Source organism: Nonomuraea composti (genome assembly GCF_012034275.1).
In the GTDB taxonomy this organism is placed as follows: Bacteria; Actinomycetota; Actinomycetes; order Streptosporangiales; family Streptosporangiaceae; genus Nonomuraea; species Nonomuraea composti.
In genome coordinates, this window is sequence record NZ_JAATEP010000012.1 from 1 (window position 1) to 227,192 (window position 227,192).

Consider the following 227,192-nt stretch of genomic DNA (forward strand, 5'->3'; position numbering starts at 1 on the left):
CGCGAGCCAGACGTAGCCGGGCCAGGCCACCCAGCTCTCCAGCCCCATCCTCGTGCCCACGAACGTCGTCACGAGCACCGCGAGCAGCCCGGCCAGCCCCCACGTCAGGGCCTTGCGCCAGCGCCCGGGACGGGTCGTCTGACGCACCAGCCGATGCCACAGGTACCCGTGCACGAGCAGCACCAGGGCAACGAAGATCACCACGATCACACCCATGATGCTACTTCCGGAAATTCCGGAAATAGCACCTCAGGGGTGTCTACGACTTGGCCGCGGGCTTCTTCGCCGGAGCCTTCTTCGCGGGCGCCTTCCTCGTGGTGGTCTTGGCCGTCGTGCTCTTGGCCGCCGTCTTCTTCGGCGCCGGAGCCCGCTCACGCCGCTCGGCCAGCAGCTCCGCCGCCCGCTCGATCGTGATGTCCTCGACCGTGTCGCCCTTGCGCAGCGACGCGTTCGTCTCGCCGTCGGTCACATAAGGCCCGAACCGGCCCTCCTTCACCACCACGGGCTTCTTGGAGTTGGGGTCGGCGCCCAGCTCCCGCAGCGGCGCCGCCGCGGCGGCCCGCCGCCCGCGCTGCTTCGGCTGCGCGAACAGCTCCTTGGCCTGCTCGATCGTGACCGTCAGCAGGTCGTCCTCGGAGGCCAGCGACCGCGAGTCGGTGCCCTTCTTCAGGTACGGGCCGAACTTCCCGTTGTGGGCGACGACCTCCTCGCCCTCCAGCTCCCCCACCACCCGCGGGATCGACAGCAGCTTGAGCGCGTCGTCCAGCGTGATCGTGTCGAGGGACATGGACTTGAACAGCGAGCTCGTGCGCGGCTTCGGCGCGTCGGCCTTCTTCGTGCGCCGCTTCGGGGCCTCCTCGTCGGCGGCCGGCTCGGGCAGGACCTCTGTCACGTACGGCCCGTAGCGCCCGTCCTTGGCCACGATCATGTGCCCCGTGGCCGGGTCCTGGCCGAGCTGCCGGTCGCCGGTCGGCCGCGAGAACAGCTCCTCCGCCTTCTCCGCCGTCAGCTCGTCGGGCGTCATGTCCTCGGGCACGTTCACCCGCGCGCCGTCCCTGTCGAGGTACGGCCCGTAACGCCCGACCCGCAGCACGATGTCGGTGCCCTTGACCGGGAACGAGCTGATCTCCTTGGCGTCGATGTCGCCGAGGTCGGTGACCATCTCCTTCAGGCCCTCGTCGCCGTCGGCGCCGTAGTAGAAGCGCCGCAGCTCGGGCACCCGCTCCGCCCGGTCGTTGGCGATGTCGTCGAGCACCTTCTCCATCTCGGCGGTGAAGTCGTAGTCGACGAGGTTGCCGAAATGCTGCTCCAGCAGGTTGACCACGGCGAACGCCAGGAACGACGGCACCAGCGCCGTGCCCTTCTTGAACACGTAGCCGCGGTCGAGGATCGTGCCGATGATCGAGGCGTACGTCGAGGGCCGCCCGATCTCGCGGTCCTCCAGCTCCTTGACCAGCGACGCCTCGGTGTAGCGGGCGGGCGGCTTGGTCGAGTGGCCGGCGACGTCGAGGCGGGTCACGCTGAGCGCGTCGCCCTCCTCCAGGTTCGGCAGCCGCTTCTCGGAGTCGTCGCGGTCGGTGGCGGGGTCGTCGGCCCCCTCCACGTACGCCTTGAGGAACCCGTAGAACGTGATCGTCCGGCCGGACGCGCTGAACTCGACGTCCTCCCCGCCCGACGAGCGCCCGGCCACCTTCACCGTGACCGACTCGCCCACCGCGTCCTTCATCTGGGAGGACACCGTGCGCTGCCAGATCAGCTCGTAGAGCCGGAACATGTCGCCCGACAGCCCGGTCTCGCCGGGCGTGCGGAACTCCTCGCCCGACGGCCTGATCGCCTCGTGCGCCTCCTGCGCGCTCTTCACCTTGCTGGCGTAGACGCGGGGCTTGTCCGGCACGTACGAGGCGCCGTACAGCTTGATCGCCTGCGAGCGCGCGGCCGCCACCGCCGTCTCCGACAGCGTGATGCTGTCGGTACGCATGTAGGTGATGAACCCGTTCTCGTAGAGCCGCTGCGCGACCTGCATCGTGTACTTGGCGGAGAACCCCAGCTTCCGGCTGGCCTCCTGCTGCAATGTGGTCGTCCGGAACGGCGCGTAAGGCTTGCGCGTGTACGGCTTGCGCTCGACGGACCTGACCGCGAACGACGCCCCCCGGAGCCGCCCGGCCAGCTCACCGGCGGCAGCCTCCGACAGGTGCAGCACGTCGGAGCCGCTCTTGAGCTGCCCCGTGCTGGCGAAGTCGCGCCCCTGCGCCACCCGCTTGCCGTCGACCTGGGTGAGCGTCGCGGTGAAGTCGCGCGGCCGCTCCTCCGGCTTGTTGGTGTCGAACAGTGCCTGAAGGTCCCAGTAGTGGGCCGGTGTGAACGCGATGCGCTCCCGCTCGCGCTCCACCACCAGCCGCGTCGCCACCGACTGCACCCGGCCGGCCGACAGCTTCGGCTTGACCTTCTTCCACAGGACGGGGCTGACCTCGTAGCCGTAGAGGCGGTCGAGGATGCGGCGCGTCTCCTGGGCGTCCACCAGGCGGAGGTTGAGGTCGCGCGGGTTGGCCACGGCGTCGCGGATCGCCTGCGGGGTGATCTCGTGGAAGACCATGCGGTGCACGGGCACCTTCGGCTTCAGCACCTCGCGCAGGTGCCAGGCGATGGCCTCGCCCTCGCGGTCCTCGTCGGTGGCCAGATAGAGCTCGTCGGCGTCCTTCAGCAGCTGCCGCAGCTTGGCGACCTGCGAGCGCTTGTCGTGGTTGACGACGTACAGCGGCTCGAACCCGTGCTCGACGTTCACCCCGAGGCGGGCCCATGGCGCACCCTTGAACTTCTCGGGGATGTCGTCGGCCCTCTCCGGCAGGTCACGGATGTGACCGATGCTCGATTCGACGATGTAGCCGCGCCCGAGGTACCCGGCAATGGTCTTCGCCTTGGCCGGCGACTCGACGATCACCAGGCGTGTTCTGCCGGCGCTGCCGTTCTTGGCTGGCACGCTGCTTCCTACCTCGCTGTTCGCTAGCAAATCCCCCTGCCGGGAGTCGGCACAGACTGAAAGGTAACCCGACTCGCGGAAATTTCCTTCCCCCGGGCTACCCACTCGCTTCCGGGTCCACCCACAAGCACGCAGAATAAGGCCCATCGAGCGGCATGGCGCCCTGACTCACCCTGGAGACTAATCGTTGTGCTCGACTACTCCTACATGGATATCTTCATTCCACGCGATCTCACTCGCGAAGCAGCACGTCAACTGCTCACCGAACACGCAGAGTACGGACAGTGGGAGCTCGCGCGCGTCCGCGTGCACCCCGACGGCAGCCGTCACGTACGCCTGCGGCGGAAGATCATGCGAGTACGCAGCACGCTCTGACCCCGGACATGGCTTTGCCCGCCCCGGGCCGCGCCCCCGGAACGGGCAAAGCGTCTATGGCGGACTACTCACAGGCTGTGAGCAGGAGCCGTACGGTGTTACGTACTAGCTGATTCCTTACTTACGGCCGAACCGGAACCGGCGGGCCGCACCGAACAGCGTCGCGGAGGCGGCCAGCATCGAGCCGAGCAGCAGCGCGAGCACCGAGCCGGCGTTCATGCCGGTCACGCCGGCGGGCTGCTCGGCGCTCATCAGGCCGACGTTCGGCACGGGCAGGCTGCGGGTGGCCGAGGCCACCGCGCCACCGGCGGGGGTGGAGGCGACCAGGCCGGTGGCCGGGGCGAGCGCGGAGGCCGGGCCCGACGCGGCGCCGCGGCCCTTGCCGTCGACCGGGGCCGAGGCCGCCTGGCGGGCCGGCTTGCCGGGGCTCAGGGGCAGGCCGGGCAGCTCGGGCAGGTGCGGCAGGCCCAGCGTCCTCGACGCGTCCTCCACGACGGGCAGCTGCCCGGTGACGTTGCCCACACCCTCGACCTGCTTGGTGACGCCGTCGAGGTTGCCGACGCCCTCGACGTGCCGGGTCAGGGCACCGGCGCCCGGGAGCGACTTGGTCACCTTGGCGGCACCGCCCAGCGCCTGGACCTGCTGCGTGACCTGGCCGACCTTGCCGCCGACCTCCTGGGCGCCGCCCAGCACCGGCAGGGACGGCGTGATGGGCAGCATGCCGCCCTTGGCCGCCGCGACCTTGCTGTTGGCGCGGGCGAAGCGCTCGAACCCGTCGGGACGCTGGGCCCCGGGCCTGCCGACGTTCGACCCGCCGAGGCATCCGGCGGCGGCGTCACCCAGGACGGCCGCGGCGTTGCCGCAGACGTTGATCGGCGCGGCGATCGGCGCGACCGCCTGGTTCCCGCTCAGCACGCCACCGGCGCCCGACGTACGGTTGCCGCCCGCGCCGATCCCGTCACGCGCCCAGACGCCCGCGCCGCCCCGGCAGCGGGCCTCCGACAGGCCGAGCACCGCGGCCGCGTTGCCGCAGACGTTGATCGGCGCCGCGATCGGCGCGACCGCCTGGTTCCCGCTCAGCACGCCACCGGCGCCCGACGTACGGTTGCCGCCCGCGTTCCGGCCCGACTTGTGCACGACCGCGCCGCCCTTGCACCCGGCGAACGCGTGCCCCAGCACCGCCGCGGCGTTGCCGCAGACGTCGATCGGGGCGCTGACCGGCGCGACCGCCTGGTTGCCGCTCAGCACGCCGCCCGTGCCCGACGTACGGTTTCCGCCGGAGCCCGAGTGCTCCACCTTCGAGCCGCCCTTGCACCCGGCGGACGCGTTGCCCACGGCGTTGCCGCAGACGTCGACCGGCAGGCTGACCGGCGCCACCACCTGGTTGCCGCTGCCGGCCCCGAAGCGCCCGTCAGTGTCGTTGCCCGTCGAGCCCGCCGCCATGTGGCGCGCGTGGTAACGCGCGCCCGGCCCGCCGTCGTTGGTGACGGTCGAGCCGCCGCGGCAGCCGGAGAACGCGTTCCCGACCGCGGCGACCGAGTTGCCGCACACGTTGATCGGCGCCGAGACGGGCGCCACGATCTGGTTGCCGCCGAGCACGCTGCCGTTGCCCGACGTACGGTTGCCGCCCGCGCCCGGCCCGGTGTTGTGCACGGCGGCGCCGCCCGTGCAGCCGGCCGTCGCGTTACCGAAGATCGCCACCGCGTTGCCGCAGGCGTTGATCGGCGCGGAGATGGGCGCGGTGATCTGGTTGCCGCCGAGCACGCTGCCGTTGCCGGACGTCCGGTTGCCGCCCGCGCCACCCCTGCCCTGGGTACGGACGGTCGCCCCGCCCTTGCAGCCCGCGTCGGAGTTGCCGACCAGGGAGACCGCGTTGCCACAGGCGTTGACCGGAACGCTGATCGGCGCGTTCACCTGGTTGCCGCCGCCGACCGAGCCGTTGCCCGAGGTGGTGTTGGGGATGCCGGAACGGCCCTGGTTGACGACCTCGGCACCGCCCTGGGAGGTGGCCTCCGCGTTGCCGACGGCGGCGACGGAGTTGCCGCTGATGTCGATCGGCACGGAGATCGGCAGGTCGACCTGGTTGCCGCCGGCGACCGACCCGTTGCCGGAGGTGTCGGCCAGCGCGGCGCCGGGAGTGCCGAACGACATGACGGCCACGGCCAGCAGAGCCGCGGGGCTCGATGCCTTCGCCCACGTACGCATGATGAATGCTCCTAGTGGTTCTTGGGGGGATTACCTGAACGGGTTCGCGGGCAGCCCGGAGGCACGCGTTCAATCGCGTGCACAGCGGAACTCGGGATGCGCGAACCGGTGGAACGGGAACTGACGTGCTCACCCACGGGCGGAGGGATTCGAAGCCACACTCCGCCGCGTCACCATGGGAAATTCGGACCCACCGGAAACGGGTACCGCTTCGCTCAGGAAGATGTCACTTCTCGGTGACGTTCATGCTCATCGCGCGTCATCACCGTCATCGCCCTGGCGCGGCTCCGAACCGGCGTCCAGGTGCGGGGATCAGTCAGGTGAGAAGGAGGGGTCGTCCGCCGCTGTGCGGACGACGGGGGGAAGCAGGCGCGCCAGGGGGGCGCGGCCTGCCTGGAGCCGCGGGTCGAAACCGGACCTCACGACTTCCCCGGTCACAGGCCCGAAGGGACCACTGCCGCCGCCGTTGGGCACCAGACCATCGGTGTCCAGGATCTTCCCGGCGGAGGAAGGTGCGGGCAGGCCAGGGTCCCGCTGACTGTTGAGGCCGTCGACCGTACGCCCCGCCATGGCCTCGGCGTTGTCCGACGCCGAGACGCCCAGGGGAGCGGTGAACCCGTCTTGCACGGCGGCCAGGCCCTGCGTCGCCGCAATGCCGTCACCGCTCGAGCTTTCTGCCGCCCCTGTCGCCGCGGTGCCGTCGCCGCCCGAGCTCGTTGCCGCCCGTGTAGCCGCGGTGGCGTCCGCGGCCGCCGGAGCGGCGGTGAGCATGCCGAACAGCACAGCAAGCAGCCACCCGGCGGCCACCAGGGCGCCAATCGCGACTGCCCGCACGACGACCCGCCGGGCACCGGCCGCGAACCGCGCCATCCGGTCACCCAGCACGGCGGCCGAGCCTTGAGCCGGGACAGCCTGGACAGTCACGCGCGGGCGGCGCGCAGCACGGGCCATCGCCCTCAGCCGCTGCACCGCCACGCGCGTCACTTGCCCTCCCGAGCTCCAGAACCGGCCTCACGTCGTGAGGCCGGTCCGTGGACTCACCCCTCAACGGTCCGTAACCGTAGCAGCACCCAAGGTTGTCGCAAGGCCTTTTCGGCGGAGTCCCAGGAATTCACCAACTCCCCACCCCGCAAACCATCCCCAACCCACCCAACCCCCAGCGGCCACCCTCACGAGACCCCCATCCGGAGCCCCGGACCGCCCTAACCACGGGCCTTGAGAGGTATCTCTGGCCGGGTACCGATTCTTGGTATGACGCACTCCTCAGAGTTTGCTAACCTTACTGAGCCGACGCGGGATGACGGTCCCGCGTGACAGGCACCAAGTCCGGGTGGCGGAATAGGCAGACGCGCTAGCTTGAGGTGCTAGTGCCCAGTGATGGGCATGGGGGTTCAAGTCCCCCCTCGGACACCATGAAGGCCCTGAGAATGTGCAGGTCACAGGCTCGGGGCTTTTTCATTTCCGCCTCCAGAACGAGCCGTGATACTCCGCTGATACTTGTGGGCCTGAGCACGAGGATCACGCGCTTTCGACCAGGGCCGCGAACCAGTCGGCGGCCTCTCGCTGATTGCCGGGCATGACATGAGCGTAGACCCGGAGAGTGATGGCGGGGTCCGCGTGGCCGAGCCGCTCGGAGACGACCTTCACGGGCTTGCCGCCCATGAGGAGGATCGTGGCGTGGGTGTGGCGGAGGTCGTGCACGCGGATGCGGGGCAGCGCCTCGCAGCCGGCCTTCTCGAACGCCCTCGCACAGCGGCCGAGCTGGTCCTGGAAGCCCCGCGAGAACCGCTCGGGGTGCCGGTGGTTGCCCTCCTGGTCGCCGAAGACGAGCGCGTCGTCCCGGGCGAGCTGTAGGGCCATCCCGCCCCGCTCGCGCTTGTACGCCCTGAGTAACGCGACGGTGGCCGCGTCCAGATCGACCACGCGGGGCTTGGCGGTCTTGGTGTCGCCCTCCTTCACGACGGCACCCTCCCCCTTGATCCGCACGACACCCACCGACCGGCGGACACTGACCGTTCCGGTCTCCAGGTCGATGTGCCGCCAGCGGAGTGCGAGCAGCTCGCCGCGACGCATACCGGTGTGCGCCAGGAGGTGCCAGGCGACGTGCAGGTGACTGTGGTCGCGCGACCAGGCCAGGAAGTCCTTGAGCTGGGCCGCCGTCCACGGGTGCATCTCGGGCGCCTTGGCCTGCTTGGCGGTGGGCGGCTTGGCCTTGTCCGCCGGGTTGCGGCCCAGCAGGCCGGCGTCCACGCCCTCAGACAGCGCGGCGCTCAGGATCGTGTGGACGTACCGAACGGTGCGGGCCGACAGCCCTTCGCCGGCCTTGTGGTCCTTCCGGCCGCTCTCCTCCAGGTAACGGTAGTGCGCGGTCAGCTTCGGCCCGGTCAGGGCCGCGAGGGTGGCCTTGCCGATGTCGTACGGCTTGAGGTGGAGCCGGATGTTCTTCTTGTAGCTGGCCAGGGTTGACGATTCGAGCCTGAGCCCGGCGACCCACTCATCGAGGTACGCCCCGAGGGTCTGCTTGCTGGGCTGGACGAACTCGCCCTTGTCCACCTTGCCGAGGGCCTCGCGCAGGGCCTTCTGCGCGTCCGTCTGGGTCAGCCACGGCTGGTTGTTCTCGTCGCGGCGCCGCAGGACCTGCTTTGCCGATCCGTCCGGCAGCGTGGCGATGAACTTGATGCCGTACCGTACCTGCCCCTTGGACAGCTTGTAGCTGAAGACCGACCCTTCCCCGGGCGATCGTCTCCGCTTGGTCGAACTGCTCACTCAACCTCCTCTGGTCCGTCTTGCATCAACACGTCGATGTGGTCCAGCTTGTCGGGCAGCGACGGGATCGCCGTCCACCCGAGATGCCGCATCTCCTTGCGGGTTCTAGCGATCTCATACTCCAGTTGGCGGGCAATCTGCGCATGGGTCTCCGCCGCTTCACGGCGCCAACGGCGAACCTCCTCGTCCTCCGCTTCTTCCACGGCACGGCGCTGGTGAGCAGCGATCTCGGTCTCGTGTCGCCATTGCCGGATGTAGCGCTGGTTCTCCCGCAGCAGGTCGAGCGGACGCACCTCCTCACGCCATACGTTGATGTCCTTGCCGGTGGTCGTGGCCGGTGACGATGGTTTGCCGTCTTTGCGCCAGTGCAGGGGTGCGCTGCCCACGAACCAGTCGAAGGCGTCCCACACCGTCGTATGGACGCCCGGGACGATCTCGACCATCTCGGCCTGCCCCAGCGGGAACAGCAGCAGGATCGGTGGGACCCTCAGCACTCGCGCCAGAACCACGACCTCGGCCACGCTGACGGTGGGCCGCCGGCCGTTCTCGAAGTTGGCGAGCACCGACCGGGCGATGGGATACCCCGCCTCTTCGCATGCATCGGCGAGCTGCTGCGCGCTCAGCCCCCGGCGCTGCCGATGTCGGCGTACTTCCCCGGCGATCATGCGGGCCAGGTCGCCCGCCCACTCCTCTTGTGACACAGAAGCACAATATGGCCCAAGTTGACATCCCGCAAGCAGCTCTGCATCATCATGATCGTGCATGACAACTTCCCCAAGACCTGTCACCCCAGAGCACAACGCTCTGAGGACTGGCTGACCTCGGCCGAACTGGCCTGTCTCGCCCGCGTCTCCCTCAGTACGGTCCGCCGGTGGGCACGCAACGGCATCGGTCCCCGGCCTCACCGCGTCGGGCCACGCCTGGTCCGGTACCACCGGCCGGACGTGGAGACATGGCTGACCGGCACAAGCAAGAAGGGAGAGGGCGCATGACGATCGAGAAACTCGGCGACAAGCTGTTCGCCACCGTGCCCGAGGTCAGCCGCATCCTGCGTGCCGACGAGCGCACCATCCGCAAGGCCATCGGGGAGGGGCAGATCCCTGCCACCAAGGTCGGGGCGATCCACCGCGTTCCGGTCGCCTGGCTACGCGGTCAGGCCCTGCTCAACGCCCCTGAGATCGAAGTCGAGGTCATCAGCAGTGCAGCGTGACATAGAGAGAGGCGCCCCTCGCCACAAGGAGCGCCCCCAGAGTTCGGCAGCCTTCAGCAGCCCCGATCACCCCAGCGTACCCGCCGACGAGCTTCGCCGCCTGCTCAGCGACCTGGAGGAACAGCACCAGCGGGAGCGTGACGCCTTCCGCCAGGGGTACCTCCTCGGTTTCACCGCCGGCGAGGAGACTGGATACGGCCGCGCCGAGAACGACATGGCCGTCTACTGGGCCGCCATCGCCCGCAAGGTTCGTGCCACTGCGGACATGCCGTCCTACCGCGAACTCGAACTCGTCCGGTGGGATGGGCCGCGCGAGCGGTTCCGCCAGGCCCGGCCGGGTGACCGCCCGCGCCGCCACGAGCGAGGTGTGGCATGAGCATGACTCCGGCAGAACTGGGCGCTGGAGACGCCGTTCGGGCTGCCCTTCTCGGGGACCCCGAACCGGCGAAGCCTCGGCGGCTCCACCTCACCCGTGCCTCGCTGATCGAACCAGAACTCCTCGATTGGGCATGGCGTGACGGAGAGGCTTGTCGCATTCCGGCTGGCGCGCTCACTGTTGTCGCAGGCCGTGAAGGCACAGGCAAGAGTTCCTTCGGTATCTGGCTCGCGGCCTGCATCACCCGCGGAACCCTTCCCGGGACGTTCTACGGCACCCCGCGATCGGTGCTCTATGTCGCGGTCGAGGACTCGTGGGCGCATACCCTCGTCCCGCGCCTGATGGCGGCGGGAGCAGACCTGGACCGCGTGTACCGGGTCGAAGCGGTGGAGGCAGAGGGCACGCACGGTACGGTCAGCCTGCCCCGCGACAACGAGGAATTGCGCGAGGTCATCGCCGAGCACGACGTCGCCCTCGTCGTCCTGGACCCCCTCATGTCGTTGATAGGGGCCGGGATCGACACCCATAAAGAACGCGACGTCCGCAAGGCGCTGGACCCGCTTGCTCGTGTCGCCGACAAGACCGGTGCAGTCCTCCTCGGGATCGCGCACTTCAACAAGAGCAGCGGGACCGACGCCTCGTCGCTGATCACGGGCTCAGGGGCTTTCAAGAACGTCGCCCGCGCCGTGTTCGGATTCGCGCGGGACCCTGACGACGGGACGCGAGTGATGACCCAGACCAAGAACTCGCTCGGCGGTGAGGACGCTTTGCCGTCCCTGGCCTACGCCATCGAGCAAGTGGAGATCCAGACCCGGAAAGGCCCTACGGGCGTGGGCCGCCTTGTCTTCAAGGGCGAGTCCGATCGCAGCGTCTCCGAAATCCTCGGCCAATCGCTGAGCGGCGAGGAACGCCAGGAGAAGATGACCGCGGTCGAGTTCTTGAAGGTTCGCCTGGAGGGCGGCCAGAAGGCCCTCACACGGGAGATCGAGGAAGAGGCCATACAGGCGCACGGCATCAGCCAGCGGACCCTCCATCGGGCGCGCAGGAGCCTCGGCGTCATCGCCGAGCAGATGCCCTCCGGCCCCAACCGCAAGCGCGAATGGTGGCTCTCCCTGCCCCAGGATGCCAACACGTCAGACGCCTGACCTGGGCAGACTGCCAGATTGCCATTTCCCCCCTACGTGTACGGACAGTGGCAGCCTGGCAGTCTGCCTCCCTGCTTCACCCGATCACCCAGTACGGAGGTTCTTGTCTTGACCACCGCGATGGCCGCCACCATCACGGGCGCCCAGCATGCCCTGGCTCTCCTCCTGGCCGAGTGGGGTCTGCCCGACTCGGAGCGCAAGGCTGCCGACGCCGTAACCCTTCTCATGCGATACGGGCTGCGCCCCACCGCTGCACGCCCGGCCCTGCCCGTTCCTCGTACGCGAGGCGTGACCGACCCCGGCGTCGCCCATCGGGGTGCTGCTCACGCTCGCCGGCTGCTGGCCGCTCGCCACCAGGGGTGCAGGTAATGGGCCGCCCTTCCAAACTCACCCCAGAGCTGCGTGACGAGCTGTGCAGGCACCTTGAGGCGGGCCACTTCCTCGGTACCGCGGCCGACCTGTGCGGCGTGGGCCGATCCACTGTCCACAGATGGATGGCCCGTGGAGAGGAAGAGGACACACCACCCGAATATCGGGAGTTTCGGGAGGCCCTTACGCGCGCACGCGCGCGTGCTGCGCATGTCCTCGTCTCGGCCGCCTTCGCCGACGCCAAGGGCGGTGCGCTGGTCCGGGAAGTTGTCCGCCCTGACGGGTCGGAGGAGCGGGCATGGACACCTCCGAACGGGCGCGTCGCCCTCGAACTGCTCGCGCGCATGCACCCAGAGGAATGGCGCCCAGTGAAAGCGGTCGAGGTTTCTGGCCCGCAGGGCGGTCCAGTGAATGTAGCCCCCGATCAAGCGGTCATCGAGAACATCAGGGCCAGGATCGCGAAGTCCAGGGCCCGACGTCAGGCGGAAAGGCAGGAGGCGGTTTGACCCGCTCCGGGACAAGCTGCGGCTGAAGGTCACCTCCAGCGACGATTCGGTGCCGGCCGCGTACCCGGGCGGCCGGTGACGGGGCGAGCGCCACTCATCGCTGTATGACGCTCCCTGGACTCCTTGATCGAGCTGGGCCGTCACACGGCGTTGTCCCTTGTGGTAGCGCCATTCGGCGTGGGGTTCGGTATTCGGCTCGTCCGCCGGTGCGACCCAGGGTGAGGACCGCGTCCTGTTCCCGGTTGCCGGGATCTTGCTCGTCAAGGCGCTCGATGACGTAGTCGCTGATGCTTGCGTCATGCAGGCCGGCGGCCTGGGCCTGGCGGATGATTGTGCCGGTGAGGCCAGGCCTTCCCCCGGGGGAGAGCGCCGCTGCTGGAGTTATGCCCCGGATCGGGCGACTGAGCGGCCGTTGCCGGTCTGTTTGCCTCACCAGGCCGACCGGCCCTACAACAGCCTGAACAGCCGGAACGCTTGACGACCCGGGCACGCGAGGGATGCACAGTCGAACGCCTCGCAGGCTGCGCGATGGAGGTTGCGGGTCAGCCGTGCCCCTCCGGGGCTCGACTGCTGAACTACTCGTCGGTGCCTGGAGCGCTCGCCGGATCCATGCCAGCCGAACCGTCCTTGAACCATGGCAGGTATCTGGCGGTCAGATCGGTCAGGCGCTGAGTCGCGCGTTCGACGCGAGTGTGGGCGCGCTCTGCCCGAAACCCTGCAGTCTCGGCCCGATGACGCGCGATCCGCGCCCGCTCCTCATACCGGCTGCTGGGCGCATCGTGTTCGTCCCGCATCAGGATCTCCTTGATGTCTTGATGCTCTCCCCGACGCTGAGACAATCGCCGTTGTTCGTTCCGCGTCAAGATCGTTCGTCCTTGCTTCGCTGCTGGCGCTGCAGCTTGACCCGCTCCTTCCAGCGGAGGAGGAGGCGTTGTCGAGGAAGGGTGGGAAGAAGGGTTAGCCGACGGCCTTGCGCGTCGCCGCAGCGGCTTCGAGCTGGGCGCGAGTGGTCTGGGTGAGCCGGTAGGAGTCGGTGCCGGTCTCGATGATGTTCCCTGTCGTAGGTGAGCCGGTCCACGATGGCTGCGCAGAGCCTAGGCCCGGTGAAGGTCTTGATCCAGCCTTTAGAAACGACTCATTTGACGCGATTGCGACACTGCTGCTTCCCTCCCTTTCGGTCACGCCTTGAACAGCAGTTCGACCCCGCGACGAGCAAGTTCCCTGTGGCGCAGCTCATCGTTGGCGAGCAGGTCGACGTAGCCGTGGCGGGCGATGGTCTTGGTCAGCACCTTCTCATCGGCGGCCTCGACCAGCTCGTTGACCAGCTTGGCCGCCAGGATGTGCTCGACCTTGAACCCGGCCGTCGCCGCCTCGGTGCCCAGCGCGATCAGCAGGTGCGACTTGCCCGTCCCCGAATCGCCGATTAGACACAGCCACCCCTACCTGTGGAAAAGGCTCGGCTCTCTGGCTGAAGCCAGCGTTCCCGTCACCCCCTGTCCCTTCTCTGCCGTGACCGGCGGCGGATCCGGCGACCTCGCCGGTGCCGATCGGCGCCGCCGCCTGGCGTGACGACAGGCGGTCGCTGGTGGCGGCGAGGAGCCGGCTGGCATGCGCGATGCGCTGGTCGGCATGATCGAGGAGCTGGTCGCCACGCTTGAGGAGCTGGCCGGCACGCTCGATGCGCTGCTTGGACCGCTTGATGAGCTGGCCGGCGCGTTCGTACGGCCGGCGCAGGCGTTCCGCTCCCGCCAGGGCGGCGGTGTCGTGCTCCCTCGCCTGCGGTGCCCGATGCTGCCGCGGGGTGCCGGGCCCGTCGATGCTTCGCACGGCGCACGAAACGGCGGGATCATTCGGTGGCGGCATGGCGGCTCCAGGTGCGGCGGCAAGCGTGACAGTCTTCGGTGTTACCCTCACCACATGGGCGCCGCATCGACGCGGGATGACCGGCCGGTCAACGACTCACCGGCGCACGAGCCGCTGCGCACATCAGTGACGCGGCCGGTGATCGCTCTGGTGGAAGACGAGGCGGACCTGGTCGAGATGGCCACCGCGTACCTCACCCGCGACGGATTTCGGATGTATACCGCCGGCGACACCCGCGGTGCGGCGGCATTGCTGCGCACCCACCCCGTCGACCTGCTCGTGCTGGATCTCGGCCTGCCCGACGGCAACGGCCTGGACTTCCTGCGCGGGGTACGCGCCGGCCGTCACCTGCCGGTGATCATCTTGACCGGCTGGGTCGAGGAGCGTGAACGCGTCGTCGGGCTGGAGCTCGGCGCCGACGACTATGTCGTCAAGCCGTTCTCCCTGCCGGAGCTGGCTGCCCGGATCCGGGCGGTGCTGCGTCGCGCGCACCCCCCGGCTGCTGAGGCGGTGCATCGCGTCGGCGGGCTGGCCGTCGACACCCGGTCACGAGAGGTCGCCGTGGACGGCGCGCCGATGGCGTTGACACCGCTGGAGTACGGGCTGCTGGCGCTGCTGATCTCCCAGCCCCGGCAGGTGTTCAGCACCGGCCAGCTGCTGAGCGCGGTGTGGGGCGCCGACCCCGACCAGCAGGACGGCTCGTCCGTCGTCGAGCATGTGTACCGGCTGCGCCGCAAACTCGCCATGGCCGGCGCGACCAGCCCGCGGATCACCACCGTGCGCGGCATCGGTTACCGGCTGGACCCGTGATGGCCTCCGCGAGCGAATGGGCGCTGGACTACGAACGGTTGTTCGAGGCACTCCCGTCGCCGTACTTGATCATGACGGCGGACTTCACCATCGTCACCATCAATCAGGCCTACGCCGAGGCCACCATGATCGACCGGGAGGCGGTGGCCGGCCGGCCGATGTTCGAGGTGTTCCCCGACAACCCTGACGACCCGGACGCCGACGGCGTGCGCAACCTGCGCCGATCCCTGCAGACGGTGGTGGACTCCGGCCGGCCCGACGCCCTCGCCCTGCAGCGCTATGACATCCGTACCCCCGAGGGCGAGTTCGTCGAGCGATACTGGAGCCCGGTCAACACCCCGCTCTTCGCCGACGACGGCAGCGTGGCGTTCATCGTCCACCGGGTCCAGGATGTCACCGACCTGGTCGAGCTACGCCGTCACGGCCACGAGCAGCAACGCGTCGCCGCGGCGCTGCAGACCCGGGTCGAGCAGATGGAGGCCGACCTGTTCACCCGCGGCCGCCAACTGCAGGACGCCAACCGGCAACTGCAGCGCGTCAACGCCGAACTGGCCGCCGCCGGCGACGCGCTGCGAGCCCAGCAGCAGGCCAAGGACCGGTTCATCGCCACCCTGTCCCACGAACTGCGCAATCCCCTCGCATCAGCTCGCGCCGCCCTCGACGTCCTCGGGCTGGACATCCCCGACCATCCGGCCCGCGCCGTACTCGCCCGGCAACTGACCGCCCTGACCCGGATGACCGACGACCTGCTCGAAGCCGCCAGGGCCGTCACCGGCCAGCTGCAGGTCGCCCGCCGGCCGCTGGATCTGCGCACGCTCGTGGCCGCCACCGTCCGCGACATCGAAGCCACCCGCCCCGGCACCGCCGGGATCCATCTCGCGTTGCCCGACAGGCCGGCGACCGTCGACGGCGACCCGGTCCGCCTCGCCCAAATGATCAGCAACTTGCTCGACAACGCCCGTAAACACGCACCCACCGACATCCCCGTCCACGTCGAGGTGACCACCGACGCCGGGCACGCCTTCCTGCGCGTGCGCGACCAGGGACCCGGCTTCGCGCCTGAGGCGGCGGCGAGCCTGTTCGACCCGTTCGTGCGTGCCGGCACATCCGGCCAGAGTGCTCCCGCCGGGCTGGGCCTGGGCCTGGCCGTGGTCCGCGGCATCGCCACGCTGCACGACGGCACCGCCACCGCCCACAGCGACGGTCCCGGGACCGGCGCCACGTTCACCGTTCGGCTCCCGCTCACCGACGCCGCGTTGGACAGCGCCGAGCAGCGCCCCGCGCCGGCCCCCATCCGGGCGCCGATGCGGGTCCTGCTCGTCGAGGACAACGCTGACCTCGCCGCCATGTACGTCGTGCTGCTACGCCAGCGCGGCGACACCGTCACCATCGCCACCAACGGCGCCGACGCCCTCGCCGCCGCCCACCAGCCGTTCGATCTGATCCTGTGCGACCTCGCCCTCGGCGACGACCCCGACGGCTACACCGTCGCCCGCCGGCTGCGCCGCACCCCCACCCACCGCAGCACCCGCCTGATCGCCGTCTCCGGATTCAGCCAGGACACCGATCGCGAACGCAGCCGCGCGGCCGGATTCGACGCCCACCTCGCCAAACCACTCGACCCCACCCGCCTCGACCAACTCCTCAGCGACTGGACCGATCAGCCCACCCCCGGACAGCCCAGGCCCCGCCCCGCCTAGCGTGCCCCTCCCGCATCGCGGTGGTGATCCGGCTCGGGACGACCGGCCGGTCGTCGCGGCCCGCCGACCGCAGGTCAGCCGTCCCCCGCCCAACAGCGGCGCACAGCCTCTGCCGATGATGTCGTCCCGCCAGGTCATGGCCCTGCTGGTGGAGCGCCTGACGCGCACGATCTCCAGCCGCCGCCCGGAGTGCGGCATGATGATCGCTCGTGCTCTGGAGTGGTCGGCGCCGAGCCTCCGGCAAGCGCGTGCCGCACGTCCGGCATGCCCAGACAGGGCACGGCGACCGGCAAGCCGTCCAGCACGGTGCCCCCGGCCCAGTCGATCATTCACCGGCCCGCTCCTGTTCAGCTTCCGGGATCGGTCCGACCGCTGAGCACAGGGCCTGCAACCGCTCGGCCCGGCGGCAAGCTTCCACCGCTTGCTCGCGCGCCTGCCTGGCCCGCTCGACGCCGGCCCGCGCGCGCTCGCGAGCGTCGCGCACACGCTGCAGAACATGATCCGGCCGGGGCGGCCTCAACATCTGGCACTCGATCTCGTCCTGCTCCCGATCGGCCAGGGCCGCGTCCCGATCGCTCTCGGCCGCAGCCCGGTCCAGCGCGGCGCTTCGGCGGTCCTCGTGCGACTGCCGCCGATCCTGCCGGGCGGCCTGCTCGCCGGTCTGGGCCTCCCTCCGCTGCCGGCGCACCGTCCCCTCCCACTGCTCACGCAACATCGTGCGGTCCTCGTGGCTGTGCTCACGGGCATCGCGCCATTGCTGCCGCACCACGACGCTCTCCCCGCCGTCGCCCGGCCCGCCGGCGTCACGCTCATCGACGGCGTGATCACGTTGTTCGGCCGCCCACAGCACATCATGGAAGGCCCGGTCGGCCGCGTCGGTCCGTTCCTGGCCGGCATGCGCCTCGCGGTCCCGCTCGACGGCGGCGGCATCGCGCTGCTCGGCCTCCTCATCGCGCCGGCGAGCGGCGCGATCGCGCTGCTCGGCCTCCTGGTCCCGCCCGGCCGCCCGGTTCCGGCGGGCCTCGGCGTCCTCGCCGGGCATCACACCGCCCCGGCCGCCGCCACCGAGGCGTTCTCGCAGCGCGTCGGCCATCCGCCGCGCCTCAGCGCCCAGCCGGTCGTCCCCGATCCGGTCGGCCAGCTCCCGCAGCAGCGCCGCAAGCGCGGTCGCCTCCCACTCGTCCAGCACCTCCGGACCTCCCATCAAGGGAGAAAACACCGCCTACTGGAGTCTACGACCCGAGCTCAAGACGAGACAGTCGCCCCTCAGCCATGATCGTCTGATCAGAACCGGGCACCACAACCTCACGCACCCAAGATCATTCTCAGCGCCAACCGCTGCTCCTGCCAGTCAACCCCGGCAGAGCCGAGCGGAGGCCGACCAGGAAGCGCCGCGGGCACGGCCACACCGCCCCCGCCGTGCCCGCCTGGGTCCGACGGCTGGCCGCACCCGACAGCCAGACCCCCGCCCGCTCCAGAACCGCGATCGACCGGCTGATCGCCTGCAGCGACGTCGGCGTCCGCGAGAAAACCTCTACCGGCTCCTGTACGAGACCGCCGCCCCGGGGCCGAGGAAATCCTCACCCTCAACATCGAAGACCTCGACCTGACCGCCCGCCAGGCACGAGTCAAGGCCAAGGACGCCCGCGCCAAAACCCGCCGCCGCGGCCCGGCCTGCGAGGACTTCGTGCTGGAGACCGTCTACTGGGACGCCGGTACCGCCCACCTGCTGCCCCGCCTGCTCAAAGGCCGCACCCGCGGCCCGATCTTCGCCACCCACCGCCGCCCCGGCCCCGGCAAACTCGTCAGCCCCGCGACCTCTGCCCCGACACCGGCCTGGCCCGCCTGTCCTACGGCCAGGCCCGCGCCCTGCTGGACCAGCACACCGCGCTGAACGGCCCCGGCACCGGCTGGGATCTGCACGAATTCCGCCACTCGGCGCTGACCCACCTGGGCAAGACCGGCGCGAGCCTGCTGATGCTGATGGCCAGATCCCGGCACAAGAAACCGGAGAACCTGCGCCGCTACTTCAAGCCCTCACCGCAGGCCATCGCCGAGATCATCAGCCTGCTCGCCCCCAGGACCAGCGGCTGATCTGCCCCGGCTGCCGTCCAGGCCGCATGTATCACCGCAGGTCAAGCAAATCCGTCGGAAACTTCCCCCGGGGACTACATCGAGGCCGGGCGACACGGATCTCGACGTCGGTCACCTTGGCCCGCATCCTGCCAGGGCCCATCGTGGCCGTGCGCCACGCTGGGCGGAACCGTGATCGCCCTGGTCAGCGACAATGACTATCCCTTTCTCTCGTACTTGGTCTCCCCCTGACGCGTCGAGATCGGGAAGCCACAAGGGAGCAGGGGCGGGGACATCCTGGGGCTGGTCGAGGTGGTATTTACATCTGCCACCGCCCGTGGGCACGACGCAGATCTTTCCCTTCCTCGTCGTGCCGCCGCACTGCACCTCGGGGTCGTGGACATGGCACAACCCTGAAGGGCGCGCGTCGATGGAGCATGGCCGGCCTTCCTTGGTCGTGGCCCGGCACCGAGCGGCAGGCGCGACGTCCTCCGGTACCGTGGCTGCTTCCTGGAGCGCTGGTGACGGTTGCAGGACCATGGCCATCTTGGAGTACAGCCGCCGTCCGGTCGGGCCTGCCAGGCGGTAGGAGGTGGCGATCTCGACCTGAGCCACCGGCGCTGGTACGGGGCGGGTGCCAGGCTCACCCCAGCGCATCTCCGGAGCAATCGGGTCTGGAAGGTTGACGACTACGTCGAGCCGTAGTCCCCTCATGGTGAATGTTCTCGAATTCTTCTCCATTGGAGGCAGGTATGAGGGTTACGTTCCTCGGTTCGACCTCGCAGAACGGCGGCTCGCCCACCCTGTGGGCCACTGACCGGGGCAGCCTCGTGGTGCGCGGCTACCGCGTCACCGACTCGCAGGCGCTCGCCGACCTGGGGGAGGTTCCTGCCGGGGAGGCCGACATCGAGATCCCACTGGAGCTGCTGAGCTTCTACCAGGCCCTCACCGCCAACGGCGCCGCCACGACCGAGGCGACCGACGAAGGCGCCGGGGAGGGGCGTTGACGCTGGTTTCCGGCGACGCGTTCGGTGACCTGTTCAGGTCGTTCGAGCACACCGCGTTCCGGCTGGAGCCGAGGGAGCGCTACAACTCCCCGGGCGAGCACGAGCCGATCCGCAAGTTTCTCGCCGGCGAGCCCGACGACCTGGCGTGGAACCGGCCCTGGCTCGATCTCATGGCCGACCACGCGGCCAAGGGCAAGTTCGTCCACCGCGTGCGGGTCGTCTCCGTCCCGCTGTCGGACTACTCCCGCTTCGGCCTGTGGTGCGCGCAGTTCGCCATCCAGGCGGGAGAGGACATCCGCTACCTGGACCGGGCGCAGGCGGCCGGTCTGCCGGAGCTCGACTATTGGCTGTTCGACTCCAAGTGGGCCGCCCGGCTGAAGTTCGACGAGGATGACATCCTGCTCGGCGCCGAGATCGTCACCGACCCAGCCATCGTGGTCGAGCTGGCGGCGGCTCGGGACGATGCCTGGCACCGGGCGGTCACCCGCGATCAGTTCCTCGCCGACCTGGCACGGGAGTAGGACGGCTGAGTAGAAAAGGGGGCGTGACCAGCGTCCAGCAAGCCCGAGTGGCGCTCGGCAACAAGCTGCGCAGCCTGCGCGCGTCCGCCGGCCTGACCGGCCGTGAGCTCGCCGAGCGTCTCTCCTGGCCTGCCTCGAAGATCTCGAAGCTGGAGACAGGGAAGCAGACTCCCACCGAGGCCGACGTCACGGGCTGGGTCGGCGCGACGACCGGCGACGAGCAGGACGCCGCCTCGGTGCTGGCGATGCTGCGCACGATGGAGTCGGCGCACGCGGAGTGGCAGCGGCTCCTGAGCGGGGGCACCCGCCATCATCAGGGCACCTGGGCCGACATGGAGCGGCGCGCCGCTCGTCTTCGGGTCTTCGAGCCCGCCTTCGTTCCCGGGCTGCTCCAGACTGCCGGGTACGCTCGTCACCGGCTTGCTCAGGCCATCACGGTGTTCGGCATCACGAACGACATCGACGACGCCGTACGAGCCCGGCTGGCCCGGCAGGACATCCTCTACGACCCGCGCAAGCGCTTCCACTTCGTGATCACCGAGGCCGTTCTCCGGTACCGGCTGTGCCCGCCGGAGCTGATGCTGCCCCAGCTCGATCGGCTGGTGGCCGCCTCGACGCTGCCCAACGTGCGCCTCGGCGTCATTCCGTTCGGCACGCCGTTCGTCATCGCCCCCGGGTGCGGCTTCTGGATCTTCGATGACCGCCAGGTGCTCGTGGAGATCTTCTCGGCCGAGCTGACGCTGACCCAGGCCCAGGAGATCGACCTGCACGAGAAGGTCTTCGGCGCGATGGCCTCCGTCGCGGCCTACGGCGCCAGCGCCCGCGCGGTCATCACCCAGGTGATGGAGGAGCTGCGCTCGACGCTGCCCGACGACGATGGCGAAAACGCCGCGACGGCGTAGCTCGATGTTTCGCCTCGTCGTCGCCGGCTGGTCAGATTCGAGAAATCTCTAGAACTTTCCTCGCCGTTCTCTTCGCCTCCGTGTCACGCTGACAGCGCCATCGACGGTCCTGACCTGGAGATTGTCGTGAGTTCAGCGTTCGTTCCGCTCCTGTCCAAGGAGGCCGTGGCCGCGCTCCCGCAGCGGGCACGTGAGGTCGTCGAGTACCGGAAGTCGGGGCTGTCCCTCAACCACGTGCAGGGCTGCCCGCTCGGCTGCGCGTTCTGCATCCGGCACACCTACGACCTGTGGGACGCTGATCGGCCGCGGGCGTTGATGAGTGACGGCGAGGCGGTCGAGCAGCTCGTCAGGCATCGGTACTTCCGGCCGCACGACACCCCGTTGCAGGTGTTCAACCGGGCCACCGACCCGTTCCTGCCGGGCGTGCGGGGCCACCTGTTCGCGGTGCTGGAGGACCTCGACCGGCGAGGGCTCACGAACCCCGTGCTGGTGATCACCCGTGGTTTCGTGAGCGTCCGCGACTGTGAGCGGCTCAACTCGTTGGCGAACGTGAAGGTGACGCTGCTGTTCACGTACTCGGGGATCGACGACAAGCGGATCGAGCCGCATCCCTCCGGGACCGCCGTGCGGTCCATGCGGCTGGCCACGTCGTACGGGCCGCGCCGCTACCGGACGATCTTCTACTGGCGTCCCCTGGTGCCCGGCCTGAACGACACCACGGCCCACCTGGCGCGGGCTGTAGGTCTGTCCAGGTGGGCCGACGCCACGGTGTTCACTGGCCTGTTCTACCGGGACGAGATCGCGGACTACTACCGCGCCAACGGCCTGCCCGAGCCCTACGAGGAGACCGCCCGCCGCAAGATCGTCCCTGAGACCCTGGAGGAACGCATCCTCGCGGCGTTCGCGCGCCGGCCGCCGGACGCGCCGCCGCTGTTCCGCAAGACCTCGTGCGCCGTCTCGTACGCCCACGGCCTGCCGGACTACAACGGGCACTACGGCATCGACGAGCTGTGCGACATCTGCCCGGCCGCTCAGCTCGACCGGTGCGCCCAGGCGCACCGCGTACCGACCGCTCTCCAGCTCCTGGAGGCCGCCGGCGCCTTGCCCGAAGCCACCGGCATGCGCGTCATCGAGGTGACGGAGCGGGCGGCGGAGGTCGAGGGGCTGCCGTCCGAGCAGCCGCGCTATTACCTCCAGCACCGGCTCGGCTTCCAGGTCCATGACGCCGCGCATCCTCATCGCCGACGACGGCACGGCCGGGCCGCGATCGGATGGGAGAGCACCAATGGCTGACATCGACAGGCAGGCGTGGACGGCGTTCCGCTACGCCGTCGCGGACGTCGAAGGCAACGGGCAGCAACCTCCTGACCTCGTCGAGCTGGCCATCGTCCCGATCGAGCAGGGCACGGTAGGAGAACCGCTCACGTGGCTGGTGAAGCCGCCGAGGCCGATCACGCCGCTGGCCTGCCGCATCCACGGCATCTCCAACCAGCAGGTGGCGTCCGCTCCGCCGGCTGCCGAGTACGCCCCGGACATCATGGCGGCCTTCGGCGGCGCCATCTTCGTGGCGCACAACGCGCACGTGGACCTCAGCGTGCTGGCCCGGGAACTGCCGGGGTTCCAGCCCTCCCTGGTCATCGACACCCTCAAGCTGGCCCGTCGTCTCCTGCCGGGCCGCCCCTCGTACAAGCTCGGCGTGCTCGCGGAGGAACTGAAGCTCGCCACCGGCCTGCCCGCCGGCCTGGCACCTCACCGCGCGGCCTACGACTCTCTCGTCTGCGCCCGTCTCCTCGCGCACCTCGCCGCCGGCGCGGAACCGCTGCCGCTGGCCGCCCTGCTGACCGACCCGACGACCTCCCGCGAAGGATCGACCGATGACGCAGCTCAAACCCTTTTCTGACCATCAACGCGGCCTGTTCACCAGCATCGACGGCCCCTCCGGCGCCGGTAAGTCGACCATCGTCGCGCACCTGTCGCAGCTCCTGGTGGCCGACGGCGAGCACGTCCACACCACCGCCGAACCGTCCAACGGAGTGCTCGGCAAGATCGCCCGCGAGATGACCGAGACCGTCACCGGCCCCGCGCTGGCGTGCCTGTACGCCGCCGACCGCTACCACCACCTCGAAACCGAGATCAAGCCCCACCTGGACGCCGGCGAGATCGTGCTCTGCGACCGATACGTACCGTCCGCGCTGGTGATGCAGCGCTTCGACGGGGTGGACCCGGCCTTCCTGTGGGCCCTGAACTCCCTCGCCGACCGGCCGGACCTGGCGGTGGTCCTCGAAGGCGCACCCGAGGTGATCGCCGCGCGGCTGGCGGAACGAGGAGCGCACAACCGCTTCCAGCTCACCCCCAGATCCAGTCACGCCGAGGCGCACTTCTACCGGCAGGCGTGCGACCGGCTCATCCAGGCCGGATACGACGTCCTGCGCGTCGATATCGGCGCCGACGACGCTCACCAGATCGCGGTCACGATCAGGAACCGGCTCGCGAACTTCTTCGCCGTACGCGAGGACCACCCGCCAAAGACGGCCACGTGGTGACGCCCGTCCTGCGGCTCCTCCCCCTCGACGATCAAGTGAGACCCAGATGACCGACACCCCGCTCACTCCGCCACCCGGCGCCAGTTTCAACCCGGCCGAGGCCGTTCCGGCCCGCACTTACGCCGCGCTGCGTGGGGCGGACAAGGAGGCGTTCGCTCCCGACCGGGAAGCCGTGGACAAGCTCAAGAGGACGATCCACGACAAGGTGGACGAGGTGGCCCAGGAGAACGCCGCCGCGCTGGTCCGCGTCGTCCGCCACCTCGCCGAGCGCGGCTACAAGCAGTTCGCCGACCTGGGCTGTGGCAAGCCCGTGCAGGGCATGGACGCCCTCGGGCTGCCGGACCTGTACGACGCCGCCGCCGGCATCGAGCCGGACGTCAAGTGGCTGGCCCTGGACTCCGATCAGGTGGTCGTGACGACCTGCCGCGCGCTGCTGCGCGGCCCCGGCGTCAGCGTGGTGCAGCAGGACCTACGACAGAGTGCCAAGGTCCTCGACGCCATGAGCGCTCACCTGTGGCTGGGCAAGCCGGTCGTGGTCATCCTGGGCGCGGTGCTGCACTTTCTGACCGACGAGCAGTGCACCGACCTCAGATTCGCCCTGCGGGCCCGCCTGGCTCCCCGCAGTGTGGTCGTGGTGACCCACGTGACGGGGGACGGCATGGACCCGGAGGCCGTCGAGCGCGGCAGAGCCGCCTACGCCGAGCTGCACGGCGGTGTGCCGATCTACGTCCGCAGCGAGCGCCAGGTGCTGGACCTGGTGCGCGACTTCGCCATCAAGGACCCGGGCGTCGTCCGCACGATCGACTTCCTGCCGGAGGAAGGCGGACGTACCCCGCTGCGGGACGCGCCGCACTTCCTCATGGTGATGGCGGAGCGTAAGGACAGATGACCGTGGCATGGCAGCGGCCAGTCACCGCGCGGCGCACCCTCGCGCGCCGTACTGCCATGCCGCGTGCGTGCGGCCCGGTGTCGTCTTCCCCACCGCATCGCACCGGTCGCAGGCTGGGCGTCCGCTCGCCAGTGATTGACGCCCAGCCTGCGCCACCGCCTCAAGCAGCTCAGAAGCACCCCACGCCGGTGCCATCTTCACCACGGCGGCCGATCGGCACCGCCGCGCTCCGCTTACTGCTCGCCCCCCACCGCAGAGAACAGTCCGACCCGGGTGGAGAGCAGACCATGACCAGAGCACGCCAGCCCCAGCAGGCCGAGCCGGAGCAGGACGAACCCGCCTTCGCGTGGGTCCCGTACAAGCCGATCGGCAACCTGCTACGGGTCACACACACCTCGTGCTGCGGCCGGTTCGAGTGGGCGTCCGAGGGCGGCCAGTTCTTCGTGCTCCGCTCCGCCGGCGGTGGCGACTACGAGGAGACCGGCCGCGGGCGTCATCGGCAGGCCATGGACGTCTACATCGCTCTGGCCGAGCGGCACCGCGATGAGCATCTGCGCCGTGGGGAGGCCGCAGAGCCCGACACCTTCCTCAAGGGAAGCAGGCGGCGCGGCTGACCCCGGATAGCCCCCGTCAGCAGCCACCATCAACCCGTTGCCCAACACGACCACGAAGAGGGGACCCACCCTGTGACCACCGACAACGACGTCCACGACGTCGCCGCGCTACGTGACGCCATGGTGCACGAGCTCCGTGAGCAGGGCGCGATCCAGTCCGAGCCCGTGGCGGCGGCCTTCGCCGCCGTGCCGCGCCACCTGTTCACGCCGGGCGAGTCGCTGGAGGTCGCCTACGGCGTGGACAACGCGCCGATCGTCAAGCGTGACGACAACGGCCTGACCCTCAGCTCGGTATCGGCCCCGCATCTCCAGGCCGTCATGCTGGAAGCGGCTGAGATCAAGCCCGGCATGCGCGTGTGCGAGGTCGGCAGCGGCGGCTACAACGCCGCGCTGATGGCCGAACTTGTCGGCGACAGCGGGCGCGTCACCACGGTGGACATCGACCCCGACATCGTCGAGCGCGCCGGCGCCTTCCTGCACGAGGCGGGCTACGACCACGTGCAAGTGATGCTGGCCGACGCGGAGCGGGGCGTCCCCGAGGCTGCCCCGTTCGACAGGATCATCGTCACGGCCGGGAGCTGGGACATCCCGCCCGCCTGGATCGAGCAGCTCGGCGGCGACGGCCGCATCGTCGTTCCGCTGCGGATGAAGGGGACGACCCGCTGGATCGCGTTCGACCGGGAAAGCGCAGGCGGCCTGGTCAGCCGTGACTACGGGTTGTGCGTCTTCGTGCCGTTCCAGGGAGCCGGGTCCCACACCGAGCGGACGGTCGCGATCGAGGACGGGGTGGTGCTGCGCTGGGATGACGAGGACCTCAAGGTCGACAGGGACGCGTTGCGCCGGGCGCTGCACCTGCCGCGGCTCGAACGCTGGTCCGGCGCGGTGTTCGACATGCCCGACGAGCAGGCACTGTTCCTGCTCACCAACGAAGCGGACATGGCGCTGCTGCACGCCGACCAGGAGGCCATCGACCACGATCTGGTCGCCCGCCCGGCCCTGCGGGGCGTGCCCGTTCTGATCAACGGGGACAGCTTCGCCTACCGCGCGGCGCGGCCGAACGAGGACATGAGCAGCGGATACGAGAGCGGCGTCTACGCGCACGGCCCCTCGGCCGGAACTCTCGCCGCCCGGTACGCGGAGCTGCTGCGCCAGTGGGCAGACAAGTACCACCGGCGCGGCGCCGCCTCCATCCGGTATCTCCCCAAGGCCGCCACCCCGCCGGCACCCTCGGCCGGCGTCCTGCCGAAGCGGCACGGGACCGTCGTCGTCACCTGGCCCTAGACCACCGGAGCCCTCGAGAGCTCGAACGACCTGCCCGAGGAGGCACCGGGGAACCCCAACCGCCCCAACGAAGGAGGCACCGTCATGACCGCCCGCACTTCCGCAGGTGCGACAGCACTCGCGCCACCCGCCCCCGATGCAGGCGCGGCAGCACTCGCGCCCCTCACTCCCGATCAGACCAGCGATGGCTGGGACGCCGAGTGGCTCGCCGACCTGGACGTGACCATCGTCGAGTCCGGCGTGGCCGCCGAGCAGCTCATCCGCATGACCGACGACGGCTGCAACTCGACCTGCGGGACCGCATGCGTGAGCTGCGGCACGTAGGCGCTCCGCCGAGATCCGACGCCTGACCCGAGCGCCCGACCGGCCATCCGCTGCCCGGCCGGTCGGGCACCCCCCAAGTCACGGGAGCGGCTGATGTACCGATACCTCGACTCCGCCATCTTGCGTGCCCCAGTGTGGCCGCCGGATCAGCAGATCGCCTCGTGGCCCGATCTGACCGGCCTGGACGCCGGTCCCGCTTCCTGGCGTGCTTGGCTGGCTCGTACGTGGCAGACGCCCGGGTTCGCGGCGGCCGTGGAGCAGGCCAGCCCGGACCTGGCCCGGCGAGTACGCGAGATCTGCGCTGGCGGGCGTATGTCCGACCTGGCGACGCGCCGGGCGGTGCTCTCCGTGCTGCGCTACCTGCTGCGCGCCTCGGGCCGGGCCACGCCGTTCGGCCTGTTCGCCGGCGTCGCTCCGGCGCGCATCAGCTCCGTGTCGGATCTGCCGGCGGTGCGCATCGGGGACGCGCACCGCCCGAGGGCCCGGATCACCGCGGAGTGGCTCGGCGGGGTCGTCCACCGGCTGGAAGGCGAGACTGAGCTGCTGCGGCGGCTGGAGGTGACGGCCAACAACCTCGCCTTCGAGCGTGATGGCCGCCTGGTGCTCGAACACCGCGCCAGTACCGAGGCCGGCGGCGCTCCGGGGCATGTGAGCGTGCGCGCCACCGGCCCCGTACGAACGGCGCTCCGGCTGGCTCGCGAGCCCCTCCTGGTGTCGGAGCTGATGACCCGGCTGTCGGCCGCCTCCCCGCGCACTGCCGAGACCACCGTCGACGCGCTCGTGGCCGAGCTGGTCGCCCAGCGCCTTCTGCTCACCAGCCTGCGCCCGCCCATGACGCGCTGTGATCCCCTGCGGCACCTCCTCCACGAGCTGGACGCGGTGAACGCGGACGAGATCGGCGAGGTGGCCGACATCGTGAAGGGCTTGCGTGTCATCGCCGATGACCTCGCCGCTCATGATCGGGCGCCCACGGCAGCGGCGGGCGAGCATCGAGCACGCGCGGTGGCGGCGATGGCGGGAATCCACCGCACGAAGCGCCCGCCGCTCTCGGTCGATCTGCACCTGGACGGGGAGGTGACGATGCCCGCCGCGGTCGCGTCCGAGGCGGCTACGGCAGCCGCCGCGCTGGTCCGTCTGGCCCGCCGACCCGTGCTCTCCGCTGAGTGGGTGGCCTGGCATGAGCGGTTCCTGGACCGGTACGGCCCACGCGCCCTGGTACCGCTCCGGGACGCCGTTGATCCCGACATCGGGCTCGGTTACCCAGTCGGCTACGACGGTGCACCCACATCCGAAACGGTGATGCTGGCCGATCGCGACCGCAAATTGCTGGCCCTGGCCCACAACGCCGCGCTACGCCGCCAGCGCGAGATCCTGCTTGGTGACGACATGATCGCCGAACTCGGTGGTGTGGGCCCGGACGCGCCGGTTCAGCCCACTACGGAGCTGACCGTACGGGTCGAGGCGGCCACGCCGCAGGCGTTGGCCGAGGGCCGGTTCACACTCGTCGTCGTCGGCGCCTCGCGTGCCGTGGGCACCATCACCGGCCGGTTCCTTGACCTGTTCGACGACGAGCACCTCCAGGCTTACGGGAGCCTGCCCACAGGCACCCGGGGCGCACTTGCCGTCCAGGTATCGGCCCCGGCACCGTACGCCGTCACCGAGAATGTCGCCCGCGCCCTCCAGGTGCTGCCGGACCTGCTGCCGGTAGGCGACGCCTTCGACAATGCCCACATGGTGGCTCTGGACGATCTGGCCGTCACTGCCGACCTGCGGGGCGTCTACCTGGTGTCGCTGTCACGCCGCCGCACCATCGAGCCGGTGATCTTCAACGCGGTCAACCTGATCCAGCACACCCACCCGCTGGTGCGGTTCCTGCTCGAAGCGCCGCATGCCCTTCGAGCACCGTGCGCCGGCTTCGACTGGGGTCCCGCCTCCGCGCTGCCGTTCGTCCCCGCGCTGCGCTACGGGCGTACGATCCTCTCGCCTGCCCGGTGGCGGCTCACCGCAGCCGACCTGCCCGCGCCCTCGGCCACCTGGGCGCAGTGGGACGCCGCCCTGACCGCCTGGCGGAAGCTGGTGGCGCTGCCGGAGACGGTCAGCCTCGGCGGCGGCGACCAGCACCTACCGATCGACCTCCGCGAGCCCGCGCACCGCGCCCTGCTGCGCGCCCAGGTCGACCGCGCCGGCACCGCCGTGCTGCGCGCCGCCCCCTCAGCGGACGCGGCCGGATGGATCGGCTGCCGCGCCCACGAGCTCGTGATCCCGCTCACCGGGACCGGCCGGCCTGCCGAGCAACCCCGTCTCTCGCGCGAGGTGGCCACTTGAGAGGACGGTTTCCTGCCCGGCCAGCACGGGCGGGTCTCGCTCAAGCTGTACGGGCACCCCGACCGGCACGACGCCATCCTCACCCGCCACCTGCCGCGCCTGACCGACGCACTCGGAGCCGACGCCCAGTGGTGGTTCCTTCGCTACCGCGATCCCGACCACCACCTCAGCATCCGGCTCACCGTTGCCGAGAGCAGGCTCACCGATGCCACTGCGCAGGTCACCGCATGGACCGAGCAAGTCCGTCGGGCTGGGCTGACGGCGCGCGTGCAGTGGGACACCTACCTGCCGGAGACCGCCCGCTTCGGCGGTCCCACGGCCATGGACGCGGCCGAGGCGTACTTCGCGGCCGACTCCGCCACCGCCCTCGCGCAGTTGACGGCGACCGCTTCCCGGGGAGGGCCGAACCTGCACGCGGTGACCGCCGCGAGCCTGCTCGACATCGCCGCCGCCTTCCTGGGGGACGCCGGTACCGCGATGCGCTGGCTGATCCGTCACAGCCGACCTGGCGCCTCCCCACCCGACCGGATCATCTACGACCAGGCCGTACGCCTGGCCCAGCCGGGCGACCACGCAGCCCTGGCCGAACACCTGGCGGGCGAGCAGATCGTTTCCTGCTGGGCACGGCGACGGCAGACACTCGCCGACTACCGCGACGCGCTGCAAGAGGCCGGCACGCTGCCCCTGGCCGTCGTACTGCCCGATCTGCTGCACCTGCACCACGTCCGCATGGCGGGGCTCTCCCCGGCCGGCGAGCGGACCTGCCTGCACCTGGCCCGCGCCGCCGCGCTGAGCTGGACCAACCGCCCCAGGAGACGCTGACCATGAACGAGACCCGCGCGAGCGCGTTGGCCATGGCAGAGTCCATCGCCGCAACCCTCGCCGACCCCCGGCCGTGGACAGCCGAACCACCGGGAAACGGCCTGGTCTGGCCCCAATCGCTGTGGTCCGGCGCGGCCGGGGTCGCCCTCACCGCTAGGAGCTGACCAGGATGAACGCCTTGCCGCAGGCCGCGCAGCGCTTCCCCCTGATCCCGCGCCCCCGCCCGGCCTGCCTGCCGCTCGGGGCCCGCATCACCGAACTGCGTGACCTGGCCACGACCGCCGCCGCGAGCACGAGAGCCGACCGCCTGACCATCGCCGCCGAGACGCTGAACAAGGCCGCCCTGATCGCCAGCGACTGCGGCGCCGCCGCCGTGGCCCGCTCCCTGTGCTGGCGGCACTTCACCGCCTACCTGCCCGCCTGGCCCTTGGATGCGCCCCAGGCACGCCACGCCCTGGAACCGCTCGTCAACCTCGCCCGGCTCGCCATCCGCGAACGCGACGGCGCCCGCGCTTACCTCCTGCTGCACTCCCTCTTCCTCGCCGTCAGCGACGGCAGCACGGCCGACATCGACGGCCATCGCGTCCCGTTCGACGGCCTGATCCGATCCGGTAGCGACCTCCACACCGTGCGCAAGTGGCTGTGGGGCGTCTTCCTGGCCGAAGGCATCCGAGCGCTCATCAGCGCGGGCCAGTGGGACCAGGCGGTCGCCCACGCGCAGCAGTACCACGGGGTTGGCCAGCGGCTCCTGGACGGCCGCCAGGCCACGATCGTCGCGCACTGCCTCGCCGGGCGCACCGAGGACGCCCTGAACCTCGTTGCCGGCAGCGCCCCCGAGCAGCCATGGGAATGCCTGGTGGGCGGCTGTCTGGACGCCTTGTGCAACCACGCCGTCGGGCGAGCACCGGACGACACGATCGCTCAGGTCCAACGCCAGTTTCTGGAGCTCGACCGCGTGCCAGGACTGTTGATCTTCCGCACGCGGCTCGGCCTGACCATCCTGGATCTGACCGCCGAAACCGGCTGCCCCGTGGCCAACCGCGTGTTCACCTCCCTGATCGGAGACATCCGCACCACCTCCGACGGCTACGCCGCCCGGGAGGTCCTGGCGCACAAGCAGGCCAGTACGCTACTCAGCCCTGCCGAGCAGCACGAACTCACCTCGGCGGTGCAGGACGCAGGGCTCGGGCTCGGCACCATCCCCGACCCTTGGATGCCCAGCCTCTTCTCAGCGGTGAAGACGGGCGAGGCGGTGATAGAGGCGGGCCTGACCATGCCCGCCCAGCCGGTCAACAGCCGTGCGTCCTCCTGAAGACCATCCCGGCCGTGGCCACCCGCCGCTGACCCCGACCACGGCAGCCGCCCGGCACAGGCCCGAACCGGGCGGTGCCGCCGTGGGACCGGGACCGCCGGAAAGCCTGTCCCACGGCCCTGATGCCGCTCTGGGACATCCGCCGCGAAGGACAGCCATGGACTCCCTCCCGCCCCCTGACGGTGGCTTCTATGGCTGGGTACCGCCCGGTGGGTCGCCGCGCTGGCCATGGCTCGCGAAGCTGCTTCGCTATCTCATCGAGGATCCCTCTGACGGCTCATCCCAGAACGCCGACAACTCGAAGGAGCCTCGACCCCCAGCCGACAAGCAGGGGCAAGCTCAGAGGAGGGGAACCCCTAAGTCATGATGCGTGACCGCATGCGAGCCCCCGTCGAGCTCCTCCGGACCAACCGCGACTATCGCCGGTACGCGCTGGCGCGGCTGTCCTCCACGATCGGCACCACCGTCGCGCCGCTCGGCCTGGCGTTCGCCATCATCGAGGCCGGGGGTGGTGCCGCCGCGCTCGGGCTGGTCCTGATGGGCGGCCTGCTGGTGTTCATCGCGGTCACCCCGGCCGCGGGGGTGCTGGCCGATCGGCTGCCGCGCCTGTCCATCATCGTGGCCTGCCAGATCATCTGCGGGGTGTGCCAACTCGTCGCCGGCGTGCTCGTGCTGAGGGGCGCGGCAGCGGTCTGGTCGCTGGTCGCGCTACAAATGGTCGCCGGCGCCGCCGGAGCGTTCTTCCAGCCGGCGGTCAAAGGGCTCGTCCCGCAGCTCGTCCCACTGGGGCCGATGCTGAGCCACGCCAACGCCCTGCTCCAGATCGCCAACAACGCCGTCGCCATCCTGGGGCCGGGCATGGCCGGGCTGGTGATCGCCCTCAGCAGCCCCGGCATCATCCTCGCCTGGGACGGCGCCACCTTCCTCGCCTCCGCCGCCCTGTTCCTCACGCTGCGCCTGCCGCCCTCCCCGCGACGGGAACGACGGCGCTTCCTGGCCGACCTGGCCGAGGGCTGGTCGGCCTTCCGCAGCCGCCGCTGGCTGTGGGTGCTGACCGTGGTGAGCGCGTTGACGTCGGCGTGCTGGGCGGCCGGCGTGAGCGTGCTCGGCCCCATCTACGCCACCCGCTACCTCGACGGCGCCGTTAGCTGGGGCCTGGTCACCTCCGCGATCGGGATCGGATTGGCGTGCGGCTCGATCACCTCGCTGCTCTTCCCGCCCGCCCGCGTCGGCCGGGTGATGTGCCTCACCCCGATCCCCGTGGCGCTGCTCCTGATCGGCATGGCCACCGGCGCTCCTCTGCTCGCGCTCGCCGGCGCAGGCGCCCTGACCGGAGCGGGCGGAACACTCCAGTTGATCGCCTGGACCTCCTACCTCCAACAGGCCATCCCCACCGAGCAGCTCAGCCGCATCGTCGCCACGAACGCCCTGATCGCCACCCTGCTGGTGCCCGTCGCGTACGCCGTCGCCGGCCCCGCCGCGGAACTGGTCGGCGTGCGGGTCGTTCTCGGGGGATGCGCCCTGATCGTGCTCGGTGGCGCCGTGATCGCCGCCTGCTCACGCGACGTCCGGCAGTTGGCCACTGGCACTTAGCCCATGCGACTGGCCTCGTATAACGCCCCCCGCAGCGGACGCTCAACCCTCAGGCGGACTATGGGATGTGTTGCAGGGTGGAGCCGTTCCAATAGAGGTGTGGGGCCTGGGTCCATGCCGCCGGGTAGTGATTCAGTGGGATGGCCTCGGGAATGGTGGGGCCGATCAAGGGCGCGCCCGTTTGACCGTGGATCCAGGTGGTGGCCATCGGCGTGGGTCTCCAGTTGGGATCGCCAACCAAGACTGCCGCGACGGCACCGGCTGAGAGGAAGAGCCCGCCCTGAGGCAAGGGGATGCGCCACTCTCGTTCCCAGGTGAAGTCCATGATGCCTTGGCCATCGGCGCGAATGGGATTGCCCCAGACCTGAAGCTCGGGTGGCCACTTCTGGTGAACGGGTTCCGGTGGGTAGGCGATGGCACCACCCCCGACAGCGATCACGCTGGCGCGACGGAGGAAGATCCCCCACGGGGGCATGCCGCGCTCGGTGAGCAGGTGTAGCAGGTGAGGCCCAGGACTCTCCGACAGGCAGACGGCCGGCACGCTTGCGCGGAATGGGACGAAAGCGCGCAGAGTCTGTGTCCTGAGGATGACGTCCAGGCGTTGCTGAGGGGTCATCGCCTTGATGTCCTCTGGAACAGTGGGAGTGAACATCGAGCCTGGTCGGCGACCGCAGAAATGGATCAGAAGATCGCTCTGGCCAGGGCCAGTCGCCGCTAGGAGCGGCAACACCGCCGCGGGGGTCGGGTCCGTCATGCAGCTAATGATCCCGCTTTGCGCCCTCTCTGAGCGCCCGTTGAGGAGCCGTTCCGGATGGCGGCGGCCTTGTGGCTGGATGGGGACCACCGCGGCCGGCCCAGCCTGACCGGCTGCCGCCCGTTCCTTCAGCGCGCGGCTCTAGCGGGGGCAGCCGCGAGGTCTAGCGGCTTGGCTAGCAGTGCGATCTCCTTCTGAGCTGGGATCTAGCGTTCTAGCAGCCCCATGCGAACGCCCCTGGAATCGGCTCCAGGGGCGTTCGACAAGGTGCTCCGGGCGCTAGGGCTGGGCCTTCCGCCTGGCGTACGCGTCGGCGATGTCGGACCGGTTGAAGCCCTTGCGGTTGCGGCCCTTACCGGCGGCGTCGCGGCCCCACGTGTCCTCGGTCTTGACGCCGTACTCCTTGAGGCGGGCGGTCAGTGCGGCGGTCTTGGCGTCGTCCTCCAGGTTCGCCCACTGGCCGTAGGCGTCCGGCCGGAAGTCGGCCAGCCGGTCCACGACAGTGCTGTTCCAGACCTTGTCCTCCTTGGCCGTGGTCACGGTCAGGATGTCGGCCAGCAGGTCATAGGAGACCCGCTGCGGCCCTTCCTGGCCGATCGCCTGCCCGGACAGCGTCCCGGTCGTCTGGCGGAGGTGGAGGGCGCGCTCGGCGATCAGCTCGGAGGTGGGGCCGTCCAGGTAGGCCGACCGGACGATCACCGGATCCTCGGCGATGCCGACGGCCCAGGAGATGCCCTTGTCGTTGAGGGTGAACATGGTGGCCTTGACCCCGGCCTGGTGCATGCCGGTGCCGAGGATCATGTCGTTCTCCTGCCAGCCCATCACCCGCAGGCAGATCCGTATGCCCGCGTTCGCCGAGATGGCCTTGGGCAGGCTGTCCTTGTCCGGCCGCTGGGTGGCCAGGATGAGGATGATCCCGAGGGCGGGGCCGCGCTTGATGATGGCGGTGGCGTACTTGGCGGCCTCCTCGCCGTACTCGTCGTCGGCGAACAGCTCCTGGCACTCGTCGATCGCCACCACCATCGGATGCAGGCCCAGGTCGCGTCGGGCCGCCAGCTCAGGGGTGACCTTGAACTCGGGCGCCTGGTGGCGCGGCAGGCCGTCGATGACCTCCGCGCGGCGGTCCAGTTCGGCGTAGACCTCGGCGAGCGAGGCGACGCAGGCGGCCTTGGCGGAGTCGGTGGCGCCCTTGGCGTAGTGGTGGGCCACCTTCTCCAGCGCCGACAGGTCGCCGGTGCCCTTCAGCTCGAACAGCCGCAGCTCGGCCAGCGGGTCCAGCGCGCAGGCCAGCAGCAGCACCCGCAGCGCGAACGTCTTGCCGTAGCGCGGCATGGAGCCGATGAGCACGTTGGCGAACATGAGCAGGATCGAGATCGGCCGGCCGCGCTGGTCGTTGCCGTACGGGACCGGCTCGAACAGGCTGACCTGCCCCGACTTGGCCAGCGGCCAGGCCGGCTGCCGGGCCTTGCGCATCTCCTGATCGCCCACCCACAGCACCAGCCGGCCGGGGTGCTCTTCCGAGACCGGTTCGGGCCACACGCACCCGAGGGCGCGGCGCAGGCCGGAGGCGAGCTTGTCGCGCTTGTCCAGCACCTCTGCCACGGTCACGCCGAGCGGGAGATCGACCTCGGCCCGCCAGCCCGGCCCGTCCCGCATGATCGGGGCCGGGAAGGTGATGCCGCGCCCGTTCTTGCCGAGTGCCTGGTTGATGGCCGAGATGCCGAGTGAGCCGAGCGCGTCCAGCACCTGGTCACCGGTCAGCTTGCGCACCCGGTTCGGGACGACCGCCCGGTCCAGCAGCGGCTGATCGGCGGGCGCCCCGAGAACGCCAGCCCCGGCGATGAGCACGCCGAGGATCGCCCACTGCACCCAGGTGGGCGCGGCCACGGTGGCGAAGATGCCGACCAGGACCGCGGTGATCACGCCGACCAGGAGCGTCCACAGCCGCGCCTTGACCCGGTCGTCGCGCTGCCGCGACAACGCCAGGTACTCCGCCGCCTCCTCTTTCGTGGCCGCCGCCCGCCGCACCGGGCGGCCTTCCAGGTCGAACAGCCACCGCACCAGCGCCACCAGCAGCCGCCAGGCGCCGGCCGGGGAGCGGCCCGCGAGCTTGGCGGCGTACTTCGGGGTGCGCAGCGCGTGGTAGGCCAGCACGTAGCCGGTGTGCTCGGCCTGCCACTTGAGCACCTGCAGGGCATCCGCCCGCGACCGCAGCCACAGCGGCACCAGCGGCTGCCGCTCCCGGCGGCGCGCGGCCAGCTCGGCGAGCAGATCCGTCGGTTCGGGCCGGTGCGCCTGATCGACGAGAACCACGGTGCCCTCAAGGACGCCGTCGCCCTCCTCCGGAGCCCCCTGGCTGGCCTGCTCAGGCGTGGTCTCAGCGGCGACGCGCACGTCCTCGTCCTCGGCCTGGAGAGCGATCGCCATGCCTTCGCGCATCTCCTCGGTGGCGGTCATGCCCGCACCTCCGTCCGGGTGACCAGCGAGCCGAGGATCTCGGCGTGCACGGCGCGCGCCTCCACGACGACCCGCGTCCCAGCGACCGCGTGCCCGGCCAGACGGCACAGATCGGCCAGGACGAGCAGCACGACCACCACGAAGACACGCACCGCCGTGAAGACGGTGCGCCCCCATCCGGCGCGCCGCATGGCCGCCCACATCTGCCCGGCACTGCGGGCGTCCGCATCCGCCTCGCGGGTGACGCACAGCAGGAACACGAACACGCCCATGGCAGGAATCAGGAAGCTCATCATCACGCCGCCGCCTCCGCCTGGCTCGCGCCGGTCGCCTGCACGCCGCTCAGCGATGGCGGAGCAGCATCAGAGTCGGGTACCTCGGCCGCCTCGGCTTCGGCGGCCTGCGCCCGCTCCCGATCCACCTCGGCGATGATGTCCTCCGCTTCGCGCTGCTCCAGCCCCCACCGGTTCATCAGCGGGCGGCGGCCGATGCGCTGCTTGCCCTCGCTGAGGCTGTCGAGGTAGGCCAGCCGCGCAGCCTCGTACCGGTCGGTGGGCAGGACCGGTACCTCGCGCTCCACCTCGACGATGGTCTCGATCGGCTGGCACACGTGCTCCTTGGCCGGGTTCTCGACCGACGGCCGGCGGGTGTTGCGGACGATCCACATCAGCAGTTCGTACGCCCCCGCGAACGCCAGCGGCGCCAGGGCGCTGACCAGGCGCGACCCGAGTCCGCCGGACCAGCCGTGCGCCACGTTCGCGGCCAGGGTGACCGCGCCGCCCAGGGCGAGCGCGACCCACGCCAGCACTGGCACGCGCAGGCGGCGGCGTGAGCAGTAGACCATCACCAGCGACGCCATGACGATCACGCCGTCGGACATGGCCGGGTAGAGGATGGCCATGTCGTGCCGCTCCCCGAGGGCGATGGCCAGGCCGTAGAAGTGGTGGTACGAGACGTACGCCGCCGCGCCGGCAACGGCGAGCAGCACAGCCACCGCGAAGCCGAGGATGACCCGATCTCCGAGGCGGCCTGCGCCAGCGTCGGCGGACCGCTCAGCGATCGGCACGGCAGGTCCACGGCGGTGCAGGAAAAGGCTGACGAGGAAGCGCCGGATGCGCTTCGGCCGAACCGTGTCGGCCGGAATCGCTTCCCCGATGATCGTGGGTGTGGAAGGGTGATGGCTCATGGCCTGGCTCCTGGTTTGGTCAGGTGGCTGGGTCACAGGCCGGGGCCCGGTGTTGGAGTCACCGGCCCCCGGCCGCCTAACTTCCGCTGGGTTGACGAGCCAGCGGGGTCATCTTGTGAGACATGCGACTGAGGCAGCTCCCGGCCTTCACGGACACGCCTGCGGGTGGGTGCGTGAGAGACCTCGGGCGGCCGTGACGCTGAGGCGTCTTGTCACTTGCTCTCGTCGCGGCTTGGCGGGTGCAACCTGCGTCTGGAGGTGCCCGCGTCCGATCCCATGCGTGATACTTCGGCTGATACCGCCGCGCGTGTTCCCGGATGTTCCCGGATGCCCCCGGGGAGATCAGATAACGGCGTACGGGCAGCTCAAGATGAGTGCGGATGCCCGCGCATGTACCCCAGTGCCCCCATGATCCTGGGAGTTCAAGTCCCCCCTCGGACACAAGGATCACGCGAGAAGAGCTCGCCCTGCGGGGCGGGCTCTTTTGTTTGTGCCGCCAATGGCTAAGGGTGCCGGTAGAGGCGGTACGTGGCGAGGACGTTGAGCCTGTGCAGGTCGCGGCAGAGGGCCAGCATGGCGTGCCGGGCGGCCTCAGGGAGGGCGGCCGACAGGGACGGGTCCAGGTGGCCGGCCCAGGGGTCGGTGCACGACGCGTACGTCTCCTCCAGGGTGCGGCCCGCCTGGACGCTCTGCCGTACCTCGTCGTCGAGCCGTTCGAGGTAGGTGATGAGGTCGGCCACGGCGGCGGGGCCGCTGCCCATGGGGCCGTGGCCGGGGACGATGGTCTCCAGGTGGGGCAGCGTCTCGCGCATCTTGCGCAGCGAGGTCACGTAGGGGGAGGGGCCGCCCTGGAGGAGCATGGGGGCGATGCCGGCGTGGCAGAGGAAGTTGCCGGTCCAGGCGGTGCGCGCGTCGGGGACGTGGACGATCGTGTCGCCGGGGCCGTTGCCGGGGCCAAAGTGGTGCAGCTCGACGGTGCGTCCGCCCAGGTCGATCTCGGCGTAGGAGGTGAAGGTGAGGTCGGGCTTGCGCCATTCCGTCACCTGGTCGAGCAGGGCGGCGTCGCCGTACATGTTGGCCGAGCGGGTCTGCTTCTCGTAGGCCAGGTCGGCCATGTTCGCCTTGTTGACGGTGGAGGAGACGATCACGACGTCGTCGGGGAAGGCGGCGTTCCCGAAGGTGTGGTCGCCGTGGTACGTCGTGTTGACCAGGTAGCGCAGCGGCCGGTCGGTGAGGGCGGCGGCGGCCGTCCGGATCCGGGCGGAGACGTCCGGGGTGATGCCGGCGTCGATCACGAGCGTGGCGGCGCGGCCCGTGACCACGCCGTTGTTGTCCTTGGGCGCCAGGTTGGCCATGAGGGCCCACACGCCGGGGGTGAGCTCGTGGGGCAGCAGTTCCAGTCCTACGGGTGACAGGTTGGGGCCGCCGTAGCCGTGGGGGCGTTCGGCGATCTCGCGTTCGGGGAGGGGCATCGTCGTTTCCTTACAGAGTGGTCAGGCGGACACGGGCACGGGGCGGGGGGCGGCGGGCAGTGGAGGGAGTGCGGCGGTCCACAACCTGTGGACGAGGACCGGGCCGATGATCCAGTAGCCGAGGGAGGTGACGATGCCGGGGAAGGCGAGGTCGCCGGAGACGAGGTCGTAGACGGGGTGGCCGATCGCGTTGCCCATCGCGCCCATGATCGCGAAGAACCAGGCGATGAGCAGCGGCACCCGCCAGCCGCGGTAGATGGCGAGGGCGCCCATGGCGAAGGCCGCGTAGCTGATCATGTTGATCCAGACGAACAGGTCGAGGGTCATCGCCTGCGCACCGAAGACCTCGGTGGGCCAGCGGCGGTTGAAGCCGTTCATGAACTCCTCGCCGAAGTGCAGGAACTGCCAGGCCAGGCCGACGAGGTAGACGGGCAGCACCCGGGCGGGGTCGGGGAGCCTGCGGTTCGTGGTGGCGAGGTGGCAGGCGTAGGCGATGACCATGGCGGGGATGAAGGTCAGCCACAGCGCCAGCCCTGGCGACAGGTAGGCGAACAGCACGATCAGGGCGGCGGCCAGGACGCCGGCGGCGACGGTGGGACGGTGGCGGGTCATCGCGTGCTCCTCATGAGGTGGGTGGTGATGGTGTTGAGCTCAATGGGCGCGTCGTCGCCGACCACGACGGTGCCGCCGAGTCCGGCCAGGTGGCCGCCGGAGGCGCAGGTGGGGGTGAGGGCGAACGTCATGCCGGGGGCGAGCGGCAGGTCGGAGCCGATGGTGGGCTGCTCGGCGAGCAGGCCGTAGCGGGCGCTGCGCGGCAGGTCGCCGAGGCGGGCGCCGGAGCCGCCGGTCACGCCGCTCGGGTTGAGGCTGTGGACGAGAGGGTGCGGGTGCCGACCGTCGGCGAGCGAGTGCGGGTGCCGGCCGCCCGCAAGCGAGTGCGGGTCCCGGCCGCCCGCCTCCCGCATCGCGGTCACGACCTCGCCGAACAGGCGGCCGGGGCGCAGCGTCGCCAGCCCCGCCTCATAGGAGGCCCGCGCCGTCTTCGCCGGCGACTCCGTCCCGGGGTGGACGTCGCCGACCGCGATGGTCAGGCGTTGCCGGGCCTCGCGCAGGCCGTACCGGACGGAGAGCTCGGCGAGGACCAGGTCGCCGTCCTCGACCAGGCGGGGCGGCTGCGGCCGGTACGACCAGGCGGGCGGCCCGCACGAGACGGGCTCCCGTCCGGACACGATCGACACGTCCCCCGGCACGGCGCCCTGGCGCAGGCACTCGGCGACGGCGGCCGCGTACAGCGCCGCCTCGCTGACGCCCGGCCGCACCGCCTCCAGCATCGCCCGCGCCATCGACTCCCCCACCGCGGCGGCGCGGCGGACGCACGCCAGCTCCTCGCCCGACTGGGGCAGCGCACGGGTGACGAAGGCCCGCTCGACCGGCCGGGCCGTGAGCTGGGGCAGCTGCTGCAGCACCGAGGACCACAGCGCGTACGGCATGAGCGGGTCGGCGTGGGACGGCGGGCAGGGCTCCAGCCCGAGCACCCCGACCGGCGACCTGCTGAGCCCGTGCGCGCGCAGCGTCTCGGCCACGCCGTGGGCGTGCTTGGCGACCAGCACGTTCTCCGGCCTGATCCACTGCGCGTCGCCGCGCGCGCCGGCGAGGAGGTGGTCGCCGACGTGCGCGGGCGAGCCGACCAGCATGACGGGCTCGCCGGCGCGGGGGAAGACGACGATCGCGCCGGGGCGGTCGTTGGTGAGGTACGCGTCCGGCGCCCATCCGGCCCCGCCGTGGACCACGAGCGCGTCGACGCCCTCGGCGTCCATGAGCCGCCTGGCCAGATCCCAGCGCCGGTCCCGTTCGGCCAGGGAATAGCTTGGAAGATCCATGCCGGCGACGCTACGGAGCCGCCTCCGGCCCGGAATCTGTCACGTGACCGGTCATCCCGCCGCGGGCATACGTCACGGTCTCAATAGGATCGTCCCGTGCTGTACGGGCGTGGGGCCGAGACCGAGCGGATCGACCGCCTGCTGGCTCAGGCCGTCGACGGCCGCAGCGGCGCCCTGGTGCTGCGCGGCCCGGCGGGCATCGGCAAGTCCGCGCTGCTGGAGCACGCGGAGCGGCAGGCCGCCGCCATGGGGGTGCGCACGTTGCGCGGAGTGGGCATCGAGAGCGAGACGGAGCTGGTGTTCGCGGCGCTGCACCTGCTGCTGCGTACCGGGCTCGACCGCCTCGACCGGCTGCCGGCCCCGCAGGCCGGCGCGCTCGCGGGCGCGTTCGGGCTGGCCCCCGCGACCGCGGCCGACCGGTTCCTCGTCGGGCTCGGCGCCCTGACCCTGCTGGCCGAGCTCGCCGGCGACGGGCCGCTGCTGTGCCTGGTGGACGACGCGCAGTGGCTGGACCGCTCCTCGGCCGACGCGCTGCTGTTCGCCGCGCGGCGGCTGGAGGCGGAGGGGATCGTGCTGATCCTCGCGGTACGGGACGGCAGCCACGGCTTCCGCCCGGCGGGCCTGCCCGAGCTCCGGCTCGGCGGCCTCGGCCCCCAGGACGCGGCCAGGCTGCTGGGCGAGACCGCCGGCCCGTTGGCCCCGCACGTCAGGGACCGCGTGCTGGCCGAGAGCGAGGGCAACCCGCTCGCGCTCATCGAGCTGCCCGCGGCGCTCACGCCCGAGCAGCGGGCCGGCCAGGTCACCCCGCTGGCCCACCATCTGGGGCCGCTCCCGCTGACCGGCCGGATGCAGGAGGCGTTCCAGGCGCAGATCCACGGGCTGCCGGAGGCGGCCAGGACGCTGCTGCTGGTGGCCGCCGCGGAGAGCACGGGCGATCTCGCGGTGATCCTGGCGGCGGCGCAGCGGCTCGGCGCCGGCGCCGAGGCCGTCGAGCCGGGCGAACGCGGCGGCCTCGTCCACGTCGTCGGCGGGGAGCTCGTCTTCCGCCACCCGCTCATCAGGGCGGCCGCCTACCAGGGAGCGCCGTTCACCCGACGGCTGGCGGCGCACCGGGCGCTGGCCACCGTTCTCGCCGACGCTGCGAACAGCGACGGTCGGCACGCCGATGCCCGTGCCTGGCACCGCGCCGCCGCCTGCACCGAACCGGACGAATCCGTCGCCGCCGAGCTGGAGCAGGCAGCCGAACGCGCCCGGCGCAGAAGCGGGCACGCCGCCACCACGGCGGCCTACCAGCGGGCGGCCCAGCTCACCCCCGAGCCGCGTGACCAGGTGAGACGGCTGGTCAGCGCGGCCGAGGCGGCGATGGACGCCGGCCAGCTCCTGCAGTCCCGCGCCCTGGCCGACCGCGCCGCGGTGCTCACCGAGGACCGGCGGGAGCGGGCCAGGATCGCCGGGGTGCGGGCGGCCATCGAGTTCGAGCAGGGCTCGCCGAGGGTCGCGCACGGCATCCTCATGGCCGCCGCCGGCCCCATCGCGGACGAGGACCCGGACCGGACCGCGTCGATGCTGCTCGAAGCCGTCCGCGACGCGTGGTTCGCCGGCGCGCCCGAGCTGGCCAGGCAGGCCGTCGACCGCCTGCACGCGCTCGGCCTGCCGCCGGGGCACCACCTCCAGTCTGCCGTCTCCGCGCTGACCGGCCTGGCCGACCTGCTGGCGGGCGATCCCGCCCGGGGTCTGGTGCCCATCCACGCCGCGCTCGCCGGCGCCCGGCACGCCGAGCCCGGCGGCCCGGGGCAGCAGCTCATCATGGCGTCGATGGCCTTCATGGTGGGCGACGACGAGATCGGCTTCGACCTGGCCACCCGCCTGACCGACCACTGCCGCGCGCAGGGCCTCATCGGCTGGCTGCCGCACGCGCTGCAGAACCTGGCCAGCACCCAGCTCTACCTCGGCCGCTTCCAGGACGCCCGCGCCAGCGCCGACGAGGCCGTCCGGATCGCCGGCGACATCGGTCAGCACCACCGCCTCGACCATCTGCAGGGCGTGCTCGCCTGGCTGGCCGCCGTCCGCGGCGACGAGCGTGCCTGTACGGAGCTCGTCGACCGCGTGCACGCCCACGCCACCGGGCACGACAACGTGTCGAGCCTGGCCTGGACGCTCTGGGCGCGGGGCCTGCTGGCCATGGGGCAGGGGCGGATGGAGGCGGCGCTGGAGGAGCTGACGGCCGGCCTCGCCGGTGCCACCCGCCACCAGCTCACCACCACGCTGACCGTGCCGGACCTGGTGGAGGCGGCCGTCCGGTGCGAGCGGGCGGAGCGGGCCGAGGCGCCGCTGGCCAGGTTCGAGGAGTGGGCCACGGCCACCGGGCAGCCCTGGGCGCGTGCGGTCGCCCTGCGCTGCAAGGCGCTGATCGCCGGGTCCGACGAGGAGACGGAGGCCCGCTACACCGAGGCCGTCAGCCTGCATCTCAACGGTGGCCGGCCGTTCGAGGAGGGCCGCACCCGGCTGCTGTTCGGTGAGTGGCTGCGCAGGAGCCGGCGCAAGGCGGAGGCCAGGGTCCAGCTCCGGCAGGCGCTCGACACGTTCGACCGTGCCGGAGCGCTCCCGTGGGCGGAGCGGGCCCGCGCCGAGCTGCGCGCCACCGGAGAGGCGAGCTCCATGGGACGGGCGGCGGGCGCGGCGAGCCTGCTGACCGCGCAGGAGCTCCAGATCGTCCGGCTGGCCGCGCAGGGCGGCACGAACCGCGACATCGGCGCGCGGCTCTTCCTGAGCCCGCGCACCGTGGGCTACCACCTGCACAAGGCGTTCCCCAAGCTCGGCGTCGCCTCCAGGGCCGAGCTCGCCCGGCTCGACCTGGGCATCTGATCAGGCGGAGGTCCAGGGAGGGGACGGTGACAGCATCGGGCGGTCGTCGGGGGCCAGGCGGAGGGCGAGCAGGGCGACGTCGTCGGTGAAGTGGTCGCCGCGGTGGGCCAGGAGGCGCTCGCACAGCTTCTCCAGCGGCAGGTGTCGATGCTCGGCGGCGCGGCGGGCCAGGCTGTCGAGGCCGTCGTCGATGCTGTGCGCGGGGTCCTCGACCAGGCCGTCCGTGTACATGATCAGGGTCGATCCGGCGGGGATGGGGTCGTCGTGGTCGGGGCGGGGCAGGTCGGGCAGGACGCCCAGGGGGTGGCCGCTGTCGGCGCTCAGGTAGCGGACGGGGCCGTCGGCGGGGATCAGGAGCGCGGGCGGGTGGCCGGCGCTGCTCCAGCGCAGCCGCCAGCCGGAGCCGGCGGGCCGCTCCAGGCGGGCCAGCAGGACGGTGGCCATGGGGCCGCCGTGCAGGCCGTGCAGCACCTCGTCGAGCCGCCGCAGGATGTGGGAGGGCGGCTCGCAGTGCTCGTAGGCGATCACCCGGAGCATGTTGCTGATGCGGCTCATGACGGTGGCCGACTTGAGGTCGTGGCCCATCACGTCGCCGACCATGAGGCAGGGCACGCCGTCGGGCAGGACGATCGCGTCGTACCAGTCGCCGCCGATCTCCGGCAGGGAGCTGGAGGGGCGGTAGCGGGCGCAGGCGTGCAGGACGCCGAGGTCGGGCAGGTCGGGGAGCAGGCTGCGCTGGAAGTCCTCGGTGCTGCGGCGGATCCGCTGGTACAGGCGGGCGTTCTCGATGGCGACGCTGGCCGCGCTGGCGAGCGCCGCGATGATGCGCTCGTCGTCGTCGGTGAACGGCCCGCCCGAACGCTTGTCGGCGAAGTACATGTTGCCGTAGACGGTGCCGCGCACCAGGAGCGGTGTGCCCAGGAGGGTCCGCATCACCGGATGGCCCGGGGGGAACTCGCGGAAGTGGGGGTGGGCGCGCACGTCGTCCACGCGCATCGGGCGGGGGCAGGCGACCAGCTCCCCCAGCAGGCCGTGGGTGGTCGGCATGCGGCCGATGGCGTCGTACACCTCCTGTGTGACGCCGCAGGTGAACAGGTCGGCGAACTCGCCTTCCTCGTTCAGCACGCCGAGCGCGCCGTAGCGGGCGTCCACCAGGTCGGCCGACACCTCCACGATGGTGCGCAGCGCCGCGTTCAGCTCCAGCTCGGAGCTGATCGCGAGGACGGCTTCCAGCAGGCGCCGCATCCGGTCGTGCAGGTGGCGGATCTGCCCGAGGCTCTCCTGCAGCCGCTGCAGGTTCTCGGCGCCCAGGCCGCCGAGCTCACCGCCGAACACGCCGCCCGCAGGCTCCCCTCCCACCACACCCCCCGAGTTGCTCCCGCCTGCCTCATGCCCCATGGCCATCCGCATGACACCTGGTCAGAGCGCTGCCGGCGGCCGGCTCTGGACAAGGCGCCGCGAACGTGATCTGACGGAGAAAGAGGGCCACGATCACGAACAGGAGCACCTGGACATGAGCGACACGCCACGACTGCACAGAGCAGGCACGACGCTGCTGGAGCGGGCCCGCGACCTGCGCCCGCTGATCGAGCGCGAGGCGGAGCGGGCCGAGGCGGACGGGAAGCTGACCGCGCCCGTCGTTGACGCCCTGCACGACGCGGGCCTGTTCGGCAGCTGGGTGCCGGCGCCGCTCGGGGGCGCCGAGCTGTCCCCGGCGGAGCTGCTCGCCGTCTTCGAGACGCTGACGTACGCGGACCCGTCCACGGGCTGGGTCGTCATGGCCACCTGCCTCGAGAACGGCACGGCCGGCGCCTACCTGGGCGAGGACGCCGTCGAACGCATCTTCAAGGGCCCCCGGATGCCGCTGATCTCCGGCCAGGGCACCCGGACGGGCGTGGCCGTGCCGGAGAACGGCGGGCACCGGCTCACGGGGCAGTGGAGCTTCGCCTCGGGCATGTACCACGCGCAGTACGCCCACAGCGCCGCCGTCGTCGAGGGCACCGACGAGGTGCGCATCTTCATCACCCCCATCGAGGACGTCAAGATGCTCGGCAACTGGGACGTCCTGGGCCTGCGCGCGACGGGCAGCATCGACTACAGCATCGACGGGGTCTTCGTGCCGGAGTCGCAGTCCCACGCCTTCGCGCTGGACGAGCCGCTGCGCGGCGGCGCGATCTTCCGGCTCGGCCTGCTCGACCAGGCGCTCATCTGCCACTCGGGCTGGGCGCTCGGCATCGGCCGCCGCCTGCTGGACGAGCTGGCCGGGTACGCGGCCGCGCGCAGCGGGCGGCCGGGCCAGCTCGCCGGCAGCGACGCCTTCCACACGGGCTTCGCGCGGGCCGAGGCGAAGTTCCGCGCGGCCTCGGCGCTGATCCGCGAGACGTGGGACGGGGTGGAGCGCACCCTGGACGAGGGCGGGCGGCTCAGCGTCCGGCAGGAGACGATGGTGCGGCTCGCGCTCAACCACATCACCGCGACGGTCACGGAGGTGGCCGCGTTCGTCTACGCGTCAGGGGGCACGACGGCGCTGCGTGACGGGCTGATCCAGCGCCTGTTCAGGGACGCGCAGGCGGGCGCCGCGCACATCCTGTCGGGGCCGCAGGCGCTCAGGGAGTGCGGCAGGGAGCTGGCGGGGCTGGCGCAGGGCGAGAGGTGGGTGGTCCTGGGTCTGGAGGGGTGAGTTTCCGCGCCGGCGATGAGTTCTCGTCTCGGGCAGGGTCGAACCTGCGACAGACATGCCTGAGCGAAGGAAGGTCCCGCCATGACGACCACCGTCCACATCCTGGAGCGCCCGGACGTGCGGCTGCGTTACGAGGTGCGCGGCTCCGGGCCGCTGCTGGTGCTGACCGGCGCGCCGATGGCGGCGGCGGAGTTCGCGCCGCTGGCCGAGGCGCTGGCGGGCGACCGCACGGTGGTCACGCACGATCCGCGCGGCATCTCGGGCAGCGTGCTGGCCGACCCGGCGCAGGACTCCACGCCCGAGCTGCGGGCCGGCGACCTCGCCGCCATCCTCGACGACCTGGGGGCGGACTCGGCCGACGTGTTCGGCAGCAGTGGCGGCGCGGTGACGGGGCTGGCGCTGGTCGCCCGGCACCCGGGCCGGGTGCGGACGCTCGTGGCGCACGAGCCGCCCTGCGTCGAGCTGCTGCCGGACGCGGCCGAGCAGCGCGCCGCGGTGGACGACATGATCGAGACCTTCCACCGCGACGGGCTGTGGGCGGCGTTCGCGAAGTTCATGGGGAACGCCGGGTTCGAGGAGGGTGAGGAGGCCGGGCCGCCCCCGTCGGAGCAGATGGTGGCCGACGGCTCGCGGTTCTTCGCGCACGAGCTGCGCGGCACCACCCGCTACGTGCCCGACGTCGAGGCGCTGAAGGCCGGGCGGGTCGTCGTCGGGGTGGGGGCGGAGTCGGGGCAGCTCGTGACGTACCGGACGTCGGTGGCGCTGGCCGGGCTGATCGGCGTGACGCCCGTCGAGTTTCCCGGCGACCACGGGGGGTTCGTGGCGCATCCGGAGAAGTTCGCCGAGGTGCTGCGCGGCCTCCTCTGACTACCGCCACGTCGCGGCCACCCGGGCCGCCGCCGCGCGGCCCTGGGCGTAGCCGGCCTCGGCGCTGGGGGCGCGCGACTCGGGGGCGAGCGGGTCGGTGCCGAACGCGGCCAGCGTCGCCTCGTCCGGCTCGATCACCTCGACCGTGCCATCGGCCGTGCCGTCCAGCCGCTTCCAGGCCGGCTCGCCCACGTCGGCCATGGGGGCGAGCACGAGCACCCGGTCGAAGCCCGCCGCCAGGTCGGCGTTGGTGCTCGTGCGCACGCCGCCGTCCATGTATCGCACGCCGTCTATGGTCACGCACGGCCACACCCCGGGGACGGCGCAGCTCGCCGCCACGGCGTCCACCAGCGCGACGCCCGAGCCGCGCTCGAACAGCCGCACCTCGCCGCTGACGGCCTCCACCGCCACGATCACCAGGTCACGCTCCGGCCACTCGTGCACGGGCAGGCGGGCCTCGATGACCGCGCGCCGGTCGGCCTCGGGAACGGTGGCGGCGGCCAGCGCGAGCGCGCCGATCTCGCGCCGCTGCGCGGCCGGGTCGAGCCCGCTCTCGGCGATGGCCTGCAGCTTGACCCACAGCTCCGCCAGCGACACGCCGCTCACCAGCTCCGGCGTCTGCAGGGCCGGGTCGGTCTGGCGGGCCAGCAGCTCCTTCAGCGGTAGGCCGCTGGTGACCTGGGCGGCCACCGTGGAGCCCGCCGACGTGCCGATGATCCGGTCGGCGGCCGTGACGTCGACGCCCTCGTCCGCGAGCGCGGCCAGCACGCCCGTCTCCCATGCGATCCCGGCGACGCCGCCGCCGCCCAGCACCAATGCTCGTCTCATGGGCCCACCGTATGCCTGTGGGTCACAAGTGGCTTCCAAGCCCTCCTGCCTACGTTCGTCCGGTATGAGGCTCATCTACCGGGAGGAGGCGCTGCGCGAGCGGGAGCGGGGGCGGGCCTCCGCGCGCAGGCCGGCGGTCGGCGGCGGGCCGTCCTTCCTCGTCCTGTGGATCGCGGCGGCGATCGTCGTCACGGCCGGGACCGGCGTGACCGCGCTGGCTCTGGGAACGCTGCGATGAGGCGGCGCGTGCCGGTCACCGCGCCGGCCCTGGGGGCGCCGCGATGAGGCGGCGGGTGCCGGTCGTGCTGCAGAACACCGACACCGAGTGCGGCGCGGCCTGCCTGACCATGGTGCTGGCCCACCACGGCCACCGCACCACCCTGCACCAGGTCGCCGACCGGCTCCGGATCGGCAGGGACGGGCTGAGCGCGAAGGCCGTCGTGGACGGCGCGCGCGAGCACGGCCTCCAGGCGCGGGCCTTCTCGCTGGCGCCGGAGGACCTGGCGCGGGTGCCGCTGCCGGCGGTCGCGCACTGGGAGTTCGGCCACTTCGTGGTCGTCGAGCGCTGGTCGCCGGACCGGGTGGACATCGTGGACCCCGGGCAGGGGCGGCGCGTGCTGACGTCGCAGGAGTTCGGGGCCGGGTTCACCGGCGTGCTGCTGGTGTTCCAGCCGGGCGAGGGGTTCCGTCGCGGCTCGTCGTCGATGGCGGGGGCGTGGCGGCGGGAGTTCGCGCGCACGCTGCTGCGGCGGCGCAGGGGGCTGCTGGCGCAGATCGTGGCGGCGTCGCTGCTGCTGCAACTGCTCGGGCTGGCGCTGCCGCTCTTCTCCGGGCTGCTGGTCGACACGATCGTCCCGGCGCGGGCGGCTCAGGCGCTGCCGCTGCTCGGCGTGGCCGTCGCGCTGGCGGGGGCGGCGCAGTTCGTGATCGGGTACCTGCGGGCGGCGCTGCTGGTCGCGGTGCGGGCCAGGGCCGACCAGGAGCTCACCGAGAGCGTCGTGGGGCACCTGGTGGCGCTGCCGTACCGGTACTTCACCAGCCGCGCCAAGGGCGACCTGGTGACGCGGGCGGCCGGCGTGTCCACGCTGGGCGACCTGCTGACCGGGCAGATCGTCGCGGCGCTGCTGGACGGGCCGCTGGCCGTGGGCTACCTCGTGCTCGTGTACTTCTGGGACCCGGTCTTCGGGCTGGCGCTGACCGGCGTGGCCGCGTTGCAGGCGGTGCTGCTGCTGGCCACCACGAGCAGGATCGCCGCGCTCAACCGCCAGGAGCTGACCGCGCTGTCGGCCTCGCAGAGCAGCCTGATCCAGACGATCACCGGCATCGAGACGCTGAAGGCGACCGGCGCCGAGCGGCGGGCCGTCGAGCAGTGGTCGGGCCACTTCGCCCGGCAGCTCGACGCCGACGTGCGGGCCGGGCTGACCAGGGGCCTGCTGGAGGCGGCGCTGTCGGCGATCCGGGTGACGGCGCCGCTCGGCCTGCTGTGGCTGGGCGCCTGGCGGGTGCTGGACGGCCAGCTCACGCTCGGCACCCTCATCGCGTTGAACGCGATCGCGCTCGGCGCGCTGACCCCGCTCGGCTCGCTGATGACGGGCCTGCAGAACCTCCAGCAGGCCGGGGCGCACTTCGACCGCCTGTCGGACATCCTCGCCTCCGAGCCGGAGCCGAGCGACGGCATCGAGGTGCTGCGCCTGCGGGGCGCGGTCGAGCTGCGCGGCGTGAGCTTCCGCCACGACCCGCGCGGCGCCTGGACGGTCCGGGACGTCTCGCTCGCCGTCCGCCCCGGCCAGAAGGTCGCGCTCGTCGGCGCGTCCGGCTCGGGCAAGAGCACGCTGGCCCGGCTGCTGCTCGCGCTGCACGACCCGGTCGAGGGCGAGATCAGGTACGACGGCGTCCCGGCCGCCGAGCTGAACCTGCGGACGCTGCGCCGCCAGTTCGGCGTGGTCACCCAGGAGCCGTCCCTGTTCAGCGGCTCGATCAGGGAGAACATCGCCCTGAACGACCCCGGCGCCTCCCTCGCGCGGGTGGTCGCGGCGGCCCGGCTGGCGGCGCTGCACGACGAGATCGCGGCCATGCCCATGGGGTACGAGACGATGCTGACCGACGGCGGCGGCCTGTCGGGCGGGCAGCGGCAACGCCTGGCCCTGGCCCGCGCCGTCCTGCCCCGCCCCAAGATCCTGCTGCTCGACGAGGCCACCAGCAACCTGGACAGCGCCACCGAGGCCGTCATCGAGGCCAACCTCGGCACGCTCGCGCAGACCAGGATCGTGATCGCGCACCGGCTCAGCACGATCAGGGACGCCGATGTCATCCTGGTCATCGACGGCGGACGGGTGGTGCAGCGCGGCACCCACGACGAGCTGATCACGAACGGCGGCAAGTACGCGGAACTGGTGGCCGCCCAGGCTCGGTGATTCCGGCCGGGCGGTAATCTCGGCGCGTTCGGAGGGACTACTGGGTGTGGACGATCCCGAAGAACGATTCACCGACCTCTACGACCGGCACTACCGCAGCGTCCTGGGCTACGCCCTGCTGCGGGCCGACCGGGACGTGGCCGAGGACGTGTCGAGCGAGACGTTCCTCGTGGCGTGGCGGCGCCTGGCCGAGCTGCCGGAGCCGCCACTGCCCTGGCTGCTCGGGGTGGCGCGCAACCTGCTGGCCAAGCAGCGCGACTCGCGCCACCGCCGGCAGGCCCTCGTCGACCGCATAACGGCGCTCACCACCAGCCGCGACCACGAGGCGTGGGACGTGGCCGAGCACGTCGTCGACAGGGAGACCGCCCTGGCCGCGCTGTCCGCCCTGCCCGAGCGGGACGTGGAGGCGATGGTCTTCGCCACCTGGTACGGCCTGCCGCCCGAGCAGGCGGCCGGCGTCATGGGCTGCTCGGTGCGCACGTACAACGTGCGGCTGCACCGCGCCCGCAAGCGACTGGCCCGGGCGCTGGGCCTGGACGGCGGCCGGCAGCCCCGCGTTCTCAACACACCCTTGGAGGACCCCCGATGACTGACCGTACGTTCGCCCGGCTCAAGCCCGAGGGGCTGGACGAGCTCGCGGAGGACGGTTACCGCCGGCGCCGCTCCGGCGACCTGGCCCGGGCCTTCGCCACCCCGCGCACCGAGGCCGCGCCCCCGCGGCGGCGCCGCCCGTACGTGCTGGCGGCGGCCACCCTGGCGGCCGGGCTGGCGGCCGTCGCCGCCTCCGTGGTCGTCACCGGCGACCCGGCCCCGCGCCCGGCGCCGCCGTCCGCCTCCCCCGTCGCACCGCCCGTGGTGGACGGGCGCTCGTTCCTGCTGGCGGCGGCCACGACCGCGAAGCGCGAGCCGGCCGAGTCCGGCCGGTACTGGTATCTCAACGAGCGGACGCTGCAGAAGGTGCACGTCGCGCCCGGCGAGTACGTGGCCAGGCTCAAGGAGCTGAGCGCGCGCTTCGAGAAGAAGGAAAAAGAGCTCAAGGGCGATCAGGAAGGGCTCGAAGCGGCACGCGAGGAGTTCGAGCGGGAGGTCGGCGAGCTCAAGAGGCAGGAGCTGCCCTACACCGCGTACGCGGCCGACACGACCGAGAGCTGGCGCGCCATGCGACCGGGCGAGACCAGCCGCAGCGTGCGCGGCCAGGACGTGAAGGTCACGTTCGGCTCCCCCGAGGACGAGGCCGCCTGGCGCGCGGCCGGCTCCCCCGAGCTGGTGCAGCCCGGCGCCGGGCCGCGCGACGACGCGACGCCCCGGGTCCTGTCCATCGACAACCCGAGCCTGACCCTCCAGAACGTCCGCGAGTTGCCCACCTCCAAGGACGAGCTGAGGCGGCGCCTGGACGAGCTGTGGAGGCGCAGCCCCAACTCGGCGGACGTCGGCAAGGCCGGCTACCTGTGGCAGACCGGCGTGGACCTGATGACCGCGCCCATCCGGCCGGGCACCCGCTCCGCCCTCTACCAGGTGCTGGCCGACCAGCCGGGCATCGCGTCCAAGGGCGAGGTCAAGGACGCTCTGGGGCGTACGGGGGTCGCCCTGTCCGTGTCCACGGCCGACGGGGTCGACTTCCGGTTCGTCTTCGATCCGGGGACGGCCGAGCTGCTGGAGTACGACGTGGTGGACAAGGGGGTGACCCAGCTACGAGTGGCGGTGGCCGGCATGGGCTTCACCGACAAGCTGGGCGAACGCCCCTGAACCCAGTGGTGGCCCTCACCTTTGGCTCAGCCGCACGGTGACCGTCAGCGAGGCGCCCTCCCGGTCGCCCGGCCGCTTGAACGTGAGCCGGCCGCCGGTCAGGAGGGCGTCCCCGTCCAGCAGCTCCGTCACGGGCGTGGCCCAGGTCAGGGTCAGCTCGTCCAGGTCGCACCGGGGGTCGGCGACGGTCACGGTCGCGGTGCCGTCGGGCCGCTCGCGCACCAGGGCCGCGCACGGGGCGGAGGCGGTCAGGCCGCCCGCCGTCCCGGCGCTCCAGAAGCAGGCGGCGGTGAGGCCCAGCGCGGGCACGTGCACGGCCTGGAGATCGGCCGTGTTGGCGAGCACCCGCACCGGAGCGCCGTCAAGCCCCGGCGTGGTCAGCGCGGCGGCGCGGGCCCGGGTGTCCTGCTTGCTCGCCCCCGGCAGCAGCAGATACGCGTAGGAGGCCGCGCGCGGATCGACGCCGTGGTCCAGCCAGAGCGTCACGTAGTCGCGGCTCACCCCGCCCCCGGTCCGGCGCTCCCGCAGCGTGCGCACGGGCTGGCCGCCGGGCAGCACGTACCCGCCGTGTCCCTCCAGGTGGGCCCAGCCGGCCCCGGTGTCGAGCCGGGCGGCGGTCCTGCGGTTGTCCACGACGGTCTCGACGGGCACGCCGTCCGCGCAGGTGATCCCCGCGCCCAGGCAGACGACCATGTCGTCGAGGAAGAACCACGACTTGAACGCCTCCAGCGTGCTCTCCAGGCCGCTGAGGTGCTGGCCCACGGCCGCGTACGTGCCGTCGGTGGCCCCGCCGACCCACCGCCACGGCGGGCGCGTGTCGCCCCAGGCCGCGCCCGCCCCGTCGGGCAGCCGCCGGGTGGAGACGGTGGTGCCCGGCAGCCGGTAGGGGTCCACGGTCGGCCAGAACGCGTCGGAGTACTGGTCGCCGTGCCCGCCGGCCCACCAGTAGAGCATCCCGGAGCCGGTGTGCCAGCCGCGCAGGTTCTCGCCGTTGCCGTGCTCGTAGTGGCCGATCCGGTGCGAGGCCATGCTGAGCGCCGCGCACCAGCCGGGCCTGCGGTGCACGGCCCTGGCGCTCATCGGCAGCAGCCGGTGCCCGTCCGGCTCGGCCGCCGCGGGCACCGCCCCGTCCGCGAGGAGCGCCGCCAGGCGGGCGTGGAAGGCGGGCTCGGCCGCGTGCTCCAGCATCGGCCGGGACGTGCCGCGCTCCGCCCAGCCCTTGACCATGGCCCGCCAGCGCGCCCGGGCCTCGGCGGGGGCGCTCTCCCCCAGCAGCAGGACGGCGGCGGCGATCTCCCGGCCGCGCTCGTGGTCGCCGAACGGCCGCCGGCCGACGCTGCGCCCGCGTACGAGGTCCATGCAGGCCCCGTCGTGCACGAACGGCGCGAACGAGCGCTCGACCGTGTCGAAGATCCGCTGGTCGGCGAGCTCCCAGGGGGAGCCGCGCAGCACCGCGTACAGGGTGGCCAGGCCCGACAGCAGCGTCACGCCGTAGGCGCCCTGGTAGGGCACGTACGAGTGTTGGATGAACGACCCGTCACGGTAGAACCCGTCGCCTTCCGAGACCGTCGCGAACACCGGCGACAGCGCCGAGACGGCCAGCCGCGCCCTGGCGTGGTCGTCGTCGAGCATCGCGCGCAGCAGCGTCACCACGCACAGGTCCACCCGGTTCGCGGCGGTGCTGTTGCCCTCGTAGCGGCGCAGGCGGCGCTCCGGCACGTAGTGGTCGACGGCCTCGGCCAGCGCCCTGCTCCCGGTGCCGGTCAGCACGGACGCGTCCAGCAGCGCCTTCGGCACGCCGATCTGCCAGTGCCACCAGTTGCCCGGGGCGTCGCCGCCGGCGGCGTACACGTGCCGCCGGTAGTGCTCGACCCCGCTCGCGACGGCCTCAGTGAGCGTCGCGTCGCCGAGACCCAGCGCGTACGCCTGCGCCATGACCCGCAGCCGCCTGGGGGTGGCCACGAACGACGGGAACGGCTGGTCGGGCCAGAGCGAGGAGGGGCCGGGCGCCATCGTGGCGCGGTACCGCCCGGCGGCCCGGCCGAGCGCCGCCAGCCGGGCGCGGTACCCCTCGGAGTCGTGCCCCGGCCCGGCCGTCACCTCACGCCAGCGGCGGCGCAGCAGCACGAACGTGTCGTCGGGCGTGTGCGCGGCCGCCGCCGGCGCCAGCGCGCCCATCGTGCCGGCCGCGGTCACGCCGCCGAGCCGGAGGAATAGTCGCCTGGAGGGCAGCCGCACGCCTCGATTATCACGCCCGGCGCGCCTCGGCGATCACGCCCGGCATGTCCCGGCGGTCACGCCCGGCACGCCTCGGCGATCACGCCCGGCGTGTCTCGGCGGTCACGCCCGGTGTGGCTCGGTGAGCACGCGCGATCCCGTCGTCACCCTCGCCGCAGGGCGACGAACCAGTCGAGCACCTCGGGCATCGACCGGCTGGCCGACGTCATGTGATCGACGTCCCCCACGTCCTTCAGCGACGCCTTCACCCCGCTCGCCTTGAGGTCCCGCAGGCAGTGGCGGGCGTTGTCGTAGGCCACATCCTTGTCGCCGCGCGCCGCGAACAGCCGCACCGGCGCCCCGGCCCGCCAGCCCGCGCACGTGGTGTCGTTGACCCGCATCGCCCGCAGCACCGCCCCCGACGGCTTGGCGATCCGCTCCAGGTAGGCGGCGGTGACGAGGTCGCGTGGGGAGGCGGGCAGCCCGGCCGCGATCTCCTCGAAGCTGTGCTCCCCGTCGAACAGCTTCTCCACCGCGGGGTCGCGGAACACCTCGGCCGGCGTGTCGTAGAAGTGGTGCAGCCGGTTCATCGACACCGTCCAGTACGCCAGGTAGAAGGTGGCGCTGTGCGGGTCGAGCCGGCCGTCGAGCAGGGCCGGGATCTCGGCGGAGCGCACATGGTAGGGCCCGGAGACCGGCGCCGCGCCACGCAGCCGGTACGCCCCGTCCGCCCGCAACGCCTTGCCCAGCGCCATGGCCGCGTGCCCGCCCTGGGAGAACCCGGTGACGAGCACGTCGCCGCTCAGCGCGCGTCCCTGCTGCCCGGCCAGCTCCCCGGCGGCCCGCAGCAGGTCGGCGGAGGCACTGGCCTCGCTGGCGGCGTCCATGTACGGGTGGAAGCCGGGCCCCTTGCCCAGCCCGAGGTAGTCGGGCGCGACCCCGGCGAAGCCGGCGGCGGCGAACATCAGCGGGATGGCCCGCCCGTCGCCGTCGTCCACGGACCCGGCGTCGGCCCTGGTGGCGAGGGTGCCGTGGGCGTAGCTGACCGTCCACAGGCCCTTGCGCGACCTGGCCGGCAGCGCGACGACGCCGCTGGCCGTGGTGGGGGTGCCGGTCACGCCGATCGTCCGGTAGACGACGGCGTACAGGTCGGCGCCCTGCGGCCGGGCGGGCACGGGGAAGCCGGCCTTGGTGAGGTAGGCGGCGACCTGCTCGGCCGTCATGCGCGCCGGCAGCTCGGCCGAGACGATCGAGCCCCTGTTGTCGATCGTCACGCTCTCGCGGGCGGGCGCGGCGGCGGCGAGCGCCGCGGGGGCGGTCGCGGTGGCCAGGACGAGTCCGGCGCAGGCGAGGGCGAGCAACCGGGTCCTCATGGGCGTTCTCATGTCACAGAACGCTACGAACCAGGACGACCTCGCCCCAGCCTGCGAGCCGCCGAACCGCCGGTAGTGCCTGCCCTACTTCACAGGGGCAGCACAGCCCCCGCCCGCTTGATCGTCCTGATGATCGGCGCGGTCTCGATGTGCCGGATCGCGGGCAGCGCGCCCAGGCTGTCGGTCACGTAGCGGTAGAACGCCTCGTCGTCGCGGCAGACGATGCTGGCCGTCAGGTTGGTCGGCCCGGTGGTCGCGCCCGCGAAGGCGACCTCGTGGTGCCCGGCCAGCGCCCGCCCGGTGGCGTCGATCTCGGCGGGCGGCACCGACATCCACAGCTGCGCCTCCACCTGGTAGTTCAGCAGCGCGGGCAGCACATCCATGTCGAAGAAGAGCGCGCCCGTCGCGCAGAGCTGGTCCATCCGCCGCCGTACGGTCGACTCCGACCAGCCCGTCACGGCGGCCAGGTCGGCGTGGGCGGTGCGGCCGTCGCGGGACAGCGCGTCGAGCAGCGCCTGGTCGCCGGGGCCGAGCACGATCGGCTCGCCCTCGCCCCGCCTGCGGTAGACCCGGCCCTCCTCCAGGTGGGCGACCTGCTCGGGTGAGAGCGCGGCGAGCCCCTGCCAGCCGACGCGCCCGCCGACGAACGTGTAGAGGGTCCGGTGCGCGGTCATCGAGAGCACGCGGTTGGTCCTGGCCAGCTTGCCGAGCAGCAGCGACTCGCGTTCGGCGGCGGTGCGCTGCAGCGTCCCGCAGGAGATCTCGGTGCCGCCGGACAGCAGGTGCACCCAGAACGTGTCGGAGCGCCGCCCGAGCGCCTCGGCGATCGCGACCGCCGCGTCCGGCGTGCAGCGCAGCCTGATCGCCCACGACTCGTAGCCGAGGCGGCGCCCGTCGACGACGCCGACCACGCGCAGCATGCCGGTGGAGCGCAGCCGCCGGTAGCGGCGCGCGACCCGCTGGTCCGACACCCCCAGCACCTCGGCGATGCGGCTGAACGAGGCCCGCCCGTCCACCTGCAGCGCGTGCAGCAGCCCGCGGTCCACCTCGTCCAGCTCGATGATTTCCACCACCACAAGCTAGCCCATACGGAAAACCGCCAGAAGCACGGCCCCTGGTGGCGTTTACCCCCACCAGGGCTGCACCTTGGTCGCCATGACCACCACACAAGCACCGGAGCGGACCGCGGTCTCCTGGTCCCCCCTCGTCGCCGCCTGCCTGGGCGCCTTCATGCTGCTCGTGGACGTGACCATCGTCATGGTCGCGCTGCCCGGCATCACGGCCGACCTGGGCATGTCCTTCACCGACGCGCAGTGGCTGCTGGACGGCTACGCGCTCGCTCTCGCCGCGCTGCTGCTGGCCGCCGGCTCGTACGCCGACCACACCGGGCGGCGCAAGGTCTACCTGGGGGCGCTGGCGGTGTTCGCGCTGGCCTCCCTCGCCTGCGGGCTCGCGCCGAGCGGCGGGCTGCTGCTGGCCGCCCGCGTCGCGCAGGGCGTCGCCGCCGCCGCCATGATGGCCACCACCCTCGCCCTCATCAGCGCCACCTACCACGGCAGGCAGCGCGGCATCGCGTTCGGCGTGTGGGGCGGCGTGAACGGGGCCGCCGCGGCCGTCGCGCCCGTACTCGGCGGCCTGCTCACCGAGCACCTGCACTGGCGGGCCATCTTCCTGGTGAACCTGCCGATCAGCCTGGTCGCCGCCTGGCTGACGCTGCGCGGCGTCGAGGAGTCGCGCCTGCCCGGCGGGGCCCGGCTCGACTGGGCGGGAATGGCCACGTTCACGCTGGCGGCGGGGGCTCTCACGTACGGGCTCATCGAGGCGGGCGAGCACGGCTGGGCGGCGGCGCGCACGCTGGTGCCGCTGGCCGTGGCCGCGGCGGCGTTCGTGACCTTCCTCGTGGCCGAGTCGCGCAGCGCGAACCCCATGCTGGACCTGCGGTTGTTCGCCGGGCGGTCGTTCAGCGGGATCATGGCGGGGGCCGGGCTGCTCATGCCGGCCGCGTTCGCCTGCCTGGCCTTCACCTCGATCTGGCTCCAGCAGGACCTGCGGCTCGGGCCGGTGATGGCCGGGGTGGCGCTGTCGCCGATGGCCGTCACGTCGCTGGTGTCCTCCGTGGCCGTCTCGCGGCTGTTCCCCGGCCTGCCGCCGCGCTTCGCGGTCGGCGGCGGGCTGCTGCTGATCGGCGCGGGCGCGCTGCTCCAGGGCATGCTCGGCGCCGGCTCGGGCTGGGCCGTGCTGGCGCCCGGCCTGGTCGTCACCGGCCTCGGCGTCGGCCTGGCCGTCCCGTCGCTCAGCTCGGCCGCCATGACGTACGCGCCGCCGCAGCGGGCGGGCATGGCCGCGGGCACGGTCAACACGGTCAGGCAGCTCGGGTACGCGCTCGGCATCGCCCTGCTCGGCCTGCTCTACCGCGACGGCGGGGGCTACGCCGCCCTGAACGACGTCTACCGGGCCAGCGCGGTCACCGGCGTCGTGGCGGGCCTGCTGGTGCTGGCGGCCGTCACGGGTGCCCGGCCGGCAGCGCATCGCGGCTGATCCCGCCCCGTCGTGCCGGTGCGCGAAGTCGGCGCCGCTGGAGAACCCGGCGCTGATCACGCGCGGCGCGCTTCTCGTCCGACACGCCGAGGTCGCCGTACGCGACCTCCTCGCCGTCCATCACCATGCGCAAGGCCCGCTCAGAGCAGGCGCCGGATCTCCCCGTAGGCGCGGTAGAAGCCGCCGCGCCCGGCCGAGCGCACCCCGTCCACCAGGTAGCGGGCGCCCGGCTCGCGGATGTCCTTGGGGAACTGCACATTCCATGACTCGTAGCCGGGGCTGATCACCCGCACGCGCAGCCGCTCGCCCTCCCTGACGCACTCCACCACGACGCCGTCGCCCGCGTCACCGGCCGTGGCCGTGACCGTCTCCAGCACGGCCGACGGCTCGACCGCCTCCAGCGACGCCGCCGCCTTGACGTCCACCGGCTGCGGCACGCTGCCCGTGCGGGCCGCCGCGATGGCCGCCTCGCTGGCGTCGATGCAGGCCAGGGTGCCGTCGGTGGTGACGATGTAGAGCCGGTCGTCCAGGTACTGCATGGAGAAGGCGGAGCCGCAGCCGGTGGCGAGCTTCCACAGCCGCTCGCCCGAGGCGTCGAAGCAGTAGACGGAGGAGTGGTTGTCGCCGGCGAACACGTGCCGGCCGCCCGGCGAGGTGGCGCAGGAGTAGACGGCGCCGTCGCACTGGTAGACGGCCTCCACCCGGCCGTCGCCCTTGGCCAGGCGGTGCACGGTGCGGCGGCCAGTGCCGGCGTACACCGAGTGCTCCTCCTGCCAGCCGAACAGCACCTGGTCGGCGACGCCGGTCTCCCAGACCGGGGTGCCGTCGGAGATGTCGTAGCGGGCGACGCCGCGCGAGTGGCCGAAGTAGACCGAGTCGGCGTCGCACCTGACCATCCAGGCCGAGTCGCCGCCGCTGGTGCGGGCCCACTGGAACTCGTCCTCGTAGTCGATGGCGGTGACCCGGCCGGCGCGGTCGGAGACGCCGAGGACGCCGTCGTGGATGTCGAGCCAGTAGATGTCCACGTCGGCCGCGATCTCGTAGGCGGACCTGGGCACCTTGCCGCTGAGGTCGTAGACGCGGCCGTCGTCGCAGCCGGCGTAGATCCAGAAGTCGTCGGCCACGATGCACTTCACGCCGTCGGGCAGCCGGAAGCGGCCGGTCACGGTGCCGGAGTGGGTGACGGTGTAGACGTCGCCGCGCTGGTTGCCGACCCAGCAGCGCTCGCCGTCCACGAAGATGCCGAACGCGGAGGCGCCGCTGTCGAAGCGCCACAGCACCGGCGCCTGCTGGGCGGTGGAGCGGGTGCTGGTGATGGCCCTGCGGGTGACGGCGCGGCGCTGGCGCACCCCGCGCACGGCGGGCGCGTAGCCCTTGCGGGTCTTCTCCGCGAGCTTCTTGGCCGCCGCCGCCTGGGCCTTGGCCTCGGTGGGGAACGAGGTGACCTTGGTCTGACCCGTCTCGCCGATCCGCCCGTACGTGATCGTGACGTCGGTGCCGGCCACGATCACCTCGTAGAACTTGTGCGATCCGCCGCCGTCCTCAGACAGCTCCAAATAGGTCATGTCCGCGTTTCTCCAGAATCGGGCCTTGATCGATTGCTGGGGAGCGTAGAGGACGGCGGCGACAAAAGTCAGAAACCCGCACGGATCGGCACCACATTGGGTGCGGCGCCCGCGCGCGGGAGCGCGAACCAGGTGGCCTTGCCGACCAGGTCCGGCTGCGTCACGTAGCGCTGGGGGTGGCAGCCGTAGAAGCCGTCGGACAGCCGGGCCACGATGCGCAGCCCGCGCCCGTGCTCGGCGCCCAGGTCGTGGGGGGCCTGGGCGGGCAGGACGGGGCTGCCGTCCACGACGACGAACATGATGTCCTTCTCGTCCACATGGAGGATGAGTTCGTACGGGGCGTCGCCGTACATGAAGGCATTGGTGATCAATTCGCTCACCATGAGAACGGCGTCGTCAACGAGATCGGAGGAAAGGGAGAGTTCCGACAATTCCATGCGTATGAGGGCACGTGCTTGACCGACCGTCCGCGCGTCCTCGCGCAACGGCCACGCGTACTGCTTCCGGCTCCTGCGAGTCGATCGCAGCCTGGTCATGGCATCTGTCTCCGGTACCGAGGGGCAGCGAATGCGCCTGTCACTCAACAAGAGGACCTGCCTATGGGTTGACGTACAACGGTGTCGAAACGTGTACGTACGGAGGCGCTGATCGGGTCGAATTTTCCGTGAAATATCACAGAATTCTTTAGGCGCCTGCCCGAAACCGGGATAAAGGATCAGGAGCGGCCGATCTCGTCGATGAGCTCGTCCACCCGCCTGGCCAGCTCCAGGTCCAGGGACGTCACCGCGCTCACCGCCACCGTCCGCACCAGCAGGGTCAGCCCGTCGGGGGTGTCGTGGAGCTGCGGCTGGCGGCCGTAGGTGATCTTGAGCTGGTCGAGGGCCCGGCGGATCGCGAGCAGGTTCTCCTGCGGCAGCGAGAGCGCCCTGCGCAGCCCCGACCGGTCGCCGCTCCAGCGCGGCAGCGCCCGCAGCGCCGCCGCGACCTCGTCGTCCGTCAGCGGAGCGCTCCGCCCCTTGGGCCCGGTGACGCCACCACCGCTGCCCGGCCGCCGGAGCAGCTCCCGATGTCGCGCCACGATGGTCCCCCGATCCCCCGTTCAGGCTCCTCGTGCCCAGGTCGGGGGCCGCTACGCCTGCAGCAGCGACCACACGCGGCCGGGGGTGAGCGGCACGTCGGTGACCCGGTCCGCGATCTCCGGCAGGGCGGCGGCGACCGCGTTGGCGATCGCGGCGGGCGGCCCGATCGTGCCCGCCTCGCCGACGCCCTTCATGCCGCCCGGCGTGACCGGGGAAGGCGTCTCCAGCATCACGACCCGGATGTCCGGCACCTCGCGGGTGGTCGGCGGCAGGTAGTCGGTGATCGGCTGGCCGTCGTCGGTGAAGACGATCTCCTCGGTCAGCGCCTCGCCGATGCCCTGCGCCACGCCGCCCATGATCTGGCCCTCGACCACGGCCGGGTTCACCAGCACGCCGGCGTCGTTGACCACCCAGTAGCCCTCCACCTCGACCGCGCCCGTCTCCGGATCGACGGCCACGGCCGCCGCGTGCGCGCCGTACGCGAAGGTGTAGCCGGAGGGGTCGTAGCTGTCGCGTTCCTCCAGGCCGGGCGCGACCCCGTCGGGCAGGTCCCAGCCGCGCCACGCCGACGTGGCCAGCTCGCGCAGCGGCACCGACACCGCCGGGTCGCCCTTCACCCGCACCGCGTCGCCCGCCACCTCCAGGTCCGCGGCGGCGGCCTCCAGGCGGTGGGCGGCGATGGCCAGCAGCTTGTCCCGCAGCTTCAGCGCGGCCTTGGTGAGCGCCCCACCGCCGACCGGCAGCGAGCGGCTGGCGATCGAGCCGATCGACGAGTACGGCGTCGTCGCCGTGTCGCCCAGCAGCACCCGCACCCGCTCGATCGGCACCCCGATCCGGTCGGCCGCGAGCTGGGCCAGCGCCGTCTCGATGCCCTGCCCGATCGAGACCACGCCCGCCGACACCACGACGCTGCCGTCCTGCTCCATCCGCAGCACCACGGACTCGTAGCCGCCCGCCGCCGCCCCCATGGCCTTGAGATCCATGGAGGGGCCGAGGCCGGTGGTCTCGACGTGGCAGGAGTACCCGACGCCGCGCCTGCGCCCGTCGTCCCCGCGCCGCTCCACCCCGGCCTCCTGGACCAGGTCGCGCAGCGTGCGCAGCGCGCGCGGGTAGTCGCCCGAGTCGTACGTCTGGCCCACCGCCGTCGTGCACGGCAGCTCCTCCGGCCGCACCATGTTGCGCAGCCGCAGCTCGACGCGGTCGATCCCGAGCCGGCGCGCTGCCTCGTCGATCAGCCGCTCCCTCGTCAGCGTCGCCTCCGGCTGGCCGAAGCCACGGTACGAGCCGGCCGGCGCGGTCGTCGTCACCACCCCCCGTACCCGCACCGCGAACCGGCCGAACCGGTAGGGCCCCGGCAGCAGCGTGGCCGTCACCGCGAACGTCGAGGCGCCCGTGTTGCCCGGATGGGCGCCGAGGTCGCCGAGCACGTCCACGTCCATGGCCACGAACCGGCCGTCGCCGTCGAGCGCCAGCCGCGCCCGGTGCACGGCCTGCCGCGCCGACATCGTGGCGGTCAGCCGGTCGCCCGGCGACTCCGTCCAGCTCACCGGGCGGCCCGCGCGCATCGCGGCCAGGCAGACCAGCGTCTCGTCCGGGTAGACGTGCTCCTTGGCGCCGAACCCGCCGCCGATGTCGCGGCTGATCACGCGTATCCGGTCGTGGGGCAGCCCGAACGCCTCCGCCAGGTGCTCGCGCACGTGGTGCGGCGCCTGCGAGGAGATGTGCACGGTCAGCTCGTCGTCGGCGTACGCGGCCACCACGCCGCGCGGCTCCAGCGGGTACGGCGAGACCCGGCCCATCCTGCACACCAGCTCGACCACGTGCTCGGCCCCGTCGATGGCGGCCCCGCAGTCCTCGTCGCCCATCGCGAAGTCGGTGATCACGTTGCTGCCCAGCTCGGGGTAGAGCGGCGGCGCGTCCAGGGCCCGCTCGGCGCCGACCGTGGCGGGCAGCTCGTCGAGGTCGAGGTCGAGGAGGTCGGCGGCGTCCCTGGCGGCCTCCGGCGTGCGGGCGACGACGAGGGCGAGGGGCTGGCCGGCGTACCTGATGGTGTCGTCCAGCACGGGGTAGGAGGTGATGCGCTGGCCCGGCAGCACGTTCACGCAGGGCAGGCGCAGGTGGGCGGCGTCGGCGGGGGTGATGACATCGGTGACGCCCTCGACGGCCCAGACCGCCTTGGCGTCGCAGCCGAGCAGCCGGCCGTGGGCGATGGGGCTGCGGACGACGCAGGCGTGCAACGAGCCGGGCAGGCGCACGTTCCCGACGTACCTCGCCTTGCCGGTCAGCAGCCTGGCGTCTTCCCTTCGCGGCGTCCGTGCGCCGACATAAGGATCTCCCATGGCCTGATTGTGAGCGTCAGGCGGCGGGCGGTCTATACGATCCGGCGGGAAGGAGCACGTCAGCGGGGGTACAGATGCAAACGTTCCTGCCATATCCCGACTTCACGGCATCTGCGGCGGTTCTCGACCCGCTGCGGCTGGGCAAGCAGCGGGTCGAAGCCCTCCAGGTCCTGCGCGCCCTCACCGTTCCCGGGTACGGCTGGCGCCACCACCCCGCCGTCAAGATGTGGACCGGCTACGAGGAGGCGCTCGTCCGCTACGGCCTGGAGGTGTGCGGGCACTGGTGCTCCATGGGGCGGGCCGACACCTGCGCCGGCACGATGACGACCGAGCTGGCCCGGCTCCGGGGCGCCCCCGGCATCCGGACGCAGGCCGAGCTGGGCGCGGCCGGGGAGCTGCCGCCGTGGCTCGGCGACGAGCGGCTGCACCTCAGCCACCGCTCGGCGCTGCTGCGCAAGGACCCCGGCTTCTACCGGCCCATCTTCGGGGACGAGCCGGACGACCTCGACTACGTCTGGCCCCGCTCGGACCGCCTGCCCGCCTGAGCTTCAGACGACCTCGAAGGCGGCCATCATGGCCATGTCCTCGTGCTCCAGGTTGTGGCAGTGCAGCACGTACCGGCCCCGGTAGTCGGTGAAGCGGGTGACGATCTCGACGGTCTGGGCGTCACGCAGCTCCACGGTGTCCTTCCACTCCGGCGGCCCCTTCGGCCGCTCGCCGTTGACCGACAACACCTGGAACTGGTCGAGATGCAGGTGCACCGGATGCGCGACGTCGCTGGTCAGCCGCCAGATCTCGACGTCGCCCAGCTTCGGCCTGGCCTCCATGCGTTTGGCGTCGAAGGGCCGGCCGTTGATCAGCCACCCCGTCCCCCCGTGCATGCTCCCGCTGCTGAACTCGAAGTCCCGCGTCACCGTCGCCCGGGCCGGGTCCAGCGCCTCCACGGTGGACAGCCGGGCCGGCACCGAGGAGTCGTCCTTGGCGTCCCGCTCCACCGCGAACCGCATCACCCGCGCCTGCGGCCCCTCCCCCGCCAGGTTCCGCAGCTCGACGTGCTGCCCCACCCCGTACGCCGAGAAGTCCACGACCACGTCGGCCCGCTCCCCCGGCGCCAGCCGGAGCTGCCGCACCGTGCGCGGCGCCGCCAGCAGCCCCCCGTCGCTGCCGATCCGCACCATCGGGCCCCCGGTCGACAGCTCGTACGCCCGCGCGTTCGAGGCGTTGCACAGCCGCAGCCGGTAGCGCGCCCGCTCCACCCGCAGCTCGGGCCACGGCGCCCCGTTCACGAGGATCACGTCCCCGAGCACGCCCCCCATGTACGCCTCCCGCACCCCCGGCTTCCCCTCCAGCGCCGGGTACAGCAGGGTGCCGTCGGCCGCGAAGGACCGGTCGCAGATGAGCAGGGGCACGTCCCGCTCGCCGCGCGGCAGCGGCAGCGCCTCCTCCTCCGCGTCCCCGACCAGGAACATCCCGGCCAGGCCGCGCCAGACCTGCGGGCCCGTGTAGTCCATGCGGTGGTCGTGGTACCAGAGGGTGGCGGCCCGCTGCTCCAGCGGGAACACATACTCGCGGGACGCCCCGGGTGCCACCAGGTCCGTCGGGTAGCCGTCCGACTCGGGCGGGGTGTGGCCGCCGTGCAGGTGGAGCACGGTCGGCTCGCCGAGCTGGTTGATCAGCTTGACGACCGTGCGCCGCCCGCTGCGCGCCCGGATCGTGGGGCCGGGGAACGTGCCGCCGTACCCCCAGATGGGGGTGCGCAGGCCGGGCAGCAGCTCGGCCTCGGCGGCCCGCTCGGTCAGCTCGTAGAAGTCGGCCTCGCCGGTGCTGCGGACCGGCTTCGCGACCTCGGGGATCGGCAGCGGCACCGTGTAGGGCCGGGGCAGCGCCGCCGCACCGGCCAGGAGCTGCGGTTGCGGGGTGCCCGTGAGCAGCGAGCACCCCTGGGCCCCGGCGACCGCGACGGCCCCGAGCCCGAGCAACCGCAGCACGTCGCGCCGGGTCGGGCTCAGACCGGCAGCGACACGACCGCTGGGGCTCGCGCCCGTCCCGGCCGTGACACGACCGCGTCCGGTGGGGCTCATGCGCGTCCCGGGCGGGCCATGACGCGGATGAGCTGGGCCACGCCGCCGCCGAACAGCATCACCCCGAGCGGCAGGTGCACGACCTTCACGTGCGCGATGCCGAGCGCCGCCGCCACGAACGTGAACAGCAGCAGCCCCGCGGCCGGCCCGATGAACCTCGCCGGCCCGCCGCCCGGCCGCCAGACCAGGATCGCGGCGACCAGGTGGAGCAGCCCGATGACGGCCAGGGCCATGGCGGAGGCGCCGTGCAGCGCGCGCCCGCCCGGCGTGGACAGCAGCATGCCCGCCGTCACCGCCTGGAACAACAGCGCGACCACGTGCAGGACGACGACGGCTTTGAGGGTTTGGACGGTCCAGGCCGCCGGGCGGGCGGCCGTGGTGGGGACAGCGGTCATGATCGGCTCCTGGAACAGGTTCTCTCCATGGCCGCCATCGTCGTCCGCGGCCCCGCCGCCGGTCGTCGTGCGGGGGGCGAATCCTGCCGCTACCACACGGGACGCAGGAAAGGCGGGCGTACTACGCCGGGAGTAGTACCGGCCTCCGACTCAGCGCCGACGACCGGCGCCCGGAACACGCTCTAATGTGCAGGAATGAGCTCTGCGCGCGGATGGCGCTCCCTCGCCCAGGACGGCGCACTCGCCGCCGTGGTGGCCGCCCTGCTCACGCTCACCGTGCTCGCGACCCCCGCCGCGGGCGCCCTCGACCTGGCCGCGGTTCTCATCGCCGCGGCCTCGCTCGTGGCCTGGCGCCGGGCGCCCCTGGTCGCGCTGGCGATCAGCACCGTCTGCATGCTCGTGTACGCGGCGCACGCCCAGCCGGGCCCGCCCGCCGCCTTCCCGGTGCTGGTGTCGGTGTACGGCGCGGTGCGGGCCGGGCACCGGCTGCTCCCGGCGCTGGCCGGAGTGCTGTTCCTGGGCGCCGGCCTCACGATCAGCCTCGCGGGCGCCGGGCCTGGCGAGGAGCGGCTGGTCGTCCAGAACACGACGCTGCTGCTCGGCTGGTTCCTGGCCGCCGGGGTGACGGGCACGGTGAGCATGCACCGGCAGGCGTACGTGGAGCAGGCCGAGCAGCGCGCCGCCGAGGCCGAGCGGACCCGCGAGGAGGTCGCCCGCCGCCGGGCCGGCGAGGAGCGGCTGCGCATCGCCAGGGAGCTGCACGACTCGCTCACCCACAGCATCTCCGTCATCAAGGTGCAGGCCGGGGTGGCGGTGCACCTGGCGCGCAAGCGCGGCGAGGAGGTGCCCGCGGCGCTGCTCGCCATCCAGGAGGCCAGTGGCGATGCCATGCGGGAGTTGCGCACCACGCTGGAGCTGCTGCGCGACCCCGACCCCGATGAGGCCGATGAGCCGGCCGAGCCGGACGGGCCCAGCGGGCTGGACCGGCTCGGCGACCTGGTCGAGCGGGCCCGCGCGGCCGGGCTGCCCGCCACGGTGACGGTCTCGGGCGAGCGCAGGGGGCTGCCGCCAGAGGTGGACCGGGCCGCGTACCGGATCGTCCAGGAGGCGCTCACCAACGTCTCCAGGCACGCGGGCGCCGCCGCCGCGGCCGTCCGCGTCGACTACGGCGGGCGGGAGCTGGTCGTGCAGGTGGACGACGACGGCAAGGCCACCAGGGACGCCCCGCCCGTCCCGGGGGTGGGCCTGCAGGGCATGCGCGAGCGGGTCACGGCCCTGGGAGGCCGCCTGCTCGCCGAGCCCCGTGCCGAGGGCGGCTTCACCGTCCGCGCCGAGCTGCCGCTGGGAGACCTGACGTGATCCGGGTGCTGCTGGTGGACGACCAGGCGCTCATCCGCGGCGGCTTCCGCGCCCTGCTGGAGGCCGAGGACGACATCGAGGTGGTGGCCGAGGCCGCCAACGGCGAGCAGGCCGTCGCGCTGGCCCTGGAGCACCTGCCCGACGTGGCCCTGGTGGACGTGCAGATGCCCGTCATGGACGGCATCGAGGCCACCCGCCGCATCGCCGCCGACGAGCGGCTGCGCGGCGTCCACGTGGTGATCCTGACGAACTACGGCCTCGACGAGTACGTCTTCGACGCCCTGCGGGCCGGCGCCGGCGGCTTCCTCGTCAAGGACACCGAGCCCGCCGACCTGCTGCAGGGCGTCAGGGTGGCCGCCAGGGGCGACGCGCTGCTGTCGCCCGCGATCACCCGCCGCCTCATCGGCGAGTACGTGGCCCGCCGCCCCGAGCCGCACCCCGAGGGGCTGGACGCGCTGACCAACCGTGAGCGCGAGGTGGCCGCCCTGGTGGCCCGCGGCCTGTCCAACGACGAGATCGCCGCCCACATGGTGATCAGCCCGATGACCGCGAAGACGCACGTCAGCAGGGCGATGACGAAGCTGCGCGCCCGCGACCGCGCCCAGCTCGTGGTCTTCGCCTACGAGTCGGGCCTGGTCGTCCCGCGGGCGGGTCGTTGACCGCCGCGAAACAGGCGCGTGGTGGAATGGCCTCGGGAGGGGTGCATGAGCATCATTTCGCGCGGTTTCCGAGGAAAACGCAGAGACGACAGCGGCCGGGTGCCGCCCGGCCAGTACCTGGTGGACGACTTCCCGGTGCTGTCGGCGGGCCCGACGCCGCGGGTGCCGCTCGACCGGTGGGAGTTCGCCATCGACACCGAGGCGGAGCAGACCCACCGCTGGTCGTGGGAGGAGTTCATGGCGCTGCCCGCCGAGACGCCCACGGTCGACATCCACTGCGTCACCAAGTGGTCGAAGCTCGACACCACGTGGGAGGGCGTCTCGCTCGACGTGCTCTTCGAGGACGTCGAGACCGCCGCCGAGTACGCGCTGGTCCACTCCTACGGCGGCTACACCACGAACCTGCCGCTGGAGGACCTGCTCGACGGCAAGGCGTGGATCGTGCACCGCTTCGACGGCGAGGAGCTGGCGCCGCAGCACGGCGGCCCGGCCCGGCTGATCGTGCCGCACCTGTACTTCTGGAAGTCGGCCAAGTGGGTGCGCGGCATCCGGCTGCTGAACGAGGACTGGCCCGGCTTCTGGGAGACCGCCGGCTACCACAACTACGGCGACCCCTGGCGCGAGCAGCGTTACGAGGGCGACTAGGTGCGCCGGCTGACGTGGCGGCCGGCCGAGCTGGTGGCCGCCGCCGCCGAGACCGCGAGCGCCCGCACCCTGCGCTTCCGCGTGCCGGGCTGGCCGGGGCACCTGGCGGGCCAGCACGTGGACGTGCGGCTGACGGCCGAGGACGGCTACACCGCGCAGCGGAGCTACTCGATGGCCGCGCCCGCCGACGGTGACCTGGTCGAGCTGACCGTGGAGACGGTGACCGACGGCGAGGTGTCGCCGTACCTGGTGGAGGAGCTGCGCGTCGGCGACCAGGTGGAGCTGCGCGGGCCGGTGGGCGGCTGGTTCGTGTGGCGGCCGGAGAGCACGGCGCCGGTGCTGCTGGTGGGCGGCGGGTCGGGCATCGTGCCGCTGATGTCGATGATCAGGGCTCGCCGGCAGGCGGGCAGCCGCGCGCCGTTCAGGCTGCTGTACTCGCTGCGCGACCCCGATCGCCGCTACTACGCCGACGAGCTGCGCCGCCCCGACCCCGGGCTCGACATCACCTACCTCTACACCAGGTCGGCGCCGGAGCACGTCTCCCGGCCCGCGCGCCGCATCATGCTGGACGACCTGGCCGAGGGCGGCTGGCCGGCCTCGTTCGAGCCCGACTGCTACGTGTGCGGGCCGACCGGGTTCGTGGAGGCTGCGGCCGACCTGCTGCTCGCGCTGGGGCACGCCCCCGAGCGCATCAGAACCGAACGTTTCGGTCCCACCGGAGGTTGACATGACCGAGCATCTGGACGGCAACGCGCTGGCGGGCCCGCTGAGCGAGATCTTCGCCGTGGACGTGACCTCCGCCACCGGCCGCTGCGTGAGCTGCGGCCTGGCGGGCCCGGTCGCCTCACTGCGCGTCTACGGCCCCGACCCGGGCCTGGTCGCCCGCTGCCCCGGCTGCGAGGAGGTCGTGCTGCGCCTCGTCCGCGGCCCCGGCACGGCCTGGCTCGACCTGCGCGGCACGGTGTCGCTGCGGGTGAACCTGCCCGAGTGAACGGCCCTGGCGATCGCCGGTGAGCGCACGCTGAGGACGCAACTCCCTGTCTGACTGAGTACACTCAGGCTCGATCAACGGCCGAGATCTGTACGGCGAGGCTCTTGGCCATGGGCGGTGCCCGCGGCCCCGTCCTGTGGGAGTCACGTGAGCAGCGGGCTTGTCGACGCGCCACCTTCTGAGCCCGGCGCGCCGCCCCGGCGGCGCCGCCGCTGGCTGCGCTGGGTGATCGCGGTCACGGTGACCGTCGTCCTCCTCGTGACCGGCGTGGCGGTCGGCGTGTACGCGCGCCTGACCGGCAACATCGAGCACGAGAACGTCACGGCCGAGGACCTCGGCGCCACCCGGCCGCCCAAGGTGGCCGGCACCGCCATGAACGTCCTGGTCGTCGGCTCCGACCAGCGCAACGGCAAGAACGCGAAGTACGGCAGGGTCGCGGGCGAGCGCACCGACACGATCATGCTGGCGCACCTGTCGTCCAAGCGCGACAACGCGATGGTGATCAGCTTCCCGCGCGACTCGGTCGTCCAGCTCCCGGCCTGCCGGGCCACCAAGGGCCTGCCGGGCCAGCAGGCGCACGTCGGCATGATCAACGAGTCGTTCAACTCCGGCGGCATCGCCTGCACCTGGAAGACGATCGAGTCGCTGACCGGCATCCACATCGACCACTTCGTGAAGGTCGACTTCACCGGCTTCAAGGGCATCGTGAACGCGGTCGGCGGCGTCGAGGTCTGCCTGCCCGAGGCGATCAACGACAAGAAGGCCCTCCTGCACCTGCCCGCGGGCAAGCAGACGCTCAACGGCGAGCAGGCGCTCGGCTACGTGCGCGCCCGCTACAGCCTCGGCGACGGCTCCGACATCGGGCGCATCCAGCGGCAGCAGATGTTCATCGCCTCGATGGTGAAGAAGGTGATGAGCGGCGAGACGCTGACCGACCCGGCCAAGCTCCTCGGCACCCTCGACGCCGCCACCCAGGCCATCACCACCGACCAGGGCCTGACGACCGGCGTCATGAAGGACCTCGCGGTCAGCCTCCAGGACCTCGACATGAGCAAGATCCGCTTCATCACCACGCCGTGGCACTACTCGCTGACCCAGCCGGGCCGCGTGGAGTGGGTGCCCGACCAGGCCAAGCGGCTGTTCCAGATCGTGGCCAAAGACCAGAGCGTCGAGGGCGTCAAGGGCGGCCAGGCCAAGGTGGGCCGCTCGAAGATCCAGATCGAGCTGCGCAACGGCACCTGGCGCGGCGGCCTGGCCACCGAGGTCGCCGCCTTCCTCGAACAGCGCGGCTACCACATCGCCAAGATCGGCGACACGGCCACCAAACCCCAGGCGAAGACCACGATCTTCTACGGGCCCAACGGCGAGACCCGGGTGCCCACGCTCTCCAACGATCTCCAGAGCTCCGCCACGCGGGCGGTGCCGGCCGCTCGTACGAACCGGCTGATCCTCGTCGTCGGGAACGACTGGAAGGGCCTCAAGCCGCTGCGGACCAATGACACCGAGGCGATCAAGGGCTTCGACGCCACCCACGACTCCTGCGCGGCCTGACCTTTTTCATCACAGCGCCTCGGAGAGCCCGCCTCCGTCGATGGCGGTGAACCCGGCGTCCTCGATGAGCGGCACCACGGCCTTCTTGGCCTCGTCGTCGTCTCCCCAGTAGGGCATGTCGGCCCGCGCCCCGCCGCGCTGGCCCGCGATGCCGAGCTCCAGCAGCTCGTTGGGGTACTTCGTGTTGAACGTGCGCACGAGGCGGACGTCGCCGAGCACGTGCTGCTGGTACTGAGGGCTGGTCAGCCCGCCGGGGACGGCCACCACCACGGCCGCGCCGTCGCGCTCGCCGATCGGGTTGCTCGGATCCACCACGATCTTGCCCGCGAGCATGCCGTCCAGCTCCGCGACCACCGCCGGGAACTCCTCCCAGCCGACCGCCAGCACCACGACCTCGCCGAACCGCGCCGCCTGACCGGGCTCCCCGCCCCGTGCCTGACCATCTGCGGCACTGGCGGCGGCACTGGCGGCGGCGGCCGCGCGGGCAGGGTCGGCGTCGCTGAAGAACACGTCGTGGCCCGCCACCGCGAGCAGTCGGCCGAGCGGCGAGCCCAGCCTTCCGGAACCCACGATTCCTACGCGCATGTCAGGATCTCCTCGTCACCGGGGATGTGCCCAGAGTGACGGACGACATGCCTGCCTTCGGAAGGCTTTGCCCGTGGATGGCCCACTGAAGGATGCAGTGAACGACGCAGTGGATGGCGCGGTGAGTGGTGCTGCGGCGGCGCCTGGACGGACACCGCCGACTCACCGGCCGGCCGGCGTCACCGCCCGCGCTCGGCCTCCTGCTCGACGGCCGTGGGCGGGTACATCTCCTCACGACGCGTGTCAACGCCCAGCTCTTCGCGGAGCCGGTCGTAGTCGATGTTGTGGTTGGCGTACTTCAGCTGGCGAGCGACCTTCGTCTGCTTCGCCTTGGCTCTTCCTCGGCCCATGGCAACTCCCTAGTCCCCGCTGTCCATGCTATCCGACAACATAGCGACTTGAAGAATTATGCAACTGCACTGGATTACTCTGACAATATGCACGTGGAGGTCTACCAGGCCAAGGCCGACTTCTTCCGAACCCTCGGCCACCCCGCTCGCATCCGAGTGTTGGAGCTACTCCAGGAAGGGCCGCTACCCGTCAGGGATCTTCTGGCCCAGATCGACATCGAGGCATCGAGCCTCTCCCAGCAGCTCGCCGTCCTGCGCAGAGCGGGGATCGTGAGCGCGATCCGCGAGGGCAGCACGGTGGTCTACACGCTCGCCACGCCCGAGCTGGCCGACCTGCTGGGCGCCGCCCGGCGCATCCTCACCGACATGCTGGCCGACCAGGGGGAGCTGCTCGCGGAGCTGCGGGCAGAGGTGACATAACTCACCCCGATCAACCCTCGTTCACGAGAGACCGCCGCACGCGCTTCGGGTACCAGGCGGTGAACACGGCGGGAAGCGCGAACGACAGCGCCTTGATGGCGATCACCAGCGTGGTCGCGTGCGGCGCGACGGAGAGCACGAGCGTCAGGGAGACCGCGGCGACGGTGAAGGCCGCCGCCCACACCGTGGTGATGACCGCGTTGACGCGGTAGAACCGCGGGGTCTCCCAGACCTCCTTCGGCGCCATCGTGCGGGCGATGCCGAGCGTGAACGGCTTGCGGATGGCCAGCGAGCCCCAGGCCGTGCCGGCCAGCCAGACGTTGACCAGCGCGGGCCCGTACGGCGTGAGCGGCGAGTCCGGCACCACCAGCGAGAACACCGTGAGGCAGGCGAAGAAGACCGCAGCGCTGGTCTCGATCACGATCTCGTCCCACGCCTTGCCCGACCTGCGGTCGATGGTCACGAGCGCGGCTGCGATGACGAGACCGGCGATGGCGCCCCAGCGCCACTCGTCGCCGGTGGCGATGAACGCGTAGACGATCCAGGGCAGGAAACCCAGCAGGCCGCGCATCGGTGAAGCTCCTTTGACATTCCTAAAATGACATGTCGAAGGTAGAACCTCCTGCCGGAATATGTCAATATAGGAATATGAGCCTTCGACACGCCGTGCTGGGCCTGCTCTCCGAGGGGCCCGCGAGCGGATACGACCTGATGAAGACCTTCGACGTCTCGCTCGCCAACGTCTGGCCGGCCACCCAGAGCCAGCTCTACTCCGAGCTGGGCAAGCTGGCCGACGCGGGGCTCGTGGACGTCGTGGCGGAAGGCCCGCGCGGCCGCAAGGAGTACGCGATCACCGAGGAGGGCCTGGCCGAGCTGCGCCGCTGGGTCACCGACGTCCCGCCGACCCGGGTGATGCGCAGCGACATGCTCCTGCGGGTCTTCTTCCTCGCCCAGGTCTCCCCCGAGCAGGCCCGCACCTACCTGCGCGGGCTCGCCGAGGAGGCGGCCAAGAGCCTGGAGCACATGGAGAGCATCCGCCCGTTCGTCGAGAGCGGCGCCGACAACCTCTCCGTGTACGGCCGCCTCGCCCTCGAGTACGGCCTGCGCCTGGCCAAGAGCCAGAAGGAGTGGGCCGAATGGGCCGAAGGCACCATCCGTTAGGCTTCCCGCCATGGTCTCCGAGCTGTTCGATCCCAAGGCGTGGCAGCCGGTCGAGGGATTCGACTTCACCGACATCACCTACCACCGGGCCGTCGACCAGGGCACCGTGCGCGTGGCCTTCAACCGCCCCGAGGTGCGCAACGCCTTCCGCCCGCAGACCGTCGACGAGCTCTACCGCGCGCTCGACCACGCCCGGCAGACCACCGACGTCGGCTGCGTCCTGCTCACCGGCAACGGCCCCTCGCCCAAGGACGGCGGCTGGGCCTTCTGCTCCGGCGGCGACCAGCGCATCCGCGGCAAAGACGGCTACCAGTACGCCGACGGCACCCCCTCCACCGGCCGCCTGCACATCCTGGAGGTGCAGCGGCTCATCCGCTTCATGCCCAAGATCGTCATCTGCGTGGTGCCCGGCTGGGCCGCCGGCGGCGGGCACAGCCTGCACGTCGTCGCCGACCTCACCCTCGCCAGCGCCGAGCACGCTCGCTTCAAGCAGACCGACGCCGACGTGGCCAGCTTCGACGGCGGCTTCGGCTCGGCGTACCTGGCGCGGCAGGTCGGGCAGAAGTTCGCCCGCGAGATCTTCTTCCTCGGCGACACCTACACCGCCGCCGACGCCCACCGGATGGGCATGGTCAACGCCGTCGTCCCGCACGAGGACCTGGAGCGCACGGCCCTGGAATGGGCCCGCAAGATCAACGGCAAGTCGCCCACGGCGCAGCGGATGCTCAAGTTCGCCTTCAACGCCGTCGACGACGGGCTGGTGGGGCAGCAGGTGTTCGCGGGGGAGGCGACGCGGCTGGCGTACATGACGGAGGAGGCCGCCGAGGGGCGCGACTCCTTCCTGGAGAAGCGCGAGCCCGACTGGTCCCCCTTCCCTTGGCACTACTGACCGCCACCAGGCCCCACCCCGCCCTGCCCGACGCCGGGTAGCGCGAGCGGGGCAGGGCCGACGCGGCCTTCGCCTCACTTGCGCGCGCGCCCCTTCCCTCCGCGCGCTTCCCCCTTCCCGCGCGCGTCCCCTTCCCCCGCGCGTTTCCCCTGCCGGCGCCGGGTGGGCGGGCGGGGCAGCGCCAGCGCGGCCTTCGCCTCACTTGCGGCGCGCGTTCCCTTCCTCGCACGCATTCCCGCTGCGCGCTTTCCCCTTAAGGGACAGCACCGAAGTACGGCGAGGCACGAGGGCGCGGAACGCGAGGCGCGAGGGGCGAAGCGCGAGGGGCGGGGGTCAGGTGCAGGCGTGGCCGATGGGGCCGGCCACCGTGCCGTGGCGGAGGTAGTGGTCGATGGCGTGCGGGCTGTCGCTGTTCTCGACCTCGACCTGGCTGAGGGGCGTGCCCCACGCGGGTTCCAGCGGGTGGCCGAGCGCCACGATGTCGTTCACGTCGTACGTGGTCAGCCACCGCACCCCCGGATGCCGGGTCCCCGGGGCGAGCAGGTGGCGCTGGATGGTGGGCAGGCCGAGCGGCGAGCCGGCCGTCACCCAGAGCAGCACCCGCCTGCGGACGGCGTCCTCCACGAGCAGGTCCCTGGACACGACGGTCCCCAGGCTGTGGGTGACGAGCACGAGGTCGCCGGTGGCGGGCAGGAGGCGGCGCACCTCGTCGAGGACGGGGCGGCGGCCGCGGGTGAAGTACACGGCGACGTCCTGGAGGAAGACCTTGATGATCTCCTTGTCGACGCTGGTGTGCCGGGAGATCCAGGTGAGCAGGCGCCGGGCCAGCGTCCAGGACAGCAGGTCGGAGAGCCCGATCATCTCGACGGGCACACCCGCACGCCCGGCCGGAGCGGCGGTGGCGAGCAGATCAGCGCCTGCGGGCACATCGGGGCTGAGGGGCGCATCGGGGCCGGCGGTGGCGAGTGCTTCGATCGGGGCGCCGGCCTGGGCGGCGAGGTCGGCGAGCAGGAGGCGTTCGAGCGCACCCACGTCCTCCGGCATGAACGGGTGGAAGGGCATCTCCTCGGCCCCGTCGGCGGGCAGGTCCAGGACGTCGGCCTCCTTGGCCGCCTGGGCGGCGATCCGGTGCAGGACGTTGCCGTAGTACGGCAGCACGGCCGGCAGGGTGAGCGCGGGCAGGCCGAGCCCGGCGGCCAGCGCGGCGCTCCACTGCCCGAGCAGCACCTTCGGGTCCTTGCCCTCCTGCCCCCGCCCGTGGATGAACACGATCGTCGCCGCCATGGCCGCCCCTCCCTCCATCGGGCTGTCAGCGTAGGCACGGCGGGTGCCGGGGTGCGTCAGGGTTCGGCTTAGGGGAAGCCCTAGAGCTGCCGCCTTGGCACACTGGGGTCATGAGGATCAAGGTGCCCGAGGCGCTGACCGAGTCACATCTGAGATTCGAACAGGATGCGGGGCCGGGCTGGAACGCCGCGCTGCCCGCGCTGGCCGAGCGTTACCTCGACGAGTGGGAGTTGCGGCTGGACGGCGAGCCGAGTCACGGGATCGTCGCCCTGGTGCTGCCGGTGTTACGCGCCGACGGCACCCCCGCGGCGCTCAAGCTGCAGCCCGTGACCAGCGAGACGGTGGACGAGGCCCTGGCCCTGCGCACGTGGGCGGGCGACGGCTCGGTGCTGCTGCTCGACTCCGACCCCGAGACCGGCACGATGCTGCTGGAGCGGCTCGACCCGGAGCGGCCGCTGTCCGTGGTGCCGGACGTCATGGAGTCCTTGGAGGTGCTGGCCGGGCTGCTGCGCCGCCTGTCGGCGCATCCGGCCCCGGCGGGGATCCGCCATCTCGGCGACGTCACCCGGGGCATGCTGGAGCGCGTGGACGAGGCGGCCGCGCGGGTGTACGGCGATCGCGACCGCTACTGGCTGCGCTGGTGCGCGGGGGCGGTCGCCGAGCTCGTCTCGGAGCCCGGCGACCGGCTGCTGCACTGGGACTTGCACTACGACAACGTGCTGGCGGGCGAGCGCGAGCCGTGGCTGGCCATCGACCCCAAGCCGCTGGCGGGCGACCCGGGCTTCGAGCTGTTCCCCGCGTTGTGGAACCGCTGGGACGAGGTGATCGCCAGCGGTGACGTGCCGCGCGCGGTGCTGCGGCGCTTCGACTTCCTGGTGGACGCGCTCGGCCTCGACCCGCGGCGGGCGGCCGGCTGGACGCTCGGCCGCGTCCTGCAGAACTTCCTGTGGGACGTGGCGGAGGGCGAGCGCGTGCTGGCCGAGATCCTGGTGCGGGTGGCGGAGGCCGTACGCGCCAGGTGGTGACGACCCCGCCCCGGCTCGGCGGTGCGGGCGAAGATCAAGCAGCTCGCTAGACGGTGAGGACGACCTTGCCCTGGCCGTGGCCGGTCTCGATCTCCCGGTGCGCGTCCGCGGCCTCCTCCAGCCGGTACGTCCTGCGCACGGGGAAGGCGAAGGCGCCTTCGGCGTACAGCCGGGCGTAACGTCCGAGCCGTTCGGCCGTCCGCTCGCCCTGCACCACGCGGACGCCCAGCTCGGCGGCCTTGCCGTGCTCGACGAGCGTGACGATGCGGGCGCGGTCGCGTACCAGCTCCAGCGAGACCTCCAGGGCGTGCCCGCCGGCGCCGTCGAGGGCGGCGTCGATGCCGCCGGGCGCGAGCGCGCGCACGCGGTCGGCCAGGCCCTCGCCGTAGGCGACGGGGACGGCGCCGAGGGCGCGCAGGTAGTCGTGGCCCGCTTCGCGAGCGGTGCCGATCACGGTGGCGCCGCGCCTCCTGGCGATCTGCACGGCGGCCGTGCCGACGGAGCCGGCGGCGCCGTGCACGAGCAGCGTCTCGCCCTCGGCCAGCCCCATCCCGTCGATGGCCAGCTCGGCCGTTTGCACGCCGGAGGTCAGCCCGCCGGCCACCTCCCACGGCACCGCCGCGGGCTTGGCCGTCACGTCGGTCGCGGGCACCACGATGTACTCGGCGTAGGCGAACAATCGGGAGAACCCGAGCACCTCGGCTCCTACGGCGATGCCGGTCACGTCCGCGCCCACCTGGTCCACCACGCCGGCGAACTCGTTGCCGGGGATGCGCGGGAAGTCCACCTCGCCCAGGTACGGCGGCAGCCATCCGGCCCGTACGGCCGTGTCGAAGGGTTGCACGCCGGCCGCTCGCACCCGCACCCGCACCTGCCCGGGGCCCGCCTGGGGCGCGGGCAGCTCCATCACCTTCAGCACTTCGGGGCCGCCCGGCTCGGCGAACGCCGCCGCTCTCATCAGTTCGGTCATGGCGGCCAGCCTGCTACCTCAACCGCGCTTGAGGTCAAGTCGCCAACCGTTTCGGGAACTTTCCTCTTTAGTCGCGCTTTATCTGTATATAGTCCGACAAGGACATCGCAGGGGGACCGGTAGTACCGAGGCGGGATGACCGACTTCTTACACATCGCACTGAGCTTTCCGACTGTCATTTTCACTTTCCTTCTCGTGGTGGTCGCCGTCTATTGGCTGACCGTCATCACCGGCCTCTTCGAGGCGGAGGACGACGCCACGTGGCTGGGCCTCGGGGGAGTCCCAGCGGGGATCACGCTGTCACTGCTCATCGCGCTGGCCTGGCTGCTCTGCCTGATCGGCAGTGTGCTGACGCCGGCCGGCGCGATCGTCGCCGTGCCCATCGCCGTGCTCATCGCCGCGGTGGCCCTGGCCTGGCTGGCCGTGCGCGGCCTGCTCAAGCCGCTACGCAGGCTGTTCCCGCAAGGGGACACGCGCTCGCGTGGCGACTTCATCGGCCAGATGTGCGTGATACGCACCGGCACGGCCACTCCGGACTTCGGCCAGGCCGAGGTCACCGCCGCCGACGGCGCGTCCGCGGTCGTGCAGGTGCGCACGACCGGCCAGGACCGGCTCGCGCGCGGCGACAACGCACTCATCTTCGAATACGACAAAGACGGCGAATTCTTCTGGGTCATGCCGTACGAAAGTGAGCACTGATGGACGTCATCTCCACCGGCTTCGGCGTATTCCTCGCCGTCGTGCTGGTCATAGTGATCGGTCTCGTCATCGTCATCGGCCGCCTTTTCCGCAAGGTCGAGCAGGGCAAGGCGCTGATCGTCTCGAAGGTCAACAAGGTGGACGTCACGTTCACCGGCGCCGTGGTGCTGCCCGTGATCCACAAGGCCGAGATCATGGACATCTCGGTCAAGACCATCGAGATCGAGCGGACCGGCCGCGAAGGGCTCATCTGCCGCGACAACATCAGGGCCGACATCAAGATCACGTTCTTCGTCCGGGTGAACAAGACCCAGGAGGACGTCATCAAGGTCGCCCAGGCCATCGGCACCGCCCGCGCCAGCGACGAGGCCACGCTGCAGGAGCTGTTCAACGCGAAGTTCTCCGAGGCGCTCAAGACCGCCGGCAAGCACCTCGACTTCGTCGACCTCTACACCAAGCGCGACGAGTTCCGCGACGAGATCGTCCGGCTGATCGGCACCGACCTCAACGGCTACAGCCTTGAGGACGCCGCCATCGACTACCTGGAGCAGACCTCGCTGGCCCAGCTCGACAAGAGCAACATCCTCGACGCCCAGGGCATCCGCAAGATCACCGAGCTGACGGCCATCGAGCACGTGCGCACGAACGAGTTCCAGCGCAACGAGGAGAAGGAGATCACCCGCCAGAACGTGGACGCCCGCGAGGCCATCCTGGAGCTGGAGCGCCGCCAGGCCGACGCCGAGCTGAAGCAGCGCCGCGAGATCGAGACGGTCAAGGCGCGCGAGGAGGCCGAGATCGCGCGCGTCCAGGCGGAGGAGCGGCTGCGCGCCCAGGCCGCGCACATGAAGACCGACGAGCAGCTCGGCGTGCAGAACGAGAACCGGGCCCGCGAGATCGCCGTCGCCGAGAAGAACCGCGAGCGCGTGATCGCCATCGAGAGCGAGCGCATCGAGAAGGACCGGCTGCTGGAGGTCATCGCCCGCGAGCGGGAGACCGAGCTGTCGCGCATCGCCAAGGACAAGGAGGTCGAGACCGAGAAGCGGTCGATCGCCGAGGTGATCCGCGAGCGCATCGCGGTCGACAAGACCGTGGCCGAGCAGGAGGAGTCGATCAAGCGGCTGCGCGTGGTCGAGGAGGCCGAGCGCACCCGCCAGCAGGTGATCATCGCCGCCGAGGCCGAGGCCCAGGAGAACCTGGTCAAGGACATCAAGGCGGCCGAGGCCGCGGAGGCCGCCTCGAAGTTCAAGGCGCGCGAGGAGCTCGTGCTCGCCGAGGCCCGCCAGCAGGCCGCCGAGCTTGAGGCCAGGGCGAAGATGCGGCTGGCCGAGGGCGTCCAGGCCGAGTCCGCCGCCGCCGGGCTGGCGCAGGTGCAGGTCAAGGAGCGCGACGCGGAGGCCATCGAGAAGGTGGGCCGCGCCGAGGCGCTGGTGCTGAAGGAGAAGCTGGCCGCCGAGGCGGACGGCGCCCGCGCCATGGCGCTGGTGGAGGGTGACCGGCTCAAGGCGCAGGCCGCGGGCGAGCAGGCGATGGCCCTGGCCGGCGCCGCCGCCGTGGGCGAGAAGCTGAAGGCCGAGGCCGAGGGCCTGACCCAGAAGGCCGCCGCGATGGCCGCCCTCGACGAGGCGAGCAGGGCGCACGAGGAGTACCGCCTGCGCCTTGAGGCCGACAAGGAGATCCGGCTCAAGCACATCGACGTCTCCCGGCAGGTGGCCGAGTCGCAGGCCAGCGTGCTGGCGGCGGGCCTGGCCAAGGCCAACATCGACATCGTCGGCGGCGACACCATGTTCTTCGACAAGGTGGTCGGCTCGATCACCGCGGGCAAGGTGGTGGACGGCTTCGTCGACCACTCGCAGGTCGCGGGGGCGATCGTCTCCCCGTACGTCAACGGGACCGCGAGCCTGGCGGCGGACCTCGCGAGCGTGGTCGGCGGCGTGCGTACCGAGGACCTGAAGAACCTGACCGTGTCCGCCCTGCTCATGCGGCTCATTGCGGACGGCGGCCCGCAGTCGACGGCGCTCGGCGAGCTGTTGGAGACGGCCCGCAGGCTCGGCGTGGCCGACTCGCCGGTCGCGGCGCTGGCCGGCGCCAAGTGAGCACCGGCGCCGACCGGCGCGAAGCGGGCACCGGCTCCGGCCGGCCCGAAGGGGGCACCCTTGAAGCGGGCCTGGAGGCCGGGACGTACGAAGTCCTGCGCAACCGCCTCCAGGCCCAGGCCAAGGCCCTCGCGGAGGCGGCCGAGGCGGTCAACCAGGAGCGGCTGCGCGTCTTCGGCGGCGCGGAGCTGCGCCTGCTCGGCACCGAGCGGATCAGGACCGAGAACAACTGCGTCCCCAGGGACATCGTCTCCCTGGGCGACGTGATGCTCTTCGGCTACAACGTCTTCATCGGGCTCAAGCCGGAGACGACGGTCGCGGACGTGTTCGCCGTGCACCGCTTCTCCCGCGAGGGCGACGCCTTCCGCTTCGACGCCGACCGGCTGGAGGCGCTGGACGATCCGGCGTTCAGGAAGGACTTCGCCGAGCTCTACCGCTACTACAAGGAGACCAGGCTCCAGCAGTTGCGGCGGGTGGAGGGCAAGCTGCTGGCGGTGTTCCAGACGGGGCCGGCGGACACGCGGGTGCTGCGCTGGACGGTCAGCACCTCCGGAGTCCCGAAATATCAGGACAATCGGGGGGAGCGGGACCACACGTTCCCCCCGTCCCACGACTTCGAGTGGACGCCCACCACCCGCGACGACCACGTCCTCGGCCGCCACCCGCACATCTCCATCGGCGGCGAGGTGTTCGTCGAGACCGTCGGCGGCGACCTCACCATCAAGATCGAGGACAACACGGAGACCGGCGCCGGCATCTACTCCGAGCCGGTCGCCGAGCCGCTGCAGAGCCTCGCGGACGCCGACGTCGAGTACGCCCGCGTCGGCCCGCTGATCCTCATGCGGATCCGGCCGTACAAGGAGACCGAGCGGCGGCACCTCGTCTTCAACACCCGCACCAAGACGGTCGTCCGGCTCGACGGCATCGGGCAGGCCTGCCAGCGGCTGCCCGAGGACCAGGGGCTCATCTTCCCCGGCGGCTACTACCTGGCCACCGGCGTCAGCAAGACGTTCGACACGGACGTGAGCGACCTGGAGTTCGAGCGGGTCGTCCGCTCCCCCAACGGCGAGGACGTCCTGTACGTCTTCCACGCCCGGGGCGACGGGCGCTCGCTGCTGCTGCCGTACAACGTGATCAGGAAGGAGGTGGCCACCCCCCTCGTATGCCACGGGTACTCGCTGTTCGACGACGGCACGATGGTGGTCTTCCGCGCCACCTCCGACGAGCCGACCCGGGTGCACCCGATGCAGGTGTGGCAGACGCCGTACGTGTCGGACACCTACGCCGCCGCCCAGCCCACCGGCACCGGGCCGCTGGAGCGCATCGGCAACGCCGAGCTGGTGCGCGGCATCTCCGACTGCCTGTCCGTGGCGCGCATGGTCGAGGAGATGGCGCCGTCGGCCGGCACGTTCGAGGGGCTGATCGCGGCCTGCACGCGGGCGTTCGACTCCTACCACTGGCTCGGCGAGCACGGCCTGCGCGGGCCGCTCGCCGACGTGCGCGCCACCGCCGAGCAGGTGCTCGACGAGTACGAGAACGTCGAGCAGCTCACCCGCCAGGCCGCGCGGACCCTTGAGGCGGCCACCGAGGAGACCACCCAGCTCGTCCGCCGCGCCAGGGCCGACACCCCGGCCACCGCCGACGCCTGGGTCACGTTGCTGGCCACGCTGCGCCGCGCCCAGGGGCACCTGGTGACGCTGCGCGAGGTCCGCTACGTCGACCTGGCCGCCCTCGACAGCCTGTCCGCGTCCGTGCGGGAGGAGCTGGGCGCGGCCGGGAAGCGGGCCGTGGCGTTCCTGTCGGGCGCGGACGCGTTCACCGCCTACCACGCGGCCGTCGAGGCGCTGGCCGCAGAAGCCGCCGCGATCGGCACCGTCGCCGAGGCGGCGCCCGTCGCCGACCGGCTGGCCGAGCAGGCCGAGGGGCTGGAGGTGGTCACGGAGGTCGTCGGGTCGCTGGACATCGCCGACGCCACCGTCCGCACCTCGATCCTCGGCCGCATCGCCGAGGTGCTCGGCGGCGTGAACCGGGCCAGGGCCGTGCTCGACGGGCGGCGGCGCGAGCTGCTCGGCTCGGAGGGGCGGGCCGCGTTCGCCGCCGAGTTCGCGCTGCTCGGGCAGGCCGTCACCGGCGCGCTGGCCATGGCCGACACGCCGGAGAAGTGCGACGAGCAGCTCGGGCGGCTCATGCTCCAGGTCGAGGGGCTGGAGTCGCGCTTCGGCGAGTTCGACGACTTCGCCGCGCAGCTCGCCGCCAAGCGGGACGACGTCTACGAGGCGTTCTCGGCCCGCAAGCAGACCCAGCTCGACGACCTCGCCCGCCGCGCCGGCCGCGTCTTCGCCTCCGCCGAGCGCATCCTCGCCAGCATCACCAGGCGGCTGGGGTCGCTGGCGTCGCCGGACGAGGTCAACACGTACTTCGCGACCGACCCGATGGTGGCCAAGGTCCGCTCGGCCGCCGCCGACCTGCGCGGGCTCGGCGACGCCGTACGGGCAGAAGAGCTCGACGGGCGGGTGAAGTCGGCCCAGCAGGAGGCCGGCCGGGCGCTGCGCGACCGCCTCGACCTCTTCTCGGACGGCGGCGAGACCCTGCGCCTCGGCCACCACCGCTTCGCCGTCAACACCCAGCCGATCGACCTGACGCTGGTGCCCGGCGACGGCGTCATGCAGTTCGCGATCACCGGCACCGACTACCGGGCGCCCGTGCCCGCCTCCTTCGACGACACCCGGCCCTTCTGGGACCAGACGCTGGTCTCCGAGACGGCGGAGGTCTACCGGGCCGAGCACCTGGCCGCCTCGCTGCTCGACTCCGTCACCGCCGGGGCGCCTCTGGAGGAGCTGGTCCGCCGGGCCGCCGAGGAGCGCTACGACGAGGGCTACGAGCGCGGCGTCCACGACCACGACGCCACCCTCATCCTTGACACGCTGGTCCGGCTGCGGGAGGGGGCCGGGCTGCTGCGCTACCCCGCCGCGACGCGGGCGGCGGCGCAGCTCTACTGGGCGTTCGGGACGGACGAGGTTTCACGTAAAACATGGGCCGCCCGCGCCGCCTCGCTGGTCAGAGCCCGCACGATCTTCGGTATCACGCCCGCCCTCGGCGACCTGGCCGGCGAGCTGGACCGGGCGATCGCCGCGTTCCTACCCGGCCTGGGCCTGCCTCCGGTCGGGCTCGCCGGCGAATACCTCGTCGAGGAGCTGGGCGGCACGCCCGCCGGGTTCGTCACCGCCAAGGCCGCCCTCGACCTCCTCGACGGCTTCCGGCACGCGCTCGGGCCGGTCAAGCTGCGTGAGTTCGAGGAGGACCTGAAGGCGCTGCCGCTGCCCGAGCGGGTCCAGCTCGCCCACGCCTGGCTCACCGCCTACCACCAGGGGCCGGAGGTGGCCGAAGCGCTCGCCGTCCAGCTCTGCGATCACCTGCCCCGCCACGACTCCAGCGCCACCACCGGCGAGACCGTCGACGGCCTGCTCGGCACCCACCCGAGGATCAAGGACCGCAAGCTGGACGTCCGCCTCGACGAGCTGCTGCCCAGGATGCGGCGCTTCGCCCAGGAACGCGTCCCCGCCTACCGCGCCTACCAGCGCCGCAGGAACGAGCTGGTCGAGGCCGAACGTCGCCGCCTGCGCCTGGACGAGTACAAGCCGAAGGTCATGAGCGCGTTCGTCCGCAACCGCCTGCTCGACGAGGTGTACCTGCCGCTGATCGGCGACAACCTCGCCAAACAGCTCGGCGCCGCCGGCGCCGGCCGGCGCACCGACCAGATGGGCCTGCTCCTGCTCATCTCGCCGCCCGGCTACGGCAAGACCACCCTCATGGAGTACGTCGCCAGCCGCCTCGGCCTCGTCTTCGTCAAGGTCAACGGCCCCGCCCTCGGCCACGAGGTCACCTCGCTCGACCCGGCCGACGCGCCCGACGCCACCGCCCGGCAGGAAGTGGAGAAGATCTCCTTCGCGCTGGAGACCGGCAACAACACCCTGCTCTACCTGGACGACATCCAGCACACCTCGCCCGAGCTGCTGCAGAAGTTCATCTCGCTCTGCGACGCCCAGCGCCGCATCGAAGGCGTGTGGAACGGCCGCACCCGGACGTACGACCTGCGCGGCAAGCGGTTCGCCGTGTGCATGGCCGGCAACCCGTACACCGAGTCGGGGCAGCGCTTCCGCATCCCCGACATGCTGGCCAACCGCGCCGACGTGTGGAACCTGGGCGACGTCCTGTCCGGCAAGGAAGAGCTGTTCGCGCTCAGCTACGTGGACAACGCGCTCACCTCCAACCCCGTGCTCGCGCCCCTGTCCGGCCGCGACCGCTCCGACGTCGAGCTGCTCGTCCGCCTGGCCAGGAACGACCCCGCCGTCCGGCCCGACCAGCTCAAGCACCCCTACACCAAGCCCGAGCTGGACCAGATACTCAGCGTCCTGGCCAAGCTCGTGCGGGTGCAGGAGGTCGTGCTGGCCAACAACCGGGCCTACATCGCCTCCGCCGCCCAGTCCGACGCCGCCCGCACCGAGCCGCCGTACCGGCTGCAGGGCTCCTACCGCAACATGAACAAGCTGGCCGAGCGCATCGTGCCCGCCATGAACGACGACGAGCTCGAAGCGGTCATCGACGACCACTACCTCGGCGAGGCCCAGACCCTCACCGCCGACGCCGAGTCCAACCTGCTCAAGCTCGCCGAGCTGCGCGGCCGCCTGACCCCCGCCCAGGCCGAGCGCTGGGCGGCGGTCAAGGCGGCCTACCTCAAGGCCAAGGCGCTCGGCGGGGCCGAGGACGACCCGATGACCCGGGCCGTCGGCGCCATCGGCCTGCTCGCCGACCGGGTGAGCGAGGTCGGCACGGCCATCAGGGAGTCAGACCGCTGAGCCCGCACGCAGCTCCAGGTGGGCGCCCGTGAAGGCGGCACGCATGCGGCGGTCGTGCGTGACGATCACCAGCGCGCCCTCGTACGAGGTCAGCGCCGCCTCCAGCTCCTCGACGAGCTGCGGCGACAGGTGGTTCGTCGGCTCGTCGAGGAGCAGCAGGTCCACCGGCTCGGTCACCAGGCGGGCCAGCTCGATCCTGCGGCGCTGCCCGTACGACAGCTCGTCCAGGCGCAGCCGCAGGTCGGCGGGCCGGAACAGGCCCAAGGCCAGCAGCGCGTCCGCGTGCTCGTCCGGCGGGCCCGGCCGGCCGGCGGCGAACGCCTCCAGCACCGTCCACCCCGCCGGCCCGGCCTGCCCGTCCTGCCGCAGGTGGCCGACGCGGCCCGTCCGGCGCACGGTGCCGGCGTCCGGCCGGAGCTCGCCCGCCAGGACCCGCATGAGCGTGGTCTTGCCGGCACCGTTCGGACCGGTGACGAGCAGCCGCTTGCCGGCCCGCACGGTGAGCGCGTCCAGCCGCAACCGGCCCTCCACCCGCACGCCGTCGAGCGTCACCACCGCGCCTTCCAGGGGGCTCGTCCTGAAGGCGGGGGTGAAGCGGAGCGGGTCCGGGGGCCGGGTCGCCGGGTTGTCCCTGAGCCACCGCATGCGCTGGTGGGACTGCCGCACGCGCCCCGCCGCGCCGTGCGTGCGCGCCCGCGCCCGCCAGGCGCCGGTGCCCATGCCCGCCTTGGCCATCTTGCGCGGGATCGCCGCCATCCGCCCGGCGTTGGCGGCGACCAGCTCGGAGTGCCGGGCCAGCTCGTGCTTCCACTCCTCGTACGCCCGCAGCCGCGCCGCCCGCTCGGCGGCCTTGGCGACGAGGTAGCCGGAGTACCCGTCCCCATACCGGCGCACCTGCCCTTCGGCGACCTCCAGGACGACGGAGGTCACCCGCTCCAGGAACATGCGGTCGTGCGTGATCGCCACCACGGTGCCCCGGTGGGTGCGCAGCCGCTGTTCGAGCCAGGCCACGGCCCGGTCGTCCAGGTCGTTGGTCGGCTCGTCGAGCAGCAGCAGCTCGGGGTCGGCGGCCAGGGTGGCGGCCAGGGCGAGCCGGGAGCGCTCGCCGCCGGAGAGCGTGCCGACGGGGCGTGCCCGGCCGAGCCCGGGCAGGCCGAGCCCGTGCAGCGCGGCGTCCACCCGCGCGTCGGCCTCGTAACCTCCGCGCGCCTCGAACTCCGCCACCAGCCGGGCATACCCCTCGGCACCATCGCTGGAGTCCTGCGCGTCGGCGGTGGCGAGGGCGTGCTCGGCCGCCCGCATGCGGGCCTCCAGGTCGCGCAGGTCGGCCAGGGCGAGGTCGACGACGTCGGCCACCGTGGCGTGCGCCGGCAGTTCCAGGGACTGCGGCAGGTACCCCATGCCGCCGGGCGCGACGACCGTGATCTCGCCGTTGTCCGCCCGCTCGGCCCCGGCCATGAGCCGGAGCAGCGTGGACTTGCCGGCCCCGTTGTCCCCGATCACCCCGATCCGCTCGCCGGGCCGGACGGTGAAGGACACGCGGTCGAGGACGACGCGGGTGTCGTAACGCTTGGTGATCTCGGCGAATGCCAGTTGGGCAGCAGTACGCATAAAGGGCCCACCCCCTCTTCTCGGCTCGGAACATGACCGGTGTGAGGCGGCACGGGCGGAGCTCATCGGCTCAACGCGGGTGCGCCTCGGGCGCGAGAATCACAGGGAACCCATATCGCGGAAGAAGCTAGTCCGTAATCGACCTTCCTGTCCACCCTTTATTCGTCGGTGAGCCCTCGCGTGGCTTCCCGCTGGGCGGCCGTGGCCCGGTTGAGCCAGTCGAGGATCAGCTCCAGCTCCTCGTCGGTGTAACGCTCGTACAGCTCGGACAGGGCGGCCACGAACGGCCCGAACAGCTCGGAGAACCCGGCCAGCCGCTCGTGGTTGATCTCGACGATGACCCGGCGCCGGTCCTTGCTGTCGCGGACGCGCCGGACGAGCCATTTGGCCTCCAGCCGGTCGATCAGCCCACTGACCGTGGCGGGCGCGAGGCCGGTGTGCCGGCCGATCTCCCCCGCCGTCAGGGGCCCGAGCCGTTGCAGCACGTCGAGCGTCTTCTCCTCGGTCACGCCGAGGCCCATCCGCTCGCTCATGGCGCTGTGGTACATCACGGCGGCGTTGCTGTGCGCGCGGCCCGCGATCGTGAGGTCGTCGAGCAATTTCTTTCGCTTCTCCGAAATATCTCTGGACATCGACACCCGCCTCATGCCTAATATTTCGTTCGGACGAACGAAAGGTTATCACCATGAAGGCTCTCGTCATAGGCTGCGGCATCAGCGGCCCCGTCACCGCGATGGCCCTGCGTGAGGCGGGCATCGACGCGGAGATCTTCGAGGCGTACGGGCAGGGTGCCGAGAACGTCGGCTCGTTCCTCAACGTGGCCTCCAACGGCCTGGCCGCCCTGCGCGCGCTCGGCGCGCACCAGCAGGTGCTGGCCACCGCCATCCCCACCCCGCGCATGGTCATGTGGAGCGGCTCCGGCAAGCGCCTGGGCGAGGTGGCCAACGGCCTGCGGCTCGACGACGGCACCGTGAGCCACACCGTCCTGCGCTCCGACCTGTACCGGACCGTGCGCGAGGAGGCCGAGCAGCGCGGCGTCCGCATCGCGCACGGCAAGCGCATGACCTCCTACGAGGACACCGGCTCCCACGTCACGGCCAGGTTCGAGGACGGCACGACGGCCACCGGCGACCTGCTCGTCGCCTGCGACGGCATCCACTCGCGCACCCGCGCGCTGCTCGACCCGCACGCCCCGCGCCCCCGCTACAGCGGCCTCTACAGCTTCGGCGGCATCGTCGAGGACGCCGGCCTGCCGGGCGAGCCAGGGGTCTACAACATGGTCTTCGGCAAGCGCGCGTTCTTCGGCTGGACGGTGGCGACCTCCGGCGCCACCTGGTGGTTCGCGAACCTGCCGCGCCGGCTCGGCGACGTCCCGGACGACTGGAAGCCGGTGCTGGTCAAGGCGTTCGAGGACGACGCGAACGGCTCCGCCGACCTCATCCGCCGCAGCGCGGTCGAGCCGGGCCTGCCGGTCCACGACCTGCCCCCGGTGCCCGTGTGGCACCGCGGCCGGGTGCTGCTGACGGGCGACGCCGCGCACGCCACCTCGCCCAGCTCCGGCCAGGGCGCCTCCCTCGCCATCGAGGACGCGGTCGTGCTGGCCCGCTGCCTGCGCGAGAGCGGCGGGCACGAGGAGGCGTTCCGGCGGTTCGAGGCCGAGCGGCGGCCCCGGGTGGAGCGGGTCGTGGCCTACTCCAGGACCATCAGCAACAGCAAGGCCGCGGGCCCGGTCGCCCGGGTGTTCCGCGACCTGATGATGCCGATCTTCCTGCGGAAGAGCGCGAGCCAGGAGTCACTCGCCTGGATGTACCGCTACCAGCCGAGCCTGTGACACCGCCTCGGGGCTCGCGGGCAGGAGCGGCAGCCGTACGTCGGGGGTGGGGATCAGGCCGCGGGCGTGCAGCACGCCCTTGAGCACGGTCGGGTTCGGCTCGGCGAACAGCGCCGCCGACAGGCGGGCCAGCCGGTGCCCGAGCGCCCGCGCCCGTACGACGTCGCCCGCCTGCCAGGCGCCGGCCAGCTCCACGAAGGCGGCGGCCTCCAGGTGCGCCGAGGCGAGGATGCCGCCCACGGCCCCCAGGGCGAGCATCGGGGAGATGAAGGCGTCGTCGCCGCACACCACCTCGAAGCCCTCGGGCAGCTCGGCCAGCAGCTCCACGGTCTCCTGGGTGACGCCGCCGGCCGCGTACTTGATGCCCGCGATCTTCGGGTGCGCGCCCAGCTCGCGCAGCGTGGCGGCACTGACCGCCTGCCCGGTGCGGTAGGGGATGTGGTAGATCACGAGCGGCACCGGCGACCGCTCGGCCAGCGCCTCGAAGTGCGCGACGACCCCGCGCTCGCCGGGCCGCAGGAAGTACGGGACCGTCACCAGCGCGGCGTGCACCCCCTCGGGCAGCTCCGCCAGCGCCCTGGCCGTCGAGCGGGTGTCGTTGCCCGTCACCCCCACGGTCAGCAGCGCCTGCCGCTCGGCGCAGACCCGCGCGCACACCTTGATCACGCGGGCCCGCTCGGCGGGGTCGAGCGCGGCCACCTCGCCGGTGGTGCCCAGCGCCACCAGGCCGGCGGCGCCCTGGTCCAGCACCTGCCGGGCGAGCTTCTCGATCGCGTCAACGGCCACCGCGCCCGACGCGTCGAACGGCGTGACCAGCGGTACGTGGATTCCTCTCAACATGCTTCGAGCTTGACCCAGGGGAACCCATTAGCACCAGCGCGGATTTCTACGTTCGAGCTTAAGCTCAACTTATGCTCGATCCACGCAAGCTCCACCTCCTCCGCGAGCTGGCCCGGCGCGGCACGATCGCCGCGGTCGCCGAGGCGGTCACGTTCACGCCGTCGGCCGTCTCCCAGCAGCTCAGCGCGCTGGAGCGGGAGGCCGGTGTGCCGCTGCTCGAACGCACCGGCCGCACGGTCACGCTGACGCCCGCGGGGCACCTGCTGGTCGAGCACGCGCAGGCCGTCCTGGAGCAGCTCGAACGCGCGTCGGCCGCGCTGGCCGCCGCCCGCGGCGGGCCGTCGGGGCCGCTGCGCATCGGCGCGTTCCCCACGGCGGCCCGCGTGCTGCTGCCGCCCGCCCTCGCCGGCCTGACCGGCGCGCACCCCGGGCTGGAGCCCATGGTGGCCGAGATCGACCCGGCGGACGTCTCGGCGGCGCTGCGCGCGGGCGAGCTGGACGTGGCGCTCGTGCACGAGTACGACTTCGTCCCGCCCGTCACCGACGCCTCGATCGAGACGGAGCCGCTGTTCAGCGAGCCCATGTACCTGACCGACCGGCCCTCGGTCGCCGCCGCCCGCACCGACGCGTGGATCACCGGCAAGCCCGGCACGCTCTGCCACACGATGGCGATCAGAGCCTGCCAGGCGGCCGGGTTCGAGCCGGTCGTGCGGCACCACGTCGACGACTTCGACACCGTGCTCGCGCTGGCCGCGGCCGGTCAGGGGGTGGCGTTCGTCCCGCACCTGGCGGCGACCGCGCCGCCGCCCGGCGTGCGGCTCACCCGCCTGCCGCTGAGCCGCCGCACACTGGCCGCGTTCAGGAAGGGGAACGGCGGCCACCCGGCGATCGTCGCCGCCGTGACGGCCTTCCGCTCAGCCGTCACGCACCTGCCCCTCTGAAACGCCGGCCGTCACGCACGTCCGCCCCTGAAGAGCCCTTTGACGAGGTCGGCGAAGCCGGCCGCCAGGCGCTCGTGCTCCCCGGCCCGCAGCTGGCTCGCGATCGGCTCCATGTGCAGGGTGCCGAGCAGCATGTGGGCGATCTCCTCGGCGTCCACGTCGGGCCGCCCCTCGGCGATCAGCCTGGACACGTGCCGGTGCCAGGACACGTAGATCGGGTTGTCCTCGCGCCGCTCGCCCTTCGCGGTGAGGACGGCGTGCTCGTGCGCCGCCATGAGGTTGCCGTTGCGCGCCCCCAGCTCGGCCACCCGCGCGAGGAACGCGACGAGCCGCGCCTCCGGCTCCGCGCCCGGCCCGAGCGGCGGCGGCCCCTCGGCGACGGCCTGCTCCAGCTCGCGGGCCCGCTCGGCCATGAGCTCGCGCATGAGCCCCGTACGGCTGCCGAAGCGGTGGAAGACCGTCCCCTTGCCGACGCCGGCCGCCGTGGCGACCCGCTCGACGGAGACCTGCTCGGGCGGGTGCCGCCGGAGCAGCTCCTCGGCCGCCCGCAGGATGGCCTGCCTGTTACGGGCGGCGTCGGCCCGCTCTCGACGTTCCATCCGGCAATTCTTTCCCATGGACAAAATTGACCAGCGGTCCATATAGTAAGTGGACCATCGGTCAAGTTGAGAGGCGTGATGTCATGCGCGCGATCGTCCTGACAGCCACCGGCGAGCCGGAGCAGCTCCAGCTCACCGACCTCCCCCGCCCCCGGCCCGAGGAGGGCCAGGTGCTCGTCCGCGCCCAGGCCATCGGCGTCAGCTTCGCCGAGACCCAGATCCGCGCGGGCGTCCTGCCGTTCCCGCTGCCCCTGCCCGCCGTGATCGGCGCGGAGGTGGCCGGCGAGGTCGTCGAGGTGGGCGCCGGCGTGGACGAGAAGCTGCTCGGCGCCACGCTGGTCGGCGTGACCGGCGGGCTCGGCGCCTACGCCGAGTACGTGGCGCTCCCCGCCGCCCTCACCTGCCCGGTGCCCGACGGCGTGACCCCCGAGCGGGCACTGGCCGCGGCGGCCCCCGGCGCGCTCGCGCTCGCCCTGCTGCACAAGGCGGCGCTCACCGGCGGGGAGACGGTCCTGGTCGAGGCCGGCACCAGCTCGGTCGGCGCCCACCTGGTACGCCACGCCAAGGAGTTCGGCGCCGGCCACGTGATCGCCACCGCCGGATCCCCCGCCAAGCGCGCCCGCGCCACCGAGCTGGGCGCCGACGCCGTCCTCGACCACGGCACCCCCGGCTGGCCCGACGGGCTGCCCGAGAACGTGGACGTGGTCTTCGAGTCGATCGGCGGCACGTCGGCCGGGCAGGTGCTCGCCCACCTCACCCCCGGCACCGGCCGGATGCTCTACTACGGCCTGCTCAGCGGCGAGCAGGCCGCCGTCACCGCCGCCGACCTCATGGCCCGCGGCGTGACCGTGACCGCGTGCAGCGGCCCCGCCTGGGCCGGGCAGGTCTTCGCCACGCACTACCCCGAGATGCTGGCCCGGCTCGCGTCCGGGCGCGGCGAGGCGGACATCGCCCGCACGCTTCCCCTGGAGCGGGCCGCCGAGGCCCACCACCTCCTGGAGAGCCGCGCCGTGACCGGCCGCGTCCTCCTCGTCCCCTAGGGTTCGAGAACGGCGTCCAGCACGGCCTGCGAGCTGCCCAGCTCCCGGTCGTACTCCCCGGCCGTCACCGCCACCACCAGCCTCTTCTCAGGCACGACGACGAGCCGCTGCCCCCCGGCTCCGGCACCAGCCCCTCGGCCAGCGCGATCCCGTACACGACGCCCACCACGCTCTTCGACACGGACCTGAGGTCGTGCAAGGTGTCGCGGCCGAACTCCACGTGCCCGAGCGGCACGTTCAGCGCGTGATCGGGCCCGGCGCCGTACCGTTCGAGCACGATCTCGCCGTCACGCAGCACCACCAGCCCGTGCAGGTGCGGCGCCCCGCCCGCGCGCAGGACCGCGTCCACCCGCGCCGTCATCCCCACCATGAACCTCGCTCCATATCGCACCTCTCCCGGCATGGCCCCTCGCACGGTGTCAGGGGCGAGCGCGTCTCACCGCCGCCCGGGCGGCCGGACGCCCAGTTCCTCCAGCGCCCGCCGCCAGGGGTCGTCGCCCGGGTCGAGCACGATCCGCACCCCGTCCGCGCGCAGGTCGTCGAGGCTGCGGCGGTAGGGCGTGCGGGCGGCCAGCGCGTCGTTCACGAACGGCAGCACGACCACCGGGATGCCCAGCCCCGGCGCCTCCGCCAGCACGCCCAGCGCGTAGGTGTCGGTGATGCCCTGGGCGAACTTGTTGATCGTGTTGAACGTCGCCGGCGCCACGATCATGGCGTCCGCCCTGGGCGGTTTCGGCTCGTGCGGCTTGCGGTAGCGGCTGCGTACCGGGCGGCCCGTCCGCCGCTCCAGCTCGGCCTCGGCGATGAAGGCCAGCGCGGACGGCGTGGCCACGACCTGCACGATCCAGCCCGCGTCCTGGGCGAGGGTGACGAGCTCGCCCACTCCGGACGCCGATTCGGCGGCACTGACGATGACGTAGAGGACGTCGCCGGCTGCTTCGGTCACGCGATGCGCTCCTCAGGGGAAGGTGGTTCACTCACGTCCAGGATTCCCCACCCGAATCCTCCGTGACGGGCGGCGCCTCTCATAAGCGAAGAACCCGAGAACTGGGAGGTTGTCGTGTCCGTTGGCATCATCGCCGCCGTCGTCGTCGCGGCCGTGCTCGTCTGCGCGTGCGTCGTGACCCTGCGCAGGAGGAGGCGCTCCCGTGGCTGAGGCCACCTGGCCGGGCGAGCGGCTGATCGTCGCGGCGCAGCGCGGGGACGTCGAGTCGATCTCCGCGCTGGTGTCCGGCTCGCACCCGCACGTGCGGCGCTTCGCCCGTACGTTGTGCGCCACGCCCGAGGACGCCGAGGACGCCGCGCAGGAGGCGCTGATCATCCTCTACCGGAAGATCGGCACGTTGCGGGCGACCGGCGCGCTGGCGTCGTGGATGTTCCGCATCGTGCGCAACGAGTGCCTGCGCCGCGCCCGCCTGACCCTCCGGCACCCGCCGCCCGCCGTGCCATCGGCCTACGAGGCCGAGCGGCCGGCCGCGTCGTCGGCCGAGGAGGAGGTCCTGCGGCGGCTGGAGGCAGACAGGGTGGCGGCGGCCATCGCCGCCCTGCCCGCCGACCAGCGCAACGTCCTGATCATGCGCGACATCCAGGGGCTGAGCGGCCGGATGGTGGCCGGGGCGCTGGGCCTGAGCGTCGCGGCGATGAAGTCGCGACTGCACCGCGCCCGCGCGGCGGTGCAGCGCACGCTGGAGAGCACGTCCTGGGGAGGCGACGATGACTGACGAACGCAACCACAGCGGCAAGGCGAGGGGCGGCGGCGAGGCGGCGGCTGAGGGGAGCTTCGCGAGTGCGTCGCTGGCGCGGCACCTGGTGCGGGGCGCGGCCGGGTTCGGGGCGTTGATCGGCTCGGTCGCGCTGATCCCGGTGCTCGGCCTGGTGAGCCTGGTGCTGGCCCCGCTCGGCCTGCTCGTCCTGCGCGGCTGCCCGATGTGCTGGTTGATCGGGCTGGCGCAGACCGTCTCGATGGGCCGGCTCCAACGGCAGTGCGTGGACGGCCGGTGCGAGCTCGTCCGGGCGCCCGAATCCCCCTGACTCCCCCGAGTCGAGATTTGTTGGAACAATTGGTAGGAATCTCAGCCCCATTCCCGAAAAATGCGCTCATACTGGAGTTACAGCAACCAGGAGCGCGCTCATGCGGAAGATCCCCCATCGCATGGCCCAGGAGGACGGCCTCGCACCGAACCACTTCCTCCAGCTTGCCGCGGTGGACTTCAACGGTGTCTACGCGGTTCACTTGGCCGCCAAGGAGGAGCGGCTGAAGATGACCAGGCTCGCGCTGAGCCTGCTGTCGGGGCCGTTCTTCGCCGCCATCGCGCTGGCCAGCGCCAAGGCGGTCGACCCGCAGAGCCTCACCAGGTGGCAGGACGTCCCGTGGTACCTGTTCGCCCTGGTGATCGCGTTCGGCGTGCTGAGCGTGCTGCCGTTCCTGCGCCTCATCGAGGCCGTCAACGCGCACGCTCGCACCGCCCGCGCGATCAACAACTTCCGGCTGCTGTACTCCACGAAACTGGGGGACGAGCTCGACTGGACACCGAACCTGCCGGTCGACCCGCGTTTCCCGGAAACCTACGCACCGCTCGCCTGGCCGGGCATCAACGTCATGGTGCTCGCCACGGTGAACTCGACCTACCTCACCGTCGGCGTCACCGGACTGAGCGGCCAGGAGCCGAACCTGCTCCTGCTCATGACCGGCATCCTGCTCGTCGCGCTGGTGCACTACGGCGTCTACTACGTCCGCTGCAACGTCAGCAGACGGCGCCGGCTTCCTCGCAACCCGTACCGAATCACGAATATGGAGGGATAAATGCCCGGCCCAGCAGAATGGGCGTCATGTGGGGAGGCGTGGATCAGGTTGATGCGCCACGTATGGTCGGCGGGCACGCTCGCCGACGACGATCGGGGCCCCGTCATCGAGGCGCCGTCCGTGCTGTTCGAGATCGCGAGGGTCAGCGGGGACGATCCGATCATCACCCGGTACGGCGACGCCGACCGGCTGGCGCTCTACCGCAGGAAGTTCAGCGAGCAGACGGTGGTGCCGCCGTTCAAGTACAGCTATGGGGCGAGGATGAGCGGCCAGCTCGGATGGGCGGCCGACCTGCTGCGGATCAAGCCGTACAGCAAGAGCGCGTGGATCTCGCTGACCGCGCCCGGCGAGGCCTACGACTCGGTGCCGTGCCTGGTCGGGCTGGCGTTCCGGATCAGGGAGGGCGCGCTCGTCATGACCGCGACCTTCCGCTCCCAGAACGCCTACACCAGCTACCTCAACTACCTGCCGCTCGCTGACCTGCACGCCTCGATGGCCGCCAAGCTAGAGGTGGGGCGGGGGCCGATGCGGGTGTTCGTGGACGTCCCGCACCTGTACCTGTCCGACAGCCCGAGGGTGTTCCCCGTCATGTGGCGCGCCCTTTCCTGAACGCCGGTCAGGTGGTGGCGGGCGCCGTCGAGAGCGGTGCCGCGATGTCCTCCAGGCCCTTGCGTTCGGCCTTGACCCCGAGGAACACCTCGACCAGGCCGGCGGCGATCATGATGATGCCGCCGATGGAGAACGCGAGGGCCGTGTCACCCGGCACCCCGCTCTCCACCAGCGAGGAGAACACCAGCGGCCCCGCGATGCCGCCCGCCGCCGTCCCGACCGCGAAGAAGAACGCGATGGCCATCGCCCTGGTCTCCATCGGGAAGATCTCGCTGACGGTCAGGTACGCCGAGCTCGCCCCGGCCGACGCCACGAACAGCACCACCGACCAGCACGCCGTGAGCGTCACCGCCGTGAGCAGGCCCTCGTTGAACAGCCAGGCGGTGCCCAGCAGGAGCACCCCCGACCCGATGTACGTGGCCGAGATCATCGGCACCCGGCCGACCGTGTCGAAGAGGTGGCCGAGCAGCAGCGGGCCGAGGAAGTTCCCGACCGCGATGACCGCGAAGTAGTAGCCCGTGTGCGTGTCGATCTTGAAGAACGTGGACAGGATCTGCGCGTACCCGAAGGTGATCGCGTTGTAGAGGAACGCCTGCCCGATGAACAGCGACAACCCCAGCACCGTCCGCTTGGGATAGAGCGCCACCATCGTGTGCGCGATCCGCACGAACCCGATCGACTTGCGCTGGTGAATGGTGATCGACTGCTCCGGCTCCCGCAGGTCGTGCTTGCCGATCTGCTCCTCGATGTCGTCCACGAGCCGTTCCGCCTCACGGTCCTTGCCGTGGATGAACAGCCAGCGCGGGCTCTCCGGGACGTGCCGCCGTACGAGGAGGATGGCCAGGCCCAGCACCACGCCCAGCCCGAACGCGACCCGCCAGCCGATGTTGACCGGCAGGTCGTTCAGCAGCGGCACGGTCAGCAGCGCGCCGCCGGCCGCGCCGAGCCAGTAGCTGCCGTTGATGATGATGTCGATGCGCCCGCGGTGCCGGCTCGGGATGAGCTCGTCGATCGCGGAGTTGATGGCCGCGTACTCGCCGCCGATGCCGAACCCCGTCATGAACCTGAACAGGAAGAACCACCACGCGCTGAACGAGAACGCGGTCAGCAGCGTCGCCACCAGGTACACGACCAGCGTGATGATGAACAGCTTCTTCCTACCGAACCGGTCGGTCAGCCAGCCGAAGAACAGCGCCCCGGTGCAGGCGCCCGCCACGTAGAGCGCGGCGGCCACGCCCGCGACCTGCGCCTGGGTGATGTCCAGGCCGCTACCCGGCTTGGCGAGCTGCGCCGACAGGTTTCCGACGATGGTGACCTCGAGCCCGTCGAGGATCCAGACGGTGCCCAGGCCGATGACGATCATCCAGTGCCAGCGGGACCACGGAAGCCGGTCCAGCCGCGCGGGCACCTTGGTGGTGACGGTGCCGGTTTCCACGTCGCTCATAGGCTCCTTCGGATACCCGGCGAGCGCGGGGTAAACGCTTTCTACCCGCGCTTTCCAGCCGTGCTTCAGCCGGCGGGCTTCCTGGCCTCCACGATGCCGGTGCTGAACCACGGGCCGCCGTACCAGAACCGCCAGCCCGCGTCCCGCCGCCGCACGTCCACCACGCCGAGCCCGCGCAGCGTCTCCTCGTAGTCGGGGGTGTGCTGGAAGTCGGCGACCAGCATCAGCCCGCCGGGCCGCAGCACCCGGTACGCCTCCCGCACCGCCTGCTCGCGCCCCTCAGCCTCGGGGATGTTGTGGATGGCCTGGCTGGAGACCACCACGTCGAACGCGTCGTCGCCGAACGGCAGGTCACGCATGTCGCCCGTGACCAGCTCCACCCGCTTGGCGACCCCTTCGGCCTCGGCGTTCGCCCTGGCCACCTGCTCGGTGTTGCCCGACTGGTCCTTGGCACGCCAGATGTCGACGCCGGTGGCGCTGCCGTGCTCCAGCCGCTCGGCCGCCAGCATCAGCACCGCGCCCCTGCCGCAGCCCAGGTCGAGCAGCCGCTCGTCCCCGCGTAACCGCCGCAGCTCCGCGTCCCAGACCACGAACTTGCCGCGCCGCGTCGTGTAGAGGTAGCTCGCCGCGCTGGCCAGCGTGTAGAGCGCCCCGGCCAGGAACGCGATGCCGGCGGCGAGGATGTCGAGCGCGAACGAGACGACCGCCAGCGCCGCCAGCGCGAGAGCGCCGAGGACCAGCCCGGCCAGCGCCCAGGGCGCGTCGAACCCGTAGCTTCCGTGTCGCTTGCTCACATTCACGTTATATCTCAATGTGGTCTTGACGGGTATTTGACCGAAGCATTCCCTTACGCACCACCTGTAACGCACTGGGCCTGACTACGGTGACTTGGATGGGCACACACTGGGGGTTTGACCAGGCATGACGGGAGCAGAACGGCGATTCGGCCTGGGCGCCGGCATCGCGCTCACACTCGCCTCAGCCCTGCTGTGGGGCGTCGCGCACCTCGCCACCGAGCGGCGCAGGACAGGCCTCGCGCTGATGGCCGCCTACGTGACGATGCTGGCCGCCGTCCTGACCGTCTTCACCGCCTTCAGCGCCCGCCTGCTGTCGCTCGCCGTCCAGCCGCGCTGGCTCATCTGGCTCACCGTCGCGCTCGTCGTGATCGCGCTGGCGTGGACCGGAGTCATCATCTGGTCGTTCCTCCTCGTCCGGCCCGCCCGCTCCGACAAGGTCGGCCGCTTCCTGACCACCACCCTGGCCATCGCGCTCTGCGCGCTCGTCCTCGCGCCCACCGCGTACGCGACGCGGCTGGCGTACCTGTCGCGCGACGTCGTCAACACCCTCTTCTCCCCCAGCAACACCGCCACCCCCGTCATGGCCCAGGACCCGTGGAACGGCGCCGAGCGGGTCAACTTCCTGCTCCTCGGCGGCGACGCAGCGCCCAGCCGGCCCGGCGTACGCACCGACAGCATGACCGTGGCCAGCGTGGATGTGGAGACCGGCGACACCGTCCTGTTCGGCCTGCCGCGCAACCTGCAACGCGTCCAGCTCCCCGCCGGCCCCGCCAGGGACCGCTTCCCGTACGGCTTCACCGGCGCGGGCCCCGACACCCCCGGCCTGCTCAACGAGGTCTTCCAGTACGCCGAGAACCACCCCGACATGGTGCCCGGCGCCCCCAAGGGCCAGCGCGGCCCCACCCTCCTCAAGCAGACCGTCTCCGACATCCTCGGCCTCCCCGTCGACCACTACGCCATGGTCGACATGAAGGGCTTCGCCGAGATCATCGACGCCATGGGCGGCGTCCAGGTCACCATCAAGGAGCCCATCGTGTACGGCCGGCACCGCGAGGGCCTCCTCCCCGCCGGCACCCGCAAGCTCTCCGGCGCCGAAGCCCTCTGGTACGGCCGCTCCCGCACCGACAGCGACGACTACGTCCGCATGGGCCGCCAGAAGTGCCTGCTCAACGCCGTCGCCAAGCAGGCCGACCCGGTGACCGTGCTCAACAGCTTCGAACGCCTCGCCGCCGCCACCAAGCGCGCCATCTCCACCGACCTGCCCCAGGACCTGCTGCCCGCCGTCGTGGACCTGTCGCAGAAGGTCAAGAACGCCAAGATCCGCAGCCTCAACTTCGTCCCGCCCCTCATCAACACCGCCGACCCGGACTGGTACCTGATCCGCCGCAAGGTCTCGGACGCCCTGGAGGAGCACGCCTCCACCCGCTCCGCCCCCGCCCACACCCCGTCCCCCACCCCCGACACCCCCATCAACCTCGACGCCACCTGCACGTAACCCCGCCCCCCAGCGCCACGCCCAACCACCCTCCTCACGCCCTGTCCTGTGAGCCGATCCGGTCCAAGCTGGAACGCTGGAGGACCGCACCCCGTCCTCTCACCCCCGCCCACACAGCACCCCCGCTCACACAGCACGGCGGCACAGCACGGCGGGCACAGCACGGCGGGCACAGCACAGCGGGCACAGCACGGCGGCGCATTCGCCCCTGACCCTGTTGCCTGAGCGAGGTGCGTAGCGCGTTTGCCGCATATCCCGTCAAAAGCCTCAGCCGGAGTGCGGCGGGACGGCTCGAAGTTCGGCGGGGAAGGGGAAACGGCCTCGATCCGAGGATGCCTGTGGCATGATGGTGCACGTCCGGAACGGAAACGATTTTCATCCTCACCTGGAGCAGACCGTGAGAGTGGCGTTCGTCGGAAAGGGCGGCAGCGGCAAGACGACGATGTCGGCCCTGTTCGCCAGGCACGTGGCAGCCCAAGGCGCCCCCGTGGTGGCCATGGACGCCGACATCAACCAGCACCTGGCTCTCGTGCTCGGCCTCGACGAGCAGCCGGAGCCCCTGGGCGCCCACCTCACGGAGATCAAAGACCGCCTGCGCGGCACGAACCCGCGCATCGCCTCGGCCGAGACGATGGTGAAGACCACCCCGCCCGGCCGCGGCTCCACGCTCCTGAGCTTCGAGGACCTGGCCACCGACCCTTACGGCCTGACCACCCCCGACGGCCTGCGCCTGCTGGCGACGGGCCCGTTCAGCGAGGACGACCTGGGCGTGGCCTGCTACCACTCGAAGGTGGGCGCGGTCGAGCTGCTGCTCAACCACCTGGTCGACGGCCCCGGCGAGTACGTCGTGGTGGACATGACGGCCGGCGCCGACTCGTTCGCCTCGGGCCTGTTCACCCGCTTCGACCTGACGTTCCTGGTGGCGGAGCCCACCCGGCAGGGCGTCGGCGTCTACCGGCAGTACCGCGAGTACGCCGCCAAGTACGACGTGGCGCTCGCCGTGGTCGGCAACAAGGTGCACGGCCCGTCCGACGTCGACTTCCTGCGCGAGCACGTCGGCGACGACCTGCTGACCTGGATGGAGCACTCGGCGGCCGTCCGCGCGATGGAGCAGGGCCGCCACTTCACGCTCGACGACCTGGAGCCGGCCAACTCCGACGCGCTGGCGTTGCTCCGCAAGACCCTCGACGAGCAGGAGAAGGACTGGGCCCGCTTCGGCCGCCAGACGGTGGAGTTCCACCTGCGCAACGCCCGCGCGTGGGCCAACGAGCGCACCGGCGCCGACCTCGCCGACCAGGTGGACCCCGACTTCGTCTACGGCCCCTGACACACCTCCGTTCACGGCCCCTGAAACCGCACCCGACAGCGCACACGACTGTGCCCGCGAGGTCTCTGGAGCGCACACCTCCGGCGATCTAGCGTCAATGTGAACCCCCCTTCGAGAGGAGACAGCATGTCGCTGACCGTTCCGAACGATCTGCTCGACCAGGCCAGAGCCGGTGAGGTGGACGACGCGGCGTTCCTCGCCTGCGTCCGCGACTCTCTGCCCTACGCGTGGTCGCTGATCGAAGAGCTGGTCAAGCAGCGTGAGCACAGCGGGGCCGAGTTCGCCGACAACCAGGTGCCGCCGCCGTCGGAGGAGGCTCGCGGCCAGCTCCTGCGCTGCCTGGCGAGTGACTCGATGCGCGGCGCTCTGGAGCGTCACTACGGCGTGCGCCTGGCCTTCCAGAACTGCCACCGGGTCGCCGTCTTCGACCCGACGGCGACGCAGGCCCTGGCCGATTTCGTCACCCCGCGCGCACAGATCCTCAACCAGAAGCCGGAGCTCGTCGACTGCTGAGCCCCGCCCGGTGGGCCGGTCACCCGCCCGGCCCACCCCGGCCCCTTTCAGGGCCGCAGCAGGGGCAGCACCTCGGCTCCGAGCCTCCTGATGTTCGCAAGCGTCCGCTCGTGCTCCCCCATCCCCTCCACGAGCAGGATGAAGTGCTCGATCCCGGTGCGCTCGGCGGTCCGCAGCAGCGTCCCGGCGCAGTGCGCGGCCGAGCCGACCGGATGGATGCGGGTCAGCAGGTCCACGTACGCGCCGGCGTCCCGCACGGTACGCGGCCGCCCGTCCACCGGCACGTAGCCGGCCAGCCCGGGCCCCAGCCAGGCCGGCATCCGCGCCCGCAGCTCCCGCACCGCCTCGGCGGTCGAGTCGGCCACGTGGGCGATGCCCGCCGCGATGTGCCCCCCGTGCGTGCCCGCCGTCCCGTACCGCTTGACCAGGGCGGCCTTGTCCTCGTCCCCGATGTGCATCCCGAGCAGCATGGGCAGCCCGCGGGCGGCGGCCAGCGCCACGGTGGCCTCGGAGGTGCAGGCGACGACGGGCCGCAGCCGCGCGCCCGGCACCACCGTCACCTCCCTGAACCGGAAGAACTCCCCGTCGGCCGCCACGGGCCCGCCGGACAGCGCGGCGAGCAGCAGGTCGAGCGATTCGGCGAAGCCGCGCTCGTACCGTTCGAGCCCGGTCCCGAACACCTCCAGGTCCACCCAGGGCCCGCCCCTGCCCACGCCGAGCGTGAACCGCCCGCCGGACAGGTGGTGCAGCATGGCGGCCTGCTCGGCGAGCGCCACGGGATGCTGGGTGGACAGGACGCTGACGGCGGTGCCGAGCGCGATGCGCGTGGTCCTGCCGATCGCGAGCGCGGCCAGCGTCACGGGCGACGGGCATACCCCGTACGGCATGAAGTGGTGCTCGGCGATCCACGCGTCGTCGAATCCGGCCTCCTCGGCCGCGACGATCCACTCGACGGCGTCGGCGAGCACGCGCCCGGGCTCCTGCCCGGGGAACAGTCCGGCGACGACAAAGATCCCGATCCGCACTCCCCGAGTGTCGGCCGATCGGGGCAGGCGCAAACCCGCGTCACGCGAAGAGGGTCTCCTGCCCTTCGCCCGCCAGAGGATCGCGATGATGCTTGAGATGCCGCCATTGGGGCAGCTCGTCAAGGTATGACCAAGAAAGCCGATGGTGCGGAGTCGGCCCCAGCCGGGCGAGGGCCTCCTGGTGCGCGGGTGACGGGTAGCCGGCGTTCTCGGCGAAGCCGTACTCCGCGCAGCCGATCGTGGCCATGTACGCATCGCGCCGCACCTTGGCCAGCACGGAGGCGGCGGCCACCGAGATGCTCGCCGCGTCGCCCTTGACCTCCAGCCGCACCGGCCACGGCGCGCCGATGTAGTCGTGCTTGCCGTCGAGGATCACCGCGTCGGGGCGGACGGGCAGGGCCTCCAGTGCCCTGCGCGCGGCCCTGCGCAGCGCCTCGGTCATGCCGAGCGTGTCGATCTCGTGGTGGGTGGACTCGCCATAGCCGATGCCGATCGCCCAGCCGGCCAGCTCCAGTGCGAGCGGCCCGCGCTTGGCCTCGGAGATCTGCTTGGAGTCGGTCAGCCCGGCGGGCGGCTCGCTGAGGTCGGTGACGACCGCGCACACGGTGACGGGCCCCGCCCAGGCGCCGCGCCCCACCTCGTCCACGCCCGCGACCGTGCGGATGCTGGGCTGGGAGAGCAGGAGCTGCTCGATGTCGTACGTGGGCGCCATAGCCGCAGACGTTATCGCGAAAGGGCCTGGAGCTCATTCGCCGAAGGAGCGGCCCACGTCGTCGCCGGTGAAGCGCACCGGCCCGGCCTGCGGCTCGTCCCCGGCGGGCTCGTGGTCGCGGCCGCGTTCGGCGGGCCGCACGGGGTCGAGGTCGGCCGCGAGGTAGCGGGCGGCCACGTGGATGGCCCGCAACGTCACCGACACGGACGGCCGGTGCACGCTGGAGCCGCGCGCGACGGCGTGCACGTCCCGCCCGACGGGGTTGCCGGGGAACTGGCGCACGGCCAGCCCGCGTACCCCGGCGGCGAGGGCGAGCGCGGGCACGGCGGCGATGCCGATGCCCTTGGCGACCAGCGACAGGATGGTGCCCAGCCCTTCGAACTCCCACGGCGTGGGCCGGGTGCCGCCGACGTCGACGAGCAGGCGGTCGACCGCCAGCCGGGAGGGCTCGCCGTCGGGTGTGGCCATCCACGGCTCGTCGCGCAGCTCGCGCAGGTCGAGCGGCACGTCGGGGTCGGCGAGGCGGTGCTTGCGCGGCACGACGAGCACGAGGGGGTCGCGCAGGAGGGGGAAGACCCGCAGGTTCTCGCTGTCGCGGACGCCGCCGTACCAGTCGTCGACGAGCGCGATGTCCACTTCGCCGGACTGCACCTCGCGCATGCCGCGCCCGGACCTGCTCTGGCCGAGCCGGAGCGTCAGCTCGGTGTGGCGGCGCAGCGACCGGGCGAGGGCGGGCGCGAACGCGACCGCGGCCGTGGGGAAGGCGGTGACGACGACGCGCCCGGCAGGTTTGCCGGCGTGCGCGGACAGGTCGGACTCGGCCTCCTCGACCATGGACAGGATGCGCTCGGCGTGCTGGACGAGCCGGCGGCCGGCGTCGGTCAGCTCGGCGCTGCGTGCCGTGCGGTCGATGAGCGCCGTGCCGGTCTCGCGTTCGAGCGCGGCGAGTTGCTGGGAGACGGCCGAAGGACTGTAACCCAGCGACTCGGCGGTCGCCACGATGCTGCCCTTCCGAGCGAACTCGCAGATCAGGACCAAACGCCGCAATTCGAGCATCAGACTTCCTTATGCCTACCCACAAAAAGCCTCGCTTGTGCTGATGCCTTCATCCAACCACCCTGGGAACGTGACAAACATGACCGTAACCTTGTCCGCCACTCTGGCGGCGAATGAGGACATCGAACGAAGACGACGCGCCGGGGAACGCGTGCTGCACCTGGCCTTCGGCGAGGCCGGTCTGCCCGTCCACCCGGCGCTGCGCGACAAGCTGGCCGCCGCCTCCGAGCGCAACGGCTACGGGCCGGTCGCGGGGGCGTCCGGGCTCCGGGCCGCGGCGGCGGGCTACTGGACACGACGGGGGCTCGTCACCGACCCCGAGCTGGTCGTCAGCGGACCGGGCAGCAAGTCGCTGCTGTACGGCCTGCTCCTGGCGATCGGCGGCGACATCGTCATGCCCATGCCCAGCTGGGTCAGCTACGCCGCGCAGGCCGATCTCGTGGGCTCGCGCCCCATCCTGGTGCCCGCACCACCAGGAGAGGGCGGAGTGCCGGACCCGGAGCTGGTAGTCAGGGAGGTGCACCGCGCCAGGGCCCAGGGCCGCACCGTCAGCTCCGTCCTGGTGACGCTGCCCGACAACCCGACGGGGCGGCTGGCCCCGCCGGTGACCGTGGCCCGCCTCGCCGAGGTGGCCCGCGAGCTCAACCTGACGATCATCTCCGACGAGATCTACCGCGACCTCGTGCACGACCCCTCCCTGCCCTACACCTCGCCGGCCGAGCTGGCGCCCGAGCGCACGATCATCACCACCGGGCTGAGCAAAAGCCTCGCGCTGGGCGGCTGGCGGATCGGCGTGGCCAGGCTGCCGGAGAACGCGCACCTGCTGCGCCGCCGCCTGCTGGCCGTGGCCAGCGAGATCTGGTCGGCGCCCGCGGCTCCCGTGCAGGAGGCCGCCGCCTACGCCTTCGGCGACCCGCCGGAGCTGACCGAGCGCATCACCCGTAGCCGCAAGCTGCACGGCGTGGTCGCGCGGGCGGTCTACGAGAGGTTCGTCGCGGCCGGGGCGGACGTCCCCGCGCCCCAGGGCGGCTTCTACCTCTATCCCGACCTCGGGCACCTGCGGCTCGGCGGCTCGGCCGAGGTCACCAAGCTCCTGCTGGAGGAGCACGGCATCGGCGTCCTGCCGGGGCACGCCTTCGGCGACGACCCCTCGGCCGCCCGGGTGCGGGTCGCGGTGAGCCTGCTCTACGGCGACACCGCCGAGGAGCGCCTGGCCGCCCTGAACAGCCCCGATCCGCTCCGGCTCCCGTGGATCGCCGACAATCTCGACTTCCTCTCGGCGGGTCTGCGTGAGCTGTCGCCGAGCCGCCACGCCGTGCCGCCGAAGCCGCGTGCCGCCCTCTGCGGCGGCTAGGGTCACGGTTAGGCGAATCTTTCCCCAAGAGCGGGTTTACCGTCCCCCAAAAGGGGCCTCTGACCTGCGAAAACTCCGCAGCGGCAAAACCTCGCGAAAGTTGGGTCGCACGGCCTGGTTACACGTACGTCAGGCAACCCCCATCATGTGCTCATGCCCGCTCTTGTCACCTTGTCCGGACGCCTCGTGCGTCTGGAGCCTCTCAGCCTCGCGGCGGTCGATGACCTGGTCGCCGCGGCGAGTGAAGACCGCTCCACCTACACCTTCACTCGCGTCCCGAACGGCCGGGACGAGGTGGTCTCCTACGTGGAGGCCGCCCTGGCTGAGCAGGCGGAGGGCCGCACGCTGCCCTTCGCCATCCGGTGGCTGAACACCGACCGCGTGGTCGGTGCCACCCGTCTCATGCACCTGGAGTACTGGCAGGGCCCCATGCCCTGGCCTCCGGGTACACGCGGTGCGGTGGGCGACGTTCCGTCCGTGGCCGACATCGGTTACACCTGGCTGGGCGCCAGCGCCCAGGGCACGGGTGCGAACCGGGAGAGCAAGTTCCTCCTGCTCTCGCACGCCTTCGAGACGTGGGACGTCCACCGCATCACTCTCAAGGCAGACGTACGCAACACCAGATCCCGGGCCGCCATCGAGGCACTCGGCGCACACTTCGACGGGGTGCGGCGAGCGGATAGCCGAGGCGCCGACAACACGGTCCGAGATACCGCCTTCTACTCGATCCTGAACTCCGAATGGCCGCTCGTCCGCGAGCGGCTGCTCATGAGGCTCGGACTGGTCGAGGCGGCCTGACCCTTGTCCACCGACGGCCCCGCCCGAAATTGGAGGGCGGGGCCGGTATTTTTTCCCGCCTGTACAAGCTCTACATGACACACGCCCCCGCGATGCGTATCACGCCGGCTCCGCCATCAGCATCCGGGGACACGCTTAACACCTGATTGACGGCGGATCGACGCACGAGTGAACGATCTACCTGCATCTAGGTGACGAGTAACGATGGATCTATCATTTGGTCACAAATCGTTCCATTGGCTTGGAGACAGACGGCATGGCTGGTCAGAGCGTTGAGAGCGGGCTGCGGTTCGCCGTGCTCGGTCCTGTCCGCGCGTGGCGTGATGGCCAGGAACTCGACCTGGGCACCCCGTTGCAGCGTTCGATCCTCGGCATGCTGCTCCTGCGCGAGGGCCACGCCGTCACCCCCAACGAGATGATCGACGCCGTGTGGGGCGAGGACGCGCCGCCGCGAGCCCTGGGGGCGCTGCGCACGTACGTCTCCAGGCTGCGCACCGTGCTCGAACCCGACCGGCCCGCCCGCTCCCGCCCCGAGCTGCTCACCTCGATCGGCCGCGGCTACGCGCTGCGCCTGCCCGAGGACGCCCTCGACCTGACCCGCTTCGAGCGCGGCATCCAGCAGGCCGAGTCGGCGCGCAAGGCCGGCCGGCTGGCCGAGAGCGCGCGGGCCCTGCGGGCCGCGCTGGCCCTGTTCGAGGGGGAGCCGCTGGCCGGCACCGTCGGCCCCTACTCCGAGCACCAGCGCGACCGCCTGGTGGAGCGGCGCATCAGCGTCATCGAGACGCTCATGGACGTCGACCTGGAGCTCGGCAACCACGCCGCGATCGTCTCGGAGCTGATCGCGCTCACCGCCGACCATCCGCTGCGCGAGCGGCTGCGCGCCCAGCTCATGCTGGCCCTCTACCGCTGCGGCCGGCAGGGCGACGCGCTCAGCGTCTTCACCGAGACCCGCGAGGCGCTCATCGACGAGCTGGGCATCGAGCCGGGGCCCGAGCTGTCCGCCCTGCACCAGCGCATCCTCGCCGCCGACCCCACGCTCGCCGCCGCCGAGGTGCCCGAGGAGGAGCCCGCGGGCGAGGAGGAGCCGCCCCAGCCGGCACTGGAGCTGCCGCGCCCCGCCCAGCTCCCCGCCGCCGTCAGCGACTTCACCGGCCGCAAGGAGGTCGCGGTCCGCCTGCGCACGCTCCTGTCGGCCCAGCCGGCGGCGGAGGGCGTGCCGATCGCGGCCATCTCCGGCATCGGCGGCGTCGGCAAGACCACCCTGGCCGTGCACGTGGCGCACCTGGTGGACGACGTCTTCCCCGACGGCCAGCTCTACGCCGACCTGCGCGGCTACACCGACCACGCCATCGCGCCCGAGTCGGCGCTGGGCGGCTTCCTGCGCGCGCTCGGCGTGCCTCCCGACGTCATCCCCGAGGCCCCGGCCGAACGCTCCGCGCTCTACCGCTCCATCCTGGCCGAGCGCCGCATCCTGGTGCTGCTCGACAACGCCCGCGACGCCGCCCAGGTCAGCCCGCTGCTGCCGGGCACGCCCGGGTGCGCGGCCATCGTCACCAGCCGGGGCAAGCTGGCCGACCTGCCGTCGGCCAAGCTCGTGGACCTCGACGTGATGGAGCCGGACGAGGCGCTGTCGCTGTTCTCCTCCGTCGCCGGGGCCGATCGGGTCGCGGCCGAGCACGGCGCCGCCATGGACGTGGTGGCCGCGTGCGGGTTCCTGCCGCTGGCGGTGCGGATCGTGGCCTCCCGGCTGGCCGCCCGCCCCTCCTGGACGGTCGCCTCGCTGGTGCCGAGGCTGGCCGACGAGCAGCGCCGCCTCGACGAGCTGCGGGTGGGCAACCTGGCGGTGGAGGCCACGTTCGCGCTCGGCTACGGGCAGCTCACCTCCACCCAGGCCCGCGCCTTCCGCCTGCTGTCGCTGCCGAACGGCCCCGACATCTCCGTCGGCGCCGCCTCCGCCGTGCTGTCGATGAGCGGGTTCGAGGCCGAGGACGTGCTGGAGTCGCTGGTGGACGCGAGCCTGCTGGAGGCGCCGGCGCCCGGCCGCTACCGCTTCCACGACCTGCTCAAGCTGTTCGCCCGCAAGGAGCTCGACCGGGGCGAGCGGCCCCAGGCCCGCACGCTGGCGCTGCGCCGGCTGCTCGGCTTCTACCTGGCCTCGGCCCAGTCGGCGCACACGCTCGCCTACGAGGGCAGCATGATCCCGGCCAACCTGGTGGTCGTCGGCAGCGGCCTGACCTTCACCAGCGTGGACGAGGCGGTGGCGTGGCTGATCGCCGAGGGCGACTCGCTGTTCGCGGCCATCGACCAGGCCGCCGCGACCGCCCGTACCGCCGAGCAGCTCCTGCCCGCCGCCGACCTGCTGGTGGCGATGGAGCCGCTGCTGGAGGCGGGCACGCACACGCGCGAGTTCGACCACAGCACCAGGGCGGTGCTGGCCACCGCGCTGGCCAACGGCGACCAGGGCAGCGAGCTGCGGGCCCGCTACGTGCTGGGCCGCGTGCTGTTCGCCGACAACCGGCTCAAGGAGGCCGAGCAGCACTTCAGGGTCGTGCACGAGCTGTCGCGGGCCCGCCGGGAGAAGATCGTCACCGGCGAGGTGCTGAACGCCCTGGCCGTCGTCGTCGGCCGCCAGCGCCGCCACACCGAGGCGCTGTCGCTGTTCGACGCGGCCATGCGCTGGTACCGCGAGAACGGCGTGCCCGCCGGCGAGGCGCTGGTGCTCAGCTACTCGGCCCGCGACCACCTGGGCCTGGGCCGCCCCGAGGACGCGATCGCGGCGGCGGAGAAGGGCCTGGCCATCTTCACCGAGATCGGCAGCGGCGCCGGCACCGCGCGCGCCCGCTACCATCTCGGCATCGTGCTGAGCCGGGTGGGCCGCCTCACCGAGGCCGTGCACCACCACGCCGAGTGCCTGGCCTTCTTCCGCGCCAGCAGGCAGCGCGTGTGGGAGCAGCGGGTGTGCTCCCGGCTGGCCGAGACGTTCATCGCCGCCGGGCGGTATCCCGACGCCGTCCGCCACGCCGAGCAGGCGCTCGTGGTGGCCCGCGAGATCGGCCACCCGTACGGGGAGGCGCTCTCGCTCGCCGTGCTCGGCAAGGCGCTGCGCGGTCTCGGCAGCACGACGAGGAGCCTCGACTGTCTACGGCAGGCGTTCGACATCTTCACCCGGCTCGGCGCTCCCGAGGCCGGCGACCTCAAGGTCCTGCTCGACAGCCTCGCCACTCCCGAACCCGCCGGCGACGGGCCCGTCGTCGAGTCCTGAGTACAGCTCGTCGTCCAGACGTGTCATCCACACATGGTTGATCAAGGCTGTCCCTAGGCGATCGAAGGTGTTCAGCCCGGCCGGCCATCCTGACCGTCGCGCGTCGCTAGGGGGCCCGGTTATCCGGATGCTCCGCGCGACGGCTAGCCGCCTCACTTTCGGACGACCGGCCGGACCTGACACGGCCCTCGAACCCCCCAGGTCCGTGTCCTGGGTCACACCCTCCACCACCGGGGTTGACGTCGAATCAACAGCCGATTAAAGGAGGAAGTAACCCTCCGCGATCAACGGCCTGACCGCGTCGGAGTCGGGGATCTCGCCGTCTCCGACCAGCTCGGCGATCACATTGAGCAGCGGCCCGAGCGCCAGCTCGCCGTCGCACACGCCGGCCAGCGCCGCCTCGACCGTGCCGACCTCCCTGCTGCGCCGCAGCCCCTGCGTCTGCCGCAGGACGATGCGGATCGGGTCTTCGGCGCCCGGCAGCCCGATGCGCTCGTCGAGCAGCCCTTCGGCGGTACGCAGCAGCGCCCCGTCGAGCCCCTGCGCCCGGTGCGCGGCGGCGATGGCGTCGACCACCTCGTCCACGTAGTCGCCGACCGGCAGCGCGACCTGGTGGGCCAGGTGCTCGACGCGGACGACGGGGTCGAGCGTGCCGGAGTTGCGCATCGTGATCCAGCCGAACCCGATGCCCTCGACCCGCCGCTCCTCGAACCAGCCCAGCCAGCGGTCGTAGTGCTCGGTGTAGGCGGGGGTGCCCTGCTCGGCGGCGTCCTTGAGCCACAGCTCGACGTACTCGGCCGGGTCCTGGACGTCGCGCTGCGCCACCCAGGCGTCGCAGCCGGTCTCCCGCAGCCAGCCGCCGACGCGGTCGTGCCAGTCCTCGCCCTCGACGTGCAGCCAGTTGGCCAGGAAGTGCGCCTGGCCGCCGGGGTTGAGGTGGAGCGGCGTGCGGTGGACGAGGTCGCGGCAGAAGTCGTCGCCCTCGAAGCCCGACTCGCGGTAGGTCAGCCGGCCGTCGCGGGCCGGCGCGATGACGAACGGCGGGTTGCTCACGACCAGGTCGAACAGCTCCCCCTCGACCGGCTCGAACATGGAGCCCGCCCGCGCGTCCACGTCGCCGACGCCGGACAGCTCCCAGCTCAGCCGGGCCAGCTCCAGGGCGCGGGGGTTCACGTCGGTGGCGACGATCCGCTCGGCCCGCCCCGCGAGGTGCAGCACCTGCACGCCGCACCCGGTGCCGAGGTCGAGCGCGCGCCCGACCGGGCGGCGGGTGACGAGCTGGGCCAGGTTGGCCGAGGCGCCCCCGGCCCCCACCACGTGGTCGGGCCGCAGCGCCGGGTCGCCGGGGCGCACCTTCCTGTCGGAGACGAGGTAGCCGCCGGTCTCCCACGGCTGCAGGTGCACGGTCGCGACCACCTGGTCGCCGTCGGGCCGCACCAGCCCCGAGCCGAGCACCTCGGGCGCCAGCGCCTTGGCCGGTACCGGAACGCCCAGCCACCACAGCCTGATCAGCGTGCCCAGCGGGTCTCCGTCGGCGGTGGCGCGCAGGGCCGGGATCAGCTCCTCGCGGGCCAGGGCCGAGGCCGCCATGCTGCCCAGGCGTTCGCGTACGCCGTCGATCGTGTATCCGGTTTCGAGGAGATGATGGCGCAGTCGTTCCACAAGTGCATCCTTTCACCGCCGGCTCACGAGCATGATCTGATACCGACAGTGCTCATACTGTTACTTAAGCACCCAAGCATTCTGCAAGCGGCGGACAAGTGACGCGCGGTATCTCTATGCGTACCGACACGCACGTCCCCGAGGAGCGGACACCATGCTGATCCCTTGCCTGGCCTGTGAGTCCCGCTTCAAGCCCGACGAGTACTTCAGCGCCTGCTCCGACTACAACCGGGGCCTCGACCTGGTCTCGTGGACGTGCCCGCGCTGCGGGAACCGCGACGACCTGCGGGTGCTGCCGGGTGAGCTGGGGTTCGGCTATCCGCATCGGGGCCGGTTCGACGTGCACGACCGGGTGCGGGTGCCCGGTCTGCGCAGGCAGCGGGGTGACCTGCGGCTGGACATCTCGCTCGACCGCGCGAGCTGGCGGGTTCCGACGCGGGTGCGCCAGGTCGCTTGATCTTCAGGCGGGTACGTACGCGTGCGTCGGCCGCTCCCCGCGCAGGAGCCGCGCGATGTCCTCGACCAGCGTCTCGGCCAGCTCTTCCCGGCTCTCTCCGGTGGCCTCGCCGAGGCGGGGCGTGAGCACCACGTTCGGCAGCCGGGTCAGGGGGTGGGCCCGGTCGAGCCATTCGCCCTCGAAGTGATCGAGCCCCGCGCCGCCCACCTGGCCCTCGCGCAGGGCGTCGACCAGGGCCCGCAGGTCGTGCAGGGCGCCGCGCGAGGTGTTGAGGTAGATCGACCCTGGCCGCATCGCGCCGAACTCGGCGTAGCCGAACAGGCCGCGCGTCTCCTCGGTGAGCGGCACGTGCAGGGAGACCACGTCGGCCTCCGCGAGCAGCGCGGGCAGCGTGTGGGTGGCCTCGGCCACGAACGGGTCGCAGACGATCACCCGCATGCCCAGGCCCTCGCAGCGCCAGCGCAACGCCCTGCCGACGCGGCCGAGGCCGACGATGCCGACCGTGCGCCCGGTGAGCCGGCGGCCGCGGTGGCGCTGCGCCGGGGGCACCCGGTTGTGGTGGACGGGGCCGTGGTAGACGCGCCCCCTGCGGATCTCGCGGTCGGCGCTGACGATGTTCCTGCTCACCGCGAACAGCAGCGCGAGTGTCAGCTCGGCGACCGCCTCCGAGTCGCGTTCGGGAGCGTGCAGGACGGTGACGCCGCGCTCGGCGGCCAGCGCCAGGTCCACGCTCGCGGGCGGGCCCATGCTGGCCACGACGTCCAGGTGCAGGCCGAGCACCGACGTGCGCACCTGGTCGCCGTCGGTGATGAGCACGGTCGCGCCGGTCTCGATGACCAGGTCGGCCAGTTGCTCGTCGGTGAAGCCGAGGCTCGGTCGTGCGGGAACCTCGGTCAGCTCGGCGATCTCGCCCAGGCGGGCGAGCGCGCTCTCCGGCAAGGCGGGCAGCACCAGCGCCCGAGGTCGTCTCACATTTGGACAATAACACCACAGACGGTGCTCAGATCATCGCTCCCCGCGAAGGGCTCACTCCGCCCGCTGGCGCAGGCTCTGCCAGGCCGCCTCGCCCAGCCCCTTGATCTCCTCCTCGGTGGGCGTGTGCGCCCCCGCGAACCACAACCGGCACATCTCCTGGGCCGGGCCCAGCCACAACACGTAACACATGGTCGCGTGGACGGGCTGGAGCTGTCCGTTCTTCATGTGCGGCCGCCACCAGTCGGAGACCTGGCGGAAGAACGCGCGCCGCGCCTCGGCCACCTCGGCGCCGCCCGGCTCGTTCTTGCGCGGCGGGCGCTCGCTGATCAGCAGCCTGGCCCGCTCGGGGTGCTCGCCCGCCCACCGCATGTGGAAGGCCACGATGGCCTCGATGCCGTCGCGGGCGTCCTCGTGGCGGACCAGCTCGGCCAGGAAGGCCGCCTGGTAGGCGTCGAGGATCTCGCCGTACAGCACGCCGAAGACGTGCTCCTTACTGGCGAAGTGGTGGTAGAAGCTGCCGACGCTGACGCCGCTTTCCTCACGCAGGCTGGCCAGGGTGGTGGCGGAGACGCCGTCCTGGCTGAAACGGCGGAGGGCGCCCTCGATGATGCGGGTACGGCCGTCGCGTCCGTTCTTGACACTCTTCACACTGTCAATGGTGTGGTACCAGAACCTTGTTCCGCAAATAGGCCAGCCTGTCGATCATAGCGGTCACCTCGACCGTCCCGGAAGAGACCTTCATCGTGGCGTCCGGCCAGAGCCGCCGGACGAGCCTGAGCACGCGCCGGTTCTCCCCCATGACGTCCATGCCGACGGTCGTGGCGCCGCGGACGGAGGCGCGCAGCAGCAGCACGTCCACCAGCTCCGGGCCCAGGCCGCGCCCCTGCCACTCGTCGGCGACGACCACGGCGATCTCCACGTCGGCGCAGCCGCCCCTGAAGCTCATGGCGTGCGCGACGATCTCGCCGGTCTCGGTGGTGGCGACGAGCGCGTCGCGCCGCTCGTCCACCGACAGCAGCGTCCTGACCAGGGCGGCGGCGGGGGTGGAGACGCCGGTGAAGAACCGGAGCGTCTGCGTGTGCAGCGACAGGCCGGCGAGGAAGCGTCTGATCCGCTCCTCGTCGTCCTGGCGGGCCGGGCGGATCTGGGTTCCCTGCATAGACCCAGCCTGCTCTCCGAGAGCTGAGTCTGTCAACTGAACTCAGGTATAATGCAAAAATGAACGTTCCCTTCCGGGTGAACAACTGCTCGATCGAGCGCACCCTGGACATCGTCGGGGAGAAGTGGACCTTCCTGGTGCTGCGCGAGGCGTTCAGCGGCGTGCGGAGATTCGCCGACATGCAGGCGATCACCGGCGCTCCCCGCCAGGTGCTCAGCGCACGCCTGGCCCGGCTGGTCGACGAGGGCCTGCTGCGCAAGGAGCCCTACCGCGAGCCGGGGCAGCGGCAGCGCGACGAATACCGGCTCACCGAGAAGGGCCGCGACCTCTATCCCCTGCTGGTCGCGCTCATGCACTGGGGCGACAAGCACCTGTCGGGCGACGAGGGGCCGCCCGTCCTCCTCACCCACCGCGACTGCGGCGCGCCCATCGAGCTGCACTTCCGCTGCGCCGACGGCCACGAGGTTGGCGGGCCGCGCGAGGTCACCCCGGTTCCGGGCGAAGGCGCGGACCTCCGGAGCGCCTGAGCCTCCCGGCGCCTGAGCTTTCCTGAGCGCCTGAGCCTCCCACCTGGAGCGCGCCTGAGTTCAGGACCACCGCCCCCGGTGCCTAACCTGGAAGGCGTGTACCGGTTCCTGCTGACGCCCCGATGGCTCGCGCTCCACGTCGTGGTGCTCCTGGTCATCCCCGCCTTCGTCCTCCTCGGGCGCTGGCAGTTCGGCCGGTTCGAGGAGCGCTCGGCCAACAGCGAGCGCGTCACCGCCAACATCGAGGCCGCGCCCGTGCCCCTGGAACGGCTGGCGAGCCCGGGGCAGCAGGTCAAGGAGGACGACCGGTTCCGGCGGGTCACCGTCGCCGGCACGTACGACACGAGCCACCAGCTCGTCGTCCGCCGCCGCCCCCAGGACGGCCACAACGGCTACTACGTCCTGACCCCGCTGGTGACCGGCGCCGGCACCGCCGTGATCGTCAACCGGGGCTGGGTGCCGGCCGGCGCCACCGCCGACGCCGCGCCCGAGGTGCCCGCCCCGCCCGCCGGGCAGGTAACTGTAACGGGGCGGCTACGCCCCAGCGAGACCGAGGCCAACAGCGGGATCACCGACCGGCCCGGCCTGCCGCCCGGCCAGGTGCTGCTGATCGACGCCGGCAAGATCGGCCAGGGGCTGCCCTACCGCCTCGTCGGCGGCTACGTCGAGCTGACCGAGCAGCAGCCCAAGCCCGCTGCGGCGCCCGCGCCGGTGCCCGAGCCCGACGTCGGCGCCGGGGGCGGCCTCAACCTCGCGTACGGCGTCCAGTGGTGGCTGTTCATCGGCATCGCGATCGCCGGCTGGGTGCTGCTGATCAGGCGCGAGCTGGCCGAGCGCAGGGCGCAGGAGGCCAAGGAGGCGGCCGGGGTCACGGAGGCGGCGACACCCGCCAATTAATGTGTGGAGAGTGACCCGCCACATCGAGTTCGTCAACCTCTGTAACTTCCGCGACGTAGGGGGATATGCCGCCAAGGACGGCCGTACCGTCAGGTGGCGGCGGCTCTACCGGGCCGACTCACTGGGCTGGCTGGCCGGCGAGGACCTGGCGGCCTTCCGCGCGCTGCGCGTGCGCAGCATCATCGACCTGCGGCACCCGTACGAGGTCGAGAAGGCCGGACGGGCCCCCGAGACCGAGGGCCAGCTCTACCAGAACCTGCCCATCGAAGGCCGCCCCTGGGACGTCGCCGCCTTCAGCGAGGAGCTCGGCGTGGCCCGCTACCTGGCCGACCGCTACCTGGAGGTCACCGAGGACGGCGTCGGCAACCTCAGGACCGCCCTGGAGACGATCGCGCGGGCCGACAACGCGCCCGTGGTCGTGCACTGCGCGGCGGGCAAGGACCGTACGGGGGTGCTGACCGCGCTGGTGCTGTCGCTGGCGGGGGTGGGCGAGGACGACATCGTGGCGGACTACGCGCTGACGGGGCTGGCCACCGAGCGGTTCGTCGCCGACTGGACCAGGAGGCATCCCGACGCGGCGCTGTGGCCGGGCTTCGGGCTGGCGCCCGCCGAGGCCATGCGGCTCTTCCTCACCGATCTCACGGCCCGGCACGGCTCGGTGGAGCGCTACGTCACGCACGTGGTCGGGCTCGCGCCCGGCGCCGTCTCCGAACTTCGCGGACATTTGCTGACTGATCAGATGCAGGAAGGGTAGTGGGGGGACGGACCCGTCCCTGCGCGAGGCGGGTTCGCCACTCCCGGGATCGCCAGCCATCCCCCTCCCGGCGGTCCCGGGTCAAAATCCTTTCGGATACCCAACGGATACGTCGCAGCTTGTTCGACGTTATCCCGCCGTCGTACGGTTACCTGCGTGACTACGCCGCTGCTCCCCGACCCTGACCCCAGGCGGCGCGACTACGTGATCATCTCAGCCGACGATCACCTGATCGAGCCTCCCGACCTGTTCGAGGACCGCCTGCCGGAGAAATACGCCGAGCTCGCGCCGAAGGTAGTGGAGACGGAGGCGGGTCACCAGGTCTGGCGCTACAACGGCGCCACCTACCCGTGCGCCGGCATCGACGTGGGCGCGGGGCTGCCCCGCGAGCAGCGCACGCTCGACCCGATCCGTTTCGAGCACATGCGCCCCGGCTGCCACGACATCGAGGCCCGCATTCAAGACATGGACGTCGCCGGCATCTGGGCCGCGCTCTGCTTCCCGGGCATGCTCGCCGGGCAGGCCGGCATGCCGTTCGCCAGGACCCGCGACCAGGAGCTCGGCCTGGCCCTGGTCAAGGCGTGGAACGACTGGCACATCGACGTCTGGGCGGGCACCTACCCCGAGCGCATCATCGGCCTGCAGCTCCCGTGGCTGCCCGACCCCGACGTGGCGGCCAAGGAGATCCGCGCCAACGCCGCCAGGGGGTTCAAGGCCGTCGTCTTCCCCGAGTTCCCCACCCGGCTGCGGCTGCCCTCGATCCACACCGGCCACTGGGACCCGTTCTTCGCCGCCTGCGAGGAGACCGGCACCGTCGTGTGCCTGCACACCGGCGACTCGTCCTGGTCACCCGTGCCGTCGCCCGACACGCCCATCGAGGCGATCACCACGCTGATGCCGACCAGCGCCATGTTCGCCTGCGCCGACTGGCTGTGGTCGGGCGTGCCGCTGCGCTTCCCGTCGCTGCGCATCCTCATCGTCGAGGGCGGCGTGGGCTGGCTGCCGATGCTGGCCGAGCGCGCCGACTACGCCCTCGACCACCCGGTGGCGGGCGAGGCGTCGTGGGAGGGCGGCATCAAGCCCAGCGAGGTGCTGCGCCGCAACTTCTTCTTCGGCACGCTCGACGACCACGCCCTGTCGGGCGTGCGGCTGGCGGTCGGCCTCGACCACGTGCTCCAGGAGAGCGGCTACCCGCACTCCGACTCGACCTGGCCCGACACGCAGAAGTCGGTGGCCCGCAACCTCGGCACCCTGCCGCCCGCCGACATCGCCAGGGTCGCCTACGGCAACGCCGCCCGGCTGTTCGGCCACCCGCTGCCCTCGCGGGCCTGGCTGCGGATGGAGGAGATCTAGCGGCGGAGATCTCGCCGCGGAGACCTGGCCGCGGAGACCTGGCCGCGGAGACCTGGCCGCGGAGACCTGGCCGCGGAGACCTGGCCGCGGAGATCTAGCCTTCTTCCAGCCGTGCCTGGATCACGTGGCGCTCGTGCTCGACGTAGCGGCCGCTCTCCCCGAGCAGCGAGGCCATCAGCCACAGGAACACGCCGAAGTCGTCGGCGACGCCGACCAGCATGAGGAAGTCGGGAATGACGTCGATCGGGGAGATGAGGTAGACCACGCCGAGGCCGAGCATGGCGAGCTTGCCCTTGCCCATCCCGGCGTACTGGCCGCGCAGGACCGCGCCCACCATCCGGGGGATCGCCCTGAGCCTGGTCGTCAGTTTGGGCGACCCGGGCCTGGTCACCTCGCGGTAGGTCCGCCACGCCGCCGCCGCCCGTGCTGCCTTCGCCATCATGTGGATCCCCCTACCCCCGGCTTTTCACGACATAACGCGTCGCCGGGGGTACGAGTTCCCTACGTCACGGCATGGCCAGGTGCTCGAACGGCCTGACCTGCTCGATCTGCGCCGCCACCCGTACGAGAAGATCCTCGCGGCCGGGCGCGGCGACGAGCTGCACGCCCACCGGCAGGCCCGCCGCCGTGCGGTGCAGGGGCAGGGAGACGGCCGGCTGGCCGGTCGCGTTGACCGGCGAGGTGAAGGCGACCGCGTGCGCGGTGCGGCCGAAGGCGACGCTGAGGTCGTCGGGCGGGATCCAGCCCAGCGGGAACGGCGCCACGCCCAGCGACGGCATCAGCAGCAGGTCGTTTCCCTCCGCCCACCAGGCGGCCATGCGGCGGCGGAAGCCGTCCACCCACTGCACGGACCGCAGGTGGTCGGGGGCGCTGCGCCCGCGCCCCGCCCGCACCATGGCGGCGTTGCGCGGCTCCAGCTCCTCCAGGTCCACGGGCTTGCCGCGCAGCTCGCCCAGCGCCGCGACGTGCGCGGCCAGGTTGTCGGCCACGATCGCGCCGAAGTGCGCGGGGAAGTCCGGCTCGGCCAGGGCGCGCGGCCCGCCAGGGGTCACGTCGTGGCCGAGCGACTCCAGCAGCGCGGCGGCGCCGGTCACGGCCTCGGCCGGCTCGGGCGCCTCCGGCACGTCGCCCCGGGGGTGCGCGGTCAGGAAGCCGATCCGCAGCCGGCCCGGATCCCGGCCCACCTCGTCGGCGAGCCTGCCGGGCAGGGCGGGAGCGCCGTACGGGTCGCCGGGGTGCGTGCCCGCCACGACGTCGAGCGCCGCCGCCGTGTCCCGCACGCTCCTCGTCACGAACCCCGGGCACGAGAACCCGCTCCACCCCTCGCCCAGCGCGGGCCCGAGGCTCACCCGGCCGCGCGTCGGCTTCAGCCCCACCAGTCCGCACAGGGACGCCGGGATCCGGATCGACCCGCCGCCGTCGCTCGCTGTGGCCAGCGCGACCATGCCCGCCGCGACCGCCGCCGCCGAGCCGCCGCTGGAGCCGCCCGGCGAGTACGCCGGATCGTAGGGGTTCCGCGTCGGGCCGAACGCCGCCGGCTCCGTGCTGATCGTGCTGCCGAACTCGGGCGTGTTCGTCCGCCCGAGCAGCACGAACCCGGCGGCGCGCAGCCGTACCACGCCGTACGCGTCCTCGGCGTCCAGCAGCCCGTCGCGGACGGCGGAGCCCGCGCTGTACGGCTCGGCCGCCTCCCGCCAGCCCAGGTCCTTGAGCAGGATCGGCACCCCGCGGAAGGGCGCGTCCGCCGGGATCGTGTCGATCTCGGCCAGCGCGCGCTCGAAGCGGCGGTGGACGACCGCGTTCAGCTCGCCGTCGGCGGCCTCGATGCGGGCGATCGCGGCTTCGGCCAGCTCGCGGGCCGACACCTGGCCGTCCCTGATCGCCTCGGCCTGGCCGACGGCGTCGAGCCGCAGGATCTCGCGCATGGGGTCACCTCTCCGGAGCGAGCTCGCGTACCGCCTGGTCGATGGACAGGTCCCCGCCCGGGAGAGGGGCGAGCACCGGGGTGTCGAGCCCGTTGGCCATGTACTCCTTGATCCGGGCCCGGCAGGTGGCGGCGTCGCCGTGCACGATCAGGGCGTCCACCACCTCGTCGGGGATGGCCTTGAGCGCGGCCTGCCGGTCGCCGGCCGCCCACGCCTCGTGCATCGGGCGCAGCACCTCGCCGCGGCCCAGCCAGTCGTGGAAGGCCGCGTACACGGGGACGGTCAGGTAGCTGGCCAGCATCCACCTGGCGGTCTGGCGGACGCGCTCGGTGTCCTCGTCCACGCAGACGAACAGGCGGGCGATCAGCTCGGTGCCCTCGCCGATCTCGGCGCGCACCTGGCGCACGTCGTCGGGCGAGAGCCAGTTCGTGATGGCGCCGTCGGCCTCCTTCGCCGCCAGCCGCAACATCCGGGGCCGCAGCGCCGCGAGCACGATCTTCGGTGGCGTCTTGGGGGCCCGCTCCAGCTTGAAGCCCTTGATCTCGAAGGTCTCGTACGCCTCCGACACCTTCTCCCCCGCCAGCGCCTTGCGCAGGAAGCGCAGCGTGTCGCGGGTACGCGCGTACGGCTTGTCGAACGTGCCCGCGTTCCACCGCTCGACGATGGCCGGCGAGGAGGCACCGATGCCCAGCACGAACCGCCCCGGCGCCAGGTCGGCCAGCGTGGCCGCGGACATGGCCAGCAGCCCAGGGCCGCGCGTCGAGACGGGCACGATGGCGCTGCCCAGCCTGGCCTCCGGCGCCCACTGCGAGGCCATGGCCAGCGGCGTGAACCCGTCGACCCCGTTCACCTCGGCCGACCACAGGTCGGTGTAGCCGAGCGCGGGCAGCTCCGCGATGAGGTCCTGCGACTTGGCCAGCGAGCGGTCGTAGAAGGGAATGGTCATGCCCCAGTTCATGCACGGCCTCCAGATCGTCGGGTAGGCCGACCATACCAACCGCTCGGTATGTACCCCTAGGCCCGCAGCTCGTGAACCGCCGCGATGAAGTCCTTCGTGATGCCGCGCAACCCCGGCAGGTGCGACAGCCCCACGAGCCGGTCCACCAGCGGCACCGTGACCTCGATCAGCCGGTACGTGCGGGCGCACCCCGGCGAGGTGTCGTGCACCCAGAACAGCACCATGCCCATGGACAGCAGCCACAGCAGCTCGGGCAGCTCCTCGCGCAGCTCGGCGTTCATCCGGTCGCGCGAGCCCTCCACGACCTCCCGGTAGATGGCGATCGACGCCTCACGCGCCGGCGAGGACTGCTTGCTGAACGGGCTCAGCGGATTGGTCGGCTCGGCCGCGTGCTTGAAGAACTTCACGGCGAACTCGTGGTACGGCTCGGACACGCGCACCCATTCGCGCAACACCCCGCTCAGCCGGCCGGCGAACGACTGCTCCGTGGCGAGGAACTCCCGGCAGGCCGCCTCGTGCTCGGCCTGGGCGCGGTCGTAGTACGCCTGGATCAACGCCTCTTTGCTGTCGAAGTAGTAGTAGGCGTTGCCCACGGACACCCCGGCCTCGGCGGCGATGGCCCGCATCGTGGTCGCGTCGAAGCCGCGCTCCCTGAACAGTCGCAAGGCCGTCTCGACGATGACCTCTCGGGTGCTCTCCGATCCTCGGTTTCGGGCTTCGGACACGTTCGTCACTTTACGTCGTCGAGCGAGGTTAGGTCATGGAGCCGCACGGTGATCACCGCCACAAGGCAAAGTCGCGCTCGCGACACGAGTTATCTCCTGTGAATGGTGGGATTGTCGTTTCAGGCGGAAGGGCTAAATCCGCGAAAAGGCATCGACATGTGGATACGTGGAACAGTGCGGCTGATCATCCTCGCACTCCTCGGCATTGAGATCACCATAATCGCGTTGGCCTCGGCCGCCTCCGCCGCCACCCACCCCGAAGGGTCGCCGGCACAGGACGGCCTGTACGAGGTCCTGCCCATGCACGTGCCCGGCCCCTCCGCGGCCGAGCTGCTGTCCGGCGCGTACGACATGGGGCCGCACCCGTGGGCGTACGAGGAGCTCATGCTCATGGAGATGGGCGAGTGGCCCGCGGTCGACCCGCAGTGGCCGCTGGTCGCCGTCGAGCGCGCGCAGGTGGTGCGCGAACGCAGGGCCGACGACGCCGCCGCGAAGGCCGAGCAGGCCGCGCGGGCCGAGCGGGCCAGGCGGGCCGCCGAGGCCGCGGAGGTGGCCGAGGCCGCGCCGACGGAGTCGCGGGCAGAGTCGGGGGCAGGGTCGCGGGAAGCCGCCACGAAGGCGCTGAAGCGCCCCGTGCGCACGGGGGTGGCCCAGATGCCACACCTGCGTCCCCGCGTCGCTCACACGCGCGCTCAGGTCGATCTGGCGCGGGCCCTGCCGAGGAAGGCCGCCTTCCGCATGTCCCACGCGACCGCCAACGGCTGGCTGAAGAGCGCGGGCCTGCGGACGCGCTCCAGCGGCAACTGCGCCAGCAAGCACATGCACCACTGCACGTCGCTGGACCGGGTGCGCACCGGCACGATCGCCAGGGCGATCGAGCTGAAGCAGGAGAGCGGCTGCCCGATCATGGTGACCGGCGGCACCGAGCGGGGCCACGCCCCCGGCCACTTCAGCCACGGGAACGGCTACAAGCTCGACATCTCCCACAACGCCTGCATCGACCGGCACATCACGAAACATCACGACAAGGCCGGGGTACGCAGCGACGGGGCCACGATCTACAAATCAAAGAAGTCCGGCATGACGTTCTTCGACGAGAGCGACCACTGGGACATCCTCTTCCGGTGACAGGGCCCGGCCAGAGGGACGGCCGCAAAAAAGTGTGACGCCGCGCGGAACACGCGACGCCACACCGGACAAGACCTGAACCGACCTGGAACCGACCTAGAACTCGGCCGCCACCAGCTCGGCGATCTCCGCCGCGTTGAGCGCCGCCCCCTTGCGCAGGTTGTCACCGCACACGAACAGGTCGAGCGTGTTGGGGAAGTCGATCGCCTGGCGGACCCGGCCCACGTAGGTGGGGTCGTTGCCCACGACGTCGAGAGGCGTCGGCCAGACGCCGTTCTCCGGGTCGTCCATGAGGACCACCGTCGGCGCCGCCTCCAGGACGCGGTGCGCGTCGGCGACCGTGATCTCCCGCGCGAAACGGGCGTGCACGGCCAGCGAGTGCGTCGTGACCACCGGAACGCGCACGCAGGTCGCGGACACCTTCAGGTCGGGGATGCCGAGGATCTTGCGGGACTCGTTGCGGAGCTTCAGCTCCTCGGAGGCCCACCCGTCGCCCTTGTTGGAGCCCGCCCACGGCACCACGTTGAACGCGATGGGCGCCGGGAACGGCGACTCCTCGGGCAGCTTGTTGGCCAGCACCTTGCGCACGTCACCGGCGCTCTGACCGATCGAACGGTCACCCGCCAGCGCCTCGACCTCGTCGTACAGCCGCGCGGAGCCCGCCACGCCGGCGCCGGAGACCGCCTGGTAGGAGGCGACGACCAGCTCGGTGAGGGTGTACTCGGCGTGCAGTGCCCCCATGGCCGCCATCATCGACAGCGTCGTACAGTTGGGGGTCGAGATGATGTTACGCGGGCGGTTGCGCGCGTCGAGCGGGTTGACCTCGGGCACCACCAGCGGCACGTCGGGGTCCATCCGGAACGTGCCGGACTTGTCGACGACGATCGCGCCGCGCCCGGCCGCGATCGGCACCCACTCGGCCGACACCTCGTCGGGCACGTCGAAGATGGCGATGTCGATGCCGTCGAACACCTCGGGCGCCAGGGCCCGCACGACGACGTCCTCGCCGCGCACCCGCAGCACCTTGCCCGCCGAGCGTGGGGAGGCGACGAGCCGGATCTCGCCCCAGATGTCCTCGCGCGACGACACGATGTCGCGCATGACGGTGCCGACGGCGCCGGTCGCGCCGATCAGTGCCAGATTGGGCCTCTTGCTCATCGTCCTGAACCTCCGTACACCACGGCTTCGACCTGGTCGGCGTCGAGATCGAAGGCGCGGTGCGCGGCCGCCACGGCCGCGTCGACACCCTCCTGCTCGACGATCACTGAGATGCGGATCTCCGAGGTGGAGATCATCTCGATGTTGACCCCCGCGTCGGCGAGGGCCGCGAAGAACGTCGCCGTGACGCCGGGGTGCGAGCGCATGCCCGCGCCGATCAGCGACACCTTCCCGATCTGGTCGTCGAACAGCAGCGACTCGAAACCGATCCGGGGCTGGATCTTCTTCAGCGACGCCAGCGCCGTCTGGCTGTCGGCCGTGGGCAGCGTGAACGAGATGTCCGTGCGGCCCGTGGCCGCGGCCGAGACGTTCTGCACGATCATGTCAATGTTGATCTCGGCGTCGGCCAGCGTTTTGAAGATCGTCGCAGCCTCGCCGACCTTGTCGGGCACCCCGACAACAGTGATCTTGGCCTCGCTCCGGTCGTGCGCGACGCCGGAGATGATCGGCTGCTCCATCTCGGTTCCTTCGGTGTAAGGGTCGGAGACGACCCACGTGCCTTCCTTGGTGCTGAACGAACTGCGTACGTGGATCGGCAGGTTGAACCGTCGAGCGTATTCGACGCAGCGCAGATGCAGGATCTTCGCCCCGCACGCGGCCATCTCCATCATCTCGTCGTAGGAGATCCTGGGGATCTGGCGCGCCGCGGGCACGATGCGCGGATCGGCGGTGAAGATGCCGTCGACGTCGGTGTAGATCTCACAGACATCGGCATTGAGCGCCGCCGCCAGCGCCACGGCCGTGGTGTCGGAGCCACCCCGGCCGAGCGTGGTGATGTCCTTGGTGTCCTGCGAGACACCCTGGAACCCGGCCACGATCGCGATGTGGCCCTGGTCGATCGCCTCCTGGATGCGGCTGGGCGTCACGTCGATGATGCGCGCCTTGCCGTGCGTGGAGTCGGTGATCACACCTGCCTGCGAGCCGGTGAACGAGCGGGCCTCGTGGCCGAGGTTGGCGATCGCCATCGCCAGCAGGGCCATCGAGATGCGCTCGCCCGACGTCAGCAGCATGTCGAGCTCGCGGCCCGGAGGCAGCGGCGACACCTGCTCGGCCAGGTCGAGCAGCTCGTCGGTCGTGTCGCCCATGGCGGAGACGATCACGACCACGCTGTTGCCGGCTTTTTTCGTCGCGACGATCCGCTGCGCGACCCGCTTGATGCAGGACGCGTCGGCGACGGACGAACCACCGTACTTTTGCACAACGAGCGCCACGAGAGTCTCCCGGTTTGGACTGTGAGCTGCCAGTCTATCGGGGGCGTCTCATGAGGCTGCTGTTCGTACCACTATGTGGAAGATCAGACGGCGGTCGTCTCCTCCGCCACGTCGAGGCGCGAGTGCGCCGCCAGGGCCTGCAGCGCGCGCATCGCGGCGCCCGCGTGGTTGCCCCACGTGTTGAAGTACGAGTACTGCCACCACCACAGAGCCTCGTGCGGGCGCCCCGCGTGGTAGTGCCGCAGCCCGTGGATGAGGTCGGCGGCCACCGCCGTCAGGTCGTCGGACAGCCGGTACGGGGTCACGCTGGTGTCCTTGTACGGGTCGAACACCTCGGCGTAGTCGTCGACCGCCTCCAGCCGCTCCGCCAGCGCCGTGCGGACCTCGTCGATGTCGGGGTCTTCGCTCATCGGCGGCTCGTAGTTGCCGGCGAGGATGACGTCGCGGTTGGCGCCGAGCTTGGCCCCCGCCAGGCTCATCTGCGCGACCTCCACCAGCAGGATCGACCAGATGGCGTCGCCGCCCTCGCCGCCCGCCACCCTGGTCAGGCCGTCCACGTAGTTCTGAGCGTGCGCGGAGATCTCTTCCGCCAGCGCGCTCCACTGGTCAGACATCCAGCAGCCTCCGTCCTTCGAACGCGCGGCCCAAGGTGACCTCATCCGCGTACTCGAGATCACCGCCCACAGGCAGACCGCTGGCCAGTCGTGTCACTTTGATGCCCATCGGCTTGACCAGACGGGCGAGGTAGGTAGCCGTCGCCTCGCCCTCGAGGTTGGGGTCGGTGGCGAGGATGAGCTCGGTGACGCGGCCGTCGGCCAGCCGGGTCATGAGCTCCTTGATGCGCAGGTCGTCGGGGCCGATGCCGTCGATCGGGCTGATCGCGCCGCCGAGCACGTGGTAGGTGCCGCGGAACTCGCGCGTCTTCTCGATCGCCACGACGTCCTTCGACTCCTCGACCACGCAGATGACGTGCGTGTCGCGGCGGGCGTCACGGCAGATGCGGCACTCCTCCTCGGAGGCCACGTTGCCGCAGACCCGGCAGAAGCGGACCTTCTCCTTGACCTCCAGCAACGCGTGCGCCAGCCGCTTGACGTCGGCCGGATCGGCCGCCAGCAGGTGGAACGCGATCCGCTGCGCGCTCTTCGGACCGACGCCGGGCAGCAGCCCCAGCTCGTCGATCAGGTTCTGGACGACCCCTTCGTACATGCCTAGAACCCTGGCAACTGTCCGAGGCCGCCGCCACCCAGCCCCTGGGCCAGCGGGCCGAGCTTCTCCTGCTGCAGATCGGCTGCCGCGCGCACGGCGTCGCGGACCGCCGCGATCACCAGGTCGGCGATCGTGTCGGCGGTGTCCTGCGGGTCGCCCGCGTCGATCACACTCGGGTCGATCTTGAGCTCGAGCAGCTCGCCCGAGCCGTTGACGACGGCCGTGACCATGCCGCCGCCCGATGAGCCCTCGATCTGCGCGTCGTTGAGCTCCTGCTGGGCGCTCACAAGCTGCTGCTGCATGAGCTGTGCCTGCTCCAGCAGCTGCTGCAGGTTGACATCCCCTGGGTTCACCGTCGTGCGCTCCTCGTGGCTCCGCGTTCTTGACTGCCACGAGCCTACGGTGTTTGGGGGAAGTCATGTACTGGGAGGTTCCCCGGTTTCCTGTACAGATCTTCGTACGCGACATCCATCTCGCTCCCCCGTACCGCGCGAGGCGGGCCTTCCCCGCCGCTGACCTGGCCTCCTGCGAACGCCGCCGGGCCGCGCGGGGCGCTTCGGGCGTCCGGCGCCCGGATGTCGCATTCCGCCGACGTCGGCGTGTTTCCGCTCCCGCTCTCTTCCACCCGCCGGCAGGGGCGGTCGGCGCCGGCGGGCCCGGCTTGGCGTCGGCGTGATTCTGGCCGGGTCTCGGCCCCCCTCCAGTGTCCGAGACCCGGCCATCACGCCGGCGGAGCGGCCGCACCACGCCGACGCGTCGGACAGGAACGTTACGCAGAGGAACGTTGCACACACGTTGCGTTCATTCAATCACCCTCTGCAATCCCCCTGAACGGGTTGCGCTGAACGGGCGCAAGACGGATGCTCTATTTGACTACTTGGAGTGACCGATGAGTTACGCCCATCTCAACGCGTACTCCCGCCTTCTACGCGGGGCACACGAAGCCGTAGCGACAGGTCGGGCCTGGCCCGAGTCGCCCCGCCGCCTGATCAAGGCATCATGGCGCCGCTCCCTCGACGCCGGGATCGACCCGGAGGGCACGAGCGCCCCGCTCGTCTGCGACCCCACCTCGATGCGGGACATCCGCGACACCCACCCCCTGCAGCCCCTCCTGCCCCTGCTCGCCCAGACCCTCTCGGGAATGGCCGACGAGACCGGCCACATCATGATCGTCACGGACGGTGACGGGCGGGTATTGTGGCGCGAAGGTAACCACACGGTCATGCGTCACGCCGACCGGATCGGCCTCGCCGACGGGCACCAATGGGGCGAGCACGACGTCGGCACCAACGGCATCGGCACCGCCCTGGCCACAGGGCGTCCCGTGCACGTCTACTCCGAGGAGCACCTCATGCGGGTGCTGCACATCTGGTCGTGCAGCGCCGCCCCCATCACCGACCCCGACTCCGGCCGCGTCATCGGCTGCGTCGACGTCAGCGGCACCGCCCGCAGCCTCCACCCCGCCACGGTCGCCCTCGTCGCCGCCACGGCCAAGCTCGCCGAGACCCAGCTCGCCCTGCGCATGCACGAGCGCGACGAACGCCTGCGCCGCCGCTACGAATCCCTGCGCGGCCGGCCCGGCATCCTGCTGTCGGCCACCGGCCGCGTCATCTCCGGCGACCCGGCCGGCGACCTCGGCGAGCGCGTCCACGTCGGCGAACGCCTCTCCCCCGGCCACCGCCTCCTCCTCAGGGACGGCACCGTCGCCCACCTCGAACCCTTCTCCGGCGGCTACCTCCTGCGCCCCGCCCCATCAGCCGCCCCCCAGCCGCTAACGCTGTCGCTCCTCGGCGAAGGCATCCCCACCGCCTCGTACGGCGACGGTGACCGCCCCCTGTCACTCCGCCACGCCGAACTCCTCGCCCTCCTGGCCCTCCACCCGCACGGCCTCACGGCCGAACAGCTCTCCTTCCACCTGTACGGCGACGCCGGCAACCCCGTCACCATCCGGGCCGAGATCCACCGGCTGCGCGCGCAACTCGGGGAGGCCATCGCCGCCAAGCCGTACCGGCTGGCCTGCCCCGTGGAGGCCGACTTCCTCAAGGTCCGCCACCTCCTGTCCTCCGACGACCCCGCCGCCGTCGCCCGCGCCTACCCCGGCCCCCTGCTGCCCCGCTCGGAGTCCCCCGAGATCCGCCGCGAACGGGACGAACTGGAAGCCCAGGTACGAGCCTTCCTGCTGCGGCACGGGGGGCCGGATGAGTGGTGGGTTTACGCGCAGACGTGCAACGGCCGCGACGACTACGAGGTGCTGGAGCGCCTGGCCGCCCTCCCACCCACCGACCTCCGCTCCGCCGCCGCCCGCTCCCGCCTGCTCTCCTGACCCCGGCCCCGCAGCGCCTCACCGACCCGCCGCCCACGCCCGTCGCCGCGCCACGCGAGCAACCGCCCACGCCACCACCTGACGTGAACGGAGTGAGCGGGCCGTCTTCAGCACCAGTCCGTGGGTGGACCGTCCTTGCCTCGACGAGCAGCACCATCGTCGGGCGGCGAGCCGGCTGGCCTTCGCCGGCGGGGGCATGGGTGGCGAGGCGGCGGCCGTAGGTGAACGGCCGCCGGTGTCACCAGGGTCAGGTGTGGTCGATCTCGCCGATCACCTTGGCGCCGAGTTCCCGCTCCAGCAGCGCCATTCCCGAGACGGCGTCCACGTCGGCGTCGGCGTCGTTGAGCGGGTCCACCTCGTCCGACTCGGGGCCCTTGTCACGCCCGGGGATCGCGTCGGGCCAGGCGGCGGTACCGCCTCGGGTGGCGGTGGCGACGCGCGGCCCCGACTGCGCGGCGGCCTTGGCCGCCGATCGGGCCGCGGCCAGCCCCGTGCCCGTCTGAACGCCGCCGGCCGCGGCGACGGCGCTGACCGTCTGCGTGGGGTCGGGGCTGGGCGGGGCGCCGGGGGCGAAGTCGTCGGGAGCGTCGGGCCAGGACTCGTCGGTGGTCTGACGTCCCGGCGCACCGGCCGGAGGCTGGTCGGAATCCTGCCCCTGGTCCTGGTGGGAGGCGCCGTGCGAGGCTGTACGTCCCTGGGAGCCGCCCGCGCCCTGACCGCCTTGGGGGCCGGGCACGCCCTGAGCCACCACCTGCGGCCCGGACACGCCCTGGGGCCCCGGCGCGTTGGGGGCACCGCCCGGCCCGTGGCCGCCGCCCCCAGGAGCCGCAGCCCCGGGAGCCGCTGCGCCACCATGGGACGGGGGGCGCGCCGGGCTGCGCGGGGCCGGGGTGCCGCCGACGACCGCCTCGACCCGCCAGGTGCCGCCGAGCACCTCGCCGAGCACGCTCGCGACCACGGCGTCCTTGCCGCCGCCGGTGAAGTTCTTCATCGCGCCGACCTGGCTGAACCCGAGCGTGACCAGGTTGCCTTCGACGCCCACGACCTGGGCGTTGGTGCTCACGTTCGCCCAGACGACGATGCTGCGCTGCTTGAGCGCGGCCAGCACGGCGGCCCACTGCGACTGCACGACCCCCGCACCCCCAGCCGCCGGCGCCCCGGCCGGGGCTGCGGCCTGAGGCGCCTGGTACGAGCCACCGGCGGGCGCGGCCTGCACCGGGGCAGGGGCGGCTGCGGCGGCACCGGGACGTACGGGCTCGGGCCAGTCATCCCCACCCGAAGCAGCATGAGCCTGCGAGCCCGCAGCGGCGTGCGACTGCGCGGCCGGAGCGGCGGCGTCGGTCTGCGCGCCCGAGGCGGCGGAGACACCCGGCGCGGCGGAGGAACCCGGCACGTCGCCATCGGCCGCCACCCGCAACGGACCAGCACCGGAAGCGGCCATCGCGCCACCCTGGGCTCCACCTGCGGCGCTCACCGTTCCGAGCGGCCCAGCAGGCGCACCGCCGGCGCTGGCGACCGGCCCGGCAGGCGCACCACCGGCACTGGCCACGGGCACCCCGGCGGCACCGGGCACACCGGCGGCGACTCCCGCATGCGAACCACCGCCGGACCCGCCAGGAACACCGCCACCCGCACCACCCGGAACAGCGGCACGGGCGGCCATCTGGGCGACGGCGCCACCGCGTTCGAGGCGTTCGAGGCGGGCCAGCAGCGCCGCCTCCCCCTGCGCCGCGCCGGGCAGCAGGACGCGCGCGCACATCAGCTCCAGCAGCAGCCGCGGCGAGGTGGCGCCGCGCATCTCGGTGAGCCCGGCGTTGAACACCTCGGCGGCGCGGGTCAGCTCGGCGGGCCCCATCGAGGCGGCCTGCTGGACGAGCCGCTCCAGCTCGTCGGCGGGCCGGTCGAGCAGGCCGCTGGTGGCCGCCTCGGGCACGTTGGCGAGGATGACCAGGTCACGGAAGCGTTCGAGGAGGTCGGAGGCGAACCGGCGGGGGTCGTGGCCGCCCTCGATCACCCGGTTGACCGTGTGGAAGACCTGGGCGCCGTCGCGGGCGGCGAACGCGTTGACGACCTCGTCGAGCAGGTCGCCGTCGGTGTAGCCGAGCAGGGAGACGGCCTTGGCGTAGGTGATGCCGTCGTCGTCGGCCCCGGCGAGGAGCTGGTCGAGGATGGACAGCGAGTCACGCGCGGACCCGGCTCCGGCGCGTACGACGAGGGGCAGCGCGGCCGGCTCGAAGGGCACGCTCTCGGAGGTGAGGATCTCCTCCAGCAGCGCCTTGAGCGTCGCGGGCGGCATCAGCCGGAACGGGTAGTGGTGCGTACGCGACTTGATGGTGCCGATGACCTTTTCCGGCTCCGTCGTCGCGAAGATGAACTTCAGGTGCGGCGGGGGCTCCTCGACGAGCTTGAGCAGCGCGTTGAAACCCTCGCGGGTCACCATGTGCGCCTCGTCGATGATGTAGATCTTGTAGCGCGCGGAGACGGGGGCGAAGAAGGCCCGCTCGCGCAGGTCACGCGCGTCGTCCACGCCTCCGTGGGAGGCGGCGTCGATCTCGATGACGTCGAGGTGCCCGGGGCCGGTGGGAGCCAGTGCCACGCACGACTCGCACTCGCCGCACGGGTCTGGGGTGGGGCCCTGCTCGCAGTTGAGGGAGCGCGCCAGGATGCGGGCGCTCGAGGTCTTGCCGCATCCGCGGGGGCCGCTGAACAGGTAGGCGTGGTTGATCCGGCCCGTACGCAACGCTTGTCTCAGCGGATCTGTGACGTGTTCCTGACCCTTGACCTCGGCGAAGGTCCCGGGTCGGTACTTGCGGTAAAGCGCAAGGCTCATACGACCATCCCGCCTGCGAGGGGGCTCTCAACGAAGAGACCCCCCGCACACCCGCCAGAGCCCGCTTATCCTTGCTGCCTTCCGGCCCTGGGGAGGTTCACAGGATGACGCCGCGCGAGGGGTCCCTGGACAGTCTAGCCGCCCCCCCGCAGTGCTCGCTCCACTCCGCGAGAACCCTGCGGAACCCGGCGGGAAAACGTGGTCTGCGCACCTCGAGAAGTCCGGTAAGCTCGTCGGCGGAGGATTCGCCTAGTGGCCGAGGGCGCACGCTTGGAAAGCGTGTATAGGGCAACCTATCAGGGGTTCAAATCCCCTATCCTCCGCGCCTGGTTGAGGCAGTAAACGCGAAGGGGCCGACCATACCCAGTCGGCCCCTTTCGCTATGTCGGGTCTCGGTTCGGGTCTCGGCCAAGAGGGACGTCCACCGCGGCCGGCGTCAGAGCATGTTCCTGATCGGGTGGGGTGTTTCGGGCACGTCCTGGGCGAGGATCTCGGTCGCCTCGCGTGACGTGAGGAGGCGGGCGTCGCACAGGAGGCGGACGGAGTGCTCCCACTGTTCGCGTGCCTCGCCGTGCCGGCCGAGGCCGTGCAGGGTGGTGCCGAACCACCAGCGTGACACCGCCTCCTTCAGGCGGTAGCCCGACTCGCCGAGCAGCCGCACGGCCGTCTTGTAGCTCTCCGCCGCCTCGGGCAGCCGGCCGGCGTGGCGGTAGACGTCGCCGAGCGAGCCGTGGGCGATGCCCGCGTCGGCGAGCGGGTACGCCGCCTTCTCGGACAGGTCCACCACCCGGCGTGCCTCCGCGATCGCCTCCTCGAAGCGGCCCTGGCGGTAGTAGACGTGCACCCGGTTGTTGCGGATGGTGGCCGCGGCGCCGGGGCGTTCGGCGTCGTCGTTGAGCTGCAGCGCGGACTCCAGGCAGGCGAGCGCCTCGTCGAGGCGGCCGATGATCGTGTTGACGACGCCGAGGTTGTTGAGCGCCCCGATCTTCCGGCGGGGCAGACCGGCGCGGTCCCAGTCGGCGAGGGCCGTCTCCAGCTCCGCGATGGCGGATTCGTAGCGGCCCTGGTCCCGGTGGACCCAGCCGAGGAAGCTGCGGAGCTGGGCCTTGTCCTTCCATGCCCCGATGCGGTCGGCCACGTCGATCGCCCGCACGTAGATGTCGGCCAATTGGGTGTGCCAGCCCTGGTAGCAGAAGGGCCAGTGGAGCCCGATGGCCAGGCTGACGGCGGTCGCCGGGTCGGGGCCGGACAGCGCCTGCCGCGCGGCGGCGAGCAGGTTGTCGCGCTCGGCGCGGATCCAGCCCTCCGCCTGCGCCACGTCCTCGAAGGCGGTGCCGGGCGGCTCGACCGGGGAGCGCAGGCCGGCGTCGCTGAGCATGGTGCTCGCCGCCCACACCGTGGTCAGGTAGTGGTGGAGCGCGCCACGTACGGCGGTGGTGCGTTCCTCCTCGGGCAGGTCCTGGTGAGCGCGTTCGCGGGCGTAGAGGCCGACGAGGTCGTGGAACTGGTAGCGGTCGGGCCCCGCGGGTTCGAGGAGGCGGGCGTCCTCAAGGCCTTCCAGGGCGGCTTCCGCGCGGTGGAGTGACCAGCCGGTCAGGGCGGCGGCGACGGCGGGGGTGTGGGTGGGCAGCCCGAGCAGGCCGAGCAGGGGAAGCAGGCGGGCGGCGGCGTTGCCTACGGGGTCTTCGTGGAGATGGTGGTGGCTGACCGCGATGCTGGCGCGGACGGCCAGGTCGGCGTACTCCAGCACGTCCAGGCGGCGGGTGGCGTCGGCCAGCCGGGCGGCCAGGTCGGCCAGGGTCCGGTCGGGACGGGCGGCGAGGCGGGCGCCGGCGATCCGCAGGGCGAGGGGCAGGCCGTCGCACAGGTGGACGATCCGCTCGGCCGCCTCCGGTTCGGCGCGGACCCGGCCGGGGCCGGCCAGGCGGGACAGCAGCTCGGCGGCGTCGGCGGCGCTCAGGCTGCCCAGGTGGAGGTGGCGGGCGTGGTCCAGGGTGGCCAGCGGGTCCCGGCTGGTGATCAGCACCCGGCAGCCGGGGCCGGCGGGGATGAGCGGGCGGACCTGGCGGACGTCGCGGGCGTTGTCCAGGATGACCAGCAGGTTGCAGGCCGCGGTCAGGGAGCGGTAGCGGGCGGCGGCCTCGCCGGGATCGGCGGGTACGGCGGTGCCGTCCAGGCCGAGGGAGCGCAGCAGGTGGCGCAGGGCTTGGGCGGGGGTCAGCGGGTCCATCCCGGGGGTGGATCCGTGCAGGTTGAGGTAAATGACGCCGTCGGTGAACCGGGCGGCCACGGCGTGCGCGACGTGGATGGTCAGAGCGGATTTGCCGATGCCGCCGGGCCCGTCGATGACCGTGACGGCGGAGCCCTGGACGGGATCGAGCGCCTCGCGCAGGCAGTCGATCTCGGCAGCGCGGGCGGTGAAGGCGTGGGTGTCGGCGGGCAGCTCGGCCGGCACGTACGGCTCGCCGACCGTGACCTGCTGGGCCGGGGTGGTCAGGTCGAGGGCGGGATCCTTGGCCAGGACGGCCTGGTGCAGGCGGCGTAACGCCGCGCTGGGTTCGATGCCGAGCTCGGCGACCATGATCTGGCGGATGTCCCGGTAGACGGCCAGTGCCTGGGACGAGCGGCCGGCGCGGTGCAGGGCGAGCATGAGCTGGGCGGCGGGCCGCTCGCGCAGCGGGTGGGCCCGCACGTGCGCGGCCAGGTCGGCGGCCAGCGCGTGGTGGTCGCCGGCCGCGAGGCGCAGATCGGCGTGGTCCTCCAGGACGGTGTGGTGTTCCTCTTCCAGGCGGGCGGCCTCGATGCGCGCCCAGGGTGCGGTCAGCTCGGCCAGCGGCTCGCCACGCCACAACGTCAGTGCCGTACGGAACAGGGCGTCCGCGGTGCTCGTGGCCCCCTGGGCCTGGGCGGCGCGGGCACGTTTGGCCAGGCGGCCGAACAGGTGGGCGTCGACGCGGTCGGGATCGAGGGCCAGGCGGTAACCGCCGGGCACCGTCTGGATGATCTCCCCGTCGGCATGGGGGCCGAGGGTCTCGCGGAGTTTGGAGATCACGATGTGGAGCTGCTTGGCCGCGGTCGCGGCGGAGCCGTCTCCCCAGATGTCGGTGAGGATTCGCGTGGCGCGTACGGTCTGCCCGGCGTCCAGGGCCAGCCTGGCCAGCACGCCGATGCGTCGTCCCCCGGCGAACCGGACCGGCTCTTCACCGGCGAGGACCTGCCACGGACCGAGGAACTTGATCTCCAGCGTCACGAGGAGCGTTGCCCTCCTTCAACGAAGTCAGCATGGGTCGCCCCTTTTATGACCGCGCGGGCTTGCAGGTGCCTTACAAGTGACTCGCCACCCGGATGGCCGATCACCTGGCGCGACCCGGCCGGCGGACAACAGCATTGTGGCGCGATCTCCACCTCCCCTACCATCGCCCGCCTACATCGTCGTCTCGTACGGGAGGTTTCATGACACACGTCAGACTGCTCAGGAAGATCGCCGTTGTGACCGCGGCGGGTCTGCTCGCGCTCGGCCTCGGCGCGCTGACCGCCTCTTCCGCCTCCGCCGCCGGATCCACCGGGAAGATCAACGACGTCACGCCATCCTTCCAGATCCAGGGCGGCCCTCCCTCCGGCGAGATCTCCTAAAGGCATCCACTCAGGCACCGGTCAGCGGCCGGCCACGGCATGGGGCGGGGCTCCCGGCCTGCTCAGGGCGCGTGCGGCCAGTCTCGCGAGAGCGTTACCGCCCGGCCGCCCCGGCGGGCCGCGGTAACTCGCCGCCGGTGACGGGAGGCGCTCAGGACGGGCCCGGCACAGAAGTGCCGGGCCCGTCTCGTCCGGCCCCATGACGTGCACGCGCACCTGCCGCGGACCGCGTAGCCGCGGCTGTCCCGCATGCGGAGGTACGTGAGGCCGGCGCCGCCCGGCGCGGTCGTAGAGCCCTCTCGGGGTATATCGCGGGTATAGCGCCGCGGGCACCACGATCACGTATGACGCGCGTTCACCGACCGGCACCGTAGCGGCGCGTAATCGCACCGCTACAGGGCAGGACTGCGTCGGGGGGAGCGCGCGATGCAGTTCGACGATGACAAGCCACTCGATCCGTCGCAGGTCGAGGACGTACGCGCCTCAGGGCCGCGGCCGGGCGGGGGCGGGTTCGGGGGTGGCGGGTTCGGCGGGATGCCGGGCGGGTGCGTGTTGCCCATCGGCGGGCGGGGCGGGTGCCTGCTCCTGCTGCTGGCGGTGGGGGCGATGTTCCTGTTCGGGATCGTGCCGACGCCGTTCACCGGGGACGAGGGCGGGCAGCAGGGCGGCGGGCGGCGGCCGAGCGCTCCTCCGGCGGCCTCCCCCAGCGGGAACCTGGCCGAGCGGTGCCGTACGGGCGCCGATGCCGACCAGTCGGAGGACTGCCGCGTCGTCGGCACGGTGAACAGCATCCAGGCCTACTGGCGGCAGGCGTTCCAGGAGCGCGGGCGCAAGGAGTACACCCCGGCGAAGACCGTGCTGTTCTCGCAGGCGGTCGAGACGGGGTGCGGCGCGGCCGACTCCGCCGTGGGGCCGTTCTACTGCCCGGCCGACCGCAAGGTCTACCTCGACCTGACGTTCTTCGACACGCTGCAGCGCGACTTCGGGGCCGAGGGCGGGCCGTTCGCGCAGGCGTACGTGATCGCCCACGAGTACGGCCACCACGTCCAGAACCTGCTCGGCACCATGAACAGGGTCGGCCGGGGCAACCGTCCCGGCGCCGACAGCCCCTCGGTACGCCTGGAGCTGCAGGCCGACTGCTACGCCGGCGTCTGGGCGCAGAACGCGGTGAAGACGGGCTTCTACCGCGAGCCGTTCTCCCAGAACGACATCAACCAGGCGCTCAGCGCGGCGGCGGCGGTCGGCGACGACAGCATCCAGCGGCGCACGCAGGGCCGGGTGACCCCCGACGCCTTCACGCACGGCACCTCGCGGCAGCGGGAGAAGTGGTTCAGCACCGGCTACGAGAGCGGCGATCCGCTGCGCTGCGACACGTTCACGGGCGGCATCTGACCCGGCCCACCTGCGGTGTCCGGCCTCGTCACCGCCCGCCCCGATAGGCGGGCGTCGCTCTGGGCAGTGTTCCTGCCTGGCGGAATGGCGAATGGCGGAATGGCGGTCAGGCGGGAAGGGACGGCGCCATGGATTTCAAGGACCAGGTGGACCTGGACGCCTCGCAGGTGGAGGACCGTGGCAGCGGTGGTGGCGGCGGGTTCTCCGGGTTCCCCGGAGGCATGATCGTCGGCGGGGGCGGGATCGTCAGCCTGATCGTGCTCGTGCTGGTGTTCGTGCTCAACAATGTCGGCGGCGGGGGTGGGAGCGACGAACCGGCACGCCTGCAGCCCTCGTCGAACCTGTCGGAGCAGTGCAAGACGGGCAAGGACGCCGACCAGTCGCAGAAGTGCCAGGTGGTGGGCGTGGTCAACAGCATCCAGGGCTACTGGAAGCAGGAGATGTCCGGCTATCGCCCGGCCAAGACCATCCTGTACGAGGGCCGTTCGAGCACCGGCTGCGGCGCGGCCAGCTCCGAGGTCGGCCCCTTCTACTGCCCGCGCGACCAGCACGTCTACCTCGACCTGAGCTTCTTCGACCAGCTCCACTCCCAGTTCGGCGCCAAGGGCGGCCCGTTCGCCCAGGCATATGTGATCGCCCACGAGTACGGCCACCACGTCCAGGACCTCCTCGGCGCCCTCGACACGGGCAGTTCGGTCCCGATCGAGCTGCAGGCCGACTGCTACGCGGGCGTCTGGGCGCGCAACGCGCTCGACACCGGCTTCTACGACAAGCCCTTCACCCCGGCGGAGATCAGCGAGGCGCTGGACGCCGCGGCAGCCGTCGGCGACGACAGAATCCAGCAACGCACCACCGGCAGAATCGACCCGGAATCGTTCACCCACGGCAGCTCGCAGCAACGCGTCAACGCGTTCCAGCGCGGATACGAAAAGGGTGAACCGGCCGACTGTGATCTCAGCGGGCTCGCGCTGAGCCGGACGGATAGCGCGAGGAATCCGAAACTCTCCTAAAATCAGGGGGGTGATCTTCAAGCTAGTCGGCGACGGACGCCCTTATCCCGACCACGGTCTGACGAACCGCGAGTGGGCCCAGATCCCTCCCCGGCAGGTCCGGCTCGACTCTCTGATCACCACGAAGGCCATGCTGGACCTGCACTCGCTGCTCGCCGCCGACTCCACGTTCTACGGGGATCTTTTCCCGCACGTGGTGCAGTGGCAGGGCGAGCTCTATCTGGAGGACGGCCTGCACCGCGCGCTGCGCGCGGCGCTCCACCAACGATCGATCCTGCACGCCAGGGTCCTCGATCTGCCCAACTGAGAAAGAAAAAGGGAGCCGCGATTCGCGGCTCCCTTTTCTTGTGCCCGGGGACGGCCCCGCGCCCTTTCAACATCATTTCCGGGAATACGGAACGACGACCGTTACCGTTTCCGGATCGCCGGCGGGCGGGCCCGTACATGCGGAAGGGGCTCCCGACCCGCTGGTCGGAAGCCCCTTCGTGTGGCGGTGGTGGTGGGATTTGAACCCACGGATGAGTTGCCCCATCACACGCTTTCGAGGCGTGCGCCCTCGGCCACTAGGCGACACCACCGCGGATGAGCTTACCGGATTCTGCGAGTGGCGAAGAACCGAGACAGGACCGATCCGCACTCCTCGGCCATCACGCCCATGACGACCTCGGGGCGGTGGTTGAGCCGGCGGTCGCGTACGACGTCCCAGAGCGAGCCGACGGCCCCGCCCTTCTCGTCGGTCGCCCCGTACACGATCCGCTCCACCCTGGCCAGTACGGCGGCGCCGGCGCACATCGTGCAGGGCTCCAGCGTCACCACGAGCGTGCAATCGCTCAGCCGCCACTCGCCGCGCCGCGCGGCCGCCTGGCGCAGCGCCAGGACCTCGGCGTGGGCGGTGGGGTCGGCGGCGGACTCGCGGTCGTTGCCCGCGGCGGACAGCACCTCGCCGCGCGCGTCGAGCACGACCGCGCCCACGGGGATCTCCTCCCGCTCGCCGGCCGCGACGGCCTCCGCCAGCGCCAGCCGCATGGCCTCCTCGTACGTCACCGCGCCCCCGGACCCCAGAAACCCGGCCGGGAGGTCATCGCAGGCGGTCGAGCTCGTCGGCGAACGACAGCCGCTCGGCAATCACCGACAGGATGTCGGCGGGCAGCATGCCCTCTTCCATGCTCAGCTCCAGCAGCTCCTCGGAGCTCACGCCGAGGTCGCTGAGCAGCTCGAAATCGCCCGCCGGCCGCACGCCGAGCCCGTTGGCGTCCTTGTCGGGCGCCACGCCGGCGAACTCGGCGAACAGCTCGCCCAGGTGGTCGGCCAGGACGGCGTGCACGTCGGAGAGGAACACCCGCGGCTCGTCCTCGCCCCGGTAGCGGGCGATGGCGAACCATTCGTCCTCGACCTCGACACAGAGCAGGGCCAGCTCGTCGCCGGTCAGGCCGAGCGCCTCCATGACCGCGTCACCGAAGTCGTCGACGATCTCGGCGTCCCCGAGGTCGACCTCGGCACCGCTCCAACCATCAGAAGTCCTGACAAAGGCCGCAGAAAAGGTGTTGGACGCCATGTCCGCGCTCCAGGGGGGTCAGCCGAAGACCGATTCGATGGCACGCTCGAACGGCTCGGAGAAGCCGAGCCGCGCGGCGATGCTGGACAGCACATCTTCGGGCAGCAGATCGATGTCGCCGGAGAGGATGCCCAGCTCCATCTCGTCCAACCCGAGATCGGCGAAGATCGACAGATCCCCGGCGGGGAGCACGGTCTCCTCGTCCTGGAGGATCTCGTCGAGCTCCTCCTCGTCGGGCACAGGGACGTCGAGGTATTCGAGGACCTGCTCCGCCAGCGGGAAGTCCCACGAGGCGGCGATGTCGGACAGGAAGACGTCGACCCGGTCGCCCAGGACCCGCAGCGCCACGAAGAACTCGTCGCCGACGGCGACCAGCCCGATCGTGCCGCTCTCGCTGGGCTGCTGCTTCAGGGCATGGATCAGCCCCTGCAGATCGGACGTCAACGTGGCCGGCAGCAGCTCGGCCTGCCAGCAACCGTCCTCGCGATAAACCACGATGGCGAAGTCGAGAGCGTCTTCGTCTGTCATCGCCATCCCCACCCGACCTCTGACACGACAGGTATCACCAGCACCCAATCGTTCCAGAACCAGACACCCGCCGTGTGCCTCTCGGGCCAAATTGTGATCAAAACCAAAGACGGCAGCCGGGTCACGACTCTGTGTCACGTTCCAAGTGCGCAGGTGAGGGGGTCCTCAGCACGGTCTGTCACGAGATAGCGTGGTGACCCATGGAGACCCTCGTCGTCGATCATCCGCTCGTGGCCCACAAGCTCACCACGCTGCGCGATGTCCGCACCGACTCGCCGACCTTCCGCAGGCTCGCCGACGAGCTGGTGACGCTGCTCGCGTACGAGGCCACGCGTGACGTGCGGGTCACCGAGGTCACCGTCGAGACGCCGGTCTCGCCCGCCAGGGGCGTGCGGCTGGCCAAGCCGTACCCGCTGGTCGTGCCGATCCTGCGGGCCGGGCTCGGCATGCTCGACGGCATGACCAGGCTGCTGCCGACGGCCGAGGTCGGGTTCCTCGGCATGATCCGCAACGAGTCGACGCTGCAGGCCGAGACGTACGCCACGCGCCTGCCCGACGACCTGTCCGGGCGCCAGTGCTACGTGGTCGACCCGATGCTGGCCACGGGCGGCACGCTGGCGGCGGCCGTGCAGTTCCTGTTCGACCGGGGCGCCGTCGACGTGACGGCGCTGTGCCTGCTGGCCGCGCCCGAGGGGCTGGCGTACATGGACAAGGTGTTCGCCAACTCCGGCAAGCCGATCCGCGTCGTCACGGCGGCGCTGGACGAGCGGCTCAACGAGAGCGGCTACATCGTGCCGGGCCTCGGCGACGCCGGCGACCGCCTCTACGGCGTGGCCTGACGAGCCCCCAGCCGGCGACCGCCTCTACAAGGTCCTCTAAGCACTCTCAACTCCCCGTTCCCGTCACGCGCGGTCATCACTTCGTTACATACTGTGGTTGGGTGGGTACGAAGAGCCAGGAAGGCAACTTCCGCATGCGCGTGGGGGAGCACGATGACCGATCACACCGACACGGATCCGACTCCGTACGCGGACGTGGAGACGGTGCTGTGCGACGAGTTCGCCGGCATCCACTCCGCGACCACCGTAACGCGCTGCGTGGAGGCGGCGCACTACGGCGCGCTGGAGGTCACCGGCTACGCCCATCCGAGCCTGGTCGAGCGCATCGCGCGCAAGCACCTTCATGTGCTGGCCCTGGTGGCCAGCGATCGTGGCTAAGCAAGATCAAAACTATCCCGGCAAGTCACCTTTACCCGGGCACTCGGGTGGGTAATGTAGTTGGCGGGTGGAGTGGGTAAGTGGCACGGAGGCGACGGTGCAGGTCAAAAAGGTCCTCACATACGGTGGTATCGCATTTGTTGCGTACTACCTGTTCGCGCGACCAGCTGACGCCGCGGACGCGGTGAGAGGAGCGTTCGACACGGTGTTCAACGCGGCCGACTCGCTGGCCCAATTTGTGAACAGCCTCTCATGAGACTGGTGACCCACGGGGACTCCGCTCCATCGTCGGTCAACCGCTACCTCCTCCCCCACGAACAACAGGTCATCATGGTGCGGCGGCATCCCGCCATCCTGCTGCGCCCGGTCGCCGAGGTCCTCGGCGGCCTCATCATCGCCGGGCTGCTCAGCAAGTTCTTCGGCGGAGGCGAGGCGGGCGGCACGGCACTCGTCGTCGTGTGGTGGCTGTGGCTCCTGCTGCTGATCCGTTTCGTCTGGAAAGTCGCGGAGTGGTCGGTCGATTACTTTGTGGTGACTTCCAAGCGAATGCTCCTCACCACAGGCCTCATCACGCGCAAGGTCGCGATGATGCCGCTGGGCAAGGTCACCGACATGAGCTTCCAGAGATCTCTGCTTGGGCGCATGCTCGGTTACGGGGAGTTCATCCTCGAATCAGCCGGGCAGGATCAGGCTCTGTCAACGGTCGAGTACATTCCGTATCCGGAAACCCTGTACCTCGAGGTCTGTCAGATGCTTTTTCCCAGCAAGGACGACAGCGACGATTAATCTCGACGTGGCAAATTCTTCACGCGGGGATACCAGATTCGGCTACTTCATGCAATCATTGCGTGTTGTTGACCCTTCCCCGCCCTGAGAGATGAGATGCCGAGTCAGGGAACCATCGGTGACCGCGTCCGAGGATTGCGGCTGAACAGGCGGATGTCTCAGGCCCAGCTGGCCGGACCCGACCTGTCTGACAGTTATGTCTCGCTCATCGAGTCGGGCAAGCGCACGCCGACTCCTGTGGTGGCCCGGCTGCTGGCCGAGCGCCTGGGATGCACGACCGAGTTCCTCCTTCACGGGATCGAGCCTCGGCAGCGCATCGACACCGAGCTGGGCCTGCGTCATGCCGAGCTCGAGCTGCAGCACGGAGACCCGTCCATCGCCGCCGACCGCTTCACCGAGATCGTGAAGGCCGCCGACGAGGAGAACGCCATGCTGACCGCGCAGGCGCGGTTCGGCCGGGCGCGCGCGCTGGAGGCCCAGGGCAGGCTGGGTCAGGCCGTGGAGGCGTTCGAGCGCCTGCGCCGGGAGGCCGCGGCCCACCCGGAGCGGCTGGCCGACCTGCCGCTCACGATCGCGCTGAGCCGCTGCTACCAGCGGGCGGGCGACCGGCTGCGGGCCCGTGACCTGGCCGCCGCCGCGCTGACCCAGGCCGAGCGGCTGTCGATCACGCGGGGCGAGCTCGCCACCGACCTGGCCGCCGCGCTGATCGAGGCGCGTGGCGAGAGCGAGACCGACTCCCGCGAGTTGTCCTACGTCAGGCAGGTGCTCGACCTGTCAGGCGTTCCTGAAGTTGTGGACCGTTCCGGAGAGATCCAGTCGCTCTGGCACGCGAGTGCCGAGGCGGCGGCCGGGGAGGACTCCGCGCTGGCCGTGCGTCTCGCGGACGACGCGATCGGGGCCGGCCGCCAGGCCAGGCTCGCGTTGCAGCTCGCCCGCACCGCCATGCACTGGTCCCGGATGCCGTCGGCGCCGATCGAGGAGGCGGAGCGGTTCGTCGCGAGCGCGGTCAGGGCGTTCGCGGTGTTCCCCGGCACCGTGCGCGAGCACGGTGAGAGCCTCATCGTGCACGCGCGGGTCAAGCTGCGCGCGGGCGACACCGTGGGGGCCGGCGAGCTGGCCACCTCGGCGCTGGGGCTGGCGCACGACCAGTCGGGCACGACCGCCGCCGAGGGTCACCTCGTGCTGGCGACCATCGCGCTCGACGGCGGCCTCGACGCCTCCGCGCACCTGCGGCAGGCACACGAGCTGCTGGTCACGCTCGACCGTCCGGTGTTCGGCTCCGACCGGCAGGCCGCGCGTTGCTGGCGCGAGCTGGGCGACCTGTACGGCAGGGCCGGGTCCGCGACCCAGCAGACGGCCGCCTATCGTAAGGCGCTGGAAGCGGCCGGGGTCCGCTCGGCCATGGCGGGGGTGACGACAGACGCCACAGTGTCCCGCTGAATCTCCGGGAGCTCCAGATTTGGTGTTTTGAGTCTGGAATAATTAGGGTCTACCAGTCATTGACTCATAGGATGACTGGTTTCCCCGGAGGAGGCGGACTGTGAGTCTGCGTACGGCGCAGCGGGCTTCGCTCGTCGACCAGGTGATCGATCAGCTCAAGGAGCAGATCACCTCAGGGTCGTGGCCGATGAACGGCAAGATCCCGACCGAGACCGTGCTCGCCGAGCAGCTCGGAGTGGGTCGCAACACCGTTCGTGAGGCCGTACGCGCGCTCACGCACGCCGGGCTGCTGGAGTGCCGTCAGGGCGACGGCACTTACGTCCGCGCGACCAGCGAGCTTTCCGGCGCGATGCTCCGGCGGCTGCGCCAGGCCGAGCAGCTCGAGATCCTCGAGGTACGCCGCGCCCTCGAGGTCGAGTCGGCCCGCCTGGCCGCCACCCGGCGCAACGACGAGGACATCAGGCGCATCGAGGCCGCGCTGGCCGAGCGCGAGCGGGCCTGGGAGCTGGACGACCCCGACTTCTTCGTCGAGGCCGACCTGGCCTTCCACATGGCCGTCGCGCACGCCACCCACAACCTCGTCCTCATCGACCTGTACGAGGACTTCTCGGCGGCGCTGCGGGCCAGCATCACCGCCGCGGGCACGTCGCTCAACAAGAGCTACATCCCGCACGACGCGATCGCGCGGGCCATCGCGGCCGGCGACGCGGCGGCGGCCGAGCGGGCCGGGCACGCCTGCATGGAGCACATCCTCATCGCGCTCACGGAGTCCTGACCCCGCCCAGGAGCGCCTGATGGTCGCGGGCGAAGTCGATGAACGGCGTCGCGGGGCGGCCTGTCACGGTCTCGAAGTCGGGAGTCGTGTAGTCGCCCCAGCCCTTCGCGTACGCCACCAGGTACTCCCCCGTGACCTGCGCGTCCCATGCGGGCAGCCCCGCCTCCCGCATGGAACGCACGGCCGCCTCCACGGGCACCCGCTCGTAGCCGATCGGCCTGCCGTGCACCCGCGACAGGTCCTCGGCGACCGAGGCCAGTGAGATGCTGGCCGGGCCCGTGAGAGTGTAGGTGGCGCCCTTGTGCCGCTCGGGAGCGCGCAGGATCTCAGCGGCGGCGGCGCCGATGTCGCGTACGTCGATCATGCCGATCCTGCCCTCGCCCAGCGCGCCGTACAGGGTGTCGCCGTTGACCGAGCCGAAAAGGTTCTGCATGAAGAAGGCCGGGCGCAGGATGGTCCAGTCGAGGCCGGAGGCCGCGAGCTCGACGTCCGACAGGGCGTGCAGGCGGCCGTTGCGCGTCGGCGCGTCGTGCGCGGCGCCGATGGCCGACATGCGCACCACGTGGCTCACCCCGGCCTGCTTGGCCGCCCACAGGGCGTTCATGCTGCGGTGCGGCGCGTGCGGGCCCATGGGGGTCAGCACCCACAACGTCTTCACGCCGCGGAACGCCTCGCCGAGCGTGGCGGGCTCGTCGAGGTCGCCGACCGCGACCTCCACCCCCGACGGCGCCTTGGCCGGGTCACGCACCAGCACCCGCACGTCGGCGGTGCCTTCGAGGGAGCGCAGGACGGCACGCGAGACGGTGCCGCCGGCACCGGTGATCAAGATGGTCATGACAGGGTCCCCTCCTCAGCGGAGACAAGCTCGTCGATCAGGTCGAAGAAGGCCCGGATGCCGGGCAGGTTTGCGCCTTTCGCCCGCGATGCGGCGAAGTCGGCGCTCGATCGCCACTCCACGATGTCCAGCCACTCGTCGGGAGACACGCGGACCAGCTTGGCGCCCAGGAATCCGGCCCTGTCAGCCTGGAAGTCCGCGATCATCCCCGGCCGGGCGGCCAGCAGGTCGTCGGCCCGATCGGATGACACCCGGAACCGGGTGAGTTCCACCGTTGTCGTCATGCTCTGAGAATATAGTAATAATCAGTGACTATCAAGATTAGTGACTAAATCGGGAGTGTGTGGTGCGCAGGAGCCAGCGCAAGCAGGTGGAGCCGGACCTCGGCATCCTGTCCAGCCGGTCGCTCTTCAGCCTGCAGCGGGAGCTGTTCACGAAGCTGAGCGAGCAGGGGCATCCCGAGCTGCGGCCCCGGCACGGAGCCGTCATGGCCTACCTCGACGAGGAGGGCAGCCGGGCCACCGACCTGGCCGCGCAGTCGGGCCAGCACAAGCAGGTCATCGGCACGCTGGTGGACGAGCTGGTGGCGCTCGGGTACGTGGAGCGGCAGCCCGACCCGGCCGACCGGCGGGCCAAGCTGATCGTGCCCACTGAGAAGGGCCGCGATCACATGGCCAAGTCGGACGCCATCCTCGCCGAGATGGAGGCCGAGCACGCCAAGGCGGTCGGCGAGGAGGCGTACGCGCAGTTCAAAAGGGTGTTCAGGCTGGTCGTCGAGCGCCAGACGGGATCAGGTCTGGCGCAGTGACATGACCAGGTAGCGGAAGGCCGGCTCGGCGTCGCCGGGCACGTCTTGGATGAGGGCCGGCCTGGTGGGCGACTCCATGTTGATCCTGGCCAGGTCGCTCTCGATGCCGGTCAGGCCGTCGAGCAGGAACTGCGACTGGAAGGCGATCTGGATGTCGTCGCCGCGCAGCTCGCACGGCACCACCTCGGCGCCGCGCCCGATGTCGCCCCCGCCCGCCTGGATCAGCACCTGCCCCTGGCTGAACGACAGCCGGATCGCGGTGTTGCGCTCGGCCACGAGCGCGACCCGCTTGATCGCCCCGACGAACGGCGCCACCGCCACGTCGGCCCTGATCGACCAGTCGGAGGTGAGCCGGGCGCGGTAGTCGATGAACTGCTCGTCGAGCAGCCGCACGGTGGTGCTGCGCCCGACGCTCTCGAACCCGGCCACGCCGTCGCCCATCGCGATCGAGACCTCGCCGCCGCGCAGCGACTTGGCCACCTCGACCAGCACCCGGGCCGGGACCATGGCGGAGACGGCGACGCCGGGGGCGGCCGGGCGCCAGGCGAAATCGCGGGCGGCGATGCGGTAGCGGTCGGTCGCCGCCATCGCCACCGACTCGCCCTCGATGTCGACCCTGATGCCGGTGAGCATCGGCAGCGTGTCGTCGCGGCTGGCCGCCGGCGCCACCTGGCCGACGGCGGAGGCGAACACGCCGCCGCCGATGGCGCCGATGCTCGGCGGCATGGTGGGCAGGGTCGGGAAATCCTCCACCGGCATGGTGATGAGCCCGAACTCGGCGCTCCCGCAGGTCAGCACCGCCTCGGCGCCCTCGGTGACGATCTCGACGTCGTCGGCCGGCAGGCTGCGGCTGATCTCGGCCAGCAGGCGGCCCGGGATCAGCACCCGCCCCTCCTCGGCCACGTCGGCGTCGATCGCGGCCCGCGCGGAGACGTCGTAGTCGAACGCCGACAGCGTCAGCTCCTCGCCCGCCTCCAGCAACAAGCCGGACAGGACTGGCACCACGGGGCGGCTGGGCAGGATACGGGCAGCCCATGCCACCGCTTCTGCAAGAACATCGCGGTTAACCCGGATTTTCACCTGAAACCACCTCTTCGTCGCGCCATGCCTCTATGAAAATAGCCGCTGCGACCGACAACTCTGAGCGGTTCCCCGCAGGCGATCAGCGGCCGTCGACGGGTTCCGCCTCAGACGATCAGCGGCTGTTGATCGCCGCGGGCGGTCAGCGGCTGTCGAGGTAGGCGAGCACGGCCAGGACGCGCCGGTTGTCGTCGTCGGACGGCGCGAGGCCGAGCTTGGCGAAGATGGAGGCCGTGTGCTTGGCCACGGCGCTCTCGCTGAGGAAGAGCCGCTGCGAGATGGCGGCGTTGGAGCGGCCCTCCGCCATGGCCTCCAGCACCTCGCGCTCGCGCGGCGTCAGCGCGGCCAGCGGCTCGTTCCTGGCGTTCCTGGCCAGCAGCTTGGCGATCACCTCCGGGTCCATGGCGGTGCCGCCCTCGGCCACCCGGCGTACGGCGTCGACGAACTGCTCGGCGTTGAAGACGCGGTCTTTCAGCAGGTAGCCGATACCGCCCGAGCCGTCGGCCAGCAGCTCGCGCGCGTAGAGCTGCTCGACGTGCTGCGACAGCACGAGCACCGGCAGGCCGGGAATCTGCTTCCTGGCCGCCAGCGCGGCCTGAAGGCCCTCGTCGGTGAACGTGGGCGGCAGCCGCACGTCCACGATCGAGACGTCGGGGCGCAGCTCCAGCAGGCCCTTGAGCAGCTCGGGGCCGCTCTCCACGGCCGCCACGACCGTGAAGCCGTGCGCCTGGAGCAGGTGCACCAGGCCGTCTCTGAGCAGGTAGAGGTCTTCGGCGATGAGGACGCGGTTCATCAGCATCCGAATTTCGTCGGCAGGTGCCGTGACTCGTGGTTGGCGCGGAGGTGGTGAGCCATGACGTACATGGTCCCACCCACCGCGATCATCGCGAAGATGACCGGCCACTGCCAGGGCTCGGGCACGTGCAGGGCGAGGAACCAGGACTTCTCCTCCACCCCGAAGATCTTGAAGATGGCGGGCACGACCCCCTGCGGGAACGAGGGGCACCAGGCCGTGCACCACAGCAGCGCGACCGCGATGGCCTTGCCCCGGGGCAGCTTGTCCGCCGGCTCGTGGGGCAGCACGCCGGGCAGGTCGAGAGTGACGGTCGTGGGGCCGCCCGGCGGGCTGTTGAGCGCGAGCACGCCGTCGAAGGCGAGCAGCCGCCGCTCGATGCCGTTCAGCCCGCTGCCCTTGGCCGGGTCGGCGCCGCCGAGGCCGTCGTCGGTGACCGTCACGCGCAGGTCGGCGCCGTGAGAGCTGATGTCCACGGCGGCGGTGCTCGCGTCGCCGTGCCGGGCGGCGTTCGACAGCAGCTCGCTGACCGCGAAGTACACCGCCGCCTCCACCGGCGACTCCGGCCGCTCCGGCAGATCCACGGTGACGGTGACCTGCAGCGGGCTGTCCATGGCCAGCGCGCGCACGGCGTCGGCGAGCCCGCGCTCGGCCAGGACGGGCGGATGGATGCCGCGGATGACCCTGCGCAGCTCCGTCAGCGTCTCGGCGGAGGACTCCCTGGCCTTCGTCAGCAGCGCCTTGGCCGCCTGCGGGTCGGTGTCGACGAGCTGCTCGACCGCGCCGAGCGTCATCCCGATCGCCACGAGCCTGGCCTGCGTGCCGTCGTGCAGGTCCCGCTCGATCCTGCGCATCTCGGCCGCCTGCGAGTCGGTCGCCAGGTTGCGGGTCCGCCGCAGGTGGCTGACCTGGCCGGCCAGGCGGCTGGCCACGGTCGCGCCGAGCAGCAGGTCGGTCCAGTGCGCGTACATGAGCAGGGCCCGCTCCGGCATCACCGCGAACACCGGCAGCAGCGACACCTTCACCATCGGGTCGAGCAGCAGCCAGAGGTCGTCGCGCCAGGTGGCGGGGTCCTTGACCATCCACTTCCACCGGTTGTTCCAGGCCGGCACGCGGGGCGTCTTGTAGAGCGTGCGCTCCGAGCGGTACATCCCGTTCGGCTCCGGCACGGGAGGCGGAGGCGCCGGCAGGTAGGGGCTCTCGACCTCCACCCCCGTCCACTCGCGCACCAGCCGCCGGTTCAGCTCCGCGAGCCGCCTGACCATCCGCACCTGCGGCGGGAACAGCAGGACCACGCCCAGCATGAAGGCCAGCAGCAGCATCGGGACCGACACGGCGAGCACGACGGCCTGCACGACGCCGAGAACGAGCAACGCCGTGATCTGTCCGTACCTCCGAAGCATGCCCCCAGTCTGCGACAACCGGGACGGAGTGGTCACTGCACCTAGATACACCCTTGTCCGGCATCCACCTGGATTCTCCGGGAAACGCCGCGTCCCTAGCGTCGAAGGCATGAAAATCATCGAGGTCAGGAACCTGCGCAAGCAGTACCCGGGCCACCTGGCGGTCGAGGATGTCTCGTTCGAGGTGGCCGAGGGCGAGATCTTCGGCATCCTCGGCCCCAACGGCGCGGGCAAGACCACCACGGTCGAGTGCGTGGCCGGGCTGCGCGAGCGGGACGGCGGCGACGTCCGCGTGGCCGGCCTCGACCCGCGCGAGGACCGCGACGCGCTGCGCCGCGTGCTCGGCATGCAGCTCCAGAGCGCCGCCCTGCCCGACAAGATCAAGGTCTGGGAGGCGATGGACCTGTACGCCTCCTTCTACCCCGACCCCGCCGGCTGGCCGGAGCTGCTGGACCGGGTGGGCCTGTCCGCCAAACGCGAGAGCCTGTTCAAGGACCTGTCCGGCGGCCAGCGCCAGCGGCTGTCCGTGGCGCTGGCCCTGGTCGGCCGGCCGCGCGTGGCCGTGCTGGACGAGCTGACCACCGGCCTCGACCCCCAGGCGCGCAGGGACACGTGGGAGCTGGTCGAGCAGGTCCGCGACACCGGCGTGACCATCGTGCTGGTCACCCACTTCATGGAGGAGGCCGAGCGCCTCTGCGACCGGATCGCCCTCATCGACGCCGGCAAGGTCGCCGCCACCGACACCCCCGCCGGGCTGATCGCCCAGGTGGGCGGGGAGCAGAAGGTACGGTTCCGGCCCAGCGCGCCCGTCGACGACGCCGTGCTGCTGGCCCTGCCCGAGGTGCGGGAGGTCACCAGGACCGGCCCCCAGATCGTGGTACGCGGCACCGGCAACCTCGCCCCCGCGGTCACCCTCGCCCTGGCCCACCACCAGGTCGTGCCCGCTGACCTGCGCATCGAGCAGGCCACCCTCGACGACGCGTTCCTCGCGCTGACCGGAAGGAAGCTGTCATGAAGCTGCTCGCCATGGAGGCCAAGCTGCACCTGCGGGACTGGCCGACCCTGGTGTTCTCGATCGGGCTGCCCGTCGGGCTCCTGCTCATCCTGGGGCTCAGCATCCCGAGCTTCACGGAGTTGCAGGACACCGGTGAGCGGATCGTGGACACGCACATGCCGAGCACGATGGCGCTGCTCTCCCTGCTGACGCTCTCGTGCAGCGTGCTGCCCGCGGTGCTGGCCACGTACCGGCAGCAGGGGGTGCTCAGGCGGCTGTCGACCACGCCCGTGCACCCCGCGCGGGTGCTGGGCGCGCAGCTCCTGATCAACCTGGCCGTCGGGACCGTGGCCACGGCCGTCCTCATCGTGGCCGGGTGGCTGGCGTTCGGCGCCGCGCCGCCCCGGCAGTGGGCCTGGTTCGTCCTGGTCTTCCTGCTGGGCACCGCCGCGATGATGGCGCTCGGGCTGGTGATCGCCGCGCTCGCGCCGAGCGCCAAGGCCGCTCAGGGGATCGGGTCGCTGGTGATGTTCCCGCTGATGTTCCTCGGCGGGGTGTGGCTGCCGCGCGAGCTCATGCCCGAGCCGGTCCGCGTGGTCAGCGACTTCTCCGTGGCCGGGCCGTTCGCCCAGGCGCTCAAGGACACCTGGGCGGGGCAGCCGCCGCAGCTCATCCACCTGGCGGTCGTGGCCGCAGGGCTGGTCGTGTTCGGCGCGATCGCCGTGCGGTCCTTCCGATGGGAGTAAAAGGCCCACCGCCGCGGGGGCGCGGAGGGAGGCGTCAGCGCCCGGCCCACACCGGGCGCGCGCCTGTGACGTTGGTCATCAGCGAGTACAGCGAGGACGACGCCGTGATGAACAGGCGGTTACGCTTGAGCCCGCCGAACACCAGGTTGGCCGTGGCCTCGGGGAGCCTGAGCCGGCCGATGAGCGTGCCGTCGGGGTCGTAGCAGAGCACCGCCTTGCCGGCCGCGATCCACACCCGCCCGGTGTCGTCGAGCCGCAGGCCGTCGTAGTTGTCCTGCTCCCCGCCCTCGGCGAAGACCTTGCCGCCGCCCAGCGTGCCGTCGTCGCCCACCTCGAACACCCGCAGCTGCCTGGCCTTGGTGTCGGCGACGTAGAGCCGCCGCTCGTCGAGGGAGAAGGCCAGCCCGTTCGGCCGGACGAAGTCGTCGGCCACGATCCGCACCTCGCCCGTCACCGGGTCGGCCCGGTAGACGTGGCAGCCGTCGATCTCCTGCTCGGCGGCCACGCCCTCGTAGTTGCTGAGGATCCCGTACGGCGGGTCGGTGAACCAGATGGAGCCGTCGGAGCGCACCACCACGTCGTTGGGGCTGTTGAAGCGCTTGCCCTGCCACCGGTCGGCGATCACGGTGATCGAGCCGTCGTGCTCGGTGCGGGTCACCCGGCGCCCGCCCTGCTCGCAGGAGACGAGCCGGCCCTCGCGGTCGAGCGTGTTGCCGTTGACGTAGCCGGACGGCTGCCGGAACGGGCCCACCGCGCCGGTCATCTCGTCCCAGCGCAGCATCCGCTCGTTCGGGATGTCGCTCCAGACCAGGAAGCGGCCGGCCGGGAAGTACACCGGGCCCTCCGCCCAACGGGTGCCGGTGTGCAGGATCTCGACCTTGTCGTCCCCGCCGATCGCGCCGAACCGCTCGTCCAGCACCTCGAACTCCGTGGGAATCGTGTCCGTCATGCCGACCACCCTACGGGCGTGATCGGGGCGCCGACGGTCTCCATCCTGGAGACGCGCTTCGCGCGCACCCTCAAGTAACCTTCAGGTATGACCAAGGTCGCCTGGAACACCAAGGAGCTGACCGTCGGCCAGCTCGCCGAGCGCAGCGGCGTCGCCGTCTCCGCCCTGCACTTCTACGAGGCCAAGGGCCTCATCAGCAGCCGCCGCACCGCCGGCAACCAGCGTCGCTACAGCCGCGACAGCCTGCGCAGGGTCGCCTTCATCAGGCTCGCCCAACGCATCGGCATCCCGCTGAAGGTCATCAAGGACGCGCTGGCCGAGCTGCCCGACGAGCGCACCCCCACGCGCGACGACTGGGCCCGGCTGTCGGCCGCCTGGCGCAGCGAGCTCGACGACCGGATCGAGCAGCTCCAGCGGCTGCGCGACGACCTCACCGACTGCATCGGCTGCGGCTGCCTGTCGCTCGACCGGTGCCCGGTCGCCAACCCCCACGACCGGCTGGGCGACGAGGGGCCCGGCGCGCGGCGCATCGACACCCGGATCTGCCCGCCGCAGACCGCCTGCTGCACCGCCGCGCCCGCGCCCGCTTCTGCCGGAGGGTCGTGAGGGTCAGCGAGTGGTCTTGGCCGGCGGGACGATCAGCGTCGGCCGGTGGGCGTGGTGCAGCACATGGTTCGAGACGCTGCCCAGCAGCACCGACCGCACCCCGGCCAGGCCGCGCGAGCCCGTGACGATCACCGACGCGTCGATCTCGTCGGCCACGTCCACGACCGTCTTCCAGATCGACTCGTTGTCGGCCACCGCCCGATAGCTCACGTCGCTCAGCCCGGCGGCCACCGCCAGCTCGGCGCCCTCCTTCGCGTGCTGCTCGGCCTGCGCCTTCGCCTCGTCCTCCGTGCCGGGGTCGATCGCGCCGGCGGCCAGCGGATACTTCTTGAGCTGCACGAGCAGCGGCTCCCACACCGTGACGATCACCGTGGGCTCGGCCGTGAGGTGCTTGGCGGCGAACTCGATCGCGGCGCGCGCGTCCGCCGAGCCGTCATAGGCGACGAGGATGGTCATGGCGTTCTTCCCTTCGCTTCAAGTCATCCGTTAGAGCACCGGGGCGATCACCGGCCATTCCAGGCGCCGCTGTCTGGTTGGTCACATGAGGTCGAGGCCGGCGAGCTGGGCGCGGCTGGCCACGTTGAGCTTGGGGAAGGCCCGGTAGAGGTGGTAGCTGACGGTCTTCGGGCTGAGGAACAGCTGCGCGCCGATCTCCTTGTTGGTCAGGCCCGTGGCGGCCAGCCGGACGATCTGCAGCTCCTGCGGCGACAGCGCCTGGGCGGCCGGCTCCGTACCGGACGTGGTGGTGTCGCCCGTGGCACGCAGCTCCGTCCTGGCGCGCTCGGCCCACGGGCGGGCGCCCAGGCGCTCGAACGTCTCCAGCGCCGCCCGCAGGTGCGGGCGGGCGCTGCCCTTGTTGCGCTCCCTGCGCAGCCGCTCACCGAACGCCAGGTGCGTACGGGCCGCCTCCCACGGGCGCTCCCCCGAGGCATGCAGGCGAACGGCCTGCCGGAAGTGCTCCTCGGCCCGGTCCGAGCCCGGCTCCACCAGGGCGCGGCAGCGGTGCAGCACCGCCTCCGCCCACGGCAGCTCCGCCGCCAGGGCCCACTCCTCGAAGCGGCGCAACGGCTCCTCCGCCGGCAGGCCCAGCCTGGTCGCGGCCTCGACCTGGTCGGGGGCGAAGTAGACCGCCTGCATCTGGTGGCGCACCGGGCCCGCCATCGCCGCCTCGAACCGGCCCAGCGCCTCCGTGAAACGGCCCTGACCCAGATCCAGCAGCGCCAGCGCCCACTCCGCCCAGGCCAGGTCGTTCGCGATGCGGGTGACGTCAAACCGGTCGCGGCCCCGCGCCGCCAGCTCCACGCACCTCGGCGCGTCGCCCTGAGCTGCGGCGATCCAGGCCAGCGTGCCCTCCAGATAGCCGGCCCGGTTCGGCTGGCCCGTGTCGGAGGCCAGCTGCAGGCCCTCCGTGGCGGTCGCCACCGCGTCCCTGAACCGGCCCAGGTACAGCTCCGCCGAGGCCAGCGTCAGGTGCACGATGGGCAGCTTGCCGATCTCGCCGTTCGCGCGGCACTCCGCCGCGACGGCCGCCGAGATGTCCCGGCCGGCCTGGAAGTCGCCCACGATCGTGGCCACGAACGCGGCATTGACCCGCAACGCGTGCGCGCCCTCCGTGATGCGGGCGCCCGCCGCCACCAGGCCGCGCATGATCGGCAACGCGCCGGCCGGGCCCTCCCGCAACAGCACCGCCGCGCCCGTCACCGCCCGCACCGCCGGCTCCAGACCGTCCTCCGGGCGCAGGCCCAGGGCGTGCAGGCGATCGGCCGCCTCGGCCACCTTGGCGGGGTCGCTGAGCTGCCAGGCGTTGCGGGCGGCGTCGATGAGCATGAGCCCGGCCGCCACGCGATCGCGCCCCTCCGGCTCGTCCGTGCGGTGGGCGCTGGATGGGGTCAGGTGTTCGGCTCCGGCTACCAGCAGGTCGTGGGCCAGGTACGGGGTGCCCTCGTCGAAGGCGATCCGGGCGCGCAGCTCCGCGAGGCGGGCACGCGAGCGGGGGTCCGTGACCAGCTCGGCCGCCCGCTCCACGAGTTGCTTGGCCCGTGCGGGCTGGCCGGCGTCGGCGGCGGCCACGGCGGCCGAGGTGAGGCGGCCGGCCTTGAGCGCCGGGTCCGCCGTCAGGTCGGCGGCGCGGGCGAGGGCCGCCGCCGCGCCCGCGTTGCCGTTGCGGTCCTTGGCCCGCCGTGCCGCCTGCTCCAGTGCCTGCGCCGCCTCCTCGTCCGGGCCGGTCGCGGCGGCGGCCAGGTGCCAGGCCCGCCGGTCCGGCTGCCCCGCGAGGAGCCGGGCGAGCAGGGTGTGCACCCGCAGCCGCAGCTCGTAGCCGCCGTGCTGGGACGCGGCCGTGCGCATGAGCGGATGGGTGAACTCGACCCGGCCGCCGGCGAACCTGACCAGTCCGGCGTCCTCGGCGGCGGCCAGGGCCGAGGCGGGCACCCCGAGCCCGTCCGTCGCCTGCCTGATCACGCCGAGGTCGCCCCCGTCGGTCAGCGCCATGACCAGCAGCGCCGTCCGCGCGTCCGGGGGCAGCTCGGCGATGCGGGAGGCGTACGCGCTCTGGATGCGCTCGGGAAGGGGCAGCGGCCCACCCTCATAAACGCCGTCATAGCCCCCGTCCGAGCCGCCTTTCAGCGGGCTGTGGCGGGCTGCCGAGCGGGGCAGCTCGCGCAGGGCGAGCGGGTTGCCGCAGCTCTCCTCCACGATCCGGTCGCGCAGCGGCGCGGCCAGGCCCGGCTCGGCGTCGGCGAGCAGCTCCAGGGCGCTGCGCCGGTCGAGCCCGGACAGCCGCAGCTCCGGCAGCCCCGACGCGTCGAACCCGTCACGCGCCCCGAACACCATCGCGACCCCCTCGGCGTGCAGCCGGTGCGCGGCGAACCGCAGGGCCTGCACCGACGCCTGGTCGAGCCAGTGGGCGTCGTCCACCAGGCACAGCAGCGGCCCGTCCTCGGCCAGCTCCGCCAGCAGCGACAGCACAGCCGCGCCCACCAGGAGCTGGTCGTCACCGGCCGCCGGGCGCAGCCCCAACGCGCCCTCCAGCGCGGCGGCCTGCGGCGCGGGCAGGGCGGGCAGCCGGTCCAGCGCCCGGCGCAGCAGCAGGTGCAGCGAGGCGAACGGGATCTCCGCCTCGGTCTCGATGCCGACCCCGCGCAGCACGCGCATCCCGTCGGCCCGGCGGCCGGCGTGCTCCAGGAGCGAGGTCTTGCCGATGCCCGGCTCGCCCCTGAGCACGAGGACGCCCGACCGTCCCTCGCGCGCCTGGTCGAGCAGCTCCTCGACGACCTTCTGCTCCCCTGCCCGACCCCATAGCACGAACGCATCCTAGTCACTTGTCCGATACCGGCCTGACAAGGGCATTCGTAGCGTTGCTCCCGTGAATCAGACGCGAGCGGTCGAGCTGGACTCGGTCACCAAGCACTACTCCCACGGCGTCACCGCCCTCGATGACGTGACGATCGGCTTCGCGGCCGGCACGTTCACGGCGGTGATGGGGCCCTCCGGGTCGGGCAAGAGCACGATGCTGCAGTGCGCGGCGGGGCTCGACCGGCCCAGCTCCGGGCGGGTGATCGTGGACGGGCGTGACCTGGCCCAGCTCGGCGAGCGCAAGCTGACGCTGCTGCGGCGCGACCGGATCGGGTTCGTGTTCCAGTCGTTCAACCTGCTGCCCTCGCTCACGGCCGAGCAGAACGTGGCGCTCCCGCTGCGCCTGGCCGGCCGCCGTCCCGACCGCGACCTCGTCCGGCAGAGCCTGGAGGCCGTCGGTCTTGGCGGGCGCGCCGGGCACCGGCCCGCCGAGCTGTCGGGCGGGCAGCAGCAACGCATCGCGATCGCCCGCGCGCTGGTCACCCGGCCGGCCGTGCTGTTCGCCGACGAGCCGACCGGCGCGCTCGACGCCAACACCAGCCGGGACGTGCTGCGCCTGCTCCGCACGCTGGTGGACCGGCAGGCCCAGACGATCGTCATGGTGACGCACGACCCGGTCGCGGCCTCGTACGCCGATCGGGTGGTGTTCCTGGCCGACGGGCGGGTGTACGGGGAGTTGCACGACCCCACCGCCGAGCTCGTGTCCACCCGGATGCTGCAGCTGGAGGCGTCATGCTGAGGATCGCCTGGTCCACGCTGCGGACGCGGTGGATGTCGTTCGCGGGCACGTTCGCCGCCCTGATGCTGGGCACCGCGCTCGTCGCGGCGCTCGGGCAGGTGCTCGCCTCCAGCATCTCCTCCCCCGACCGGGGGCCTCAGCGGTACGCCGCCGCGCCCGTCGTGGTCGTGCCCGACGGGCGCCTCACGGTCGACACCTGGCAGGGGGGCAGCAGCGCGCCACTCGCCGAGCCGCGCGGGCTCGACGCCGCCCTGGTCGGGCGGCTGCCCGGTGGTGTGGTGGACCGGGTGTTCCCGGCCCAGCTCGCCGGTGGGCCGGCCGCCGTGGGACGGCCCTGGTCCGCCGCCCGTACGGCGCCGCACGTGCTCGTCGCCGGACGGGCACCGGCCGCGGCCGACGAGATCGCGGTGAGCGCCGGCGCCCAGGCGCGAGCGGTGAAGGGTGTCGGGGCGCGGGTGCGAGCGGTCGAGGGCGCCGGGACGCGGGTGCGGGTGGTCACGGCGGACGGTGTGCATTCCTATCGGGTCGTCGGGGTGACGGCGGCGGGGCCTGAGGCCGTCGTGTTCTTCAGCGACGCGCAGGCCGCCCGGCTGTCGCCGCGGATCGACGCGATCGCCTCGTGGAGCCCCGCCGCCGAGGTGCGGGCCGCCGTCGGGGGCCGGGCGGAGGTGCTGACCGGCCAGGAGCGGGCGTTGCCCGATCCGTCCCGGGTCGCCGACGAGCGGGCGCGGAACAACGCGAACACCATCGCGGGCATCGCCGCCGGTTTCGCCGGGTTCATCGCGGTGTTCGTGGTGTCGTCCACGTTCGCGTTCGCGGTGGGGCAGCGGCGGCGCGAGTTCGCGTTGCTGCGCACGATCGGCGCCACCGTAAGACAGGTGCGCCGCATGCTGTACGGGGAGGCCGTCCTCGTCGCCGTCACCGCCTCCGCGCTCGGCGCGTTCGCCGGGCCGTTGGCCACCCGGCCGATCCTCGGCTGGCTGGCCTCGCTGGGGATGGCGCCCGCGTGGCTGGTGCCGTCCACGTCCGCGGTCCCGTCGTACCTCGCCTTCTGCACCGGCGTGCTGGTGTCGGTGCTGGGCGTGGCCGCGGCGGCCAGGCGGGCGGGCAGTGTGCGGCCCGCGGAGGCGATGCGCGAGTCGGCGGTCGAGCCGCGCGCCATGACCCTCGCCCGCTGGATCGCGGGCCTCGCCGTGCTGGCCACCGCCGTGATCAGCATGGCCGTGAACGCGCTCGGCGACCCCGCAGGAGCCACCAACAACAAGACGTTCATGCCGGTCGTCATGCTGCTCATCGCCGCCGCCGGCCTGCTCGCGCCGGTCTTCGTCCGCCCGGTCGCCCGGCTGCTCACCCGCCCGCTCGAACGGCTGCGCGGCGCGGGCGGCACCGTGGTCGCCGCGGGGACCACGGCCTCCGCCGGGCGTACGGCGGCGACGGCCGCGCCCGTGCTCGTCACCGTGGCGCTGGCGGCGACGCTGCTCGGCGGGGCCGCGATGACCGACGCCACCAAGACGGCGGTGGAGACCGCCCCCGTCCGCGCCGACTACCTGGTGCTGCCGACGGGCGCCGGGCTGGACCGGCAGCTCGTGGAGCGGCTGCGGTCGATCCCCGGCGCGGACGTCACCACCACGACGTCCACCAGCTTCTACACGCTCGAAGGCGCCACCCAGCTCATCCAGCGGCCGGTGACGGCCGTGGACCCGGCGGCGCTGCGTACCGCGCTGTCGATCCCGCTGAGCGCAGGCTCCCTGGACGAGCTGCGCGACGACACGATCGTGGTGTCGGAGACGTGGGAGCTGAAGCTGGGGCAGAGCGTGCGAATCTGGCGGGCGGACGGCAGCCGGGCCACATTCCGGGTCGTCGGCCTGCTCGGCGAGAACGCGCCCGCCGACGCGTACGTGACCACCGCCCACACCTTCTCCGCCCTGCCTTCACTCGCCTACGTCAAGCTGCGCCCGGGCTCCTCCGCCCCGGCCGTGCGCGAAGCGCTGGGCGAGGCCGTCGCCGGGCACAACGCCCGCGCGCTGCCCAGGAGCGAGTGGGCCGCGAGCCTGGACGCCCGCCGCGCCTCCGCCAGCCGGCTCGGCCTGCTGGTGGTGCTCGCCATCATGCTCGGCTACACGATCATCTCGCTGGTCAACACCCTGCTGATGGCCGCCTCCGACCGGGCGCCCGAGCGCGGCGCGCTGCGGCTGCTGGGGGCGACGGGGCCGCAGCTCCTGCGGTACGTGGTGGCGGAGGCGCTGGTGGTGGTGGCCGTGGGGGTCGTGCTGGCCCTCGCCGCCACGGGGGTGAGCCTGCTCGGGTTGTGGGCGGCGCTGGTGCAGCTCGCCGGGCCCGTCGCCGTCGCCGTGCCGTGGCAGCCGGTCGGCGCGGTGATCGTGGCCTGCGCCGTGCTGGCGGTGCTGGCCGCCGCGCTCCCCGCCGCCCGCGTGAAGGGCGCCGCCCTCCCCAAGGGCTGACCTGGCCCGCCTCCGCTGACCCGGCCCGGCTGCCCCTGCGCTGCCCGGGCCGTGCCGGCCTGGCCGTGCCGGCCTGGCCCGGTTGCGCTGCCCCCAGGTAGGATCCCCCACCATGGCAAGCCGCATCTCCGAGCTGATCATCCCTTGTCAGGATCCGAACCGGCTCGCCGCGTTCTGGTGCGAGGTCCTCGACTTCGTCGTCCTCGACACCGAGGACGACGGCTCGGTGGAGATCGGCCCGCGGGAGGGGTTCGGCGGCCTGCAGCCGACGCTGGTCTTCAGCCCCACCACCGAGCCCAAGACCGGCCCGCTGCGGATGCACTTCGACGTCAACGCCACCGACCGCGACCAGGACGAGGAGCTCGACCGCCTGCTCAAGCTCGGTGCGCGCCCGGCCGACGTCGGCCAGACCGGCGAGGAGTCGTGGCACGTGCTGGCCGACCCGGAGGGCAACGAGTTCTGCCTGCTGCGCACCCGCCTGAGCTGAGCGCTCGTGGTAGCCGGGGTACCGGGACAGCCCGTCGGCCCGCCGGCACACCAGGAATCCCCCCTGCTCGTCGCGGCTGACGACGCCCAGCAACCGGTCCTGGTCGTCGACACGTTCCACGAGCTCGGTCACAGCGGCATGATCTCAGCTCGCGAGCTCCGGCCTTGGCGAATCTGGTCACCAGGATGTCGGAGCGGTGAGAAGATCTAGGGTGCTCCGAATAGCGAACGCCGTACTCGCGAGATTGCCCGAGCCCCTGCGCGCACTCGCGCTGAAGCACAGCGAGCTGCTGAAGTTCGCAGTGGTGGGCGGAACGACGTTCCTCGTCGACAACGCGGTCTTCTACGGGCTGAAGCTCACCGTCCTGGAGCCGAAGCCGGTGACCGCGAAGATCATCGCGGTGCTCGTGGCGACGATCGTGTCCTACGTGCTCAACCGCGAATGGTCGTTCCGCACCCGGGGCGGCCGCGAGCGCCGCCACGAGGCCGCGCTGTTCTTCCTGGTCAGCGGCATCGGCTTGGTGCTCAGCTCGGCGCCGCTGTGGATCTCCAGGTACGTGTTCCTCCTGGAGACGCCGGAGGTGAGCCTGGCGACGCAGGAGATCGCCGACTTCGTGAGCGCGCAGCTCGTCGGCACGCTGGTCGCCATGATCTTCCGCTTCTGGGCGTTCAGGAAGTGGGTCTTCCCCGACGAGAAGACCCCCTCCCGCGGCCTCCGGCTGGTCTCCTCCCGCGACTCCACGGACGAGGCGGCCTGACGCCCTGGTGCCGCGCCAGGCCCACGAGGCGGCCCGATGCCCTAGTGCTGGGCCATGTCCACGAACCGGCTGTAGTGGCCCTGGAAGGCCACCGTCACGGTGGCGGTGGGGCCGTTACGGTGCTTGGCCACGATCAGGTCGGCCTCGCCCGCCCTGGGTGACTCCGGCTCGTAGGCGTCCTCCCGGTGCAGGAGGATGACCATGTCGGCGTCCTGCTCGATGGAGCCCGACTCACGCAGGTCGCTGACCTGCGGGCGCTTGTCGGTGCGCTGCTCGGGGCCACGGTTGAGCTGCGAGATCGCGATGACCGGCACCTCCAGCTCCTTGGCCAGCAGCTTGATGGCACGAGAGATCTCGGAGACCTCGTTCTGGCGGCTCTCGGTCTTCTTCGGCGAGCTCATCAGCTGGAGGTAGTCGATGACCACGAACCGCAGGTCGTTGCGCTGCTTGAGCCGCCGGCACTTGGCCCGGATCTCCATCATCGACATGTTGGGCGAGTCGTCGATGAACAGCGGCGCCTCGGCCACCTCGCTCATCCGGCGGGCCAGGCGCGTCCAGTCGTCGTCGCCCATCATGCCGGAGCGCATGTGGTGCAGCGCCACGCGGGCCTCGGCGGACAGCAGACGCATGGTGATCTCGTTGCGGGACATCTCCAGGGAGAAGATGACCGTGGTCATGCCGTGCTTGATCGCGGCGGAGCGGGCGAAGTCGAGCCCCAGCGTGCTGTTGTGGGTCGGGACGCAGGACCGGCCGGCGAGGTAGAGGTGGTCGTCGTTGTCGACCTCCACGCACCGCACCGGGCGGGACGCGATCGGCCGCACGTCGACGATGTGGCGGACGCGGGTGGCCGGAGGCACGGTGCCGGGCTGCCCGGACGTTTTGTGCGGGAGCCGGAAGACCTGGTCTGGTGTGGTGAAGCCGATCAGGTGGCAGGTGGAGGGGCCGCCGGCGTGGCTCTTGACCTGCTCGGTGCGCAGGGTGGCCGGGTAGCCCAGGCTCAGGATGAGCTCCAGCGCGTCGTGCGCCAGCCGGTGGCTGGTGACGGCAAGCTGGATCCGGCCCTCGGCGTCGATGTGGCCGTCGGTGTCGAGCAGGCCGGCCAGCAGGTCGCGCCGCTGGCGTTCGGACGCCCTCAGGTAGGCGGCGGGGATGTGCTTGTCGTGCAGGACGCCCAGCTCGCGCAGGACGGCGGGCAGCGGCTCCGCCGTCGTGCCATCGCCGTCGCCGTCGCCGTCGCTGTCGCCGTCGCTGAGCCACGCGCCGAGGGCGTAGGGCGGCAGTGGCAGGTCGCGCTCCGGGAGCTGGAACGGCGCCGCCACCTCGACCGCGTGGGTGGGGCCGTCGGCGGAGCGCAGCGTGGCCGCGATCTCCTCCGTGGTGAACACGCCCCGGTCGCCGACGGTCACAGTGGCGGCGCCACCCACCGTGTGCGAGGCGTGGCTGAGCAGCTCGGACGGCTGTCTGGTCGTGCGCCACTGGTGGTGGGCGTCGGCGACGATCACGGTGCCGTCGCTGAACTCCAGCTCGTAGCACGGCCTCCCGTGCATGACCTCGGTCGCGGCGACGACCCGGGTCGGTCTCCCGTCGGCGCCGATGAGCTGGTCGCCGACCTTGACCTCGCCCATCGTCGTCCAGCCGGTGGGCGTGGGCAGCGGGGTGTCGAGCGCCAGGGCCTTGCCGATGGCGGGACGGGCGGCCACGACGATCATCTGGCCGGGGTGCAGGCCGTTGGTGAGCTGGTCGAGGTCGGCGAAGCCGGTGGGGACGCCGACCATCTGGCCGCCCCGGCTGCCGATGGCCTCGAGCTCGTCGAGGGCGCCCGGCATGATGTCGGCCAGCGGCGCGTAGTCTTCCGACGTGCGGCGCTCGGTGACCTGGTAGATCTCGGCCTGGGCGCGGTCGACGAGGTCGTCGACCTCTTCGTTCTGGCCGCCGTAGCCGAAGGAGACGATGCGGGTGCCGGCCTCGATGAGGCGGCGCAGGATGGCCTGCTCACGGACGATCTTGGCGTAGTAGCCGGCGTTGGCCGCCGTGGGGACGACGGCCGTCAGGGTGTGCAGGTAGGCGGCGCCGCCCACCCTGGCCATCTCGCCGCGCTTTTGCAGCTCGTCGAAGACGGTGACCGCGTCGGCGGGCTCGCCCCGGCCGTAGAGGTCGGTGATGACGTCGTAGACCATCTGGTGGGCGGGCCGGTAGAAGTCGTCGGAGCGCAGGATCTCGACGACGTCGGCGATGGCGTCTTTCGACAGCAGCATGCCGCCGAGCACGGACTGCTCCGCCTCGATGTTGTTGGGAGGCGTGCGCTCGAACCCTGGGCCTGCGCCGACCTCTTCGTCAATGCTCACCGCGCCCCCTCAACGACTTGCAGGCGGTCGCACCACCCCCACTTGTAGTCGACCGGTGTGACAGTTTCCCGGAGTCGCGGCCCGTCGGCAACGTGGCCTGTGGACAACCCTGTGGCCGACCTGTGGATGAAGGCCCCTAAGGTGTGAACGGCCTGTGGACGAAGCCTGGGGATAACTTCTGGGGATAACCACCAAACCCGCCCTGACCTGGACGAACAATGTCCACCGGCTGTGGAGGAAAGAAAGTTGGCCCGACACGCGGAGTAAGGTCCATAATGGACCAATGCCCATTACATCCAGAGATCGGGAGATTCTGCGCCTCGCCGTGCCCGCCTTCGGCGCGCTGGTGGCCGAGCCGCTCTTCCTGCTGGCCGACTACGCCATCGTGGGCCACGGCCTCGGCACCACGGCGGTCGGCGCCCTGGGTGTGGCGGGAACCGTCCTGACGACGCTGGTGAACCTGTGCGTCTTCCTCGCCTACGGCACCACGGCGTCCGTGGCGCGCCAGAGCGGGGCGGGCGACCACGGGCGGGCCATGCGCAGCGGTGTGGACGGCATCTGGCTGGCGCTGGCCCTCGGCGTGGCGGTGATCGTCGTGTGCTGGCCGCTGGCGCCGGCGATCGTGGAGCTGTTCGGTGCGGTGGGGACGCAGGCGGCGCAGGCCGTGACGTACCTGCGGATCAGCCTGATCGGCGCGCCCGGCATGCTGGTCGTGCTGGCCGGCACCGGCGTCCTGCGCGGCCTCCAGGACACGGTGACGCCCCTGGTGGTGGCCGTGGGGTCGTTCGCGCTGAACGGCGCGCTGAACGCGTGGTTCGTGCTGGGGCTCGGCTGGGGCATCGCCGGGTCCGCGTGGGGGACGGTGCTGGCGCAGACCCTCGGCGCCGCCGTCTACCTCGTGGTGGTGGCGCGCGGGGCGGTGCGGCTGGGGACGCCGCTGACGCCGTCCGTGGCGGGGGTCAAGCAGGCCGGCACCGCCGGGTTCGCGCTTTTCGTGCGTACGGTGTGCATGCGCGTCGTGCTGCTGGCCGCCACCGTCATCGCCACCAGGATGGGCGAGGCGGAGCTGGCCTCGTACGCACTGGCCACCCAGGTGTGGACGTTGCTCGCGCTCGCCCTCGACGCCATCGCCATCGCGGGCCAGGCCATCACCGGGCGCTCGCTCGGCGCCGGCGACGTCGAGGCGACCCGCGCCGCCACCCAGCGGATGGTGCGGTGGGGCATCTGGTCCGGCATCGTGCTCGGCCTGCTCGTGCTGGCGGCCAGGCCGCTCCTGCCGGGGCTGTTCGACGCCGACCCGCACGTGGCCGCGCTGCTGCTCGACCTGCTGTGGCCGGTGGCGCTGTTCCAGCCGATCTGCGGGGTGGTGTTCGTGCTGGACGGCGTGCTCATCGGCGCCGGCGACCAGCGGTACCTGGCCTGGGCCGGCGTGTGGACGACGCTCGCCTACCTGCCCGCCGCCCTGGTCGCCTCCGGCATGGGCGTGGTCGCCCTGTGGTGCGCGCTGGGGGTGTGGATGGTGGCCCGGCTCGTCACGCTGGTCCGGCGGGCGAACGGGACGGCCTGGCTGGTGACCGGCACGTGATGCAATCGTGCTTGTTGTTGTCCAATAGGTGAGACATTGTGGGCGAGTTCCCTGAGCGGGGTGTTCCTTGTCCACAATTCTGCGAAGACTGCCGCCTTCGGAGGCGACCGGCCTGCGTACCGGCGCCCGCCACAGCTTGGCCGAGGTCTACCGGCCCGCCGACCTGGTCGTGCTCGGGCTCGGAGTGATGATCGGCGCGGGCATCTTCAGCATCGCCGGGGAGCAGGCGGCCACCACCGCGGGCCCCGGCGTGATCCTCTCGTTCATGATCGCGGGCATCGCGTGCCTGCTCGCCTGCCTGTGCTACGCCGAGCTGTCGTCCACGATGCCGGTCTCCGGCAGCGCCTACACCTTCACGTACGTCATCTTCGGCGAGGTCTGGGCGTGGATCATCGGCTGGGCGCTCATCCTGGAGCTGCAGTTCGCCGCCGCGGTGGTGGCCAGGGCGTGGGCCGCGATCGCGGTCGGGGCGATCGAGCACTTCGGCGTGCGGGTGCCCGCCGCGAATCTCGTCCAGGACGTCCTCGTGCTCGTCATCCTGGTGCTGCTCACCGGCGTCGTGGCGCTCGGCGCGCGGGTCGGGCTGCGCGCCCTGTGGATCATGGTGTCGGCCAAGCTGCTGGCCATCGGCGCGGTCATCGTGGTCGGCGTGACGCACATCGACGTGGCCAACTTCGGCGACTTCTTCGTCCCGCCGAAGACGCTGGCCACGGCCCCGGCGACGGTGCTGGAGACCTTCATCGGGGAGGGGCACGCGTTCGGCTGGTTCGGCATCTTCGCGGCGGCCTCGGCCATCGCGTTCGCCTACATCGGCTTCGACATCGTGGCCACCTCCGCCGAGGAGACCGTGAACGCGCCCAAGGCCGTGCCGAAGGGCATGATCCGCAGCCTGGTGCTCGCCACCGTCATCTACCTCGCGGTGGCGCTGGTGATGGTGGGCATGGTGCCGTATACGAAGATCTCCCCACAGACGCCACTGGCCGGTGCGTTCCGCGCGGTCGGCGTGGACTGGATGGTGCACGTCATCGACGTGGGCGCCGTGCTGGGGCTGACCACGGTCATCCTGGTGCTGATCGTCGGGCAGACGCGGGTGCTGTTCTCGATGGCCCGCGACGGGCTCATCCCGCGCCGCCTGGCCACGGTGAGCCGCCGCTACCACACGCCCACGCGGGTGACGCTGGTGATCGGGCTGGTGGCGATCGTGCTGGCCGAGTTCGTGCCGGTGCTGACGATGCAGCAGCTCGTGGTCATCGGGACGCTGTTCGCGTTCGCGTTCGTGGCGGCCGGGGTGATCGTGATGCGCCGGCGCATGCCGCACCTCGAACGAGGCTTCCGCGTGCCGCTGTCGCCGCTGCTGCCCGCCCTGTCGCTGGTGGCCACCCTCTGGCTGATGGTGAACCTGCGGGTGCTGACCTGGGCGTGGTTCGCCCTGTGGATGGCCTTCGGCCTCCTCGTCTACCTCGTGTACGGCCGCCGCCACAGCCTCCTGGCCCGCCCGAACACCCCCGCCCGGCCGCCCCAGGGACGGCACCGGCGCTAGAACCGCCCCGACTCCAGCACGCTGCGCAGGAACTCCTGGGTGCGCGGCTGCTCCGGCGCGGTGAAGATCTGCTCGGGCGGGCCCTTCTCCACCAGCACGCCGCCGTCGAGGAAGCACACCTGATCCGAGATGTCGCGGCAGAAGCCCATCTCGTGAGTCGTCAGGATCATCGTCATGCCCGACTCCTTGAGCTCCCTGATGATCTGCAGCACCTCGACCACGAGCTGCGGATCGAGCGCCGAGGTCACCTCGTCGAGCAGCATCAGCCTGGGCTGCGTGGCCAGCGCCCGGATGATCGCCACCCGCTGCTGCTGGCCACCGGAGAGCTGGTCGGGATACGCCTTCGCCTTGTTCGCCAGGCCGAACCTGGACAGCAACCCGTGGGCCTGCTCCTCCGCCTGCGCCCTGGCCACCCCGTGCACCTGGCGGGGGGCCAGCGTGATGTTGTCCAGCACGGTCATGTGCGGGAACAGGTTGAACGACTGGAAGACGATGCCGAGCCGCCGGCGCACCTGGTCGACGTTCGCCCGCGGGTCGGTGATCTCCTCGCCGTCGAGGTAGATGGCGCCGTCGTCCACCGTCTCCAGCAGGTTGACGCACCGCAGCAGCGTGGACTTGCCCGAGCCGGAGGCGCCGATAAGGCTCACCACCTCGTGGGGCTCCACCTCCAGGTCGATGCCGCGCAGGACGCTGTGACCGTGGAAGTTCTTCCAGACTCCGTCGATGGTCAGGACGCTCATGCTCCTCGCCTCCTGCGCGTGCGGGCCGCCAGGTGGTCGGTGAGCCTGGCCATCGGGATGGTGAGCAGGATGAAGATCAGCGCGGCGGCCAGGTAAGGCGTGTAGTCGAAGGTGTTGAACGTGTGCATCTGCGCCTGCCTGAGCGCCTCCAGCGGCCCGATCGTCGCCACCAGCGCCGTGTCCTTCTGCAACGAGACGAAGTCGTTCAGCAGCGGCGGCACGACCCTGCGGGTGGCCTGCGGCACCACCACGAACCGCATGGTCTTGGCGTGGCTCAGCCCGAGCGAGCGGGCCGCCGCCACCTGGCTGGGATGCACCGACTCGATGCCCGCACGGAACACCTCGGCCACGTACGCGCCGTAGGAGAGCGTCAGCGCGATGATGCCCAGCGTCGCCTTGTCGGACGGGATCCCCTGCAACTTCAGCGCCGGCAGTCCGAACCCGATCAGGTAGATCACCAGGATCGTCGGCACCCCGCGGAAGACGTCGGTGTAGAGCGTGGCCAGCGCCCTGATGGGGAAGAACGCCGGGCTCCTGATCCCCCTGGCCAGCGCGACCAGCAGGCCGATGACGAGGATCAGCACCTCGGAGATCACGAAGATCCTGATGTTGAGCAGGAATCCTTCCAGCACGTCCGGCAGCGCCGCGACGAACTGCTCACCGTCGAAGAACGTCTCCCGCACCCGGGGCCAGCCCGGAGAGTTGGTGATCCCCCAGACCACCAGCACGAGGAAGACGACCGTCGATGCCGTCGCGATCGAGGCCGAGCGGCGGGCACGTGACCTGCGGACCCGCTCCCGCTCGACCTGCCGCTCCGACTTGACCCATTCGCTCATCGCAGCTCGGGGGCGCCGGCCGCGGAGCCGAGCCACTGCTGCTCGATCTTGGCCAGCTCGCCCTTCGACTTCAGCGCGTCCACGGCCTTGTCCACGCACGGCTTGAGCGCGCTGCCCTTCTCCATCACCATGCCGAACTCCTCAGGGGTGCCGCCCGTCGAGCTGAACTGGCCCACGATCTTGGAGTTCTCCACCTGGGCGGCCGTCACGTAGAACGCCGTCGGCAGGTCCACGACCACCGCGTCCACCTGGTCGTTCTTCAGCGCGGTCACGACGTCGATCTGGTCGTTGAAGACGTCGGGGTCGTCGGCGGGCTTGATGACGTCCCGGACCGCGTTGAACGAGGTCGTGCCGACCTGCACGCCGATCTTGGCGTCCTTCAGCTCCGCCAGGCTCTTGGCCCCCGCGAACTTTCCCTTCTCGGAGACGACGACGGCCTGCTTGACCGTGTAGTAGCCCTTGCTGAAGTCGACCGCCTCCGCCCGCTCGGGCGTGATCGAGATCTGGTTGATGTCGAAGTCGAACTGCTTGTCACCCGGCGCGAACGCGGCGTCGAACTTCACGGTGCTCCACTGCACCTCACTACGGTCGAACCCCAGCTCCCCCGCCACGGCGAACGCCACCGCGCTCTCGAAGCCCTGCCCGTTGCTCGGGTCGTCGTTCTTGAACCAGGGCTCGAAAGCCGGCTTGTCGGTGCCGATCGTCAGCTTGCCCGGGTTGAGCAGCTTCAGCTGGTCCTTGGTGCAGGCGGTGGACGTCGTAGGAGCCGCCGAGGTGGCGGCCGTGTTGTCCACAGGCGCACAACCGACAACCGCCACGGCCAGAGCGAGCAGCATCAAGGGGCGAGTGGCCATGGCCGAGCCTCCAGGGGGAAAGGTGCAGAAGAACGACGGCATTCTACGCGGCCCGTACCGGGATTCCGGTGCGAGGGTGCCCCTCACCACGGCATACGGCCCACTTCGGGCTCGCGTAGCGGCGGCCCGCCGGTGACGGGTTCAGCGGGCGTTTCCTGGAGGGTCATCAGCCGGAGTACGGCGGGTGGAAAGCCATGGCCTGCCGTACATACGAAAAGGCCCCCGAAAAGGGAGGCTTGCCGCACATACGAAAAGGCCCCCCCGAAAAGGGAGGCCCTTCGTCTGTGAGGTCAGCCCGCGACGACTTCCACGTCGATGCCGGCGGCCACCTCCGGGTGGAGGCGGACAGTCACCCGGTGGGAGCCGACGCTCTTGATCGGGTTGACGATCTCGATGCGGCGGCGGTCGAGGATCGGGCCGCCGGCGGCCTTGACGGCCTCGGCGATGTCGCCCGTCGTGATCGAGCCGAACAGCCGGCCCGACTCGCCCGCGCGCGTGGTCAGCCGGACGCGCAGCGCGCCGAGCTGGCCGGCGACCTCCTTGGCGGTGCCGAGGTCGCGGATCTCGCGAGCGTCGCGAGCCTTGCGGATGGTCTCGATCTGCTTCTCGGCGCCCCGCGTCCAGCGCATGGCGTAGCCGCGCGGGATGAGGTAGTTACGGCCGTAGCCGTCCTTGACCTCGACGACGTCACCCGGGGTGCCGAGGCCGGAGACCTCGTTGGTGAGGATGAGCTTCATATCGACAGGCCTCCTTAGCGCGCGGTGCTCGTGTAAGGCAGCAGGGCCACCTCACGGGCGTTCTTGATCGCGGTCGCCACGTCGCGCTGGTGCTGGGTGCAGTTGCCCGTCACCCGGCGCGCACGGATCTTGCCGCGGTCGGAGATGAACTTCCGCAGCAGCGCCGTGTCCTTGTAGTCGACGTAGGAGATCTTGTCGTGGCAGAACAGGCAAACCTTCTTCTTGGGCTTGCGCAGTGCCGGCTTTGCCATCGTGGTGCTCCTTTCAGAGCCCCGCCTTCAGGGCGGGAATGGACTCGGGCTTTTCGGACTGGGTTTAGAAAGGCGGCTCGTCGCTGAAGTCGCTGCCGCCGCCGAAGCCGCCGCCGCCCTGCTGGCCGCCGCCGCCGTAACCGCCGCCACCGCCCTGGAAGCCGCCGCCCTGAGGCGGGGCGGGCGTGGCGGAGGCCCACGGGTCGTCGGCCGGGCCGCCACCGAACCCGCCGCCACCGCCGCCGCCCTGACGGGAGGTGCGGTTGACCTTGGCGGTGGCGTTACGCAGGGACGGGCCGACCTCGTCGACCTCGACCTCGTAGACCGTGCGCTTCTCGCCTTCCTTGGTCTCGTAGGACCGCTGCTTGAGCCGCCCCTGCACGATGACCCGCATGCCGCGCTGGAGGCTCTCGGCGGCGTTCTCCGCCGCCTGCCTCCAGACGTTGCAGGTCAGGAAGAGGCTCTCGCCGTCTTTCCACTCGTTGGTCTGACGATCCATGAACCGCGGAGTGGACGCGATGCGGAATCGAGCCACCGCTTGCCCCGTCGGGGTGAAGCGCAGCTCCGGGTCGTCGACGAGGTTGCCGACGATGGTGATTACGGTGTCGCCTGCTGCCATGGCTAGCGCTCGCCTTCCTGCACGCCTTCGCTTGGGTTACGGCTCAGAGTACGGGGCTGCTCCGACAAAAGCCGGAGGTTAGTGCACGTCCGGACGCAGGACCTTGGTGCGCAGGATGCCCTCGTTGAGGTTCATCTGCCGGTCGAGCTCCTTGACCGTCGCGGGCTCCGCGGACAGGTCGATGACGGCGTAGATGCCTTCGGACTTCTTGTCGATGTCGTAGGCGAGACGGCGACGGCCCCAGACGTCGACCTTCTCCACCGTGCCGCCGTCGTTGCGGACCACGCTGAGGAACTGGTCGAGGGACGGCGCGACGGTGCGCTCATCGAGCGAAGGGTCCAGAATGACCATTACTTCGTAACGACGCATGCGGGACTCCTACCTCCTCTGGACTCTTGCGGTCACGACACTCTGCCGTGACAGGAGGACGCTGACGTCTTGACCCGGGCTGCCCCTTTCGGCACCCCGAGGGTGATGGGGCACCCATCACAACGCAGCGTGCCCCAGGTTACCAGCCGTGGATAGGTGGGAAGGCCTGTAGGAAACCAAGGGGGTGGTGGCTGTGCCACATGTGCTTCAGCCCTCCGAAAGGGAGCGGTTCAGGCTCACGCTCAACCCGGACGGTCGTCCGCATCCGGTGGAGAACATCCTGGCCATCGTCACGCTCGTCTGCGGTGTGGTCGCCTTCGTCTCGACGTTCTGGACCTCGGCGCACATGATCGGGTCGTGGGTCGGCACGCTGGGCTTCGGCGTCGGCCTCTACTCGCAGTACGTCTCCGCCACGACGCCGCAGCGCTCACTCAACATCATCGGCCTCGTGGGATCGTTCGTGGGCGCCGCGCTGGGCATCGCCCACGGCGGTTTCCTCCCCCACTCGTGAGCACCCCGCGCATGAGCAACGGCCCCGGTTCGCCGGGGCCGTTTCATATGTGTGGCTCTACCCGATGTGCAGGTCGATGCCGAGCAGGACCAGGAACCAGAGGAACACCGCGAGCAAAGCCTCCGCGACATCCCGGAGCAGCCCCGGAGTGATGTAGTCGTACACCCAGGCGACGTAGATGCCCACGACGACGTAGACGAGAACGATCAGCGCCCGTAAGCGCCAGCGGCTCATATGTGTTCTCCTCAGGAGTAGGGGGTGCTCCCGCGACTGCCCTGAGCTGCTGATGCCAAACGGATAAGCTCGGTGACATGGTGCTAATCGGAGCTCATGTCGATCAGGACGACCCCGCCGCCCGCGCCGCGGAGGTGGGGGCCGAGGTGGTGCAGTTCTTCCTCGGCGACCCGCAGGGCTACGACAAGCCCGTGCTGCCGGCCAAGCCGGTCGAAGGGGTGGACGTCTACATCCACGCCCCCTACCTGATCAACGTGGCGACGACCAACAACCGCATCAGGATCCCCAGCCGCAAGCTGCTGGAGCAGCACCTGAAGGCGGCCGCGAGCCTCGGCGCCAAGGGGCTGATCGTGCACGGCGGCCACGTCAACAAGAGCGACGACCCCCAGAAGGGGTTCGACAACTGGCGCAAGGTGTTCGAGCGCATGGAGTGCCCCATCCCCGTGCTGATCGAGAACACCGCGGGCGGCGGCAACGCGATGGCCCGCAAGCTGGAGCGCATCGCCCGCCTGTGGGAGGCGCTCGACGGGTTCGACGTGGGCTTCTGCCTCGACACCTGCCACGCGCACGCCGGCGGCGAGGAACTGGTCGACGTGGTCGAGCGGGTCAAGGCCATCACCGGCCGCATCGACCTGGTGCACTGCAACGACTCGCGCGACGACTTCGACTCGGGCGCCGACCGGCACGCGAACCTGGGCCAGGGGAAGATCGATCCCGAGCTGATCCTGGAGGTCTGCCGGGCGGCGGGCGCGCCGATCGTGGTGGAGACGCCGGGCGAGGGTCAGGCGGAGGACATCGCCTTCCTGAGGAAGAACCTCTAGGAACTACACACAGCCTGTGGATAACTTCCCTGGATTACCGAGACGAGAAAGTGGGTAAGGGTGGTCGGCTCTGCTCAGCCGACGGCCGATCCCGTCAGCCGGCCCAGGCCCCGTCCAGGAATCTCGCGGTGTTGACCAGCATCAACGGCCCCGAGATCAGCCCGTACAGCACGAACACCCATGTCCGCCTGGTCGCGACCCTCGCGACCAGCACCCACAGCGGGAACCACAGCAGCAGCGAGCGCGGGATCGACAGGTAGTAAGCCGACGTCATCAGCGCCGCCGCCTGCGTCCCCGTGTAGACGGCCTCGCTCCACCGGCGCAGCACCAGCAGCCACACCAGCCCGGCCACGACCAGCACCGCCCCGGCGATCTCCATGCGGAAGGCCACCGCGAAGTCGCCCGACCCCATGGCCGAGCGCCACGTCGTCGCCCACGCCTGCCACGGCCAGGCGAAGTCGCGCCCCCATCCGGCCTCCTGCGCGTGCTTCCACGCCAGCCAGTCGCCGGTCCTGCCGTGCTGGTAGTACGAGTACGCGACCAGCGGCACGAACGGCACGGCCAGCCACCCGGCCTGCCGCCACGACTCCTTGCGCAGCACGAACTCCACGATGAGCGCGAGTGCGAGGAACAACCCCGTGATCCGCACGCACGACGCCCCCGCCGCCAGCAGCCCCGCCGACAGCCAGTTGCCCTGCCGGGCGGCCAGCCACGCCGGGATCGCGAAGGCCAGAAAGAGCGACTCGCTGTAGCCCGCCGCGAGGAACACCGCCATCGGGAAGAGCAGCAGCCCCAGCACGGCCATCCACCCGGAGGCGCCCTCGACCTCGGCCAGCCGGGCCAGCGCCAGCATCGCGACCGCGCCGGCGGCCAGCGAGACGAGCAGCCCGGCCGCGGCCCAGTCGGGCACCACGAGGTGCACCAGCCGCAGCACCGCCGGCAGCCCGGGGAAGAACGCGGGCAGCCCGTCGTCCGGCGGCTTGCCCGGCTCGCCGTCGTAGCCGTACTGGGCGATCGTGATGAACAGCGTGGCGTCCCACTTGCGCCACTTGTCGACGTACGCGCCCAGCCCGACGCCGAGCACCGTGGCGACGAGCAGCCCGGCCCGCGAGCCGAACCACAGCAGCAGCGCGTCCCGGCCGGCCGAGCGAGTGATCATCTCAGGGCGGACTGGAGGGTGAACCTGTCGGGGGCGTCGTCGAACACGCCGCCCGCCTGGTCGTCGATGTCGGCCTGCCGCACCACGTCCTTGTCGGGCCGCAGCACGTCACGCACGACGAACGCCATCATGATCCCGATCGTGATGATCCGGCCCCACACGGCGGTGAAGTACGTGTCGTCACCGATGCCCAGGTCGTCCCGGCTGAGCGGCGGCTGCGCGAGCAGGTAGAGCCAGATCGCGACGAAGTACCACACCTCCGCGAGCTGCCACAGCACCAGCGGCTTCCAGTTCGGCCTGGCCAGCACCGCGAACGGCACCAGCCACAACACGAACTGCGGCGACCACACCTTGTTCGTCATCATGAACGCGGCCAGCGCCAGGAAGCAGATCTGCGCCAGCCGGGGCCGGCGCGGCGCGGCCAGCGTCAGCACGGCGATGCCCAGGCACAGGATCGCCAGCGACACCATGCCGAGCTTGCTGACGTCGGCCTCGCCCAGCACGGGCCAGCCCTTGTTCTGGAAGAACAACCACGGCGAGCCCCAGTCCACCCCGCGCTCCTGGGAGAAGACGTAGAACCTGCGCCACCCCTCCCACGCGAAGACCATGAACGGCACGTTGACCACGAGCCACGCGCCCACCGCCGCGCCCAGCGTGACGAGGAACGGCCGCCACCGCGCCGTCCGCCACGTCAGCAGGAACAACGCGCCCAGGAACATCAGCGGGTAGAACTTCGTCGCGATCGCCAGTCCCAGCAGCACCCCGGCCGCCACCTGGCGCTGCCGCTTCCAGGCCAGCAGCATGCCCATGGACAGCGCGCCGGCCACCAGGTCCCAGTTGATGTAGGCGGCCAGCACCACGGCCGGCGAGATGGCGTACCAGAGCGGATCCCAGCGCCGCGTCGGGCCGGCCACCGCGGCCATCAGCAGCACACCCGCCACGAGGCAGACGCCGAGCAGGACCACCGTCAGGTCGTAGAAGCGCACCGCCTGCGACACGTGGTCGGGCTCCAGCGCGCGGGCGATCCAGCTGAACACCTGCATGACCTCGCCCAGCACCACCGGGTACTCGACCTGCTTGTCGAACGGCACGTGCGCGAAGTACGGGTTCTCGGTGGCCAGCGCCCGGTCGAAGTACAGAGGGTAGATGTCGGTGTAGCAGAAGTTCGTGTAGGTGGAGACCTGGTCGTTCCACCCGCCGGTGCGGCACGGGAGCCGCACCACGTACGCGAGGGTCGCCCCCAGGGCCGCGATCAGCCCCAGGGGCAGGTACGGCACGGCACGCGCCACCCAGGGGGCGCGTGCCTCGGTGCTCGTCACCGGTCCTCTGGTCTGGTCGACTTCGGTCGCTCGCCGCTGGCTCTGGGCTCGGGCACGGAGCCCTGGCCCGCCAGGCCCACGTCGTTGGGGTTGGTCTCGGAGAAGTCGTCGCCGGTGCTGTCGTCGCCCGTGCTCACGTCGTCGTCGGGAACGGTGGCGTCGTTGCCGTCGCAGCCGATGAGGCAGTCGTCGTTGCCGCTGCCGTCGTCGAACGGGTTGTCGGAGCCGAACGGGTTGTCGTCGCCCTCGGGCGTGGGCGTCGGCGTGGGGGTCGGGCTCGGCACGATGTTCTCCGGCACGCCCACCTCGGCCCGGTCGGGGAACTGCTCGACCGGCAGGTTCTCGTGGGCCATCTGCATGAACTTCTGCCAGGCGATCGTGGGCGGTCCGGCGCCCTCGAAACCGAGCGAGACCTCGTTGACCCTCGTGTACGGGTTGTTGTTGTTGTACTTCTTGCTGCCCTTGCGGAAGATCGGGCAGTTGGAGTGCTGCGGCGGGACGATCTTGCCCGTCTTGGTCACGCACTGCTCGCGGTAGAACCCGACCGCGGTCGAGATCTGCGGCGTGTAACCGACGAACCAGGCTTCCTTCTCGTCGTTGTTCGTGCCGGTCTTGCCGGCGGCCGGCCGGTTGCCCAGGCCCTTGCCCGCCGCGGTGCCGCCCGGCTGGAGCACCGCCTGCATGGCGACCGTGGCGTCGGCGGCGACGCCCGGGTCGATGACCGTCTTCCCGACGGCCTGCTCCGGGTAGGCGACCTTGCCGTTCTGCCTGACCTCCTGGACGACGTGGTACTTGGTGTACCTGCCGCCGTTGGCGAAGATCGAGTAGCCCGCGGCCTGCTCCACCGGCGTCACCAGCGCGCTGCCGATGGCGAACTGGTACTGGTGCTCCTCGACGTCGTCCTGCATGCGCTTCTCGTCGAAGCCGGCCGCCTCGACGAGGTTCTTGACGTCGTCGAGCTTGCCCGGCAGCGCGTACGCCATCGACACGTACGCGGTGTTGACCGACGCCGCGGTGGCCTTGACGACGTCCACGGCCGCGCCGACGTTGTGGCTGTTCCTGATGCCGCCCTTCTGCTGGCCCGGCAGCTCCTTCGGCACCGTCTGGTTGCCCGGCACGTAGCTCTTGAGCGACTTGCCGGCCTGCAGCCAGGCGGCCAGCACGTACGGCTTGAACGCGGACGCGGCCTGCTTGGTCGACTGGAAGGGTTCGTTCCACGGGTCGGTGAGGTAGTCGTCACCGCCGTAGAAGGCCAGCACCCGCCCGTTCTTCGGGTTCACCGCGGCCAGGCCGCCGTGGAACTCGGTGCCCAGGTTGTACGCCTGCATCGTGCTCTTCACGGCCGTCTGGGCGGCCTTCATGAGCTTCCTGTCGAAGGTCGAGACGATGTGGTAGCCGCCGCTCTTGATCTCGTCGGCGGTCAGGCCGCGGCCCTCCAGCTCCTTGAGCACCTCGTGGACCATGTAGCCGTTGAGCCCGCCCAGGCCGTCGCTGCCGGCGGAGGCGCGCGTCTTCGGGAACTTGGCGGTCTGCGGGAGGCTGCCGTACTTGTCCGGCCACAGCTCGGCCATGTTGGCGATGACCTGCTTGAAGCGGGCCTGGAGCGCCGGCGAGTTGTGGTCCCAGTTCGGCTGCTGGATGCGGGCGGCGAGGTAGGCGCCCTGCTCCGGGGTCAGGTTCGCGGCGGTGACCTTCTCCTTCTTGCCGGGGAAGTACGCCTTCGCGGCGGCCTCGACGCCGTACGCGCGGCCGAAGTTGATGGTGTTGAGGTAGGTCTCGAGAATCTTCTCCTTCGACATGGTCTCGTCGAGCTTGACCGCGACGAAGATCTCCTTGACCTTGCGCTGGATGGAGACTTCCTGGCTGAGGCCGTCGTAGTAGCCGCGGGCCATCTGCTGGGTGATCGTCGAGGCGCCCTGGAGCTGCTGCCCCGTCGCGGTCATCCACACCGAGCGGGCCATGCCCGAGATGGAGATGCCGGAGTCCTCCCAGAACGTCTTGTTCTCGATGGCCACCGCGGCGTTCCTGACGTCCTCGTCCATTTTGGTGAACGGGACGATCTCGCGCTTGAAGCCGAGCCTCGCGATCTCGGTCTTGCCGTCGCGGTAGTAGATGGTGCTCTGCTGGGCCGTGGCCTCGCTCTGCGCCGAGGTGGGGACCGGCGTGTTGGCGTACGCGACCATGATCATGCCGAACAGGCCGGCCGCGAGCACCACGACGCCCGCCACGACGATCTTCCAGCTCGGAAGGAACCTGCGCCAGCCGCCCCGCCCGCCGCCCTTCTTCGTCGGCGGGCCAGGGGGCTCGGGCGGCTCGCCCGAGCCGCGCCGGCGCGAACGGCGCGGCGCGTCGCTGACCATCGTCTCCTGGTTGCCGAGCGCGCGCGTCTCCTGACGGCCGCGGGAGCGCGGCGGCGGCTGCTCGGCGGGCCCGGCACCAGGATCGGCATGCGCGGCGCGCGGGTCGGGCCGGCCCACGATGCGCGTGTCCGCCTGCCCGGCCGCGCGCGGATCGGCGCGTCGCTGCGGGGGCGGCTCGTCGTACGGCTGCGCGGCCATGGCGCCCGTCTGCTCGTACGCCGCTTCAGGACGACGAGGCGGCTGGGCCGCACTCCAGTCCGGCTCACCGGTTTGGGGTGGAGAACTCTGGGGCACAGAACGGGATGAGTTGGATCGACGGCGCCTCCCCGGGCGGGCCGTCCCCTCATTCATGCTGTTACTCACACGTCCTCACAACGTCGTCGGAACATAAACGGCGGTCGGGCGTGGGCTCCTCGCCGCCCTCGGTTTTCACGCTTGTCCGGCGAGATCAGGCGGTCCGTTCCCGAGGACGTACGAAACCGTCAGGTGATTCCAGGAACAACCTTGGCAGACCTCGACAACGTACACCCGGAACTCATCGTAATCATGAGCCATGGCGATGAGATCTGATGTGACCTTTGCCTGACCGGCATGCCTTCCGAGAGCATCGCCGTACACATAGGTCACGTTGGTGACGTTCTCCTTTTCGCACACCGGGCAGGGGCGTTCGGTCGGCTCGCCGAAGTGGCGCGCCGCTCGAAGGAGGTAGGGCTGTGCGTCACAGACGTCACGGCGCGAAGCACGCCCCGAGCGCAGGGAGCGGACGACCGCCCGCTTGGCGAGGCCGTAATCCACCACCCTTCTCTGTGACCACATGAGCGCCAGACTACGGCGTTTTACGGGTTCATCCCAACGCCTTGGCAGATTCATAGATTGCGGCCATATAGCGCCCCGACGTATCTTGGGGATGTATCGGCTCGATACATCGACGCGAGAGGGGGCGGTTCCAGTGGCCAGCGGACAGGGCAGGGTCTTGGAACTGGCCGTGCTCGGGTCGCTGCACGAGACGCCGCTACACGGCTACGAGCTGCGCAAACGGCTCAACGCCCTGCTGGGGATGTTCCGTGCGTTCTCCTACGGGTCGCTGTACCCCTGTCTGCGATCACTTCTGGCTCAGGGCCTCATCGCCGAGGAGCAGCCCGCTCCGAGCGCGATCGTCGGCGGCAGGTCGAAGATCGTCTACAAGCTGACCGCCGAGGGCAAGGAACGCCTTCAGGACATGCTCACGCAGGCCGGTCCCTCCGCATGGGAGGACGAGAGCTTCGGCGTGCACTTCGCCTTCTTCCGCCACACGGAGGCCGAAGTGCGGCTGCGCATTCTCGAAGGCCGCCGTAGCCGGCTCGAGGAGCGCCTCGACGCGGTGCGTACCGCACTGGCGCGCACCAGGGAGCGCCTCGACAGCTACACCCTCGAGCTGCAACGCCACGGGCTCGAGTCCGTCGAACGCGAGGTGCGCTGGCTGAACGAGCTGATCGCAACGGAGCGTCGGGCCTCAACAGAGGAGAGGCCCGAAAGAGATACCACGTCAACTGATGAGTAAGGGAGCGAGTGCGATGGGTTCGGTTCGCGTGGCCATTGTCGGTGTCGGCAACTGCGCGTCGTCGCTGGTCCAGGGCGTTCACTACTACAAGGACGCAGATCCGGACACACGGGTCCCGGGCCTGATGCACGTGAAGTTCGGCGACTACCACGTCGGCGACGTCGAGTTCGTCGCCGCCTTCGACGTGGACGCCAAGAAGGTCGGCCGCGACCTGTCCGAGGCGATCGTCGCCAGCGAGAACAACACGATCAAGATCTGCGACGTCCCGCCCACCGGCGTCACGGTGCAGCGTGGCCACACCTTCGACGGCCTTGGCGAGTTCTACCGCGAGATCATCGAGGAGTCCGACGAGGCGCCCGTCGATGTCGTCCAGGTGCTGCGTGACAACCAGGTCGACGTCCTCGTGTCGTACCTGCCCGTCGGGTCGGAGGAGGCCGACCGCTTCTACGCGCAGTGCGCCATCGACGCCAAGGTGGCGTTCGTCAACGCGCTGCCGGTCTTCATCGCCTCCGACCCCGAATGGGCCGAGAAGTTCACCGAGGCCGGCGTGCCGATCGTCGGCGACGACATCAAGTCGCAGGTCGGCGCCACCATCACGCACCGCGTCATGGCCAAGCTGTTCGAGGACCGCGGGGTCGAGCTGCTGCGCACGTACCAGCTCAACTTCGGCGGCAACATGGACTTCATGAACATGCTGGAGCGCAAGCGGCTCCAGTCCAAGAAGATCTCCAAGACGCAGTCCGTCACCTCCCAGATCCCCCACGAGATGGGCAAGGCCGACGTGCACATCGGGCCGTCCGACCACGTGCCGTGGCTCGACGACCGCAAGTGGGCGTACGTGCGGCTGGAAGGGCGCTCCTTCGGCGACACGCCGCTGAACCTGGAGTACAAGCTCGAGGTGTGGGACTCGCCGAACTCGGCGGGCATCATCATCGACGCCGTACGCGCCGCCAAGATCGCCCTCGACCGGGGCATCGGCGGGCCCATCCTGTCCGCCTCCTCGTACTTCATGAAGTCGCCGCCGAAGCAGTTCTCGGACGACGAGGCTCGCGAGTACGTCGAGAAGTTCATCCGCGGCGAGGTCGAGCGCTGACCCACCCGACCCGCTGATCCTCCGTCGGCGCCGCGCCCCCACCGCCCGGGGGCGCGGCGCCTTCGCGTCCGACGCGTCGCACGCAAGCCGCCCAGGGCAGGGCGCGCAGCACGGCGGCGCTTCAGTCCGCCGCTCGCGTGGGCGCCGCATCTCCGGCACGCGCCGAGCCACTTCCGCGGTGCGGCGAGCGGTGCCCGCGCCAAGCGCGACGTGCCGGACGCGAGGCGCGAGGTCCTCCGTGTCGACGTGAGCGACGGGCGAGGCGGGAGGGCCGTGGGGTCAGGGGCGGGCTGCTGGGGGGAGGTCGGAGGGGGAGGCGGGTTGCCAGGCGAGCGGGTCGGAGCCGAGCTCGGCCAGAAGCGGCACCTGCTCCCTGCACCACGGCGAGATCGCCAGCAGCCCGTTCTGGGCGCCTTCGGCGAACTCCTTCCACGGCATCCAGCACGTCTCGGCCACCTCGTCCGGGTTGGGGGTGGCGGGCGAGCCGACGGTGACGCGGTAGACGGGGCAGAGCTCGTGCTCGACGATGCCGTTGGCCATTTCGGCGCGGTAGGAGAAGGCGGGCAGCATGAGGTCGGCGCTTTCGGCGGTGAGCCCCAGCTCGTAGGAGAGCCGCCGCACCACGGCACGGTCGACGGGCTCGCCGGGCAGGGGGTGACCGCAGCAGCTGTTGGTCCAGACGCTCGGCCAGGTGATCTTGTGGTCGGCCCTCTTGGTGAGCAGCACGCGGCCTTCGTGGTCGAAGACGTAGCTGGAGAAGGCCAGGTGGAGGGGGGTTTCGCGGCCGTGCACCGACGTCTTGGGCGCGGTGCCGAGCGCGCGCCCGGCCGGGTCGACCAGCACAACGTGTTCCTCAGTCGTCACGCTATGAAGCGTACGAGATCGTGTGTCCCGCCCGGAACCCCGTGCACACCTGCGGTACCAACCGTTTGTCGCATCCTAAACGAGGAGGAGCGGGGCTAGGCTGGCGGCGTGTCTTTTGTCGCCGATCTCCGCGTGGTCCTGCGGGGCCGGGACTTCAGAAGGTTGTTCAGCACCCGGCTGGTCTCCCAGTTCTCCGACGGGATCTTCCAGTTCGGGGTGACCGGGTTCGCCTTCTTCAGCCCCGAGAGCCAGACCACCGCGCTCGAAGTGGCCGCCGGGCTGGCCGTGCTGCTGTTGCCGTACAGCGTGCTCGGGCCTTTCGTCGGCGTCTTCATCGACCGATGGTCGCGGCGGCAGATCCTGGTGGTGGCGCCGTTCATCAGGGGCGTGCTGCTGCTGCTCGCGGCGGGGCTGGTGGCCGCGGACGTGCCGGACGCGTGGTTCTACGGGGCGGCGCTGGCGGTGCTGGGCGTCAACCGGTTCTTCCTGGCGGCGCTGGGCGCGTCGCTGCCGCACGTGGTGCCGCCGGAGCGGCTGATCGCGGCGAACGCGGTGGTGCCGACGTCGGGCACGGTGGCCACGTTCGTGGGCGCGGGGCTGGGGTTCCTGCTGCGGGAGATCTTCGGCGGCTCGGATCCGGGGGTGGCGCTGTTGCTGGTCACGTCGGGTGTGGTGTTCGCGTTGAGCGCGCTGGTGGCGCGGACGATGGACCGTCAGCTGCTCGGCCCGTGGCCCGACCCGAACCGGCCGCAGGCGCGCCAGGCGCTGCGCAACGTCGTCACGGGGCTGGCCGACGGCGCCAGGCACCTGGTGGGGCACCGGGTGGCGGCGGCGACGATGGGCGCGATGGCCACGCACCGGTTCCTGTTCGGCATGTGCACCGCGCTCGGCATCATCCTCTACCGCTACTACTTCACCGACGGTGACGCCGACGCGGCGCTGCGCGGCATCGGCCTGGTCGTGGTCGCCGCCGGCATCGGCACGGCGCTGGCGGTGGTCATCACCCCGTACACGACCGAGCGGTTCGGGATCGAGCGCTGGGTGCAGATCGCGCTGGTCGCGGCCGGGGTGCTGACGGCGGCGCTGGTGCTGCCGTTCCAGGAGTGGGGGCTGCCGGTGGCGGGGTTCGTGCTGGGGCTGGCCGGGCAGAGCGTGAAGATCTGCGCCGACACGACCGTCCAGCGCGACGTGGAGGACATCTACCGGGGCCGCGCGTTCTCGATCTACGACATGCTGTTCAACGGCATGTACGTGCTCGCCGCGGCCCTTTCCGCGGCCATCCTGCCGCCCGACGGCAAGTCGTACGTGGCGGTGGTGATCATCTCGCTCGGCTACCCCGTGGCGGCGCTCGCCTACCGGATGATCACCGCCAGGTCACGCACCGAGGTCGTTTGACCGGGCCCACTCCAGCAGCGCCGCCGTGACGGCCTCCTTGCCCAGCACGCCCTTGTCGAGCCTGAGGTCGAGCAGGAACTTGTAGGCCCGCCCCACCACCGGCCCCGGCCCCACGCCCAGCACCTGCTGGATCTCGTTGCCGTCGAGCTCGGGGCGGATCTTGGCCAGCTCCTCCTCCTCGGCGAGCCTCGCGATGCGCTCCTCAAGGTGGTCGTAGGTGCGTGACAGCGCCGCCGCCTTGCGCTTGTTGCGCGTGGTGCAGTCGGCCCTGGTCAGCTTGTGCAGGCGGGTCAGCAAGTGGCCGGCGTCGCGCACGTAGCGGCGCACGGCGCTGTCGGTCCACTCCCCCGTGCCGTAGCCGTGGAAGCGCAGGTGCAGCTCCACCAGCCGGGAGACGTCGGAGACGACGTCCTTGGGGAACTTCAGCTCGGTCATGCGCTTCTTCGTGAGCTGCGCGCCGACCACCTCGTGGTGGTGGAAGGAGACGCGGCCGCCGGCCTCGTGGCGGCGCGTCTTGGGCTTGCCGACGTCGTGCATGATCGCCGCCCAGCGCAGGATCCGGTCGGGCTTGCCGTCCTCCTCCTGCGCGATGGCCTGGTCGAGGACGGTGAGCGAGTGCTCGTAGACGTCCTTGTGGCGGTGGTGCTCGTCGATCTCCAGGCGCAGCTTCGGCAGCTCGGGCAGCACGTGGGCGGCCAGGCCGGTCTCCACGAGCAGGCGCAGACCCTCGCGCGGGTTGGCGCCGCAGATCAGCTTGTCGAGCTCGTCGCGGATGCGCTCGGCCGAGACGATCTCGATGCGCTCGGCCATCTCCGTCATCGCGGTCACGGCCCGCGGGTCGACGGTGAACCCGAGCTGCGAGGCGAACCTGGCGGCCCGCAGCATGCGCAGCGGGTCGTCGCCGAAGGACTGCTCGGGGGTGCCGGGCGTGCGCAGCAGGCGGGCCCGCAGGTCGCCGAGGCCGCCGTACGGGTCGACGAACTCGTGGCCGGGCAGGCGTACCGCCATCGCGTTGACCGCGAAGTCGCGCCGCTCCAGGTCGGCGTCGAGCGTCTCGCCGTACATGACCTCGGGCTTGCGGGACTTGGGGTCGTAGGACTCGCTGCGGTAGGTGGTGATCTCGATCAGCCAGCTCCCCTTGCGCAGGCCCACCGTGCCGAAGTCGATGCCGATCGTCCACACGGAGTCGGCCCAGCCCCTGACGATCTCCAGCACCCGCTCGGGGCGCGCGTCGGTGGTCAGGTCGAGGTCGTTGCCGATGCGGCCGAGCAGGAGGTCGCGTACGGGACCACCGACGAGGGCCAGCTCATGGCCCCGGTCGGCGAACAGGCGGCCGAGCTCGTCGGCCACGGGAGCGATCTTGCGGAACAGGTCGTTCATGGCCCGCTGCTGGCTTTCGGTCAAGGTTGAGTCGGACAAACTGAGTCGGCCTTCTGCTTCCGGAACATATCCCCCGAGCCACACCAGGTCCGGGTTACCGTCGGTCAAGGGACGACCGTCGGGGGCCATGGACTGAGGCAAGGAGGACTATATGAAGGACGCCCTCGCGATCCACCGCTGGCTCCTCGCACACCAGGTCCATCATGAGATCGTACGCCTTCCGCGTCCCATGACATGCGCGGAAGAGCTGCCGGAGGCGGTCTCCGCCGCCCCTGAGCGGTGCCTGATGGTCACAGTGCTCGAAGTCACCACCTGGGTCGGCCGCGAGGTCGTCGTCGGGGTCACCTCCCCCGTCTCCTCGCCGCCGCGTCCCGGAGCCCTCGGCGGATTGCTCCGCGCGCGCCAGGTACGCCCCGCGCCGGCGCACGTGATCAACGCCACCACGGACTACGCCTGCGGGCTGGTGTGCCCGCTGCTGCTGCCCGAGTCGCTGCCGATGTTCATCGACGACCGGCTGCTGGCCGACACCGAGCCGTTCTTCACCGCCACGGGCGAGCGCCATACGGCCCTGTCGATGCGCTCGCTCGACCTGCTGGCCGTTCTCCCAGGCAAGATGGTGGACCTACGCGGTTCGCGCGCGAGAGGAGCGCGCGTGGCGGTCGCGCGACGGCACTGAGCCCGTACCATTGCGGGCGTGCGTCGTCGTAGTCCAGCCCGGGCATCCGCGTGATCCGTAAGGCCACGCTGCTCGCCGCGCTGTCCGCCGCGTTGCTCGCCCCCCTGGTGGCGGTGACGCCGGGCTCTGCTGCCGCGAAACAGCCGAATGCCGCGGTCACGGCGCAGCGGCAGGGCTACGCCGTGACGATCTCGTCGATCACCCCCGAGGCCCCGAGAAACCTGACCGATGAGATCAAGATCACCGGCACGGTGCGCAACGACTCGGGGGCCGACGCGGCCGGGCTCCAGGTCCGCCTGCGTTACAGCAACCAGAAGTTCACCGACCGGGCGGCCATGACGGCCTACCAGAACGACCAGAGCACCACGACGCTGCCGGAGAACGTCTCCACCCGCAACTCGTTCATGAACCTGCCGCCGCTCGCCGCGGGCGGCACGGCGCAGTGGACGATCACCGCGACCCCCGTGCAGCTCGGGCTGCGCGAATTCGGCGTCTACAAGATCGCGGTGGACGTCGCCCAGTACTCGGTGCCGCAGGCCGCGCAGCGCACGTTCCTGACCTACGCCCCCGCCACCCCGCAGAAGCTGCCGCGCAACAAGATCGCCATCGCGCTGCCGGTCATCGACCAGCCGCACCGCTCCACCGACGACGGCGCGTTCGTGGACGACAAGCTGAGCCAGGCGCTGACCGGCCGGGGCCGCCTGGCGGACCTGGCGCGCATCGCGCAGTCGGCGCCGGCCACCGTCACCTGGGTGTTCGACCCGGCGCTGCTCGACGACGTCAACGCGATGAGCAAGGGCTACAGCGTCCGCACCAAGGACGGCAAGGAGGAGAAGAAGCCCGCCAGCGCCGAGGCCGGCCAGTGGCTGACGACGATGCGCAGCGCGCTGGCCGCCTCCCCCGTGGTCGCGACCCCGTACGCCGACCCCGACGTGGCGGCGCTGGCCCACCAGGGCCTCGACACGCAGACCGGGCGGGCCATCGAGCTGGGCGGCCAGACGGCGCGAACGCTGCTCAACCCCAACGTGAAGACGAACATCAACTGGCCGGCCGACGGCGTGCTCGACCCCGACGCGCTCGACCTGCTGTCGGTCAGCGACGTCGACACCGTCCTGCTCAACTCCACCAACCTGCCGCCGCAGCAGACCCTCACCACCACGCCCGACGCGGCCGCGACCCTCGACTCGGTCAACGGCCCCGTGACGGCGCTGGTCGCCGACGCCGAGCTGAGCCGCCTGTTCGAGCCGGGCGGGGGCACCTCGACCCTGCTCAGCACGCAGCGCTTCATCGCCGAGACCGCGATGATCGCCGCCGAGCCCGGCCAGACGCTCCCGAGGTCGCTGGTCGTCGCCCCCTCCCGGCGCTGGAACCCCAGCCCGACGCTCGTCACCGCCCTGATCAAGACCGCGGGCAAGCTGCCGTGGCTGCAGCCGGTCAAGCTGGAGACGATCAAGCCGGGCAAGGCGTCCGTCCCGCGCGCCGGCCTGACCTACACCGAGCAGGACCGCAAGGAGGAGCTGAGCCGCAAATACCTCGACCCGGTCAAGGACACCTGGGCGAAGTCGCAGCTCACCTCGCTGATCATGGAGCAGAAGACGCAGTCCCGCTTCGACGCGGCGGTGCTGCGGCTGACCTCCTCCGCCTGGCGCAACAGCACGCGGGCGGGCCGCTCGGTGGCCGGCGCCGTCGAGAAGGCCGTCGACGACCGCCTCGCCGAAATCAAGATCACCGGCTCCAGCCGCACGCTCGCGGGCAGCAACGGCGTGGTGCCGATCAGCGTGAAGAACGAGCTGAGCGACTCCATCCAGCTCTACATCGAGGTCAAGTCCGACAACCCCGAGCTGCTCACGGTGAACTTCGCGCAGACCGAGCCGCTGCTGATCCCCGGCGGGCAGAGCGGCACGGTGCAGGTCCAGATGATCGCAGCCCCCGACACCAGCGGTGACGCCACGGTGACGGTGCAGCTCAAGACCGCCGACGGGCAGCCGTACGGCAAGCCGCAGCGGCTGACGATCCACACCACCGGCTACACGGGCATCGCCCTGGTGATCGTCGGCGCGGCCCTGACCGTGATGCTCGCCGCCGTGGTGACGCGCCTGCTGCGCCGCAGGTCCCAGCGCAAGCTCGCGCGCAGCGCCAAGAACCGGGAGAGTGAGACCGTATGAGCCGCATGCTTCGGGCCAGCGCCATCATGGCGGCGGGCACCATGGTGTCCAGGGTCACGGGGTTCGTGCGGACGATGGTGCTCGCGTACGCGATCGGCACCGCGGCACTGGGCGACGCCTACAACGCCGCGTACGCGATCCCGTACAGCATCCTCGACCTTCTGCTCCTGGGCGTGCTGAGCAGCGTCGTCGTGCCCATGGTCGTGCGGGCCCAGCAGCACGACCAAGACGGCGGCCGGGCCTACGAGCAGCGGCTGCTGACGATCGCCACCGCGGCGCTGGTCGCGGTCGCGGCGATCTCCGTGCTGGCGGCGCCGCTGCTGATCGACCTCTACACCGACTGGGACGCGGGCAGCAGGAAGTTCGAGGTCGCGGTCATGCTGGCCCGCTTCATCCTGCCGCAGCTCGCCTTCTTCGGCGTCGGCGCGGTGGCCGGGGCCATCCTCAACACCCGCGACCGCTACGGCGCCCCCATGTGGGCCCCGGTGCTCAACAACGTGGTCGTCATCTGCGTGTTCCTGCTCTACGCCGTGGTCGGCTCGGGCAGCGACCTCGACCGCGTCACCACGTTCGACCTGGCGCTGCTCGGCGTCGGCACCACGGCCGGCATCGTCGCGCAGGCGACGGTGCTGATCGTGGCGCTGCGGCGGGCCGGGTTCTCCTTCGTGCCGCGCTTCGACCTGCGCAACGCGCGGCTCGGCGAGATGGCCAAGGCCGGCGTCTGGACGATCGGCTACGTCGTCGTCACCCAGCTCGGTTTCGTGCTGACCACCAACCTGTCCAGCCGGGCGGGCGACCTGGTTCCCGGGCACGGCATCAGCCCGTACACGCTGGCGTTCCAGCTTTTCCAGCTTCCGTACGGCGTCATCGGCGTCTCCGTGATCACCGCGATGCTGCCGCGCATGAGCCGGTCCGTCGCCGAGGGGCGCTTCGAGGAGGTGCGCGCCGAGTTCGGGTCGAGCGTGCGGCTGGTCTGCTCGCTGATGGTGCCGGTGTCGCTGCTGCTCATGGTGCTCGGACCGGCGATCACCGTGCCCATCTACGGCCACGGCGCCAACAGCGTCGCCGACGCCGTCTACATCGGCAACGTGCTGCAGGTGTACGGGCTGGCGCTGGTGCCGTTCGCGATCTTCCAGCTCCTGCTGCGGGTGTTCTACAGCTTCGGCGACACCCGGACGCCGGTGTTCATCGGGGCGGGCACCACGGCGGTCAACGCGGTGTTCATGGTGCTGCTGTACCTGGTGCTGCCGCCCGCGTACGTGGTGATGGGGCTGGCGCTGGCGTACGCGATCGCGTACGGGCTGGGCGCGGTCCTGGCCTGGTGGCTGGCCGGCCGGCGGGTGGGCGGCCTGGGCGGCTGGGCCGTCGGCATGTCGCTGACCAGGATGTACCTGGCCGCGCTGCCCACCGCCGTGCTCGCGCTGGCGGCCGTGTGGGTGGTCACCGGGATTTTCGGCGGGCTCGGCTTCCTCAATTCGGTCATAGTGCTCGCCATCGGCGGCGGGCTGGGTATGGTGCTCTATCTCGGCGTGGCCCACAGAATGCGCATCCCGGAGGTCAACTCGATCGTTGGGATGGTCGCGAGACGGGTAGGTCGGTAAAGAACGCGATCGGAATCTACTCGGCACTACCATGGAGCCCGACACGCGCGAATGGAAGCAGGAGGGGCGTGGGCGGATCCACCCGGCATAACGTGCCTTCGTGGGACACGACCACGCAGGTGAGTCGAACCATGAAGACGCCCGATCGGCCAAGCGGAGTGAGCCAGTGAGCAGCACGTCGGCCGTCGAACCCGGCACCCGTCTCGCCGAGCGCTTCCGGCTGGAGGACCGCGTCAGCGAGTCCGACGGCGCCACCTTGTGGAAGGCGATCGACGAGATCCTTGCCCGCCCCGTGGCGGTGCACACGTTCGCACCCGACTTCCCGCGGGTCCACGAGGTCGTCACGGCCGCCCGCGCGGCGAGCCGGCTGACCGACCCGCGCCTGACCCAGGTCTTCGACGCCGCCGAAGACGACAAGAGCGCCTACGTCGTCAGCGAGTGGGTCACCGGCGAGACGCTGACCGACCTGCTGGCCAACGGCCCGCTGGAGCCCGAGCGGGCGGCGGGCCTGGTCGCCGAGGCGGCCGAGGCGCTCGCGCACGCCCACGAGGCGCAGCTCTACCACCTGTGCCTGCGCCCCTCCCACCTCATGTGGACCAACGGCAACACCGTCAAGGTGCTCGGCGTGGCCGTCGACGCGGCCATGTGGGGGCTCACCACCGACCAGCCGGCGCTCGACGACGCCGAGGGGCTCGGCCGGCTGCTGTACGCGGGCCTGACCGGCCACTGGCCGGGCGACGAGGAGGAGGGCGGCCTGCCCGCCGCCCCCATGATCGACGGCCACTTCTGCACGCCTCGCCAGGTCACCGCCGGCGTGCCCGGCTACCTCGACACGATCACCGTGCGGGCCTGCCTGCCCGAGTCACGCAAGGGGCAGGGGGCGCTGGCCAGCCCCGCCGAGGTCGCCGAGTCGCTGGCCGACGTGGCCAGGCCGATGCCGATCCCGATCTCCTACCCCTCCACGCCCGCGGTCGCGTCGGCGTCCCACACCGAGGGTCTGGAGCTCGCCCACCGGCCGAAGTCCGCCCCCGTCCCGCCGCTGCCGCCGCCCCCGATGCAGCGGCGTCCCCAGGGCGGTGGTGGCAGCACGCTCAACCGCGTGCTGATGACGCTGGTGGTGCTGCTCGTCATCGCCGCCGTCGGCGTCGGCGCCTGGACGATCGGCCGCAGCCTGGGCAGCCCCACCCAGCCGCAGACCGCCACCAACACCCCCACCTCGACCAAGTCGGCCACCATCAACGCCGAGGCGGTCAAGCCGAAGAACGCCAAGGGCTTCGACCCGCTCGGCGACGGCGACGAGAAGACCGACATCGCCAAGCTGGCCATCGACGGCAAGCCCGGCACGCTGTGGAAGACCGAGACCTACACCAGCGCCGACCTGGGCCGGCTCAAGGACGGCGTGGGCCTGCTGCTCGACATGGGCAAGTCCATGCAGATCAGCGACGTGGTGGCGACGCTGTCCGAGGCGCCGGGCGCCACGGTCGAGCTGAAGGTGGGCGACTCCCCCGAGCTCGGCTCGCTGAAGACGGTGGCGACCGAGAAGAACGCCGCAGGTAAAACCACTCTTACCCCGGAGAAGGCGACCAGCGGTCAGTACGTTTTGATCTGGTTTACGCGTGTTCCGACGGATGCAGGCACTTTTCATGGCACCATCTATGAGGTAGTGGTGCACTCTCCCGGATCGGCATAATCAGGAATCTCTCTTGTGAACTCCCCACCCGAGACACCCTCAGCAGCGGAGCGGCCGGCGATCACAGACGCCGAGCTGCTGACCGCGCATATCAACGGGGATCCACACGCCTTCAGTGAAATCGTCAAAAGGCACCGCGACCGCATGTGGGCGGTCGCACTGCGTACGCTCGGTGACCCCGACGAGGCCGCCGACGCCGTGCAGGACGCCTTCGTCTCCGCATACCGCAAGGCCGCCACGTTCCGTGGCGAGGCGGCCGTCACCACCTGGCTGCACCGGATCGTGGTCAACGCCTGCCTCGACCGGATGCGCCGCAAGTCCGTCAGACCTGTCGCCGACGACGAGCTGATCGAGGCCGCGGAGCGCGAGACTCCCCTGCCCGACCAGACCCTCGAACGCGAGGTCTCGATGGAGGTTTCGGCTGCTCTGAAACTGCTGCCCGCCGACCAGCGGGCGGCGCTCGTACTGGTGGACATGATGGGCTATTCAGTCGAAGACGCAGCTCAGGTGCTCCAGGTGCCGAGCGGCACCGTGAAGAGCCGGTGCGCACGGGGGCGCGCGAAACTTGCCCCAATTCTTTCGCATCTGCGGAACCGTTCGGACCTCAATCGCGTCTCATCCGCGAAGGGAGCAGAACTTCGTGACGGGTGATACGCACTACGATCTGGAAACCCTCGCCGAGCTGGCAGAGGGTCTCCTGGACGCCGGCACGGCGCGCCAGGTCCGCGAGCATCTCGCGGTCTGCGACCCCTGTGGGGAGCTTCTGGCCGACCTGGCGGCGGTTCGCGAGGTGCTGGCCGCGACGCCCACACCGGCTATGCCGATGGGTGTCGCACTGCGCATCGACAAGGCCTTGGCCGCCGAGGCGGAGTCCAGGCGAGGCGGAGGTGTCGGCCTCGCGGAAGCACCGGACTGGGATGAGCTCATGCGGGACGCCCCGTGGGAGCGAGCGGCCCAGGAGCCCGTACGTCTGGGCGCCGTGGCCTCCTCAGAGCCTGAGGAGAGGCCAGAGCCGGTCCGCCTGGGCGTCGTCTCCGACGACGGAACCATCGTCCCCGCGAGGACGCGCAGCATGCGGCGGCGGCGCTGGGCGATGCCCGCGGTCGCGGCCGCGGCGGCGGCCGTGGTGGTCGGCACGGCGGTGGCCTCCACCGGGTTGCTGGCCAGTGGGGGTGGTGACAGCGGCACGAGCGTCGCGCCGCCACCGGTCGCCCTGCCACCGGTGCAGTCGGCCCAGCCGTCCTCCGAGCCCACCAGGAACGCTACGCGGGCCAGGGACGTCTATGTGACCAACAGCGACCACAACTACAGCGATCCAGAGCTGCGCATGTCGCTCGAGAGCTTCATGGCTCCCGCTCCCGCCATCCCTGGCGACTCCAATGACGCGGGCAAGGTGGCCAAGTGCGTCAGCGCGGTCTCCAAGCGGGCGCACCTGAAGGTGTTCGCGGTGGACCAGGGGCAGTACAACGGCCAGGAGGCGCTCATCATGGCGTCCTGGAAGCAGCGGGCCGCCAAGAAGGTCCGTATCGACGTCGTCGACCCGTTCAACTGCAAGAACCTGCGTAAGCCCGCGCTGGGCCGCTGGTAACCGGCCGCACGTACGTAAACCCACGTCAGAGCCCGCTTCGGCGGGCTCTTTCGTTTCTCCCAGCGTTGCCGGGTAGGGCAGGGAATCAGGGCGCTCTAGGATCTGTTGACGCCGGTGCACACAACAGACCAGGAAGGCGTGGGAACGTTGAGCGACGTCCGTAACGTGATCATCATAGGTTCCGGCCCTGCCGGTTACACGGCGGCCGTCTACTCCGCGCGCGCCGAGCTGAAGCCGCTCGTCTTCGAGGGCTCCGTGACCGCGGGCGGCGCGCTCATGAACACCACCGACGTGGAGAACTTCCCCGGGTTCCCCGACGGCATCATGGGCCCCGACCTCATGGACAACCTGCGCAAGCAGGCCGAGCGTTTCGGCGCCGAGCTGGTGGCGGACGACGTCGTCGAGGTCGACCTCAACGCCAACCCCAAGGTCATCAAGACCCACACCGACACCTACTACGCCAAGTCGGTCATCCTGGCGATGGGTTCCGGTTACCGCGAGCTGGGTCTGGCGAACGAGAAGCGGCTGTCCGGCCACGGTGTGTCCTGGTGTGCGACCTGTGACGGCTTCTTCTTCCGCAACAAGGACATCGTGGTCGTCGGCGGCGGCGACACCGCGATGGAGGAGGCCACGTTCCTGACCCGGTTCGGCCGCATGGTGACCGTGGTGCACCGCCGCGACGAGCTGCGCGCCAGCAAGATCATGCAGGAGCGCGCGTTCGCCAACGACAAGATCCGCTTCGTCTGGGACTCCGAGGTCGTGGACGTCCTCGGCGAGACCAAGGTCGAGGCGGTGAAGCTGCGTAACGTCAAGACGGGCGAGGAGTGCGAGCTGGCGACCGACGCGCTGTTCCTGGCGATCGGTCACGACCCGCGCACCGAGCTGGTCAAGGGCCAGATCGACCTCGACGAAGACGGCTACATCAAGGTGGCCTCGCCGTCCACGGCGACCAACATCGAGGGCGTGTTCGCCGCCGGCGACGTCGTCGACCACACCTACCGCCAGGCGATCACCGCGGCGGGCACCGGCTGTGCGGCCTCGCTCGACTCCGAGCGCTGGCTGGCCAACAACGAGAAGTAAGGAGCGCACCGTGAAGGCTGTCACCGACGCCACTTTCGCATCCGAGGTCCTCAAGAGCGACAAGCCCGTGCTGGTCGATTTCTGGGCGGAGTGGTGCGGCCCCTGCCGCCAGGTCGCGCCCATCCTCCAGGAGATCGCCAACGAGCACGGCGACAAGCTGGAGATCGTGAAGCTGAACATCGACGAGAACCCTGAGGTGCCCCGCCAGTACGGTGTGCTCCAGATCCCGACGATGAACGTCTACAAGGGTGGAGAGGTCGTGAAGCAGATCATCGGCGCCAAGCCGAAGGCCATGCTGCTGCGCGAGCTCGAGGGCATCATCTAGGACGCCCATGAGAAAGCCCCCGCCTCGCGCGGGGGCTTTCTCATATGCTCTGGTGGCGCTGAGGAGGCTTCAGACGGGACGTAGTGCCCGTTCCGGGCTCATGGAGCCGAGGAGGCGTTCGAGGGCCACCTCGACGTCCTCACGCCACGACACGGCGCTCTTCAGCTCCAGACGCAACCGCGGAAATCTCAAATGGGGACGAACAGTCTTAAACCCCACAGAAAGCAAGTATTCCGCTGGAACGACGCAACTAGGCTCTTCCCACTTCAGATCCCCGAAAGCTTCAATGGCCTTCACGCCACGCCGCGTCAGATCCTTGGCCACCCCCTGGATCAGCATCCGGCCCAGCCCGCCACCCGAGAACTCGGGAATGATGTGCGCCGTCATCAGCAACACCGCGTCGGCGCTCACCGGCGAAGTGGGAAAGGCCACCGAACGCGGGCTGTAGAGCGGCGGGCTGTAGAGCACGAAGCCCGCGGGCACGCCGTCGACGTAGGCGATCTTCCCGCAGCTCCCCCACTCCAGCAGCGTGCCGGAGATCCAGGCCTCCTTCTCCAGCCCCGGATCGCCCGAATCCAGTGCTCGCTCCCCGCTCATGGGGTCGAGCTCCCAGAACACGCACGTTCGGCAGCGGCGCGGGAGATCATCGAGATTGTCCAGGGTTATGTTGACCAGCCGGCGCGACAACTACGGCCCCTATCGTTGACCCGGAAAAGCGCGCGAAAACCGCGTCTACAGGTGGCATCGTAGCCCAGTGAAGATGTCGCCACCGGACACCACGACGGTCGAGCCCGGCGACGGGCGACATGTCCGTCTGGCGTAATCTGGTATTTCAGCCCGATATGACACCTAGGAGGTGGGCCGTGACAGAAGAGCAGGATCACGGTCAGACACCCGCGACCCAAGGGTCGCGCATCGACGCCTACGTCGATCGGTACGCCGCGCGAGCTACCGGGATGGTCGCCTCCGAGATCCGAGCTCTTTTCGCCGTCGCGTCGAGGCCCGAGGTGGTCTCGCTCGCGGGCGGCATGCCGTACGTCACGGCTCTTCCCCTCGACATGGTCGGCGAGTTGGTCTCCGACCTCGTCACGCGGCGCGGCCCCGTCGCGCTGCAGTACGGCTCCGGCCAGGGCGACCCGCATCTGCGCGAGCAGATCTGCGAGGTCATGCGGCTGGAGGGGATTCATGCCGGGGCGAACGACGTGGTCGTCACCGTCGGTTCGCAGCAGGCCCTCGACCTGATCACCCGGATCTTCATCGATCCCGGTGACGTCGTGCTGGCCGAAGGGCCCTCATATGTGGGAGCGCTCGGAACGTTCGCCGCGTATCAGGCCAAAGTTGTCCACATCGCGATGGACGATCAGGGCATCGTGCCCGAATCGCTCGCCCAGACCATCTACGCCCTGGAAACCGCAGGGGCGCCCATCAAGTTCCTCTACACCATCCCGACCTTCCACAACCCCGGCGGCGTCACGCTCAACATCGCCCGCCGCCAGCAGGTGCTCGACATCTGCCAGCGGGCCGGGATCCTCATCATCGAGGACAACCCGTACGGGCTGCTCGGCTTCGACGGCGAGCCCATGCGCGCCCTGCGCGCCGACAACCCCGACGGCGTCGTCTACCTCGGCTCGTTCTCCAAGACGCTCGCCCCCGGCTTCCGCGTCGGCTGGGCGCTCGCGCCGCACGCCATCCGCGACAAGCTCGTCCTCGCCATGGAGTCGGCCGTCCTGTCCCACTCCTCCTTCACGCAGCTCGCCGTGGGCCAGTACCTCGCCACGCAGCCGTGGCACGAACAGATCAAATCGTTCAGGGAGCTCTACCGCGAGCGCCGCGACGCGCTGCTCGACGCGCTCGAATCGCTGATGCCGCCCGAGGTCACCTGGACCCGGCCTGGGGGCGGCTTCTTCGTCTGGGCCACCCTGCCCGAAGGGCTCGACTCCAAGGCGATCCTGCCGCGGGCCGTGGCCGAGCGGGTCGCGTTCGTGCCCGGCACCGGGTTCTTCTCCGACGGTAGCGGGGCGCGGCACATGCGGCTCTCGTACTGCTATCCGGAGCCCGACCGCATCCGCGAGGGCGTGCGGCGGCTCGCCGGGGTGATCGAGCAGGAGATCCAGCTCAGAGACACCTTCGGCACCGCCTCCGCCCGCGACCACCAGGGCGTCGACACACCCGGCCCCGACCTGGCCTGACCACCGCACACCACACCACCGGCAGGCCGGCGCCGCACCCGCTGCGAACGCCGGCCTGCCGCTGTGTATGGCGGGATGCTGCCGCTGTGTATGGCGGGATGTGGGAGGGGATCGCCGGAGAAAGCACCTCCCGTACACCATTAGCCCCAGCCGCCGATACGGTTGGACAGCCGTGCCATCAGCGACGTCGGCAGCGGCAGCGTCGGTAACGGCGGCAGCGTCGGTAACGGCATCAGCAGCATCAACGGCTTCACGGCTTCAGCGGAGGGATGAGATGAGCGATCTGGGCCACGTGCTCGTGCTGGCCGGAGGCCTCTCCTACGAGCGGGAGGTGTCTCTGCGCTCGGGTCGCAGAGTCAGCGAGGTGTTGCGCGCGACGGGCATCGACGTCGAGACCCTCGACACCGACGCCTCCCTCGTCCCCTCCGTCCTCGCCGACCCGCCGGACGCCGTCTTCGTGACCCTCCACGGCGGCGCGGGCGAGGACGGCGCGATCCGTTCCGTCCTGGAGCTGCTCAACGTCCCGTACGTCGGCGCCGACCCCGACGCCTGCCGGGTCGCCTTCGACAAGCCCACCGCCAAGGCCGTCGTCCGCTCCGTCGGCCTGCGCACCCCCGCCTCGGTCACGCTCCCCAAGGAGACCTTCCACGACCTCGGCGCCACCGTCGTGCTCGGCCGCATCGTGGAGCACCTCGGCCTGCCCCTCTTCGTCAAGCCCGCCCGCGGCGGCTCCGCCCTCGGCGCCTCGTTCGTCCCCACCGCCGAAGAGCTGCCCGCCGCGATGGTCGGCTGCTTCGCGTACGGCGACACGGCGCTCATCGAGCGGTACGTCGAAGGCGTCGAGGTGGCCGTCTCCGTCGTCGACCTCGGCGCCGGCCCCGTCGCCCTGCCCGCCGTGGAGATCGTCCCCGACGAAGGCGTCTACGACTACGCGGCCCGCTACACCGCCGGCCACACCGAGTTCTTCGCCCCCGCCCGCCTCTCAGCCGCTGCAGCCGCCGCCTGCGCCGAAACCGCCGTAACCGCCCACACGGCCCTGGGCCTGCGCGACATCTCCCGCACGGACCTGATCGTCGACGCCGACGGCGTCCCCCACTTCCTGGAGGTCAACGTGGCCCCCGGCATGACGGAGACGTCTTTGCTCCCGATGGCCGCGGAAGCCGCCGGCCAGGACCTCGGCGAACTCTGCCGCACCCTCCTCCAGAACGCCGCCTCCCGCTCCTCCTCCTCCTGACGCACCCGGTCGGGGCGCAGACCACAACTGCGCCCTCTCCCCCACACCACCACCCCGCAGCCCTCCGCCCCTCGGGGATGCTCCGCACACGTCGGCGCGGAACAACGCGCACACCGGCAGCGCCCCGGCGCTCGGCGGCCCTCAACACGTCACGTCCGCATCGCCTCCCCCGTCTCCCCCGTATCGGAGCCTCCCCCCGCATCGGGCCTCACCCGCGCGCTTTGTCACCGCAGCGCATCACCCCCACGGCGCCTCAGGCCCGCAGGCCGACTTGTCCCGTCAACGGAACGCCTCGCTCCCGCAGCACCTCACCCTCCAAGCGCGACACACCCGCAGAGCGCTTCCCCCGCAGAACGCCCCACCCCGCAGCACCTTGTTCCCCGCAGCACCTTGTTCCCCGCAGCGCGCCACGCCCCACGGCACGTCGCACCCCCACGGCACGTCGCACCGCAGTGCTTCGCCTCCTCAGCCTGCCAGCCCTCCCCCGGGCAAGCTCAGCACCTCACACACCTACCGCGCGCTCGCCAAGAACGCCGGCATCAAAAGGCGTCCACCGCGCGCTGCTGCCATGCGCACCGCACCCCACGCAATCCGCCACCACGCCATCCACCGTTAGCACCACACCGCCACGTACCACACCGCGCACATCCCATGGCGTGCACTCATCGCCACGCACCACACCTCGCACACCCCACCCCGGTCCTCCTACCTCTCAATCCCGTCCATCTCATCGCGTGCACTCGCCGCCACGCACCTCGATCGGGCGCCCTCTCCACTCTCGCCCTCCCTTGCCCGCACCGCGCCCAGCCCGCTGCTCACCCGCGCCAAGCCCGCCACACACGCGCCCAGTCCGCCGCACACCCGCGCCGAGCCCGCCGCACGCCCAGACACCCGCGCGCCGCTCAGCCCCCCAGCCCGCGAACCGACCTACCGTGGCCACACCGATGCCACAGCGCCGGACACACACTCCCGCCCGCCCTCCTGCTCCTGCCACCCCTGGAAGCATGCAGGCACCCCACCCCAAGTCGCGCGGTCGCCACGACGTCCCCTCTCACCACACCACCACGAGCCAAGCCTCATGCCCTCGATAAGTAGCCTTACGGTGTGCTGATCGAATCGATGTACCCCAAGAGCTTCGCCAGCGACAACCACGCCGGCGTGCACCCGACCATCCTGGAAGCCATGGCGGCCGCCAACCACGGCGACGCGCCCGCCTACGGCGACGACTCCTGGACGTCGGCGTTCGAGGAGAAGATCAAGGAGACTTTCGGCCCGGCCGCCGAGGGCTTCGCGGTGCTCAACGGGGCGGGCGCCAACATGGTCGGCCTGGCGCTCATGCTGGGCCGCTACGACGCCATCATCTGTGCCGACAGCGCCCACATCGCCACCCACGAAGCAGGAGCATCGGAGCGTCTGCTCGGCGTGAAGCTCATGACGGTCCCCACCGGAGACGGCAAGCTCCGCCCGTCCGACATCAAGTCACGCCTGCATGGAATCGGCAACCCACACGAGCCCCAGCCCGCCGTCGTCTCGATCTCCCAGACGACGGAGCTGGGCACCACCTACTCCCCCGCCGAGATCGCCGCCCTGACCGAGACGGCTCACGAGTCGGGCCTGCGCCTCCACGTGGACGGCGCCCGGCTCGCCAACGCGGCCGCGTACCTCGAATGCGACCTGAGGGCCATCACGACGGACGCCGGCGTGGACGTGTTCAGCTTCGGCGGCACGAAGAACGGCGCACTGGCCGCCGAGGCGGTCATCGTCCTCGATCCGTCGCTGGCGAACGCCGTCCCGTTCCTCCGTCGCCAGTCCCTTCAGCTCGCCTCGAAGATGCGTTTCATCTCGGCCCAACTCACGGCCCTGCTGACGGACGACCTGTGGCGCCACAACGCTGCCCACGCCAACGCGATGGCCACCCGTCTGGCGAACGGGCTGGCAGACATCCCCGGCATCTCCCTGGCGTACCCGGTCCAGTCCAACGCCGTCTTCGCCACCCTCCCGCACGCAGCCGCCGAAACCCTCCGCCGGCGCTACCTGTTCCACTACTGGGACGAGCCCGCCGGCACCGTCCGCTGGATGACCGCCTTCGACACCACCCCAGAACAGGTGGACGACTTCCTCGAAGACATCCACAAAGCCGCCGCCATGTAGCTCACTCCCGCCACCCGCCCCTGTTTCACGTGAAACACGCCCGCGCTCCCTGGCCCCAGCGCCAGGAGCGCCGAGCGTCCCCAGATCCCGGGAGCGAGATACGCGTCGCTGTCGCCTCTCCCTCTGAGGCCACCGTCCTCGCACCCCACCCTCGCTTCGCGCGGACGGGTCGCCTTTCGCTCCAGAGACACCGCCCCTCGGACCGCCCGCGAAGACACCGTCCTCACACCGCGCAGACAGCGCCCAGTCACGTCGCCCGGAGACGCCACCCTCGCCCGGCGCAGACAGCGTCCCCTCGCCCCGGCGCAAACAGTGTCGCCCACGCGCTCCGGAGCGGCGGTCCTCGCCGCCACACAGACAGCGCCTCCTTCACGTCTCCCGGAGTACGCCACCCTGATACAGCGCGGACAGCCCCTCGGGCGGTGTCGCCAGCCCCTCGGGCAGCGCGGACTACTCTCTCCCGGGGCGCGGACAACTCATCCTGGGGGCGGACAGCGCGCCCCTTACACCGCTCGACAACCACCGCCCGAACGCCCCCAGTCGGCGCTCCTCCATCGATTCCGCTACGCAACTCCGCACGGGGTCATCAACCTCGTGCGCGCCTCTGGCCCTCTCGCCACGCACCCTCGGCATGCACAGGTCGCCAACTGCCACCGGAAAGGGGTGCTCCTCGCCTTCCGCTCGTAGCGCGCCTCCGACCACCCTCGTCACCTTCGAGCGTCTGGCACACGGTGCGTTTCACGTGAAACATCGCCCTCGCCACGTGGCTGGGCTGTCCGACTGGAGGACGCGAGATCACCAGGCTCGGGATCACAGCGCGGTTCGATGCCACGTCAACGCCGCCTTGTCCATCCCCTGCCCCGCACGGAACCCGCAGCCGTCAGTCACCCCTGCACGTGTTTCACGTGAAACAGAGGCCGAAGTCGCCACGAGAGTGGGGACCGACGTGTTTCACGTGAAACAAAGCGAGCCAGCGGCCATCCGGCCCCCGCTCTCCCCCTGCGCCTGAAGGGCCGCGCCCCTCAGCCCGGAGGAACTCCCCGCGCTAGGGCTTCCAGCCCCACGGACCTTCGCTCTCAACCCTCCGGCCGAGCGCGTCTCAAACCCACGGCCCTCCAGCCTCGATCACCTAAGACCCAGGGCCGATCCCGCGCTCGAGCACCGCAGACCTTGGCTTCTCCGGTCCGCCTCTCCCCTACCTACTGGCCGCGTCAGTCCTCAGACTCTCGCATTGCGCGCACGGCCTCAGGCGCCATGGTGCCGATGATCCGCTCAAGGTCATCGATCGTGGCGAACTCCACGACGATGCGCCCCTTCCGACGTCCCAGATCCACCTTCACCTTGGTCTCGAAGTGATCCGACAGGCGGTCGGCGAGGTGGGTGAGGCCGGGCGCGGTCGGCTTGGCCGGCTGGCGCTCCCGCGGCGCCTTCTTCGCGGCCTTCGCGCTCCCCATCGCCACGATCTCCTCCACTGCGCGGACCGAGAGGAGCTCCGCCACGATGCGCTTGGCGAGCTGCATCTGCTCCTCGGCGCTTTCGAGGCCGAGGAGAGCGCGGGCGTGACCGGCGCTGATGACTCCAGCCGCCACCGTGCGCTGCACTTCGGGCGGGAGGTTGAGGAGACGCAGGGTATTGGTGATGTGGGAGCGGGAGCGGCCGACCTTCTTCGCGAGCTGGTCGTGAGTCGCCTGGAAGTCGTCGAGAAGCTGCTGGTACGCCGCCGCCTCTTCCAACGCGTTCAGCTGCTCACGTTGCAGGTTCTCGATGAGGGCGTCACGCAGGAGGTCGGTGTCCTGGGTGTTGCGCACGATCGCCGGCACCGGGTCGAGGCCGACCTGCTGGCAAGCTCGCCAACGCCGCTCCCCCATGATCAGCTCGTACTGACCACCCCCGACCGATCTGACCACGATCGGCTGCAGAAGGCCGACCTCCCGGATGGAGGCCGCAAGCTCTTCGAGACGCTCCTCGTCGAAGATGTCACGTGGCTGACGCGGGTTGGGGACGATCGCGGACAGAGCGACTTCCTTGAAGTACGCCCCGGCGATCGGCTTGGGCCCCGTCTCCCCCGTTGACCCGTTCGACGGGGCCGGCGCCGACCCCGTACCGTCAACGATGGGACCGGTCGGGATGAGCGCCCCGAGCCCCTTGCCCAATCCCCGCCGCTGCTGACTCACTGCGTCTCCTCATCCACCCGGTCGATTCCGGTCACTCCAGGAGAGGTTACCGTCGCCCGCCCCGCCGGGTGCCCGCTCGCCACACACCACCGCGTTGGATTTACACCGACACGGTCACAAACCTGCCCAACTCGTGACTGAGCCCCAAGATGCCCCGCGCCACCTCCCGACACCCGGCACACCAGGCAACGTGGACGGTCCGGGGAGGGCGCGGGTGGACGGTGCAGGAGCGGGACAGCGCGGGAGAGCGATGCAGACCGTAGGCGGGTGCAAGCGCGACAAGCACGGACTGCGGGCGCAGCGGGCACGCACAGGAGATGAGCGCAGGAGCAGGCGGGGCGCGGAGTGCGAGCGGAGGGCAGGCGCGCGCGCACAGGACAGGCACAGACCGTGTGGCGGACGCGGATAGCGGCGAGGAGCGGGCAGCAAGCATCGGACAGGGCCGTCACAGAGGCCAGGCCAGCACGGACCACAGACGGGCACGAACCGCAAGCGGGCGCAGGCAATGGGGCGGACAGCGGGCGTTGGCTGCTGCGTGGGCGTGAGCGTGGGCGTGAGCGTGGGCGTGAGCGACGCGCAGAGCCTGCCGCTCAATCCCCGGCACTTCACCGCACGGCACGTCAGGGCCCGGCACACAATCGCTCGGCGAGCAACCCACGCCGCGCGCAGCAGCGCGGCACTCTTCGGCCCTTGGCGCAGTCGCCTTGCGCGTGCAGCCTCCTGAGGCGCAATCGCTGCGCGCCGCCGTCCCAAGCGCCGCCGTCCCAAGCGCCACCGTCCCAAGCGCCGCCGTCTGAAGCGCTGTCTGCAGCGCTGCCGCCTTACGCGCCGTCCCCTTGCAGGCCGCCTCCCCCGCGCCACGCTCAGAGTCCGGCGTCCTGGAGCCGCAGGGGAAGCGTGCCGGAAGGGCTTGGCGGTGTGGTCCGATGCGTTCGGTGGGCAGGACGGAGCGGGTTCGTGCCACGGCAGGGCCACCCACACGGCAATCCCGACGCACGAGGGCGCGCCGTCGCGGCCCGCGGGCGTTCAGCCTGCGACGTGTCCGGAGCCGGGCGCAGGGGGAAGCCTGGCGTGCCCGCGGCGTCCCGATGGTCAGGCGACGGTGGCGCGGTGGGCGATTTCGCGGGCGGCGTCCATGTAGGCCATCGCGCCGCTCGATCCCGGGTCGTACGTCATCACCGACTGCCCGTAGCTGGGTGCCTCCGACAGGCGGACGCTGCGGGGGATCACCGTGTTGAGGACGGTTTCGCCGAAGTGGGCGCGGACCTCGTCGGCCACCTGGGAGGCGAGGCGCGTGCGGCCGTCGTACATCGTCAGGACGATGGTGGACAGGCGCAGCGTCGGGTTCAGGTGGGCCTTGATGAGGTCGACGTTTCTGAGGAGCTGGCCGAGACCTTCCAGGGCGTAGTACTCGCACTGGATCGGGATCATGACCTCGTCCGCCGCCACCAGCGCGTTCACCGTCAGCAGGCCGAGGGACGGCGGGCAGTCGATCACGATGTAGTCGAGCTCGATCGCGTCGTAGGCCGCCAGGGCGCGGCGGAGGCGGGCTTCGCGGGCGACGAGGGAGACCAGCTCGATCTCGGCGCCGGCCAGGTCGATGGTGGCCGGCGCGCAGTAGAGGTTCGGCATGTCGGGCACCTGCTTGACGATGTCGGCCATCGGCAGGTCGTCCACGAGCACCTGGTACACGTCCGGTACGTCGCCGCGGTGCTCCGTGGCCAGGGCGGTGGAGGCGTTGCCCTGCGGGTCGAGGTCCACCACGAGGACGCGCTGGCCGTGCATGGACAGCGCGGCGGCGATGTTGACCGAGGTGGTCGTCTTGCCGACGCCGCCCTTCTGGTTGGCAACCGCGATCACTCTGGTCTTGGACGGACGCGGCCAGTCGCCGTTGCTCTCGCCCGAGGGGTCGCCGGGCTGGGCAGCCGTCTGGGTCGCAGATGTTTCACGTGAAACCACTGAGCTGAGGGCCTCTCGTACCAGGGGCGAATCACCGGGGTTCAGGGGGGTCTGGGTCACGTTGGCCATCCTTTCAACCAGTGGTGTGCCGGTGCCGGGAGTTTGCTGTCGCGACACGCCCATTTCAGGCCAGCCAACCCCGTGGGGACTCTCGGACCGACGGCTGCCGGGCCAGCCCAAACCGCTTGACGCGACTGGCACAACCGTCACCTCCTTCGTCGCGGCCTTGCTCGCTCCGGCGCGCGACCCGCTACCACCCGAACCAATGTTGCAGGCGGCTCGACCTTACCGTGCCCGACGGTCACAAGCTCGGCCGTTCGGGCTCCGCTGGCCCGCAATTGGGACTCCGCCTCGGCGAGCTCGTCGGCGGCCCGCTCCCCCTTCATGGCGATCAGCTCCCCGCCCTCGCGGAGCAGCGGCATCGCCCACTTCAGGAGGCGGTCGAGCGGCGCCACCGCGCGGGCGCTGGCGACGTCGAACTCGCGCTTGCCGGCCAGCTCCTCCGCCCGCCCGCGCAACACCTCGACGTTGTCCAGCTTGAGCGCCGCGACGCATTCCTCCAGGAACACGGTACGGCGCAGCAGCGGCTCCAACAGCGTAACCGTGATGTCCGGCCGCACGATGGCCAGGACCAGGCCGGGCAGCCCGGCCCCGGAGCCGATGTCCACCAGTCTCACGTCCGGCGGGACGACCTCGGCCACCACCGCGCAGTTGAGCAGGTGACGATCCCAGATCCGGGACACCTCCCGCGGGCCGAGGAGCCCGCGGACGACGCCGGGGCCCGCCAGCAGCCCGGCGAACGCGTTGGCGCGCTCCCAAGCTTCCCCGGTGAAGACGTCCCGCGCGATCTGCGGCGGCTCCGGAAGCTCATCGTCGCTCACTGGTTCGGTGGCCCTTTCTGGGACCTGGCGGCCCTTGCTCGGGTGGTGGGTGTTCGATCGGTATGAAGTTCGGTATGGAGATCGGTGGCGTGCCGGTGGGTGCGGCTGCGGTCAGGGCCGCGGCCCGGCGCCGCTGGGCGTTCCGGGCGTGGCGCCCGGTTTGGGACGGTGTCGGTCTTGTCGCTCCCCCAAGGCTACGGGGTGAGATCACAAAGGCAGACTAGCGGGCCGGGGTGAAGGTGGCCTGTGAGCGCGCCGTCGGCACCCCCATGCCCCGGCGGCGAGCGTACGAGCGCGCCGCCCGTACTCACCAACAAAAAGAAACGGCCGCCTGCCACGCGTGACAGCGGGCAGACGGCTGGATCGGACGGAGGTGGGCAAGCGCCTCAGGCGGGCAGGACCACCACGTACCGCTGCGGCTCCTCCCCCTCGGACTCGCTCCGGAGCCCGGCGGCGGCCACCGCGTCGTGGACGATCTTGCGCTCGAACGGGGTCATCGGCTGCAGCGCCTTGGACTCGCCGCGTTCCTTGACCTGGTTGGCGATCTCGGTGCCGAGCTTGGTCAGCTCTGCCCGGCGCCGCTCGCGGTAGCCGGCCACGTCGAGCATCAGCCGGGAGCGCTCGCCGGTCTGCCGGTGGACGGCCAGCCGGGTCAGCTCCTGCAGCGCCTCGAGGACCTCTCCCCCGGGCCCCACCAGCTCGGTGCTCTTCAGGCCGACGACGGAGACCAGGGCGCGGTCGCCTTCGACGTCCATGTCGATGTCGCCGTCGATGTCGGCGATGTCGAGAAGGCCCTCGACGTAGTCGGCAGCGATCTCACCTTCCTGCTCCAGCGCGCTGAGATCAGGAGCCTTCTCCTGCTCGGCCTCGGTCATGGCCGGCCTCTCCTTCGTGTTCAAGACTTCTTGCTGCCGGTGCGCTTGCTGCGTGACTGCCTGCTCGGCTGCTGCCTAATGATCTTAGGCTCCGGAGCGGGCGGAGGGGCCTGTTCTTCCGGAGTGGTCTTGCGCAGTTTGGCGAACAGACCGGGCTTCGGCTGGACCGGGATCACGTTGCCCTTGGCGTCGTACTGCGGCATGGGGTGCCGGCTGTAGAACCAGTGCTGCTGACCGAGGGTCCACAGGTTGGTGGTCACCCAGTACATGATGAGGCCGAGCGGGAAGTTCAGGCTGAAGAAGGCGAACAGCGGCGAGATGTACATCAGGATCTTCTGCTGCTGCGCCATGGGGTTGTCGGGCATCTGCGCCATGGAGCGGGTGACGCTCTGCCGGACGGTGAGGAACGTGGTCAGCGAGCTGATCGCGACGAAGATGCCAAGGACGATCTTGGTCTGGACGTTCCCCGCGCCGAAGGCCTGGAGGTCGCTCTCCGACATCCAGAAGTTGGCGGGCAGCGGCGCGCCGAAGATGTGCGCGGCCCTGGCGCTGTCGACCAGTTCCTGCGTCATGCCGTACTTGGGGTGCCCGTTCGCCATGTTCTGCAGCACCGTGAACATGGAGATGAAGATGGGGAACTGGGCGACGACGGGAAGGCAGCCGCCGAGCGGGTTGGCGCCCGCACCCTGGTAGAGCGCCATGACCTCCTGGTTCATGCGCTGCTTGTCGTTCTTGTAACGCTTGCGCAGCTCTTGAACCTTGGGGGCGAGCTCCTGCATCTTCCGCGACGAGCGCATCTGCTTGAGGAAGAGCGGGAAGATCAGGATCCGCATGAAGACGGTCAGCGTGATGATCGTCAACGCCCAGGTCAGCCCGCTGTCCGGGTTGAGGACCGTGCTGTATGCAGTATGGATCCAGATGATGACTTGGGCTACGGCTTGATACAGCCAGCTCAGCCAGGACAGCTCCACCGAGCTATCTCCCTTGCGTTTCGTGAGACCGGACCGGGCGTGGGGGCACCGGGTCTATACCTCCGGGATGGAATGGGTGGCACCGCCCGATACGCCGGACAGTCAGCCATGTGCCGCGCAATGCCCCGTGCACGGCAATCGCTTCGAGTCCATAGGCACTGCACGACGGATAGAACCGGCAGCGTGGACCGAGCAGCGGGCTGATGAACGCCCGGTAGAACCGAATGGGAACGATGAGCACCCGGGCGGCGAGGCCCGGCACCACCCCTTGCGGCTGCTCCGTCATCTGTGTCCACCCGTCGAGGACTCTCGCCGCCTGAGCAAACGATCCAGCGCGAGATCGAGCTCGGCGGCCAAGTGCTCGAATCGCGCGGACGCGGCCGGTGGGTTGGCGCGTACCACAAGCAGGCTACCTCGCGGCAGCCGTTCGAGACGGTCTCGCATCAGGTGTCGGAGCCGTCGTTTGACCTTGTTCCGGGTCACGGCGCTCCCGACGGCCTTGCTCACCACGAAACCCACGAGAGGTGGCTCTTCCCCAGAAATGGTGAAATGCACCACAAGAGTAGGACGACCGGCGCGTTTGCCGCGCCTGACCGCCGCCTCGAACTCCTCCCCGCGTCGCATGCGGGATTGACGGGACAGCACCGTATACGTCTAACGCCCGCCGGCGAACATCGCCGGCGGGCTGAAATCGCGCAGGACGATCAGGCCGACAGCTTCTCGCGGCCCTTGCGGCGGCGGGAAGCGAGGATGGCGCGACCGGCCCGGGTGCGCATCCGCAGCCGGAAGCCGTGGGTCTTAGCGCGACGACGGTTGTTCGGCTGGAAAGTACGCTTGCTCACGGGTGGGCTCCAGGCTTGATGATGCGCCGCGAGGGCGCCTAACACACATGGATGGCCTGCCAGATTACGAGGGCACGCGAAATAGCCGTCGCGTGACAAGCCGACCGTCGTACGTTACGGGGCAAGCACCGTCCAGGTCAAACCGGACCGGTTGTCCACCAATCCACAGGCCACTTTTCCACCGCCGGTCCCACGTCCACAAGTTGTGCACTCGGGTGCCACTAGGCTGTGGACAACGCTTGAACACACCTGTGCACAAAGCTACTGTCGGGCCTCTCGGGGCCGCTCAAGCCCTGTGGACAGCTTGTGGACGGCCTGTGGAGGAAGAGGGCGCGAGGCCCTGTCTCCACATGTGGATGAAGGCGCCGCCGAAGTGTACGGGCGACTGTGCCATGTGGATAACGATCGCGGGGGGCCGCGAGAGGAAGGAGGGGGAGCCGCACCATGAACGGTGTCGACCTCGGCACGGTATGGGCGAGAGCCCTGGGCAACTTCCTCAACGAGAACGTGCCCATCCAGCAGCGCACCTGGCTGTCGATGGTGCGCCCGATCGCCCTGGCCAACGACACGATCGTGCTCGGTGTCCCCAACGACTTCCTCAAGGACCTCATCGAGAGCAACAAGCTGCGCCCGCTGGTGACCCACGCGCTCTCCCAGGAGCTCGGCCGGACCATGCGGGTGGCCGTGATGATCGACACGGCGGCGCCCGAGCAGCCCGCCGGCGAGTCTCATCAACAGCCTGTGACTCAAAGTTATCCCCAGGGTGTGGAGAGTCAGCTGCGTTATGCACAGCCCGTGCAACCGCAGCACAACCAGGCTTCGGAGCCTCCGCAGTTCTACTCTCCACAGCCGGAGCAGTCCCAGATATCCACCGAATATCCACAGCAGGGCTTCTCTTTTGAACAGGCCCAGTCGTACACACCGCCTGTGGAAAAGTCGCCCGAGCCGGCGGCGAACCGGTGGGAGGCGAAGAGCAGCAAGCCCAGCGAACCGGCCAGGCTTAATCAGAAGTACACATTCGAGACATTCGTTATCGGCGCCAGCAACCGGTTCGCCCATGCGGCGGCCGTGGCGGTGGCCGAATCCCCTGCGAAGGCGTACAACCCGCTCTTCATCTATGGAGACTCCGGGCTGGGGAAGACGCACCTGCTGCACGCGATCGGGCATTACGCCCAGAGCCTGTACGACGGCGCGCGGGTCAGATACGTGAGCTCCGAGGAGTTCACCAACGACTTCATCAACAGCATCCGCGACCACAAGGCCGACGGCTTCCGTGGCCGCTACCGGGCGATCGACATCCTGCTCGTGGACGACATCCAGTTCCTGGAGGGCAAGGAGCAGACGCAGGAGGAGTTCTTCCACACCTTCAACACCCTGCACAACGCCAACAAGCAGATCGTCATCTCCAGCGACCGGGCGCCCAAGCAGCTCATCACGCTGGAGGATCGGCTGCGCAACCGGTTCGAGTGGGGCCTGATCACCGACGTCCAGCCGCCCGAGCTGGAGACCCGGATCGCCATCCTCAGGAAGAAGGCCATCCAGGAGGGCCTGGCCGCGCCGCCCGAGGTGCTCGAGTACATCGCCAGCCGCATCTCCACCAACATCCGTGAGCTCGAGGGCGCGCTGATCAGGGTCACCGCGTTCGCCAGCCTCAACCGGCAGGGCGTGGACCTGCAGCTCGCCGAGGTGGTGCTGAAGGACCTGATCACCTCGGAGTCCGACACCGAGATCACGATCGCGGCCATCATGAGCGAAACCGCTCAGTACTTCGGCATCAGCATCGACGACCTGTGCGGCACCTCCCGCAGCCGGGCGCTCGTCAACGCCCGGCAGATCGCCATGTACCTCGCGCGCGAGCTGACCGAGCTGTCGCTGCCGAAGATCGGCCAGCAGTTCGGCGGCCGTGACCACACCACCGTCATGCACGCGGAGCGCAAGATCCGCTCGCTCATCGCGGAGCGTAGGTCGATGTACAACCAGGTCAACGAGCTAACAATGCGGATCAAGCAGACACAGCGTGGATCTTGAGTTTGTGCACAGCCTGTGGAAAACACTGTGGACCAGCGGAAACACGAAAATTCACCGGCCGTTCGCCCGACAATGCTGGGAAAAATCGGTCCACAAGGGCTGGGGACAACCCTGGGGACATCCTGTGGGCAACTTGGGGACTACCAGTGGACAACGTGTGGACGGACTGTGAACAACGGATCTGGGGCTCCAAAAGGGCCCCTTCTACCCGGTGGATAACCTGTGGAAACCTCGTGGATAACCCGGCACTTCCCGTGGATGACGGGACCATGATCTGGGGACGGCCTGTGGGCGAAGAAAGTTCATCCCCAGGCGGCGAAGTTCTCCCCAGGCTTCGTGCACAGGACAAGTGGAAGAAAATCTGGCCGCTGACCAGCCAAAACTCTGGTTGTCCACAGTTTCCACAGCCCCTAGTGTGATGACTTCCTCTATCTCTAACTAGAAACTCAAAGACCCATAGAGGGGTTCTCCCGGAGCGCGAGCGCGGGAGGGCGGATCCTTGAGATCCTTGAATCAACGACGAACCCAGGAGGCTGATCACCGTGATGTTCCGAATCGAGCGAGACGTCCTCGCTGAGGCGGTGGCATGGACGGCACGCAGCCTCCCGGCGCGCCCGTCCGTGCCCGTGCTCGCCGGCATGCGCCTGGAGGTCACCGAGGAGCAGCAGCTCAAGCTCTCGGGCTTCGACTACGAGGTCTCCGCCGAGGTCACCCTGGAGCTGCACACGGGTGAGCCGGGAGTCGTCCTGGTCTCCGGCAAGCTGCTCGCCGAGATCACGCGCGCGCTCCCCGCACAGCCTGTGGACTTCGTGGTGGAAGGCGCCAAGGCGGTCGTCACGTGCGGCAGCGCCCGCTTCACCCTGCTGACCATGCCTGTGGAGGACTACCCGACCCTGCCCGCCATGCCGCCGGCCGCGGGGCGGGTCGGCAGCGACGTGTTCGCCTCCGCCGTCAGCCAGGTCGCCGTCGCCGCGGGCCGTGACGACACGCTGCCGATGCTCACGGGCGTGCGCATGGAGATCGAGGGCGACACCGTGACCCTCGCCGCCACCGACCGCTACCGGCTGGCCGTGCGCGAGCTGAAGTGGCAGCCGGGGCAGCCCGACTTCGCCGCCATCGCGATGATCCCCGGCAAGACGCTCGCCGACACCGCCAAGGCGCTCGGCGCGACCGGCGCCGAGGTGGAGATCGCGCTCAGCTCCGCCGGCGGCACCGGCGAAGGCATGATCGGCTTCTCCAGCGCGGGGCGCCGCACGACGACCCGCCTGCTCGACCCCGAGTTCCCGAAGTACCGCTCGCTGCTGCCGACGGAGTTCTCCGCCCGTGCCGACCTGTCCACAGGCCCGTTCGTCGAGGCGGTCAAGCGCGTGGCCCTGGTCGCCGAGCGCAACACCCCGGTCCGCCTGGCGTTCAAGAGCGGCGAGGTCGTGCTGGAGGCCGGCAGCGGCGACGAGGCGCAGGCCGTCGAGGCACTGCCTGTGGACTACGAGGGCGAGGAGATGAACATCGCCTTCAACCACCAGTTCCTGCTGGAAGGGCTCGGGGCGATCGACTCCGATGTGGCCAGGCTGCAGATGACCACGTCCACGAAGCCCGCTATCCTCACCGGTGGCAAGCCTGTGGAGGACGGAGCCGTAACGGACTACCGCTACCTGATCATGCCGATCCGACTGTCAGGCTGAAACTGTCATCGGAGATGATGGAAGTCTGACAAGGGGGTAGACATCATGCAGATCGGCATGGTCGGACTGGGCAAGATGGGCGGCAACATGGCCGAACGGCTGCGCCGCGGCGGTCATGAGGTCGTCGGCTACGACCGCGACCCGGCCATCAGCGACGTCGCCAGCCTCAAGGAGCTGGCCGAACGCCTGCAGGCACCGCGCGCCGTCTGGGTCATGGTGCCCGCGGGCAAGCCCACGCAGACCACCATCGACGACCTGGGCGAGCTGCTCAGCGAGGGCGACATCGTCATCGACGGCGGCAACTCCCACTACGTCGACGACCAGAAGCACGCCGCCGAGCTGGCGCAGAAGGGCATCGGCTTCGTCGACTGCGGCGTCAGCGGCGGCGTGTGGGGCCTGAAGAACGGCTACGCGCTCATGTGCGGCGGCGACAAGGCCCACGTCGAACGGCTCATGCCGATCTTCGAGACGCTCAAGCCCGAGGGCGAGGACGGCTTCGTGCACGCGGGCGACGTCGGCGCCGGGCACTTCGCGAAGATGGTCCACAACGGCATCGAGTACGGCATGATGCAGGCGTTCGCGGAGGGCTGGGAGCTGCTTGAGGCGTCCGACGTCGTCAAGGACGTCAAGGGCTCCTTCAGCAGCTGGCGCACCGGCACCGTGATCCGCTCCTGGCTGCTCGACCTGCTGGTGCGGGCGCTCGACGACGACGAGCACCTGGAGCAGCTGCGCGGTTACGCACAAGACTCCGGCGAGGGCCGGTGGACGGTGCAGGCGGCCGTCGACCACGCGGTGCCGCTGCCGGTCATCACCGCCGCCCTGTACGCCAGGTTCGCCTCGCGGCAGGACGACTCCCCCGCGATGAAGGTCGTGGCGGCGCTGCGCAACCAGTTCGGCGGCCACGCGATCACCTCGGCGGAGGGCAGCACCGGCAAGGGGGCCGACTCCCCCGGCGCCGACGTGACGCCGCCGCGCGAGTCGGAGCGCTGAGGTCATCCTCCGCGCCGGTTTTCCACAGACCGCATGCCGGTGACCCCGGTGACCCGTGAGGCGCACTAACCTCGTGGGGTGCATGTCGCCCACCTCTCGCTGACCGACTTCCGGTCCTACGCGTCCGTGGAGCTCGGCCTGGAGCCGGGCGTCACGGCGTTCGTGGGGCCCAACGGCCAGGGCAAGACCAACCTGGTCGAGGCCCTCGGCTATGTCGCGACGCACTCCAGCCACCGGGTGGCCGGCGACGCACCGCTGGTGCGGCAGGGCGCCACCCGGGCGATCGTGCGCTGCGCCGTCCAGCGGGAGGATCGGCGGGCGCTGATCGAGCTGGAGATCAACCCGGGGCGGGCCAACCGCGCCCGGATCAACCGCTCCCCCGTCTCCCGCGCCCGCGACGCCGTCGGCCTGCTGCGCACGGTGCTGTTCGCCCCTGAAGACCTGGCGCTGTCCAAGGGCGACCCGGCCGAGCGCCGCCGCTTCCTCGACGACCTGCTGGTGGCCAGGGCCCCCAGGTTCGCCGGGGTGCGCGCCGACTACGACCGGGTGCTGAAGCAGCGGGGGGCGCTGCTGCGTACGGCCGCGCAGGCCCGCAGAGGCAGCAGGAGCCCCCGGCGGCACGAGAGTGACACCGGGTTCGCCGCGGCGGGCGCGGGCGACGTCCTGAGCACTCTGGAGGTGTGGGACGCGCATCTCGCCCGGCACGGGGCGGAGCTGTTGCGGGGGCGGCTGGAGCTGATCGAGGCGCTGCGCCCGCTGGTCGCCGGGTCCTATGCCGCGCTGGCCCCGTCGAGTGCTCCCGCGACGCTCGCCTACCGCAGCACGTTGTCCACAGGTGGGGATCCCGGTGAGGGGGGTCCGGAGGGCGAAGCCCCCGGTGAGCGGGGATCTTTCGATACACAGACGTTATCCACAGACTTGGGGAAAACCCTTGAAGAGCGTCTGCGGGAGCGGCTATTGGAGGTCCGCTCGTCGGAGCTCGAACGCGGCGTCACGCTCGTCGGGCCGCACCGCGACGACCTGATCCTCGGGCTGGGCGAGCTGCCCGCCCGGGGTTACGCCAGCCACGGCGAGTCCTGGTCGTTCGCGCTGGCGCTGCGGCTGGCCGCCTACGACCTGCTGCGGGCCGACGGGGGCGATCCCGTGCTGATCCTCGACGACGTGTTCGCAGAGCTCGACAGCCAGCGTCGGCGGCGGCTCGCGGAGATGGTGGCGCCGGCCGAGCAGGTGCTGATCACGGCGGCCGTCGCCGACGACGTGCCGGACGAGTTGGTGGGGGGCAGGTTCGACGTCGCAGAAGGGAGTGTGACCCGTGTCCGCTGATGACGTGCGCCGTGGTGACGGCCTCCCGCCGAGGGGCGCAGGTTATCCACAGGCTGGGGCGTCCGGTGGACGGACGCGTGCCGCCCGCGCACCGGAAGGGGCGCCCGGGACGCCCGCTCGTCCACAGCTGGGGACGAGCGGCCCAGGCGTGCCGGGCACAGCGGGCGCGCCAGGCACTGGTCCACAAGCGGCGGGCACTGGCCCCCATGCGGCAGGCGCTGGTCCACATGCGGCAGGCACGCCAGGCAGCCGTCCAGGCATGGCGGGCGTGCCAGGCACCCGTCCAGGCGCGGCGGGCGCCTCAGGTGCCGGTCCAGGTGCGGCGGGCGCGTCCGGTGGAGGGCCTGCGGCGGCCGCCGCCGGTGGTGAGAACGCGACGGCCAGAGGTGTGGCCATGGCACGGGAGAAGCTGGCCCAGGCCAAGGCCGACGCCGCCAAGCGCGGCCAGCTCCCCCGCCGCGAGCCCAGGCGCAGGGCGGCCGGCCCGCGCCGGGACAGCGGCGACCCCCAGCTTTTCGGACGCGCGATCGCCGATCTCCTGGCCGATCGCGGCTGGGAGCGGCCGGCGAAGGTGGGCGCGGTGTTCGGCCGCTGGGTCGAGATCGTGGGCCCTGACCTGGCCGCCCACACCAAGCCCGAGTCGTTCGACGACGGCGAGGTGCTGATCGCGGCCGACTCGACGGCGTGGGCGACGCAGGTCCGGCTGCTCGCCCGCACCCTCGTACGCAGGCTCAACGAGGAGCTCGGCGACGGCACGGTGACGAAGGTCAAGGTCAGAGGCCCGCAGACGGCGCCGCGTCCATCGGGGGGATTGCGGGTGACCGGAAGGCGGGGCCCGCGTGACACGTACGGATGACCGCGGTCGAGCGCCGGTCCGGAGCAGCGGTGCGGAGCAGCTCCGGTTGGGCGCTCGGGGCGATCAGACCGCCGCAGACGCGATAAGCCCCCTTTCCGGAGGGGGGATGCTTGCCCGGGGGCCAAACGAGCTAGGGGGCATCACAGGCGCGTTCATTGCCACCTTGGCCCTCCGGAAGCGGTAGAATGAAAAAGGATTCCGGACACGTCCGCTTGCGTGTCACCCCGGCAGCAAGCCGACTCCCCTGGGTGACCGCGCATCGGGGCACTCACGACGGTGACGGGCACGGCAGGGGCAGCTTCGAAAGTTGATGGCCTCCCCCGCCGCGTGTCCGCGGCAGGAGGATTTCGCAGTTGTCCTACGACGCTAGCTCAATCACCGTACTCGAAGGGCTTGAGGCGGTTCGCAAGCGCCCGGGTATGTATATCGGCTCCACCGGCGAGCGTGGCCTGCACCACCTCGTCCAGGAGATCGTCGACAACGCGGTGGACGAGGCCCTGGCGGGTTTCGCCGACCGCATCGACGTCACGCTGCTCGCCGACAACGGCGTGCGCGTGGTCGACAACGGGCGCGGCATCCCCACCGGCATCCACCCGGTGGAGAAGCGCTCGGCCGTCGAGGTCGTGCTGACGACCCTGCACGCCGGCGGCAAGTTCGACAGCCAGTCGTACGCGGTCTCCGGCGGCCTGCACGGCGTCGGCTCGGCCGTCGTCAACGCGCTGTCCACCGCCATGGAGGTGGAGGTCAAGCAGAACGGCCACTACTGGCGCCAGCGCTACGAGATGTCCAAGCCCACGGCCCCGCTGGCCAAGGGTGAGGAGACCGACGAGACCGGCACCACGATCACGTTCTGGCCCGACGGCGACGTCTTCGAGACCACCACGTGGAACTACGAGACGCTCTCGCGGCGCTTCCAGGAGATGGCCTTCCTCAACAAGGGCCTGACGATCACGCTGACCGACGAGCGGCCCGACCACATCAACGGCGAGCCGCACACCGTCACCTATCACTACGAGGGCGGTCTGTCCGACTTCGTGCGGCACCTCAACGCCAAGAAGGAGCCGGCGCACGCGTCGATCATCGCCTTCGAGGAGGAGAGCGACGGGCTCGCGGTCGAGGTCGCGATGCAGTGGAACAACTCCTACTCGGAGTCGGTCTACAGCTTCGCCAACGTGATCAACACCGCTGAGGGCGGCACCCACGAGGAGGGCTTCCGCGCGGCGCTGACGTCCATCGTCAACCGCTACGCGCGCGAGCAGAAGTTCCTCAAGGAGGGCAAGGACGACAACCTCAGCGGCGAGGACGTCCGCGAGGGGCTGACCGCGATCATCTCGGTCAAGCTGTCCGACCCGCAGTTCGAGGGCCAGACGAAGACGAAGCTCGGCAACACCGAGGCGAAGTCGTTCGTCCAGAAGGCGTGCAACGACCACCTGCGTGACTGGTTCGAGCGCAACCCCGGCGAGGCCAAGGACATCATCAACAAGTCCTTGCAGGCCTCGCGCGCCCGCATCGCCGCGCGCCAGGCGCGCGACCTGACCAGGCGCAAGTCGCTGCTGGAGGCGGGCAGCGGGCTGCCGGGCAAGCTGGCCGACTGCCAGTGGAACGACCCGGAGAAGTGCGAGCTGTTCATCGTCGAGGGCGACTCCGCCGGCGGCTCCGCCAAGGGCGGCCGCGACTCGCGCTTCCAGGCGATCCTGCCCATCCGGGGCAAGATCCTCAACGTCGAGAAGGCGCGGATCGACAAGGTCCTGAAGAACAACGAGGTCCAGGCGCTGATCACGGCGCTGGGCACCGGCGTGCACGACGAGTTCGACATCGCCAAGCTGCGCTACCACAAGGTCATCCTCATGGCCGACGCCGACGTCGACGGCCAGCACATCAACACGCTGCTGCTGACGCTGCTGTTCAGGTTCATGAGGCCGCTCATCGAGGCCGGTCACGTCTACCTGTCCTGCCCGCCGCTGTACAAGATCAAGTGGGACCGGAAGGGCGAGGACGCCTCCTACGCCTACTCCGACAGCGAGCGCGACGCGGTGATCGCCGAGGGCATCGCCAACGGCAAGCCCGACCCGCGGCCGCGCGACAACGTCCAGCGCTTCAAGGGTCTGGGCGAGATGAACGCCGGCCAGCTCTGGGAGACCACGATGAACCCCGCGACCCGGCTGCTGCGCCTGGTCACGCTCGACGACGCGGCCCAGGCCGACGACCTGTTCAGCGTGCTGATGGGGGAAGACGTGGAGGCGCGGCGCGACTTCATCATCCGCAACGCGCGCGACGTTCGCTTCCTCGACGTTTAAGAAGGACCAACACCTGTGACGGACGTGAACACCACTCCCCCGGCTGACCGCATCGAGCCTGTGGACATCCAGTCCGAGATGCAGCGCAGTTACATGGACTACGCGATGTCCGTCATCGTGTCCAGAGCGCTGCCGGACGTGCGCGACGGCCTCAAGCCGGTGCACCGCCGCGTGCTCTACGCGATGTACGACGGCGGCTACCGTCCCGACCGCGGCTACTTCAAGTGCGCCCGCGTCGTCGGTGACGTGATGGGCACCTACCACCCCCACGGCGACACCTCGATCTACGACGCGCTCGTACGCCTCGCGCAGTCGTGGTCGCTGCGGTACCCGCTGGTCGACGGGCAGGGCAACTTCGGCTCGCCCGGCAACGACCCGGCGGCGGCGATGCGCTACACCGAGTGCAAGCTCGCCCCCATCGCCATGGAGATGCTGCGGGACATCGACAAGGAGACCGTCGACTTCCGCCCCAACTACGACGGCAAGTCGCAGGAGCCCGACGTCCTGCCGTCGCGCTTCCCGCAGCTCCTGGTCAACGGCTCGGGCGGCATCGCCGTCGGCATGGCCACCAACATCCCGCCGCACAACCTGCGCGAGGTCGCCGCGGCGGTGAAGTGGGCGCTGGAGAACCCCGAGGCCAGCGACGAGGAGCTGCTCGAAGCCTCCATCAAGCTGGTCAAGGGCCCCGACTTCCCCACCAAGGCGCTCATCGTGGGCCGCCGCGGCATCGAGGACGCCTACCGCACCGGCCGCGGCTCGATCACCATGCGGGCCGTGGTCGAGGTCGAGGAGGACAAAGGCCGGCAGGCGCTGGTCGTCACCGAGCTGCCGTACCAGGTCAACCCCGACAACCTGGCGCTGAAGATCGCCGAGCTGGTGCGTGAGGGCAAGCTCACCGGCATCGCCGACGTACGTGACGAGAGCTCCTCGCGGGTGGGGCAGCGCCTGGTCATCGTGCTCAAGCGCGACGCGGTCGCCAAGGTCGTCCTCAACAACCTGTACAAGCACACCCAGCTCCAGGACACCTTCGGCGCCAACATGCTGGCGCTGGTCGACGGCGTGCCGCGCACGCTGCGGCTCGACCAGTTCATCCGGCACTACGTGGCCCACCAGATCGAGGTCATCGTCCGCCGGACGCGTTACCTGCTGCGCAAGGCCGAGGAGCGCGCCCACATCCTGCGGGCGCTGCTGAAGGCCCTTGAGCGCCTCGACGAGGTCATCGCCCTCATCCGGGCCTCCGAGTCCGCCTCCGCCGCCCAGCAGGGCCTCATGGGGCTGCTGGACATCGACGAGGTGCAGGCGCAGGCCATCCTCGACATGCAGCTGCGCAAGCTGGCCGCCCTGGAGCGGCAGTCCATCCAGGACGAGTACGACTCGCTGATGACGCAGATCGCCGAGTACAACTCGATCCTGGCCAGCGAGAGCCGCCAGCGCGAGATCATCAACGAGGAGCTCGCCGAGATCGTCCACCGCTACGGCGACGAACGGCAGACCGAGATCATCGCCTACGACGGCGACATGTCGATCGAGGACCTCATCGCCGAGGACGAGATCGTCGTCACGATCACGCGGGGCGGCTACGCCAAGCGCACCCGTACCGACCTCTACCGGGCGCAGAAGCGCGGCGGCAAGGGCGTGCGCGGCGCTCAGCTGCGCCAGGACGACATCGTCGACCACTTCTTCGTCACCACGACGCACCACTGGCTGCTGTTCTTCACGAACAAGGGCCGCGTGTACCGCGTCAAGGCGTACGAGCTGCCCGACGCGGGCCGCGACGCCCGGGGCATGCATCTCGCGAACCTTCTTGCCATGCAGCCCGACGAAACAGTCATGGAGGTTCTCGACCTACGCGACTACAACGTCGCCCCCTATCTCGTCCTTGCCACGCGCAGCGGGCTCGTGAAGAAGACCCGCCTGTCGGAGTACGACTCCCCCAGGTCCGGTGGTCTGATCGCGATCAACCTGCGCGAGGACGACGAAGTCATCGGAGCCCGGCTGGTCTCCGAGTCCGACGACCTGCTGCTCGTCTCCAAGGGCGCGCAGTCGATCCGCTTCACCGCTTCCGACGAGGCGCTTCGTCCCATGGGGCGGGCGACCAGCGGTGTCATCGGCATGAGGTTCCTCGAAGGTGACGAACTTCTCGCCATGAATCGGATCGCAGACGGTCAAGATGTGCTTATCGCCACGAAGGCTGGGTACGCAAAACGGACGCCAGTGGAGCAGTATCCAGTTCAAGGACGTGGCGGTAGAGGCGTGCTGACTGCGAAGATCGTATCTTCCCGTGGCAAGCTGGTCGGAGCCGTCATGGTCAACCCAGAGGACGAGGTCTTCGCGATCACGTCCGCCGGCGGGGTGATCCGGACGAGTGCCGGCGAGATCAAGCAGTCCGGCCGCCAGACCATGGGAGTTCGATTGATGAATCTCGCTGAAGGCGACAGCGTCGTGGCCCTCGCCCGCAACGCCGAGTCGATGGAGACTTCGGTGGAGAGTGATGAAGACGGGGGAGGAGAGTAGTTCATGAACGCCCAGGGTGGTCCCGCCAGGACCAAGGCGGCTTCGGGCAACGGACAGCAGCCGAAGAAGCCCGCAGAGACTGAGATGTTCGACGCGGTCGAAGAGGGCCAGGACACCTCGCCCGCGCAGGGCCGGGGCATGCCGGCCAAGGAGGACAACAAGCCTTCCCCGCAGCCGGGCCCGCCCGGCCCTCCCGGGCCCCAGGGCCCGCCGGTGCCTCCCCAGGGGGCCCAGCAGGAGGGCAACGAGACGGTACGCCTGCGCCCCTCGCTGGCCAGCGAGGCCCCGCCCGTCGTGGAGCTGAGCGGCAAGAAGAAGGGGTCCGGCGCCTCCGGCGGCCGCCTGCCCCGCAAGGCCCACCTGGTCCTGCGCCGTGTCGAGCCGTGGTCGGCCATGAAGTTCAGCTTCGTGGTCTCCCTCGTGTGCTTCGTGGTGCTGTTCGTGGCCGTGGCCGTCCTCTACGGCGTACTGTCGGCCCTGGGCGTCTTCGACTCGATCGTGGACCTGGTCAACCAGCTCGGCCAGGGCGAGCAGGGGCAGAGCTCGATCCCGATCGACATCGCCTCCTGGTTCGAGCCCGTGCGCATCCTCGGCTACACGGCTCTGATCGGGGCGGTGAACGTCGTACTCATCACGGCTCTTTCCACGTTGGGGGCGGTCATCTACAACATCGCCTCCGACCTCGTGGGGGGCGTCGAGGTTACCTTCAGCGAGGCCGAGTAACGGCCGCTGCTCGCGCCGCCCGGCAGGGCCGGACGGCGCGAGCAGCCTGCTGGAGGCGGTAAGCTTTTCCTCGTCCCGAACAACCGGTTCGCCTCCCGGAGGCGGATGCGATAACGTTCGGGGTGCGAGCGGGGCTATAGCTCAGTCGGTTAGAGCGCTTCCCTGATAAGGAAGAGGTCCCAGGTTCAAGTCCTGGTAGCCCCACAGACTAGCAGCAGCTCAGAGGCCGGATCCCAAGATCGTGGATCCGGCCTCTTGATCGTTTGACCGTCATTTGACCGTGAGCGCTCGCCTCGCGACCGGGCAGGGCCGTGTTCAAGTTTGTTCTGTGAGATCTGTGTGCGAGCCATCATGCTCGTCGAGCGGCTGAGTAGCCTGAACTCGGCAACGGCTCAACCTGGTAGATCCTGGGACATGTGGCGACCCTTTGAGGGCGCCTTCCCCCGGTGCGCTTCATCACCGTGATGGTTCGACAGCGGACAGTACTCGCCAGCTCCGGGAACCAAAGTGCTTCATTTTCGCTGTCCGTAGCGCTTCCGAGCCTTGCAGGGTGACAGGCGGCTGGGTGATGGGAAGGCTGCACTTGCGAATGCCCTTGGCGATGAATGAGCGGTGCAGTCCTCAGTGCTTTCTTTAAGATCGAGGAGGCTTGTCGATCATGATTTTGCAGCAGACCTACCGGGGTTCCTGCATTACCGGAGGTTCGCTGCAAAACTCCATCCTGGAACGTGTCTCTTGTCACGCTCTACCTGCGGCTTTATGTTGGGGTCCTCATCGCCCCTGCGAGGGGTCTCAACCGCTCGACGGTGGGCCGTTCGGCGGGGGAGTCCCAGTCCTCATCGCCCCTGCGAGGGGTCTCAACGGGATGGTGCGTGTCTGCAGGGTGACGATCTCGGCCTCGTCCTCATCGCCCCTGCGAGGGGTCTCAACCGGACAAGAAGCTGCCCAAGAAGAAGAAGCGGCTCGGCGTCCTCATCGCCCCTGCGAGGGGTCTCAACTCGCAGGTCGCGGGCGGGAACGTCCCGGTTCCGTGTCCTCATCGCCCCTGCGAGGGGTCTCAACCCGCATCAACGCCCCGATGGGCGTGGACGGCAACCGTCCTCATCGCCCCTGCGAGGGGTCTCAACACGGCAGCCAGGAACCGGCCACCGCGATCCGCCGGGGTCCTCATCGCCCCTGCGAGGGGTCTCAACATGTCGCTCATCACCGACAGCGCGGGCGTGGCCACGAGCGTCCTCATCGCCCCTGCGAGGGTCTCAACACCCGGCCTTACCCGTGATTCCCGCAGCAGCCTCAGCGTCCTCATCGCCCCTGCGAGGGGTCTCAACGTGAGTGTCGGGACGGGGACGGGATCGGGAGGGGCGACGTCCTCATCGCCCCTGCGAGGGGTCTCAACAAGTACACGTACATGCTGAGCGTGTACGTGCCACCGTCCTCATCGCCCCTGCGAGGGGTCTCAACTCGAGATCGTCGAGGACGCGCCCGGCTTCCGAGGCGGGTCCTCATCGCCCCTACGAGGGGTCTCAACTCGTGCGCCTTCACCGCGTCCGCCGCCGCGTCGCGTCCTCATCGCCCCTACGAGGGGTCTCAACCCGTACGTGGGCGGGTAGAAGAGTTCGGGATCTTCGTCCTCATCGCCCCTGCGAGGGGTCTCAACGAGGAATGTACGAACCGGAAGCGCCCGGCGAAGGAGGTCCTCATCGCCCCTGCGAGGGGTCTCAACTGGAAAGATGCGGCCTTGACTACTGACCGTAGATCAGCTTGTCCTCATCGCCCCTGCGAGGGGTCTCAACACCAACGCCAGCCAACCGCCGGACGGCAGCAGGCGTCCTCATCGCCCCTGCGAGGGGTCTCAACCGCTCAAGGGCGACAGGAAGCCCTACGACTGGGCGGTCCTCATCGCCCCTGCGAGGGGTCTCAACAACCCGTCTTGCGCTTGCTTGTACTCGGCGATCACCGCCTTGGCGCTGGGCCTCATCCGCGAGCGCCTGGCGTTCTCGCCGCCGCCATCAGGAAGATGAGGATGGGTATCCAGACGCAAGGGAGAGCTGATCACGTCCGATACGCCTGGAGACGCAACCGATCTACGAGTTGCTCGTGATGGCAAACAAACTTCTCCATGCCCGGCGCGTTCATCAAATGGCGAGGGCCCGGCTCTCGGCGAGCTCGGGCCCTCGCGTGAAGGTTCTATCTGTTGGTGCTCATTCCTAGGAGCGTGTCGAGAGTGGCCCTGTCTGTACCTAGTAGCACGAGCAGTTCCAGAGTGGGCACACGGTATGTGTCACCCGTCTTGATCACCCGACAGGGGAACTCGCCACGATTGACGAGGCGATAGGCCGTGTTACGGCTCAGGCCCAAGGCTCTGGCGGCTGTGAGGAGAGGGATCACGGCTGGCAAGGCCGTCACCTCCGCGAGCGTAAGCGGACTCACTGCGTTTCCTCTCCAGGGGATGCCGATGATGGTGGCCCAGCTTGCGAGCAAGAGCGGATCCATGGACCGCGTGGACGACTCATTCGGCCTCACCGCGGTTGTGGCTGGTACCTGTGCTGATTTCCCATAGGACACGGGCGATGTGGTCGGAACCTCGGGAGGTTCTCGGTCGGATTGGGGTGTCCCACCCCTTGCGGGCGGCGCGGGTGGCGACACGGTGAAGTCCGGCGGCGTGGAGGCTGGTGCCGGGTTCGTCGGCGCGGGTGTAGGTGATCAGGCGGCGGTAGCCCATGGCCTTGGCCGCGCGCCAGGCGGCGCCCAGCAAGGCGGAGCAGGCGTTGGCGATGCCATCGGTGGCCAGGCGGGTGACTTCGATGGTGAAGCCGTCATCCAGGACGCGTGACACCGGGCGTCCTGCGGTGACGACCCCAACCAGGGTGCCGTCTGGCGTGTTGACCCCGATGGCGAACTTGACGCCTTGAGGTGGCAGGAGGTGGCGGTGGGACCAGGCGATGAAGGCGCGTGCCGTCCGTAGGGCGATCGGCACGATGATCAGACGGCTGGTGCCACGGTCTGTAGCGCCGTCTTTGGACATGGTCGGGCGATGGGCACCACCGGCTACGGAGCCGCGTGGCGCCGGTGGGGAAGCGGGCCGCGCTGATCCGCATTTCGAGCTCTCGTGCTCTCGGCTCAGCGGCACAGATGGAGTTGGAGGGTGGGCGGTCGTCGTAGTGGTGGGTGGAACGGTGATGAACGTTGTCATCGCCGGTTGGGGCGGGCCTCAGATCCGCAGCGCTCCCGTACGGGAACACACCTTCACTCCAACAACCAGCTCTGGCGAAGATCTGGCGCGCCCGCTGATCGCCCTCTGCCAAAGCTGGATGACCTTGGACTCTGCTGGTCACGCCTCTTTGATCTTGAGCATTCACGAGCATCTCGCTGACGCACACCTCTATCGGCCACAGCGTCAGGGACAGGGGCCGGCGGCTCTCGGCCGACGCCATCTGAGCGCATAAGTCGATCTTGGGCGGCCAATGGTCGCCGGCGACGAGGGGGCATGCGTCGGAAAGGGTCGCACAAGGGTGGCCAGAGGTGGCTCCTAAACCGGGTTGCGAGACCGAATCCCTCTCGCCGTGGAGCAGCCCGATGAGTACCGACCTTCCTGAGCCGAACGTCGCCAACGACTCGCCTCTCAGCGTCGCCGAGTGCGTCTTCCAATTCCTCACGAACGCGCCCGCCGGCCTCAGCCTCGACGGCAGGGTGCTCGCCGCTGAGCTCCCCCAACGTCAGCTGCCGCTGACGGAGCTACGTGACCTTCTGGCCTCCCCCACGGTGTCCATCCCTACCCGCGACGTCGTCTGGCGGGAGCTCGTGAACCGGGCTCGGTGGGAGGGCCCACAGTGGAGGATAGGCGCGGTCGGGATGGCGTTGCCGGTCTTGCGGCGCATCTGTGGACGGCTCTGCCTCTACCGGGCCGCGGCAAGTACCAGGGCCATCGAGGCGGCGGTCCTGAGCGCCTTCATCACCGCGGTCAAGGACGCCAACCTCGAGCTTCCGGACGTTCTGCCACGCATCTGCACCACCGCCATGTGCGCCGGCGAGCAGGCCCGCCGGCAAGCCGAGACCGGCATTGCCGGTGCCCGCCGGGGCCACGGCTCGGCAGAAAGCCCCGAGGCAGCGATCCATGTCTTGGCCGAGGCCGTTGGCATGGACATCGCCGGCGCCCTGGTCGAACAGGCGCGGCAGCTCGGCGACGACGCTCAGCCGCCTACGGCCATGGCAAACGATCCGCGGCAACGGTGCGACTCGATCCTGGCCGATGCCGTTCTGGCAGGTGATGTCGAGCCGACCCGAGCGCTGGCGATCAGGTCCGACCTCAGGCGCAGGGCGCACGACCACCTCATGACTTCCGCGCGGAGCCGGATCACCTCAGATCCGAAGCCCATCATCACCACACCGAAGGGAGGCTGGGGCAGCCCCACCGGCTCCGCGCGGATCCGCACTTTTCTCCCGCGATCGCGACGGCACCGTCTTTTCCGCTGCTTGGTGGTGGCGGCACTCGTGGCCGTCGTCCTTGCCGTCGCCGCGGTAGCGGCCTTCGCCGGCTCCGCCGATCCACCGAAGAACCTCAACGCGGTCTTCGACAATCTCCGGAACTGGCTGATCGGCCTGCTTGCCACACTGGCAACGCTCATGCTCACCATCGGCGGCCTGCGCTACCTGGTGGCAGGCGGCGACCCGGGCGAGGTACAGAAGGCCAAGGCGGCACTGAAGGCGGCAGCCTTCGGCTACGGCCTTGCTGTTCTGGCTCCGCTGTTCGTCACCATTCTCAAGGGCATCGTGGGCGGCGTGTGACCACGATGAAACCTCGCCTCTTCCCAGCGGTAGCGGTGCGGGGCCTGCTCGTTGCCGCTGTTGCCACCGCGGCACTCACGATGGCCACCGACACCTCATGGGCGCTCCTGGAACCGTCAGCGCCAACGGAACTGCCGTCCTCGCCGGGCCTACCCCTCAACTTCGGCGACTGGATCATCAAGCAGATCAATTCCTGGTTCGCCACTCTGGCCGCCTCGGCCATGCAACCCGTCCTGAACGCTCTGGCGGCAACGGTGCTCGCCACCCCCGACGTGGCCGGCAACGAACGGCTCCTGGACCTGTGGACGGCCACTGCCGCCATTGCCAACTCCGCTTTCCTCCTGCTGGCCACGATCAGCGCCATCACGGCGATGGGCCATCAGACGGTGCAGACCCGGTACGCGGTCAAGGAGGTGTTGCCGCGGCTGGCCATGGCCATCCTGGCGGCCAATGCCAGCTTCCTGCTCTGCGGGAAGATCGTGGAGACGGTCAACGCCCTCTCCACCGCGATTGTCGGGGATGACTTCGACAGGGAGCGGGCGGCAGCCCAACTGCGTCAGCTCATCTTCCCGCCCAGCAAATCGCAGATCTTCTACACCCTGCTCGCCCTCGTCGCGATCATCCTGATGGTTCTGCTGCTGATCAGCTTCATGATGCGGTCGGCACTGGTGCTGCTTCTGGTGGTGGCCGCGCCTCTGGCCCTGGCTCTCCACGCGCTGCCCCAGACCGATGGGCTGGCACGGTTCTGGTGGCGGGCCTTCGGAGGTCTGCTGGTCATCCAGGTCGCGCAGTCGCTCACGCTCATCCTCGCTGTACGGATCTTCTTCAACCAGGACGGAAGGTTCCTCATCGGGGCCGCTCCGTCAGGCCAGCTGGTCAACCTCATCCTGGCGCTCTGCCTCCTGATCATCCTGGTGCGCATCCCCTCCTGGATCTCACGAAGGATCTTCATCCAGGGCGGCGGCCGCGGCTCGACGCTGACCCGGATCGTGAAGTACGCCGTGATGTCCAAGCTCACCACACCCGTGCTCCGAGCCATGCACCTGCGCGGTGGAGTCGGAAGCAAGGGCCGGGGCAAGAGCGGCATCGGCAGGGCGGCAACCCGAGCGGTGACCGGCAAGGTGATCGCCACCACGGTCGGCGGCCCGGCCGGCACTGCCGCGGCGACGGCAATCACTGCCGCTTCCGCTGCCCGGGGCGGTACCGGAGCGGGCAGGCAGATTGCCGCTCCGCCGGTCGGCCAAGGCAGACCTCGGCCGGGCTCCACCGGCACGGCACCGGGCCAGCGGGCCATACCGGGACGCCCGTCGGGCCGGCAATCCGCTTCGCCGTTCAGCCAAGGTTGGCATCAGCCGGGCTCCAACAGCACGGCACCAGGGCAGCCGGCCTTGCCGGGGCCGCAGCCGCGCTGGCAATCCGCCGGTCGGCGCTGGACGCCTCCCGACCCCTACGCGCCTGCCGGCTGGGGTGCCTCCGACACACCTGGAGCCAACCGCCGTTGGTCGGCGAATCCGGCTCCGCGATGGACGGCACCGGGCGGCTCCCCTGCCACCGAGACGGGACCACGCAAACGTCCCGCCCCGCCCAGGACGACCACGCCGCCGTCTCGCAGGGTGTGGGCCCCGCCCGACAGCAGACCCCTGCCTCCGGCCAGTGAACGACGCCCCAGGGGTGAAGACGGGTGAGCTGGTCGCAGTCAGTACGCATTCCCGCGGATGTCGAGCAGCCGGACAAGATCATCGGCTCGTTGACCGCCCGCCAGGTGGCCATCCTGGCCGGCACCGGAACCGTGCTGTATGCCGCCTGTACGTTCGCCGCCGACCATGTGCCGCCCGCCGTGTGTGCCGCGGCGGCCCTGCCGATCGCCATCGGCGCGGTGCTGCTGGCCATCGGCCACCGCGACGGCATCTCCCTCGACCGCTACCTCCTGGCGGCGATCCGCTACCAGCGCTCCCCCAAGCACCTGATCTCTTCCAGCGAGGACATCCCCATGCCACCAGCCTGGATAACGGCGAATGCCCGGCGCCCGCCCGCTCCGCTCAAGCTGCCCGCCCGCGGTGTCGCCCGCGACGGCCTCATCGACCTCGGGCCGGACGGCGTCGCCGCAGTGGCCGAGATCTCCACTGTCAGCTTCGCCCTGCGTACGCCCGACGAGCAGGACGCCCTGGTGGCGGTCTTCGGCCGCTGGCTCAACTCGCTGTCCGGCCCGGCCCAGATCCTGGTCAGGGCCGAACGCGTCGACCTGTCGAACACGATCGCCACCCTTCAGGACAACGCCCGCCGGCTGCCGCACCCGGCACTCGCATCCGCCGCCCTGGAGCACGCCGCCTTCCTCGACGACGTCTCGGCCCGCCACGACCTGCTGCGCCGCCAGGTCCTGCTGATTATTCGCGAGCCGGCCGTCGCGACCAACGGCCGGGACGCCGCTGCCGCCCGAGCCCTGCGCCGCCTGGACGAGGCCTCCCGAGTGCTCGGTTCCTGCGGGCTCACCGCCCGGCTGCTGGATGCCAGGGCAGCCGGCGAGCTGCTCGCCTCCTGCTTCGACCCCTCCGCTCCGCCCCTGCCCGAGAGCGACCTCGCCCTGCCCGGCGAGGTCATCACGACCGGAGGTATCTGATGCGCATTCGCCGTACCAGCACGGCATCCTCATACGGCCCTGAAGCCGTATCGGTCGACGCCCGCAGTCTGACGATCGGTGGCAGCCTGTGCGCGACCCTGGCGATCACCGGCTACCCGCGCGAGGTCACCCCAGGCTGGCTGGAGCCCCTGCTCACCTACCCCGGCCGGCTCGACGTCTCCCTCCACGTCGAACCCGTGCCCTCACTGGTGGCCACCGACCGGCTGCGCAAGCAGCTGGCCCGGCTGGAGTCCGGCCTGCGCTCCGACCACGAGCACGGCCGCCTCCTCGACCCGGGCGCCGAGGCCGCCGCCGAAGACGCCCAGGACCTGGCCGCCCGCATCGCCCGCGGCCAGTCCAAGCTCTTCCGCGCCTCGATCTACCTCACCGTCCACGCCTCCTCCGCCACCGAGCTCGACGACGCCTGCGCGCAGGTCCGCGCGCTGGCCGCCTCTCTCCTGCTGGATGCCCGTCAGGTCACCTTCCGCCAGCTCCAGGGCTGGGTGTCCACCCTCCCGCTCGCGTACGACAACCTCGGCATGCGCCGCACGTTCGACACGCTGGCGCTGGCAGCGGCGTTCCCCTTCACCAGCCCCGACCTGACCACCGAGCTCGGGCCCACCGCCGTCCTGTACGGCGCGAACCTGGCCAGCGCCTCCCTGGTCGCCTGGGACCGCTTCGCTCAGGACAACCACAACTCCGTCACCCTGGCCCGCTCCGGCAGCGGCAAGAGCTACCTGACCAAGCTCGAAGCCCTGCGCTCGCTGTACGCGGGCATCGAGGTGGCCGTCATCGACCCCGAGGACGAGTACGCCCGCCTTGCCCACGCCGTCGGCGGCGCCTACGTTCACCTCGGCGCGCCGAAGGTCCGCCTCAACCCCCTCGACCTGCCGCCCAAGAACCAGCGCGGCGAGGACCCGCTCACCCGCCGCGCCCTGTTCCTGCACACTCTGATCGCCGTCATGCTCGGCGAGCCGCTGACCAACACCGGCAAGGCGGCCCTCGACCGCGCGATCCTCGCCACCTACCGCCAAGCCGGCATCACCACCTCCCCGCACACCTGGAGCCGTAAGGCGCCGCTGCTCAGCGACCTGGCCACGATCCTGGCCGAGGACACCGACCCCAAGGCCAAGGAACTGGCCGCCGGGCTGGCACCGTACGTCACCGGCAGCCACCGCCAGCTGTTCGACGGCCCCACCACCACCCGCCCCGACTCCCACCTGATCGTCTTCTCCCTGCGCGACCTGCCCGACGAGCTCAAGGCGGTCGGCACGCTGCTGACCCTGGACGCCATCTGGCGCCGCGTCTCCGACCCCTACGACCGCCGCCCCCGCCTGGTCGTGGTCGACGAGGCCTGGCTGCTGATGAAGATCCCCGAGGGCGCCCGGTTCCTGCTGCGGATGGCCAAGTCCGCCCGCAAGCACTGGGCCGGCCTGTCCGTGGTCACCCAGGACGCCGCCGACCTGCTCGGCTCCGATCTAGGCCAGGCCATCGTCGCCAACTCCACCACCCAGATCCTGCTCCGCCAGGCACCCCAGGCGATCGACACGGTGGCCGAGGCGTTCCGGCTCTCGGACGGCGAACGCCAGCTCCTGCTGTCCGCCGAACGCGGCACCGGCCTGCTCACCGCCGGCACGGGCGGCCAGCGCTGCCCCCTGCAAGTGATCTCCAGCGCCCGTGAGCACGAGCTCGTCACCTCCTCACCTCAGGAACTGGCCGAACTCGACCACGAGGAGGCCGACCTGTGATCTACGACCTCCTCCGAGACCCCGACGCCGTCCTGGAGCAGGTGCTCGGCTGGCTGAACGCCCACGCCTGGCAACTGCTCGCGGTCCTCTTCGGCCTCGCAGCTCTCGCCGTCCTGTCTCGCACGATCATCACACGCCTGCGCCACCGCACCCTCGCCCGCGGCGCCCGCTGCGTGGAGATCCTGGCCCCGCCCGTGGCCGGCATGCCGGGCGCCGAAGCCCTCTGGAACAACCTGATCGGGCTGCTGCGGCCGGCCTGGAAGCGGCTGCTGTTCGGGCAACCGCACCTCAGCTTCGAATACGCCTTCAGCTCCGGCGGCGTGGCCATCCGCCTGTGGGTGCCCGGCACGGTCCCGCAATACCTCGTCGAGCACGCCGTCGAGGCAGCATGGCCATCCGCCCGCACCACCATCCAGCAGGCCGAGCCGCCCGTGCCGCGCGACGGCCTATCGACCGGCGGGCGACTCGTCCTGGCCCGCGCCGAGCAGTTTCCCACCCGGCACGAGCACCCCACCGACCCCCTGCGCGCCCTGCTCGGCGCAGCGGTCGGCATGCCCGGCTGGCAGCACGCGTGCGTACAGATCCTCGCCCGCCCCGCCACCGGCCGCCGCCTCACCACCACCTCCTGCGGCGGTGCCGCCCGGCTGATCAGAGCGCTCCTCGACCTTGCCGTCCCCGGCCCCCGCCACGTCAACCGGCCCACGGGTGACCGTCTGGAGCGCCTGGAGGAGTCGGCCGAGGCACGAGCCGTCCTGCGCAAGGCCCACCATTCCCGCTACGAGATCACCATTCGCTACGCCGTCCAGGCCGACGAACCCACGCCTGCCGACCAGGCAGGGACACAGGAGATCCGGCGCAACGCCATCCGCGGCCGCGCCCACGCGATCGCCGCCGCCTTCGCCCTCTACAGCGGGCACAACCGGCTACGACGCCGACGGCTGCTCTGGCCCGCCACCCGCCTGGCCGCACGCCGGATGAGCCGCGGCTACCTGCTGTCGGTGCTGGAGCTGGCCGCCATCGCCCACCTGCCTCTGGACGCCGCCGTTCCCGGCCTGCAGCGAGCGGGAGCCAACACCGTCCCCCCGTCCCCGAAGATCGCCCACGGCGGGTACGCCAAGGTGCTCGGCTTCTCCGACGCCGGCCACGAACGCCCCACCGCCCTGCGCGTCGCCGACTCCTTCCATCACGTCCACGTGATGGGCCCCAACGGCACCGGCAAGTCCACCCTGCTGGCCCAGATGATCCTCTCCGACATCGAGGCCGGCCGCGGCACGGTGGTCATCGACGCCAAGGGCGACCTGGTGCGCGACCTGCTCGGCCTGATGCCCGAGGACCGCGCCGACCGGCTCGTGCTGATCGACCCCGACGACAGGCACCCGCGCCCGTCCCTCAACGTCCTGGGCGGCCCTGACCTGACCATGGGCGTGGACAACCTGGTCGGCATCTTCCACCAGATCTACAGCGACTACTGGGGGCCTCGCACCGACGACATCCTGCGCGGCTGCGCCCTCACCCTGGCCCGCGGCAACGGCACCCTCGCCGACATCCCCACCCTGCTCTCCGACACCGCCTTCCGCCAGCGCCACATCGCCACCGTCGACGACCCGCTCCTGCGCGGCTTCTGGACCTGGTACTGCGCCCTGTCGGAGTCCGCCCAGGCGCACGTCACCGCCCCCATCATGAACAAGCTGCGCGCCTTCCTGCTGCGCCCCTTCGTCCGCGACGTGATCGGCTCCGCCACCTCGACCTTCGACCTGAACAAGGTCCTCGACGGTGGCGTCCTGCTCGTCCGCCTCCCCAAGGGTGTGCTCGGCGACGACTCCGCCCGGCTGCTCGGCTCCATGATCCTCGCCCAGGTCTGGCAGGCCGCCTCCCGCCGCGCCAAGATCGGCCGCTCCCGTAACGCCGCCGCGGTGTACGTGGACGAGTGCCAGAACTTCCTCACCCTCCCGCACGCGCTGTCGGACATGCTCGCCGAGGCCCGCGCCTACCGCATCTCCCTCACCCTCGCCCACCAGCACCTGGCCCAGCTCCCCCGCCAGCTGCGCCAGGCCATCTCCTCCGACGCCCGCAACAAGATCTACTTTTCACTCGGGCCGGACGACGCCCGCGAGGCCGAACACCACTTCACCCCGTTCCTGACCGCGCACGACCTCGCCAACCTCGACGCCTACCAGGCCG

Annotated in this window: 207 protein-coding genes, 4 tRNA genes, 1 other RNA gene, 1 pseudogene and 2 CRISPR repeat arrays (1 of these 215 running past the window's edge); of the genes and pseudogenes, 116 read left to right on the forward strand and 97 right to left on the reverse strand. The window is 71.0% G+C overall.

Annotation, left to right across the window (positions count from 1 at the left end):
- Together HCN51_RS18380 and topA are read right to left on the reverse strand one after the other, a co-directional pair.
- Positions 1-210, reverse strand: a pseudogene (locus HCN51_RS18380) (metallophosphoesterase); the annotation flags it as partial.
- A 49-nt stretch (positions 211-259) separates the two neighbouring features.
- Positions 260-2,977, reverse strand: a complete 2,718-nt coding sequence (gene topA / locus HCN51_RS18385; protein WP_168010798.1) for a type I DNA topoisomerase — start codon at positions 2,975-2,977, stop codon at positions 260-262.
- A 189-nt stretch (positions 2,978-3,166) separates the two neighbouring features.
- On the opposite strand from topA, the gene HCN51_RS18390 reads away from it, so the two are divergent.
- Positions 3,167-3,352, forward strand: coding sequence for a DUF5703 family protein (locus HCN51_RS18390; RefSeq protein WP_080044299.1), 186 nt, complete (start codon positions 3,167-3,169; stop codon positions 3,350-3,352).
- A 117-nt stretch (positions 3,353-3,469) separates the two neighbouring features.
- On the opposite strand, the gene HCN51_RS18395 is transcribed toward HCN51_RS18390, so the two are convergent.
- Both HCN51_RS18395 and HCN51_RS18400 read right to left on the reverse strand, forming a co-directional pair.
- A complete protein-coding gene (locus HCN51_RS18395; RefSeq protein WP_168010799.1) occupies positions 3,470-5,557 on the reverse strand; it encodes a chaplin family protein in 2,088 nt (695 codons plus the stop codon).
- Between the two features lie 312 nt (positions 5,558-5,869).
- Positions 5,870-6,541, reverse strand: coding sequence for a hypothetical protein (locus HCN51_RS18400; RefSeq protein WP_346433701.1), 672 nt, complete (start codon positions 6,539-6,541; stop codon positions 5,870-5,872).
- A 340-nt stretch (positions 6,542-6,881) separates the two neighbouring features.
- Here HCN51_RS18400 and HCN51_RS18405 point away from each other — a divergent pair.
- A tRNA-Leu gene (locus tag HCN51_RS18405) sits at positions 6,882-6,970 on the forward strand.
- A gap of 105 nt (positions 6,971-7,075) precedes the next feature.
- Here the strand turns inward: HCN51_RS18405 and HCN51_RS62290 are convergent.
- On the reverse strand, positions 7,076-8,323 hold the full coding sequence (locus HCN51_RS62290) for a tyrosine-type recombinase/integrase (protein ID WP_168010800.1): 1,248 nt from the start codon (positions 8,321-8,323) through the stop codon (positions 7,076-7,078).
- Positions 8,320-9,024, reverse strand: coding sequence for a helix-turn-helix domain-containing protein (locus HCN51_RS18415; protein WP_168010801.1), 705 nt, complete (start codon positions 9,022-9,024; stop codon positions 8,320-8,322). The genes HCN51_RS62290 and HCN51_RS18415 overlap by 4 nt, the downstream gene beginning before the upstream one ends.
- 51 nt (positions 9,025-9,075) lie before the next feature.
- Here HCN51_RS18415 and HCN51_RS18420 point away from each other — a divergent pair, with 51 nt between their 5' ends.
- The 4 genes from HCN51_RS18420 to HCN51_RS18435 are packed head-to-tail and all read left to right on the forward strand — an operon-like array spanning position 9,076 to position 11,054.
- Positions 9,076-9,315, forward strand: coding sequence for a helix-turn-helix transcriptional regulator (locus HCN51_RS18420; protein WP_168010953.1), 240 nt, complete (start codon positions 9,076-9,078; stop codon positions 9,313-9,315).
- Entirely contained in the window at positions 9,312-9,533 is a 222-nt protein-coding gene (locus tag HCN51_RS18425) for a helix-turn-helix domain-containing protein (RefSeq protein ID WP_168010802.1), read from the forward strand. The genes HCN51_RS18420 and HCN51_RS18425 overlap by 4 nt, the downstream gene beginning before the upstream one ends.
- On the forward strand, positions 9,523-9,909 hold the full coding sequence (locus tag HCN51_RS18430; RefSeq protein ID WP_168010803.1) for a hypothetical protein: 387 nt from the start codon (positions 9,523-9,525) through the stop codon (positions 9,907-9,909). Before HCN51_RS18425 ends, HCN51_RS18430 begins: the two co-directional genes overlap by 11 nt.
- Positions 9,906-11,054, forward strand: a complete 1,149-nt coding sequence (locus HCN51_RS18435; protein WP_168010804.1) for an AAA family ATPase — start codon at positions 9,906-9,908, stop codon at positions 11,052-11,054. The genes HCN51_RS18430 and HCN51_RS18435 overlap by 4 nt, the downstream gene beginning before the upstream one ends.
- Positions 11,055-12,504: 1,450 nt before the next feature.
- Here the strand turns inward: HCN51_RS18435 and HCN51_RS18440 are convergent.
- On the reverse strand, positions 12,505-12,792 hold the full coding sequence (locus tag HCN51_RS18440; protein WP_168010805.1) for a hypothetical protein: 288 nt from the start codon (positions 12,790-12,792) through the stop codon (positions 12,505-12,507).
- 315 nt (positions 12,793-13,107) lie between these two features.
- Positions 13,108-13,362, reverse strand: a complete 255-nt coding sequence (locus HCN51_RS62985) for an ATP-binding protein (protein WP_428981542.1) — start codon at positions 13,360-13,362, stop codon at positions 13,108-13,110.
- Between the two features lie 175 nt (positions 13,363-13,537).
- Between HCN51_RS62985 and HCN51_RS18450 the strand changes: the two genes are divergently transcribed.
- Both HCN51_RS18450 and HCN51_RS18455 read left to right on the forward strand, forming a co-directional pair.
- Positions 13,538-14,602 carry a response regulator gene (locus tag HCN51_RS18450; protein WP_206067176.1) on the forward strand — a complete coding sequence of 355 codons (1,065 nt, stop codon included), beginning with the start codon at positions 13,538-13,540 and terminating at the stop codon, positions 14,600-14,602.
- Entirely contained in the window at positions 14,602-16,302 is a 1,701-nt protein-coding gene (locus HCN51_RS18455) for a hybrid sensor histidine kinase/response regulator (RefSeq protein WP_168010806.1), read from the forward strand. Before HCN51_RS18450 ends, HCN51_RS18455 begins: the two co-directional genes overlap by 1 nt.
- A gap of 325 nt (positions 16,303-16,627) precedes the next feature.
- Here HCN51_RS18455 and HCN51_RS18460 read toward each other — a convergent pair whose 3' ends face one another.
- Positions 16,628-17,491, reverse strand: a complete 864-nt coding sequence (locus HCN51_RS18460) for a hypothetical protein (protein ID WP_168010807.1) — start codon at positions 17,489-17,491, stop codon at positions 16,628-16,630.
- Between the two features lie 498 nt (positions 17,492-17,989).
- On the opposite strand from HCN51_RS18460, the gene HCN51_RS58115 reads away from it, so the two are divergent.
- From HCN51_RS58115 to HCN51_RS18530, 15 genes are all read left to right on the forward strand, one after another.
- Positions 17,990-18,196: a hypothetical protein gene (locus HCN51_RS58115; RefSeq protein ID WP_206067177.1), complete on the forward strand. Its 207-nt coding sequence runs from the start codon at positions 17,990-17,992 to the stop codon at positions 18,194-18,196.
- A gap of 931 nt (positions 18,197-19,127) precedes the next feature.
- On the forward strand, positions 19,128-19,382 hold the full coding sequence (locus tag HCN51_RS18470; protein ID WP_206067178.1) for a hypothetical protein: 255 nt from the start codon (positions 19,128-19,130) through the stop codon (positions 19,380-19,382).
- Entirely contained in the window at positions 19,379-19,903 is a 525-nt protein-coding gene (locus HCN51_RS18475; protein ID WP_168010808.1) for a DUF6879 family protein, read from the forward strand. The genes HCN51_RS18470 and HCN51_RS18475 overlap by 4 nt, the downstream gene beginning before the upstream one ends.
- 23 nt (positions 19,904-19,926) lie before the next feature.
- Positions 19,927-20,805, forward strand: coding sequence for a Scr1 family TA system antitoxin-like transcriptional regulator (locus HCN51_RS18480; RefSeq protein WP_206067179.1), 879 nt, complete (start codon positions 19,927-19,929; stop codon positions 20,803-20,805).
- Positions 20,806-20,931: 126 nt separating this feature from the next.
- Positions 20,932-22,098 carry a hypothetical protein gene (locus tag HCN51_RS18485; RefSeq protein ID WP_206067180.1) on the forward strand — a complete coding sequence of 389 codons (1,167 nt, stop codon included), beginning with the start codon at positions 20,932-20,934 and terminating at the stop codon, positions 22,096-22,098.
- Positions 22,091-22,705 (forward strand): 3'-5' exonuclease, encoded by a 615-nt coding sequence (locus HCN51_RS18490; RefSeq protein ID WP_168010809.1) that lies wholly within the window; start codon positions 22,091-22,093, stop codon positions 22,703-22,705. Before HCN51_RS18485 ends, HCN51_RS18490 begins: the two co-directional genes overlap by 8 nt.
- Positions 22,680-23,348 carry a dTMP kinase gene (tmk, locus tag HCN51_RS18495; protein WP_168010810.1) on the forward strand — a complete coding sequence of 223 codons (669 nt, stop codon included), beginning with the start codon at positions 22,680-22,682 and terminating at the stop codon, positions 23,346-23,348. Before HCN51_RS18490 ends, tmk begins: the two co-directional genes overlap by 26 nt.
- A gap of 46 nt (positions 23,349-23,394) precedes the next feature.
- A complete protein-coding gene (locus HCN51_RS18500) occupies positions 23,395-24,237 on the forward strand; it encodes an SAM-dependent methyltransferase (protein WP_168010811.1) in 843 nt (280 codons plus the stop codon).
- 287 nt (positions 24,238-24,524) lie between these two features.
- Positions 24,525-24,851 carry a hypothetical protein gene (locus HCN51_RS18505; protein WP_168010812.1) on the forward strand — a complete coding sequence of 109 codons (327 nt, stop codon included), beginning with the start codon at positions 24,525-24,527 and terminating at the stop codon, positions 24,849-24,851.
- A 72-nt stretch (positions 24,852-24,923) separates the two neighbouring features.
- A complete protein-coding gene (gene fxlM / locus HCN51_RS18510; RefSeq protein WP_168010813.1) occupies positions 24,924-26,132 on the forward strand; it encodes a methyltransferase, FxLD system in 1,209 nt (402 codons plus the stop codon).
- 84 nt (positions 26,133-26,216) lie between these two features.
- Positions 26,217-26,456 (forward strand): FxLD family lanthipeptide, encoded by a 240-nt coding sequence (locus HCN51_RS18515; RefSeq protein WP_168010814.1) that lies wholly within the window; start codon positions 26,217-26,219, stop codon positions 26,454-26,456.
- A 93-nt stretch (positions 26,457-26,549) separates the two neighbouring features.
- Entirely contained in the window at positions 26,550-28,781 is a 2,232-nt protein-coding gene (locus HCN51_RS18520; protein WP_206067181.1) for a lantibiotic dehydratase family protein, read from the forward strand.
- Positions 28,782-28,826: 45 nt separating this feature from the next.
- A complete protein-coding gene (locus tag HCN51_RS58120) occupies positions 28,827-29,603 on the forward strand; it encodes a thiopeptide-type bacteriocin biosynthesis protein (protein ID WP_277350033.1) in 777 nt (258 codons plus the stop codon).
- Between the two features lie 169 nt (positions 29,604-29,772).
- The gene (locus tag HCN51_RS18525) at positions 29,773-30,915 is read left to right on the forward strand and encodes a hypothetical protein (RefSeq protein WP_168010815.1); all 1,143 of its coding nucleotides are present in this window, start codon (positions 29,773-29,775) and stop codon (positions 30,913-30,915) included.
- A 378-nt stretch (positions 30,916-31,293) separates the two neighbouring features.
- The gene (locus HCN51_RS18530) at positions 31,294-32,508 is read left to right on the forward strand and encodes an MFS transporter (RefSeq protein ID WP_168010816.1); all 1,215 of its coding nucleotides are present in this window, start codon (positions 31,294-31,296) and stop codon (positions 32,506-32,508) included.
- 58 nt (positions 32,509-32,566) lie between these two features.
- On the opposite strand, the gene HCN51_RS18535 is transcribed toward HCN51_RS18530, so the two are convergent.
- From HCN51_RS18535 to HCN51_RS18565, 7 genes are all read right to left on the reverse strand, one after another.
- Positions 32,567-33,262 carry a hypothetical protein gene (locus HCN51_RS18535; RefSeq protein WP_168010817.1) on the reverse strand — a complete coding sequence of 232 codons (696 nt, stop codon included), beginning with the start codon at positions 33,260-33,262 and terminating at the stop codon, positions 32,567-32,569.
- 279 nt (positions 33,263-33,541) lie between these two features.
- Positions 33,542-35,719, reverse strand: coding sequence for an FtsK/SpoIIIE domain-containing protein (locus tag HCN51_RS18540; RefSeq protein ID WP_168010818.1), 2,178 nt, complete (start codon positions 35,717-35,719; stop codon positions 33,542-33,544).
- Positions 35,716-36,015, reverse strand: coding sequence for a hypothetical protein (locus HCN51_RS18545; RefSeq protein WP_168010819.1), 300 nt, complete (start codon positions 36,013-36,015; stop codon positions 35,716-35,718). Before HCN51_RS18545 ends, HCN51_RS18540 begins: the two co-directional genes overlap by 4 nt.
- A complete protein-coding gene (locus HCN51_RS18550; RefSeq protein ID WP_168010820.1) occupies positions 36,015-36,713 on the reverse strand; it encodes a DUF2637 domain-containing protein in 699 nt (232 codons plus the stop codon). The genes HCN51_RS18545 and HCN51_RS18550 overlap by 1 nt, the downstream gene beginning before the upstream one ends.
- Before the next feature lie 695 nt (positions 36,714-37,408).
- Positions 37,409-38,377: an MBL fold metallo-hydrolase gene (locus HCN51_RS18555; RefSeq protein WP_168010821.1), complete on the reverse strand. Its 969-nt coding sequence runs from the start codon at positions 38,375-38,377 to the stop codon at positions 37,409-37,411.
- A gap of 21 nt (positions 38,378-38,398) precedes the next feature.
- Positions 38,399-38,989, reverse strand: coding sequence for an HXXEE domain-containing protein (locus HCN51_RS18560; RefSeq protein ID WP_168010822.1), 591 nt, complete (start codon positions 38,987-38,989; stop codon positions 38,399-38,401).
- Complete coding sequence (locus HCN51_RS18565; RefSeq protein ID WP_168010823.1) at positions 38,986-40,257, reverse strand: M24 family metallopeptidase; 1,272 nt, start codon at positions 40,255-40,257, stop codon at positions 38,986-38,988. The genes HCN51_RS18560 and HCN51_RS18565 overlap by 4 nt, the downstream gene beginning before the upstream one ends.
- 96 nt (positions 40,258-40,353) lie before the next feature.
- On the opposite strand from HCN51_RS18565, the gene HCN51_RS18570 reads away from it, so the two are divergent.
- Complete coding sequence (locus HCN51_RS18570) at positions 40,354-43,122, forward strand: AAA family ATPase (RefSeq protein WP_168010824.1); 2,769 nt, start codon at positions 40,354-40,356, stop codon at positions 43,120-43,122.
- Here the strand turns inward: HCN51_RS18570 and HCN51_RS18575 are convergent, their stop codons facing one another.
- A complete protein-coding gene (locus HCN51_RS18575; protein ID WP_206067182.1) occupies positions 43,123-44,481 on the reverse strand; it encodes a SpoIIE family protein phosphatase in 1,359 nt (452 codons plus the stop codon).
- A 154-nt stretch (positions 44,482-44,635) separates the two neighbouring features.
- Here HCN51_RS18575 and HCN51_RS18580 point away from each other — a divergent pair, with 154 nt between their 5' ends.
- Together HCN51_RS18580 and HCN51_RS18585 are read left to right on the forward strand one after the other, a co-directional pair.
- Positions 44,636-45,802, forward strand: coding sequence for an acyl-CoA dehydrogenase family protein (locus HCN51_RS18580; protein ID WP_168010826.1), 1,167 nt, complete (start codon positions 44,636-44,638; stop codon positions 45,800-45,802).
- Between the two features lie 81 nt (positions 45,803-45,883).
- Entirely contained in the window at positions 45,884-46,669 is a 786-nt protein-coding gene (locus tag HCN51_RS18585) for an alpha/beta fold hydrolase (RefSeq protein ID WP_168010827.1), read from the forward strand.
- Here HCN51_RS18585 and HCN51_RS18590 read toward each other — a convergent pair whose 3' ends face one another.
- Positions 46,670-47,497 carry a patatin-like phospholipase family protein gene (locus HCN51_RS18590; protein ID WP_168010828.1) on the reverse strand — a complete coding sequence of 276 codons (828 nt, stop codon included), beginning with the start codon at positions 47,495-47,497 and terminating at the stop codon, positions 46,670-46,672.
- Between the two features lie 64 nt (positions 47,498-47,561).
- Between HCN51_RS18590 and HCN51_RS18595 the strand changes: the two genes are divergently transcribed.
- The 4 genes from HCN51_RS18595 to HCN51_RS18610 are packed head-to-tail and all read left to right on the forward strand — an operon-like array spanning position 47,562 to position 51,657.
- The gene (locus HCN51_RS18595; protein WP_168010829.1) at positions 47,562-47,735 is read left to right on the forward strand and encodes a hypothetical protein; all 174 of its coding nucleotides are present in this window, start codon (positions 47,562-47,564) and stop codon (positions 47,733-47,735) included.
- A 55-nt stretch (positions 47,736-47,790) separates the two neighbouring features.
- A complete protein-coding gene (locus HCN51_RS18600) occupies positions 47,791-49,911 on the forward strand; it encodes a peptidase domain-containing ABC transporter (protein WP_346433702.1) in 2,121 nt (706 codons plus the stop codon).
- Between the two features lie 46 nt (positions 49,912-49,957).
- On the forward strand, positions 49,958-50,500 hold the full coding sequence (locus HCN51_RS18605) for a sigma-70 family RNA polymerase sigma factor (protein WP_168010831.1): 543 nt from the start codon (positions 49,958-49,960) through the stop codon (positions 50,498-50,500).
- Positions 50,497-51,657: a CU044_5270 family protein gene (locus HCN51_RS18610; RefSeq protein WP_168010832.1), complete on the forward strand. Its 1,161-nt coding sequence runs from the start codon at positions 50,497-50,499 to the stop codon at positions 51,655-51,657. Before HCN51_RS18605 ends, HCN51_RS18610 begins: the two co-directional genes overlap by 4 nt.
- A 15-nt stretch (positions 51,658-51,672) precedes the next feature.
- On the opposite strand, the gene HCN51_RS18615 is transcribed toward HCN51_RS18610, so the two are convergent.
- From HCN51_RS18615 to HCN51_RS18625, 3 genes are all read right to left on the reverse strand, one after another.
- Positions 51,673-53,895 carry a polysaccharide lyase 8 family protein gene (locus tag HCN51_RS18615; protein ID WP_346433703.1) on the reverse strand — a complete coding sequence of 741 codons (2,223 nt, stop codon included), beginning with the start codon at positions 53,893-53,895 and terminating at the stop codon, positions 51,673-51,675.
- 143 nt (positions 53,896-54,038) lie between these two features.
- Positions 54,039-55,259 (reverse strand): hypothetical protein, encoded by a 1,221-nt coding sequence (locus tag HCN51_RS61395; protein ID WP_168010833.1) that lies wholly within the window; start codon positions 55,257-55,259, stop codon positions 54,039-54,041.
- 77 nt (positions 55,260-55,336) lie between these two features.
- Positions 55,337-56,317, reverse strand: coding sequence for an AsnC family transcriptional regulator (locus HCN51_RS18625; protein WP_206067183.1), 981 nt, complete (start codon positions 56,315-56,317; stop codon positions 55,337-55,339).
- 85 nt (positions 56,318-56,402) lie between these two features.
- Here HCN51_RS18625 and HCN51_RS18630 point away from each other — a divergent pair, with 85 nt between their 5' ends.
- Positions 56,403-57,785: a DHA2 family efflux MFS transporter permease subunit gene (locus HCN51_RS18630; protein WP_168010835.1), complete on the forward strand. Its 1,383-nt coding sequence runs from the start codon at positions 56,403-56,405 to the stop codon at positions 57,783-57,785.
- A 140-nt stretch (positions 57,786-57,925) separates the two neighbouring features.
- On the opposite strand, the gene HCN51_RS18635 is transcribed toward HCN51_RS18630, so the two are convergent.
- The 4 genes from HCN51_RS18635 to HCN51_RS18650 all read right to left on the reverse strand — a co-directional run bounded on the left by HCN51_RS18635 (position 57,926) and on the right by HCN51_RS18650 (position 62,768).
- The gene (locus HCN51_RS18635; RefSeq protein ID WP_168010836.1) at positions 57,926-59,350 is read right to left on the reverse strand and encodes a WGR domain-containing protein; all 1,425 of its coding nucleotides are present in this window, start codon (positions 59,348-59,350) and stop codon (positions 57,926-57,928) included.
- 68 nt (positions 59,351-59,418) lie between these two features.
- On the reverse strand, positions 59,419-59,886 hold the full coding sequence (locus tag HCN51_RS18640; RefSeq protein ID WP_277350031.1) for an ATP-binding protein: 468 nt from the start codon (positions 59,884-59,886) through the stop codon (positions 59,419-59,421).
- Between the two features lie 179 nt (positions 59,887-60,065).
- The gene (locus tag HCN51_RS18645) at positions 60,066-60,428 is read right to left on the reverse strand and encodes a 4a-hydroxytetrahydrobiopterin dehydratase (protein ID WP_168010838.1); all 363 of its coding nucleotides are present in this window, start codon (positions 60,426-60,428) and stop codon (positions 60,066-60,068) included.
- Positions 60,429-60,479: 51 nt separating this feature from the next.
- Positions 60,480-62,768, reverse strand: coding sequence for a xanthine dehydrogenase family protein molybdopterin-binding subunit (locus HCN51_RS18650; RefSeq protein ID WP_168010839.1), 2,289 nt, complete (start codon positions 62,766-62,768; stop codon positions 60,480-60,482).
- 74 nt (positions 62,769-62,842) lie between these two features.
- Between HCN51_RS18650 and HCN51_RS18655 the strand changes: the two genes are divergently transcribed.
- Positions 62,843-63,313, forward strand: coding sequence for an MSMEG_6728 family protein (locus tag HCN51_RS18655; protein ID WP_168010840.1), 471 nt, complete (start codon positions 62,843-62,845; stop codon positions 63,311-63,313).
- A gap of 3 nt (positions 63,314-63,316) precedes the next feature.
- Here HCN51_RS18655 and HCN51_RS18660 read toward each other — a convergent pair whose 3' ends face one another.
- Both HCN51_RS18660 and HCN51_RS18665 read right to left on the reverse strand, forming a co-directional pair.
- Positions 63,317-64,756 (reverse strand): multicopper oxidase family protein, encoded by a 1,440-nt coding sequence (locus HCN51_RS18660; RefSeq protein WP_346433704.1) that lies wholly within the window; start codon positions 64,754-64,756, stop codon positions 63,317-63,319.
- Between the two features lie 89 nt (positions 64,757-64,845).
- Positions 64,846-65,244 (reverse strand): hypothetical protein, encoded by a 399-nt coding sequence (locus HCN51_RS18665; RefSeq protein ID WP_206067184.1) that lies wholly within the window; start codon positions 65,242-65,244, stop codon positions 64,846-64,848.
- A gap of 195 nt (positions 65,245-65,439) precedes the next feature.
- On the opposite strand from HCN51_RS18665, the gene HCN51_RS18670 reads away from it, so the two are divergent.
- From HCN51_RS18670 to HCN51_RS18695, 6 genes are all read left to right on the forward strand, one after another.
- Positions 65,440-66,603 carry a sensor histidine kinase gene (locus HCN51_RS18670; protein WP_168010842.1) on the forward strand — a complete coding sequence of 388 codons (1,164 nt, stop codon included), beginning with the start codon at positions 65,440-65,442 and terminating at the stop codon, positions 66,601-66,603.
- Positions 66,600-67,262 (forward strand): response regulator, encoded by a 663-nt coding sequence (locus HCN51_RS18675; RefSeq protein WP_168010843.1) that lies wholly within the window; start codon positions 66,600-66,602, stop codon positions 67,260-67,262. The genes HCN51_RS18670 and HCN51_RS18675 overlap by 4 nt, the downstream gene beginning before the upstream one ends.
- A gap of 45 nt (positions 67,263-67,307) precedes the next feature.
- Positions 67,308-67,907 carry a sulfite oxidase-like oxidoreductase gene (locus HCN51_RS18680; protein ID WP_080044274.1) on the forward strand — a complete coding sequence of 200 codons (600 nt, stop codon included), beginning with the start codon at positions 67,308-67,310 and terminating at the stop codon, positions 67,905-67,907.
- Entirely contained in the window at positions 67,908-68,633 is a 726-nt protein-coding gene (locus HCN51_RS18685) for a ferredoxin reductase (RefSeq protein WP_346433705.1), read from the forward strand.
- A 1-nt stretch (position 68,634) separates the two neighbouring features.
- Entirely contained in the window at positions 68,635-68,898 is a 264-nt protein-coding gene (locus tag HCN51_RS18690) for a DUF6510 family protein (RefSeq protein WP_080044272.1), read from the forward strand.
- Positions 68,899-69,045: 147 nt separating this feature from the next.
- The gene (locus tag HCN51_RS18695) at positions 69,046-70,449 is read left to right on the forward strand and encodes an LCP family glycopolymer transferase (RefSeq protein ID WP_168010844.1); all 1,404 of its coding nucleotides are present in this window, start codon (positions 69,046-69,048) and stop codon (positions 70,447-70,449) included.
- Between the two features lie 9 nt (positions 70,450-70,458).
- Here the strand turns inward: HCN51_RS18695 and HCN51_RS18700 are convergent, their stop codons facing one another.
- Together HCN51_RS18700 and HCN51_RS18705 are read right to left on the reverse strand one after the other, a co-directional pair.
- Entirely contained in the window at positions 70,459-71,034 is a 576-nt protein-coding gene (locus HCN51_RS18700) for an NADPH-dependent F420 reductase (RefSeq protein WP_080044270.1), read from the reverse strand.
- Between the two features lie 179 nt (positions 71,035-71,213).
- Positions 71,214-71,384: a DUF3073 domain-containing protein gene (locus HCN51_RS18705; protein WP_080044269.1), complete on the reverse strand. Its 171-nt coding sequence runs from the start codon at positions 71,382-71,384 to the stop codon at positions 71,214-71,216.
- A gap of 87 nt (positions 71,385-71,471) precedes the next feature.
- On the opposite strand from HCN51_RS18705, the gene HCN51_RS18710 reads away from it, so the two are divergent.
- Entirely contained in the window at positions 71,472-71,804 is a 333-nt protein-coding gene (locus HCN51_RS18710; RefSeq protein WP_043615149.1) for an ArsR/SmtB family transcription factor, read from the forward strand.
- A 10-nt stretch (positions 71,805-71,814) separates the two neighbouring features.
- Here the strand turns inward: HCN51_RS18710 and HCN51_RS18715 are convergent, their stop codons facing one another.
- Positions 71,815-72,375 (reverse strand): hypothetical protein, encoded by a 561-nt coding sequence (locus HCN51_RS18715; protein WP_080044268.1) that lies wholly within the window; start codon positions 72,373-72,375, stop codon positions 71,815-71,817.
- A 77-nt stretch (positions 72,376-72,452) separates the two neighbouring features.
- Between HCN51_RS18715 and HCN51_RS18720 the strand changes: the two genes are divergently transcribed.
- Together HCN51_RS18720 and HCN51_RS18725 are read left to right on the forward strand one after the other, a co-directional pair.
- Positions 72,453-72,965: a PadR family transcriptional regulator gene (locus HCN51_RS18720; protein ID WP_080044267.1), complete on the forward strand. Its 513-nt coding sequence runs from the start codon at positions 72,453-72,455 to the stop codon at positions 72,963-72,965.
- A 10-nt stretch (positions 72,966-72,975) separates the two neighbouring features.
- Entirely contained in the window at positions 72,976-73,854 is an 879-nt protein-coding gene (locus HCN51_RS18725) for a 1,4-dihydroxy-2-naphthoyl-CoA synthase (RefSeq protein ID WP_168010845.1), read from the forward strand.
- Positions 73,855-74,187: 333 nt separating this feature from the next.
- Here HCN51_RS18725 and HCN51_RS18730 read toward each other — a convergent pair whose 3' ends face one another.
- Positions 74,188-75,138 (reverse strand): lipase family protein, encoded by a 951-nt coding sequence (locus HCN51_RS18730; RefSeq protein WP_168010846.1) that lies wholly within the window; start codon positions 75,136-75,138, stop codon positions 74,188-74,190.
- 110 nt (positions 75,139-75,248) lie between these two features.
- On the opposite strand from HCN51_RS18730, the gene HCN51_RS18735 reads away from it, so the two are divergent.
- Positions 75,249-76,163, forward strand: coding sequence for an aminoglycoside phosphotransferase family protein (locus tag HCN51_RS18735; RefSeq protein ID WP_168010847.1), 915 nt, complete (start codon positions 75,249-75,251; stop codon positions 76,161-76,163).
- Positions 76,164-76,209: 46 nt separating this feature from the next.
- On the opposite strand, the gene HCN51_RS18740 is transcribed toward HCN51_RS18735, so the two are convergent.
- On the reverse strand, positions 76,210-77,121 hold the full coding sequence (locus tag HCN51_RS18740; RefSeq protein ID WP_168010960.1) for an NADP-dependent oxidoreductase: 912 nt from the start codon (positions 77,119-77,121) through the stop codon (positions 76,210-76,212).
- Positions 77,122-77,268: 147 nt separating this feature from the next.
- Between HCN51_RS18740 and HCN51_RS18745 the strand changes: the two genes are divergently transcribed.
- Genes HCN51_RS18745 through HCN51_RS18755 form a run of 3 tightly spaced genes read left to right on the forward strand, consistent with a single transcriptional unit; the run spans position 77,269 to position 84,781 of the window.
- Entirely contained in the window at positions 77,269-77,832 is a 564-nt protein-coding gene (locus tag HCN51_RS18745; protein ID WP_168010848.1) for an OB-fold-containig protein, read from the forward strand.
- Positions 77,832-79,925, forward strand: coding sequence for a flotillin family protein (locus HCN51_RS18750; protein WP_168010849.1), 2,094 nt, complete (start codon positions 77,832-77,834; stop codon positions 79,923-79,925). The genes HCN51_RS18745 and HCN51_RS18750 overlap by 1 nt, the downstream gene beginning before the upstream one ends.
- The gene (locus tag HCN51_RS18755) at positions 79,922-84,781 is read left to right on the forward strand and encodes a DNA repair ATPase (protein WP_168010850.1); all 4,860 of its coding nucleotides are present in this window, start codon (positions 79,922-79,924) and stop codon (positions 84,779-84,781) included. Before HCN51_RS18750 ends, HCN51_RS18755 begins: the two co-directional genes overlap by 4 nt.
- Here the strand turns inward: HCN51_RS18755 and HCN51_RS18760 are convergent.
- Both HCN51_RS18760 and HCN51_RS18765 read right to left on the reverse strand, forming a co-directional pair.
- The gene (locus tag HCN51_RS18760; RefSeq protein ID WP_168010851.1) at positions 84,770-86,392 is read right to left on the reverse strand and encodes a TlrC/CarA/OleB/SrmB family ABC-F type ribosomal protection protein; all 1,623 of its coding nucleotides are present in this window, start codon (positions 86,390-86,392) and stop codon (positions 84,770-84,772) included. The two genes, HCN51_RS18755 and HCN51_RS18760, sit on opposite strands and share 12 nt — an antisense overlap.
- Before the next feature lie 158 nt (positions 86,393-86,550).
- Positions 86,551-86,991, reverse strand: coding sequence for a MarR family winged helix-turn-helix transcriptional regulator (locus HCN51_RS18765; RefSeq protein WP_230465711.1), 441 nt, complete (start codon positions 86,989-86,991; stop codon positions 86,551-86,553).
- Between the two features lie 86 nt (positions 86,992-87,077).
- On the opposite strand from HCN51_RS18765, the gene HCN51_RS18770 reads away from it, so the two are divergent.
- Positions 87,078-88,223, forward strand: a complete 1,146-nt coding sequence (locus HCN51_RS18770; protein ID WP_168010853.1) for an FAD-dependent oxidoreductase — start codon at positions 87,078-87,080, stop codon at positions 88,221-88,223.
- On the opposite strand, the gene dapA is transcribed toward HCN51_RS18770, so the two are convergent.
- Positions 88,185-89,063, reverse strand: a complete 879-nt coding sequence (gene dapA, locus HCN51_RS18775; RefSeq protein ID WP_168010854.1) for a 4-hydroxy-tetrahydrodipicolinate synthase — start codon at positions 89,061-89,063, stop codon at positions 88,185-88,187. The genes HCN51_RS18770 and dapA overlap by 39 nt on opposite strands.
- A gap of 71 nt (positions 89,064-89,134) precedes the next feature.
- On the opposite strand from dapA, the gene HCN51_RS18780 reads away from it, so the two are divergent.
- Complete coding sequence (locus HCN51_RS18780; RefSeq protein WP_168010855.1) at positions 89,135-90,004, forward strand: LysR family transcriptional regulator; 870 nt, start codon at positions 89,135-89,137, stop codon at positions 90,002-90,004.
- A gap of 11 nt (positions 90,005-90,015) precedes the next feature.
- Here HCN51_RS18780 and HCN51_RS18785 read toward each other — a convergent pair whose 3' ends face one another.
- A complete protein-coding gene (locus HCN51_RS18785; protein ID WP_206067185.1) occupies positions 90,016-90,603 on the reverse strand; it encodes a TetR/AcrR family transcriptional regulator in 588 nt (195 codons plus the stop codon).
- Positions 90,604-90,686: 83 nt separating this feature from the next.
- Between HCN51_RS18785 and HCN51_RS18790 the strand changes: the two genes are divergently transcribed.
- On the forward strand, positions 90,687-91,643 hold the full coding sequence (locus HCN51_RS18790; RefSeq protein WP_168010857.1) for a quinone oxidoreductase family protein: 957 nt from the start codon (positions 90,687-90,689) through the stop codon (positions 91,641-91,643).
- A 64-nt stretch (positions 91,644-91,707) separates the two neighbouring features.
- On the opposite strand, the gene HCN51_RS18795 is transcribed toward HCN51_RS18790, so the two are convergent.
- Positions 91,708-92,013 (reverse strand): hypothetical protein, encoded by a 306-nt coding sequence (locus tag HCN51_RS18795; protein WP_206067186.1) that lies wholly within the window; start codon positions 92,011-92,013, stop codon positions 91,708-91,710.
- Positions 92,014-92,079: 66 nt separating this feature from the next.
- Entirely contained in the window at positions 92,080-92,589 is a 510-nt protein-coding gene (locus HCN51_RS18800; protein WP_168010858.1) for a flavoprotein, read from the reverse strand.
- A gap of 202 nt (positions 92,590-92,791) precedes the next feature.
- Here HCN51_RS18800 and HCN51_RS18805 point away from each other — a divergent pair, with 202 nt between their 5' ends.
- The 4 genes from HCN51_RS18805 (at position 92,792) to HCN51_RS18820 (ending at position 95,055) form a co-directional block, all read left to right on the forward strand.
- On the forward strand, positions 92,792-93,364 hold the full coding sequence (locus HCN51_RS18805) for a sigma-70 family RNA polymerase sigma factor (protein WP_168010859.1): 573 nt from the start codon (positions 92,792-92,794) through the stop codon (positions 93,362-93,364).
- The gene (locus HCN51_RS18810) at positions 93,357-93,674 is read left to right on the forward strand and encodes a hypothetical protein (protein WP_168010860.1); all 318 of its coding nucleotides are present in this window, start codon (positions 93,357-93,359) and stop codon (positions 93,672-93,674) included. The genes HCN51_RS18805 and HCN51_RS18810 overlap by 8 nt, the downstream gene beginning before the upstream one ends.
- 100 nt (positions 93,675-93,774) lie before the next feature.
- Entirely contained in the window at positions 93,775-94,446 is a 672-nt protein-coding gene (locus tag HCN51_RS18815) for a hypothetical protein (RefSeq protein ID WP_168010861.1), read from the forward strand.
- Positions 94,447-94,497: 51 nt separating this feature from the next.
- Complete coding sequence (locus HCN51_RS18820; RefSeq protein ID WP_080044249.1) at positions 94,498-95,055, forward strand: thymidylate synthase family protein; 558 nt, start codon at positions 94,498-94,500, stop codon at positions 95,053-95,055.
- Positions 95,056-95,062: 7 nt separating this feature from the next.
- On the opposite strand, the gene HCN51_RS18825 is transcribed toward HCN51_RS18820, so the two are convergent.
- Together HCN51_RS18825 and HCN51_RS18830 are read right to left on the reverse strand one after the other, a co-directional pair.
- On the reverse strand, positions 95,063-96,499 hold the full coding sequence (locus HCN51_RS18825; protein WP_168010862.1) for an MFS transporter: 1,437 nt from the start codon (positions 96,497-96,499) through the stop codon (positions 95,063-95,065).
- A 65-nt stretch (positions 96,500-96,564) separates the two neighbouring features.
- Complete coding sequence (locus HCN51_RS18830) at positions 96,565-97,293, reverse strand: methyltransferase domain-containing protein (protein ID WP_168010863.1); 729 nt, start codon at positions 97,291-97,293, stop codon at positions 96,565-96,567.
- A 127-nt stretch (positions 97,294-97,420) separates the two neighbouring features.
- Between HCN51_RS18830 and HCN51_RS18835 the strand changes: the two genes are divergently transcribed.
- The 3 genes from HCN51_RS18835 to HCN51_RS18845 all read left to right on the forward strand — a co-directional run bounded on the left by HCN51_RS18835 (position 97,421) and on the right by HCN51_RS18845 (position 100,631).
- Positions 97,421-98,791 (forward strand): LCP family protein, encoded by a 1,371-nt coding sequence (locus tag HCN51_RS18835; RefSeq protein WP_168010864.1) that lies wholly within the window; start codon positions 97,421-97,423, stop codon positions 98,789-98,791.
- Between the two features lie 397 nt (positions 98,792-99,188).
- Complete coding sequence (locus tag HCN51_RS18840; RefSeq protein ID WP_168010865.1) at positions 99,189-100,118, forward strand: nucleotide-binding protein; 930 nt, start codon at positions 99,189-99,191, stop codon at positions 100,116-100,118.
- 126 nt (positions 100,119-100,244) lie between these two features.
- Positions 100,245-100,631, forward strand: a complete 387-nt coding sequence (locus HCN51_RS18845) for an SCO5389 family protein (RefSeq protein ID WP_168010866.1) — start codon at positions 100,245-100,247, stop codon at positions 100,629-100,631.
- A 47-nt stretch (positions 100,632-100,678) separates the two neighbouring features.
- Here HCN51_RS18845 and HCN51_RS18850 read toward each other — a convergent pair whose 3' ends face one another.
- From HCN51_RS18850 to HCN51_RS18860, 3 genes are read right to left on the reverse strand one after another with little or no spacing between them, the layout of a single operon-like run.
- The gene (locus HCN51_RS18850) at positions 100,679-101,656 is read right to left on the reverse strand and encodes an LLM class flavin-dependent oxidoreductase (protein ID WP_168010867.1); all 978 of its coding nucleotides are present in this window, start codon (positions 101,654-101,656) and stop codon (positions 100,679-100,681) included.
- A 40-nt stretch (positions 101,657-101,696) separates the two neighbouring features.
- Entirely contained in the window at positions 101,697-102,368 is a 672-nt protein-coding gene (gene rnhB, locus HCN51_RS18855; protein ID WP_168010868.1) for a ribonuclease HII, read from the reverse strand.
- 33 nt (positions 102,369-102,401) lie between these two features.
- Positions 102,402-103,424 carry a LysR family transcriptional regulator gene (locus tag HCN51_RS18860; protein ID WP_168010869.1) on the reverse strand — a complete coding sequence of 341 codons (1,023 nt, stop codon included), beginning with the start codon at positions 103,422-103,424 and terminating at the stop codon, positions 102,402-102,404.
- A 79-nt stretch (positions 103,425-103,503) separates the two neighbouring features.
- Between HCN51_RS18860 and HCN51_RS18865 the strand changes: the two genes are divergently transcribed.
- The 3 genes from HCN51_RS18865 (at position 103,504) to HCN51_RS18875 (ending at position 108,838) form a co-directional block, all read left to right on the forward strand.
- Positions 103,504-104,778 (forward strand): pyridoxal phosphate-dependent aminotransferase, encoded by a 1,275-nt coding sequence (locus HCN51_RS18865; RefSeq protein WP_206067188.1) that lies wholly within the window; start codon positions 103,504-103,506, stop codon positions 104,776-104,778.
- A gap of 153 nt (positions 104,779-104,931) precedes the next feature.
- Entirely contained in the window at positions 104,932-105,576 is a 645-nt protein-coding gene (locus tag HCN51_RS18870; protein WP_168010870.1) for a GNAT family N-acetyltransferase, read from the forward strand.
- A 256-nt stretch (positions 105,577-105,832) separates the two neighbouring features.
- Positions 105,833-108,838: an AfsR/SARP family transcriptional regulator gene (locus HCN51_RS18875; protein ID WP_168010871.1), complete on the forward strand. Its 3,006-nt coding sequence runs from the start codon at positions 105,833-105,835 to the stop codon at positions 108,836-108,838.
- 258 nt (positions 108,839-109,096) lie between these two features.
- On the opposite strand, the gene HCN51_RS18880 is transcribed toward HCN51_RS18875, so the two are convergent.
- Positions 109,097-110,500 carry a DUF7059 domain-containing protein gene (locus HCN51_RS18880; RefSeq protein ID WP_168010872.1) on the reverse strand — a complete coding sequence of 468 codons (1,404 nt, stop codon included), beginning with the start codon at positions 110,498-110,500 and terminating at the stop codon, positions 109,097-109,099.
- Positions 110,501-110,654: 154 nt separating this feature from the next.
- On the opposite strand from HCN51_RS18880, the gene HCN51_RS18885 reads away from it, so the two are divergent.
- A complete protein-coding gene (locus tag HCN51_RS18885) occupies positions 110,655-110,957 on the forward strand; it encodes a hypothetical protein (protein ID WP_080044237.1) in 303 nt (100 codons plus the stop codon).
- Between the two features lie 3 nt (positions 110,958-110,960).
- On the opposite strand, the gene HCN51_RS18890 is transcribed toward HCN51_RS18885, so the two are convergent.
- From HCN51_RS18890 to HCN51_RS18900, 3 genes are read right to left on the reverse strand one after another with little or no spacing between them, the layout of a single operon-like run.
- Positions 110,961-111,929, reverse strand: a complete 969-nt coding sequence (locus HCN51_RS18890) for an NAD(P)-dependent oxidoreductase (RefSeq protein WP_168010873.1) — start codon at positions 111,927-111,929, stop codon at positions 110,961-110,963.
- A gap of 54 nt (positions 111,930-111,983) precedes the next feature.
- Positions 111,984-112,580: a TetR family transcriptional regulator gene (locus tag HCN51_RS18895; RefSeq protein WP_168010874.1), complete on the reverse strand. Its 597-nt coding sequence runs from the start codon at positions 112,578-112,580 to the stop codon at positions 111,984-111,986.
- 4 nt (positions 112,581-112,584) lie between these two features.
- A complete protein-coding gene (locus HCN51_RS18900; RefSeq protein WP_168010875.1) occupies positions 112,585-113,091 on the reverse strand; it encodes a GNAT family N-acetyltransferase in 507 nt (168 codons plus the stop codon).
- Positions 113,092-113,150: 59 nt separating this feature from the next.
- Here HCN51_RS18900 and HCN51_RS18905 point away from each other — a divergent pair, with 59 nt between their 5' ends.
- The 4 genes from HCN51_RS18905 to HCN51_RS18920 all read left to right on the forward strand — a co-directional run bounded on the left by HCN51_RS18905 (position 113,151) and on the right by HCN51_RS18920 (position 116,622).
- Positions 113,151-113,618, forward strand: a complete 468-nt coding sequence (locus HCN51_RS18905; protein ID WP_080044233.1) for a winged helix-turn-helix transcriptional regulator — start codon at positions 113,151-113,153, stop codon at positions 113,616-113,618.
- Positions 113,619-113,714: 96 nt separating this feature from the next.
- Positions 113,715-114,515 carry an SURF1 family cytochrome oxidase biogenesis protein gene (locus HCN51_RS18910; RefSeq protein ID WP_168010876.1) on the forward strand — a complete coding sequence of 267 codons (801 nt, stop codon included), beginning with the start codon at positions 113,715-113,717 and terminating at the stop codon, positions 114,513-114,515.
- A gap of 10 nt (positions 114,516-114,525) precedes the next feature.
- Complete coding sequence (locus tag HCN51_RS18915; protein ID WP_168010877.1) at positions 114,526-115,269, forward strand: tyrosine-protein phosphatase; 744 nt, start codon at positions 114,526-114,528, stop codon at positions 115,267-115,269.
- 156 nt (positions 115,270-115,425) lie between these two features.
- Complete coding sequence (locus tag HCN51_RS18920; protein ID WP_080044231.1) at positions 115,426-116,622, forward strand: amidohydrolase family protein; 1,197 nt, start codon at positions 115,426-115,428, stop codon at positions 116,620-116,622.
- 94 nt (positions 116,623-116,716) lie between these two features.
- On the opposite strand, the gene HCN51_RS18925 is transcribed toward HCN51_RS18920, so the two are convergent.
- The 4 genes from HCN51_RS18925 to HCN51_RS18940 all read right to left on the reverse strand — a co-directional run bounded on the left by HCN51_RS18925 (position 116,717) and on the right by HCN51_RS18940 (position 120,230).
- Positions 116,717-117,064: a YkvA family protein gene (locus HCN51_RS18925; RefSeq protein WP_240972984.1), complete on the reverse strand. Its 348-nt coding sequence runs from the start codon at positions 117,062-117,064 to the stop codon at positions 116,717-116,719.
- Positions 117,065-117,128: 64 nt separating this feature from the next.
- Positions 117,129-118,547: an amidase gene (locus tag HCN51_RS18930; protein WP_168010878.1), complete on the reverse strand. Its 1,419-nt coding sequence runs from the start codon at positions 118,545-118,547 to the stop codon at positions 117,129-117,131.
- Positions 118,548-118,551: 4 nt separating this feature from the next.
- On the reverse strand, positions 118,552-119,493 hold the full coding sequence (locus HCN51_RS18935) for an LLM class F420-dependent oxidoreductase (protein WP_230465708.1): 942 nt from the start codon (positions 119,491-119,493) through the stop codon (positions 118,552-118,554).
- Between the two features lie 68 nt (positions 119,494-119,561).
- Positions 119,562-120,230: a TetR/AcrR family transcriptional regulator gene (locus HCN51_RS18940; RefSeq protein WP_080047395.1), complete on the reverse strand. Its 669-nt coding sequence runs from the start codon at positions 120,228-120,230 to the stop codon at positions 119,562-119,564.
- Between the two features lie 225 nt (positions 120,231-120,455).
- On the opposite strand from HCN51_RS18940, the gene HCN51_RS18945 reads away from it, so the two are divergent.
- A complete protein-coding gene (locus tag HCN51_RS18945; protein ID WP_168010879.1) occupies positions 120,456-121,358 on the forward strand; it encodes a hypothetical protein in 903 nt (300 codons plus the stop codon).
- Between the two features lie 96 nt (positions 121,359-121,454).
- Here the strand turns inward: HCN51_RS18945 and HCN51_RS18950 are convergent, their stop codons facing one another.
- The 5 genes from HCN51_RS18950 to HCN51_RS18970 form a co-directional block, all read right to left on the reverse strand.
- On the reverse strand, positions 121,455-122,516 hold the full coding sequence (locus HCN51_RS18950; RefSeq protein ID WP_168010880.1) for an aspartate-semialdehyde dehydrogenase: 1,062 nt from the start codon (positions 122,514-122,516) through the stop codon (positions 121,455-121,457).
- Positions 122,513-123,787, reverse strand: a complete 1,275-nt coding sequence (locus tag HCN51_RS18955) for an aspartate kinase (protein WP_080044226.1) — start codon at positions 123,785-123,787, stop codon at positions 122,513-122,515. Before HCN51_RS18955 ends, HCN51_RS18950 begins: the two co-directional genes overlap by 4 nt.
- Positions 123,788-123,870: 83 nt before the next feature.
- Positions 123,871-124,401 (reverse strand): DUF5063 domain-containing protein, encoded by a 531-nt coding sequence (locus tag HCN51_RS18960; protein WP_080044225.1) that lies wholly within the window; start codon positions 124,399-124,401, stop codon positions 123,871-123,873.
- Positions 124,394-124,993 carry a recombination mediator RecR gene (gene recR / locus HCN51_RS18965; RefSeq protein WP_080044224.1) on the reverse strand — a complete coding sequence of 200 codons (600 nt, stop codon included), beginning with the start codon at positions 124,991-124,993 and terminating at the stop codon, positions 124,394-124,396. The genes HCN51_RS18960 and recR overlap by 8 nt, the downstream gene beginning before the upstream one ends.
- 2 nt (positions 124,994-124,995) lie before the next feature.
- Positions 124,996-125,346, reverse strand: a complete 351-nt coding sequence (locus tag HCN51_RS18970; protein WP_080044223.1) for a YbaB/EbfC family nucleoid-associated protein — start codon at positions 125,344-125,346, stop codon at positions 124,996-124,998.
- A 536-nt stretch (positions 125,347-125,882) separates the two neighbouring features.
- On the opposite strand from HCN51_RS18970, the gene HCN51_RS18975 reads away from it, so the two are divergent.
- The gene (locus HCN51_RS18975; RefSeq protein WP_168010881.1) at positions 125,883-127,316 is read left to right on the forward strand and encodes a GAF domain-containing protein; all 1,434 of its coding nucleotides are present in this window, start codon (positions 125,883-125,885) and stop codon (positions 127,314-127,316) included.
- A 247-nt stretch (positions 127,317-127,563) separates the two neighbouring features.
- Here the strand turns inward: HCN51_RS18975 and HCN51_RS18980 are convergent, their stop codons facing one another.
- Together HCN51_RS18980 and ffs are read right to left on the reverse strand one after the other, a co-directional pair.
- The gene (locus HCN51_RS18980) at positions 127,564-130,146 is read right to left on the reverse strand and encodes a DNA polymerase III subunit gamma and tau (RefSeq protein WP_168010882.1); all 2,583 of its coding nucleotides are present in this window, start codon (positions 130,144-130,146) and stop codon (positions 127,564-127,566) included.
- Between the two features lie 31 nt (positions 130,147-130,177).
- Positions 130,178-130,273: signal recognition particle sRNA small type (ffs, locus tag HCN51_RS18985), an RNA gene on the reverse strand.
- A gap of 111 nt (positions 130,274-130,384) precedes the next feature.
- Here ffs and HCN51_RS18990 point away from each other — a divergent pair.
- Positions 130,385-130,469 (forward strand) — tRNA-Ser (locus tag HCN51_RS18990).
- Positions 130,470-130,582: 113 nt separating this feature from the next.
- Here the strand turns inward: HCN51_RS18990 and HCN51_RS18995 are convergent.
- Positions 130,583-133,396 (reverse strand): BTAD domain-containing putative transcriptional regulator, encoded by a 2,814-nt coding sequence (locus HCN51_RS18995; RefSeq protein ID WP_168010883.1) that lies wholly within the window; start codon positions 133,394-133,396, stop codon positions 130,583-130,585.
- A gap of 203 nt (positions 133,397-133,599) precedes the next feature.
- Between HCN51_RS18995 and HCN51_RS19000 the strand changes: the two genes are divergently transcribed.
- The 4 genes from HCN51_RS19000 (at position 133,600) to HCN51_RS19015 (ending at position 136,488) form a co-directional block, all read left to right on the forward strand.
- Positions 133,600-133,779 (forward strand): hypothetical protein, encoded by a 180-nt coding sequence (locus HCN51_RS19000; protein ID WP_168010884.1) that lies wholly within the window; start codon positions 133,600-133,602, stop codon positions 133,777-133,779.
- Positions 133,780-134,205: 426 nt separating this feature from the next.
- Entirely contained in the window at positions 134,206-135,171 is a 966-nt protein-coding gene (gene ypfJ / locus HCN51_RS19005) for a KPN_02809 family neutral zinc metallopeptidase (RefSeq protein ID WP_168010885.1), read from the forward strand.
- 128 nt (positions 135,172-135,299) lie between these two features.
- Positions 135,300-136,181, forward strand: coding sequence for a KPN_02809 family neutral zinc metallopeptidase (gene ypfJ / locus HCN51_RS19010; RefSeq protein ID WP_168010886.1), 882 nt, complete (start codon positions 135,300-135,302; stop codon positions 136,179-136,181).
- Between the two features lie 10 nt (positions 136,182-136,191).
- Complete coding sequence (locus HCN51_RS19015; RefSeq protein ID WP_080044215.1) at positions 136,192-136,488, forward strand: type II toxin-antitoxin system VapB family antitoxin; 297 nt, start codon at positions 136,192-136,194, stop codon at positions 136,486-136,488.
- A 181-nt stretch (positions 136,489-136,669) separates the two neighbouring features.
- Here HCN51_RS19015 and HCN51_RS19020 read toward each other — a convergent pair.
- The 4 genes from HCN51_RS19020 to HCN51_RS19035 form a co-directional block, all read right to left on the reverse strand.
- Positions 136,670-136,759, reverse strand: a tRNA-Ser gene (locus HCN51_RS19020).
- 10 nt (positions 136,760-136,769) lie between these two features.
- The gene (gene tadA, locus HCN51_RS19025; RefSeq protein WP_168010963.1) at positions 136,770-137,207 is read right to left on the reverse strand and encodes a tRNA adenosine(34) deaminase TadA; all 438 of its coding nucleotides are present in this window, start codon (positions 137,205-137,207) and stop codon (positions 136,770-136,772) included.
- Between the two features lie 52 nt (positions 137,208-137,259).
- Positions 137,260-137,736, reverse strand: coding sequence for a tRNA adenosine deaminase-associated protein (locus HCN51_RS19030; RefSeq protein WP_080044214.1), 477 nt, complete (start codon positions 137,734-137,736; stop codon positions 137,260-137,262).
- An 18-nt stretch (positions 137,737-137,754) separates the two neighbouring features.
- On the reverse strand, positions 137,755-138,270 hold the full coding sequence (locus tag HCN51_RS19035) for a tRNA adenosine deaminase-associated protein (RefSeq protein ID WP_418115099.1): 516 nt from the start codon (positions 138,268-138,270) through the stop codon (positions 137,755-137,757).
- Between the two features lie 194 nt (positions 138,271-138,464).
- On the opposite strand from HCN51_RS19035, the gene upp reads away from it, so the two are divergent.
- The 6 genes from upp to HCN51_RS19065 all read left to right on the forward strand — a co-directional run bounded on the left by upp (position 138,465) and on the right by HCN51_RS19065 (position 142,482).
- The gene (upp, locus tag HCN51_RS19040; RefSeq protein WP_168010887.1) at positions 138,465-139,103 is read left to right on the forward strand and encodes a uracil phosphoribosyltransferase; all 639 of its coding nucleotides are present in this window, start codon (positions 138,465-138,467) and stop codon (positions 139,101-139,103) included.
- A gap of 153 nt (positions 139,104-139,256) precedes the next feature.
- A complete protein-coding gene (locus HCN51_RS19045) occupies positions 139,257-139,481 on the forward strand; it encodes a hypothetical protein (protein ID WP_080044212.1) in 225 nt (74 codons plus the stop codon).
- A 97-nt stretch (positions 139,482-139,578) separates the two neighbouring features.
- Positions 139,579-139,737 (forward strand): hypothetical protein, encoded by a 159-nt coding sequence (locus HCN51_RS19050; RefSeq protein ID WP_168010888.1) that lies wholly within the window; start codon positions 139,579-139,581, stop codon positions 139,735-139,737.
- Entirely contained in the window at positions 139,734-140,267 is a 534-nt protein-coding gene (locus HCN51_RS19055) for a PH domain-containing protein (protein ID WP_080044211.1), read from the forward strand. The genes HCN51_RS19050 and HCN51_RS19055 overlap by 4 nt, the downstream gene beginning before the upstream one ends.
- Before the next feature lie 96 nt (positions 140,268-140,363).
- Complete coding sequence (locus HCN51_RS19060) at positions 140,364-141,707, forward strand: helix-turn-helix domain-containing protein (RefSeq protein ID WP_168010889.1); 1,344 nt, start codon at positions 140,364-140,366, stop codon at positions 141,705-141,707.
- 100 nt (positions 141,708-141,807) lie between these two features.
- On the forward strand, positions 141,808-142,482 hold the full coding sequence (locus tag HCN51_RS19065) for a FadR/GntR family transcriptional regulator (RefSeq protein WP_080044209.1): 675 nt from the start codon (positions 141,808-141,810) through the stop codon (positions 142,480-142,482).
- Here the strand turns inward: HCN51_RS19065 and HCN51_RS19070 are convergent.
- Positions 142,469-143,317: an SDR family oxidoreductase gene (locus HCN51_RS19070; protein ID WP_168010890.1), complete on the reverse strand. Its 849-nt coding sequence runs from the start codon at positions 143,315-143,317 to the stop codon at positions 142,469-142,471. The two genes, HCN51_RS19065 and HCN51_RS19070, sit on opposite strands and share 14 nt — an antisense overlap.
- Positions 143,314-143,601: an antibiotic biosynthesis monooxygenase gene (locus tag HCN51_RS19075; protein WP_168010891.1), complete on the reverse strand. Its 288-nt coding sequence runs from the start codon at positions 143,599-143,601 to the stop codon at positions 143,314-143,316. The genes HCN51_RS19070 and HCN51_RS19075 overlap by 4 nt, the downstream gene beginning before the upstream one ends.
- A 62-nt stretch (positions 143,602-143,663) precedes the next feature.
- On the opposite strand from HCN51_RS19075, the gene HCN51_RS19080 reads away from it, so the two are divergent.
- Positions 143,664-144,125 (forward strand): MarR family transcriptional regulator, encoded by a 462-nt coding sequence (locus HCN51_RS19080; RefSeq protein WP_168010892.1) that lies wholly within the window; start codon positions 143,664-143,666, stop codon positions 144,123-144,125.
- Here HCN51_RS19080 and dnaN (HCN51_RS19085) read toward each other — a convergent pair.
- The 3 genes from dnaN (HCN51_RS19085) to HCN51_RS19095 all read right to left on the reverse strand — a co-directional run bounded on the left by dnaN (HCN51_RS19085) (position 144,108) and on the right by HCN51_RS19095 (position 147,401).
- The gene (gene dnaN, locus HCN51_RS19085; RefSeq protein WP_168010893.1) at positions 144,108-145,205 is read right to left on the reverse strand and encodes a DNA polymerase III subunit beta; all 1,098 of its coding nucleotides are present in this window, start codon (positions 145,203-145,205) and stop codon (positions 144,108-144,110) included. The genes HCN51_RS19080 and dnaN (HCN51_RS19085) overlap by 18 nt on opposite strands.
- 142 nt (positions 145,206-145,347) lie before the next feature.
- On the reverse strand, positions 145,348-146,004 hold the full coding sequence (locus tag HCN51_RS19090; protein WP_418113405.1) for a response regulator transcription factor: 657 nt from the start codon (positions 146,002-146,004) through the stop codon (positions 145,348-145,350).
- Entirely contained in the window at positions 145,998-147,401 is a 1,404-nt protein-coding gene (locus HCN51_RS19095; protein ID WP_206067189.1) for a sensor histidine kinase, read from the reverse strand. The genes HCN51_RS19090 and HCN51_RS19095 overlap by 7 nt, the downstream gene beginning before the upstream one ends.
- A gap of 109 nt (positions 147,402-147,510) precedes the next feature.
- On the opposite strand from HCN51_RS19095, the gene HCN51_RS19100 reads away from it, so the two are divergent.
- On the forward strand, positions 147,511-148,416 hold the full coding sequence (locus HCN51_RS19100; protein WP_168010894.1) for an ABC transporter ATP-binding protein: 906 nt from the start codon (positions 147,511-147,513) through the stop codon (positions 148,414-148,416).
- Positions 148,413-149,141 carry an ABC transporter permease gene (locus tag HCN51_RS19105; RefSeq protein WP_168010895.1) on the forward strand — a complete coding sequence of 243 codons (729 nt, stop codon included), beginning with the start codon at positions 148,413-148,415 and terminating at the stop codon, positions 149,139-149,141. Before HCN51_RS19100 ends, HCN51_RS19105 begins: the two co-directional genes overlap by 4 nt.
- Before the next feature lie 34 nt (positions 149,142-149,175).
- On the opposite strand, the gene HCN51_RS19110 is transcribed toward HCN51_RS19105, so the two are convergent.
- Positions 149,176-150,090 carry an SMP-30/gluconolactonase/LRE family protein gene (locus tag HCN51_RS19110; protein WP_168010896.1) on the reverse strand — a complete coding sequence of 305 codons (915 nt, stop codon included), beginning with the start codon at positions 150,088-150,090 and terminating at the stop codon, positions 149,176-149,178.
- A gap of 87 nt (positions 150,091-150,177) precedes the next feature.
- On the opposite strand from HCN51_RS19110, the gene soxR reads away from it, so the two are divergent.
- Entirely contained in the window at positions 150,178-150,696 is a 519-nt protein-coding gene (gene soxR, locus HCN51_RS19115) for a redox-sensitive transcriptional activator SoxR (protein WP_168010897.1), read from the forward strand.
- Positions 150,697-150,699: 3 nt separating this feature from the next.
- On the opposite strand, the gene HCN51_RS19120 is transcribed toward soxR, so the two are convergent.
- Together HCN51_RS19120 and HCN51_RS62295 are read right to left on the reverse strand one after the other, a co-directional pair.
- Positions 150,700-151,152 carry a universal stress protein gene (locus tag HCN51_RS19120; RefSeq protein ID WP_168010898.1) on the reverse strand — a complete coding sequence of 151 codons (453 nt, stop codon included), beginning with the start codon at positions 151,150-151,152 and terminating at the stop codon, positions 150,700-150,702.
- An 81-nt stretch (positions 151,153-151,233) separates the two neighbouring features.
- Complete coding sequence (locus HCN51_RS62295) at positions 151,234-153,999, reverse strand: AAA family ATPase (RefSeq protein WP_168010899.1); 2,766 nt, start codon at positions 153,997-153,999, stop codon at positions 151,234-151,236.
- Positions 154,000-154,060: 61 nt separating this feature from the next.
- On the opposite strand from HCN51_RS62295, the gene HCN51_RS19130 reads away from it, so the two are divergent.
- The 4 genes from HCN51_RS19130 (at position 154,061) to HCN51_RS19145 (ending at position 158,495) form a co-directional block, all read left to right on the forward strand.
- Entirely contained in the window at positions 154,061-154,789 is a 729-nt protein-coding gene (locus tag HCN51_RS19130) for an ATP-binding cassette domain-containing protein (protein WP_168010900.1), read from the forward strand.
- Positions 154,783-157,251, forward strand: coding sequence for an ABC transporter permease (locus HCN51_RS19135; RefSeq protein WP_168010901.1), 2,469 nt, complete (start codon positions 154,783-154,785; stop codon positions 157,249-157,251). Before HCN51_RS19130 ends, HCN51_RS19135 begins: the two co-directional genes overlap by 7 nt.
- A gap of 112 nt (positions 157,252-157,363) precedes the next feature.
- A complete protein-coding gene (locus tag HCN51_RS19140) occupies positions 157,364-157,738 on the forward strand; it encodes a VOC family protein (RefSeq protein ID WP_168010902.1) in 375 nt (124 codons plus the stop codon).
- A 211-nt stretch (positions 157,739-157,949) separates the two neighbouring features.
- A complete protein-coding gene (locus HCN51_RS19145; protein ID WP_168010903.1) occupies positions 157,950-158,495 on the forward strand; it encodes a GtrA family protein in 546 nt (181 codons plus the stop codon).
- A gap of 41 nt (positions 158,496-158,536) precedes the next feature.
- Here HCN51_RS19145 and dnaB read toward each other — a convergent pair whose 3' ends face one another.
- A complete protein-coding gene (dnaB, locus tag HCN51_RS19150; RefSeq protein WP_168010904.1) occupies positions 158,537-160,840 on the reverse strand; it encodes a replicative DNA helicase in 2,304 nt (767 codons plus the stop codon).
- Between the two features lie 283 nt (positions 160,841-161,123).
- Here dnaB and HCN51_RS19155 point away from each other — a divergent pair, with 283 nt between their 5' ends.
- Positions 161,124-162,425 carry an MATE family efflux transporter gene (locus HCN51_RS19155; protein WP_168010905.1) on the forward strand — a complete coding sequence of 434 codons (1,302 nt, stop codon included), beginning with the start codon at positions 161,124-161,126 and terminating at the stop codon, positions 162,423-162,425.
- Between the two features lie 67 nt (positions 162,426-162,492).
- A complete protein-coding gene (locus tag HCN51_RS19160; RefSeq protein ID WP_240972987.1) occupies positions 162,493-163,965 on the forward strand; it encodes an APC family permease in 1,473 nt (490 codons plus the stop codon).
- Here the strand turns inward: HCN51_RS19160 and HCN51_RS19165 are convergent.
- The 7 genes from HCN51_RS19165 to rpsF form a co-directional block, all read right to left on the reverse strand.
- On the reverse strand, positions 163,962-164,705 hold the full coding sequence (locus HCN51_RS19165) for an amino acid ABC transporter ATP-binding protein (RefSeq protein ID WP_080044194.1): 744 nt from the start codon (positions 164,703-164,705) through the stop codon (positions 163,962-163,964). The two genes, HCN51_RS19160 and HCN51_RS19165, sit on opposite strands and share 4 nt — an antisense overlap.
- Positions 164,702-165,541, reverse strand: coding sequence for an amino acid ABC transporter permease (locus HCN51_RS19170; RefSeq protein ID WP_168010906.1), 840 nt, complete (start codon positions 165,539-165,541; stop codon positions 164,702-164,704). The genes HCN51_RS19165 and HCN51_RS19170 overlap by 4 nt, the downstream gene beginning before the upstream one ends.
- The gene (locus tag HCN51_RS19175; RefSeq protein ID WP_168010907.1) at positions 165,538-166,395 is read right to left on the reverse strand and encodes an ABC transporter substrate-binding protein; all 858 of its coding nucleotides are present in this window, start codon (positions 166,393-166,395) and stop codon (positions 165,538-165,540) included. Before HCN51_RS19175 ends, HCN51_RS19170 begins: the two co-directional genes overlap by 4 nt.
- 290 nt (positions 166,396-166,685) lie before the next feature.
- A complete protein-coding gene (rplI, locus tag HCN51_RS19180; protein WP_080044191.1) occupies positions 166,686-167,132 on the reverse strand; it encodes a 50S ribosomal protein L9 in 447 nt (148 codons plus the stop codon).
- Positions 167,133-167,146: 14 nt separating this feature from the next.
- Positions 167,147-167,383, reverse strand: a complete 237-nt coding sequence (gene rpsR / locus HCN51_RS19185) for a 30S ribosomal protein S18 (RefSeq protein WP_020543048.1) — start codon at positions 167,381-167,383, stop codon at positions 167,147-167,149.
- Between the two features lie 64 nt (positions 167,384-167,447).
- Positions 167,448-168,002, reverse strand: a complete 555-nt coding sequence (locus tag HCN51_RS19190; RefSeq protein ID WP_168010908.1) for a single-stranded DNA-binding protein — start codon at positions 168,000-168,002, stop codon at positions 167,448-167,450.
- A gap of 78 nt (positions 168,003-168,080) precedes the next feature.
- Complete coding sequence (gene rpsF, locus HCN51_RS19195) at positions 168,081-168,371, reverse strand: 30S ribosomal protein S6 (protein ID WP_080044189.1); 291 nt, start codon at positions 168,369-168,371, stop codon at positions 168,081-168,083.
- 193 nt (positions 168,372-168,564) lie between these two features.
- On the opposite strand from rpsF, the gene HCN51_RS19200 reads away from it, so the two are divergent.
- On the forward strand, positions 168,565-168,882 hold the full coding sequence (locus tag HCN51_RS19200; protein WP_230465703.1) for a hypothetical protein: 318 nt from the start codon (positions 168,565-168,567) through the stop codon (positions 168,880-168,882).
- A 57-nt stretch (positions 168,883-168,939) separates the two neighbouring features.
- On the opposite strand, the gene HCN51_RS19205 is transcribed toward HCN51_RS19200, so the two are convergent.
- On the reverse strand, positions 168,940-169,116 hold the full coding sequence (locus HCN51_RS19205) for a hypothetical protein (protein ID WP_168010909.1): 177 nt from the start codon (positions 169,114-169,116) through the stop codon (positions 168,940-168,942).
- A gap of 77 nt (positions 169,117-169,193) precedes the next feature.
- On the opposite strand from HCN51_RS19205, the gene HCN51_RS19210 reads away from it, so the two are divergent.
- Positions 169,194-169,937, forward strand: a complete 744-nt coding sequence (locus tag HCN51_RS19210) for a deoxyribonuclease IV (protein WP_206067190.1) — start codon at positions 169,194-169,196, stop codon at positions 169,935-169,937.
- Between the two features lie 94 nt (positions 169,938-170,031).
- Here the strand turns inward: HCN51_RS19210 and HCN51_RS19215 are convergent, their stop codons facing one another.
- The 4 genes from HCN51_RS19215 to HCN51_RS19230 all read right to left on the reverse strand — a co-directional run bounded on the left by HCN51_RS19215 (position 170,032) and on the right by HCN51_RS19230 (position 175,645).
- Positions 170,032-171,096, reverse strand: a complete 1,065-nt coding sequence (locus HCN51_RS19215; RefSeq protein ID WP_168010910.1) for a mannosyltransferase family protein — start codon at positions 171,094-171,096, stop codon at positions 170,032-170,034.
- Positions 171,093-172,415 (reverse strand): glycosyltransferase 87 family protein, encoded by a 1,323-nt coding sequence (locus HCN51_RS19220; RefSeq protein ID WP_168010911.1) that lies wholly within the window; start codon positions 172,413-172,415, stop codon positions 171,093-171,095. Before HCN51_RS19220 ends, HCN51_RS19215 begins: the two co-directional genes overlap by 4 nt.
- A complete protein-coding gene (locus HCN51_RS19225) occupies positions 172,412-174,973 on the reverse strand; it encodes a transglycosylase domain-containing protein (protein WP_168010912.1) in 2,562 nt (853 codons plus the stop codon). Before HCN51_RS19225 ends, HCN51_RS19220 begins: the two co-directional genes overlap by 4 nt.
- A gap of 231 nt (positions 174,974-175,204) precedes the next feature.
- Entirely contained in the window at positions 175,205-175,645 is a 441-nt protein-coding gene (locus HCN51_RS19230) for a DUF5318 family protein (RefSeq protein ID WP_335673908.1), read from the reverse strand.
- 79 nt (positions 175,646-175,724) lie between these two features.
- Between HCN51_RS19230 and HCN51_RS19235 the strand changes: the two genes are divergently transcribed.
- Both HCN51_RS19235 and HCN51_RS19240 read left to right on the forward strand, forming a co-directional pair.
- Positions 175,725-176,315, forward strand: coding sequence for a PadR family transcriptional regulator (locus HCN51_RS19235; protein ID WP_080044183.1), 591 nt, complete (start codon positions 175,725-175,727; stop codon positions 176,313-176,315).
- Positions 176,316-176,328: 13 nt separating this feature from the next.
- Positions 176,329-177,408 (forward strand): inositol-3-phosphate synthase, encoded by a 1,080-nt coding sequence (locus HCN51_RS19240; protein ID WP_168010913.1) that lies wholly within the window; start codon positions 176,329-176,331, stop codon positions 177,406-177,408.
- A 279-nt stretch (positions 177,409-177,687) separates the two neighbouring features.
- Here HCN51_RS19240 and idi read toward each other — a convergent pair whose 3' ends face one another.
- Positions 177,688-178,272, reverse strand: coding sequence for an isopentenyl-diphosphate Delta-isomerase (idi, locus tag HCN51_RS19245; RefSeq protein WP_168010914.1), 585 nt, complete (start codon positions 178,270-178,272; stop codon positions 177,688-177,690).
- Positions 178,273-178,380: 108 nt separating this feature from the next.
- On the opposite strand from idi, the gene HCN51_RS19250 reads away from it, so the two are divergent.
- Positions 178,381-179,667, forward strand: a complete 1,287-nt coding sequence (locus HCN51_RS19250; protein WP_080044181.1) for an MFS transporter — start codon at positions 178,381-178,383, stop codon at positions 179,665-179,667.
- Here HCN51_RS19250 and HCN51_RS19255 read toward each other — a convergent pair.
- Entirely contained in the window at positions 179,647-181,047 is a 1,401-nt protein-coding gene (locus HCN51_RS19255) for a CCA tRNA nucleotidyltransferase (RefSeq protein WP_168010915.1), read from the reverse strand. The genes HCN51_RS19250 and HCN51_RS19255 overlap by 21 nt on opposite strands.
- Positions 181,048-181,198: 151 nt before the next feature.
- Here HCN51_RS19255 and HCN51_RS19260 point away from each other — a divergent pair, with 151 nt between their 5' ends.
- The 8 genes from HCN51_RS19260 to trxA all read left to right on the forward strand — a co-directional run bounded on the left by HCN51_RS19260 (position 181,199) and on the right by trxA (position 190,172).
- Complete coding sequence (locus tag HCN51_RS19260) at positions 181,199-181,723, forward strand: aminoacyl-tRNA deacylase (protein ID WP_168010916.1); 525 nt, start codon at positions 181,199-181,201, stop codon at positions 181,721-181,723.
- Between the two features lie 50 nt (positions 181,724-181,773).
- Entirely contained in the window at positions 181,774-183,888 is a 2,115-nt protein-coding gene (locus HCN51_RS19265) for a DUF6049 family protein (RefSeq protein WP_168010917.1), read from the forward strand.
- Positions 183,885-185,489 carry a murein biosynthesis integral membrane protein MurJ gene (murJ, locus tag HCN51_RS19270; RefSeq protein WP_240972989.1) on the forward strand — a complete coding sequence of 535 codons (1,605 nt, stop codon included), beginning with the start codon at positions 183,885-183,887 and terminating at the stop codon, positions 185,487-185,489. Before HCN51_RS19265 ends, murJ begins: the two co-directional genes overlap by 4 nt.
- A 166-nt stretch (positions 185,490-185,655) precedes the next feature.
- Entirely contained in the window at positions 185,656-187,179 is a 1,524-nt protein-coding gene (locus HCN51_RS19275) for a protein kinase family protein (RefSeq protein WP_168010918.1), read from the forward strand.
- Positions 187,180-187,194: 15 nt separating this feature from the next.
- On the forward strand, positions 187,195-187,830 hold the full coding sequence (gene sigM / locus HCN51_RS19280; protein WP_080044175.1) for an RNA polymerase sigma factor SigM: 636 nt from the start codon (positions 187,195-187,197) through the stop codon (positions 187,828-187,830).
- Positions 187,820-188,767, forward strand: a complete 948-nt coding sequence (locus HCN51_RS19285) for an anti-sigma factor family protein (RefSeq protein ID WP_168010919.1) — start codon at positions 187,820-187,822, stop codon at positions 188,765-188,767. The genes sigM and HCN51_RS19285 overlap by 11 nt, the downstream gene beginning before the upstream one ends.
- Positions 188,768-188,914: 147 nt before the next feature.
- Positions 188,915-189,847: a thioredoxin-disulfide reductase gene (gene trxB, locus HCN51_RS19290; RefSeq protein ID WP_080044173.1), complete on the forward strand. Its 933-nt coding sequence runs from the start codon at positions 188,915-188,917 to the stop codon at positions 189,845-189,847.
- 10 nt (positions 189,848-189,857) lie between these two features.
- Positions 189,858-190,172 (forward strand): thioredoxin, encoded by a 315-nt coding sequence (trxA, locus tag HCN51_RS19295; RefSeq protein ID WP_080044172.1) that lies wholly within the window; start codon positions 189,858-189,860, stop codon positions 190,170-190,172.
- 69 nt (positions 190,173-190,241) lie between these two features.
- Here trxA and HCN51_RS19300 read toward each other — a convergent pair whose 3' ends face one another.
- On the reverse strand, positions 190,242-190,859 hold the full coding sequence (locus tag HCN51_RS19300) for a GNAT family N-acetyltransferase (RefSeq protein WP_168010920.1): 618 nt from the start codon (positions 190,857-190,859) through the stop codon (positions 190,242-190,244).
- Positions 190,860-191,014: 155 nt separating this feature from the next.
- Between HCN51_RS19300 and HCN51_RS19305 the strand changes: the two genes are divergently transcribed.
- The 3 genes from HCN51_RS19305 (at position 191,015) to HCN51_RS19315 (ending at position 195,746) form a co-directional block, all read left to right on the forward strand.
- Positions 191,015-192,361 carry an aminotransferase-like domain-containing protein gene (locus HCN51_RS19305; RefSeq protein ID WP_080044170.1) on the forward strand — a complete coding sequence of 449 codons (1,347 nt, stop codon included), beginning with the start codon at positions 191,015-191,017 and terminating at the stop codon, positions 192,359-192,361.
- A 274-nt stretch (positions 192,362-192,635) separates the two neighbouring features.
- Complete coding sequence (locus HCN51_RS19310; RefSeq protein ID WP_168010921.1) at positions 192,636-193,595, forward strand: D-alanine--D-alanine ligase family protein; 960 nt, start codon at positions 192,636-192,638, stop codon at positions 193,593-193,595.
- Positions 193,596-194,699: 1,104 nt separating this feature from the next.
- Positions 194,700-195,746: a threonine aldolase family protein gene (locus HCN51_RS19315; RefSeq protein ID WP_346433707.1), complete on the forward strand. Its 1,047-nt coding sequence runs from the start codon at positions 194,700-194,702 to the stop codon at positions 195,744-195,746.
- 1,211 nt (positions 195,747-196,957) lie between these two features.
- Here HCN51_RS19315 and HCN51_RS19320 read toward each other — a convergent pair.
- The 8 genes from HCN51_RS19320 to rpmH all read right to left on the reverse strand — a co-directional run bounded on the left by HCN51_RS19320 (position 196,958) and on the right by rpmH (position 203,448).
- The gene (locus HCN51_RS19320) at positions 196,958-197,920 is read right to left on the reverse strand and encodes a ParB/RepB/Spo0J family partition protein (RefSeq protein ID WP_080044168.1); all 963 of its coding nucleotides are present in this window, start codon (positions 197,918-197,920) and stop codon (positions 196,958-196,960) included.
- 1,092 nt (positions 197,921-199,012) lie between these two features.
- Positions 199,013-199,948, reverse strand: coding sequence for a ParA family protein (locus HCN51_RS19325; protein ID WP_196223949.1), 936 nt, complete (start codon positions 199,946-199,948; stop codon positions 199,013-199,015).
- Positions 199,949-200,085: 137 nt separating this feature from the next.
- The gene (rsmG, locus tag HCN51_RS19330; RefSeq protein ID WP_230465700.1) at positions 200,086-200,760 is read right to left on the reverse strand and encodes a 16S rRNA (guanine(527)-N(7))-methyltransferase RsmG; all 675 of its coding nucleotides are present in this window, start codon (positions 200,758-200,760) and stop codon (positions 200,086-200,088) included.
- A 386-nt stretch (positions 200,761-201,146) separates the two neighbouring features.
- Complete coding sequence (locus HCN51_RS19335; protein WP_080044166.1) at positions 201,147-201,635, reverse strand: Jag family protein; 489 nt, start codon at positions 201,633-201,635, stop codon at positions 201,147-201,149.
- A 20-nt stretch (positions 201,636-201,655) separates the two neighbouring features.
- Entirely contained in the window at positions 201,656-202,606 is a 951-nt protein-coding gene (yidC, locus tag HCN51_RS19340) for a membrane protein insertase YidC (RefSeq protein ID WP_080044165.1), read from the reverse strand.
- Between the two features lie 4 nt (positions 202,607-202,610).
- The gene (gene yidD, locus HCN51_RS19345; protein ID WP_080044164.1) at positions 202,611-202,892 is read right to left on the reverse strand and encodes a membrane protein insertion efficiency factor YidD; all 282 of its coding nucleotides are present in this window, start codon (positions 202,890-202,892) and stop codon (positions 202,611-202,613) included.
- On the reverse strand, positions 202,889-203,251 hold the full coding sequence (gene rnpA / locus HCN51_RS19350; RefSeq protein ID WP_080044163.1) for a ribonuclease P protein component: 363 nt from the start codon (positions 203,249-203,251) through the stop codon (positions 202,889-202,891). The genes yidD and rnpA overlap by 4 nt, the downstream gene beginning before the upstream one ends.
- Positions 203,252-203,310: 59 nt before the next feature.
- Positions 203,311-203,448 (reverse strand): 50S ribosomal protein L34, encoded by a 138-nt coding sequence (rpmH, locus tag HCN51_RS19355; protein ID WP_020547366.1) that lies wholly within the window; start codon positions 203,446-203,448, stop codon positions 203,311-203,313.
- Between the two features lie 444 nt (positions 203,449-203,892).
- On the opposite strand from rpmH, the gene dnaA reads away from it, so the two are divergent.
- From dnaA to HCN51_RS19400, 9 genes are all read left to right on the forward strand, one after another.
- Positions 203,893-205,476 (forward strand): chromosomal replication initiator protein DnaA, encoded by a 1,584-nt coding sequence (gene dnaA, locus HCN51_RS19360; protein ID WP_168010922.1) that lies wholly within the window; start codon positions 203,893-203,895, stop codon positions 205,474-205,476.
- A 542-nt stretch (positions 205,477-206,018) separates the two neighbouring features.
- Positions 206,019-207,158 carry a DNA polymerase III subunit beta gene (gene dnaN / locus HCN51_RS19365; protein WP_080044161.1) on the forward strand — a complete coding sequence of 380 codons (1,140 nt, stop codon included), beginning with the start codon at positions 206,019-206,021 and terminating at the stop codon, positions 207,156-207,158.
- 45 nt (positions 207,159-207,203) lie between these two features.
- Positions 207,204-208,148: a phosphogluconate dehydrogenase (NAD(+)-dependent, decarboxylating) gene (gene gnd / locus HCN51_RS19370; RefSeq protein WP_168010923.1), complete on the forward strand. Its 945-nt coding sequence runs from the start codon at positions 207,204-207,206 to the stop codon at positions 208,146-208,148.
- Between the two features lie 78 nt (positions 208,149-208,226).
- Positions 208,227-209,471, forward strand: a complete 1,245-nt coding sequence (gene recF, locus HCN51_RS19375; RefSeq protein ID WP_168010924.1) for a DNA replication/repair protein RecF — start codon at positions 208,227-208,229, stop codon at positions 209,469-209,471.
- A 394-nt stretch (positions 209,472-209,865) separates the two neighbouring features.
- The gene (locus HCN51_RS19380; RefSeq protein WP_080044158.1) at positions 209,866-210,327 is read left to right on the forward strand and encodes a DciA family protein; all 462 of its coding nucleotides are present in this window, start codon (positions 209,866-209,868) and stop codon (positions 210,325-210,327) included.
- A gap of 353 nt (positions 210,328-210,680) precedes the next feature.
- Positions 210,681-212,624, forward strand: coding sequence for a DNA topoisomerase (ATP-hydrolyzing) subunit B (gyrB, locus tag HCN51_RS19385; RefSeq protein WP_080044157.1), 1,944 nt, complete (start codon positions 210,681-210,683; stop codon positions 212,622-212,624).
- 15 nt (positions 212,625-212,639) lie between these two features.
- Positions 212,640-215,138, forward strand: a complete 2,499-nt coding sequence (gene gyrA, locus HCN51_RS19390) for a DNA gyrase subunit A (RefSeq protein ID WP_168010926.1) — start codon at positions 212,640-212,642, stop codon at positions 215,136-215,138.
- Positions 215,139-215,141: 3 nt separating this feature from the next.
- Positions 215,142-215,861 (forward strand): DUF3566 domain-containing protein, encoded by a 720-nt coding sequence (locus HCN51_RS19395; protein WP_080044155.1) that lies wholly within the window; start codon positions 215,142-215,144, stop codon positions 215,859-215,861.
- A 130-nt stretch (positions 215,862-215,991) separates the two neighbouring features.
- Positions 215,992-216,065: transfer RNA gene (locus tag HCN51_RS19400), tRNA-Ile, on the forward strand.
- A gap of 563 nt (positions 216,066-216,628) precedes the next feature.
- A CRISPR array of direct repeats spans positions 216,629-217,055; the repeat unit is 30 nt; unit sequence GTCCTCATCGCCCCTGCGAGGGGTCTCAAC.
- Positions 217,056-217,159: 104 nt separating this feature from the next.
- Positions 217,160-217,783: a CRISPR direct-repeat array (repeat unit 30 nt; unit sequence GTCCTCATCGCCCCTGCGAGGGGTCTCAAC).
- Positions 217,784-218,048: 265 nt separating this feature from the next.
- Here the strand turns inward: HCN51_RS19400 and HCN51_RS19405 are convergent.
- A complete protein-coding gene (locus HCN51_RS19405; protein WP_168010927.1) occupies positions 218,049-218,354 on the reverse strand; it encodes a helix-turn-helix domain-containing protein in 306 nt (101 codons plus the stop codon).
- Positions 218,355-218,370: 16 nt separating this feature from the next.
- Positions 218,371-218,886: an XF1762 family protein gene (locus HCN51_RS19410; protein ID WP_168010928.1), complete on the reverse strand. Its 516-nt coding sequence runs from the start codon at positions 218,884-218,886 to the stop codon at positions 218,371-218,373.
- Positions 218,887-219,437: 551 nt separating this feature from the next.
- On the opposite strand from HCN51_RS19410, the gene HCN51_RS59500 reads away from it, so the two are divergent.
- The 5 genes in view from HCN51_RS59500 to HCN51_RS62300 are tightly spaced (at most 5 nt apart) and all read left to right on the forward strand, a layout consistent with a single transcriptional unit that may run on beyond the window.
- Positions 219,438-220,646 (forward strand): hypothetical protein, encoded by a 1,209-nt coding sequence (locus HCN51_RS59500; RefSeq protein WP_240972990.1) that lies wholly within the window; start codon positions 219,438-219,440, stop codon positions 220,644-220,646.
- Between the two features lie 5 nt (positions 220,647-220,651).
- Positions 220,652-222,331, forward strand: a complete 1,680-nt coding sequence (locus HCN51_RS19420) for a conjugal transfer protein TrbL family protein (protein ID WP_346433709.1) — start codon at positions 220,652-220,654, stop codon at positions 222,329-222,331.
- Positions 222,328-223,263, forward strand: a complete 936-nt coding sequence (locus tag HCN51_RS19425; protein WP_168010930.1) for a PrgI family mobile element protein — start codon at positions 222,328-222,330, stop codon at positions 223,261-223,263. The genes HCN51_RS19420 and HCN51_RS19425 overlap by 4 nt, the downstream gene beginning before the upstream one ends.
- Positions 223,263-225,011 (forward strand): VirB4 family type IV secretion system protein, encoded by a 1,749-nt coding sequence (locus HCN51_RS19430; protein ID WP_168010931.1) that lies wholly within the window; start codon positions 223,263-223,265, stop codon positions 225,009-225,011. The genes HCN51_RS19425 and HCN51_RS19430 overlap by 1 nt, the downstream gene beginning before the upstream one ends.
- Positions 225,008-227,192 carry the 5' portion of a DUF8128 domain-containing protein gene (locus HCN51_RS62300; RefSeq protein WP_168010932.1) on the forward strand. Its footprint extends 179 nt past the window's final position, so only the first 2,185 of its 2,364 coding nucleotides appear in the window; its start codon is at positions 225,008-225,010; the stop codon falls past the right edge of the window. The genes HCN51_RS19430 and HCN51_RS62300 overlap by 4 nt, the downstream gene beginning before the upstream one ends.

What these genes read in the sequence shown, in the direction of transcription:
- HCN51_RS18395 (WP_168010799.1), bottom strand. Translation starts at nt 5,557, where the DNA reads ATGCGTACGTGGGCGAAGGCATCGAGCCCCGCGGCTCTGCTGGCCGTG.
- HCN51_RS18420 (WP_168010953.1), top strand. Translation starts at nt 9,076, where the DNA reads ATGATCGTGCATGACAACTTCCCCAAGACCTGTCACCCCAGAGCACAA.
- HCN51_RS18425 (WP_168010802.1), top strand. Translation starts at nt 9,312, where the DNA reads ATGACGATCGAGAAACTCGGCGACAAGCTGTTCGCCACCGTGCCCGAG.
- HCN51_RS18435 (WP_168010804.1), top strand. Translation starts at nt 9,906, where the DNA reads ATGAGCATGACTCCGGCAGAACTGGGCGCTGGAGACGCCGTTCGGGCT.
- HCN51_RS18450 (WP_206067176.1), top strand. Translation starts at nt 13,538, where the DNA reads ATGCGCGATGCGCTGGTCGGCATGATCGAGGAGCTGGTCGCCACGCTT.
- HCN51_RS18455 (WP_168010806.1), top strand. Translation starts at nt 14,602, where the DNA reads ATGGCCTCCGCGAGCGAATGGGCGCTGGACTACGAACGGTTGTTCGAG.
- HCN51_RS18470 (WP_206067178.1), top strand. Translation starts at nt 19,128, where the DNA reads ATGAGGGTTACGTTCCTCGGTTCGACCTCGCAGAACGGCGGCTCGCCC.
- HCN51_RS18490 (WP_168010809.1), top strand. Translation starts at nt 22,091, where the DNA reads ATGGCTGACATCGACAGGCAGGCGTGGACGGCGTTCCGCTACGCCGTC.
- tmk (WP_168010810.1), top strand. Translation starts at nt 22,680, where the DNA reads ATGACGCAGCTCAAACCCTTTTCTGACCATCAACGCGGCCTGTTCACC.
- HCN51_RS18500 (WP_168010811.1), top strand. Translation starts at nt 23,395, where the DNA reads ATGACCGACACCCCGCTCACTCCGCCACCCGGCGCCAGTTTCAACCCG.
- HCN51_RS18505 (WP_168010812.1), top strand. Translation starts at nt 24,525, where the DNA reads ATGACCAGAGCACGCCAGCCCCAGCAGGCCGAGCCGGAGCAGGACGAA.
- HCN51_RS18515 (WP_168010814.1), top strand. Translation starts at nt 26,217, where the DNA reads ATGACCGCCCGCACTTCCGCAGGTGCGACAGCACTCGCGCCACCCGCC.
- HCN51_RS18520 (WP_206067181.1), top strand. Translation starts at nt 26,550, where the DNA reads ATGTACCGATACCTCGACTCCGCCATCTTGCGTGCCCCAGTGTGGCCG.
- HCN51_RS18525 (WP_168010815.1), top strand. Translation starts at nt 29,773, where the DNA reads ATGAACGCCTTGCCGCAGGCCGCGCAGCGCTTCCCCCTGATCCCGCGC.
- HCN51_RS18530 (WP_168010816.1), top strand. Translation starts at nt 31,294, where the DNA reads ATGCGAGCCCCCGTCGAGCTCCTCCGGACCAACCGCGACTATCGCCGG.
- HCN51_RS18535 (WP_168010817.1), bottom strand. Translation starts at nt 33,262, where the DNA reads ATGACGGACCCGACCCCCGCGGCGGTGTTGCCGCTCCTAGCGGCGACT.
- HCN51_RS18540 (WP_168010818.1), bottom strand. Translation starts at nt 35,719, where the DNA reads ATGACCGCCACCGAGGAGATGCGCGAAGGCATGGCGATCGCTCTCCAG.
- HCN51_RS18545 (WP_168010819.1), bottom strand. Translation starts at nt 36,015, where the DNA reads ATGATGAGCTTCCTGATTCCTGCCATGGGCGTGTTCGTGTTCCTGCTG.
- HCN51_RS18555 (WP_168010821.1), bottom strand. Translation starts at nt 38,377, where the DNA reads ATGCCCCTCCCCGAACGCGAGATCGCCGAACGCCCCCACGGCTACGGC.
- HCN51_RS18560 (WP_168010822.1), bottom strand. Translation starts at nt 38,989, where the DNA reads ATGACCCGCCACCGTCCCACCGTCGCCGCCGGCGTCCTGGCCGCCGCC.
- HCN51_RS18565 (WP_168010823.1), bottom strand. Translation starts at nt 40,257, where the DNA reads ATGGATCTTCCAAGCTATTCCCTGGCCGAACGGGACCGGCGCTGGGAT.
- HCN51_RS18580 (WP_168010826.1), top strand. Translation starts at nt 44,636, where the DNA reads ATGAGCGACACGCCACGACTGCACAGAGCAGGCACGACGCTGCTGGAG.
- HCN51_RS18585 (WP_168010827.1), top strand. Translation starts at nt 45,884, where the DNA reads ATGACGACCACCGTCCACATCCTGGAGCGCCCGGACGTGCGGCTGCGT.
- HCN51_RS18590 (WP_168010828.1), bottom strand. Translation starts at nt 47,497, where the DNA reads ATGAGACGAGCATTGGTGCTGGGCGGCGGCGGCGTCGCCGGGATCGCA.
- HCN51_RS18595 (WP_168010829.1), top strand. Translation starts at nt 47,562, where the DNA reads ATGAGGCTCATCTACCGGGAGGAGGCGCTGCGCGAGCGGGAGCGGGGG.
- HCN51_RS18610 (WP_168010832.1), top strand. Translation starts at nt 50,497, where the DNA reads ATGACTGACCGTACGTTCGCCCGGCTCAAGCCCGAGGGGCTGGACGAG.
- HCN51_RS61395 (WP_168010833.1), bottom strand. Translation starts at nt 55,259, where the DNA reads ATGAGAACGCCCATGAGGACCCGGTTGCTCGCCCTCGCCTGCGCCGGA.
- HCN51_RS18630 (WP_168010835.1), top strand. Translation starts at nt 56,403, where the DNA reads ATGACCACCACACAAGCACCGGAGCGGACCGCGGTCTCCTGGTCCCCC.
- HCN51_RS18635 (WP_168010836.1), bottom strand. Translation starts at nt 59,350, where the DNA reads ATGACCTATTTGGAGCTGTCTGAGGACGGCGGCGGATCGCACAAGTTC.
- HCN51_RS18640 (WP_277350031.1), bottom strand. Translation starts at nt 59,886, where the DNA reads ATGACCAGGCTGCGATCGACTCGCAGGAGCCGGAAGCAGTACGCGTGG.
- HCN51_RS18650 (WP_168010839.1), bottom strand. Translation starts at nt 62,768, where the DNA reads ATGGGAGATCCTTATGTCGGCGCACGGACGCCGCGAAGGGAAGACGCC.
- HCN51_RS18655 (WP_168010840.1), top strand. Translation starts at nt 62,843, where the DNA reads ATGCAAACGTTCCTGCCATATCCCGACTTCACGGCATCTGCGGCGGTT.
- HCN51_RS18665 (WP_206067184.1), bottom strand. Translation starts at nt 65,244, where the DNA reads ATGACCGCTGTCCCCACCACGGCCGCCCGCCCGGCGGCCTGGACCGTC.
- HCN51_RS18670 (WP_168010842.1), top strand. Translation starts at nt 65,440, where the DNA reads ATGAGCTCTGCGCGCGGATGGCGCTCCCTCGCCCAGGACGGCGCACTC.
- HCN51_RS18680 (WP_080044274.1), top strand. Translation starts at nt 67,308, where the DNA reads ATGAGCATCATTTCGCGCGGTTTCCGAGGAAAACGCAGAGACGACAGC.
- HCN51_RS18690 (WP_080044272.1), top strand. Translation starts at nt 68,635, where the DNA reads ATGACCGAGCATCTGGACGGCAACGCGCTGGCGGGCCCGCTGAGCGAG.
- HCN51_RS18700 (WP_080044270.1), bottom strand. Translation starts at nt 71,034, where the DNA reads ATGCGCGTAGGAATCGTGGGTTCCGGAAGGCTGGGCTCGCCGCTCGGC.
- HCN51_RS18705 (WP_080044269.1), bottom strand. Translation starts at nt 71,384, where the DNA reads ATGGGCCGAGGAAGAGCCAAGGCGAAGCAGACGAAGGTCGCTCGCCAG.
- HCN51_RS18710 (WP_043615149.1), top strand. Translation starts at nt 71,472, where the DNA reads ATGCACGTGGAGGTCTACCAGGCCAAGGCCGACTTCTTCCGAACCCTC.
- HCN51_RS18715 (WP_080044268.1), bottom strand. Translation starts at nt 72,375, where the DNA reads ATGCGCGGCCTGCTGGGTTTCCTGCCCTGGATCGTCTACGCGTTCATC.
- HCN51_RS18720 (WP_080044267.1), top strand. Translation starts at nt 72,453, where the DNA reads ATGAGCCTTCGACACGCCGTGCTGGGCCTGCTCTCCGAGGGGCCCGCG.
- HCN51_RS18725 (WP_168010845.1), top strand. Translation starts at nt 72,976, where the DNA reads ATGGTCTCCGAGCTGTTCGATCCCAAGGCGTGGCAGCCGGTCGAGGGA.
- HCN51_RS18730 (WP_168010846.1), bottom strand. Translation starts at nt 75,138, where the DNA reads ATGGCGGCGACGATCGTGTTCATCCACGGGCGGGGGCAGGAGGGCAAG.
- HCN51_RS18735 (WP_168010847.1), top strand. Translation starts at nt 75,249, where the DNA reads ATGAGGATCAAGGTGCCCGAGGCGCTGACCGAGTCACATCTGAGATTC.
- HCN51_RS18740 (WP_168010960.1), bottom strand. Translation starts at nt 77,121, where the DNA reads ATGAGAGCGGCGGCGTTCGCCGAGCCGGGCGGCCCCGAAGTGCTGAAG.
- HCN51_RS18745 (WP_168010848.1), top strand. Translation starts at nt 77,269, where the DNA reads ATGACCGACTTCTTACACATCGCACTGAGCTTTCCGACTGTCATTTTC.
- HCN51_RS18750 (WP_168010849.1), top strand. Translation starts at nt 77,832, where the DNA reads ATGGACGTCATCTCCACCGGCTTCGGCGTATTCCTCGCCGTCGTGCTG.
- HCN51_RS18760 (WP_168010851.1), bottom strand. Translation starts at nt 86,392, where the DNA reads ATGCGTACTGCTGCCCAACTGGCATTCGCCGAGATCACCAAGCGTTAC.
- HCN51_RS18770 (WP_168010853.1), top strand. Translation starts at nt 87,078, where the DNA reads ATGAAGGCTCTCGTCATAGGCTGCGGCATCAGCGGCCCCGTCACCGCG.
- dapA (WP_168010854.1), bottom strand. Translation starts at nt 89,063, where the DNA reads ATGTTGAGAGGAATCCACGTACCGCTGGTCACGCCGTTCGACGCGTCG.
- HCN51_RS18780 (WP_168010855.1), top strand. Translation starts at nt 89,135, where the DNA reads ATGCTCGATCCACGCAAGCTCCACCTCCTCCGCGAGCTGGCCCGGCGC.
- HCN51_RS18785 (WP_206067185.1), bottom strand. Translation starts at nt 90,603, where the DNA reads ATGGAACGTCGAGAGCGGGCCGACGCCGCCCGTAACAGGCAGGCCATC.
- HCN51_RS18790 (WP_168010857.1), top strand. Translation starts at nt 90,687, where the DNA reads ATGCGCGCGATCGTCCTGACAGCCACCGGCGAGCCGGAGCAGCTCCAG.
- HCN51_RS18795 (WP_206067186.1), bottom strand. Translation starts at nt 92,013, where the DNA reads ATGGTGGGGATGACGGCGCGGGTGGACGCGGTCCTGCGCGCGGGCGGG.
- HCN51_RS18810 (WP_168010860.1), top strand. Translation starts at nt 93,357, where the DNA reads ATGACTGACGAACGCAACCACAGCGGCAAGGCGAGGGGCGGCGGCGAG.
- HCN51_RS18815 (WP_168010861.1), top strand. Translation starts at nt 93,775, where the DNA reads ATGCGGAAGATCCCCCATCGCATGGCCCAGGAGGACGGCCTCGCACCG.
- HCN51_RS18820 (WP_080044249.1), top strand. Translation starts at nt 94,498, where the DNA reads ATGCGCCACGTATGGTCGGCGGGCACGCTCGCCGACGACGATCGGGGC.
- HCN51_RS18825 (WP_168010862.1), bottom strand. Translation starts at nt 96,499, where the DNA reads ATGAGCGACGTGGAAACCGGCACCGTCACCACCAAGGTGCCCGCGCGG.
- HCN51_RS18835 (WP_168010864.1), top strand. Translation starts at nt 97,421, where the DNA reads ATGACGGGAGCAGAACGGCGATTCGGCCTGGGCGCCGGCATCGCGCTC.
- HCN51_RS18845 (WP_168010866.1), top strand. Translation starts at nt 100,245, where the DNA reads ATGTCGCTGACCGTTCCGAACGATCTGCTCGACCAGGCCAGAGCCGGT.
- rnhB (WP_168010868.1), bottom strand. Translation starts at nt 102,368, where the DNA reads ATGGCGCCCACGTACGACATCGAGCAGCTCCTGCTCTCCCAGCCCAGC.
- HCN51_RS18860 (WP_168010869.1), bottom strand. Translation starts at nt 103,424, where the DNA reads ATGCTCGAATTGCGGCGTTTGGTCCTGATCTGCGAGTTCGCTCGGAAG.
- HCN51_RS18865 (WP_206067188.1), top strand. Translation starts at nt 103,504, where the DNA reads ATGACCGTAACCTTGTCCGCCACTCTGGCGGCGAATGAGGACATCGAA.
- HCN51_RS18870 (WP_168010870.1), top strand. Translation starts at nt 104,932, where the DNA reads ATGCCCGCTCTTGTCACCTTGTCCGGACGCCTCGTGCGTCTGGAGCCT.
- HCN51_RS18875 (WP_168010871.1), top strand. Translation starts at nt 105,833, where the DNA reads ATGGCTGGTCAGAGCGTTGAGAGCGGGCTGCGGTTCGCCGTGCTCGGT.
- HCN51_RS18885 (WP_080044237.1), top strand. Translation starts at nt 110,655, where the DNA reads ATGCTGATCCCTTGCCTGGCCTGTGAGTCCCGCTTCAAGCCCGACGAG.
- HCN51_RS18900 (WP_168010875.1), bottom strand. Translation starts at nt 113,091, where the DNA reads ATGCAGGGAACCCAGATCCGCCCGGCCCGCCAGGACGACGAGGAGCGG.
- HCN51_RS18905 (WP_080044233.1), top strand. Translation starts at nt 113,151, where the DNA reads ATGAACGTTCCCTTCCGGGTGAACAACTGCTCGATCGAGCGCACCCTG.
- HCN51_RS18925 (WP_240972984.1), bottom strand. Translation starts at nt 117,064, where the DNA reads ATGATGGCGAAGGCAGCACGGGCGGCGGCGGCGTGGCGGACCTACCGC.
- HCN51_RS18930 (WP_168010878.1), bottom strand. Translation starts at nt 118,547, where the DNA reads ATGCGCGAGATCCTGCGGCTCGACGCCGTCGGCCAGGCCGAGGCGATC.
- HCN51_RS18935 (WP_230465708.1), bottom strand. Translation starts at nt 119,493, where the DNA reads ATGACCATTCCCTTCTACGACCGCTCGCTGGCCAAGTCGCAGGACCTC.
- HCN51_RS18950 (WP_168010880.1), bottom strand. Translation starts at nt 122,516, where the DNA reads ATGAGCAAGAGGCCCAATCTGGCACTGATCGGCGCGACCGGCGCCGTC.
- HCN51_RS18960 (WP_080044225.1), bottom strand. Translation starts at nt 124,401, where the DNA reads ATGTCTGACCAGTGGAGCGCGCTGGCGGAAGAGATCTCCGCGCACGCT.
- recR (WP_080044224.1), bottom strand. Translation starts at nt 124,993, where the DNA reads ATGTACGAAGGGGTCGTCCAGAACCTGATCGACGAGCTGGGGCTGCTG.
- HCN51_RS18975 (WP_168010881.1), top strand. Translation starts at nt 125,883, where the DNA reads ATGAGTTACGCCCATCTCAACGCGTACTCCCGCCTTCTACGCGGGGCA.
- HCN51_RS18980 (WP_168010882.1), bottom strand. Translation starts at nt 130,146, where the DNA reads ATGAGCCTTGCGCTTTACCGCAAGTACCGACCCGGGACCTTCGCCGAG.
- HCN51_RS19000 (WP_168010884.1), top strand. Translation starts at nt 133,600, where the DNA reads ATGACACACGTCAGACTGCTCAGGAAGATCGCCGTTGTGACCGCGGCG.
- ypfJ (WP_168010885.1), top strand. Translation starts at nt 134,206, where the DNA reads ATGCAGTTCGACGATGACAAGCCACTCGATCCGTCGCAGGTCGAGGAC.
- ypfJ (WP_168010886.1), top strand. Translation starts at nt 135,300, where the DNA reads ATGGATTTCAAGGACCAGGTGGACCTGGACGCCTCGCAGGTGGAGGAC.
- tadA (WP_168010963.1), bottom strand. Translation starts at nt 137,207, where the DNA reads ATGCGGCTGGCGCTGGCGGAGGCCGTCGCGGCCGGCGAGCGGGAGGAG.
- HCN51_RS19030 (WP_080044214.1), bottom strand. Translation starts at nt 137,736, where the DNA reads ATGGCGTCCAACACCTTTTCTGCGGCCTTTGTCAGGACTTCTGATGGT.
- HCN51_RS19035 (WP_418115099.1), bottom strand. Translation starts at nt 138,270, where the DNA reads ATGGCGATGACAGACGAAGACGCTCTCGACTTCGCCATCGTGGTTTAT.
- upp (WP_168010887.1), top strand. Translation starts at nt 138,465, where the DNA reads ATGGAGACCCTCGTCGTCGATCATCCGCTCGTGGCCCACAAGCTCACC.
- HCN51_RS19045 (WP_080044212.1), top strand. Translation starts at nt 139,257, where the DNA reads ATGACCGATCACACCGACACGGATCCGACTCCGTACGCGGACGTGGAG.
- HCN51_RS19055 (WP_080044211.1), top strand. Translation starts at nt 139,734, where the DNA reads ATGAGACTGGTGACCCACGGGGACTCCGCTCCATCGTCGGTCAACCGC.
- HCN51_RS19060 (WP_168010889.1), top strand. Translation starts at nt 140,364, where the DNA reads ATGCCGAGTCAGGGAACCATCGGTGACCGCGTCCGAGGATTGCGGCTG.
- HCN51_RS19070 (WP_168010890.1), bottom strand. Translation starts at nt 143,317, where the DNA reads ATGACCATCTTGATCACCGGTGCCGGCGGCACCGTCTCGCGTGCCGTC.
- HCN51_RS19075 (WP_168010891.1), bottom strand. Translation starts at nt 143,601, where the DNA reads ATGACGACAACGGTGGAACTCACCCGGTTCCGGGTGTCATCCGATCGG.
- HCN51_RS19090 (WP_418113405.1), bottom strand. Translation starts at nt 146,004, where the DNA reads ATGCTGATGAACCGCGTCCTCATCGCCGAAGACCTCTACCTGCTCAGA.
- HCN51_RS19095 (WP_206067189.1), bottom strand. Translation starts at nt 147,401, where the DNA reads ATGCTTCGGAGGTACGGACAGATCACGGCGTTGCTCGTTCTCGGCGTC.
- HCN51_RS19100 (WP_168010894.1), top strand. Translation starts at nt 147,511, where the DNA reads ATGAAAATCATCGAGGTCAGGAACCTGCGCAAGCAGTACCCGGGCCAC.
- HCN51_RS19105 (WP_168010895.1), top strand. Translation starts at nt 148,413, where the DNA reads ATGAAGCTGCTCGCCATGGAGGCCAAGCTGCACCTGCGGGACTGGCCG.
- HCN51_RS19110 (WP_168010896.1), bottom strand. Translation starts at nt 150,090, where the DNA reads ATGACGGACACGATTCCCACGGAGTTCGAGGTGCTGGACGAGCGGTTC.
- soxR (WP_168010897.1), top strand. Translation starts at nt 150,178, where the DNA reads ATGACCAAGGTCGCCTGGAACACCAAGGAGCTGACCGTCGGCCAGCTC.
- HCN51_RS19120 (WP_168010898.1), bottom strand. Translation starts at nt 151,152, where the DNA reads ATGACCATCCTCGTCGCCTATGACGGCTCGGCGGACGCGCGCGCCGCG.
- HCN51_RS19135 (WP_168010901.1), top strand. Translation starts at nt 154,783, where the DNA reads ATGCTGAGGATCGCCTGGTCCACGCTGCGGACGCGGTGGATGTCGTTC.
- HCN51_RS19140 (WP_168010902.1), top strand. Translation starts at nt 157,364, where the DNA reads ATGGCAAGCCGCATCTCCGAGCTGATCATCCCTTGTCAGGATCCGAAC.
- HCN51_RS19155 (WP_168010905.1), top strand. Translation starts at nt 161,124, where the DNA reads ATGCCCATTACATCCAGAGATCGGGAGATTCTGCGCCTCGCCGTGCCC.
- HCN51_RS19165 (WP_080044194.1), bottom strand. Translation starts at nt 164,705, where the DNA reads ATGAGCGTCCTGACCATCGACGGAGTCTGGAAGAACTTCCACGGTCAC.
- HCN51_RS19170 (WP_168010906.1), bottom strand. Translation starts at nt 165,541, where the DNA reads ATGAGCGAATGGGTCAAGTCGGAGCGGCAGGTCGAGCGGGAGCGGGTC.
- HCN51_RS19175 (WP_168010907.1), bottom strand. Translation starts at nt 166,395, where the DNA reads ATGGCCACTCGCCCCTTGATGCTGCTCGCTCTGGCCGTGGCGGTTGTC.
- rplI (WP_080044191.1), bottom strand. Translation starts at nt 167,132, where the DNA reads ATGAAGCTCATCCTCACCAACGAGGTCTCCGGCCTCGGCACCCCGGGT.
- rpsR (WP_020543048.1), bottom strand. Translation starts at nt 167,383, where the DNA reads ATGGCAAAGCCGGCACTGCGCAAGCCCAAGAAGAAGGTTTGCCTGTTC.
- HCN51_RS19190 (WP_168010908.1), bottom strand. Translation starts at nt 168,002, where the DNA reads ATGGCAGCAGGCGACACCGTAATCACCATCGTCGGCAACCTCGTCGAC.
- rpsF (WP_080044189.1), bottom strand. Translation starts at nt 168,371, where the DNA reads ATGCGTCGTTACGAAGTAATGGTCATTCTGGACCCTTCGCTCGATGAG.
- HCN51_RS19205 (WP_168010909.1), bottom strand. Translation starts at nt 169,116, where the DNA reads ATGAGCCGCTGGCGCTTACGGGCGCTGATCGTTCTCGTCTACGTCGTC.
- HCN51_RS19210 (WP_206067190.1), top strand. Translation starts at nt 169,194, where the DNA reads ATGGTGCTAATCGGAGCTCATGTCGATCAGGACGACCCCGCCGCCCGC.
- HCN51_RS19215 (WP_168010910.1), bottom strand. Translation starts at nt 171,096, where the DNA reads ATGATCACTCGCTCGGCCGGCCGGGACGCGCTGCTGCTGTGGTTCGGC.
- HCN51_RS19225 (WP_168010912.1), bottom strand. Translation starts at nt 174,973, where the DNA reads ATGGCCGCGCAGCCGTACGACGAGCCGCCCCCGCAGCGACGCGCCGAT.
- HCN51_RS19230 (WP_335673908.1), bottom strand. Translation starts at nt 175,645, where the DNA reads ATGAATCTGCCAAGGCGTTGGGATGAACCCGTAAAACGCCGTAGTCTG.
- HCN51_RS19240 (WP_168010913.1), top strand. Translation starts at nt 176,329, where the DNA reads ATGGGTTCGGTTCGCGTGGCCATTGTCGGTGTCGGCAACTGCGCGTCG.
- HCN51_RS19255 (WP_168010915.1), bottom strand. Translation starts at nt 181,047, where the DNA reads ATGAACGACCTGTTCCGCAAGATCGCTCCCGTGGCCGACGAGCTCGGC.
- HCN51_RS19260 (WP_168010916.1), top strand. Translation starts at nt 181,199, where the DNA reads ATGAAGGACGCCCTCGCGATCCACCGCTGGCTCCTCGCACACCAGGTC.
- murJ (WP_240972989.1), top strand. Translation starts at nt 183,885, where the DNA reads ATGAGCCGCATGCTTCGGGCCAGCGCCATCATGGCGGCGGGCACCATG.
- HCN51_RS19305 (WP_080044170.1), top strand. Translation starts at nt 191,015, where the DNA reads ATGACACCTAGGAGGTGGGCCGTGACAGAAGAGCAGGATCACGGTCAG.
- HCN51_RS19310 (WP_168010921.1), top strand. Translation starts at nt 192,636, where the DNA reads ATGAGCGATCTGGGCCACGTGCTCGTGCTGGCCGGAGGCCTCTCCTAC.
- HCN51_RS19325 (WP_196223949.1), bottom strand. Translation starts at nt 199,948, where the DNA reads ATGGCCAACGTGACCCAGACCCCCCTGAACCCCGGTGATTCGCCCCTG.
- HCN51_RS19335 (WP_080044166.1), bottom strand. Translation starts at nt 201,635, where the DNA reads ATGACCGAGGCCGAGCAGGAGAAGGCTCCTGATCTCAGCGCGCTGGAG.
- yidD (WP_080044164.1), bottom strand. Translation starts at nt 202,892, where the DNA reads ATGACGGAGCAGCCGCAAGGGGTGGTGCCGGGCCTCGCCGCCCGGGTG.
- dnaA (WP_168010922.1), top strand. Translation starts at nt 203,893, where the DNA reads ATGAACGGTGTCGACCTCGGCACGGTATGGGCGAGAGCCCTGGGCAAC.
- gnd (WP_168010923.1), top strand. Translation starts at nt 207,204, where the DNA reads ATGCAGATCGGCATGGTCGGACTGGGCAAGATGGGCGGCAACATGGCC.
- HCN51_RS19380 (WP_080044158.1), top strand. Translation starts at nt 209,866, where the DNA reads ATGGCACGGGAGAAGCTGGCCCAGGCCAAGGCCGACGCCGCCAAGCGC.
- HCN51_RS19395 (WP_080044155.1), top strand. Translation starts at nt 215,142, where the DNA reads ATGAACGCCCAGGGTGGTCCCGCCAGGACCAAGGCGGCTTCGGGCAAC.
- HCN51_RS19405 (WP_168010927.1), bottom strand. Translation starts at nt 218,354, where the DNA reads ATGGATCCGCTCTTGCTCGCAAGCTGGGCCACCATCATCGGCATCCCC.
- HCN51_RS19410 (WP_168010928.1), bottom strand. Translation starts at nt 218,886, where the DNA reads ATGTCCAAAGACGGCGCTACAGACCGTGGCACCAGCCGTCTGATCATC.
- HCN51_RS59500 (WP_240972990.1), top strand. Translation starts at nt 219,438, where the DNA reads ATGAGTACCGACCTTCCTGAGCCGAACGTCGCCAACGACTCGCCTCTC.
- HCN51_RS19420 (WP_346433709.1), top strand. Translation starts at nt 220,652, where the DNA reads ATGAAACCTCGCCTCTTCCCAGCGGTAGCGGTGCGGGGCCTGCTCGTT.
- HCN51_RS19430 (WP_168010931.1), top strand. Translation starts at nt 223,263, where the DNA reads ATGCGCATTCGCCGTACCAGCACGGCATCCTCATACGGCCCTGAAGCC.